The 226691-nt window shown below is 68.6% G+C and carries 204 protein-coding genes and 2 pseudogenes (1 of these 206 only partly in view); 90 read left to right on the top strand and 116 right to left on the bottom strand.

The features are described 5' to 3' along the window. Positions 1-119: 119 nt before the first annotated feature. Together hisS and ACJQWL_RS03405 are read left to right on the top strand one after the other, a co-directional pair. Entirely contained in the window at positions 120-1514 is a 1395-nt protein-coding gene (gene hisS, locus ACJQWL_RS03410) for a histidine--tRNA ligase (RefSeq protein WP_330969073.1), read from the top strand. Further along, positions 1511-3406: an HAL/PAL/TAL family ammonia-lyase gene (locus tag ACJQWL_RS03405; RefSeq protein ID WP_330969074.1), complete on the top strand. Its 1896-nt coding sequence runs from the start codon at positions 1511-1513 to the stop codon at positions 3404-3406. Before hisS ends, ACJQWL_RS03405 begins: the two co-directional genes overlap by 4 nt. A 139-nt stretch (positions 3407-3545) precedes the next feature. Here the strand turns inward: ACJQWL_RS03405 and ACJQWL_RS03400 are convergent, their stop codons facing one another. Together ACJQWL_RS03400 and ACJQWL_RS03395 are read right to left on the bottom strand one after the other, a co-directional pair. Beyond that, positions 3546-4127 carry a GGDEF domain-containing protein gene (locus ACJQWL_RS03400; RefSeq protein ID WP_330969075.1) on the bottom strand — a complete coding sequence of 194 codons (582 nt, stop codon included), beginning with the start codon at positions 4125-4127 and terminating at the stop codon, positions 3546-3548. A 129-nt stretch (positions 4128-4256) separates the two neighbouring features. Beyond that, positions 4257-5362, bottom strand: a pseudogene (locus tag ACJQWL_RS03395) (7TMR-DISM family protein); the annotation flags it as partial. 185 nt (positions 5363-5547) lie between these two features. On the opposite strand from ACJQWL_RS03395, the gene ACJQWL_RS03390 reads away from it, so the two are divergent. The 10 genes from ACJQWL_RS03390 (at position 5548) to ACJQWL_RS03345 (ending at position 14942) form a co-directional block, all read left to right on the top strand. After that, the gene (locus ACJQWL_RS03390) at positions 5548-5871 is read left to right on the top strand and encodes a YerC/YecD family TrpR-related protein (RefSeq protein WP_330969077.1); all 324 of its coding nucleotides are present in this window, start codon (positions 5548-5550) and stop codon (positions 5869-5871) included. A 10-nt stretch (positions 5872-5881) separates the two neighbouring features. Further along, positions 5882-6796, top strand: a complete 915-nt coding sequence (gene hisG / locus ACJQWL_RS03385) for an ATP phosphoribosyltransferase (RefSeq protein ID WP_330969078.1) — start codon at positions 5882-5884, stop codon at positions 6794-6796. Continuing rightward, a complete protein-coding gene (gene hisD / locus ACJQWL_RS03380) occupies positions 6793-8187 on the top strand; it encodes a histidinol dehydrogenase (protein ID WP_330969079.1) in 1395 nt (464 codons plus the stop codon). The genes hisG and hisD overlap by 4 nt, the downstream gene beginning before the upstream one ends. Further along, a complete protein-coding gene (gene hisC, locus ACJQWL_RS03375) occupies positions 8184-9287 on the top strand; it encodes a histidinol-phosphate transaminase (RefSeq protein WP_330969080.1) in 1104 nt (367 codons plus the stop codon). The genes hisD and hisC overlap by 4 nt, the downstream gene beginning before the upstream one ends. Before the next feature lie 5 nt (positions 9288-9292). Continuing rightward, a complete protein-coding gene (gene hisB, locus ACJQWL_RS03370) occupies positions 9293-10366 on the top strand; it encodes a bifunctional histidinol-phosphatase/imidazoleglycerol-phosphate dehydratase HisB (protein ID WP_330969098.1) in 1074 nt (357 codons plus the stop codon). A 10-nt stretch (positions 10367-10376) separates the two neighbouring features. Then, positions 10377-10973 carry an imidazole glycerol phosphate synthase subunit HisH gene (gene hisH / locus ACJQWL_RS03365; RefSeq protein WP_330969081.1) on the top strand — a complete coding sequence of 199 codons (597 nt, stop codon included), beginning with the start codon at positions 10377-10379 and terminating at the stop codon, positions 10971-10973. Positions 10974-10978: 5 nt separating this feature from the next. Further along, positions 10979-11755: a 1-(5-phosphoribosyl)-5-[(5-phosphoribosylamino)methylideneamino]imidazole-4-carboxamide isomerase gene (hisA, locus tag ACJQWL_RS03360; protein ID WP_330969099.1), complete on the top strand. Its 777-nt coding sequence runs from the start codon at positions 10979-10981 to the stop codon at positions 11753-11755. Next, the gene (hisF, locus tag ACJQWL_RS03355; protein ID WP_330969082.1) at positions 11749-12525 is read left to right on the top strand and encodes an imidazole glycerol phosphate synthase subunit HisF; all 777 of its coding nucleotides are present in this window, start codon (positions 11749-11751) and stop codon (positions 12523-12525) included. The genes hisA and hisF overlap by 7 nt, the downstream gene beginning before the upstream one ends. A 34-nt stretch (positions 12526-12559) precedes the next feature. Beyond that, a complete protein-coding gene (gene hisIE / locus ACJQWL_RS03350; RefSeq protein ID WP_330969100.1) occupies positions 12560-13177 on the top strand; it encodes a bifunctional phosphoribosyl-AMP cyclohydrolase/phosphoribosyl-ATP diphosphatase HisIE in 618 nt (205 codons plus the stop codon). A 94-nt stretch (positions 13178-13271) separates the two neighbouring features. Beyond that, positions 13272-14942: a calcineurin-like phosphoesterase C-terminal domain-containing protein gene (locus ACJQWL_RS03345; protein ID WP_411300699.1), complete on the top strand. Its 1671-nt coding sequence runs from the start codon at positions 13272-13274 to the stop codon at positions 14940-14942. Here the strand turns inward: ACJQWL_RS03345 and ACJQWL_RS03340 are convergent, their stop codons facing one another. From ACJQWL_RS03340 to ACJQWL_RS03310, 7 genes are all read right to left on the bottom strand, one after another. Beyond that, positions 14943-15419 (bottom strand): GNAT family N-acetyltransferase, encoded by a 477-nt coding sequence (locus ACJQWL_RS03340; protein WP_330969084.1) that lies wholly within the window; start codon positions 15417-15419, stop codon positions 14943-14945. Next, positions 15416-16120, bottom strand: a complete 705-nt coding sequence (gene mtnC / locus ACJQWL_RS03335; RefSeq protein WP_330969085.1) for an acireductone synthase — start codon at positions 16118-16120, stop codon at positions 15416-15418. Before mtnC ends, ACJQWL_RS03340 begins: the two co-directional genes overlap by 4 nt. A 99-nt stretch (positions 16121-16219) precedes the next feature. After that, on the bottom strand, positions 16220-16777 hold the full coding sequence (locus tag ACJQWL_RS03330; RefSeq protein ID WP_330969086.1) for a 1,2-dihydroxy-3-keto-5-methylthiopentene dioxygenase: 558 nt from the start codon (positions 16775-16777) through the stop codon (positions 16220-16222). Then, positions 16774-17424, bottom strand: a complete 651-nt coding sequence (locus ACJQWL_RS03325; protein ID WP_330969087.1) for a methylthioribulose 1-phosphate dehydratase — start codon at positions 17422-17424, stop codon at positions 16774-16776. The genes ACJQWL_RS03330 and ACJQWL_RS03325 overlap by 4 nt, the downstream gene beginning before the upstream one ends. Positions 17425-17485: 61 nt before the next feature. Next, on the bottom strand, positions 17486-18844 hold the full coding sequence (locus ACJQWL_RS03320; RefSeq protein WP_330969088.1) for a sodium-dependent transporter: 1359 nt from the start codon (positions 18842-18844) through the stop codon (positions 17486-17488). Positions 18845-18874: 30 nt separating this feature from the next. After that, positions 18875-20392, bottom strand: coding sequence for a Na+/H+ antiporter NhaC (nhaC, locus tag ACJQWL_RS03315; RefSeq protein WP_411300698.1), 1518 nt, complete (start codon positions 20390-20392; stop codon positions 18875-18877). Positions 20393-20395: 3 nt separating this feature from the next. Further along, on the bottom strand, positions 20396-21928 hold the full coding sequence (locus ACJQWL_RS03310) for an alanine/glycine:cation symporter family protein (protein ID WP_411300697.1): 1533 nt from the start codon (positions 21926-21928) through the stop codon (positions 20396-20398). A gap of 285 nt (positions 21929-22213) precedes the next feature. Here ACJQWL_RS03310 and ACJQWL_RS03305 point away from each other — a divergent pair, with 285 nt between their 5' ends. Then, complete coding sequence (locus tag ACJQWL_RS03305; RefSeq protein ID WP_330969091.1) at positions 22214-22768, top strand: NUDIX hydrolase; 555 nt, start codon at positions 22214-22216, stop codon at positions 22766-22768. Here the strand turns inward: ACJQWL_RS03305 and ACJQWL_RS03300 are convergent. The 17 genes from ACJQWL_RS03300 to ACJQWL_RS03220 all read right to left on the bottom strand — a co-directional run bounded on the left by ACJQWL_RS03300 (position 22740) and on the right by ACJQWL_RS03220 (position 42540). Then, positions 22740-24014 (bottom strand): cation:proton antiporter, encoded by a 1275-nt coding sequence (locus ACJQWL_RS03300; RefSeq protein WP_330969092.1) that lies wholly within the window; start codon positions 24012-24014, stop codon positions 22740-22742. The two genes, ACJQWL_RS03305 and ACJQWL_RS03300, sit on opposite strands and share 29 nt — an antisense overlap. Before the next feature lie 117 nt (positions 24015-24131). Further along, complete coding sequence (gene yeiP, locus ACJQWL_RS03295) at positions 24132-24698, bottom strand: elongation factor P-like protein YeiP (RefSeq protein WP_330969093.1); 567 nt, start codon at positions 24696-24698, stop codon at positions 24132-24134. Positions 24699-24850: 152 nt separating this feature from the next. After that, positions 24851-25621, bottom strand: a complete 771-nt coding sequence (locus ACJQWL_RS03290) for an SDR family NAD(P)-dependent oxidoreductase (RefSeq protein ID WP_330969094.1) — start codon at positions 25619-25621, stop codon at positions 24851-24853. 135 nt (positions 25622-25756) lie between these two features. Continuing rightward, positions 25757-28336, bottom strand: a complete 2580-nt coding sequence (locus ACJQWL_RS03285) for a sensor domain-containing protein (RefSeq protein WP_330969874.1) — start codon at positions 28334-28336, stop codon at positions 25757-25759. Then, positions 28333-29226, bottom strand: a complete 894-nt coding sequence (locus ACJQWL_RS03280) for a hydroxymethylglutaryl-CoA lyase (protein WP_330969880.1) — start codon at positions 29224-29226, stop codon at positions 28333-28335. The genes ACJQWL_RS03285 and ACJQWL_RS03280 overlap by 4 nt, the downstream gene beginning before the upstream one ends. A 5-nt stretch (positions 29227-29231) precedes the next feature. Further along, positions 29232-31229, bottom strand: a complete 1998-nt coding sequence (locus ACJQWL_RS03275) for an acetyl-CoA carboxylase biotin carboxylase subunit (protein WP_411300696.1) — start codon at positions 31227-31229, stop codon at positions 29232-29234. Between the two features lie 51 nt (positions 31230-31280). Further along, a complete protein-coding gene (locus ACJQWL_RS03270; protein ID WP_330969876.1) occupies positions 31281-32078 on the bottom strand; it encodes an enoyl-CoA hydratase-related protein in 798 nt (265 codons plus the stop codon). A gap of 181 nt (positions 32079-32259) precedes the next feature. After that, complete coding sequence (locus ACJQWL_RS03265; RefSeq protein ID WP_330969877.1) at positions 32260-32616, bottom strand: hypothetical protein; 357 nt, start codon at positions 32614-32616, stop codon at positions 32260-32262. After that, on the bottom strand, positions 32613-33149 hold the full coding sequence (locus tag ACJQWL_RS03260) for a bactofilin family protein (protein WP_411300695.1): 537 nt from the start codon (positions 33147-33149) through the stop codon (positions 32613-32615). The genes ACJQWL_RS03265 and ACJQWL_RS03260 overlap by 4 nt, the downstream gene beginning before the upstream one ends. 167 nt (positions 33150-33316) lie before the next feature. After that, on the bottom strand, positions 33317-34927 hold the full coding sequence (locus ACJQWL_RS03255) for a carboxyl transferase domain-containing protein (RefSeq protein WP_330969878.1): 1611 nt from the start codon (positions 34925-34927) through the stop codon (positions 33317-33319). Between the two features lie 156 nt (positions 34928-35083). Beyond that, positions 35084-35440, bottom strand: a complete 357-nt coding sequence (locus ACJQWL_RS03250) for a hypothetical protein (protein WP_411300694.1) — start codon at positions 35438-35440, stop codon at positions 35084-35086. A gap of 225 nt (positions 35441-35665) precedes the next feature. Next, positions 35666-36013, bottom strand: coding sequence for a hypothetical protein (locus ACJQWL_RS03245; protein ID WP_330969958.1), 348 nt, complete (start codon positions 36011-36013; stop codon positions 35666-35668). A gap of 146 nt (positions 36014-36159) precedes the next feature. Further along, positions 36160-37335, bottom strand: coding sequence for a thiolase family protein (locus ACJQWL_RS03240; RefSeq protein ID WP_411300693.1), 1176 nt, complete (start codon positions 37333-37335; stop codon positions 36160-36162). Positions 37336-37894: 559 nt separating this feature from the next. Then, positions 37895-39052: an isovaleryl-CoA dehydrogenase gene (locus ACJQWL_RS03235; RefSeq protein ID WP_330969957.1), complete on the bottom strand. Its 1158-nt coding sequence runs from the start codon at positions 39050-39052 to the stop codon at positions 37895-37897. A 213-nt stretch (positions 39053-39265) separates the two neighbouring features. Then, positions 39266-40366 (bottom strand): Glu/Leu/Phe/Val dehydrogenase dimerization domain-containing protein, encoded by a 1101-nt coding sequence (locus ACJQWL_RS03230; RefSeq protein WP_330969956.1) that lies wholly within the window; start codon positions 40364-40366, stop codon positions 39266-39268. A 278-nt stretch (positions 40367-40644) separates the two neighbouring features. Continuing rightward, positions 40645-41946, bottom strand: a complete 1302-nt coding sequence (locus ACJQWL_RS03225) for a 2OG-Fe(II) oxygenase (protein WP_411300692.1) — start codon at positions 41944-41946, stop codon at positions 40645-40647. Positions 41947-42114: 168 nt separating this feature from the next. Then, positions 42115-42540, bottom strand: coding sequence for a hypothetical protein (locus tag ACJQWL_RS03220; RefSeq protein ID WP_330967824.1), 426 nt, complete (start codon positions 42538-42540; stop codon positions 42115-42117). Between the two features lie 175 nt (positions 42541-42715). On the opposite strand from ACJQWL_RS03220, the gene ACJQWL_RS03215 reads away from it, so the two are divergent. Genes ACJQWL_RS03215 through ACJQWL_RS03200 form a run of 4 tightly spaced genes read left to right on the top strand, consistent with a single transcriptional unit; the run spans position 42716 to position 49134 of the window. Beyond that, complete coding sequence (locus tag ACJQWL_RS03215) at positions 42716-46453, top strand: methylmalonyl-CoA mutase family protein (protein WP_330967823.1); 3738 nt, start codon at positions 42716-42718, stop codon at positions 46451-46453. Beyond that, the gene (locus ACJQWL_RS03210) at positions 46453-47298 is read left to right on the top strand and encodes a DNA adenine methylase (protein ID WP_330967822.1); all 846 of its coding nucleotides are present in this window, start codon (positions 46453-46455) and stop codon (positions 47296-47298) included. The genes ACJQWL_RS03215 and ACJQWL_RS03210 overlap by 1 nt, the downstream gene beginning before the upstream one ends. After that, a complete protein-coding gene (locus ACJQWL_RS03205; RefSeq protein ID WP_330967821.1) occupies positions 47298-48215 on the top strand; it encodes a ParB/RepB/Spo0J family partition protein in 918 nt (305 codons plus the stop codon). The genes ACJQWL_RS03210 and ACJQWL_RS03205 overlap by 1 nt, the downstream gene beginning before the upstream one ends. Positions 48216-48222: 7 nt before the next feature. Then, entirely contained in the window at positions 48223-49134 is a 912-nt protein-coding gene (locus tag ACJQWL_RS03200; protein WP_330967820.1) for a restriction endonuclease, read from the top strand. A 238-nt stretch (positions 49135-49372) separates the two neighbouring features. Here the strand turns inward: ACJQWL_RS03200 and ACJQWL_RS03195 are convergent, their stop codons facing one another. The 5 genes from ACJQWL_RS03195 to ACJQWL_RS03175 form a co-directional block, all read right to left on the bottom strand. Beyond that, positions 49373-50272 carry a hypothetical protein gene (locus tag ACJQWL_RS03195; RefSeq protein ID WP_411300691.1) on the bottom strand — a complete coding sequence of 300 codons (900 nt, stop codon included), beginning with the start codon at positions 50270-50272 and terminating at the stop codon, positions 49373-49375. Positions 50273-50654: 382 nt separating this feature from the next. Continuing rightward, positions 50655-51362, bottom strand: a complete 708-nt coding sequence (locus ACJQWL_RS03190) for a transposase (protein ID WP_330967818.1) — start codon at positions 51360-51362, stop codon at positions 50655-50657. A 110-nt stretch (positions 51363-51472) separates the two neighbouring features. Next, positions 51473-52360, bottom strand: a complete 888-nt coding sequence (locus tag ACJQWL_RS03185) for an alpha/beta hydrolase (protein WP_330967817.1) — start codon at positions 52358-52360, stop codon at positions 51473-51475. Between the two features lie 500 nt (positions 52361-52860). Next, a complete protein-coding gene (locus ACJQWL_RS03180; protein ID WP_330967816.1) occupies positions 52861-53352 on the bottom strand; it encodes a cupin domain-containing protein in 492 nt (163 codons plus the stop codon). Between the two features lie 141 nt (positions 53353-53493). Next, positions 53494-53718, bottom strand: coding sequence for a tautomerase family protein (locus tag ACJQWL_RS03175; protein WP_330967815.1), 225 nt, complete (start codon positions 53716-53718; stop codon positions 53494-53496). A gap of 184 nt (positions 53719-53902) precedes the next feature. On the opposite strand from ACJQWL_RS03175, the gene ACJQWL_RS03170 reads away from it, so the two are divergent. Then, positions 53903-55459, top strand: coding sequence for a winged helix-turn-helix domain-containing tetratricopeptide repeat protein (locus tag ACJQWL_RS03170; RefSeq protein WP_330967814.1), 1557 nt, complete (start codon positions 53903-53905; stop codon positions 55457-55459). Between the two features lie 141 nt (positions 55460-55600). On the opposite strand, the gene ACJQWL_RS03165 is transcribed toward ACJQWL_RS03170, so the two are convergent. From ACJQWL_RS03165 to ACJQWL_RS03140, 6 genes are all read right to left on the bottom strand, one after another. Further along, positions 55601-56884 (bottom strand): YaiO family outer membrane beta-barrel protein, encoded by a 1284-nt coding sequence (locus ACJQWL_RS03165; RefSeq protein WP_330967813.1) that lies wholly within the window; start codon positions 56882-56884, stop codon positions 55601-55603. After that, entirely contained in the window at positions 56881-58413 is a 1533-nt protein-coding gene (locus ACJQWL_RS03160; RefSeq protein ID WP_330967812.1) for a glycosyltransferase family 2 protein, read from the bottom strand. The genes ACJQWL_RS03165 and ACJQWL_RS03160 overlap by 4 nt, the downstream gene beginning before the upstream one ends. Next, positions 58410-59486, bottom strand: a complete 1077-nt coding sequence (locus ACJQWL_RS03155; RefSeq protein WP_330967811.1) for a HEAT repeat domain-containing protein — start codon at positions 59484-59486, stop codon at positions 58410-58412. The genes ACJQWL_RS03160 and ACJQWL_RS03155 overlap by 4 nt, the downstream gene beginning before the upstream one ends. Before the next feature lie 450 nt (positions 59487-59936). Continuing rightward, the gene (locus tag ACJQWL_RS03150) at positions 59937-61064 is read right to left on the bottom strand and encodes a diguanylate cyclase (RefSeq protein WP_330967810.1); all 1128 of its coding nucleotides are present in this window, start codon (positions 61062-61064) and stop codon (positions 59937-59939) included. An 81-nt stretch (positions 61065-61145) separates the two neighbouring features. Further along, on the bottom strand, positions 61146-62222 hold the full coding sequence (locus tag ACJQWL_RS03145) for a serine hydrolase domain-containing protein (RefSeq protein WP_411300690.1): 1077 nt from the start codon (positions 62220-62222) through the stop codon (positions 61146-61148). A 111-nt stretch (positions 62223-62333) separates the two neighbouring features. Beyond that, the gene (locus ACJQWL_RS03140; protein ID WP_330967808.1) at positions 62334-63434 is read right to left on the bottom strand and encodes a helix-turn-helix domain-containing protein; all 1101 of its coding nucleotides are present in this window, start codon (positions 63432-63434) and stop codon (positions 62334-62336) included. A 428-nt stretch (positions 63435-63862) separates the two neighbouring features. Between ACJQWL_RS03140 and ACJQWL_RS03135 the strand changes: the two genes are divergently transcribed. After that, positions 63863-64372: a DUF1993 domain-containing protein gene (locus ACJQWL_RS03135; protein WP_330967807.1), complete on the top strand. Its 510-nt coding sequence runs from the start codon at positions 63863-63865 to the stop codon at positions 64370-64372. A 580-nt stretch (positions 64373-64952) separates the two neighbouring features. Here the strand turns inward: ACJQWL_RS03135 and ACJQWL_RS03130 are convergent. From ACJQWL_RS03130 to ACJQWL_RS03120, 3 genes are all read right to left on the bottom strand, one after another. Continuing rightward, positions 64953-66794, bottom strand: a complete 1842-nt coding sequence (locus tag ACJQWL_RS03130) for a GGDEF domain-containing protein (RefSeq protein WP_330967806.1) — start codon at positions 66792-66794, stop codon at positions 64953-64955. Between the two features lie 494 nt (positions 66795-67288). Next, positions 67289-69343 carry a hybrid sensor histidine kinase/response regulator gene (locus ACJQWL_RS03125; protein WP_330967805.1) on the bottom strand — a complete coding sequence of 685 codons (2055 nt, stop codon included), beginning with the start codon at positions 69341-69343 and terminating at the stop codon, positions 67289-67291. Between the two features lie 482 nt (positions 69344-69825). Continuing rightward, the gene (locus tag ACJQWL_RS03120) at positions 69826-70260 is read right to left on the bottom strand and encodes a hypothetical protein (RefSeq protein WP_330967804.1); all 435 of its coding nucleotides are present in this window, start codon (positions 70258-70260) and stop codon (positions 69826-69828) included. Between the two features lie 269 nt (positions 70261-70529). Between ACJQWL_RS03120 and ACJQWL_RS03115 the strand changes: the two genes are divergently transcribed. Further along, the gene (locus tag ACJQWL_RS03115; RefSeq protein ID WP_330967803.1) at positions 70530-71501 is read left to right on the top strand and encodes a hypothetical protein; all 972 of its coding nucleotides are present in this window, start codon (positions 70530-70532) and stop codon (positions 71499-71501) included. Positions 71502-71549: 48 nt separating this feature from the next. Here ACJQWL_RS03115 and ACJQWL_RS03110 read toward each other — a convergent pair whose 3' ends face one another. The 3 genes from ACJQWL_RS03110 to ACJQWL_RS03100 form a co-directional block, all read right to left on the bottom strand. Continuing rightward, positions 71550-71993, bottom strand: a complete 444-nt coding sequence (locus ACJQWL_RS03110; RefSeq protein WP_330967802.1) for a hypothetical protein — start codon at positions 71991-71993, stop codon at positions 71550-71552. 204 nt (positions 71994-72197) lie between these two features. Further along, entirely contained in the window at positions 72198-73499 is a 1302-nt protein-coding gene (locus ACJQWL_RS03105) for a phospholipase D-like domain-containing protein (protein ID WP_330967801.1), read from the bottom strand. Positions 73500-73571: 72 nt separating this feature from the next. Then, positions 73572-74435, bottom strand: a complete 864-nt coding sequence (locus ACJQWL_RS03100) for a S1 family peptidase (protein WP_330967800.1) — start codon at positions 74433-74435, stop codon at positions 73572-73574. Positions 74436-74834: 399 nt separating this feature from the next. Here ACJQWL_RS03100 and ACJQWL_RS03095 point away from each other — a divergent pair, with 399 nt between their 5' ends. After that, on the top strand, positions 74835-76019 hold the full coding sequence (locus ACJQWL_RS03095) for a serine hydrolase domain-containing protein (protein WP_330967799.1): 1185 nt from the start codon (positions 74835-74837) through the stop codon (positions 76017-76019). 196 nt (positions 76020-76215) lie between these two features. Here ACJQWL_RS03095 and ACJQWL_RS03090 read toward each other — a convergent pair whose 3' ends face one another. The 3 genes from ACJQWL_RS03090 to ACJQWL_RS03080 all read right to left on the bottom strand — a co-directional run bounded on the left by ACJQWL_RS03090 (position 76216) and on the right by ACJQWL_RS03080 (position 79640). Further along, complete coding sequence (locus tag ACJQWL_RS03090) at positions 76216-76845, bottom strand: hypothetical protein (RefSeq protein WP_330967798.1); 630 nt, start codon at positions 76843-76845, stop codon at positions 76216-76218. Between the two features lie 99 nt (positions 76846-76944). After that, a complete protein-coding gene (locus ACJQWL_RS03085; protein WP_411300689.1) occupies positions 76945-77490 on the bottom strand; it encodes a hypothetical protein in 546 nt (181 codons plus the stop codon). Positions 77491-78224: 734 nt separating this feature from the next. After that, entirely contained in the window at positions 78225-79640 is a 1416-nt protein-coding gene (locus tag ACJQWL_RS03080) for a S41 family peptidase (RefSeq protein ID WP_330967796.1), read from the bottom strand. A 784-nt stretch (positions 79641-80424) separates the two neighbouring features. Here ACJQWL_RS03080 and ACJQWL_RS03075 point away from each other — a divergent pair. Further along, complete coding sequence (locus ACJQWL_RS03075; RefSeq protein ID WP_411300688.1) at positions 80425-81045, top strand: hypothetical protein; 621 nt, start codon at positions 80425-80427, stop codon at positions 81043-81045. Positions 81046-81124: 79 nt separating this feature from the next. On the opposite strand, the gene ACJQWL_RS03070 is transcribed toward ACJQWL_RS03075, so the two are convergent. Next, entirely contained in the window at positions 81125-82297 is a 1173-nt protein-coding gene (locus tag ACJQWL_RS03070) for a sensor histidine kinase (RefSeq protein ID WP_330967794.1), read from the bottom strand. A 360-nt stretch (positions 82298-82657) separates the two neighbouring features. Here ACJQWL_RS03070 and ACJQWL_RS03065 point away from each other — a divergent pair, with 360 nt between their 5' ends. Further along, positions 82658-83038 carry a YajD family HNH nuclease gene (locus tag ACJQWL_RS03065; protein WP_441005010.1) on the top strand — a complete coding sequence of 127 codons (381 nt, stop codon included), beginning with the start codon at positions 82658-82660 and terminating at the stop codon, positions 83036-83038. A gap of 32 nt (positions 83039-83070) precedes the next feature. Here the strand turns inward: ACJQWL_RS03065 and ACJQWL_RS03060 are convergent, their stop codons facing one another. Further along, a complete protein-coding gene (locus tag ACJQWL_RS03060) occupies positions 83071-83502 on the bottom strand; it encodes a DoxX family protein (RefSeq protein ID WP_330967792.1) in 432 nt (143 codons plus the stop codon). A 249-nt stretch (positions 83503-83751) separates the two neighbouring features. On the opposite strand from ACJQWL_RS03060, the gene ACJQWL_RS03055 reads away from it, so the two are divergent. Next, positions 83752-86427: an excinuclease ABC subunit UvrA gene (locus ACJQWL_RS03055; RefSeq protein WP_330967791.1), complete on the top strand. Its 2676-nt coding sequence runs from the start codon at positions 83752-83754 to the stop codon at positions 86425-86427. A gap of 44 nt (positions 86428-86471) precedes the next feature. On the opposite strand, the gene ACJQWL_RS03050 is transcribed toward ACJQWL_RS03055, so the two are convergent. Continuing rightward, positions 86472-87212, bottom strand: coding sequence for a DNA-formamidopyrimidine glycosylase family protein (locus tag ACJQWL_RS03050; RefSeq protein WP_330967790.1), 741 nt, complete (start codon positions 87210-87212; stop codon positions 86472-86474). Positions 87213-87479: 267 nt separating this feature from the next. Here ACJQWL_RS03050 and ACJQWL_RS03045 point away from each other — a divergent pair, with 267 nt between their 5' ends. Further along, a complete protein-coding gene (locus tag ACJQWL_RS03045; RefSeq protein ID WP_330967789.1) occupies positions 87480-88706 on the top strand; it encodes a PilT/PilU family type 4a pilus ATPase in 1227 nt (408 codons plus the stop codon). Positions 88707-88845: 139 nt separating this feature from the next. Here ACJQWL_RS03045 and ACJQWL_RS03040 read toward each other — a convergent pair whose 3' ends face one another. The 3 genes from ACJQWL_RS03040 to ACJQWL_RS03030 all read right to left on the bottom strand — a co-directional run bounded on the left by ACJQWL_RS03040 (position 88846) and on the right by ACJQWL_RS03030 (position 91576). After that, positions 88846-89562: an SIMPL domain-containing protein gene (locus ACJQWL_RS03040; RefSeq protein WP_330967788.1), complete on the bottom strand. Its 717-nt coding sequence runs from the start codon at positions 89560-89562 to the stop codon at positions 88846-88848. A 78-nt stretch (positions 89563-89640) separates the two neighbouring features. After that, positions 89641-90888: an inorganic phosphate transporter gene (locus tag ACJQWL_RS03035; RefSeq protein ID WP_330967787.1), complete on the bottom strand. Its 1248-nt coding sequence runs from the start codon at positions 90886-90888 to the stop codon at positions 89641-89643. Between the two features lie 10 nt (positions 90889-90898). Further along, entirely contained in the window at positions 90899-91576 is a 678-nt protein-coding gene (locus ACJQWL_RS03030; protein WP_330967786.1) for a TIGR00153 family protein, read from the bottom strand. Positions 91577-92044: 468 nt separating this feature from the next. Between ACJQWL_RS03030 and ACJQWL_RS03025 the strand changes: the two genes are divergently transcribed. The 4 genes from ACJQWL_RS03025 to ACJQWL_RS03010 all read left to right on the top strand — a co-directional run bounded on the left by ACJQWL_RS03025 (position 92045) and on the right by ACJQWL_RS03010 (position 97694). Beyond that, positions 92045-93337, top strand: a complete 1293-nt coding sequence (locus ACJQWL_RS03025; RefSeq protein WP_330967830.1) for an MFS transporter — start codon at positions 92045-92047, stop codon at positions 93335-93337. A 274-nt stretch (positions 93338-93611) separates the two neighbouring features. Next, positions 93612-95549 carry a putative bifunctional diguanylate cyclase/phosphodiesterase gene (locus tag ACJQWL_RS03020; RefSeq protein WP_411300687.1) on the top strand — a complete coding sequence of 646 codons (1938 nt, stop codon included), beginning with the start codon at positions 93612-93614 and terminating at the stop codon, positions 95547-95549. Positions 95550-95618: 69 nt separating this feature from the next. Continuing rightward, positions 95619-96110 carry a CIA30 family protein gene (locus tag ACJQWL_RS03015; RefSeq protein ID WP_330967784.1) on the top strand — a complete coding sequence of 164 codons (492 nt, stop codon included), beginning with the start codon at positions 95619-95621 and terminating at the stop codon, positions 96108-96110. Between the two features lie 207 nt (positions 96111-96317). Further along, entirely contained in the window at positions 96318-97694 is a 1377-nt protein-coding gene (locus tag ACJQWL_RS03010; protein ID WP_330967783.1) for an FAD-binding oxidoreductase, read from the top strand. Positions 97695-97727: 33 nt separating this feature from the next. On the opposite strand, the gene ACJQWL_RS03005 is transcribed toward ACJQWL_RS03010, so the two are convergent. From ACJQWL_RS03005 to ACJQWL_RS02985, 5 genes are all read right to left on the bottom strand, one after another. After that, positions 97728-97988: a hypothetical protein gene (locus ACJQWL_RS03005; protein WP_330967782.1), complete on the bottom strand. Its 261-nt coding sequence runs from the start codon at positions 97986-97988 to the stop codon at positions 97728-97730. Beyond that, complete coding sequence (locus ACJQWL_RS03000; RefSeq protein ID WP_330967781.1) at positions 97985-99313, bottom strand: TFIIB-type zinc ribbon-containing protein; 1329 nt, start codon at positions 99311-99313, stop codon at positions 97985-97987. Before ACJQWL_RS03000 ends, ACJQWL_RS03005 begins: the two co-directional genes overlap by 4 nt. A 19-nt stretch (positions 99314-99332) precedes the next feature. Next, a complete protein-coding gene (locus tag ACJQWL_RS02995; protein ID WP_330967780.1) occupies positions 99333-100493 on the bottom strand; it encodes an SPFH domain-containing protein in 1161 nt (386 codons plus the stop codon). A 79-nt stretch (positions 100494-100572) separates the two neighbouring features. Further along, on the bottom strand, positions 100573-101541 hold the full coding sequence (rlmF, locus tag ACJQWL_RS02990; protein WP_330967779.1) for a 23S rRNA (adenine(1618)-N(6))-methyltransferase RlmF: 969 nt from the start codon (positions 101539-101541) through the stop codon (positions 100573-100575). Positions 101542-101814: 273 nt separating this feature from the next. Then, on the bottom strand, positions 101815-103011 hold the full coding sequence (locus ACJQWL_RS02985) for a M23 family metallopeptidase (protein WP_330967778.1): 1197 nt from the start codon (positions 103009-103011) through the stop codon (positions 101815-101817). 565 nt (positions 103012-103576) lie between these two features. Between ACJQWL_RS02985 and ACJQWL_RS02980 the strand changes: the two genes are divergently transcribed. Together ACJQWL_RS02980 and ACJQWL_RS02975 are read left to right on the top strand one after the other, a co-directional pair. Next, positions 103577-103906 (top strand): hypothetical protein, encoded by a 330-nt coding sequence (locus ACJQWL_RS02980; RefSeq protein WP_330967777.1) that lies wholly within the window; start codon positions 103577-103579, stop codon positions 103904-103906. Then, the gene (locus ACJQWL_RS02975) at positions 103903-104034 is read left to right on the top strand and encodes a hypothetical protein (protein ID WP_330967776.1); all 132 of its coding nucleotides are present in this window, start codon (positions 103903-103905) and stop codon (positions 104032-104034) included. The genes ACJQWL_RS02980 and ACJQWL_RS02975 overlap by 4 nt, the downstream gene beginning before the upstream one ends. 41 nt (positions 104035-104075) lie before the next feature. Here ACJQWL_RS02975 and ACJQWL_RS02970 read toward each other — a convergent pair whose 3' ends face one another. Next, a complete protein-coding gene (locus ACJQWL_RS02970) occupies positions 104076-105896 on the bottom strand; it encodes a glycerophosphodiester phosphodiesterase family protein (RefSeq protein WP_411300686.1) in 1821 nt (606 codons plus the stop codon). Positions 105897-106070: 174 nt separating this feature from the next. Between ACJQWL_RS02970 and ACJQWL_RS02965 the strand changes: the two genes are divergently transcribed. Then, complete coding sequence (locus ACJQWL_RS02965; RefSeq protein WP_330967774.1) at positions 106071-107597, top strand: sensor domain-containing diguanylate cyclase; 1527 nt, start codon at positions 106071-106073, stop codon at positions 107595-107597. Positions 107598-107827: 230 nt separating this feature from the next. After that, on the top strand, positions 107828-108391 hold the full coding sequence (locus ACJQWL_RS02960) for a hypothetical protein (RefSeq protein WP_330967773.1): 564 nt from the start codon (positions 107828-107830) through the stop codon (positions 108389-108391). Positions 108392-108534: 143 nt separating this feature from the next. On the opposite strand, the gene ACJQWL_RS02955 is transcribed toward ACJQWL_RS02960, so the two are convergent. From ACJQWL_RS02955 to ACJQWL_RS02945, 3 genes are read right to left on the bottom strand one after another with little or no spacing between them, the layout of a single operon-like run. Beyond that, positions 108535-108933: a GFA family protein gene (locus tag ACJQWL_RS02955; RefSeq protein WP_330967772.1), complete on the bottom strand. Its 399-nt coding sequence runs from the start codon at positions 108931-108933 to the stop codon at positions 108535-108537. 25 nt (positions 108934-108958) lie between these two features. Further along, on the bottom strand, positions 108959-109402 hold the full coding sequence (cbrB, locus tag ACJQWL_RS02950; RefSeq protein WP_330967771.1) for an inner membrane protein CbrB: 444 nt from the start codon (positions 109400-109402) through the stop codon (positions 108959-108961). A gap of 27 nt (positions 109403-109429) precedes the next feature. Continuing rightward, the gene (locus tag ACJQWL_RS02945) at positions 109430-110035 is read right to left on the bottom strand and encodes a hypothetical protein (protein ID WP_330967770.1); all 606 of its coding nucleotides are present in this window, start codon (positions 110033-110035) and stop codon (positions 109430-109432) included. Positions 110036-110534: 499 nt separating this feature from the next. Here ACJQWL_RS02945 and ACJQWL_RS02940 point away from each other — a divergent pair, with 499 nt between their 5' ends. Genes ACJQWL_RS02940 through ACJQWL_RS02925 form a run of 4 tightly spaced genes read left to right on the top strand, consistent with a single transcriptional unit; the run spans position 110535 to position 114501 of the window. Continuing rightward, entirely contained in the window at positions 110535-111959 is a 1425-nt protein-coding gene (locus tag ACJQWL_RS02940) for a circularly permuted type 2 ATP-grasp protein (protein WP_330967769.1), read from the top strand. Continuing rightward, entirely contained in the window at positions 111959-112903 is a 945-nt protein-coding gene (locus ACJQWL_RS02935; protein ID WP_330967768.1) for an alpha-E domain-containing protein, read from the top strand. The genes ACJQWL_RS02940 and ACJQWL_RS02935 overlap by 1 nt, the downstream gene beginning before the upstream one ends. Before the next feature lie 2 nt (positions 112904-112905). Further along, complete coding sequence (locus ACJQWL_RS02930; protein ID WP_330967767.1) at positions 112906-113721, top strand: transglutaminase family protein; 816 nt, start codon at positions 112906-112908, stop codon at positions 113719-113721. A gap of 36 nt (positions 113722-113757) precedes the next feature. Next, positions 113758-114501, top strand: coding sequence for a proteasome-type protease (locus tag ACJQWL_RS02925; protein ID WP_330967766.1), 744 nt, complete (start codon positions 113758-113760; stop codon positions 114499-114501). 153 nt (positions 114502-114654) lie between these two features. Here the strand turns inward: ACJQWL_RS02925 and ACJQWL_RS02920 are convergent, their stop codons facing one another. After that, complete coding sequence (locus ACJQWL_RS02920) at positions 114655-115047, bottom strand: hypothetical protein (protein WP_330967765.1); 393 nt, start codon at positions 115045-115047, stop codon at positions 114655-114657. Between the two features lie 382 nt (positions 115048-115429). Here ACJQWL_RS02920 and yihG point away from each other — a divergent pair, with 382 nt between their 5' ends. Beyond that, positions 115430-116386 carry a 1-acylglycerol-3-phosphate O-acyltransferase, YihG family gene (gene yihG, locus ACJQWL_RS02915; protein ID WP_330967829.1) on the top strand — a complete coding sequence of 319 codons (957 nt, stop codon included), beginning with the start codon at positions 115430-115432 and terminating at the stop codon, positions 116384-116386. 110 nt (positions 116387-116496) lie between these two features. Here yihG and trmY read toward each other — a convergent pair whose 3' ends face one another. Together trmY and ACJQWL_RS02905 are read right to left on the bottom strand one after the other, a co-directional pair. Then, a complete protein-coding gene (gene trmY / locus ACJQWL_RS02910) occupies positions 116497-117099 on the bottom strand; it encodes a tRNA (pseudouridine(54)-N(1))-methyltransferase TrmY (RefSeq protein ID WP_330967764.1) in 603 nt (200 codons plus the stop codon). Positions 117100-117235: 136 nt separating this feature from the next. After that, entirely contained in the window at positions 117236-118093 is an 858-nt protein-coding gene (locus ACJQWL_RS02905; RefSeq protein ID WP_330967763.1) for a PA4780 family RIO1-like protein kinase, read from the bottom strand. 237 nt (positions 118094-118330) lie between these two features. Here ACJQWL_RS02905 and ACJQWL_RS02900 point away from each other — a divergent pair, with 237 nt between their 5' ends. The 7 genes from ACJQWL_RS02900 (at position 118331) to ACJQWL_RS02870 (ending at position 126185) form a co-directional block, all read left to right on the top strand. Beyond that, positions 118331-118513, top strand: a complete 183-nt coding sequence (locus tag ACJQWL_RS02900) for a hypothetical protein (RefSeq protein WP_330967762.1) — start codon at positions 118331-118333, stop codon at positions 118511-118513. Between the two features lie 62 nt (positions 118514-118575). Beyond that, on the top strand, positions 118576-119976 hold the full coding sequence (locus tag ACJQWL_RS02895; protein WP_330967761.1) for a GGDEF domain-containing protein: 1401 nt from the start codon (positions 118576-118578) through the stop codon (positions 119974-119976). A gap of 116 nt (positions 119977-120092) precedes the next feature. After that, a complete protein-coding gene (locus ACJQWL_RS02890; RefSeq protein WP_330967760.1) occupies positions 120093-121277 on the top strand; it encodes an ATP-binding protein in 1185 nt (394 codons plus the stop codon). Between the two features lie 580 nt (positions 121278-121857). After that, positions 121858-124482, top strand: a complete 2625-nt coding sequence (locus ACJQWL_RS02885; protein ID WP_330967759.1) for an EAL domain-containing protein — start codon at positions 121858-121860, stop codon at positions 124480-124482. Positions 124483-124651: 169 nt separating this feature from the next. Beyond that, positions 124652-125233 (top strand): DUF937 domain-containing protein, encoded by a 582-nt coding sequence (locus tag ACJQWL_RS02880; protein WP_330967758.1) that lies wholly within the window; start codon positions 124652-124654, stop codon positions 125231-125233. Positions 125234-125253: 20 nt separating this feature from the next. Further along, complete coding sequence (locus tag ACJQWL_RS02875) at positions 125254-125565, top strand: hypothetical protein (RefSeq protein ID WP_330967757.1); 312 nt, start codon at positions 125254-125256, stop codon at positions 125563-125565. Between the two features lie 62 nt (positions 125566-125627). Then, positions 125628-126185: a DUF3228 family protein gene (locus tag ACJQWL_RS02870; RefSeq protein ID WP_330967756.1), complete on the top strand. Its 558-nt coding sequence runs from the start codon at positions 125628-125630 to the stop codon at positions 126183-126185. A gap of 15 nt (positions 126186-126200) precedes the next feature. Here the strand turns inward: ACJQWL_RS02870 and ACJQWL_RS02865 are convergent, their stop codons facing one another. Beyond that, entirely contained in the window at positions 126201-127310 is a 1110-nt protein-coding gene (locus tag ACJQWL_RS02865) for a GGDEF domain-containing protein (RefSeq protein WP_330967755.1), read from the bottom strand. Positions 127311-127575: 265 nt separating this feature from the next. On the opposite strand from ACJQWL_RS02865, the gene ACJQWL_RS02860 reads away from it, so the two are divergent. Both ACJQWL_RS02860 and ACJQWL_RS02855 read left to right on the top strand, forming a co-directional pair. After that, positions 127576-128109, top strand: coding sequence for a hypothetical protein (locus ACJQWL_RS02860; protein ID WP_330967754.1), 534 nt, complete (start codon positions 127576-127578; stop codon positions 128107-128109). Between the two features lie 117 nt (positions 128110-128226). Beyond that, a complete protein-coding gene (locus ACJQWL_RS02855) occupies positions 128227-128433 on the top strand; it encodes a hypothetical protein (protein ID WP_330967753.1) in 207 nt (68 codons plus the stop codon). A gap of 30 nt (positions 128434-128463) precedes the next feature. On the opposite strand, the gene ACJQWL_RS02850 is transcribed toward ACJQWL_RS02855, so the two are convergent. Then, positions 128464-129081 carry a trimeric intracellular cation channel family protein gene (locus tag ACJQWL_RS02850; RefSeq protein ID WP_330967752.1) on the bottom strand — a complete coding sequence of 206 codons (618 nt, stop codon included), beginning with the start codon at positions 129079-129081 and terminating at the stop codon, positions 128464-128466. A 182-nt stretch (positions 129082-129263) separates the two neighbouring features. Between ACJQWL_RS02850 and ACJQWL_RS02845 the strand changes: the two genes are divergently transcribed. Together ACJQWL_RS02845 and ACJQWL_RS02840 are read left to right on the top strand one after the other, a co-directional pair. Further along, on the top strand, positions 129264-130037 hold the full coding sequence (locus tag ACJQWL_RS02845; protein ID WP_411300685.1) for a zinc-dependent alcohol dehydrogenase family protein: 774 nt from the start codon (positions 129264-129266) through the stop codon (positions 130035-130037). Next, a complete protein-coding gene (locus tag ACJQWL_RS02840) occupies positions 130019-130276 on the top strand; it encodes a zinc-binding dehydrogenase (protein ID WP_330967828.1) in 258 nt (85 codons plus the stop codon). The genes ACJQWL_RS02845 and ACJQWL_RS02840 overlap by 19 nt, the downstream gene beginning before the upstream one ends. A gap of 30 nt (positions 130277-130306) precedes the next feature. Here ACJQWL_RS02840 and ACJQWL_RS02835 read toward each other — a convergent pair whose 3' ends face one another. Both ACJQWL_RS02835 and ACJQWL_RS02830 read right to left on the bottom strand, forming a co-directional pair. Continuing rightward, a complete protein-coding gene (locus ACJQWL_RS02835; protein ID WP_330967750.1) occupies positions 130307-131416 on the bottom strand; it encodes an alkene reductase in 1110 nt (369 codons plus the stop codon). A gap of 491 nt (positions 131417-131907) precedes the next feature. After that, positions 131908-132645 (bottom strand): rRNA pseudouridine synthase, encoded by a 738-nt coding sequence (locus ACJQWL_RS02830; RefSeq protein ID WP_330967749.1) that lies wholly within the window; start codon positions 132643-132645, stop codon positions 131908-131910. 117 nt (positions 132646-132762) lie between these two features. Between ACJQWL_RS02830 and ACJQWL_RS02825 the strand changes: the two genes are divergently transcribed. Beyond that, on the top strand, positions 132763-133683 hold the full coding sequence (locus ACJQWL_RS02825; RefSeq protein ID WP_330967748.1) for a M14 family metallopeptidase: 921 nt from the start codon (positions 132763-132765) through the stop codon (positions 133681-133683). A gap of 25 nt (positions 133684-133708) precedes the next feature. Here ACJQWL_RS02825 and ACJQWL_RS02820 read toward each other — a convergent pair whose 3' ends face one another. Then, on the bottom strand, positions 133709-134602 hold the full coding sequence (locus ACJQWL_RS02820; protein WP_330967747.1) for a diguanylate cyclase domain-containing protein: 894 nt from the start codon (positions 134600-134602) through the stop codon (positions 133709-133711). A 237-nt stretch (positions 134603-134839) separates the two neighbouring features. Between ACJQWL_RS02820 and ACJQWL_RS02815 the strand changes: the two genes are divergently transcribed. Beyond that, the gene (locus ACJQWL_RS02815; RefSeq protein WP_330967746.1) at positions 134840-135793 is read left to right on the top strand and encodes a glutaminase; all 954 of its coding nucleotides are present in this window, start codon (positions 134840-134842) and stop codon (positions 135791-135793) included. Here the strand turns inward: ACJQWL_RS02815 and ACJQWL_RS02810 are convergent. Next, positions 135762-136457, bottom strand: a complete 696-nt coding sequence (locus ACJQWL_RS02810) for a class I SAM-dependent methyltransferase (protein WP_330967745.1) — start codon at positions 136455-136457, stop codon at positions 135762-135764. The genes ACJQWL_RS02815 and ACJQWL_RS02810 overlap by 32 nt on opposite strands. A 306-nt stretch (positions 136458-136763) precedes the next feature. Here ACJQWL_RS02810 and ACJQWL_RS02805 point away from each other — a divergent pair, with 306 nt between their 5' ends. Together ACJQWL_RS02805 and ACJQWL_RS02800 are read left to right on the top strand one after the other, a co-directional pair. Next, entirely contained in the window at positions 136764-138878 is a 2115-nt protein-coding gene (locus ACJQWL_RS02805) for a M13 family metallopeptidase (protein ID WP_330967744.1), read from the top strand. 39 nt (positions 138879-138917) lie between these two features. Next, positions 138918-140141: an HDOD domain-containing protein gene (locus ACJQWL_RS02800; protein ID WP_330967743.1), complete on the top strand. Its 1224-nt coding sequence runs from the start codon at positions 138918-138920 to the stop codon at positions 140139-140141. Between the two features lie 32 nt (positions 140142-140173). Here the strand turns inward: ACJQWL_RS02800 and ACJQWL_RS02795 are convergent, their stop codons facing one another. Beyond that, complete coding sequence (locus tag ACJQWL_RS02795) at positions 140174-141217, bottom strand: mechanosensitive ion channel family protein (RefSeq protein WP_330967742.1); 1044 nt, start codon at positions 141215-141217, stop codon at positions 140174-140176. A gap of 228 nt (positions 141218-141445) precedes the next feature. On the opposite strand from ACJQWL_RS02795, the gene ACJQWL_RS02790 reads away from it, so the two are divergent. Next, positions 141446-142522, top strand: a complete 1077-nt coding sequence (locus ACJQWL_RS02790; protein ID WP_330967741.1) for a diguanylate cyclase domain-containing protein — start codon at positions 141446-141448, stop codon at positions 142520-142522. 335 nt (positions 142523-142857) lie between these two features. Here ACJQWL_RS02790 and ACJQWL_RS02785 read toward each other — a convergent pair whose 3' ends face one another. Together ACJQWL_RS02785 and ACJQWL_RS02780 are read right to left on the bottom strand one after the other, a co-directional pair. Then, positions 142858-144708: a DUF7844 domain-containing protein gene (locus ACJQWL_RS02785; protein ID WP_330967740.1), complete on the bottom strand. Its 1851-nt coding sequence runs from the start codon at positions 144706-144708 to the stop codon at positions 142858-142860. Next, positions 144705-145007 carry a DUF2388 domain-containing protein gene (locus ACJQWL_RS02780; protein WP_330967739.1) on the bottom strand — a complete coding sequence of 101 codons (303 nt, stop codon included), beginning with the start codon at positions 145005-145007 and terminating at the stop codon, positions 144705-144707. Before ACJQWL_RS02780 ends, ACJQWL_RS02785 begins: the two co-directional genes overlap by 4 nt. A 156-nt stretch (positions 145008-145163) precedes the next feature. Here ACJQWL_RS02780 and ACJQWL_RS02775 point away from each other — a divergent pair, with 156 nt between their 5' ends. The 3 genes from ACJQWL_RS02775 (at position 145164) to trxC (ending at position 146566) form a co-directional block, all read left to right on the top strand. Next, on the top strand, positions 145164-145622 hold the full coding sequence (locus tag ACJQWL_RS02775; RefSeq protein ID WP_330967738.1) for a DUF305 domain-containing protein: 459 nt from the start codon (positions 145164-145166) through the stop codon (positions 145620-145622). An 87-nt stretch (positions 145623-145709) separates the two neighbouring features. Beyond that, a complete protein-coding gene (locus ACJQWL_RS02770; RefSeq protein WP_330967737.1) occupies positions 145710-145976 on the top strand; it encodes a DksA/TraR family C4-type zinc finger protein in 267 nt (88 codons plus the stop codon). A 146-nt stretch (positions 145977-146122) separates the two neighbouring features. Continuing rightward, positions 146123-146566 carry a thioredoxin TrxC gene (trxC, locus tag ACJQWL_RS02765; RefSeq protein ID WP_330967736.1) on the top strand — a complete coding sequence of 148 codons (444 nt, stop codon included), beginning with the start codon at positions 146123-146125 and terminating at the stop codon, positions 146564-146566. Here trxC and ACJQWL_RS02760 read toward each other — a convergent pair. Continuing rightward, positions 146551-147864: a DUF2254 domain-containing protein gene (locus tag ACJQWL_RS02760; protein ID WP_330967735.1), complete on the bottom strand. Its 1314-nt coding sequence runs from the start codon at positions 147862-147864 to the stop codon at positions 146551-146553. The genes trxC and ACJQWL_RS02760 overlap by 16 nt on opposite strands. Positions 147865-147888: 24 nt before the next feature. Next, the gene (locus ACJQWL_RS02755; protein WP_330967734.1) at positions 147889-148488 is read right to left on the bottom strand and encodes a DUF4136 domain-containing protein; all 600 of its coding nucleotides are present in this window, start codon (positions 148486-148488) and stop codon (positions 147889-147891) included. A gap of 220 nt (positions 148489-148708) precedes the next feature. Here ACJQWL_RS02755 and ACJQWL_RS02750 point away from each other — a divergent pair, with 220 nt between their 5' ends. The 3 genes from ACJQWL_RS02750 to ACJQWL_RS02740 are packed head-to-tail and all read left to right on the top strand — an operon-like array spanning position 148709 to position 151952. Next, positions 148709-149581: an N-formylglutamate amidohydrolase gene (locus ACJQWL_RS02750; RefSeq protein ID WP_411300684.1), complete on the top strand. Its 873-nt coding sequence runs from the start codon at positions 148709-148711 to the stop codon at positions 149579-149581. Next, positions 149578-150783: a peptidase MATCAP family protein gene (locus ACJQWL_RS02745; RefSeq protein ID WP_330967732.1), complete on the top strand. Its 1206-nt coding sequence runs from the start codon at positions 149578-149580 to the stop codon at positions 150781-150783. The genes ACJQWL_RS02750 and ACJQWL_RS02745 overlap by 4 nt, the downstream gene beginning before the upstream one ends. Then, complete coding sequence (locus ACJQWL_RS02740; RefSeq protein WP_330967731.1) at positions 150780-151952, top strand: ATP-grasp domain-containing protein; 1173 nt, start codon at positions 150780-150782, stop codon at positions 151950-151952. Before ACJQWL_RS02745 ends, ACJQWL_RS02740 begins: the two co-directional genes overlap by 4 nt. Positions 151953-152020: 68 nt before the next feature. Here the strand turns inward: ACJQWL_RS02740 and ACJQWL_RS02735 are convergent, their stop codons facing one another. Then, entirely contained in the window at positions 152021-152704 is a 684-nt protein-coding gene (locus ACJQWL_RS02735; RefSeq protein WP_330967730.1) for an energy transducer TonB, read from the bottom strand. 247 nt (positions 152705-152951) lie between these two features. Here ACJQWL_RS02735 and ACJQWL_RS02730 point away from each other — a divergent pair, with 247 nt between their 5' ends. From ACJQWL_RS02730 to ACJQWL_RS02720, 3 genes are read left to right on the top strand one after another with little or no spacing between them, the layout of a single operon-like run. Beyond that, entirely contained in the window at positions 152952-153317 is a 366-nt protein-coding gene (locus ACJQWL_RS02730) for a DUF6164 family protein (RefSeq protein WP_330967729.1), read from the top strand. 59 nt (positions 153318-153376) lie between these two features. Next, positions 153377-153967, top strand: coding sequence for an HD domain-containing protein (locus tag ACJQWL_RS02725; RefSeq protein ID WP_330967827.1), 591 nt, complete (start codon positions 153377-153379; stop codon positions 153965-153967). Next, positions 153964-155307 carry an MFS transporter gene (locus ACJQWL_RS02720; RefSeq protein ID WP_330967728.1) on the top strand — a complete coding sequence of 448 codons (1344 nt, stop codon included), beginning with the start codon at positions 153964-153966 and terminating at the stop codon, positions 155305-155307. Before ACJQWL_RS02725 ends, ACJQWL_RS02720 begins: the two co-directional genes overlap by 4 nt. Positions 155308-155317: 10 nt before the next feature. Here ACJQWL_RS02720 and ACJQWL_RS02715 read toward each other — a convergent pair whose 3' ends face one another. Both ACJQWL_RS02715 and ACJQWL_RS02710 read right to left on the bottom strand, forming a co-directional pair. Next, complete coding sequence (locus ACJQWL_RS02715; RefSeq protein WP_330967727.1) at positions 155318-155998, bottom strand: type 1 glutamine amidotransferase domain-containing protein; 681 nt, start codon at positions 155996-155998, stop codon at positions 155318-155320. A gap of 145 nt (positions 155999-156143) precedes the next feature. Then, on the bottom strand, positions 156144-156392 hold the full coding sequence (locus ACJQWL_RS02710) for a hypothetical protein (RefSeq protein ID WP_330967726.1): 249 nt from the start codon (positions 156390-156392) through the stop codon (positions 156144-156146). Here ACJQWL_RS02710 and ACJQWL_RS02705 point away from each other — a divergent pair. Next, a complete protein-coding gene (locus ACJQWL_RS02705) occupies positions 156391-156930 on the top strand; it encodes a hypothetical protein (protein ID WP_330967725.1) in 540 nt (179 codons plus the stop codon). The genes ACJQWL_RS02710 and ACJQWL_RS02705 overlap by 2 nt on opposite strands. Before the next feature lie 93 nt (positions 156931-157023). Here the strand turns inward: ACJQWL_RS02705 and ACJQWL_RS02700 are convergent, their stop codons facing one another. The 4 genes from ACJQWL_RS02700 to ACJQWL_RS02685 all read right to left on the bottom strand — a co-directional run bounded on the left by ACJQWL_RS02700 (position 157024) and on the right by ACJQWL_RS02685 (position 160453). Then, positions 157024-157875: a cyclic di-GMP-binding domain-containing protein, MshE-related gene (locus ACJQWL_RS02700; RefSeq protein ID WP_330967724.1), complete on the bottom strand. Its 852-nt coding sequence runs from the start codon at positions 157873-157875 to the stop codon at positions 157024-157026. Positions 157876-157888: 13 nt separating this feature from the next. Then, complete coding sequence (locus ACJQWL_RS02695) at positions 157889-158257, bottom strand: response regulator (RefSeq protein WP_330967723.1); 369 nt, start codon at positions 158255-158257, stop codon at positions 157889-157891. Between the two features lie 144 nt (positions 158258-158401). After that, positions 158402-159838: a GGDEF domain-containing protein gene (locus tag ACJQWL_RS02690; RefSeq protein ID WP_330967722.1), complete on the bottom strand. Its 1437-nt coding sequence runs from the start codon at positions 159836-159838 to the stop codon at positions 158402-158404. Positions 159839-160141: 303 nt separating this feature from the next. Further along, positions 160142-160453 (bottom strand): HPF/RaiA family ribosome-associated protein, encoded by a 312-nt coding sequence (locus ACJQWL_RS02685; RefSeq protein WP_330967721.1) that lies wholly within the window; start codon positions 160451-160453, stop codon positions 160142-160144. A 184-nt stretch (positions 160454-160637) separates the two neighbouring features. Between ACJQWL_RS02685 and ACJQWL_RS02680 the strand changes: the two genes are divergently transcribed. Further along, the gene (locus ACJQWL_RS02680) at positions 160638-161384 is read left to right on the top strand and encodes a sulfurtransferase (protein ID WP_330967720.1); all 747 of its coding nucleotides are present in this window, start codon (positions 160638-160640) and stop codon (positions 161382-161384) included. Between the two features lie 10 nt (positions 161385-161394). Further along, the gene (locus ACJQWL_RS02675) at positions 161395-161649 is read left to right on the top strand and encodes a hypothetical protein (RefSeq protein ID WP_330967719.1); all 255 of its coding nucleotides are present in this window, start codon (positions 161395-161397) and stop codon (positions 161647-161649) included. Between the two features lie 35 nt (positions 161650-161684). On the opposite strand, the gene ACJQWL_RS02670 is transcribed toward ACJQWL_RS02675, so the two are convergent. Both ACJQWL_RS02670 and ACJQWL_RS02665 read right to left on the bottom strand, forming a co-directional pair. Beyond that, positions 161685-162500: an SDR family oxidoreductase gene (locus ACJQWL_RS02670; protein WP_330967718.1), complete on the bottom strand. Its 816-nt coding sequence runs from the start codon at positions 162498-162500 to the stop codon at positions 161685-161687. A gap of 111 nt (positions 162501-162611) precedes the next feature. Then, on the bottom strand, positions 162612-163853 hold the full coding sequence (locus ACJQWL_RS02665) for a TIGR03862 family flavoprotein (protein WP_330967717.1): 1242 nt from the start codon (positions 163851-163853) through the stop codon (positions 162612-162614). A gap of 125 nt (positions 163854-163978) precedes the next feature. Here ACJQWL_RS02665 and ACJQWL_RS02660 point away from each other — a divergent pair, with 125 nt between their 5' ends. Continuing rightward, positions 163979-165619: a serine hydrolase gene (locus tag ACJQWL_RS02660; RefSeq protein WP_330967716.1), complete on the top strand. Its 1641-nt coding sequence runs from the start codon at positions 163979-163981 to the stop codon at positions 165617-165619. Between the two features lie 52 nt (positions 165620-165671). On the opposite strand, the gene ACJQWL_RS02655 is transcribed toward ACJQWL_RS02660, so the two are convergent. From ACJQWL_RS02655 to ACJQWL_RS02645, 3 genes are read right to left on the bottom strand one after another with little or no spacing between them, the layout of a single operon-like run. Beyond that, positions 165672-166715, bottom strand: coding sequence for an ABC transporter ATP-binding protein (locus ACJQWL_RS02655; RefSeq protein WP_330967715.1), 1044 nt, complete (start codon positions 166713-166715; stop codon positions 165672-165674). Continuing rightward, positions 166705-168342, bottom strand: a complete 1638-nt coding sequence (locus tag ACJQWL_RS02650) for an ABC transporter permease (RefSeq protein WP_330967714.1) — start codon at positions 168340-168342, stop codon at positions 166705-166707. The genes ACJQWL_RS02655 and ACJQWL_RS02650 overlap by 11 nt, the downstream gene beginning before the upstream one ends. After that, entirely contained in the window at positions 168326-169390 is a 1065-nt protein-coding gene (locus ACJQWL_RS02645) for an extracellular solute-binding protein (protein ID WP_330967713.1), read from the bottom strand. Before ACJQWL_RS02645 ends, ACJQWL_RS02650 begins: the two co-directional genes overlap by 17 nt. 147 nt (positions 169391-169537) lie before the next feature. Between ACJQWL_RS02645 and ACJQWL_RS02640 the strand changes: the two genes are divergently transcribed. After that, entirely contained in the window at positions 169538-170524 is a 987-nt protein-coding gene (locus tag ACJQWL_RS02640; RefSeq protein WP_330967712.1) for an LLM class flavin-dependent oxidoreductase, read from the top strand. A gap of 62 nt (positions 170525-170586) precedes the next feature. On the opposite strand, the gene ACJQWL_RS02635 is transcribed toward ACJQWL_RS02640, so the two are convergent. After that, positions 170587-171036: an FKBP-type peptidyl-prolyl cis-trans isomerase gene (locus tag ACJQWL_RS02635; RefSeq protein WP_330967711.1), complete on the bottom strand. Its 450-nt coding sequence runs from the start codon at positions 171034-171036 to the stop codon at positions 170587-170589. A gap of 98 nt (positions 171037-171134) precedes the next feature. On the opposite strand from ACJQWL_RS02635, the gene ACJQWL_RS02630 reads away from it, so the two are divergent. Then, positions 171135-171290, top strand: a complete 156-nt coding sequence (locus ACJQWL_RS02630) for a hypothetical protein (protein ID WP_330967710.1) — start codon at positions 171135-171137, stop codon at positions 171288-171290. 102 nt (positions 171291-171392) lie between these two features. Then, a complete protein-coding gene (locus tag ACJQWL_RS02625) occupies positions 171393-171887 on the top strand; it encodes a pyridoxamine 5'-phosphate oxidase family protein (protein ID WP_330967709.1) in 495 nt (164 codons plus the stop codon). An 81-nt stretch (positions 171888-171968) separates the two neighbouring features. Here the strand turns inward: ACJQWL_RS02625 and ACJQWL_RS02620 are convergent, their stop codons facing one another. The 4 genes from ACJQWL_RS02620 to ACJQWL_RS02605 all read right to left on the bottom strand — a co-directional run bounded on the left by ACJQWL_RS02620 (position 171969) and on the right by ACJQWL_RS02605 (position 176985). Then, positions 171969-173627 (bottom strand): hybrid sensor histidine kinase/response regulator, encoded by a 1659-nt coding sequence (locus ACJQWL_RS02620; RefSeq protein ID WP_330967708.1) that lies wholly within the window; start codon positions 173625-173627, stop codon positions 171969-171971. 8 nt (positions 173628-173635) lie between these two features. Next, positions 173636-175135 (bottom strand): ATPase domain-containing protein, encoded by a 1500-nt coding sequence (locus ACJQWL_RS02615; RefSeq protein ID WP_330967707.1) that lies wholly within the window; start codon positions 175133-175135, stop codon positions 173636-173638. A gap of 103 nt (positions 175136-175238) precedes the next feature. Next, positions 175239-176435, bottom strand: a complete 1197-nt coding sequence (locus tag ACJQWL_RS02610) for a BaiN/RdsA family NAD(P)/FAD-dependent oxidoreductase (protein ID WP_330967706.1) — start codon at positions 176433-176435, stop codon at positions 175239-175241. Between the two features lie 4 nt (positions 176436-176439). Next, a complete protein-coding gene (locus ACJQWL_RS02605) occupies positions 176440-176985 on the bottom strand; it encodes a YaeQ family protein (protein WP_330967705.1) in 546 nt (181 codons plus the stop codon). Between the two features lie 56 nt (positions 176986-177041). Here ACJQWL_RS02605 and ACJQWL_RS02600 point away from each other — a divergent pair, with 56 nt between their 5' ends. Continuing rightward, positions 177042-177965 (top strand): pseudouridine synthase, encoded by a 924-nt coding sequence (locus ACJQWL_RS02600; RefSeq protein ID WP_330967704.1) that lies wholly within the window; start codon positions 177042-177044, stop codon positions 177963-177965. A gap of 102 nt (positions 177966-178067) precedes the next feature. On the opposite strand, the gene ACJQWL_RS02595 is transcribed toward ACJQWL_RS02600, so the two are convergent. The 4 genes from ACJQWL_RS02595 to ACJQWL_RS02580 are packed head-to-tail and all read right to left on the bottom strand — an operon-like array spanning position 178068 to position 181263. Next, positions 178068-178535 (bottom strand): MgtC/SapB family protein, encoded by a 468-nt coding sequence (locus ACJQWL_RS02595; RefSeq protein ID WP_330967703.1) that lies wholly within the window; start codon positions 178533-178535, stop codon positions 178068-178070. A 3-nt stretch (positions 178536-178538) separates the two neighbouring features. Next, positions 178539-180509 carry a DEAD/DEAH box helicase gene (locus ACJQWL_RS02590; RefSeq protein ID WP_330967702.1) on the bottom strand — a complete coding sequence of 657 codons (1971 nt, stop codon included), beginning with the start codon at positions 180507-180509 and terminating at the stop codon, positions 178539-178541. 48 nt (positions 180510-180557) lie between these two features. After that, a complete protein-coding gene (locus ACJQWL_RS02585) occupies positions 180558-181085 on the bottom strand; it encodes a YaiI/YqxD family protein (RefSeq protein WP_330967701.1) in 528 nt (175 codons plus the stop codon). A gap of 19 nt (positions 181086-181104) precedes the next feature. Next, the gene (locus ACJQWL_RS02580; protein WP_330967700.1) at positions 181105-181263 is read right to left on the bottom strand and encodes a hypothetical protein; all 159 of its coding nucleotides are present in this window, start codon (positions 181261-181263) and stop codon (positions 181105-181107) included. A gap of 126 nt (positions 181264-181389) precedes the next feature. Between ACJQWL_RS02580 and ACJQWL_RS02575 the strand changes: the two genes are divergently transcribed. Genes ACJQWL_RS02575 through ACJQWL_RS02560 form a run of 4 tightly spaced genes read left to right on the top strand, consistent with a single transcriptional unit; the run spans position 181390 to position 184969 of the window. Continuing rightward, positions 181390-182061 carry a glutathione S-transferase gene (locus ACJQWL_RS02575; protein ID WP_330967699.1) on the top strand — a complete coding sequence of 224 codons (672 nt, stop codon included), beginning with the start codon at positions 181390-181392 and terminating at the stop codon, positions 182059-182061. Positions 182062-182068: 7 nt separating this feature from the next. Further along, positions 182069-183634, top strand: a complete 1566-nt coding sequence (locus ACJQWL_RS02570) for a protein adenylyltransferase SelO (RefSeq protein ID WP_330967826.1) — start codon at positions 182069-182071, stop codon at positions 183632-183634. 58 nt (positions 183635-183692) lie between these two features. Next, on the top strand, positions 183693-184505 hold the full coding sequence (locus tag ACJQWL_RS02565; RefSeq protein WP_330967698.1) for an amidohydrolase: 813 nt from the start codon (positions 183693-183695) through the stop codon (positions 184503-184505). 29 nt (positions 184506-184534) lie between these two features. After that, positions 184535-184969 (top strand): hypothetical protein, encoded by a 435-nt coding sequence (locus ACJQWL_RS02560; RefSeq protein ID WP_330967697.1) that lies wholly within the window; start codon positions 184535-184537, stop codon positions 184967-184969. Between the two features lie 253 nt (positions 184970-185222). Here the strand turns inward: ACJQWL_RS02560 and ACJQWL_RS02555 are convergent, their stop codons facing one another. The 3 genes from ACJQWL_RS02555 to ACJQWL_RS02545 form a co-directional block, all read right to left on the bottom strand. Then, positions 185223-186824 (bottom strand): pseudouridine synthase, encoded by a 1602-nt coding sequence (locus ACJQWL_RS02555; protein ID WP_330967696.1) that lies wholly within the window; start codon positions 186822-186824, stop codon positions 185223-185225. Beyond that, on the bottom strand, positions 186817-187749 hold the full coding sequence (gene scpB / locus ACJQWL_RS02550; protein ID WP_330967695.1) for an SMC-Scp complex subunit ScpB: 933 nt from the start codon (positions 187747-187749) through the stop codon (positions 186817-186819). The genes ACJQWL_RS02555 and scpB overlap by 8 nt, the downstream gene beginning before the upstream one ends. A gap of 212 nt (positions 187750-187961) precedes the next feature. Beyond that, positions 187962-188882 carry a segregation and condensation protein A gene (locus tag ACJQWL_RS02545; protein WP_330967694.1) on the bottom strand — a complete coding sequence of 307 codons (921 nt, stop codon included), beginning with the start codon at positions 188880-188882 and terminating at the stop codon, positions 187962-187964. Positions 188883-189350: 468 nt separating this feature from the next. On the opposite strand from ACJQWL_RS02545, the gene ACJQWL_RS02540 reads away from it, so the two are divergent. The 9 genes from ACJQWL_RS02540 (at position 189351) to gyrA (ending at position 203865) form a co-directional block, all read left to right on the top strand. Continuing rightward, positions 189351-189650: a YciI family protein gene (locus tag ACJQWL_RS02540; RefSeq protein ID WP_330967693.1), complete on the top strand. Its 300-nt coding sequence runs from the start codon at positions 189351-189353 to the stop codon at positions 189648-189650. Next, positions 189647-189979: a BolA family protein gene (locus ACJQWL_RS02535; protein WP_330967692.1), complete on the top strand. Its 333-nt coding sequence runs from the start codon at positions 189647-189649 to the stop codon at positions 189977-189979. The genes ACJQWL_RS02540 and ACJQWL_RS02535 overlap by 4 nt, the downstream gene beginning before the upstream one ends. Positions 189980-190097: 118 nt before the next feature. Beyond that, positions 190098-191150 carry a LacI family DNA-binding transcriptional regulator gene (locus ACJQWL_RS02530; protein WP_330967691.1) on the top strand — a complete coding sequence of 351 codons (1053 nt, stop codon included), beginning with the start codon at positions 190098-190100 and terminating at the stop codon, positions 191148-191150. A gap of 223 nt (positions 191151-191373) precedes the next feature. Further along, entirely contained in the window at positions 191374-194877 is a 3504-nt protein-coding gene (gene smc / locus ACJQWL_RS02525; protein WP_330967690.1) for a chromosome segregation protein SMC, read from the top strand. A 125-nt stretch (positions 194878-195002) separates the two neighbouring features. Next, on the top strand, positions 195003-195758 hold the full coding sequence (zipA, locus tag ACJQWL_RS02520) for a cell division protein ZipA (protein WP_330967689.1): 756 nt from the start codon (positions 195003-195005) through the stop codon (positions 195756-195758). Between the two features lie 236 nt (positions 195759-195994). Further along, complete coding sequence (gene ligA / locus ACJQWL_RS02515) at positions 195995-198334, top strand: NAD-dependent DNA ligase LigA (RefSeq protein ID WP_330967688.1); 2340 nt, start codon at positions 195995-195997, stop codon at positions 198332-198334. A gap of 119 nt (positions 198335-198453) precedes the next feature. After that, positions 198454-199434 carry an EF-P lysine aminoacylase EpmA gene (epmA, locus tag ACJQWL_RS02510; protein WP_330967687.1) on the top strand — a complete coding sequence of 327 codons (981 nt, stop codon included), beginning with the start codon at positions 198454-198456 and terminating at the stop codon, positions 199432-199434. A gap of 204 nt (positions 199435-199638) precedes the next feature. Continuing rightward, positions 199639-200694, top strand: coding sequence for an S-methyl-5-thioribose-1-phosphate isomerase (mtnA, locus tag ACJQWL_RS02505; RefSeq protein WP_330967686.1), 1056 nt, complete (start codon positions 199639-199641; stop codon positions 200692-200694). A gap of 531 nt (positions 200695-201225) precedes the next feature. Beyond that, positions 201226-203865, top strand: a complete 2640-nt coding sequence (gyrA, locus tag ACJQWL_RS02500) for a DNA gyrase subunit A (protein ID WP_330967685.1) — start codon at positions 201226-201228, stop codon at positions 203863-203865. 82 nt (positions 203866-203947) lie between these two features. Here the strand turns inward: gyrA and ACJQWL_RS02495 are convergent, their stop codons facing one another. Further along, positions 203948-204448, bottom strand: a complete 501-nt coding sequence (locus ACJQWL_RS02495; protein ID WP_330967684.1) for a peroxiredoxin — start codon at positions 204446-204448, stop codon at positions 203948-203950. A 257-nt stretch (positions 204449-204705) separates the two neighbouring features. Here ACJQWL_RS02495 and ACJQWL_RS02490 point away from each other — a divergent pair, with 257 nt between their 5' ends. Continuing rightward, positions 204706-205605 (top strand): DnaJ C-terminal domain-containing protein, encoded by a 900-nt coding sequence (locus ACJQWL_RS02490; protein WP_330967683.1) that lies wholly within the window; start codon positions 204706-204708, stop codon positions 205603-205605. 81 nt (positions 205606-205686) lie between these two features. Here the strand turns inward: ACJQWL_RS02490 and ACJQWL_RS02485 are convergent, their stop codons facing one another. The 11 genes and pseudogenes from ACJQWL_RS02485 to purB form a co-directional block, all read right to left on the bottom strand. Further along, complete coding sequence (locus tag ACJQWL_RS02485) at positions 205687-206052, bottom strand: response regulator (RefSeq protein WP_330967682.1); 366 nt, start codon at positions 206050-206052, stop codon at positions 205687-205689. A gap of 86 nt (positions 206053-206138) precedes the next feature. Continuing rightward, entirely contained in the window at positions 206139-207143 is a 1005-nt protein-coding gene (locus tag ACJQWL_RS02480) for a YhdH/YhfP family quinone oxidoreductase (RefSeq protein ID WP_330967681.1), read from the bottom strand. Positions 207144-207197: 54 nt separating this feature from the next. Beyond that, positions 207198-207791, bottom strand: a complete 594-nt coding sequence (locus ACJQWL_RS02475) for an LOG family protein (RefSeq protein WP_330967825.1) — start codon at positions 207789-207791, stop codon at positions 207198-207200. Between the two features lie 167 nt (positions 207792-207958). Next, a complete protein-coding gene (gene lpdA, locus ACJQWL_RS02470) occupies positions 207959-209401 on the bottom strand; it encodes a dihydrolipoyl dehydrogenase (RefSeq protein WP_330967680.1) in 1443 nt (480 codons plus the stop codon). A 61-nt stretch (positions 209402-209462) separates the two neighbouring features. Continuing rightward, the gene (gene sucB, locus ACJQWL_RS02465; protein ID WP_330967679.1) at positions 209463-210698 is read right to left on the bottom strand and encodes a dihydrolipoyllysine-residue succinyltransferase; all 1236 of its coding nucleotides are present in this window, start codon (positions 210696-210698) and stop codon (positions 209463-209465) included. A gap of 101 nt (positions 210699-210799) precedes the next feature. Further along, the gene (locus tag ACJQWL_RS02460; RefSeq protein ID WP_330967678.1) at positions 210800-213631 is read right to left on the bottom strand and encodes a 2-oxoglutarate dehydrogenase E1 component; all 2832 of its coding nucleotides are present in this window, start codon (positions 213629-213631) and stop codon (positions 210800-210802) included. A 173-nt stretch (positions 213632-213804) separates the two neighbouring features. After that, the gene (locus ACJQWL_RS02455) at positions 213805-214716 is read right to left on the bottom strand and encodes a GNAT family N-acetyltransferase (protein ID WP_330967677.1); all 912 of its coding nucleotides are present in this window, start codon (positions 214714-214716) and stop codon (positions 213805-213807) included. 2 nt (positions 214717-214718) lie between these two features. Then, positions 214719-215903: pseudogene (locus tag ACJQWL_RS02450) on the bottom strand (JmjC domain-containing protein); the annotation flags it as partial. 101 nt (positions 215904-216004) lie between these two features. After that, complete coding sequence (locus ACJQWL_RS02445; RefSeq protein ID WP_330967675.1) at positions 216005-216403, bottom strand: VOC family protein; 399 nt, start codon at positions 216401-216403, stop codon at positions 216005-216007. A gap of 17 nt (positions 216404-216420) precedes the next feature. Beyond that, positions 216421-216801 (bottom strand): VOC family protein, encoded by a 381-nt coding sequence (locus ACJQWL_RS02440; protein WP_330967674.1) that lies wholly within the window; start codon positions 216799-216801, stop codon positions 216421-216423. A gap of 29 nt (positions 216802-216830) precedes the next feature. After that, entirely contained in the window at positions 216831-218204 is a 1374-nt protein-coding gene (purB, locus tag ACJQWL_RS02435) for an adenylosuccinate lyase (RefSeq protein ID WP_330967673.1), read from the bottom strand. Between the two features lie 147 nt (positions 218205-218351). Here purB and ACJQWL_RS02430 point away from each other — a divergent pair, with 147 nt between their 5' ends. After that, a complete protein-coding gene (locus ACJQWL_RS02430; RefSeq protein WP_330967672.1) occupies positions 218352-219749 on the top strand; it encodes a class II fumarate hydratase in 1398 nt (465 codons plus the stop codon). Between the two features lie 4 nt (positions 219750-219753). On the opposite strand, the gene ACJQWL_RS02425 is transcribed toward ACJQWL_RS02430, so the two are convergent. The 5 genes from ACJQWL_RS02425 to ACJQWL_RS02405 all read right to left on the bottom strand — a co-directional run bounded on the left by ACJQWL_RS02425 (position 219754) and on the right by ACJQWL_RS02405 (position 223397). After that, positions 219754-220593 carry a YggN family protein gene (locus ACJQWL_RS02425; protein ID WP_330967671.1) on the bottom strand — a complete coding sequence of 280 codons (840 nt, stop codon included), beginning with the start codon at positions 220591-220593 and terminating at the stop codon, positions 219754-219756. 136 nt (positions 220594-220729) lie between these two features. Further along, entirely contained in the window at positions 220730-221797 is a 1068-nt protein-coding gene (locus ACJQWL_RS02420) for a hypothetical protein (RefSeq protein WP_411300683.1), read from the bottom strand. Beyond that, the gene (locus ACJQWL_RS02415; protein WP_330967669.1) at positions 221794-222687 is read right to left on the bottom strand and encodes an ABC transporter ATP-binding protein; all 894 of its coding nucleotides are present in this window, start codon (positions 222685-222687) and stop codon (positions 221794-221796) included. Before ACJQWL_RS02415 ends, ACJQWL_RS02420 begins: the two co-directional genes overlap by 4 nt. Further along, the gene (locus ACJQWL_RS02410; protein ID WP_330967668.1) at positions 222684-223058 is read right to left on the bottom strand and encodes a GntR family transcriptional regulator; all 375 of its coding nucleotides are present in this window, start codon (positions 223056-223058) and stop codon (positions 222684-222686) included. The genes ACJQWL_RS02415 and ACJQWL_RS02410 overlap by 4 nt, the downstream gene beginning before the upstream one ends. A 3-nt stretch (positions 223059-223061) precedes the next feature. After that, positions 223062-223397 (bottom strand): hypothetical protein, encoded by a 336-nt coding sequence (locus ACJQWL_RS02405; protein WP_330967667.1) that lies wholly within the window; start codon positions 223395-223397, stop codon positions 223062-223064. A gap of 192 nt (positions 223398-223589) precedes the next feature. Between ACJQWL_RS02405 and ACJQWL_RS02400 the strand changes: the two genes are divergently transcribed. From ACJQWL_RS02400 to ACJQWL_RS02385, 4 genes are all read left to right on the top strand, one after another. Then, positions 223590-224156: a glutathione peroxidase gene (locus ACJQWL_RS02400; RefSeq protein WP_330967666.1), complete on the top strand. Its 567-nt coding sequence runs from the start codon at positions 223590-223592 to the stop codon at positions 224154-224156. A gap of 132 nt (positions 224157-224288) precedes the next feature. Continuing rightward, a complete protein-coding gene (locus tag ACJQWL_RS02395; RefSeq protein ID WP_330967665.1) occupies positions 224289-225227 on the top strand; it encodes an FKBP-type peptidyl-prolyl cis-trans isomerase in 939 nt (312 codons plus the stop codon). 134 nt (positions 225228-225361) lie between these two features. Beyond that, complete coding sequence (locus tag ACJQWL_RS02390; RefSeq protein ID WP_330967664.1) at positions 225362-226162, top strand: FKBP-type peptidyl-prolyl cis-trans isomerase; 801 nt, start codon at positions 225362-225364, stop codon at positions 226160-226162. 40 nt (positions 226163-226202) lie between these two features. Beyond that, positions 226203-226691: the start of a UDP-glucose dehydrogenase family protein gene (locus tag ACJQWL_RS02385; protein WP_330967663.1), read on the top strand. Its footprint extends 855 nt past the window's final position; only the first 489 of its 1344 coding nucleotides appear in the window; its start codon is at positions 226203-226205; its stop codon lies beyond the right edge, outside the window.

Here is a 226691-nt window from a genome sequence, read left to right as displayed (position 1 = left end):
GGCGCAATAGCCGCGCCGGCCATGGCAGGCATTGCGGCCGGCTGCCGGTAAACTGTGCGGCCCGTAGAACCACGCCCGCGCGAGTGCTGCCGCGGGCCCGCACCGCCTGGAGCCCCCGCTTGATCAAGCCGCGTACCCCGCCCGGAGTCATGGAGCTGCTGCCCCGTGACCAGATCGCCTTCCAGCGCATGCTCGACACCATCCGGCGCCACTTCGAGCGGTTCGGCTTCCTTCCGGTGGAGACGCCGGTCATGGAGCTGTCGGACGTGCTGCTGACCAAGTCCGGCGGCGAGACCGAGCGCCAGGTGTACTTCGTGCAGTCCACCGGGGCGCTGGCCAAGGCCGGGGCCGAGGAGGGCGAGGGCGGCCTGCCCGAGCTGGCGCTGCGTTTCGACCTGACGGTGCCGCTGGCCCGTTACGTGGCCGAGCACGAGCACGACCTCGCGTTCCCGTTCCGCCGCTACCAGATGCAGCGGGTATATCGGGGCGAGCGCGCGCAGCGGGGCCGATTCCGCGAGTTCTACCAGTGCGATATCGACGTGGTCGGCAAGGACAGCCTGAGCGTCCGCCACGACGCCGAGTTCCCGGCGGTGATCTTTGCCGTGTTCTCCGAACTGGACATCGGCAAGTTCACCATCCAGCTCAACAACCGCAAGCTGATGCGCGGGTTCTTCGAAGCCCAGGGCGTGGCCGATGCCGAGCTGCAGGCCCGGGTGTTGCGCGAAGTCGACAAGATCGACAAGCGCGGCGCGGACTACGTGCGCGAGACGCTGACGGGTGCGGAATTCGGGCTGGCCGCCGATGCCGTGGACCGGATCCTGTCGTTCGTCGAAGTGCGCTCGACCTCCCACGCCGACGCCATCGCACGGCTGGACGCGCTGGGCACCCCCAATGACGCGGTCCGCGCGGGTGTCCAGGAGCTGCGCGAGGTGCTGGAGCTGGTGCGTGCGCTGGGGGTTCCCGAGACGCACTACGCGCTCAACTTCTCCATCGCGCGCGGGCTGGACTACTACACCGGTACCGTCTACGAGACCACCCTGGACGAGTACCCGCAGATCGGCTCGGTGTGTTCGGGCGGCCGCTACGACGACCTCGCCAGCCACTACACGAAGTCGAAACTGCCGGGCGTGGGCATCTCCATCGGCCTGACCCGCCTGTTCTGGCAGTTGCGCGATGCGGGCCTGGTCGACACCGCTGCCAGTTCGGTGCAGGTGCTGGTCACCCAGATGGACGCGGCCCACCTGCCGCAGTGCCTGGCGCTGGCGGCGGAGCTGCGCCAGGGCGGCCTGAACACCGAAGCGGTGATGGAGGCGTCCAAGCTGGGCAAGCAGTTCAAGTACGCGGACCGCGCCGGCATCCGCTTCGTGGCGGTGCTGGGCGAGGACGAGATCGCGCAGGGGACGGTGACCGTCAAGGACCTCCGGCGCGAAGACCAGTTCACGGTCGCGCGCGCCGAACTGGCCAGGACATTGCGGGTGGAGCTGGCGCAGGCGGAAGCCGAGGCGCGGGCATGACCCCGGTGCGGCTGGACGGCTGTTCGCTGACGCGGGCAGGGCTGGTGGCGGTCGCGCGCGGCGCGCCGGTCGAGCTGGACCCGGCCAGGCTGCCGGCGGTGGCGCGCGCGGCGGACTTCCTGGCCGAGCAGGTGCGCCGCGAGGAGCCGATCTACGGCGTGTCCACCGGTTTCGGCAGCAATGCCGACCGCCTGCTGGGGGCGCGCCGCCAGCGCGATGCCGAGCCCGGCGATGCCCACCGCGGGGAAACCCTGCACGCGGAACTCCAGCGCAACCTGATCGAGACGCATGCGGTGTGCGTGGGCGAGCCGTTCGCCGCCGACGTGGTCCGGGCGATGCTGTGCATCCGCATCAACACGTTGATGCGCGGGCACTCGGGTATCCGTGTCGAGACCCTGCAGGCGCTGGCGGCGATGCTCAACGCGGGCATCGTACCGGTGGTCCCGCAGCTGGGCTCGGTGGGTGCGTCGGGCGACCTTGCGCCGCTGTCGCACCTGGCCATCGTGCTGTTGGGCGGGGGCGAGGCGTTCTACCACGGCGAGCGCATGCCGGGCGCCGAAGCACTGTCGAGGGCCGGGCTGTCGCCGGTGACGCTGTCGTACAAGGAAGGCCTGGCACTCAACAACGGCACCGCGCAGATGCTCGCCTGTGGCGTGCTGGCCCTGCATGCGCTCGAGGAGCTGCTCGACACCGCCGACCTCGCTGCGGCGATGACGATCGATGCCTTCGCCGGACGCCTCGGTGCCTTCGCGCCGGAGGTCCATGCACTGCGCCCGCACCCGGGGCAGGTCGAGGTCGCCGCGCACCTTCGGTCATTGCTGGACGGCTCGACGCTGGCCGATATCCCCTACCACCTGGTGCCCCGGTTCCGGCCATGGGCGCCGCGCAGCTGGGACACGCCCGACTCGCGCGCGCTGCGCTTTGACATCGGCTGGGACTGGGTGCCGTTGGACCAGCGCCACGGCCGCGAGAAGTTCTACACCCGTTTCCGTCCGTTCCGTGGCGGCAAGAAGCACCAGCCGCAGGACAGTTACTCGCTGCGCTGCATCCCCCAGGTGCACGGCGCGGTGCGCGATGCCGCGGCGCAGGCCGCGCGCGTGCTGGAGATCGAGCTCAACTCGCTGACCGACAACCCGATCGTGTTCCCGGATGCGCGGGCCGACCACGTCGAGCAGCAGGTGATCTCGGCAGGCCACTTCCACGGCATGCCGCTCGCGCTGGCGATGAGCTACGTCAAGGCTGCGATCCCGGTGCTGGCCAGCATCTCCGAGCGCCGGCTCAACAAGCTGCTGGACCCGGCCACCAACGACGGACTGCCGGGCTTCCTGATCGGCAACGAGGACGCCACCGAGTCGGGCTTCATGATCGTCCAGTACACCGCCGCGGCCATCGTCAACGATCTGGCCAGCCGCGCGATGCCGGCCTCGGTGTATTCCATTCCCACCAGTGCCAACGCCGAAGACCATGTCTCGATGGGCGCCAACGAGGCGCGCCACGTGCTGTCGATGGTCGATGACCTGGGCAAGGTGCTGGCACTGGAGCTGTACACCGCGGCACAGGCCCTGGACCTGCGCCGGGACATGATCAATGCCGCCCGCGACCTGTCCCGGCGCAGCGACGCCGGCGCATTGGCTGGCAAGGTTTACGGCGCACCTGATCCGGACCTGGATGCAGAGGGCTGCAAGGCGTTCCTTGCCGAGGTCGAGGGGCTGCGCACGGAGCTGGCGCATGCGCCGGAGTTCCAGCCCGGCCGGGCCGTAGCCGCCGCGCATGCGCGCATCCGCGAGTCGATTGCGTTCCTCGGACGGGACCGCGCACTGGATGCGGAGGTCGCTGCCGCGGTGGCGCTGGTCAAGGGTGGCGAGGTCATCGCCGCGGCACGATCGGTGTAGGGCGCAGCCTCGGGCAGGGCTGCAGGCCGGACCCGGGATGGTTCCCACCCAAGCGTGTTTCGCAACGCGCTGCGGCGCGCTGGGTACCCGGCCAGCCCCGTTCGTCGCGCGGTTCGCTTCGCCTACCCGCGCTGCGGGTTCACACCAGCGCGCCCGCCACCCGCACGCAGTCGCGTCCACCGGCCTTGGCCGCGTAGAGCGCCTGGTCCGCCCCCTGCAGCGCATGGTCGATCGCCTCGTCGCCATCGATGCCGGCTCCGCGCGGCAACCGATGCACGCCGATACTGGCCGAGATCGGCACGATGTGCGGGCCGCTGGCACAGGGGTGCGCATGCAGGGCCCGCCGCAGCGACTGGGCGACATCGGCCGCGTCGGCGGTATCCATGCCCGGCAGCGCGGCGACGAACTCCTCGCCGCCGAAGCGGGCAAGCAGCGCCTCGTGCGGGCGAAGTGCCTGGCCGATGGTGCGCGCCGCCCAGCGCAGGCAGTCATCGCCCACCAGGTGTCCATGGCGGTCGTTGATCGACTTGAAATGGTCCAGGTCGATCATCAGCAACGACACCGGGCCTTCGCCACGTTCCAGGATCTCCAGCAGCCGCTCACGGAAATGCGAGCGGTTGTGCAGGCCGGTCAGGCCATCGCGCTGGCTTGATTCGCGCAAACGCGCATGGGCGTTCTCCAGCTGGCCCAGGGCGCTGCGCAGCTCGCCGGTGCGTTGCATGACCTTCTGCTCCAGGTACAGCTTGGCCTCGCGCACGATGCGCTCGTTCTCGTTGCGCAGCGCCGCGTAGCGATAGCCCAGCGCCACCGACAGCAGCAGCATCTCCAGCGCCGAACCGATCTGCACCCCGTACTCGGTGTAGAAGGTCTTGGGCAGCACGCCGAATGCGACCAGGGTGAACAGCGTCGTGCCCAGCAGGAACATCGCCCAGGCCAGCAGGAACAGCCGCGCCGGCGATAGCCGCGCCGCAGCACCACGATGCTGGCCACCGCGATCCAGAGCACGCCCACCAGCACCGCCCGCGAGGCGATCGGCGTGGAGACGCGGTAGGGCAGTTCCAGCGAAGCCAGCCCCAGCAGCGCGAAGAAGGCGATCAGCCCCAGGCTGACCCAGTTGCCCCGTGGCCAGCGCTGGGGCAGTTCCAGGAACGTACGCGCGAACTGCTGCATGCCGATCAGTGCCAGGCAGATCGACAACGGCACCGCCTTGTCGGCCAGCCAGGCCGAAGACGGCCACAGGTATTCGAAGCCCAGCCCGTTGAGGGTGAACAACACCAGCCCGAACGCGGTGATGTGGAACAGGTACCAGAAGTAGCTCGGATCGCGCAGGGTCAGCCACAGCACGAGGTTGTAGAAGAACAGCGCCAGCAGGATGCCGTAGTACAGGCCGATGGCCAGCTGCGCATCGCGCGACATCTCGGTGAACGCCGTCGGCGTGTAGAGGGTGAGCGGCACCTGCATCGAACTCTGGCTCTGGACGCGGACGTACAGGTCCGCGGTGCCACCCGGGGGCAGGTCGAGCGCGAAGTTGGGATGGCGGTAGCGGATGCTGCGCGAGTCGAATGGCGCGTGGTCGCCACCGCGCTGGTGCTGGAAGCTGCCGTCGGGACGGCGCAGGTACACGTCCACCCGGTCGCTGAGCGCGTACTCCTGCACCAGCAGCCAGCGCGGCTCTCCCGGGTGGAGGTTGACCAGGCGCGCATGGAACCAGAACGCACCGGGCTGGAAGCCGAACGCGGCATTCGCCGATGGCAGCGGCTGGAATCGTCCCTCCTGGTGCCAGCGGCGGGCGGTGGCAAGGTCGGCCTGGCCATCGAGGTCGTGGAAGTACCCGACGTGGGGCGATAGCGCCACCTGCGAACGGGCGGCGTCCAGGGTCAGCGCGTCCCGGGCCTGTGCCGCCCCGGAAGCCAGCAGCAACACCCACAGCCCGACTCGTATCCCCCAGCCCGGCATCCGCCTCCCCTTTGTGTGATCCCCGTTCAATGCATGTGCGGCGCTGGGCCGCAACGGGGAGTGTACCCCTGCGGGGGTTCGTCCCAGGGGTCGCGACCCGGCTTCCCCGGCACCGGGCAGACGGAAAGGTTGACGGACACGGGTTATCACATTAATGTGCCAGCGCGTTAATACATTGGAACAACATGAAGCGCCGAGCACTCAACCCCGAAACGGGCGAAAACACCGAAGGCGATGCGATCGACGCACTGGCGTCGGCGTTCTCGCGTCTGCGCAACCCCGCGCAGGTCCGGGCGTTCCTGGAGGACCTGTGCACCCCCGCCGAGCTCGAAGCGATGACCGATCGCTGGCGGGTGGTACCGCTGATCGCGCAGGGTGTTCCGTATCGCGAAATCCACGACCGCACCGCGGTCAGCGTCACCACCATCGGCCGGGTCGCGCGCACGCTCGACCGTGGCGCCGGCGGTTACGCGGCGGCCCTGCAGCGCCGCGCCTCCCGCACACGTTGAGATCCCGACCATGAGCCCCATCGCCACCCCGGCGCCGCGCGATCGCCTGCGCATCGCCATCCAGAAGTCCGGCCGCTTGGCCGACCCCGCGCGCGCGTTGCTGTCCTCCTGCGGCCTGAGCTGGCGCGAGAGCCGCGACCGGCTGTTCTGCTATGGCGAAAGCCTGCCCGTCGACCTGCTGCTGGTCCGGGACGACGACATCCCGGGCCTGATCGCCGACGGTGTCTGTGACCTGGGCGTGGTCGGGCGCAACGTGCTGCAGGAGCAGGACACCGAGCGCCGTGCGGGCGGGCGCGAGTCGGCCTACCGGGAATGGCGTGCACTGGGGTTCGGCGGCTGCCGGCTGGCGCTGGCCGTTCCCGAAGCCTGGGCGTGGGAGGGGCCGGCGCAGCTGCAGGGCACGCGCATCGCCACCAGCTATCCGGCGCTGGTGGCGCAGTGGCTGGCGGGCGAGGGCATCGACGCGCAGGTGGTGCAGTTGTCGGGCTCGGTGGAGATCGCGCCCAAGCTGGGCCAGGCCGATGCGGTATGCGACCTGGTGTCCAGCGGCGCGACGCTGGCGGCCAACCAGCTCAAGCCCGTGCTGACGCTGCTGGAAAGCGAGGCCGTGCTGGCCGGGCCGGTCGCGGCCTTCGACGACGCCCGCCGCGAGCTGGCCGACATGCTGCTGCGCCGGCTGGACGGCGCGCTGCGCATCCGCAACAGCAAGCTGCTGATGTTCCAGGCGTCCCGCGAGGCGGTGCCTGGGCTGTTGCCGCTGCTGCCCGACGCCGAGGCCCCCACCGTGATGCAGGTCGATGGCTGCGACACCCTTGCGTTGCAGGCGCTCTGCCACGGCGCGGTGACCTGGCAGCGGCTGGAGGATCTCAAGCGCGCAGGCGCGCGCGGCCTGCTGGTCCTGCCGGTAGAGGGGATGCTGGCATGAGCGCGCCGTCGATCTCGGCCGGCCGCGTCGCCGACGACGTGGATGTCGCGCGTAGGAATGCGGCCAGGCTGGATCCGGCCGTGCCGAGCCGGACCGAGTGGGCTGCGCTGGACGAGCCTGCGCGCGTTGCCGCATTGCGCCGCCCCACGCAGGCGGTTGCGGCCGAGACCACCACTGCGGTCGCACGCATCATCAGCGAGGTGCGCATGGGCGGGGATGCCGCCCTGCGCGAGTGGACGCGCGAGCTGGACGGCGTGGCGCTGGACGCGCTCGAAGTGCAGCCGGCCGAGTTCGACGCGGCCGCATCACTGCTCGACGGCAGGCTGCGCGAGGCCATCGACGAGGCGGCCGGCCGGATCGAGGCCTTCCACCGCGCCGGCATGGCCACCGGCTACTCGGTGGACACCGCGCCCGGCGTCACCTGCGAACGCATCCTGCGGCCGATCCGGCGCGTGGGCCTGTACGTGCCCGCCGGCTCGGCCGCGTTGCCGTCGACCGCGCTCATGCTGGGCATCCCGGCACGGTTGGCGGGTTGCCGGGAAAGCGTGATGTGCACGCCGCCGCGCCGCGACGGGCGCGCCGATCCCGCGGTGCTGTATGCCGCCCGCCGCTGCGGGGTGGGGCGGGTGTTCAAGCTCGGCGGCGCGCAGGCGATTGCGGCGATGGCCTTCGGCGCCGGCAGCGTGCCGATGTGCGACAAGCTGTTCGGGCCGGGCAACGCCTGGGTCACCGAGGCAAAGGCGCAGGTTGCGGCGACGCCCGGCGGCCCGGGCATCGACATGCCCGCCGGTCCCTCCGAAGTGCTGGTCATCGCCGATGCCGGCGCCAACCCGGCCTTCGTCGCCGCCGACCTGCTGTCCCAGGCCGAACACGGCCCGGATTCGCAGGTGCTGCTGGTCAGCGATGACGCCGGCCTGATCGACGCGGTGCGCGTGCACCTGGACGCGCAGCTGGCGACATTGGCGCGTGGCGACATCGCACGACGTGCGCTGTCGGCATCGCGGCTGGTCCGGGTGGCGACGCTCGAGGAGGCCTTCGAACTGAGCAACCACTATGCGCCCGAGCACCTGATCCTCGCCCTGCGTGATCCGCGCCGCTGGCTGCCGCGGGTGCAGGCGGCCGGCTCGGTGTTCCTGGGTGACTGGTCGCCCGAAGCGCTGGGCGACTACTGCAGCGGTACCAACCACGTGCTTCCCACGGCCGGTGCGGCGCGCTTCTGCAGCGGCGTCAGCGTCGCCAGTTTCCAGCTGGCGATCACCGTGCAGGAAGCCAGCCGTGCAGGTGTCAGCGCGATCGGGCCGTGCGCGATGGTCCTGGCCGAGGCGGAAGGGCTCGGGGCGCACGGGCAGGCGGTCGCGCTGCGCGTGCAGGCAGCCGGGGCACGGGCATGAACGACGCGGTGATGGGACTGGTCCGCGAGGACCTGCGCGGGTTCGCCGGCTATCGCTCGGCACGCCGCGAGGCACTGCAGGGCGAGGTCTGGCTGAACGCGAACGAGTCGCCGTGGGCCAACCCGGCCGACGACGGGACCGATGCGGCGGGCGGCGTGCGGCGCTACCCGGATCCGCAGCCGGCCGCCTTGCGCCAGGCGCTTGCCGGACTCTATGGCGTCGCGCCCGGGCAGCTGCTTGCCGGTCGCGGCAGCGACGAGGCGATCGACCTGCTGGTGCGTGCGCTGTGCCCCCCTGGTGACGGCGCCATCGCCATCACCACGCCCACCTTCGGCATGTACGCGGTGTCGGCGCGCCTGCAGGGCGCCCGCGTCATCGACATCCCCCTGCAGGACGGCGGGCCGGACGAAGGCTATGCCTGCGATTTCGATGCAGTGGCCGCGCAGGTGGAGGCTGCGGGCGCGCGGCTGGTGTTCCTCTGCTCGCCCGGCAACCCGACCGGCCAGGCGCTGGCGCTGGAGCGCATCGAATGGCTGGCCGGGCGGCTGGCCGGGCGGGCGCTGGTGGTGGTGGACGAGGCCTACGGCGAATTCGCCAGGGGTCGTTCTGCGGCGACGCTGCTCGGCAGCCACGCCAACATCGCGGTGCTGCACACCCTGTCAAAGGCCCACGCGCTGGCCGCCGCGCGGATCGGTGCCGTGCTCGCCGCGCCCGCGCTCATCGAGGTCCTGCAACGCTGCCAGGCGCCGTACCCGCTGCCGACGCCCAGCGTCGAACTTGCCCTGCGTGCGCTGCAACCGGGCGCGCTCGCCGTGACCCGGGCGCGCATCGACAGCGTTCGTACCGAGCGCGAGCGCCTGCGCGGGGCGCTGCAGGGCACGACCGCGGTGCGGTGCGTGTACCGCTCGGACGCGAATTTCCTGTTGTGCCGCTTCGTTGACGCACAGGCGTCATTCCAGGCGCTGCTTGGAGCCGGGCTGGTGGTTCGCGACATGCGCGCGGTGCCCGGCCTGGACGATGCACTGCGCATCAGCATCGGTACGCCGGAACAGAACGCCCGCGTCCTGCAGGCGCTGTCGGCCCGGGCGGTGGCGGCATGAGCGCCCTGCGGCCGGTCCTGTTCGTCGACCGCGACGGCACCCTGATCGAGGAGCCCGACGACTTCCAGATCGATGCCTACGAGAAGCTCCGGTTCGTGCCCGGCGTGATCCCCGCGCTGCTGCGCCTGCGCGATGCAGGCTACCGCCTGGTCATGGTGACCAACCAGGACGGCCTGGGCACCGCGGCGTTCCCACGCGAGCGTTTCGATGGGCCGCATGGGCTGATGATGCAGGTGCTGGAAAGCCAGGGCGTGGCGTTCGAGGAGGTGCTGATCGATACCAGCCTGCCGGCGGACAACGCGCCCACGCGCAAGCCCGGCATCGGCCTGGCGTTGCCCTACGTGCAGGACCGGAGCATCGACTGGTCGCGCTCGGCGATGGTTGGCGATCGCGAAACCGACAACGCCTTCGCCCGCAACCTCGGCATCCGGCCGTTCCAGCTGCGCACCGCGCAGTTCGGTGGCGACTGGGACTGGCCGGGCATCGCCCATGCTCTCGTCGACGCCCCGCGCATGGCGCGGGTCGTGAGGCGTACGCGCGAGACCGAGATCGAAGTGAGTGTCGACCTGGACCGGGCCGGCGAGCCCCGCGTCGACACCGGCCTCGGCTTCCTCGACCACATGATCGAACAGCTGGGCAAGCACGGTGGCTTCGCGCTGGAGCTGAAATGCGAGGGCGATCTGCACATCGACGAGCACCACACGGTCGAAGACAGCGCGCTGGCGCTGGGCCAGGCGCTGCGCGAGGCGCTGGGCGACAAACGCGGGATAGGCCGCTACGGCTTCACCCTGCCGATGGATGAAGCCCTGGCCTCGGCCGCGCTGGACTTCTCGGGGCGCCCGTACTTCGTGTTCGAAGGGCGCTTCGCGCGCGAATCGGTCGGCCAGCTGGCGACGGAACTGGTGCCGCACTTCTTCCGGTCCCTGTGCGAGACGGCAGGCCTCAACCTCAACCTGAAAGTGCAGGGCGAGAACGACCACCACCAGGTCGAGGCCTGTTTCAAGGCGGTTGCACGGGCCTTGCGCCAGGCGATCCGGCGCGAGGGGTTCGACCTGCCCAGTACCAAGGGCGCGCTGTGAGGCCGGCGGCATGAAGGTCGTACTGGTGGATTCGGGGGGCGCCAACATCGGCTCGGTGCGTTACGCGCTGGAGCGTTTCGGCGTGGACGCCCCGCTGACCGCGGACGTCGAGGCGATCCGCAGCGCCGACCGGGTGATCCTGCCCGGCGTCGGTGCGGCGGCGGCGGCCATGGCGCGGCTTGAAGAGCTGGGACTGGTGGAGCTGTTGCGCACCTTGCCGCAACCGTTGCTGGGCATCTGCCTGGGCATGCAGCTGCTGTTCGAGTCTTCGGCCGAAGGCAACGTGGCGTGCCTGGCGCGGATTCCGGCGCGCGTCGCCCCGATGGCCCCGGCGCCCGGCATTCGCGTGCCGCACATGGGCTGGAACCGGCTGCGCCACGCCGGCGGTGACCCGATCCTTTCGGGAATCGCCGACGGCGCACAGGCGTACTTCGTCCACGGCTACGCCGCACCGGTCGGCGAATGGACGGTAGCCGCAAGCACGCATGGCGCCCCGTTCTCGGCCGTGGTCCGCAGCGGTCGCTGCTGGGGGGCGCAATTCCATCCCGAGCGTTCGGGCGATATCGGCGCGAAGCTGCTGCGCAATTTCCTCGAGGTGCCGGCATGAGCCAGATGCAACAGCAGTTCACCGTCTATCCCGCCATCGACGTTCGAGAAGGGCGCGTGGTGCGCCTGCGCCAGGGTGACTACGCCCAGGAAACGCGCTACCCGGACGCACCGCTGGAGGTGGCCCGCCGTTACGCAGCAGCAGGGGCGTCCTGGCTTCACCTGGTGGACCTGGATGCGGCACGCGACGGCGGCTATACGCTGGCCGCGTTGCTGCGTGACATTTCCGGGTCGACCGGGCTGCGCGTCCAGACCGGCGGCGGCGTGCGCGACGAAGCCGCGGTCGAGGCCCTGCTGGAGGCGGGCGCCGCGCGCGTGGTGGTGGGCTCGGTGGCGGTACGCGAGCCGTCCCGGGTGATCGGCTGGCTGTCGCGGTTCGGGGTGGAGAGAATTACCGTTGCGCTGGATGCGCGCCTGGGCGCTGACGGCCGCTGGCGCCTGCCGGTTGCCGGCTGGACGCAGGGCAGTGGCCTGGAACTGGAGACCCTGCTCAAGGCCTACACCGATGCCGGGCTGCGGCACCTGCTGTGCACCGACATCGACCGCGACGGGATGCTGGCAGGCCCCAACCTGGCGCTGTATCGAACGCTGGTCGAGCAGGCCCCCGGGGTGCTGGTGCAGGCCAGTGGCGGCGTGCGCGACGTGGCCGACGTCAGTGCCGCACGCGAGGCCGGTTGCGGCGGGGCGGTGCTGGGCAAGGCGCTGCTGGATGGCCGGTTCGACCTGGCCGATGCGCTGGCGGTGGAGCGTGCGTCGCCCGTGGTGGACCCATCGTCATGCTGAGCCGGCGCATCATCCCCTGCCTGGACGTGAAGGACGGACGCGTGGTCAAGGGCGTGCGGTTCCGCGACCACGTGGACATGGGCGACATCGTCGAGCTAGCCCTGCGCTACCGCGACGAAGGGGCCGACGAGCTGGTGTTCTACGACATCGGTGCCAGCCCGGAGGGCCGGCGCGTGGACCGCGACTGGGTCGAACGCGTCGCCCGCGTGCTCGACATCCCGTTCTGCGTGGCCGGCGGCATCCGCAGCGTCCACGACGCACGCGAGGTGCTGCACGCCGGCGCGGACAAGGTGTCGGTCAACAGCCCGGCGCTGGAGCGCCCGGGCCTCATCGACGAGCTCGCCGCGGCGTTCGGCGTGCAGTGCGTCGTGGCCGGGGTCGACAGCCTGCGCGACGACGATGGCCAGTGGCGTGTGCGCCAGTACACCGGCGATCCGTCGCGCACGCAGGCCCTGCCGCGGCGCACGCTGGACTGGGTGGCGGAGGTGCAGCGGCGCGGTGCCGGCGAGGTGGTGCTCAACTGCATGGGCAGCGATGGGGTGCGCAAGGGCTTCGACCTGGAGCAGCTCGCCGCGGTACGCGAGGTCTGTGCGGTACCGCTGGTGGCGTCGGGCGGCGCGGGGTCGCCGGCCCATTTCGTCGATGCGTTCCGTATCGCCGACTGCGATGCCGCGCTGGCGGCCAGCGTGTTCCATTCCGGTGCGATCCGGATCCCCGCGCTGAAACGCGAATTGCAGGCTGCAGGGGTGGAGGTTCGCGATGTCAACTGACACCAGGGCCGATGTCGCCGCGGGCGACGCCGCCATGATCAACGCGCCCGCAGCGCTGGATGCCGATTCCCTCGCCTGGGACAAGCAGGGCGGCCTGCTGCCCGTGGTGGTCCAGGACGCGCACAGCCTGCGGGTGCTGATGCTCGGCTACATGGACCGCGCCGCGCTGGCCGCGACCGTTCGCGAGGGTCGCGTCACCTTCTTCAGCCGCAGCAAGGGTCGGTTGTGGACCAAGGGCGAAACCTCCGGCCACGTGCTGGAGCTGGTCGGGATCGAGACCGATTGCGATCGCGACACCCTGTTGGTGCGTGCGATTGCGCATGGACCCACTTGCCACCTGCAACGCCCGAGCTGTTTCCCCGATGCGCGTTCGGACTTCCTCGGCGCGCTGGACGCACTGGTCGAGCGCCGCGAGCGTGAGCGGCCGGCGGGCAGCTACACCACCTCGCTGTTCGAGGGCGGCATCCGCCGCTGCGCCCAGAAGGTGGGCGAGGAGGGCGTTGAAACGGCGCTGGCTGCGGTGGCGCAGGACGACGCCGCGCTGGTCGGCGAGGCGGCCGACCTCCTGTTCCACCTGCTGGTGACGTTGCGCGCACGCGGCCTGTCGCTGGACGACGTACGCGACGAGCTGGAGCGGCGGCACCGTCCCTGAGCACGCGCGAAGCGCTGGCAGGAACCCCGGGCCGACTCGTCTTCCATCGATGGTCCCGCGTGGGCCGCATAATCCCCGGCATTGCGGAGGCACCATGCGCTCGTTGACGTTGATCATCGCCGTCCTTTCCCTGGCCTTCACCGCGCACGCGGCACCGGCGGGAGGGGCAGCCTGCGCCGGCGGCATGGTGTTCGAGGACCGCAACGGCAACGGCCGCCAGGATGGGGCCGAGCCGGGGTTGCAGGGTGTCGTCGTCTCCGATGGCAGGACGGTCGAGCTCACCGCTGCGGATGGTCGCTACCGGATGTCGGCGTCGGCGGAGCGCCCGCTGTTCGTGGTCAAGCCGGCCACCCACGTGCTGCGGGCGCGCGGGAACGGCCTGCCGGACCACTGGCGCGGTGCGGGTGACGGCCTGGTGGGCGCGACGGGCGACAACGTCGCGCCCCCGTGCCGCCCGTTCGCGCTGGCGCCCTTCGTGCCGTCGCCCAGCCGCCGCGAGGGGTTGCAGGTGCTGGTGTTCGGCGATCCGCAGGTCAAGTCCGGCGCCGACGTCGGCTATTTCGAGCGCGACATCATCGAACCGTTGATGCAGGACGCGGCGATCGATTCGGGGCACGGCTTCGGCGCGTTGTATTTCGACGGGCTGGCGGGCGACCTCGGCCTGAGCCTGGGCGACATCGTCGATGACACGCTCTCGCTGTATCCCGGCATGATCGCCGCGACCACGCGACTGGGCGTTCCCTGGCTGCACGTGGCCGGCAACCACGACCTGGACCTGGCCGCCGCGAGCGACGCCGATTCGCTGGCGACCTTCCGCCACTATTTCGGCCCCGATGCGTTCGCCTGGGAGGAGCCCGAGGCGACGTTCATCGTGCTGGACGACGTCATCCACCTGCCCGCAGGCCGGCCGGCGTACATCGGGGGCCTGCGCGACGACCAGTTCGCCTTCCTCGATGCCTACCTGCCCACGGTCGCGCGCGACCGCCTGCTGGTGCTGGCCGTGCATATTCCGCTGTTCGATACCGGCGGTCGCGAGACCTTCCGCGCCGCGGACCGTACGCGCCTGTTCCAGCGACTGGCCAAGTTCCCCAACGTGCTGGTGCTGAGTGCGCACAGCCACGTGCAGCAGCACGTCAGGCATGGCGCGGAGGCAGGTTGGCCGGGTGCGACGCCGCTGCACGAATACAACGTCGGCGCCAGTTGCGGCGCGTTCTGGTCCGGCGCGCCCGACCCCACCGGCATTCCCGATGCGACCATGGCCGACGGCACGCCCAACGGCTTCGCCCGCCTCCGGGTCGCGCCCGGCGGCGGCTACGGCCTTTCGTGGCACCCGGCGCGGCTGAAGCCGGGTAACCCGGCGCGTACGCAGGCCATGCACCTGCACGCCCCGCGCGTGCTGCGCCAGGGCGCCTACCCGGCGTGGGGCGTGTACGCCAATGTGTACATGGGCGAGGCGGACAGCCGGGTCGAGTACCGCGTCGACGGTGGCCCATGGCAGCCGATGCGCCGCGTCCAGCAACCCGACCCGCTGCTGCTGGCCGAGAACGTGCGCGACGATGCCAGTCCGGCACTGCGCGGCTTCGACCGCTCACCCGAGGCCAGGCCATCCAGCCACCTGTGGCGGGGCGCATTGCCGACCGATCTGCCCGCTGGTCCGCACCGTGTCGAGGTCAGGGCGTTCGACCGCTGGCAGGGCGAGCAGCGTGCGGAGATCGCGTATCGACTGGATGTCGCCGCCGATGGAGATGCTCGCGCCACCCGGTGATCAGGCCAGCGAGCGCTTCAGCCCTTCGTGCGAGGCGGTGAACCCCAGCGCCCGATAGAAGGCGAGTGCTTCCGGGCGTGCCTTGTCGGTGGTCAGTTGGACCATGTGGCAGCCGCGTTCGCGCGCCCTGTGCAGGGCGTGCTCGACCAGGCGTCGTCCGACGCCGCCGGACCTCGCCGCCCGCGCCACGCGGACGCCCTCGACCATTGCGCGCCACCGCCCCTGGTAGGTCAGCGAGGGCAGGTAGGTCAGCTGCAGCATGCCGATGACTTCGCCGGCCTGTTCGGCCACGATCAACTCGTTGTTGGGGTCGACCGCGATGGCGTCGAAGGCGTTCCGGTACCCAGCGGGCAGCGGGCTGCCATAGTGCTCCCGCGTCGCTCCGAGGGGATCGTCCGCCAGCATCGCGACCAGGCACTGCAGGTCGGCTTCGCGCGCCGTCCTCATCACCAGCGGCGCGTCGCCGGCCTGGCTCACGGCGTCGCTGCGAACGAAAGTTCGGCGAACGACTCCACCCGGCGATGGCCATGTGTCGCATCGCCCCGGCGCGGTTCGGGGTAGTCCTGCCGGCGGTCGACCAGCACGGTGTCCAGCCCGGCCTCGCGGGCGGCATCCAGCTCCTCGACCACGTCCGACAGGAACACCACCTCCACCGCGGGCACGCCGATCGACTCGACGATGCGGCGGTAGCTGCCGTCTTCGCGCTTGCCGCCGACCTGGGTGTCGAACCAGCCGGAGAACAGCCTGGTCAGGTCGCCGGCATCGCTGTGGCCGAAGAACAGGCGCTGCGCCGGCACGCTGCCGGAGGAGTACACGTACAGCGGCAGGCCGCCTGCGTGCCAGGCGGGCAGCGCCGTTGCGGCATCGGGATAGAGGTGCGCGGTGAAATCCGCGGCGCTGTAGCCGTCCGCCCAGACCATGCCCTGCAGCGCCTTGAGTGCGGTGTGCTTGCGGTCCTCGTCGATCCAGCCCTGCAGCACTTCGACCACCATCGCGTCGTCGCACAGGCCGCCGTTCTCGGCGGCGACCACGTCCAGCCACCTGCGAACCTCCGGCTCGCTCCCGCGGCGCGCCACGAAGCCGGGCAGGGCACGCCGGGCATAGGGGAACAGCACGTCCTTGACGAACGAGATGCTGCTGGTGGTGCCTTCGATGTCGGTCAGGATGGCCTTGGGCATTGAACCGTTCTTGTAGGAGCGGCTTCAGCCGCGAAGAAGTCTCGGTGATACGTGGGATTCGTGGAGGGACCCGGCTGAGCCGCTCCTGCGGAGCGGTACTCAGCGCGCCTGGCCCTTTTCGAAGCGCGGGAAACGCTGCGCGATGTCGGTGCCGGTGAAATGGCCGACCCAGCCATCGGGCTCGGTGAAGAAACGGATCGCGACGAAGCTGGGTTCCGGGCCCATGTCGAACCAGTGCGTGGTGCCGTCGGGCACGGCGATCAGGTCGCCCTGCACGCAGGTGACCTCGTACACCTTCTCCCCCACGTGCAGGGTAAACAGCCCCGAACCGGCGACGAAGAACCGGACCTCGTCCTCCTTGTGGAAGTGCTCCTCCAGGAACTTGCGCCGCATCTCCTCGCGGTTGGGGTTGTCCGGCGCGATGCTGACCACGTCCACGCTCTTGAATCCGCGTTCGGCCACCAGCCGGTCGATATCGGCCTTGTAGGCGTCCAGGATCGACTCGGGGGTGTCGCCCGCCTGCACCGGGCGGTTGGCTTGCCATTGTTCGAAACCGACGCCGATCCGGGCCAGTTCGCGCGTGATCTCGGCATGGTCGGCGGTGGACAGTTCGGGGCTGTCGTGGCGGTTTTCGTGGAAGATGCGCAGGCGGCTCATCGTTGGCTCCGGTGTTGCAGGCCCAGCAGCTGGAGTTCGCAGCCGAGCAGGAATTCGAACGCGTCCAGGTGGCGTCGCGCCTCGGCCATGTCGCGTCCCCACGCGTACAGGCCATGGCCGTCGATCAGGTAGCCCCACATGCACTGGCGGTCGAGCAGGGCATCCACCTGGGCGGCGATGGTGTGCATGTCCTGGCTGTTGGGCAGCACCGGCAACTCGACTGCGGCCTCATGGGTGGTGTTGCCGGAAAAGGCTTTCAACAGCTCGTAGCCTTCCAGGTGCACGTGGCCGGCGCCCGCGTACAGGCGCGAGGCCACCGTCTGGGTCTGAGAATGGGTGTGCAGCACGCAGCCGATGTCGGGGAAGCGCTTGTACAGCTGGGTGTGCAGCAGCGTCTCTGCCGAGGACTTGCGGTCGGTCGCCACGGGTTGGCCGTCGAGGTCGACGACCATGATGTCGGCGTCCGTCAGCCGCCCTTTGTCGCCGCCGGACACGGTGATGGCGACGTGGCCATCATCGATGCGACTCGAGAAGTTGCTGCTGGTGGCGGGCGTCAGGCCGGCCGCGGCCAACTCGCGCGTGGCCAGGACGATCTCGCGGGCGCGTTCGGCGAGCAGCGCCGGGTCGTAGGGCAGGGTGTTGGACATGCCGCAAGTCTAGCGGCAACCCGTGGACCTGGCGTCAGGCCAGGCCCACCCCCGCGCGATGTCAGGCCAGCGCGCGCAGCAGGACCACCAGCACCAGTGCCGGGGCCACGATCCGCAGCAGCCAGCGCCACGCGGTGAACAGGGCCTCGGGCATCTCCGACAGCTGCTCGCGCAGGATCGTGTTGTTGAGCGCCCAGCCGGTGAACAGCGCGATCAGCATTCCGCCCAGCGGCAACATCAGGTCGTTGGCGATGAATTCGATGAAGGTCATGATGTCGCGGTCGAGGATCCGCACGTCCGACCAGACGTTCAGCGACAGCACCGACAGCAGCCCCAGCGCCCAGCACAGCACGGCGATCGACAGCGCCGCACGCTTGCGGCTGGCCATGCCGTACTTCTCCACCAGGAAGGCGGTGGCCGGCTCCAGCAGCGAGATCGACGAGGTCCACGCCGCGACCGACAGCAGGCCGAAGAACAGCAGCCCGTAGACGATGCCGAACGGCATTTCGTTGAACGCCAGTGGCAGCGAATTGAAGATCAGGCCCGGGCCGCCGCCGGCGGGGTCGAGCCCGAAGGCGATGACCAGCGGGAAGATCGCCATGCCGGCCAGCAGCGCGACGGCGGTATCGGTCAGCGCCACTGCCGCACCCACCCGCGGGATCGAGATGCCCGAGCGGGGCAGGTACGCGCCGTAGGTCATCATCGCGCACATGCCCAGGCTCAGGGTAAAGAAGGCCTGGCCCATGGCGCGCAGGAACACGTTGCCGTCGATCTTCGACCAGTCCGGCCGGAACAGGAACGCCGCGGCCTCGCCGACATGCCCGGTGGTGAAGCCGTAGGCCACCAGGATCAGCAGCATCAAGAACAGCGCCGGCATCAGGAAACGCACCGCCCGCTCCAGGCCGTGCTCCACGCCGAGCGCCACGACCGCCACCGTCAGCAGCATGAACAGGCCGTGCCAGAAGGTGAGTTCGAACGGGTTGGAGAGCAGCGAGGTGAATGTCGCCCCCGGGTCGGTGATGGCGGCGCCGCCGAACAGCTGCTTGAGGTACAGCCAGGCGTAGTGGAGCGTCCAGCCGGCCACCACGCTGTAGAAGCTGAGGATCAGGATCCCGGCAACGATGCCCAGCCAGCCGATCGCCACCCAGTTGCGGCTGGTGCCGCTTTCCTTGGCGAGCCCGCGCAGGGTGTTGACCGGGCTGACCCGGCCGTGGCGCCCGATCAGGATCTCCGCGATGAGGATGGGCAGGCCGACGATCGCGATGCAGGCCAGGTAGACCAGCACGAACGCGCCGCCGCCATTGTCGGAGGCCATGTACGGGAACCGCCAGATGTTGCCCAGCCCGACCGCCGAACCGGTGGCGGCGAGGATGAACATCAGGCGCGAGGACCACATGCCGTGGATCGAGGTCTTGTCCATGTCGGTTCGGATTCCGGTGCTGAAAGGGGGTCAGTCGACGCGCGCCGGCGCGGGGCCGGGCGTCGTTGTGTGGGGTGGGTTGGCTTCGGGCGGCGGGGCACCGGGCGTGCGCAGGATCTTGAAGCCCGCGTAGGCCAGGACCAGCGCGACCAGCGGGCTGGCCAGGTTGAAGAAGGCGTAGGGCAGGTAGTCGATGGTCGCCACGCCCAGGGTCGCCGCCATGTAGGCGCCGCAGGTGTTCCACGGGATCAGCGGGGAGGTCATCGTGCCCGCATCCTCCAGCGCCCTGGACAGGTTGACCGGCGCCAGCCCGCGCTTGCGGTACTCGGGCTGGTAGAGCCGCCCGGTCAGGACGATCGACATGTACTGGTCGGCGGTCACCACGTTGGCACCGAAGGCGGTGGCCAGGGTGGCGGCGATCAGCGACCCGGTGCTGCGCGCGGCCTTGAGTACCGAACGGATCATCCGCTCCAGCAGGCCGGTGCGCTCCATCACCGCGCCAAAGCCCATCGCGCAGACCACCAGCCAGACCGTGTTGAGCATGCTGCTCATGCCGCCGCGGCTGAGCAGGTCATCGACCGCCGCGTTGCCGGTGTCGGCCTGGTAGCCGTCGAACAGGGCGGTCCAGGCTCCGGCCAGCAGCGCCATCGGCTGCGACAGCGCCTCGTTGCCGGCCAGCGCCACCACCCGGTCGGGCTGGAACACCACCGCGAACACCGCACCCAGCAACGCCCCGACCATGATGGTGGGGAACGCCGGGAAGCGACGGATCGCAAGCACCAGCACCACCAGCAGGGGAATGAGCAGGTGCCAGCCGAGCGCGAACTGCCCGCCCAGCAGGGTGGGCAGGTCACCGAATGCCACATCGCCAGCCCCCGCGCTGCCGCCCAGGCCGATGAAGGTGAACAGCACCAGCGCGATCACCATGCTGGGCCCCGTGGTCCACACCATGTGCCGGATGTGCGCAAACAGCTCGCTGCCGGCCGCGGCCGGCGCGATGTTGGTGGTGTCCGACAGGGGCGACATCTTGTCCCCGAAGTACGCGCCGGAAATGATCGCGCCGGCGGTGATCGGCAGCGACATGTCCAGGCCCTGCGCCACGCCGACCAGCGCCACGCCGAGCGTACCCGCCACCGTCCATGAACTGCCGATGGCCAGCGCGACCACGGCGCAGATCAGGCAGGTCGCCGGGTAGAAGTAGGCCGGATGCAGCAGCTGCATGCCGTAGACGATCATCGTCGGCACGGTGCCGCTCATCGTCCAGGTGCCGATCAGTGCGCCCACCGAGAGCAGGATGAAGATCGGCACCACTGCCAGCGAGACGCCGTGGACCAGAGCGTCCTGGATGTCGTTCCAGCGCATCCCGTTGCGCAGGCCGACCAGCGCGGCGATGCCCGCCGCCACCAGCAGCGCGATCTGGTTGGCGCCGTAGGAGGCGTTGTCGCGGAACAGGTAGACCGCCACGCCCAGCGCGAGGGTCAGGAACATGAGCGGCAACAGCGCCTGGAACAGGCTCGGCTCGCGCGGACTGGCGTGGGTCACTGCCATGGCCTACGCGTCGACCGGCCGGCGCCGGTAGTTCTGCACCTCACCCGAGCGCACCCGTGCCATGTACGACGCCAGCTCACGCCGGATCAGCGGCGCCAGCAGGTACACGCCGATCAGGTTGGGCACGGACATCACCAGGATCATCGCGTCGGAGAAGTCGACCACCACGCCGAGATTGGCCGAGGCGCCGATGACCACGAACACGCAGAACAGCAGCTTGTAGCCGAGGCTGACCGGGCGCGATTCGCCGAACAGGTAGCAGGCGGCCTTCTCGCCGTAGTACGACCAGGCGAGCATGGTCGAGAACGCGAACAGGAACACCGACACCGCCAGCAGCACCGGGAACCACGACAGGACCGATTCGTATGCCATCGACGTCAGCTGCACGCCGTCGCCCACGCCCTCGACCTGGTGCATCCCGGTGACCACGATCACGAGCGCGGTCATGGTGCAGATCACGACCGTGTCGATGAACGGTTCCCACAGCGCGACCAGGCCCTCGGACACCGGTTCATGCGTGCGCGAGGCGGCATGGGCGATGGCCGCCGAACCCACGCCGGCCTCGTTGGAGAACGCGGCGCGCCGGAAGCCCTGGATCAGCACGCCGACCGCGCCGCCGTAGCCGGCCTCGGGGGTGAACGCGCCGGAGATGATCGAGGCGAACGCCGGACCGATGCTGTCCAGGCTCGCGGCCAGGATGTACAGGCTGCACGCCACGTAGATGAATGCCATCAGTGGCACCACCCGCGAGGTGACCCGGGCGATCGAGCGCAGCCCGCCGATGATGACCACCGCGACCAGTGCGGCCATCACCAGGCCGAACAGCCAGCCCTTTCCTGCCAGCCAGCTGTCGGCGCCACCACTGACCTGCAGCAGCTGCTGGAAGGTCTGGTTGGACTGGAACATGTTGCCGGCACCGAGCGAACCGCCGATGCAGCAGATCGCGAACACGATTGCCAGCACCCGGCCCAGCCCCGCAAGGCGCGGTCGCTCCTGGGCAATGCCGCGGCTCAGGTAGTGCATCGGACCGCCCGAGACGGTGCCGTCGGCGTTGATGCGCCGGTATTTCACACCCAGCGTGCATTCGGCGAACTTCGTGCTCATGCCGAGCAGACCGGCCAGGATCATCCAGAACGTCGCTCCCGGTCCGCCGATCCCGACCGCGATCGCGACGCCGGCGATGTTGCCCAGGCCCACGGTGCCCGACAGCGCTGTGGAGAGCGCCTGGAAGTGGGTCACCTCGCCGGGTTCGTCGTTGCGGGAGAAATCGCCGCGGATCAGGCGGAAGCCCTGGACGAAGCCGCGGATATTGATGAAGCGGAAATACAGGGTGAAGAACAGAGCGGCCACGATCAGCCACAGCACCACGAACGGCAGGCTGGCGCCAAACCCCACCGGGACCGGATGGAACACCAGCCACGACACGGCATCGGCGATCGGCTTGAACGCGGCATTGATCGTGGCGTCCAGGCCCGTGGCCGGCGCGGGTGCCGCGCGGACCGTTCCACTGGCGAGGGCGGTGCCGAGACCGCCCACGAGGGCTGCAGTGGCGTGGCGGGCGTGGTTCGGGCGCGTCGGGAACGGCGCTACCGGGCCGCGCACTGGGGCGCGGCGGGTCGCATATGCGATGGAAGTCAACGGAGCCCCTGTTCGTGACGTGCGGGTGAACGGCCGCCGTACCATGCCAAAGCGGACCGGAACGCACAAGCGGTAGCCTCGCGCAGCGGCGACAATGGCCGCCCGCCATACGCGACCGTGTTGATGCCCGTGAGCCAGGATTCTTCGACGCCAACCGTTGCCGACGCTGTCCCCCCGGAGTTGATGGCCACAGGACTGGACGCCCTGCGTGCCGCGCTTGTGGGGTATCGCAGGCGCTGGCCCGCCGAGGCGACCACCATCGACCATTTCGAGGCCCTGCTGCTGGAGGGCTCGCCGGGCTTCGGCCGCGAACGGCTGGCCGGTCATTTCACGGCGTCCGCGTGGCTGGTGTCGCAGTGCGGACGTCGGGTGTTGATGACCCACCATCGCAAGCTGGGGCGCTGGCTGCAGCTGGGCGGACACGCCGATGGCGATCGTGACCTGGCGCAGGTCGCCCTGCGCGAGGCGCAGGAGGAGTCGGGGCTGCCGGGGCTGGTCGTGGATCGCGAGCTGTTCGACCTGGACCGCCACTGGATCCCCGAACGCAGCGACGTGCCCGGCCATTGGCACTACGACGCGCGCTACGTGGTCACGGCAGGCCCGGACGAGCGCTACAGCGTCAGCGAAGAATCCATCGACCTGGCCTGGGTCGACATCGACACGTTGTCGGCGGTGGCCAACCCGGACGAGTCAGTGCGTCGCATGGCCCTCAAGTGGAAGGCGATCCGTCCTGCGTAGCCTGGCCCCGACGCCGGCCACGCCAGACGTCCATGTGGCGCATCACCCGCGACGCGCTCAGGCCGTGCAGCAGGATCGACATCAGCACCACCAGCGTAACCACCGCCCACAGCCGTTCGCGCTCGGCGAAGTCGGCGTGGTTGAAGGCGAACATCAGGTAATAGAACGACCCGATGCCGCGGATGCCGAACACCGCGACCACCCAGCGCTCACGGCCACTCAACCGGCTGCGCGACAACGACAGCCATCCCGAAATCGGCCGGACCACCAGCACGAAACCGGCCGCGAACAACCAGTCCACCGGCTGCAGGGGGTCGAGGATGCCGATGGTCAGCGTTCCGCCCAGGACGATGAGCAACAGGGCGGTCAACAGCCGCTCCACCTGGTCGGCGAACTGGTTGAGTACACCGTGGTACTCGTGGGTCCGCTCGTAGTGGCGGATCACCAGCGCCGCCACGAACACCGCCAGGAAGCCGTAGCCGTGCAGCAGCTCGGTCACGCCATACACGAACAGGGTGATCGCCAGCGCCGCGAGCCCGTCGCTGCTGCGCGCCATCTCCGCGCCCTGGGCGCTGCGGAAGATCAGGTGCATCAGGCCGTAGCCCAGCCCCCACCCGATCAGCACGCCGGCACCGATGCGCCACAGCACGTCCAGCCACACCCAGCGGGCGAACCAGCCCGGCTCCGCATCGCCGGTCACCGCCAGGGCGATGGCGATCGCCAGCCACACGAAGGGGAACGCCAGGCCGTCGTTGAGCCCGGCCTCGGAGGTCAGGGTGAAGCGGACCGGGTCTTCATTGCCCTGGCCGGGTCCAGACACCTGGACGTCGGAGGCCAGCACCGGGTCGGTCGGCGCCAGCACCGCACCCAGCAGCACCGCCGAGGCCAGGCCCAGTCCCAGCAGGTGCTGGCCCAGCCACGCCGCCGCCAGGATGCACAGCGGCATGGTCAACAGCAGCAGGCGCCAGGTCGGTGACCACGTGCGCCAGTTGAAGGGGGTGTCCAGGCGCAGGCCGGCGCCGGCGAGGGCGACGATCACCACCAGTTCGGTCAGTTGTTCGGTGAGTTCGGCATAGCGGAACGGGTCGGGGCGCGGCACCTGGACGGGCAGCGAGTACAGCACCAGCCCGAGCAGCACATAGGCGATCGGGAAGGTCACCGGGTGGCGCTTGAGCAGGTGCGGCAACCACGTGGCGCCGATCAGGGCCAGTCCGACCAGGGCCAGCAGCAGCTTGTAGGGGTCCATCCGGTCAGCCGTCGCGGAGGCGGACGCGCAGTGTCGGCCGGTACGCGTGATCAGGGTGCCATGGCACCGGGCGTTGGCGCTGCGTCGTCATTGCCGGCCCGCGTCCAGGGGTGCAGCTCAGTCGGCGCGGCCGGCGAACTCGCCGCTGGTGGTGTTCACCAGCACACGCTCGCCGTTGGCGATGTATTCCGGGACCATGATCTCCAGCCCGGTCGAGAGCCGTGCCGGCTTGGGCCGCTTGGTCGCGGTGCCACCCTTGAGTTCGGGCGGTGTCTCGACCACCTCGATGGCCACCGTCTGCGGCAACTGCAGCGCCACCGGCTGGTCGTCGATGATCTGCACGTAGCAGCCGGCCAGGTCGGGGATGACGTAGCCGGCGTCGTCGCCCAGTGCATCGGCGTCGAGGGTGTAGGGCGTGTAGTCCTCATCGTCCAGGAACACGAACGCGTCCCCGTCCTTGTACGAGAACGTCGCCTGGCGCCGGCTGAGTTCGACTTCCTTCAGCTCGTCGTCGCCACCGACGCTCAGGTCGTACTTCTGCCCACCCGGGACCGAGTACATGGTGAAGCGGAACTTGACGTTGCCACCGCGGCCCTGCGGCGAGCTGCGTTCGATGTCGCGCACCTGGTACACGGTGCCGCCGTGTTCGACCACGTTTCCCTTCTTGACGTCGTAGGCTTTCATGCGTTGTCCGGTGGATGTCTGGTCTTGGTAGGAGCGGCTTCAGCCGCGAACATGGCCCGGCTTCGATGCAGGAGCGACGTGGGTCGCGACCCGGCGCAACGCCTATTGGCGATCGCGACTCACGTCGCTCCTACAGCGGATTGGGTGGCGAGCTACTTGGGCGCCAAGCGCGTGGCGCCGTCCAGGCGGATGGTCTCGCCGTTGAGGTAGCGGTTGCCCAGGATGTAGGCGACCAGGTCGGCGAACTCGTCGGCCCGGCCCAGCCGGGAGGGGAACGGGATCGACGCCGACAGCGACTTCTGCACGTCGTCGGGCATGCCATCGACCATCGGGGTCCAGAAGATGCCCGGCGCCACGGTCATGACGCGGATTCCGAAGCGCGCAAGCTCGCGTGCCATCGGCAGCGTCATGCCGACCACGCCGCCCTTGCTGGCCGAATAGGCGGCCTGGCCGATCTGGCCTTCGTAAGCGGCGACCGATGCGGTGTTGACGATCACGCCGCGCTCGCCGTCCTCGCCCGCCTCGTTGTGCTGCATGACCTCTGCCGCGGCCTTGGCGACATTGAAGCTGCCGACCAGGTTGACCATCACCGTGGCCTGGAACTGGCCCAGCTTCATCGAGCCCTCGCGCCCCAGCACGCGCCCGGCACCGAGGATGCCGGCGCAGTTGATCGCCGCGTTTAGCCCACCCAGGAAGTCCCGGGCGCCGGCCACGTTGGCGGCCACGCCGGCTTCGTCGGTCACGTCGGTCTTGAAGTAGCGGGCATTGGACTCGCCCAGCTCGGCCACGGCCGCGGCGCCCTTCTCGTCATTGACGTCGAACAGCGCGACCCTGCCGCCCTGTGCCACCAGGTGGCTGGCCACGGCCAGGCCAAGGCCGGACACGCCACCGGTGACGATCGCGCGGGTATCGGAAAGCTGCATGCGGAATCCTGCGGTCGGAAAGGGCGGGATTTTACCGCGCCGGCCGGTCGGACGTGGGCAGCGGCGCCGCGTGCGTCGGCGGGCGGGGCAGGGCAGTCGCGGCTGCGGCCACACCCACCCGGCCGTTCGTGCAGGTCAGCCCGCTGCGGCCGCGGGCCGGCGGGCCGGATAGCGCTTCTGCAATTCGACCGGCAGCAGCCCGGGCGCGAACAGGAAGCCCTGCCCCAGCTGCACGCCCAGTCCAAGCAGGAACTCGCGCTGCAACTCCGTCTCCACGCCTTCGGCCACCACGCCCAGGCCCAGGCTGCCGGCAATGCCCGCCACCGCCTGGCACACCGCGACATCCGAATGGTTGCCCGGCACGCCCTGCACGAACAGCTGGCTCAGCTTGAGGCCGTGGATCGGCAGCCGGCGCAGGTAGTTCAGCGCGCTGTAGCCCTCGCCGAAGTCGTCGATCGCCAGCTTCACCCCCAGCTCGCGCAACTCGGCGAAGGTGCGCAGCGTGTCGGGTTCGTCCTCGATCAGGACCCGCTCGGTGAACTCCAGCTCCAGCGCGCTGCCGGGCAAGCCCGACTCCGCCAATGCCTGGCGGACGTTGCGGGCCAGGTCTTCGCCCAGGAACTGCCGGTAGGACACATTCACCGCCACCCGTTCGATCGGCACGCCCTGTTCGCGCCAGCGGCGCAGTTGCGTGCACGCCTGGGCCATCACCCAGTTGCCGATGCCGACGATATCGCCGGTGGACTCGGCATGGTCGATGAAGTGGTCGGGCCGCATTTCCCCCAACGAGGGATTGCGCCAGCGGATCAGCGCTTCGGCGGCGACAAGCGCGCCGCTGGCCAGGTCCACCTGCGGCTGGTAGACGAGGTGGAATTCCTCGTTCTGGACCGCGCGGCGCAGGTGGGTCTCCAGTTGCAGGCGTTGCAGTTGCTGCTCGGCCAGCTCGCTGGTGAAGCCCTGCCACCCGTTGCGGCCGCGGCGTTTGCTGCTGTACATCGCCACGTCGGCGGACTGGATCAGGTGCTGCGAGCCCACGCCGTCGCCCGGCGCGCGCGCGATACCGATGCTGGCGGTGATGCTGAACTCCTCGCCGTCCATGCGGAAGCTGGCCCCGAACTCGCGCAGGATTGCTTCGGCCAGGCGTTCCGGGCGTCCGGCGTCATCGCCGGTGGAGCAGACCACCAGGAACTCGTCACCCCCGAAGCGGGCGATCAGGGCCTCGGTACCGACCGCGGCCTGGATGCGCTGTGCGGCCGAGGTCAGCAAGCGGTCGCCGGCGGCGTGGCCCAGCACGTCGTTGACCACCTTGAAGCGGTCCAGGTCGATGTACAGCACCGCCAGTTCCTGCTGCTGCGGGTCGCCGAGGCGGGCGTCGAGTTCCAGCAGCGCGGCGTCGCGGTTGAGCAGGCCGGTCAGCGGATCGGTGCGCGCCTGCACCTGCAGTGTCTGCTCGGACTGCTTGCGTTCGGTGATGTCCTGCAGCGTGCCGGTCAACCGGGAGCTCAGCAGGTCGCCGGCCTCGGCCTCGCCGATCAGGCGCACCCAGAAAGGTTGGCCGCTGCCCCGGGTGCCCTGGATGTCCAGGTTGAGCGCGTGCCCGGTGGCCATCGTGCGGTCCAGTGCGTCGCGCACCCGCTGGCGGTCGCCCGGCCGGAAGCAGCCCAGCAGGCCCCCCAGCGTGTCCGGCGCGGGTCTGCAACCGAGGATGCGCTGGGCCTCGTCGGTCAGGTAGAGGTGGTCGCGCGCGGTTTCCCATTCCCAGCCGCCGATGTGTGCCAGAGCCTGGGCCCGTTCGAACAGCGCGCTCTCGCGCTTGAGCGCGGTGATGTCGGAGAACAGCGTCAGTACCTGCTGTGGACGGTTGGCGCCGGCGGGGAACTGCGGCACGGCGGTGACTGAAAGCCAGGCAAGCTGCTGGCGCTGGCGGTCGAAGTAGCCCAGCGTGGCCTCGACATTGCGACCCCAGCGCAGCGCACGCTGCTGCGGCAGCTGCTCGGCGGGCAACTCGCGGCCATGCTCGTCGACCACCTTCCAGCGCGTGGAGGCCAACTCCTCGCCGATGCGCTGGCCCTCGCCGACGCCGAACAGGCGCATCGCCGCGATGTTGGCGTGCACCACGCGTCCGCTGCTGTCCTGCACCAGGATCGCGCGGTCGATGGTTTCCATCAGTTCGCGGTGGCGCCATTCCGCGTCGCGGCGGCCGCTGAGGTCGCGGGCGACGGCAACGATGCAGTTGCGACCCTCGTGCACGAACCCGGCCGAGTGCACCTCCACCGGGAAGCGGCTGCCGTCGCTGCGCATGTTGGTGACTTCGACGACGTAGGTGCCGCCGCGGTTGAGCGTTTCCCAGACCGGCTTGAGGTGGTCGGGGGGCAGCTCCGGGTTCAGGACGTGGATGGGCTGCCCGACGATCTCCTCGCGCGTGCGCTGGTACGCCGCCAGGCCCGCCCGGTTGAGGTCGAGCACCAGCCCGGATTCGTCAAGGATGCTGACCGGGTCGGGCACCGCGTCGAACAGCGCGTGGTAGCGCATCCGCGCGGCCTGCGCGTCAACGGCCGATGCGCGCAGGGCATCGCGCGCGCGACGCAACAGGTCCAGGGTCGCCTCGGGCAGGTCGGCTGCTTCGCACGCCGCGTCCAGGGCCGCCAGGGTCGCGACCGCGTCCGCCGCCTGGGGCGGTTGGGGCAGGCCGGGCGCGGACGGCGGTGCGGTCATGACACCGCGAGCGCCCGTCCGACCTTGCTGCCCGTCTCCCGGCCCAGCTTCGCCGCCAGCCAGCGGCCGGTCTCGGCCAGCGCGGCGAGGTCCACGCCGGTCTCGATGCCGAGCCCGTGCAGCATGTACACCACGTCCTCGCTGGCCACGTTGCCGCTGGCGCCCTTCGCGTAGGGACAGCCGCCTGCGCCGGAGACGGCCGCGTCGACCACGGACACGCCTTCCTCCAGGCACGCCAGGATGTTGGCCAGCGCCTGGCCGTAGGTGTCGTGGAAGTGGACCGCCAGCGCCTGCATGGGCACGGCGGTGGCAACCGCGCGAAGCATCGCCCGCGCCCGGCCCGGGGTGCCCACGCCGATGGTGTCCCCCAAGGAGATTTCGTAGCAGCCCATCAAGTGCAGTTCACGTGCTACGCGGACCACGTCGGCCACCGCGACGTCCCCCTGGTAGGGGCAGCCCAGCACCGTGGACACGTAGCCACGCACCGCGACGCCGTCCGCGCGGGCGCGCTCCATGATCGGCGCGAAGCGCGCAAGCGACTCATCGATGCCGGCGTTGATGTTCTTGCGGTTGAAGGCCTCAGACGCGGCGCTGAACACCGCGATCTCCTCCACCCCCACCTCGCGTGCGCGTTCATAACCCTGCAGGTTGGGCACCAGCACCGGGTAGCGGACGCCCGCACGGCGCGTGATGCCGGCGAAGACATCGGCCGCGTCGGCCAGCTGCGGGACCCATTTGGGGCTGACGAAGCTGGTGGCCTCGATGGACTTCAGGCCGGTCGCCGAAAGCCGGTCGACCAGTTCGATCTTGTCGGCGGTGGCGACCTGGGTCTTCTCGTTCTGCAGGCCGTCGCGCGGCCCGACTTCGACGATGCGGACGCGGGGGGGCAGGGCGCTCATGCCTCCTCCAGCAGGACCAGCACGGCGTCGGCTTCGACGAAATCGCCGGCCTGGGCGCGCACCTCGGCGATGGTGCCGTCGCGGGGCGCCTTCAGGCTGAGCTCCATTTTCATGGCTTCGATCACCATGACCTCCTGGCCCGCTTCGACCACGTCGCCGCTGGCCGCGCGGGCCACCACCACGCGCCCCGGCATCGGCGCGGTCACGCGGTCGGCGCCGGCAGCGGCTGCGCCGGCTTCGTGGCGACACATCGACAGGGGCGCCAGGCGCAGGCGCCGCTCGCCGTCGTGCAGGCTCAGCACGCGCCCGCGTTCGAGTACCTGGAACCGCCGGCCGGTGCCGTCGATGCGCAGGCTCAGGCTGTCGCCGGCCAGGCGCGCGCCTTCGACCCTGTAAGTGGTGCCGTCGTGCTGGACCCGGTACTCGCCGCCGCTGCCGTTGGCGTCCACCTCGATCCGGCCATCCCGCAGCCCGAATGCCAGCTGGCGGTGGCCACCATGGCCCAGCCGCCAGCCGTCGGCGATCGACCACGGCGATCCCGGATCGGTCGAGCCCGAGGCCGCCCGGCGGCTGTCGTCTTCCTGCACCAGCAGCTGCGCGACCGCGCCGGCGACCAGCAGCACGGGGTCGGGCGCGGCGTCGTGGAGGAACTCGTCCAGGTGCCGGTCCAGGTAGCCGGTGTCGATCGTGCCCTCGACCACGGCCGGGTGGCGGAGCAGCGCCTCCAGGAAGCCGATGTTGGATTTCGGTCCGTCGATCTCGCACTGCGCCAGCGCGTCGCGCATGCGGGCCAGGGCCTTCGGCCGGTCCTCGGCGTGGACGATCAGCTTGGCGATCATCGGGTCGTAGAAGATGGTGACGGTATCGCCCTCGACGACGCCGGAATCGACCCGGATCCCGTTGCCGGTCTCGGGAAGCCGCAGCCGCTCCAGGCGCCCGGAGCCGGGCAGGAAGCCGGCGTCCGGGTCCTCGGCGTACAGCCGCACTTCGATTGCGTGCCCCTGCTGGCGCACGTCACCCTGGGCGACCGGCAACGGTTCGCCGGCGGCGACGCGCAGCTGCAGTTCGACCAGGTCCAGCCCGGTCACGCACTCGGTGACCGGGTGCTCCACCTGCAGGCGGGTGTTGATCTCCATGAAGTAGAAGCGGCCGTCCTGGCCGACGATGAACTCCACCGTGCCGGCGTTGACGTAGTCGATCGCGCGCGCGGCGAGCACCGCCGCATCGCCCATCTCTGCGCGCAGAGCGTCGGTCAGGAAGAGCGAGGGCGCTTCTTCCAGCACCTTCTGGTAGCGGCGCTGGGCCGAGCACTCGCGCTCGTTGAGGTGGATCACGTTGCCGTGGGTGTCGCCGAACACCTGGATCTCGATATGGCGCGGGCGCTCGACATAGCGTTCCAGCAACACGCGGTCGCGGCCGAACGCATTCCTGGCCTCGCGCTGGCAGCTCTCCAGCGCGGGCAGGAACTCGCCCGAGGCGCGCACGATGCGCATGCCCTTGCCGCCGCCACCGTGCGCGGCCTTGATCATCAGCGGGTAGCCGATGCGGTCGGCCTCGGCATGGAGGTGACCGGGGTCCTGCTCCTCGCCCGTGTAGCCGGGCACCACCGGCACGCCCGCGGCCTGCATCAGGTCCTTGGCCCCGGCCTTGCTGCCCATTTTGCGCATGGACGCGGCTTTCGGGCCGATGAAGACCAGCCCGGCGTCCTCGACGGCTTCGGCGAAGTCGGCGTTCTCGCTGAGGAAGCCGTAGCCGGGATGGACCGCCTGCGCGCCGCTGCGAAGCGCCACCTCGATGATCGCCTCGCCCCGCAGGTAGCTGTCCGCCGGTTGCGGGCCACCGATCAGGTAGGCCTCATCGGCCTGGCGCACGTGCTGCGCGCCGGCGTCGGCCTGCGAATACACCGCGACCGTGCGGATGCCGAGGCGCCGACAGGTACGGATGACCCGGCGCGCGATTTCGCCACGGTTGGCGATGAGGATCTTGTTGAACATTCTGTTTTCAGCCACGGATGAACACGGATGGACGCGGACAGATCATAAGTGTCAAAGCCCGGGCCTTTCCTCCACCCATCCGGCCGTGCGCTTCTCAAGGAACGCCGCCAGTCCCTCCTGGCCTTCGGCAGAGACGCGCAGCCTGGCGATCAAGGCGGCATTGTCCTGGTCGTGGCGGTCGCGTTCGCTGTGGCTGGCAACGTCGCGCACCAGCGACTTGGCCTGCGCTGCCGCCACTGGGCCGGCCTTGAGCAGCAGGTCGACCTGGCGCTGCACCGCATCGTCCAGGGCGTCGGGTTCCACCGCCTCGTGCAGCAGGCCCATGCGCGCGGCCTGCGCGGCATCGAACAACTCCGCCGTCGCGAACCAGCGCCGCGCCTGGCGCGAGCCGATTGCCGCGATCACGTAGGGCGATATCACCGCCGGCAGCAGGCCGAGCCTGCTCTCCGTGAGGCCGAACTTCGCCCCCTGCGCGCCGATGGCGATGTCGCAGCACGCCACCAGCCCCACGCCCCCGCCGAACGCCGCCCCATGCACGCGGGCGATGGTCGGCTTGGGCAGTTCGTCCAGGGTCCGCATCAGGCGCGCCAGTGCCAGCGAATCGACGCGGTTCTCCTGCTCGCTGGCGGAGGCCATGCCCCGCATCCAGTTGAGGTCCGCACCGGCCGAGAACGACGCCCCTTCGCCCTCCAGGATCACCACCCGCACGTCCGGATCGTTCGCCACGCTGTTGAGTGCGCCGGTCAGTGCGGCGATGAGCATGGCATCGAAGGCGTTGTGCACCTCCGGCCGGTTCAGGCGGAGACGGGCGACGGCGCCCTCGCGCACGTGCAGCAGCGGGTGGTTCATGCAGGCAGGCCTTTGTGGGCAGGCCGGCATGATAGCCGGTGGTCCCGTCCAGCCCGCGTCCGGGTGGTCGTCAGGTCCGAGCCCGCAGGCGGTAGCGTGCCTTTACCGCCGCCGGGGCCAGCGGAAAGCGCAGGCACGGCCGCGCGTGCCGCGTACGGTCAGGACCGCTGCGGTCTCCGGCTCAGTGCTTGCGCCGACGATGCAGCGGCACTTCGGTCGCCTCCACCACCAGGCTGAAGGTGCGTTCCTCGCCGGGCTGCATGGCCCCGACGCCGACGATCTGCCTGTTGATCTCGCGTCCGCGGCCATCGCGGATCGCCAGCACCATGGTGTATTCGCAGGCGCCATCCGCCGGGGCGGGGATGGTGCCTTCGACCTGCAAGGGGGTGGACTTGAGCGCGTTGCCGGCACCGGCCTCGGCATCGAAGCGCAGGTGCCCGCGGCATTGCGGACAGACGCTGGAACTCTCCAGGATCGTCGCCTTGCAATGCGGGCAGGTGCGGGTGGCACCTGCGGTTCCCGGACGCGCAGCGCTCATGCGGCGTCGTCGTTGCCCGCCTTGCTGCCACCCTTGGCCGAGCCCTTGTCGCCCCAGCCGAAGTCGACCTGGCCACGCATGCGCGCACCGTTGGCCACGGTCAGGGAACCGGCCTTGACGTCACCGGTCAATGCGCCCGATTCGAGCAGCTCGACCTTCTGCGCCGCCTCGATGTTGCCCTCGAGCTCGCCGGCCACGATCACCTTGAGCGCGCGCACGCCACCGGTCAGCTTGGCGCCATTCTCGATGGTGAGGTTGCCCTGCACGTTGACGTCGCCGTTGAACTTGCCGGCAATGCGGACGTGGCCGGTGCCCTCGATCTTGCCTTCGATCGTCAGGTCGGAGGCGATCAGCGACTCCTTGAGCTGGGGTTCGGCTGCGCGTGACGGGCCGGGTGAAGCGGAGGCGATGTCACGTACCGGCGCGGCATCGAACGATGCGGCCTCCGGGGCCGGGTTCGACGCGGGCGGCGTGGCAGGGGTTGGCGGGTTGGACTTGGAAGCGGGGGCGGGGGTGTCTTTCCAGATGGCCATCGGTCAGGGGTTCCGTCAGCGTCAGGGGGACTGCGAACTTAGCACTGGGCTCACCGCGTCTTCACATATCGGCCGGCAGTAGGCCTTGAATTCTTCAGCTGCAAGACAGGTTTGTCCTGTTCATTGGTGAGCCCTGTCACGTCTTTCAACCGGGCGGCCCCCGCGGGCTACATGCGGAAGACGCCGAACCGGGTGCGGTCGGCGATGGGCGCATTGAGCGAGGCCGACAGTCCCAGTCCCAGCACGCGCCGGGTGTCGGACGGATCGATGATGCCGTCGTCCCACAGTCGCGCGCTGGCGTACCAGGGGCTGCCCTGGGACTCGTACTGGTCGCGGATGGGCGCCTTGAAGGCTTCTTCCTCGTCCGCGCTCCACGCGCCGCCGCGGCCTTCGATACCGTCGCGCCGCACGGTGGCCAGGACGCTGGCGGCCTGTTCGCCGCCCATCACGCTGATGCGCGCGTTGGGCCACATCCACAGGAACCGGGCGCCGTAGGCGCGGCCGCACATCGCGTAGTTGCCCGCGCCGAAACTGCCGCCGATCACCACGGTGAACTTGGGCACGTGCGAGCACGCCACCGCCGTGACCATCTTCGCCCCGTCCTTGGCGATGCCGGCCTGCTCGTACTTCTTGCCGACCATGAAGCCGGTGATGTTCTGCAGGAACACCAGCGGGATGCCGCGCTGGTTGCACAGCTCGATGAAGTGCGCGCCCTTGAGCGCGGACTCGGCGAACAGGATGCCGTTGTTGGCGACGATGCCGACCGGGTAGCCGTGCAGGTGCGCGAAACCCGTCACCAGGGTCTTGCCGTAGCGCGCCTTGAACTCCTGGAACTGGCTGCCGTCGACGATGCGGGCGATGACTTCGCGGATGTCGAACGGGCGGCGGGTGTCCCTGGGCACGATGCCGTACAGCTCCTCGGCAGCGAACAGCGGCTCGCTGGAGGGCTGCACCGCCACCGGCAGGGTCTTGCGGCGGTTGAACGTGCCCACGATGTCGCGCGCGATCTGCAGCGCGTGGCGGTCGTCCTGGGCGAAGTGGTCGGCCACCCCGGAGATCGCGGTGTGCACGTCGGCTCCCCCAAGGCTCTCGGCATCCACCACCTCGCCCGTCGCGGCCTTCACCAGCGGTGGGCCACCGAGGAAGATGGTGCCCTGTTCCTTGACGATGACCGACTCGTCGCACATGGCCGGCACGTACGCGCCGCCCGCCGTGCAGCTGCCCATCACCACCGCGACCTGCGGGATGTTCTCCGCGCTCATGCGGGCCTGGTTGTAGAAGATCCGGCCGAAGTGCTCGCGGTCCGGGAACACCTCGTCCTGCAGCGGCAGGAAGGCGCCACCGGAGTCGACCAGGTAGACGCAGGGGAGGTGGTTCTCGCGGGCGATCTCCTGCGCCCGCAGGTGCTTCTTGACCGTCATCGGGAAGTAGGTGCCGCCCTTGACGGTGGCGTCGTTGGCCACCACCACCACCTCCTGGCCCATCACCCGGCCGATGCCGCACACCATCCCCGCGGCGGGCGCGGCGCCGTCGTACATGTCCTCGGCGGCCAGCGGCGCGATTTCCAGGAACGGCGAACCCGGGTCGAGCAGGGCGGTGATGCGCTCACGCGGCAGCAGCTTGCCGCGCTCGGTGTGCTTGGTGCGGGCCTTGTCGCCGCCACCCAGGGCCACGCGCGCCAGGCGGGCGTCGAGTTCGTCGACCAGGGCCCGGTGGTAGGCGACGTTGTCCTGGAATTCCGGCGAGCGTGGGTCGAGGGCGGAGCTCAGTGCGGGCATGCGGCGGCCGTGCGTGGTGGAAGCGCCACAGGATACCGGGCGCGCGGCCCTGACGCCGATCCGGCCCTCGGGACCAAGCCGGGGGCACGACACATGCGCACAAAAAAAAGGAACCCGCCGAAGCGGGTTCCCTGGTTACAGCGGTGCGGCCGTGGATCAGTCGCGGACTTCGGCGTCGGAGGTGGCTTCGGCTTCTGCCTGCTCCTCGCGCATCTCGGCGGCGACGTTCTCGGCGCCGGACGCGATGTTCTCGGCGGCATTGGCCTTGCCTTCCTCGTAGGCCTGCTGGACCGGGTCGGCAGCCGCGTCGACGGCGGCAGCGGTGGCGCCGGCGGCGGCAGCGGTGCCGGCCACGGCGGCTTCGCCTGCCGAAGCGGCGGCGTTACCGGCGGCGTCGGCTGCGATGGACGCCTGGGCAGCGGCCTCGTCGGCCTCCTGCTCGGCGGTCGGGGAGTTGCAGGCGGCCAGTACGAAAGTGCTGGCGGCCAGCAGGGCAATAAGCTTGTTGTTCATGTGGTGCTCCTTATGTGTCGGCAGTGAAAGCGTTGTGCCGGAACGCTGCCGGCGGAGCGCACTATCCGGCGCCCTGCGGAAACAGGATGTGAAGGCGCAGCGGGAAGCATTTGCCGGGTGCCCGCGCCGGGTGCCCGGCGGTTCCCTTGCGACGCTGCCGGAACGAGGCGCAAAAAAATGCCGCCCCGAAGGGCGGCATCCTTACTCGTCAACTACAACCAACGATTAGTTGGTTTCGGTGTCGGCACCGACCGAGTCAGCCGAATTCTCGGCAGCCTGCGCGGCCTGGTCGGCAGCGTCGGCAGCGTCGGCAGCGGCGTCAGCGGCGTCAGCGTTGTTTTCCATGTCGCCCGTCGAAGCGTCGGCAGCGGCGGTGGCGGCAGCGTCGGCAGCCATGGCGGCAGCGTCAGCAGCCTGCTGGGCGGCGTCGGTACCGGCAACGTTGGCGTCGGCCTGGGCCTCGGCAGCGGCGTCGGCGGCTTCAGCGGCCGAATCCTGGGCGCGGTCGGCGTTCGAGCAGGCAGCCAGGGCGAAGCCCATGGCCAGGGCGAGCAGGGTCTTGTTGATGGACATGATGCAGTTTCCTCGTCGTATTAGATTTGGCAACGCGCAGTTGCGCGCCGGTAACATGATGACAAGCCCGCACGGGCTGTCAAGCGGGACTTCGTGGATTTATTGTTAGTGGATCGTTAACCGGCTCAGTCGTTTAGCGGGCGCTTCTACAGCAACTCCACAGCCACGGCCGTGGCCTCGCCACCGCCGATGCACAGGCTGGCGACCCCGCGCTTGCCGCCGCGCTTGGCCAGGGCATTGAGCAGGGTGACCACCAGGCGCGCACCGCTGGCACCGATGGGATGGCCCAGTGCGACCGCGCCGCCGTGTACGTTGACCTTCTCGCGCGGGATGCCCAGGTCCTGGATCGGGGCCATGGCGACGCACGAGAACGCCTCGTTGATCTCGAACAGGTCCACGTCAGCGACCGTCCAGCCGGCCTTCTCCATCACCTTGGACAGCGCCTTGACCGGCGCGGTGGTGAACCACTCGGGCGCCTGGGCGTGGCTGGCATGGGCAACGATGCGCGCCAGCGGCTTGAGCCCGCGGCGGGCGGCCTCGTCGCTGGACATCAGGACCGTGGCGGCGGCGCCATCGGAAATCTTCGACGAGGACGCGGCGGTCAGCACGCCGTCCTTGCCGAATGCGGCCCGCAGGCCCGGGATCTTGGCGGTATCGATCCTGCCCGGTTCCTCGTCGGTGTCGACCACCACCTCGCCCTTGCGGGTCTTGACCGTTACCGGGACGATCTCATCGCCGAAGGTGCCGTCCGCCTGCGCCTGCTTGGCGCGGTTGACGCTGTCCTCGGAGTAGGCGTCCAGCGCGGCGCGGTCGAACTTGTAGGTGTCGCACGCCATGTCGCCGAACACGCCCATGGCCTTGCCGTCGTAGGGGTTGGTCAGGCCGTCGAAGGCCATGTGGTCGAGGAACTCGGCGCTGCCGTAGCGCACGCCGGTGCGCGAGCCGTTGAGCAGGTGCGGGGCGTTGGTCATCGACTCCATGCCACCGGCCACCACCACCGTGGCCGAGCCGGCCTTGATGGCGTCGTGCGCCAGCATGATCGCCTTCATGCCCGAGCCGCATACCTTGTTGATGGTGGTGCAGGCGGTGGAGTCGGGCAGCCCGGCCCCCAGCGCGGCCTGGCGGGCGGGCGCCTGGCCCAGGCCGGCCGGCAGCACGCAACCCATGATCACTTCGTCCACCTGGTCGGGCGCGACGCCGGCATGCTCGAGCGCACCGGTGATGGCCGCGGTGCCCAGGACCGGGGTGGCCACGCCGGTGAACTGGCCGAGGAAGGAACCGATGGCGGTGCGCTTGGCACCGACGATGACGACGTCGCTCATGGGGAACTCCTGGGTGTGCGGATCGGCCCGGGGCCGGAACCCCCCGATTATGCGACCGCATGCTGCAGTGCCGCAAACGGCAGCGCCTGCCGGCGCAACCATCCCCCCGTCGCTCCTGTAGGAGCGGCTTCAGCCGCGATCGGTGCCCGGGGAGAAGGACGCTCTTCTGTAGGAGCGACGTGAGTCGCGACCCGTGCGCTCCCCCGGAGTTGCGGATCGCGACTTACGTCGCTCCTACAAAGGGCCGGTCCGGGTCGTTCCTGCACAGGGCCGGTCCTGGCGGGCTTTCGCGGCTGAAGCTGCTCCTGCAAGAGCTGACCTTCGGCTGCCCGGCGGCGCGCATCGCCCGCAGCCTCTGTAGGAGCGGCTTCAGCCGCGATCGGTGCCCGGGAGAAGCGTGGTCTTCCGTAGGAGCGACGTAAGTCGCGACCCGTGCGCTCCCCCGGAGTTGCGGATCGCGACTTACGTCGCTCCTACAAAGGGCCGGTCCGGGTCGCTCCTACACACGGCGGGTTCCGGCGGGCTTTCGCGGCTGAAGCCGCTCCTGCAACCGCCGGGCTCAGGCGCGGTCTTCGAACAGCTCGCGGCCGATCAGCATGCGGCGGATTTCGTTGGTGCCCGCGCCGATGGCGTAGAGCTTGGCATCGCGCAGGATGCGGCCGGCGGGGTACTCGTTGATGTAGCCGTTGCCACCCAGGGTCTGGATCGCCTCCAGTCCCACCTGCACCGCCGCCCCGGAGGCGTGCAGCAGGCAGGAGGCGGCATCGACGCGGCTCTTGTGGCCGGCGTCGTAGTCGCGGCCGACCTGGTAGGCGAATGCACGGCTGGACTGCAGCGCCGTGTACATGTCGGCGATCTTCGCCTGCATGATCCCGAAGGTGCCGATCGCCGCGTCGAACTGCTTGCGCTCGCGCACGTAGGGCAGGGCGATGTCCATCGCCGCCTGCATCAGGCCCAGCGGGCCGCCGGTGAGCACCAGGCGCTCGGTGTTGAGGCCGCCCATCAGCACCTTGACCCCGCCGTTGACCTCGCCCAGCACGTTCCCGGCCGGGATCTCGCAGTCCTCGAACACCAATTCGCAGGTGTTGGAGCCACGCATGCCCAGCTTGTCCAGCTTCTGGGCGGTGCTGAAGCCCTTCATGCCCTTCTCGACGATGAAGGCGGTCATGCACTTGCTGCCCGCGTCCTTGCCGGCGGTGCGCATGTACACGATCAGCACGTCGGCCTCGGGGCCGTTGGTGATCCACATCTTGTTGCCGTTGGCGACCCACACGTCGCCCTTCTTTTCCGCGCGGCAGGCCATCGAGCCCACCACGTCCGAGCCCGCGCCCGGCTCGCTCATCGCCAGCGCACCCTTCCATTCGCCGGTGCAGAGTTTCGGCAGGTACTTCCGGCGCTGCGCGTCGTTGCCGTTGGCGTACAGGTTGGACACGCACAGGTTGGAGTGCGCGCCATAGCTCAGGCCGACCGACCCCGATGCGCGGGAGATCTCCTCCATCGCCACCAGGTGGGCCAGGTACCCCATCTCGCTGCCACCGTACTCGCCGGGCACCGTCAGTCCCAGCAGGCCCATTTCGCCCAGCTTGGGCCACAGCTCCTGCGGGAACGCGTTGTCGTGGTCGATCTGCGCGGCGCGCGGCGCGATCTCGGCTTCGGCAAAGCGGCGCACGGCCTCGCGCAGCGCGTCGATTTCGTCACCAAGGGGGAAGGGGCGCATGGGAACTCCTGCTGTACTCGGATTGGACGCCGGTGTAGCGGACGCCTGCATTTTCCTTCCCCTTCCAGGGAAGGCCGGAATGGGGACGGGTCGGCCGGGAAGACCGCCGCCGCACACCATCCCCCGCCATCCCTGTCTCGAAGGGGAAGGCTTCAAATCACCCAGACGACAACGGGGCGATCCGCCCCGTTGTCGTTCACCGCACCAGGTCGATCAGTGACCGCGGATGCGGCCCTGGAAACGCGGCTGGGCGCGTCCCAGCGGAAGCTTCAGCTTGCCGATCTTCTCGATGCGCTCCTCGGCCATGCGGTCGGCCGCCTTGTAGGTCGGGATGCCGTCGCGCTCGGCGATCTCGAAGATCCGCCCGAGGTTGTGGTAGATCGTCCGCATCATGCGCATCGCGCGCTCGCGGTTGTAGCCGTCGATCTCCAGCGACACGTTCATCACGCCGCCGGCGTTCACCGCGTAGTCGGGGGCATAGAGGATGCCGCGCTTCTGCACTTCGTCGCCGATGGCGTTGTTGGCCAGCTGGTTGTTGGCCGCGCCGCAGATGACCTTGGCCTTCAGGCGGGGCAGGGTCTGCTCGTTGACGGTGCCACCCAGCGCGCACGGCGAGTACACGTCGGCCGGTACGTCGTAGATCTCGTCCAGGCCCACGGCCTCGGCGCCGTACTCGGACACGGCCTTGTCGACCAGGCCCTGGTTGATGTCGGTGACGAAGATCTTCGCACCGCGGTCCTTGAGCAGCTTCACGAACTCCATGCCGACGTGGCCCAGGCCCTGCACGGCGTAGCTGTACTTGCCGACTTCCTCGTCGCCGTACTTCTTGTTGAGCGACGCCATCAGCCCCTGCAGGGTGCCGTAGGCGGTGAACGGCGACGGGTCGCCCGAACCGCCGTGGACCTGGTGCACGCCGGTGACGTACTCGGTCTCGCGGTAGACGAACTCCATGTCGTTGACGTCGATGCCCACGTCCTCGGCGGTGATGTAGCGCCCGCCCAGCGACTCCACGAACTGGCCGAAGGCACGGAACAGCGCCTCGGACTTGTCGGTCGCCGGGTCGCCGATGATCACCGCCTTGCCGCCGCCGATGTTCAGGCCGGCGACCGCGTTCTTGTAGGTCATGCCGCGGCTCAGGCGCAGCACGTCGTTGAGCGCCTCGGCCTCGGACTTGTACGGCCACATGCGCGTGCCGCCCAGGGCCGGGCCCAGCACGGTGTTGTGGATCGCGATGATGGCCTTCAGGCCCGCGTCCTTGTTGTGGCAGAACACGACCTGCTCGTGGCCGGTGGTGTCAAGGGTTTCGAAAATCATCGGGCGCTCCGCGTCGGCGTAGGAGGGCGCGTCGCGCTCTACGTCAACTGTGGTTGATAAGTCGTTGATTCAGAATGAAATTGCCTGCGAGTCCGGCCAAGGCCGCCCGTCGCAGGCGGCGTAGTTTAATGCAATCGGCGGATACGCCTGCGTATGTGATACCGGCCGCAGGCCGTGACGGCCGTCGCGGAACCGCGGCGCCCCGATGTGGCGCCCTGCACGTGACGCCCGGCTCGGAACATGCGGCCTCGGAACATGCGGCCTTGGAACGTGCGGCCTCAGAATGTCCGGTAGGCGTGCTCGCGCAGCCACAGCGTGGCCAGCCACTTCTCGCCGGCCCGAACCGGGCAGCCGGCGTGCAGCGAATCGGGGTCGGGCCGGCCCTCGGGTGTGTAGTTGTCGAACACCACCGCCCGTCCAGCCTCCGGGGCGATGCGCACGCCGGGCACCGGGAACTCGGTCTCCCCGCCCTCGGCCACCGCATTGAGGTACACACAGATGGTGCGTCGCCGGTTGCCCGCGCCGGGGCGGTCGGCCTGCACCACGCGGTCGGGCAGGTAGTCGCGGTGAGGGCGGTATTCCTGCCCGGGCAGGTAGCGCAGCACGATCAGGTGCTCGGCCTGCGCCAACTCCGACCGCGCCGCGCGGGCGATGCGCAACTGCACCACCCGCAACGCGAAATCCTCCAGCACCGGGTCGATCGGCGCATCGCTGCTGGTGCGCAACTGGCGTGCATCGGCCTGGCCGGTTTCCGGATCCACCACCCGCGACGGGCGCAGGTACGGCGTCGCGGTGGCCACCATCAGCCGGCACTCGTCGGCCGACAGCAGGTGGTCGACCTGCATCACCCGGGGTTGCTGGCTGTGCATGGTCCACGGCGCCGGTTGCAGCGCTTCCTCGAATGCGAGCGTCCCCGGCGCTACCGGCCCGGCGGCGCGCGGCGGCGCGGGCGGCGGCAGCGGGGCGGTGATGTCGGGCAGCCGCGGTACCCCGTGGCGCGCCAGCTGCAGCCACAGCCCGTTGGCTTCGGCCGGTTGCGCCATGCAACCTTCGCCGCGATGCAGGCGCTCGGCCAGCAGCAGGGCCGCCACCGGGTCGCCGCGGCCGGCGCCACGTTGCAGCAGCCGCATGCAGGTGGCCTGGTCGCCATCGTTGTGCTTGCGGCCGAAATGGATCGCCGCGGCGCGCAACGCGGGCGGGTAGTCGTGCTGCACGGCGGCCAGGATGCGGCCATTGATGCTGCCGTCGCGCGGCAGCAGGCGGTTGCCCAGCGCGATCAATGCAAGGTGGTAGCCGGCCACCGGGTTGCCCAGCCCTTCGGCACGCAGCAGCCATTCCACCGCCATCGACGGGTCGGGGTCGGTGCCCACGCCATGCAGCAGCATCCGCGCGTACTCGACCTGGGCATGGGCGTGGCCGGCCGCCGCGGCGCGGTGGTGGTGGACCGCCGCGTCCTCCACCCGGCCACGTGCGACCAGGGCGGTGGCCAGCCGGAACAGCGCATCGGGCACGCCGCCGGCGGCCTGGCTGCGAAGTGCGTCCAGTTCGGTGTCGTCGTCGTTGGCGGCCCCGCGGTTCATCGGCGGCAGCCTACCCGACCGCGGCGGCCTCCTGACAGCCACCGCCGCGGCCTTCCCCCGCTACCACTCCCCCAGCCACTCCTACGATCGGCCCGGCCGGCCGGTGTTCCCCCACGGCACACCGGCACGGCCTGGCCTCACGCTCCAATCCGGTTTGGAGCGGCGCCTTTACCAGCCCCGCACGGGGCGGCGGTACACCACGCGGTAGCCGGGTCGGTGGGTGCCGTACGCGGGTCGATACGGGTAGCCATGGCGGTGAACCGTCCGACGCGGCGGCTGGTAGCCGTAGCCGCCATAGCCGCCATAGCCGCCGTAGCTGCCGTAATGGGACGGTTGCAATCGCACGTAGTGGCCGGGGTGCCAGACCTCCCGGTAACCGGTCCACACCCACTGCCCCGGCACCCAGGCATAGCCCGGCCGATGATGGCCATGGCCATGGCCATGGTGCCGGTAACGGGGCGGGGCGGGGTGGCCGATGCTGATGCTCACGTACCCCTGCGCCTGGGCGTTGGGGGCGTGGAAGGTGGCAAGCGAGGCCAGGCCGATCAGGGCCAGCAACAACAAGGGGCGCAACAACAAGGGGCGCATGGCCATCGAGGGTTTCTCCATCCAGCACCGGCATGCGTTGCCGGCACAGGGGGAAACGCATCGCCTCACGTCGTGTTGACACGTCCCCGGCCGGCGTTAAGCCCCGTGCCAGCTAGCTGAAGGGCGCTTCAGGCAGCGCGCTACAATCCGGAAATTCCCGCATCCGTATTGAGCGCGCGCCATGAGCACCACCGCCGCATCGCTGCCCGGCAGCCAGTCCACCGTCGATTCCGAGCGCGCCACGCCGCTGCGCTTCGTCACCGCGGCCAGCCTGTTCGACGGCCACGACGCCGCCATCAACATCATGCGCCGGCTCATCCAGGCCCAGGGCGCGGAGGTCATCCACCTCGGCCACAACCGCTCGGTCGAGGACGTGGTCCGCGCCGCGCTGCAGGAGGACGCCGACGGCATCGCGCTGTCGTCCTACCAGGGCGGCCACGTGGAGTACCTCAAGTACATGGTGGACATGCTGCGCGAGCGCGACGCCGGCCACATCAAGGTCTTCGCCGGCGGCGGCGGCACCATCACCCCGGAAGAGATCAAGGAGCTGCAGGCCTACGGCGTGGAGCGCATCTACCACCCCAACGACGGCATGCACATGGGGCTGGTGGCGATGATCGAGGACGTCGTGCGCCGGGCCGGCGACGGCCGCGCCCAGCGCGAGGCCTCGGGCAAGGACGACGGCGTGGTCACCACCACCCAGCCGTCCATCGACGACGAGATCGCCATCGGCCGCGTCATGTCGGCCATCGAGGAGGGCGCCTTCGACGAGGCCCGCCTCTCGCACCTGCGCAAGCAGTGGCAGCTGGCCGGCGGCAAGACCCCGGTCATCGGCATCACCGGCACTGGCGGCGCGGGCAAGTCCTCGGTCACCGACGAGCTGCTCAACCGGTTCCTGGCGCACTTCCCGGACATGCGCATCGCGGTGATCTCCGTCGACCCCACCCGCCGCCGCACCGGTGGCGCGCTGCTGGGCGACCGCATCCGCATGAACTCGCTGCGCTCCAAGCGCGTGTACATGCGCTCCATGGCCACCCGCCGCCAGCACGCGGCCACCAACGCCGTGCTCAAGGACTCCATCGGCTTCCTCAAGGGCCTGGGCTATGACCTGGTGATCGTCGAGACCGCCGGCATCGGCCAGTCCGACTCGGAGATCGTCGACCTGGTCGACTTCCCGATGTACGTCATGACCAGCGATTTCGGCGCGCCCAGCCAGCTGGAAAAGATCGACATGCTCGATTTCGCCGAGCTCGTCGTGCTCAACAAGTTCGACAAGCGCGGCGCGGAAGACGCCCTGCGCGACATCCGCAAGCAGTGGAAGCGCAACCGGGTGAAGTTCGACCTCAAGGACGAGGACGTGCCGGTCTACCCGACCATCGCAAGCCAGTTCAACGACCCCGGCATCAGCTGGATGTTCGCCAACCTGTGCCGGTTGCTGCGCGAGAAAAACCGGGGTCAGAGTGCACTTTCCTCTGACGACGGGTCGGGTGGGGCGGATGCATCGGGGAAAGTGCACTCTGACCCCGGTTTTTGTTTTTCCCTCACCCCCGACATCGACACTTCCCTCAAGGAACCCCGCGCCACCGTCCTGATCGCCGGCCACCGCGTCCGGTATCTGGCCGAAATCGCCGAGCAGGGCCGCGGCATCAACCGCCAGATCGAGACCCAGGCCGAGACCGCCGACCGCGCCCAGTCCCTGTGGCAGGCCCTGGGCGAACTCGAAGACCCGCAGCTGCCCAAGCAGCTGGACCTGTACCAGGCCGACGCCCTGCAGGGCCCGTCGGCCACCAGCTCCCGCAACGCCCCCCCTGTAGGAGCGACGTCAGTCGCGAACGCGCAGCAAGACGGCACGGGTGGAGAGGTCGCGACTCACGTCGCTCCTACAACGGAGCGGGACTCGGCTCCCACGGCCGACCGCACCCTCATCACCCTGCGCCAGCGCTACAACGACGCCGTCCAGTCGCTCGACTCCGAGGCCCTCAAGCTGCTGCGCGAATGGCCGGCGCGCCTGAAGTCCATCACCGACGAGGTCACCGAGTACGAAGTCCGCGGCAAGGTGATCAAGGTCGAGAACTACCGCACCTCGCTCAGCCACCAGCAGATCCCCAAGATCGCAGCCCCCACCTACACCTCGTGGGGCGAGCTGCTGGTGTTCCTGCAGAAGGAAAACCTGCCCGGCTACTACCCCTACACCGGCGGCGTGTACCCGTACCGCCGCACCGGCGAGGACCCCATCCGCATGTTCGCGGGCGAGGGCACGCCCGAGCGCACCAACCGCCGCTTCCACTACCTGTCCGTCGGCCAGCCGGCCGCGCGCCTGTCCACCGCCTTCGACAGCGTCACCCTGTACGGCGAGGACCCGGCCCCGCGCCCCGACATCTACGGGAAGATCGGCAACTCCGGCGTCAACATCGCCACCCTCGACGACATGAAGAAGCTGTACTCCGGCTTCGACCTGTGCGCGCCCACCACCAGCGTGTCGATGACCATCAACGGCCCCGCGCCGATGATCCTGGCGATGTTCATGAACACCGCCATCGACCAGCAGGTGGAGAAGTACCTGCGCGAGGACCAGTCCCGCTGGGACGCGGCTCACGACAAGATCGAGAAGTTGTTTGAAGGAAAGCATCGCCCGCAGTACAGCGGCATGCTGCCCGAGACCAACGACGGCCTCGGCCTGGGTCTGCTGGGCGTCACCGGCGACCAGGTCGTCGATGCCGACACCTACGCGCGCATCAAGGCCGAGACGCTCAAGACCGTGCGCGGCACCGTGCAGGCCGACATCCTCAAGGAGGACCAGGCCCAGAACACCTGCATCTTCAGCACCGAGTTCGCGCTGCGGATGATGGGCGACATCCAGCAGTACTTCGTCGACAAGGGCGTGCGGAATTTCTATTCCGTGTCGATCTCCGGCTACCACATCGCCGAGGCCGGGGCGAACCCGATCAGCCAGCTCGCCTTCACGCTGTCCAACGGCTTCACCATCGTCGAGTACTACCTGGCGCGTGGCATGAAGATCGACGACTTCGCGCCCAACCTGTCGTTCTTCTTCTCCAACGGCATGGACCCGGAGTACACCGTCATCGGCCGCGTCGCCCGCCGCATCTGGGCCCGCGCCATGCGCGAGCGCTACGGCGCGTCCGCGCGCAGCCAGATGATGAAGTACCACATCCAGACCAGCGGCCGGTCCCTGCACGCGCAGGAGATCCAGTTCAACGACATCCGCACCACGCTGCAGGCCCTGTACGCGCTGTTCGACAACTGCAACAGCCTGCACACCAACGCCTACGACGAAGCCATCACCACGCCGACCGAAGAGTCCGTGCGCCGCGCCGTGGCCATCCAGATGATCATCAACAAGGAGCTGGGGCTGAACTTCTGCGAGAACCCCTGGCAGGGCAGCTTCATTGTCGACAAGCTCACCGACATCGTCGAGGAAGCCGTCTACAAGGAGTTCGAAGCCATCAGCGAGCGCGGCGGCGTGCTGGGCGCCATGGACACCATGTACCAGCGCGGCAAGATCCAGGAAGAGTCGCTCTACTACGAGCACAAGAAGCACGACGGCAGCCTGCCCCTGGTGGGCGTCAACACCTTCCTGCCCAAGGACCACGGCGGCGACATCGTCACCGAGATCGAACTGATCCGGTCGACGGAAGGGGAGAAGGGCCAGCAGATCGAGAACGTCCGCAACTTCCAGCAGCTGCGCAACACCGCCCCTGTAGGAGCGGCTTCAGCCGCGAACGAGGCCCCGGCCGACAGCGCAACCGCCAACGGCCAACGCCTCGCCTACCTCCAGAAAACCGCCCGCGAGCGCAGGAACGTGTTCGAATCGCTGATGGAAGCAGTGAAGACGCATTCGCTGGGGCAGATCAGCCATGCGTTGTATGAGGTGGGTGGGGAGTATCGGCGGAATATGTGATGGTTTCGGCTCCTGCAAATAATCTGAAGTCGCCATTGCGCTGGGCTGGCAGCAAGCGAAAGCTTTTGCCCATTTTGGAGAGAATGTGGAAGAGTTCCGATAATAAATATATCGAGGCCTTTGCGGGTTCAGCATGTCTCTTCTTTCACTTGCGACCTCAAGAGGCAGTGCTGAACGACGCCAATCGTGAACTTGTAGCTGCTTATGAGGTGTTGGCCAAGCACCCTTTGTTGCTTCATGAAACGCTTCAAGATATGGCGCCCTCCAGTGAAACATATTATCGAATTCGAAGTGCGGACATCAGTGGTATGGACAAATTCGAGGCTGCGACAAGGTTCTTCTATCTCAATCGTTACTGCTTCAATGGCATATACAGAACAAACAAGGATGGCGCGTTCAACGTACCTTACGCTTCTTATAAGACGGGGGGGGTTCCAGGGCGAGACCACTGGTGTAAGGCTTCAGACGCTTTGAATCGAGCGAAATTATTCAGTTTAGATTTCGAGCAGGTGGTGCTTGACAATGTCGGTGCTGGTGATTTCGTATATCTCGATCCGCCGTATGCCGTTTCAAACAGAAGGGTTTTTATCCAATATTCTGCGAATGAATTTGGGTTGGATGATCTGCGGCGACTGCGTTCTGTAATGGATTATGTCGATCGCGCGGGCGCAACTTTTGTCGTTTCTTATGCGTTAAGCAAAGAAACAGCAACGCTTACCCGAGGTTGGCACTCAATGAGGACGCTCGCTCAAAGAAACATCGCGGGATTCTCACATCATCGACGTAAAGCGGTAGAAGTACTAATAACGAACGATGCCGCGCGGTTAAGGCAAAGGAACCAGTAATGTCAAAACTTCTCGATCTGGAAGTCGCGAGTGTTCACGCCGATCCGAACAATCCCCGAGAGCGCTTCCCTCAAGAAGAGCTGGATCGGCTCGCGGAGTCGATTGATCAAGTAGGAATATTGGTCCCAGTCGTTGTCTATCCTGAGGGTGACGGATATAGATTGCTCGACGGCGAGCGCAGGTGGCGATGCGCTCAGACGTTGGGCTATGAAACGATTCCCGCCGTTATCGTGGATCCACCTGACGAGGCTGCTCGATTGCAGCAGATGTTCAATATCCACCTCGTAAGGGAGCATTGGCAGGATATTCCGACAGCTCACGCTCTGAAGAAGCTGATGGACGAGACGGGCGTAAGCAGTGCAACTCAGCTGTCTTCCATGACGGGTATATCTACTCAACAAGTTAGTAGATATCTATTCGCCCTGAACTTAACGGGTAGTGTGTGGGATGCGGTTGAATCAGGGGAGGTTCCTCTAAACTATTTCTATGAGGTGTATAAGTCAGTAGTTAGACCGCTGGAGTCTGATAGGCCCGTTCTATTCCAGAAGTTTGGCGCGGAGAAGATCCTCGAGAACTTTCTCTCGAAGAGGGAGAGTGGTGCGATATCTGACGTGGTCAGTGTTCGTGATGCAAAGTACATAATTAGAAAAGCGGCTGAGGATGACCCGGACGGAAGCGATCCTGGGCCGCTTGACGCGACTCTGGAAAAATTAATAACCGATAACGAGCTTTCGGTGAAGGATGCCTACGAAGAGTCAGTAATGATCTCGGTCGAGGCTGACAAGCTTGAGTCGCGAGCTGACAATCTTGTGGCCGCATTTACGAGGCTTCTCGATAAGGCGACAACTGATGAAGAAGCGCGGCCGATCAAGGACATTGCTCGGGGGTTAGTGCGGCAGCTGGAACACTTGATTTAACGCCGCTATGGAAAGCGAGGATCAGGAAGATTTTGGGTTCGAGCGAGATGGGCTTCTTGCCGCAATTGAGCGGAGCGATTTCTTTCTCGAGGAAGGATGGTCCAAGCCGACGAGAGCCTTGGACCTAGGTGGCGTTCGCTGGTCGCCTGACTATGTTAACGGGAGTGCCGCCCTTGCCATAGTTGTGGGAAACAAAGTTCCATCATTTCTCGAACGAAGACTTCGCGCTGCTAAAATTGCCGGCGCTCGTTTACTGTGTGTTGTGGACTGGACTGCGCTCAGTTCCCGTGAAGCTTTGCTGCTCCTATCCGAGGTGGGCGCAGAGGTAGCTCTAATTGACGATGCTCTCGCCATATCGCCACCCCTCCCATTGCTTAAGTTCCTTGGCGTCGAGGAATTTGCAGTTGATCCGGACGTTCGAAAGGAGCTGATTCGACACGGGATTGAAGCCTGTTTGTCTGCATCGACTAGCGATCTAAAGGGAAAGACACTTGAGTGGCTGCTTCATTTTATGTTCTCTCAAGTTCAAGATTTTAGAGTGCGGAGCTGTAATTATAAGACGGCTAGTGAGGAGTTGGATGTTGTAGTCCAATTGACGACGATTGATGGGCGAAGGTGTTGGGCTCATATGTCTGCTCCTTTTTTAGTTGTAGAAGCAAAGAATCGCTCAGACAAGGCCTCGCAAGAGGTAGTGAGCAAGCTAAATACAGTTATTTCCGTCAAGCGAGGCGCGTGTAAGATTGGAATAATCGTTTCTTTATCCGGATTCACGAGTGGTGCTAGCACTCAGGTGTTGAAGCTTGCGGCCAGCGACAGGATTTTCGTGCTGATTGATAAAAAGAAGCTCGAGAGATGGGGTTTTTCAGATGACTACGATGGAGTGTTAGACGATATCGTTTCTGAGGCTGTTCTCGATTAGGCAAGGACTCGGGCAGTCGACATTCCGAAGCCGAAAGGGGCAGGTTGGTTTTCCGATGTCTCAATTTAATCCGACTATTGCGCTGTCTGCCGTCTGTGATGGGCCACTCTTCGCCTATTCCGTCTATTGATAGTCGCAAATTGCGGGCGAGTTTCGTTCGGCTGCGTCGAAATGCGCGGGGTGACTGAGCTCCCCACGGCGCGAGCAACCCGTCCGTCTTGAACGTATGCAACGCTTCTTATACGGGCATGGCGCTTGAAAGGTAACTCGAGGCGATAGCAGGATCATACTCAAACGGCTGATCCTCGCGTTGGCTCTGCCAATAGATTTCAAGTTCTTCTGACATCTTTTGTTCAATCAGCCAGGATAATGGCAGGGGCTGTTTGACTCGGGTCAGCAGGTAGCCCAAGAGGTAGTAGTCAGCCGAGTCATAATGCATCCGTCTGCCAGAGGCATCGTCGCGACCCACGATGGACTCAAAAAACTCATCGACGAAAAGTTGGTGCTGATCGTATTGGTCGTCAATCTCTCCGACCTTCCGTGTCCACGCGCGATATGCGACGTGTGAAGTCAGACTTGAGAGTTGAAGAACCCGGGGCATTGCTTCACGGACGGCTTCCAGGTAATGCTGTCCGTCCGACGAGTCGGACGTAAAGCTTGCTGACAGCGGTAGGTGATAGCTGTGGAGTTCGCGAGCGAAACGTAGATCGCGCAGCAGATCCAAGGTGGATTCTTCGTATATTCTGTTCCGCACTAGCAGGCTGCGTATCTGCTTTGGTAGTGCGCTATGGCTAATGGATCTGGACAGACTGAGTTTAGTATGCGGGTTAATTAAAAGATTTGCGGAGAGTGCGCTGAATAACGCGTAATAAAGCGTGTAGGCAGTTAAGTTTCTGAAATTCATCTCATACAGCTTTTCCGCTTGCGTGAAGCATATTCCCGCAAGAAGTATTTTTTTTGCGGCGAGATAGCTGCGGCCCACCCAAATTACACTCGTCTTATAGTCGGCTTCTTTAAACGAGTGGCAGAAGTTTGCGTACAGGGCGTCAGTGTATTCCGCCAGATGGGGCCCATGTGAGCTTTTGGAAAGGGCTTCGAACCGACCATACTCTTCGTGGATGTTTTCAAGCACTGGCATTGCTGTCGCCTCGTGATTTATGGAGCCGCGTTTTGACATAAGCGAAGAACAGGAGTCGGGCGAGAAAAGAAAGTGGTCAGAGTCACCTTTTCAGATGGATCCGGCCGGGTCTGCTGACAAGAACGAGGGTCAGAGTGCAGATTCCGAGCATAGAAGAGTTGTGGCCCGCCCAAGCCCGAGCGATCTCTAGCTGTGGGGTGCGGCGAGCTGTCGTCGTAGGTAGATGCGACAGTAGCCCTAGCGCTCACGACTACCGAGGTCCCCATGTTCGAACGCGTCCTCGTCTTCTACGGCTCCTACCGCGCAGGCCGCATGGGCATCCGCCTGGCCGACTACTGCGTGCGCGCACTGCAGGCCAGAAACAGGGGTCAGAGTCGACTTTTCAGATCGACCCGGCCGGCGCTGTTGAGCGCCGAGGCCGCCCGATGCGCCGGGGCCCGACGGATCGCCCCAGTTGCTCTTCGATCATCGCGGTGAAGCGGTCGGTGCCCAGCGCCTGCTGGCGCTGCAACCGGTTGCGGATGGTCTCCAGTTCCTCGGGCGTAACCGCCTCGGCGACCCAGGCGCGGTAGGCCGACAGGCGGGCGGCTTCATCGCGGCCCAGCGCCAGATACTGCGGGTGGGGCGTGACCAGGGCGTCGCGTGTTCCCAATGCGTTGGCCCCGTAGCTGGACCACGCATGGTCGCCGGGGGCGGCCACCATCGCGGCGCGGACCGGGTTGAGCTCGATGTAGCGGTAACAGCGCAGCAGGTGCGCGTCGCTCTGCACGGGGCACGCCTTGTAGCGGCCTTCCCACAGGGTACCGGTGCGGCCGTAGCGGTCGTTTACGTAGCGCACGTAGCGTCGGCCCAGCGCCTGCATCATCGCGCCCATCTGGCCGCTGGCGCCCGGTGTCACCAGCAGGTGCACGTGGTTGGTCATCAATACGTAGGCATGGATGGCGCAGCCGGCGCGGGTGGCGGCGGTGCGCAGCTCGTCGAGGTAGCGCACGTGGTCGATGGGCTGGAAGAAGCACGGCCGGCGGTCGTTGCCGCGTTGAACCAGGTGCTGGGGGATGCCGGGCAGGTCGATGCGGGGGAGGCGGGGCATGGCGTCCGTGCGACAAGGCGGGCCGGCCATGGTGATGCCGGGGCGGACCCTGCTGTATCAGCGCTCACCCTTTCACGCTGTGGGAAAGTCGACTCTGACCCCTGTTCTGGCTAATCGCAGCTCCCACGCGCCCAGTCCGCGACGATGCCGGCGTAGGCGGAATCCGGGATCTCGTGTCCGCCGGGCAGGACCTTGTGGGTCACATCCGCGCCTGCTGCTGCCAGCGCCTCGGCAACCGGCAGGAGGTGGGCATCGATCGGGGCGAGCTCGTCCTCCGCCGCGCCGATGAGCAGGACCGGGCGGCCTGCGAGGCGCGATCCAAGCGCATGCAGGTCGTGCCGGACATGGCCGTCGACGATGCTGGCCATCAGCCCCGCGGCGCCGCCGTCAAGCTCGAACCCCAGGCTGGCGTCCTGTTCCACCTGCGCGAACATGCCACCGAACGCGGCGCGCATGTCCTCGCTGGAGGCGATATCGCGGCCGGTGCGACCCAGGTCCAGCATCAGCGCTCCGGCCACGCAGGCCACGCGCGGGTCCGCGGCAGCGGCCTGCAAGGCAACCCAGCTGCCGAAGCTGTCGCCGGCCGTGATGATGTGTTCGCGATCCACGCGCCAGGACGCCGGGGCGGCGCGGACATGCGCCAGCACCGCAGCCGCATCCTGCATCGCACTCGCAGGCCCGAAGCTGCCGGGCGTACCCCAGCTGCCGCTGTAGTGCACGTGCAGCACGTTGAGGCCGGCATCGCGCAAGGTCTTGACGGCCTCGGGCATCGGCGCGGGCAGGCCCGGGAAACCGTGGAACCACACCACTGTCGGGTGCGGGCCCGGGCCCTGGGCCACGAACAGCGTGCCCGGCAGCTGATGGGCGCCCGCCGGAACCTGCACGTCGAACGTTTGCGCCGCCATGTCCTGGCGCGCGCCCGGCGCCATGCAGGCGGCAAGTGCCGCGATGGCGAGCATCGCCGGGGCGATGAGCTGGATTCCTGCAGGTCTGCGCACGGGTGGTCTCCTGAACATGGATATCCTTGAACAACGCGACCCTGCATGATGCGAGGCCAGTGGGCATATACGCTGACCGAAAACAGGGGTCTGAGTGGAGTGGCCCGCGTTCCCCAGACACCTGAGAATGGGGACAACCCCGGTGGTGTTGGATGGTACGGCAGCGGTTCACAGCGAAGTTCAAGCGTGAAGCGAACCGGCTGTTGAACGGGGCGACAAGCCGGTTTCGAAGCTGGCCTTGGGGTTGGGTGTGCCGCGCAACCGACTCTACAAGTGGGTGGCGCGCTACGTGCACAAGGCGATCAAGCGTTCCCCGGTTCCGGGCGAGGTTCGCCAGAGCCACGTGAGTTGACGCGGCTGCTCGTGTTCTGGCGTGAGGCATGTCGGGCAGGAGGGGTATCAGCGATTTACGCGTCGGCAACGCTTTTTTCTCTGGCCCCAGTTCTGCGCCCGTCGCCACGCCGGCCGGGCGCCGGATGCCTGGGCACATTGAGCCTGCTCTATTTCGCCCCCGGCTCGAGCGGCACCGCATCCAGCGGCGGCCCGAAGGCGATGAACAACACGCAGGGCGAGGCGCTGGCGCAGAAGCCGCTGTGCGGCCGCTGCGCCGGGCCGAATGCGTAGGTCCCCGGCTTCAGCACCGCCGGCTCCTGCCCGTCATAGGTCACCTCCATTTCGCCCGCAACCAGCACCATGCGCTCGGCCGAGGTGTGCCGGTGCCGGGGGATGGCGGTCCTTGCAGGCACCTTGAAGAACACGTCGACGCCGGGCTTCGCCGGGTCACCATGGAGCACGGCGATGCCGCACCCGTCGGGCATGAACGGCGGGCAAGGCCCCCACACCAGGTCCGCATCGCCGGCGGCGTGGGTCAGGGCCGGCTCCTGCTCCTTCGACTCCGCCGCGGCGGAGGATCCGGGCGCGCCGGAAAACACCAGCAGCGAAGCGCACAGGGCCGCCTGCAAAGGACGGCCGATCGGGGTGGAACGGTACATACGTTCGCTCCTCATTTCCTGACGCTACGGCGTCGCGGACGCCGCCCGTTGGAGGTGGACATTGCTGACCTGACGCACGCGCGCGGTGCCGCCGGGTCGGCGCGGTAGCGATTACCCGTTCCGCGCCTCGTCCGGTTGTGCTCAGGCCGCCTGCGCCGCCGCCATGGCGTGGACATCGGAGGCTTTCAGAGCTTTGCCGCCAATGGCCCAGTCGCCGCCTTCGAACTCGTTGATGCGGACCCAGGTGACACCGCGCAGGCTCTCGCCTTCCACGGCGACAACGGCGTCGGTGACCTTGCTGATGAGCGCTTGTTTCTGCTGCGGGGTGAAGACGTCCTTGATGACGTCGATGGTGACCATGGGCATCGGGGTTCTCCGTCTCGGGTCGATCGGGTGGTTGGACGCTTCACGGCTCCGGCGTCGGGGCCCGGGGCCGTGTATCGAAGTTCAACACGCTCGGTTCGGCCGGTCTTGGAGCTTTGCTGGAGAAGTGCCGGAGATCGCCTGAAGACCTGCGGAGGGCCATCCTGAGCTGCGCTAAGCTCCCGGCATGATCTACCGGTTCGATACGTTCGATCTGGATCTGGCCAAGCTGGAACTGCGCGCCAGCGGCGAGGTGCGGCCAACGGAGCCGCAGGTCTTCGCCCTGCTTGCGTTGCTGGTGGCCAATCGCGAGCGGGTCGTGTCCCGCAGCGAGATCATCGACAAGGTGTGGGACGGCCGTGCAGTGTCGGACTCGGCCATCGACAGCCGGATCAAGTCGGCGCGGCGTGCACTGGGCGACGACGGCAGGAAGCAGCGGCTCATCAGGACAGTCCAGCGCAAGGGGTTCCGCTTCGTGGCGGACGCGCGGGTGGTCGACTCGGGCGCGGTGGTGCTGTCGGGTGCCGCGCAGCCGGCGGCGCCACTTGCCGGGCAGGGCGCAAGGCCTTCCATCGCGGTGCTTCCGTTTCGCCACGTCGGCGCCGTCGGACCCTACGCAGCGCTGGCCGATGCGCTGCCGCACGAACTGATCGCCGATCTGGCGCGCCTGCACTGGCTGTTCGTCATCGCCCGCGAGTCCTCGTTCCGCCTGCGTGGCGCCGGGGCCGACCCGGGCGAGATCGGCCGGCTGCTCGGCGTGCATTACTACCTTTCAGGGAGCGTTGAGACCCTGCGCGGCCGGCTGGCGGTGATGGTCGAGCTGATCGACACCCGCAGCGGCGGCGTCGTGTGGGCCGAGCACTTCGAGGTCGCCATCGGCGACGTGCATCGGCTGCGCGAGGACATCCGCGATCAGACCCTCGCCGCGCTGGAGATCAGGATCCCTCTGCACGAGGCCTCAATCGCCCGTCTGTCGGTGAGCGAAAGCCTGGATGCCTGGTCGGCCTACCACCTCGGGCTGCAGCACATGTACCGCTTCAACCGCACCGACAACGCGGCGGCGCTGGCACTCTTCCAGCAGGCGATCGACGCCGACCCGGGATTCGCGCGGGCGCACGCGGGCCTGTCGTTCGTGCATTTCCAGACGGCCTTCATGCACCACAGCGACGACTACGCCGGCGAAAGCCTCCTGTCCCGTCAGTTCGCCAGTCGCGCCCTGGAGCTGGACCCGGTCGACCCGTTCGTGAACTTCGCCATGGGCCGCAGTTTCTGGCTTGAGGGAGACCTGCACGGGAGCCTCGGCTGGCTCGAGCGCGCCACCACCATCAGTCCGCACTACGCGCAGGGCCTCTACGCCCGCGGCTGGGCCGAGTCACTGGCCGAGCGCAGCGTGGAAAGCCGGCAACACGTCGACCTGGCCATGCGCCTGAGCCCGCTGGACCCGCTGCATTACGCGATGGTCGGCACCCGTGCCCTCACTCACATGATGCAGGGCGAAGACGCCGAAGCGGCCGACTGGGCGGAACGCGCCGCACGCGCACCCGGCGCCCACGTGCTGATCGCCATGATCGCAGTGGCCGCCCATGCCCTGGCCGGCAACACGGACAGCGCCGCTGCGTGGTCGGCCAACGTGCGCACGCGCAATCGGGCACTGGGCCGCGCCGAATTCTTCCTCGCCTTCCCGATGCAGTCGGCGAGCACCCGCGCGCGCGTATCAGCGGCACTGGCCGCATTCGGGTTCTAAGGGCGAAACAAAAACAAAAACAGGGGTCAGAGTCGACTTTTCAGAAACGGGGGGCCGCCCACTCTGACCCCTGTTTCCTGTTTCCGCCTGGCGTCGAGCCAGCGGTGGCCGACTGCAGGCTTGCGGGTGGCCCCTGCCGATTTACCAACGGGTCAGGACCGATGCCGAGACGCGACGTTCATCGAAACCGTCCACGTCGCGTGCGTGGCCGACGGTCAACTTCAATCCCCATTGCGGCTGGAAATATCTGACGAATGTTGCGGTGAACGACGAACTGCTTGTTCGCACGGGCCTGCCAAACGCAACATCCTCATTCTCTCGGCCAGAGCCAGCGGCGATCTCGAAATAGTCATCGCCATTGCCTGCGTAGTAGTTCCGCAGCAATGCCCGATGGCTGATGGTGCTGGAGCCGGCAACATGCAGCGCCTTGTAGCGGGCATAGAAATTGCCCACGTAGCGGCCGATGCCGATACCGTAAATGTCGGTGCTCGTGCCGAAGTCGAGGTGATCGTAGCTGCCCGACAACTCCCAGCCCAGGGCTGCGTCCTGGAAAACTTCGACACGCCACGCCTGGTCGGCAAGGAGATGGTTGCCAATGCTGTTCTGATAACGAATGTTTGCATAGGCGCGCTGCCACAGCGGTGCGTAGGCATCAAGTGCCAATGCGCTGCCACGGCGGTCGAACCGTTGCGCGCGCAAGAACTCCAGGGCGACCGAGCCGCGGGTGAAATGGCGTCGCAGCGACAGTTCCTGATCGTTCCATGCGTCACGCTCGGGGCTGAAGCTCGTGTGCGAGGCGCCGATGCGCGTCGACCACGTGTACCCGAGGGGCCCGAGCGCTGCCTGGTCTCGCACACGCGGAGACAGGGATGCCATCTCGCGATCAATCTGCGGAGTATTCCCGCCCTGCCGCCGCGCCGCCTCGAAGTCGGCCCGTGCCGCGCCCATATTGCCTGTCGCACGATGTGCGCGCCCACGTGCAACCAGAGCGGCCGGTTCATCGGGCGCGAGCCTGGTCCAGCGGTCATAGGCCGTGACCGCCTGGCCAGGGCGATCGCTCCACAAGTACAGGTCCCCGAGCGCCGACCAGGCATCCGCGTACCCGGGCGACTGTTCGACCACGGCGCGCAGGTCGTCTTCGGCCTCCTCCCAGCGCTCCATCCACGCGAATGTGCGGCCCCGCGCGAGACGTGCGTCGGAGTTGCCCGGCGACCGTTCAAGCATCCGGTTGTAGATGCGCAGCGCGTCCTCGCGGTTGCCCGCAACTGCAAGCGCTTGCGCCTGACGCAGCAGCTGCGCATCGGAAGGCTCGGATTGCACGACGAGGTCTTGCGCAGATGGCGATACCGGCTCCTCTGTGGCCGGGTGTACCGATGACAGCGCCAGTACCTGCGCAAGAGACAGGGCGATCTGGGACAGGATCATGACTTCGAATCCTCGTTCGGCATCTTTGCAGGTACTTGGGTCGGCGCGGGATCGCGCGAGGGAGCATTGTGGACGACAGGCGCCGGTTGCGCCTGTGGATCATTCTGTTGCCACGACGGACGTCGGCGGATCTCTCCCCACTGATCTTTGCCTTTCCGGCCTGTCGCCCATCGAACAAGTCCCATCAGGCGCCACAGGGAATTCATTTGGCGATAGCCGAAGTTTTCCAGCACCGCCGCGATGAAGATCTTCAGCTGCTGGCGCGGTCGCGGATAGAGGTGGAAAGAAAGCTCTTCCAGGAACATCGCGTTGACCGACAGCAGAACGCCCAACCCCACGGATGCGAACAGGAACACCGCGAACGCCTCCGGCGAAACGAGGCCAAACAGCCACAACGTGACTATCGAGGCGTAGCCCACCACCTCGATGACCGGCCCGATGCACTCGAACACCAGCATGAATGGAAACGCAATCCAGCCCACGGCGCCGCCGTTGCGCTGGAACATCAGGCGCATGTTCGGAAACAGGCTCTCGGCGAGCCCCTGCTGCCATCGCATGCGCTGGTTCTTCAACGAGCCCAGATCCTCGGGTGCTTCGGTCCAGCAGATCGGGTCAGGGACGAAGGAGATGCGATAAGGGCGTCGTTCCGTGCGCAGCTGGCGGTGCATCCTCACCACCAGTTCCATGTCTTCGCCGACGGAGCCGGGGTTATAGCCACCGACGGCAATCACGCGTTCCTTGTAGAACATGCCGAACGCGCCGGAAATGATCAGCAGCGCGTTGAACGGCGACCACCCCAGGCGCCCGAACAGGAAGGCACGCAGGTATTCCACCAGTTGGAACCTGGCCAGCATCGAGTTGGGCAGGTCCACCCCAACAAGACGGCCATCCCTTACCGTGCAGCCGTTGAGCACCCGGATGACGCCGCCGGCTGCGACCGTGCTGGAATCCTCCAGGAAGGGCTGCACGATTCGCCCCAGGCTGTCCTGCTGCAGGACCGAATCGGCGTCGACCACGCAAAACAACGGATAACGCGCGCAGTTGACGCCAGCATTGAGTGCATCGGCCTTGCCACCATTGAGCTTGTCGACCAGGCGCACGTTGGGATGGCGCGTCGAGGCGTAGATGCCGCGCACCGGCTTCGTTTCCAGGCGCTTGCGATACGCCTCGGGAAACTCGGACAACTCGAATGCACGGACCATCTCGGACAAGGTGGCGTCCGTAGAGCCGTCGTTGACCACCAGGATCTCGAACTCGGGATAGTTGAGTCGCAACAACGAATGCACGGAGGAGACAATCGAGTCTTCCTCATTGAACGCTGGAACCAGGATGGTCACCGGAGGCTGGTATGAGGTGAAGTTCTTCAGCAGGTAGTGCAAACCGTGGCCGCGCATGTAGCGAAAAATACTGAACGCCGAAACGTAGTTCAGGGCGAGATAGGCCAGGTTTATGCAGATGAAGTAGGTGAAAAACAGCCACTGCATCCATTCAAGTGCGGCGGTGGCGCCCGGAGAGAGTGTCAGGTTCAAGCGTGCGCGCCCCGGATGGCGCGTTCCGCAAGTACATGGTCGAGGATGTCGCGGGCGAACCGGTCCGGGTGCGCGTCGCGGATGGAACGGACGCGCGACTCGTCGAGCAACAGCAGGTTCAAGAGGCCCTGCGCGGTCCGGTAACGGACCCACCACTGCTCGTCCGACAGCATGTCGACCAACAATTTCTCGTCACCCGGAATGCCGAGCCGGCCAATAGCGGCGGCAGCATGCATGCGCACGTGCCAGCGTGGGTGCTTCAGCAGCGGGCGGACGCTGTCGAGGTCGGCGGTGTGGGACATCACCTGAAGACAGGTCGAGATCAGATGGTCATCGGCGGGCGTTGCGAGGATGCTGCGGATCACCGGCGCCGCCTCTTCCGGGCTGACGGCGGCGAGGAACCGCACCAGGCGCGGCGCAACATCGGCGTTGGCGCGCAAGGTAGCCAACGACAACTCCTTCGACACGGCAGGCGTACTGGTCTCATGCAGGATCGCGGCGATCCGACCCTCCGACCAATCGTCACGAGAAACGATCTGCGGCACGAACATCGATACGGCAGACGACGGATCCATCTGCATCAGAGCGCGCGCCGCGCACAAGGATACGATCGGGCTCTTGTCATCGATGAACCGTGCCACCAGTGCGAAGTGATCCCGGTTTCGCAGGTGACCCAATGCAATGATCGCTACCACCTGGGTATGGAATCCACCGTGCTCCAGCAGATGCAACAGATGACGATCCAGGCCTACCTCAGCGGCTACACGAAGCAATCCGTCGCCACGATCGCCGGGGTGCGCGGCGTGCAACTCGTTCCAGACCTCCAGGAATCCAGTGACGTCCCGACGCGGGAGCGATGGCACCTTGACGGGTGCGCCCGCATCGGCGGCCGCGAGGACTGTGTGCCACGCCGCTGCAGCGCGCTGATGATTGCGCTCCCTGCGCGTCATCAGCTTCCGCATGACCAGGATCACGGTCAACATCAATGCTGCAAGGATGAGGACTGCAACTCCGAGCCAGAACGCGAAGACGAGCTTGGGAGCAGCGTCGATCAGGAAGTCTGCGGGTCGCAAGGTTGCCAGCTACTGGAGAAGTGGGGTCAAGGGGACGGGTTCAGGTTCATTGAATGCTGCTTCGTAGCGAAGGCGCATGCGGTTGCGGTGCCAGGCGACGAAGTCGAGCGGACGGAGTGGAGAGGCCCGGGTAACGCGGACACCTGATAACGACAAGATAGGGGACGGAGGCAATTGAACTCACCTAGTTCCCCTATATCTTCGCGATTTGCGAAGGTAAGCGTCGAGAGCCGGTATGGGAAGGACAGGGGTCAGAGTCGATTCACCTTTCAAGTCGGCCGGTTGAGCCAAAACAGGGGTCGCGCGTCTGGTGTCTTTCCACTCGACACCTCCGGGGCGGTCCCCATTGTCAGGTGTCCAGAAGGCGGGCGATTCCAGCGGAAATCAAGTGCGCCTGGTTCCCTCTACTCTGACCCGTTTTTTTAGTGTTGCGAGGCTCCGGAGACGCGACTAGTTCCCTGCGACCGAGGTCTGATTGCGGCCACCCTGTTTGGACCGGTACAGCTCGCGGTCGGCGGTTTCCATCCATTCGCGCAGCCCGTGGCCGGAGCCGGGCGCTTCGGCCATGCCAAGGCTGAGCGAGCAGCGCAGCTCGGGCTGTTCTGGGAAGCGCAGCGCCGCGACGGACACGCGTAGACGTTCGGCGGCCGCTGCGGCCTCCTCCAGTGTCAACGGCAGCACAATGGCGAATTCATCGCCGCCCAGCCGGCCAGCGGTCGTGGGGCCATTGAGCGTGGCCTGTAGCTGCGCGGCGATGGCGCGCAGCACGTCGTCGCCGGCGGCGTGGCCGTAGCGGTCGTTGATCGGCTTGAAGTGGTCCACGTCGACGAACAACAGGGTCGCGGGCTGGCCATGAGCCTGGTGCTTGCGTAGTGAAGTCTCGGCTTGCTCCTGCCAGTGGCGGCGGCTGTCGAGGCCTGTGAGCATGTCGCGACGGCTGAGCTCGGCCAGCCGCAGGTTCTGCTTGCGCACCCGCCGCACCAGTTCGTAGCTGCTCCAGCTCACCGCCAGGGTGTGGATCACCATGATTGGCAGGGAGGCCAACAGCACCGTGGTACTGGTAACGTAGTTGACCGCGAAGCCCGTGAACAGGCCGAACAGAACCAACGCGCCGAACATCCCGGGCAATGAGCGCAGCCACAGGCCACGAACGCCGGAATTGATCTTGTCGGCCGTCACCACCGTCAGCAGCACGGCTGACGGCAGCAGATTGAAATGCATCAGCGGCACCCAGCTGCCGGCCAGCATGGAGTCGACCATGAAGTTGCGCAGCTCCGCCTTGAACGGATCGCCGGCGCGACTGGCGCTGAAGTAGGCCAGGTGGGGCCAGAGCAAACATGACAACACCATCCAGGCCCAGGCCCAGGGCGGCGACTCAATCTCGAGCATCACCGCCGCAAGCGGGAGCGCCGCGAGCCCGAGGCCCAATACGCGAAAGCGGTAGGCCCGCTTTGGCAATGAGCTCAAATGGCGGGGGCGTTCGGCACCATTCGACATCGCGGGAGCATAGGGCAAAAGCAAAAACAGGGGGTCGGAGCGGGCTGCCCCGCATTCCACAGACAGGTAGTCGGGATGCAAGCCTGACCGGTTGATATTGCCATTCTCAGGTGTCTGTGGACAACGGACCATTCCACTCTGACCCCGGTTTTAATCCCGGTTTTACCCCGCCTGCAACAGGGCGTTGACCCGTTCGAACAGGGCATACACATAGGGACGGTCGGTTTCGACTCCGCGCCAGATGAACCAGCCCTGCGCCAGCAGGTTGGTGCCGGTGTTGCGGCGGCTGACCATGACCACGCGGGTTTCCGGATCGATGATGACGATCTGCCCGCCCCAGCCGTCGGCGCAGAGCAGGCGCCGGCCGCCGTGGAGGCGCGTCCACCACATATAGCCGTATCCGTCGAAGAAGCCGCCGCCGAACGCGCGTTTCGGGTCCGTAGCGGTCGAAGAGTGCATGGCCGTCATGTCACGGATCCACTGCGCCGAGACCAGCCGCTCGCCGCGATGGTTGCCTTCCTCGGCCACGAGCACGGCCAGGCGCATCAGGTCGTCCGCGCTCATGTAGATCACGTATTGCCGGACACTGGATCCGTCGATGCCGTCCCAATGGACATCGGCGGGCGTGAAGTGCTGCATTCCCAGAGGCTCCGCCAGCCACGTGGCGATCACCTCGCCCAGCGCCATGCCCGTTTCGCGCTCGAGGATTTCGCCGAGCGCATTGAACCCCCAGTTGTTGTAGAAGAACTTTTCGCCCGGTTTCGAGGCATGCCGGTCCGGGCGTTCCCAGTTCTGGCCGGAGGCGTCGATATAGATGCCCGACCGGGACGTCATCAGGTCGCGGATCGTGGCCTGCTTCTCGACCTGGGTCAGGGGCGCTCCCCGGTCGTCGAAACCCAGCTCTTCCAGGCTGTCGTCGAGCTCCAGCAGGCCCTTTTCGATGGCCATGCCGTAAAGCACGGCAATGATGCTCTTGCGGACGGAATGCGTATTGATCTTCTCGACGGCCTGGCCTTGCCGGAGCACCAGTTGGCCTTCCTTGGCGATGATCAGTGCGTCGGAGCGGTGCTGCGGGGCTTCGCGGGCCAGTCGGGTGATGGCAGGTGCATTCCAGTGCGGGGATTTCGGAAACTCGGCGAGGCCGTGCGGCCGCGTATCCAAAGCACAGCCCGAAGCAAGGGAAAGCAGCGCGGCACAGAGAACGACGGCAAGGCGCGAAGCGGAATGGCTGGGTGTCATGGGTGGCTCTTTCTGGCAGGAAACGAGCGCTCAGGCTCGCCCAGCCATGGCATGCATGCCTCCCGTCGGCGATTTGGATGCTCCCGGAAAAAAATGGGAGGCCGTCCCCGGCTAGGGCCGCTGGCGGAATTCGGTTGGCGACAGGCCGGTGGCGGCCTTGAATACGCGATAGAAGCTCGATTCGGAGTTGAAACCGCTTTCGAGTGAGATCGCCAACACCGACACACCCCGGTAGTCGGGATCGCGCAGCTTCCGCTTCACGGCCTCGACGCGGAACTCGTTGACGTAGGCCCGGAAGTTCTTGCCGGCGCCTTCGCGGATCACCCGGGAGGTTTCGGTCGCGGTCAAACCCAGGCGCTGCGCCACGATGTTCAGGTCCAGATCGGGCTCGGCAAACAGCAACGAGGTTTCCATCAGGGCTTGCAGCTTGCTGAAAGCGTCATCGGTGCGCGGGTCCGTCCGGGCGGGCAGGGTGGGGCCGGCCGGCGTTTCCGGGAAGTGCGGAAGGTCCTTCAACCGGAAGCCGACGATTCCGGCCGTGTAGACGAGCACGACGTAGAAGGCCTGGGCCGCGTGGCTGAAAACGCTGCGCTCACCCAGCCCGAAGAGGTGGTTTGCCGAAAAGCTGGCCAGGTTGATGATGGCCGCCACCAACGCCAGGGCCATTACGGACTTCAGCAGCCAGAGCAGCTCTGCGAACCGCTCGGGCACCCAGTTGGCGATGCGGGCGTAGTGGCGCCGGACCCGCGACCACACAAGTGCCGCAAGCACGGTGTTGATTCCGATCGTCAGGTAGTCCTCGAGCCCCTTGACCTGCGCGTAGTGCCACTGCGCGGCGACTGCATCCAGAGCCGCGACGCTCGTCTCCCCGAGGCCGGCAGCGTAGACGAGTACGGAATAGCCCATGAAGAGCGCCCACGGCAGCAACCATGCGAGCGCGCGACGGATGGATGCGGCAGGCGCCCCCGTAAGACCCAGCGCGTACAGGTAGAACAGCGGGAAGATCGCCGGATCGAAGCTCAGCGGGAGCCGTCGCAGCAGCAGGTGCTCTTCGAGTCCGGCCGCATGCGTCCACAGTCGAAGCAGGGTCAGCGACAGCGCCAGCACGCCCAGGGAAAGCCAGTGCGAGCCATTCCTGCGTCCGGCGTACACCAGCAACCCCAGGCCCGTGATCGCCCCCTGCATGAATCCGAGCAACAACACTGTTTGCATCAACGGGCGGCGTCCTGGCGTGGGGGCAAGTCCCGCCGATGCGACGGACACCGCAGGCGGTGTGCGCAGTCGTCGGCAGCGGTCCGATTCTAGCGCCGGGCGGAGGGCCCGATCAGTCTGCAGTCGGCTAAGAAAACGGGGGCAGGCCCACTTCCGGCCCCTCGACGACGGCGCGGCCCAGACCGGGGGTCAGAACGGGGGTCAGGTTCACTCCCAAGAGTGGTCCGCCCCCACTCTTCGTTGCTGGCCCTGAAGCGTCCACCGATTTCGCCCCGTTCGACCGACTGCGCTAAGGAGTGGAAGGCAGTTGGGCCATGCCCGATCCGACGCCAGACGGGTCGTCGGCGTTCGGGGCAAATCCCACGCCGAGGCGATGCCACCGAGGCGGCCGGCTACCATGTCCTTCGCCTCCACTGCGGAACCCGCCCATGTCGCTCTCGATGCACACAGCCTCCGTTCCCGTCTTCCAGCAAATGCTCACCGCGCTTTCCGGCCTGCTCACCAAGGCTGAAACCCACGCCGCGGAACGCAAGATCGAACCTGGTGTGCTGCTGCAGTCACGCCTGTTCCCGGACATGTTCCCGCTCGCCCGCCAGGTGCAGATCGCCTGCGATTTTGCCGCCAGCGTGTCGGCGCGGCTGGCCGGCGCGGACGTCCCCGTGTACGAGAGCGGCGATGCGACATTCGCCGACCTGCAGCAGCGCATCGCCGCGACGCTGGCGTTCATCGGCGACCTGGACCCCACGCAATTCGAGGGCAGCGCAAAACGTGAGGTCGTGTTGCGCCCCGGTACGCCGAAGGAACGCCGCATTGGCGGCCAGGCCTACCTGATGGCCTATGGGCTGCCACAGTTCTTCTTCCATGTGACCACGGCCTACGGCCTGCTGCGGCACAACGGCGTCGAGATCGGCAAGAAGGACTACATGGGCGCGTACTGAGGGCAGCGCAAAAAGCGGGGTCGGGTTCGTTTCCCGACCATCAGCGCCGGCCCGGCCGACGTGCCGGCCGAACCCCTGCCAACCGCGAGGTCTTCGCGTGCACCATCGCCTGGAAGTCGTCCGGCCGTAGGCGCGCTGCGGTTGCAGCTGGAGGCGGATGGCGGCGAAGTCCTTGTCGCTGGGGCCGGCGGTCAGCAGGTTCCGATAGGCCTCGCCCCGTTCCGCGACGTTCTTGCCAAGTGCGCGCCGGGTGGGGTGCAGCGTAGGTATCGGGTGCTCGCGCAGGCCGCACCGCGTGGCGCAGCTGGGCCAGGCGAAGGCGGCCGGGTCGGCGGTCTTCCGGGCGCGCATGGGCGTGAGGTCGATTGGCGCACGCACCGCTGCAGGTAGTCGGCGCTGTCCACCAGGCAGGCTTTGTAACGGCCTTCCCACAGGGTGGCGGTGCGGCGGTGCGGCACATTGAATTGGCCTGGCCTATCGGCGTTGCGCCGGGGCGGTGCGTGGGCGGAGTCCTTGAGCCGCGTAGGAAGTGGACCTGACCCCGTTCGGACCCCATTCGGTGCCGCGCAACGCGTCGCTTTCAGGCGGTCGCTTTGCCCGCCGGTGTCGGTGCCAGCGTCACGCGGTTGCGCCCGGCCTGCTTCGAGGCATACATCGCCTCGTCGGCGGCACGCAGCAGCGCCCCGGCGGAGTCCCCGTGCACGCCAAACACCGCCACCCCGATCGAGATCGTGATATCGAGTTCCACGCCGTCGTTCCCCGCATCGAACGGCTGTGACTGGACCACCTTACGCAGCCGCTCGGCGAACGTCACCGCACCATCGGTCGTGTCCTCGGCGATCACCAGCAGGAACTCCTCGCCACCGAGGCGTACGGCGAGGTCGGAGCTACGACTGGCCTGGCGCAGCAGCACGCCGATGTCGGACAGCACGCGGTCGCCGACGTGATGGCCGTGGGTGTCGTTGATGCGCTTGAAATGGTCGATGTCCAGCGCGAGGAAGGCGAGGCCGCTGCCCCGCCGCACCGCCAGCGGCACCTGCACGCGCAGGTACTCGTCAAGAAACCGGCGGTTGTAGAGGCGGGTGAGTTCGTCGGTGATAACCAGCTGCTGCAACTCGCGGTTCTCCGCGCGCGCACGCTCGTGGCTGCGCTGATTTTCCAGCGCCATGGTCAACAGCTTCACCGACGCGAGCAGCGTGCGGTCCTGGGCAGCCGTGGGCTTGCGGCGACGCGGCGAGAGCGCGACGAGGAAGCCGAGCGATCCCGACTGCGTGAGTAGCGGATGCACGGCCAGAAGGCTGAGCCCCTTGTCCGCAACCCGCTCCTCGATCTGGCGTCCGTGCTCTGTGGCAAGGTGCCCCGGGATGTAAAACGCTTCGGGGCCCTCGAGTGTCTTGCCGAGTTGCGGGTCGACGGTTGAAACCGCCACTTGCTGGAGGCAGCCGCGATCGTCGAATACCTGCACCATCGCAGCATCAACGACGCCGTACGCGGTGAGGATGTCGCAGGCATGGCGCGCAAGCTGCGTCTCGCCATCGTCGGTTGTTGCAAGGGTGCTCGACAGCGCGGCGAGCGTCTTGATTTCGCGGTCCCGTTCGCGATGGCGTCGGTGGACCAGGTGGAAGGCCAGCAGCACCAGACTCACAAGTCCGACTGTCGCAGCGACCGCCCACAGCACCCAGCGCGGCATGCGTGCGACCGGCGGCGCGACCACCTGCATGTCCGCGCTATCCCCCAGGATCAGTTGGAAGCCACTGTCATAAGGCAACGACATTTTATGGATCGACAACACCCCGGTAGCCGCAACTTCCGCGCCCTGGGAAAGCCCTTGCCAGTCGATCTGCGAAGTCAGCGTATCGGGAACGAAAAGCGCGAATTGCGTGCCCTTGTCGTCACGGATATTCACCAGTCCGAACTCGGCGAGCGAGACTTCTTCGATGCGGCCGCGCACGTGCAACCGTTGCCCCATGTATCGCCATCCTGCAGCGTCCGCGAGCGGGAGGGTTCGGGCTTTGGGCAATGGGGCGTGGCCGACGATCCGGACATCCACGTCCCTCAGCTGGACTGCGCCGCGGTACTGCGCGACTTCCCCGACGGCTTCGAGGACGTCGCCCGGCTTCACCGCCAGCGAAAGGCCGCGGTGGAAGAGGCCGATGCCGCCGGTGCGGTCCTGGATGACCGTCTGGAAGCCCCGATCGCCCGTTGGGACGGTGGCGATGCCGCGCACGTGGGCCCGGGTTCCCAATCGGTCTGGCAGGTTGTCGCCATCGCTATCGACACGCACCGCCGCGATCGTCTCCAGCGCCGGGGCGGGGTGGGCGTGGGCGTCATCGCGTTGGCGTCCTGCTGTCCGCGCGTCCTGCGCGAGTCCGTGCAGAGGCAGGACGGCCAATAGAACGCAACACAGCGAGCGCAGGAGCATGGGTGGGCGGATTCCGAGACAGGGTGGCCGCAGATAGGGCCTGAAGGGAGTATCGGCGTGGGCGCCGAAAACTGACGTGGTTTGGTTCACGGATCGCAATTAACGCCCCTAGAAGGGGGGCGGATTCATTTCCGGTTGAGCTGGCCCTCTACGTTCCGCGCTACGAGGGGTGCTGTTCGCCGCGGCGTGGGTAACGCTGTTCATCGGGTTCATCGTGCTGCCGCTCAGGGGTAGCCCGCTGGGAGAAGGCTTCCGGATGCACGGGGTGGTGGTGGCGCCCCTGGTGCGGAGTGTCTGGGGGCTCGATATGTTGCTGGTCTACAGCGCCCTTCACCGGACACCGGCGCTTCTCCGGCGCCGGCCCAACTGCGACTCGAGGGTACGCGTGCGCGCGTGGTGAACAGCGTCACAGACGACTGAAGACGCGGGTAGCCAGGATTTCACAGCCAAGGGGGAGTGTCTCAGCCCGCTACCCTCGACCCCGTCATTCAGCCTCAGCGAGTGAACCGACCGGCTGCAACGTCCTCCAGCAGGCGCTCCAACTCACCGGCCGCTACCGGTTTGACCAGGTGACGATCAAACCCGGCTTCAGCAGTGCGCTCGCGGTCGGACTGCTGGCCCCACCCGCTCAGGGCAACGATGACCAAGGGGGCGCCGGGTTCGGCGCGAAGGCGGCGAGCGACCTCGAAGCCGTCCATGCCGGGCATGCCGAGATCGAGCAGGATGAGCCGGGGCCGGCGTTCGGCAGCCGCTGCCAGCGCACTGGCGCCGTCGTTGCATGTGCGCACGTTGTGGTTCGACAACCGCAGGAGGAGTGCCATGCTCCAGGCCGCATCCTGGTTATCGTCGACCACCAGCACGTCGATCGGGGCGATGGCGGTCGCTTCCCCCTCGGGGTCGGTCTGCGCGGCAGGCCTGTCCGACCGGGGCAGGGTCAGCAGGAACAACGAACCCTGGCCGCGGCCCGCACTGGAGACGGTGATGTCGCCACCATGCAGGCGCACAAGCTGGCGCGCGAGGGTCAGGCCAATGCCAAGGCCGCCGTGGGTGCTGGCATCGTCATGGTCGGCCTGGACGAACAGGTCGAATACCTTGTCGACCATCGACGCGTCGATGCCGATGCCGGTGTCGCGCACGCCCACCTCGACGGTGCGCGGGCCGGCCTGGGCCTCCAGCACCACGCTCCCGCCCGGCGGGGTGTAGCGGGCGGCGTTGGTGAGGAGGTTGCCGATGGCCTGGGTAATGCGCACCTCGTCGACGTCCAGCATGACCGGTGACGAAGGCAGGTGGGCGACAAAGTCGTGGTTCCGCGCCTTCAACGTCGGCAGGGCGACTTCGATGGCGCGCGACACCACGCGCTCGAGGTCGGTAAGTTCGGGTCTCAGCGTGACTTTGCCCCCGATGAAACGCGACACATCCAACAGATCGTCAACCAGGCGCACCAGGTGTTCGACCTGTCGCCCGATGATCTGCCGCGCATCCTCGTGCATCGACTCGCTTGCCTCGGGCATGTCGAGGATGCGCAGCGCGGTGCTGATCGGCGCCAGCGGATTGCGCAGTTCGTGGGCGAGCATCGCGAGGAACTCATCCTTGCGCTGGTGGGCGTCCCTGAGAGCGATTTCGGTTCGCTGGCGTTGCCAGGCCTGGCCCAGTTGTGCCGACACGATGGCGAGGGTTTCAACCAGGTCGGCATCGGGCTCGCGTATGTTCTGGCTGTAGAACTCGATCGCGCCGATCACTTCGCGGTCGAGTGTGACCGGGCACGCGACGCCGGCGCGCACGCCATCGAGAAGCGCCATGGCCGCGCGCGGGAAGTTGTCCGCGACACTGACGTCGCGACGCCACACCGGCGCGCCGCTTGCCCAAGCGGTTCCGGGCAGGCCTTTTCCCGAAGGCAACTGAATCGAGTGGGTAGCCGCGACGAAGTTCGGCTTCGCACCCGGCGTCGCCTCGTAGGTGTTGGTGCAGCGCAGGATGTCGGCGTCGCGCTGCCAGACGAAACCGAGTTCCCAGTCCATCAGCGAGCAGAACGCCTGCAGCACGCCATCCGCCGAGGCATCGATGCTGTCGGCGCATGCAATCGCCTGCATCGCTTCCGCACGCAGCGTACGCAGGCGCTCCAGGCGCAGCCTCGCACCGATGTCGCGCAGGTAGGCGACGAACACCGGTGGTCCTGCGGTTGGAAGACGACTGATGGCCAGCTCGACAGGGAACTCGTGGCCGTCCGCGTGCAGTGCTGGCACCTCGATCCGGGAACCCAGCACAGGTCCGACGCCCGACTCGAGATAGCGTTGAAGTCCGGCGTGGTGGGCGGCGCGCAGGCGCTTCGGAATGATCAGTTCGGCCAGTTCCCGCCCGATGGCGATCTTGCGCGGCCAGCCAAAGGTGTCTTCCGCCGCACGATTCAGGTCCAGCACGCGCCCGGTGTGGTCCATCGAGATGATGCAGTCGAGCGCCGTGTCGAACAGCGCGCGCCAGAGCGGGTTATCGGGACGCGCGGCGTCCGGAGGGATGCATGCCGGATCTCGAGCTGGCGGGTCGTTCTGCAAATGGCGCTCCGGGTCGGGTCGTCGCTCCCGGCCTGCGGGTCAAGGATGCCGTAATTGCAGTGCCCGGAGGTGAAGCGCGCTGGGCGGCCAGGGGGAGCGGAGTGCTACTTCCTTCTTTGCTCTTGCTGCCCAAGGGAGGGCGGTGGTTAGACCCTCTCCGTGACCCAGTCCCAAGTAGGTTGTCGGGGGTGGTGGCGTCGGTCCCAGGCCGGCCCGGGACGGCCGAGGTGCCCGGCTACCCTGTCCTTTGACCCCACTGCGGAAGCCGTCAATGTCGCATGCGGGGCTTCGATCATCGCGCGTCCGATGCGAGCCCGGCGCGTGGCGTCGCTGCAGGCTCGGGAAGCTGCAGGCGACAGGGTGCACGTTCTCGTCCCGGCCGCTGAAGCAGCCGGGAACAGCAATGACGAAAGCAGGGTCCATGCGGGAATTTCCACCGCTCGGACGCGCATTCTGACGGCACGCCCGCGACGCGCAGCCGTTTACGGGAAGCGCAGCTCCGACAACGGCCGGGCTTCGTTGAGCTCGAACGTCTCATCGAATGCGGTGTCCTCCAGCGTGCCCCAGACACGCACGCGGTAGATGCCCGGCTGCGTGAGCACGATGTCGGCGGTGTACCGGCCCGGGTGCTGATAGCGGGGGCGGATCGGCAGGGGGCGCCGGGTCGTGCCATCGGGCGCGACGATTTCGGCGTTGAGGCCCGCTTCCAGACCCGGCACGGTCTCTTTATCACCGGCACGCCGGATCGCAAGGTCGAGGCCATTGCGTTCCTCGGTGTGGATCGGCTCCTCGACGAAACCCACGCTCATCCGGAAGCGGCCGTCGGCCACCATCTTGGAGTTGTGCGCGAGGGCGCTGGCAGAAGCGGCCAGCAGGATGAGGGTGGCGGCAAGGCGTGCTGCGAAAAGGCGGTTCATGGCGTGGTTCCGGCATCCGGGCAGGCCAGACTACGGAAAACAGGGCGCGGAGTGCACTCTCGTCCCCGCCCCTGCGTACGCCGACCCGCCTGTCGGTGCTGGTCATCCAGGCCTGCTTTCGACGGCGTGAGGCGCGGGGCCGTTGCAGGTTGAGCCGGATGGCGGCCGGGAGCCCGGCATGACCCGCTCCGCGCGTGTCGATCCGACGTCACCCGGGGACCGAAGTCGCTGTCGTAGGCTTTGCCGCCCCCCCTTCCCCGGAGTGCCGCATGCGCCAGTCACTGTTGGTCGTCGTCCTGCTCGCCGGTTGCGGCGGCGCAGCGGATCCAGCCGGCCCGGCAGCGCGCGATGAGTCCCGCGGGGACGTGCGCGACGACGTCGGCGAGGTAGCCCGCGGCGAGGCGCCTGCCGAGCCCGGGGAGGGCGCGAAACCGGGTTGGGAGCTGCAGTCGAGCGGGGAGGGCACGGCGCTCGTGGTCGCCGGCCCCACGGGCGACACCGCGTTGCGGCTGTTCTGCCCCGTCGGCACCGGTACATGGCTGGTCAACGCACCGGGGTTCGAACCGATCGCGAGCGAGGAGCGGTTCTCGTTCGGCCACGCGGCGAATGTCGCGACGCTGGTGGCTGACGGCTCGGGCGATGCTGCACGCGGCGGGGTCACCGGCGAGGGGCCTGTCCCGCGGGACCTGCGCGGGTTGCTGTCGAGCCCGGTGTCGGCCAGCTACGGCGCCCAGACCAGCGGCCCGCATGCGGCGCCGTCGGCGGAGCAGGTTGCCGCCTTCGTCGAGGCGTGCAGCGATGGTGCGCCGTCGTCCGGCGGATCCGCTTCCGCGCCCGGCGGAGCGCCGTCCGCCGGGGAGCCGTCGACGCCTGGGTCGGCCGGCGCATGCCGAATGCAGGACGGCCGCGTGCTGCCCGCCAATGCCCTGCGCGCCGTGGGAACCGAACCGTTCTGGGGCGCCAGCGTGGAGGGCCGCTGCGTGACCTACTCGCACCCGGAGGACCCGACAGGCACGCGCGTGTGGACGACGTTCTCGGGCACCGCGTCGCAGGGCACCTGGACGGGCGCGCTGCGCGGGCATCCGTTCGTGATGCGAACCCGCCCGACGGCGTGTTCCGACGGGATGTCGGATACGCGCTATCCGATTACCGTGTCGCTGACGGTGGGGGGCGAGCAACGCAGCGGGTGCGCGGCGCCGCAACAAGGAGCTGCGACCAGGCCGAAAACGGGTCCAGGTTGAATTCTGCCGGGCCGGGGGCATCGACACCCGCGCGCCACTGATGGGACATCACTCGATCGTCGTTTCCCCCTGCCGTAGCGCCACGTCGTCGACCAGACCGTACTCGTCCTTGCCGTTGGGCCCGGCGGAGTAGAGGCGCATCCTGCGCATGTCGCCTTCGCGCACGTAGATCAGCGGGCGCTGCCAGCCGTCGAGGGTGATGTCCGACCGGGGGTCGGTTGCGGGGTGGCGCGTGCGCGCCTCGGCCCAGAAGGCGTCCGCGACGGGCCAGGCGAGATTCGCGTCGGCATCGCGGAGCGCTCGCGCGACCTCCATGAGCGCGTCGATGCGCTGCTCGGATACCTGCACCGCGGCCTGGTGGTCGGGGCCTTGTGAGGCGCTCGCCCCGGCAGGCGCGGGGGTGGCATCGCCCGAGGCGGGAGTGGCGGTGTCGCAGGCGGCCAACAGCACGCAGGCGAGCATCAACAGCGGGGTCCGGGCGGCGTTGGGCATCGTGGGATCCATTGCGGGTGTGGGAGGGCAGCATTGCCCTTGCCGTTGAAGCAGATGCCGTTTACCACGTGCCTCGCTTCCGGGAAAAGGGGCAGGCGGGCGGTGCATTCAACCTGGCAAGGCGTCGCCGACTGGCCTATCGGCGCGGCGTCGGGGAGGTGCATCAATGGTTCGGGAATCAGGAAGGAAGTCAACCTGACGCCGTTAAAGCTGCTCGCGCAGCCGCAGCGCCAGGTGGTTGCGCGCCCGGGCGAAGACCGACCAGTCCTCGACTTCATCCAGCGTGACCTGGCGCGAAACCGACAGGTCGTCGGCAAAGGAGTCCGACAGTGCGCGGGCCAGCGACCGGTCATGCACCGCCAGTGCGAACTCGAAGTTCAGCTCCAGGGATCGGCTGTCGAAGTTGGGCGAGCCGACCAGCGACCAGGCATCGTCGATGACAACGACCTTGGTGTGCATCAGCGTGGGCTGGTACTCGTGGATCTGCACCCCCGCCTCCAGCAGGCCGCGGTAATAGGTACGGCTGGCATAGCGGACGATGGCCGAGTCCTGGTGCGGCCCCGGCACCAGCAGCGTGACCTGCACCCCGCGCCGGGCGGCTTCCAGCAGGCCCAGCTCCAGATCCGGATCGGGCACGTAATACGGCGTGGCCAGGAGGATGCGCTGGCGCGCGCTGTGGAACATGAGCCAGTAGGTGAGGGGGATGCCGCTGAATCGCTCGTTGGCGGCCGAATCGACGGGGACCACCGCGGCCTCGCCGACCGGCGGCAGGTCGGGGAACATCTTGTGTCCGGCCAGTACCTCGCCGCTGGCGCGGCGCCAGTTGTCGGCGAACGAGCCCTGCATGTAGCGCACCGCCGGCCCCTCGACGCGGAAGTGGTCGTCGCGCCAGTGGTCGGGATCCTGTGCGTTGCCGGTCCATTGCTGGGCGATGCCCACGCCGCCGGTGAAACCCACCCGGCCATCCACCACCATCACCTTGCGATGGGTGCGGTTGTTGAACCGCCGCAGGGTGCTCCAGCGCAGGGGGTGGAACCACTCGACATGACAGCCGGCCGCGCGCATGCGCTCGACCCAGACCGGGTCGATCTTGCGAGCGCCGTAGGCATCCAGCAGCACCCTGACCTCCACGCCGCGCCGCGCCGCCGCGCTCAGCTCGTCCGCGAACTGCTCGGCGATCGCGCCTTTCCAATAGACGTAGGTCAGCAGGTTGACCGAAGTCCGGGCTTCGCGGATGGCGGCCAGCATCGCCGGGAATATCTCGTCGCCGTTGACCAGCTCATCGACCCGATTGCCCTCCAGCCGCGGCGCGCCGAGGTTGGGGGCCAGGGTCACGCCCAGCTGTTCGTGACCGGCGCCGGTGGGGATGGAAAGCCGATCGGGCGGGAGATCCACCGGCTCAGGCGCGGCCAGCACGTAGAGGATGTACAGCAGGGTGAGCAGGCCGATCGCGGCCAGCGCCCCCACCAGTCGCTTCTTCAGTCTGGACGTCTCATGCGCGGACAAACGGGTCACTCCTGGAAGAACGGGGTCAAGAGAACAGGGGTAGGACGGTGTAACACGTGGGTCAGGGCAGCGTTACCAGCCGCCTGGCGGCGCCGTGCTGCCGCTGACGGAACATCGCGGGTGGGTGCCGGCTTCGAGCCCGGCGCCCACCTGCGCATCGATCCACTGCGCGAACGTGGAGATCCTGACGAAATATTCCTCGACGCCGTAAAGCCCCTCGGGGCCATCCATCGTGTCCTGGCTGGAGCTGACGCCTGCGACCTGCCACCCCTCGGGCGTACGGAGCAGGGCGGGGCCGCCGCTGTCGCCTGGTCCGCTGATGCCTTCCAGGGTCAGGGCCGGGCCCTGGCCTGGGGTGTCGAAGCGCCAGACCAAGCGCCGGCCTTCGGCCCTGTCGACACGGTTCTCAGCCACCCGGAACAAGCCGTCTTCCGACCCCAGTCCGCTTTCACCGTTGCCGGTGCCGCCCCAGCCGGGCAAGACGATGACCTGGCCGACCTCCTGCGTGCCTCGGTACAGGGGCAGCGGCGCGACATGGACGACCGGTTCAGCCAGCCGCAGAAGTGCGAGGTCGGGAGGACGGCCGACGCCCTCCCCGGGATGGGGGATGACACGGTCGATGCGCGCGGATATGCCGGCAACCTTTACTTCGTACCCGGGGCTGTCCGGGCCGGTGGCAGCAAGCAGCGACTTTTCCCTCGCGCAGTGCGCCGCGGTGACTGCGAACCGCGCGTTGATGAGCGTGGCAATGCACTCGTTGTGCCCGGCCTTGGTGCGATACAGGCTGAAAACCGCCGGGAAGTCGCTCTCACGGGCGAGGTAGGCGGCATCGGGCACGTCATGGCGGACGACGATGGCGGAGGCCGCGGTGGCGACGCTGGCCAGCAGGACGAAGGACGCAGCGCGAAGAAGTCGACGGCAGTCGTGGAAGTTCATGGGGCACCCCTGATGTCCCCAGGTCCGTCAGAGTTCACCGTGGCACTTGGTGTCTGCGGAGATGGGCAATGAGAGCAAGGTGCCTCTTGCCTGACGATGTGCGGGCAAGCCTAGGCGCCCGGGCCGAGACCGGTCAAGCGCATCGGTCGTGAAGGTGCATCCGCTCCGGACCTCTACGCGCGGAACGCCGACGCGCCCGCCAGGCCGCAGGCGCGCCAGCATCGCAGTCAGTCGTGGCGCCCGCCGCCGCCACGACTATCGGCACGTGCCGGAGCCTTGCCCCCGTGGCAAGAATGGCTCCGCCGTCGATTGACGTCAGGTGGGCGTAGCGAAGCATTGGGTGGATACCGTGCTGCGCGACGCGCGTTCATGCCGCACCCTGCAATGGAGAGCCGAACAATGAAACCAGTCACCCGGACGGCGACATGCCTGTCGCTCTGCCTCGCCTTGGCCAGTTGTGCAACGACGGGTGCGGCGCAAGTCGACACCCTTGAGGTGACGGAGGGGCGGGCAGCGGCCTTGGATTCGGCCTTCGAGGGGCTGGTACGGCGCAATGGGATCAACACGGCCGGCGTCGCGATCATCAGCAACGGTGAAATCGCCTGGACCGGTTACTACGGCGAGCAGAGCCCCGGCGTTCCAGCCTCGGCGACCACGATGTTCAACGTTGCGTCGATCACCAAGGTCTTCACGGCGGAAACCATCCTGCGCCTCGCGGACGCGGGCAAGCTCGCGCTCGACGATCCGATGGCCCCGCACTGGATCGACCCGGACATTGCCGACGATCCGCGCAACGCGCTGCTGACGCCTCGCATGGCGCTCAGCCACGTGACCGGCTTCCCGAACTGGCGGTTCCTCTCGCCTGAAAGAAAGCTGGGTTTCCTGCACGACCCCGGCACGACGTACGGATATTCCGGTGAGGGCTACGAATACGTCGCCAAGTATGCCGGCAACAGGCTGGATGCCGATTTCGGCGAGCTCGTGCGGACCTGGCTTCTTGAGCCCGCCGGGATTCCCGATGCAGCCTACAGCATCCGCGAGGACACGTTCGACGACCTGGTCCAGGCCCGCGATGCGGCAGGGCGTTTCCACGGGCACTACTGCCGGCCCAACGGCTGGTGCCGCAAGCCAGGCAGCTACTCCGCAGCCGACGATATGGCGATCACCGTGGAGGACCTGGCGAAGTTCATGATCGCCGTGCGCAACGGCGACGGCTACAACGGGTCGATTCGCGATGAACGGACGCGGGTGCATGTCGCCCTCGGTGACCAGGCCGATGTCGACTGCGGGTTGATTGCCTCCGGGCTCTGCCCGGAGAAGCAGGGCTACGGGCTCGGTTGGCAGGTACTCGATTACGGCGACGACAAACTCCTGTCACATGGCGGCAGCGACTGGTCGGAGCTTGCCCTGACCTACATCCACACGCGGTCGGGCGACGGGCTCGTGATCCTGTTCAACGCTCCCACCATCAATGCACTCGCTGCGATGCCCGATGCGATCGCGCTGATCGATCCCGGTTCGCCGCTGTTGGGCAAGTACGGGCGTTGGTATGAGGAGGCGAAACGGCAGTCAGACAGCAATTGAAGATTGAAGCAGGCCTCGGACCCTCTCACCGGGTCCGGTTCAATCAGGAACCGGAGTGCACTTCACCCTCCGAGGGGTGCTGTTCGGACGTGCGGGAACGACCGGCCTTGGCGGCTCCGCCACGGCGCTGGTGTTGCGCCGGGATCATCGCCCTGGAGCAATCCCGGGCCGTCCCACCCGGACCCAAGCGTCCGGCTCATGGTCTGTGCCCGTACGCGATCACCCTGGTCGCGCCGTCCGCACCGCGTTCAACGAAGTGCTGGGTGCGGCTGATGTGCTGCCCTGTCAGTGGTGGGTAGAACGTCATCCAGTCATCCGCGGCAGCCGCGTCGGCGAAGAAGAATTCCATCCGGCAGAGACCGCCGCGACAGCGGATGTCCTGGGCGACGGGGGGCGAGGCGGCGGCGAGCAGGGCCTCGTCTTCCATCGCGTGCAGCAGGTGCTGCGATGCACGTATTTCCGCCTGCCCTGGTGGTGGAGAAGAGGAAAAGCGCGCATCCAGTGCCGCGCGGAGCTTTTGCGCAACCGCTTCCGACTCGGCCATGGCGTGCTGCGAACGTGCCTCGATCAACGCCGGACTTTCGTAGCCAGGCGCTGCTGGGACAGGCAGGCTATTCGCACCTCGCGGGGAGGCGCTTTCAAGGCGGTCGAGGCGCGATTCGATGCGGCTCAGTTGCCGGCCCAGTGCGTTTTCCGCTTCGGGTTCCGACATCACCGGCGGCACGCTCGTGGCGCGGCCGGCGAACCAGGCCGCCACGGCCACCAGCCCCGCGACGGCCAGGAGGACAAGTGTTGCGGGGTTGCGGGGGGTATTGGGCGGAATCACTGGTCGGGTACCCGTTGGGTGGAAGGCATCGAAGGGCCGTCAACCCCGGTCCTCGCGGGCCAATGGCTCCTCGCGGTCGGCCCGCAACCCCCCGGGAGGTCAGAACTGGTTGTCGTCGTCCTTCTCGTCAAGGTCGAAGTTGGTCAGTTCCACCTTGGCAGGCAACAGGCAGATGATGTTGACGCTGCCCCTTGGCTGGAGCGAGCGCGTGTACCACGGGGTTGTCCTGGACGCACCCACATTCGCGATCAGGCGGAACCTGATGTTGTAGTTCTCGGTCCAGTTGCCGCCCCCACGGGCACCGGTGTTGATGGTGCAATCGAGGTACCTGTCCACGGGATTGCTGTTGCGGGCGCCGATGCGGAGCCTGACCGCTTCGACGGGGCTACTGACATATGGCGATGAGTCGCCGTTCGTTCGATTGTCGATGGGTAACGAGCAGCTGACGTAACGGCCGCTGTCGCTGGCGTTGTAAATCCCGAGCGGGCGGAAGCGAAGGCCGTCGGCGTCGCCAGGGGTGGCCGGCGCACAGACCCCGGTAGGTGAAACCGAACTTTCCCTGACCGTCAGCGCATCTGCATTTCCGCTGACGGCCAGTGTCGTGAACAGCACCGCAAACGTGGCAATCGTGGATGGTCTGTACATGGGTTGGTTTCCCGGGGGTTGGGTCATGCTGATACTAGCGCCATTATTGCGACAATCGGGGCCGCGTTCACTTCTGGAGGCCTGCGCATGCTCAGCGTCTCGCTGTTCAGCAACTCGCCGTTCCTTGATGGCGTTGGGCGCTTGATCCGTAGCGCGGCAGGTCGTCAGGGGGCACCCCGAGGCCAACCTGGAGGGCAGGGGGGCGTCAGCGCTCCATGTCCCGGGGTGGGGTTCCATGCGTGGCAGTCGTTCGCTGCTGCTGTTCCGGTGCTGTCGCGCCTGCTGCCCGCGGCGAAGGCAGCCGGTTACGCGGTCGCGCCGGGGTTACACCCACGCCGATCCCGCGACGGTCGCGTCGCATACCGTGCCCCGGAGCCGGGCAAGTGCCGCGAGCTCCTCGCGACGGAGTTCCAGCGCCATCCGCGCAATTTGCTGCTGCGGGTCAGGCGCGCCAGTCTGTTCGACCGGGCCGGTGACCGTGGGCGCGCACGATGCGACTACGACCTCGCGCTTGACTCCGCCGGGCGGACGCTCTGCAGTATCGACGGCGGATAACCAGGGTCGGCGACGCGGTGAATCCCGGCGCGATCCAAGGGAACAGATAAAACGGCGACCCTCCAGTCCGAGCGCGTACCGATAGGCAAGCGATGCGGGCGGCAGCAGATGACGGCGCGTCCGGAGCTCTCCTGGCGTACCCCGATTCGCAGCTTCTCGGGTGGACGGAGACGTCTTCCCTACCGATTCTCGTGAGCGATTCGCAGTGCCATTTCGATTGCGGGATCGCCCGACGGGGCCTGCTCGATGACCTGCCGGTAGAACGCACGCACTTGGCGCGGATAGGCGATGGCGTGATCCGGCGGTATCCCGGTGCCTTCGAAGAGGCGCCCATCGGGCGTTGCGTACACCTCGTTGGACAGCGTGTATTCCCAGCCGTTGGGCAGGGTCTTGTCGAGGGAGTCGGAGAAGATTCCTTCGGTGGCGCTGCCGATGCGCACGACGCGGGGCAGCGGAAGCGACGCCAGCACCAGGATCTCGGCGGCGCTCGCGGTCGCGGGGCTGGTCAGCACGAAGACGCGGCCGTCGAAACCGCGGGCCGCAGGCGTCATCTGGATCCAGTTCGGCGACGCGTTGCCGTCGGCGTCCCGCGCGACCTTGCTGAATGCCCGGTAGGGCGCGTCCACGAATGGGCGCAGGAACTCGAGTGCTGCACCATCCTTGCCGCCGCCATTGAAGCGCAGGTCGAGGATGATGGAATCAGCATCGCCGAGATCCGCCAACATCCTCCCGACGAGGTTGCGCGCACCTTCCACCTCGTCCTGGTACTGGTTGATCCGGTCTTCGGCATGCGCGAAATAGCGCCCGAAGAACTCCCGCAGGTCCTCGGTCGGCTCCAGGCCGTAGTCGGCGAGCATCAACATGCTGTTGAGCTGCACGTAGCCGACGCGCGGGTCGACCATGCCCCAGCGCACGATGCCGGCGTTGTACTGCCGGACGTCGCGCACGTGGCGCTCGAGGATCGCCTGCTGGGCCTGGCGCGAAAGCTCGAAGTTCGACGGCTCGCCGTGGTCCCCACCGCTTGCGGCAGGGTGGGGCAGCGTATCGGGCCGTTCGAGCTTGACGTGCCCGTCCCGCAGTTCGCCCAGCATCGCCTCCAGCGTGTCGAACAGGACCGGGTCCGTCGAGTCAGGCGCCAGACGCGGGCGGTACTTCTTGCGCAGCGCGGGCCAATCGACCCCGCGACGTTCGAAGAACGGATAGTGGACGCGGAGCGTGTCCCACAACGAATCGAAGTTGAGCAGCGGGTCGGTCGGATCGGCTGGCGGGGTGGTGCAGCGCGCCGGCAAGGCCTCGATGCGGTCCAGGCGGTACGTGTTGATGCCGTAGCGCAGCTCGACGCGGCCGGGTGCCACCCTGACCAGCGTACCGAGCTCGCCGACGGGCTCTTCGACCGATGCATGGCACTCGACGGAGTTGGAATCGAACACCTTCGCCCGCGCGCCGCGGATCTCAAGAAGCCTGCCGTAGCCCCGCTGGTGCCAGACACCGTCGAAGCTTGCGTCCGGCGCATGCCCGTCCGCGGGTACGGGGCCGTAGGGCGAAATGCCCATCGCGGCCGCCAGAACCCAGCCCAGGGTGCGATCCAATTGCATGGCGGTTCCTTCGCAGCGCGTATTCGAAGCGGCCGGAGTATGTCACCGGACCGGTCCGCGGGTCGCGCCCACCCCGGCGCGGATCGGAGTTTCGACATCTCGGCGCGCGCCGGACGGTGTTGCAGGCTCGATCGCCACTGCCCTATGCACCATCAACAGCACGATTCCAGTTCGCATACAGCCTCCACAGGTCGTTCGCGCTGCCCCATGGCGATGCTCCTACTGACTGGAGGCCCCTGGCCGGGCGTTTGGATGCACTGCGCCGAACGAATCGAGTCCGCCTCCGGGCTCCCCCTCCGGGGCGGGATGGCTGTTCTTCGCTGGTGCAGCGCTCCTCATCCCGAGACTGCAGGTCGTCAGGGGGCGCACCGTGAGTCGAACTGGTCTGGCGCACGGTCCGTGCTCCGTTTCCGGGGAGGGGATCCGTGCGATCCAGTTCTGTGCTCCTACTGCTCCTGTTGCTGGCGTGCCTGCCGCCCGCGGCGCAGGCAGCCGACGAAAGCGCAACGCCGGGTGTGTACACCGACGCCGGTCCTGCAGCGGTCGCGTTGCGCCCTGCGCCCTGCGCCGGCAACCGGGGGGCAAGTACCGCGAGCTGCTCAACAAGGAGTTGCAGCGCCATCCGTGCAACGACGTAGCACGGGTCCAGCGCGCCTACCTGCTGGACCGCGCCGGCGACCACCGGCGCGCGCGCCGCGACTACGATGCCGCACTGGACGCCGCCGGTCCGCACGGGCCGCGACATCGGCACATCCGCTGGTCCCGCGGCTGGAGCCGCCATGGCATGGGCGACGTCGCCGGAGCACTTGACGACTCGCGCGAATCAGTCCGGCAGCACGGCGGACGGCCGTCCCGGGCCGCCTACACCTTCGCCCTCACGTACTGGACGCAGGACGACAGACCGCAGCCGCTGGCCTGGTACGAAGCGGCGGTGGAATCGAACGCGCAGTGGGGCACCGGGCAAGCATGGAACACAGCACCCGCCGGTGCGAGCCGCGCCGCGCGAACGCATGAGGGACCTGTTCGCGGCATGGGCGGCCCAAGGGGCCGGGCGTGGCTCTGCCCCGGGTTTCCCGGGTTAACCTTGGGCCGTTCCGAAGCCAGGATTGAATGGATGAAAGCCCCCCCGCGAGCCACCGTCGTCGGTCTCGTAACGCCGCACCTGCTGCGCATCATCGACCTCGCCAACCAGGCCGAGAAGGGCATGAACGTGGACTGGCATCTGCGTGATGCCGTGGCCACGTCGATGAAAGACCTGGGTGACCTCTGGAACGCTCCGGCATCCGTGGCGGCGTATCTGGAGGGGCTGGAGAACGCGGCCGCCCAGGCGCCGAAGCACCGGGAGGCGTACGTCCGCGTCCTGCAGGCCGCGGCCGACTCAGCGCGCCGCCTCAGGCGCGACTGAAATGACACCGCCCCGGGGTCGGAGCGGGTCCCCTCGCCCCGGCCGTCGACCCTTTGGCGGCTGATGCCACCCGCAGGGGTCAGGCGGTAGCCGCCTGTTCCGACGAGCCGTGCTGGCGTTGACCCGGTCCTTGCCGCGGCAGGCGGACGGTGAACTTGTTCTGCCCGCCGCTGCTGTCGGCGGTGATCGAGCCGCCGTGGGCCAGCGCGATCTCCCGCGCGACGTGCAGCCCCAGCCCAAGGCTGGCGGTCACGCCCTTGGCCGCATCGTCTCCCGGCTTCAGTCGCATCATCGGATCGAAAATGCGCTGCAGGGATTCTTCCGGTATCTGCCGGCCTTCGTTGATCACGCAGAGCGCGACGTCGGTGTCGTCGCCGGCCACGTGCATCTGGACGGGCCGCCCGGGGGTCCCGTGCTGGCCCGCGTTGCCCAGCAGGTTCACCAGCAGCTGGTGAACGCGGTCGGGATCGACGCACGCCTCCAACCGCGTGCCCAGGACCAGCTCGAACTCGCACTCGGGATGCATCGCGGCGGCGTCGTGGATGGCTTCGCTGCAGACCTCGGCCAGGTTCACCGTTTCCGGGCGAACCGGCAGCGTGTCGGCGCCCAGTCGCGTGCGTGCAAACTCCAGCAGGTCGTTGACCATGGCGGTCATGTAGCGCGCGGCCCGTTTGACCCGGTGGCCCAGTTCCACTGCCTTGTCTTCGCGCAGCTGGGTACGCGTCAGGATTTCGCCGGCGGCTGTCATCGATGACAGCGGCCCGCGCAGGTCGTGGCCGAGGATCGCGTCGAACATGTCGCGGGCATGGTCCGCGCGCTCGGAGAAGGTCAGGATCGACTCCGCCAGCGCCTGGTCGATGGCTTCGTTGAAGCGCATGACCTCGTCCAGCACGCTCTCCGGCATCGCCCCGTGCTGCTCGCGCCACAGGTGCAGCACGCTGGCCCGCAGCGCACGGAATTCGGAATTCAGCTGCATCAGGGTGAAGTCCGATGCGTGTCGCATCGTTCCATGCACGTTGGCCGGGCTGGTGGGGTCGGGATCGTCCGCACCGCCGAGCGATTTCGTGCGTTGCTCGCCTTCGGTCTGCCGCGTCTCGATGTCCACTGCCACCGCGCGCAGCATTTGCTCGGCGTGGTTGCGGAGCGCCTTCAGCGACATGGCGTCGGCGGCCGGCGTCATTGTCAGTGCGTGCCTGTCCCACTCGGCCAGGATCCGGTCCATGTAGTCGTTGATGAACTCTGACAGCCGCATGGCGCTCCCCGCATCCCTGGAAGTTGCTGCCGCCTCGTACTGCTGGCGACAGGCTGCGGAAATTAGCAGCGCCGCGTGAAAGATCGCTCAAATCCGGGTTGGGCAGCGGCGGGCGCAGGCGCGGTCGCCCGCCGCCAGGGTCTGGCGCATGAGCCGTCCCCACGTCGCCGGCTCATGCGGGGTCCCGCGCAGCGCCGGGGCCGTTCCTCGACCATCGCGGTGGCGCGTCCACGCCCGATGCGTGGCCGCGTTCCCGGCTTCGGCGGTGCTTTTCCAATGCTCCGTTTCCCTCGCTTCGGGGTGATACTGCGGCTGCGCCAGCGGCGCGCGTTCCCCTGCCGCTCCAAGGGCCCCATGACCATGCCTACGCCACAAGACGCCAAGCTCGACCGCATCGTTGCCGAGGCCCGGCGCAACGCCGAGCAGCGCGACCAGGGGTACCGCGAGCGTGCGCTGAAGATGTACCCGTGGGTCTGTGGCCGCTGCGCGCGCGAGTTCACCCGCGCCAACCTGCGCGAGCTGACGGTCCACCACCGCAACCACAACCACTCCGACAATCCGCCCGACGGCAGCAACTGGGAGCTGTTGTGCGTGTACTGCCATGACAACGAGCACTCGCGCCAGACCGACTACACCGGGGTCAGCGCACTGGCGGCCGAGGACACGCCGCCCGCCGCCACGTCCAACCCGTTTGCCGACCTCAAGTCGCTGCTGGGGATGGTCCCGCCCAAGGGCGGCTAGCGACCGGGCGGGGGCCGCCAGGCCCTGGGCGCCTAGGACCGGCTACCCGGGCGCCGCCGTGCCAGCACGGCATCCAGCGCGTAGCGTCCGCCACCCTGTGCGGCGAAATGCAGGCCCAGCAGCACCAGCACCAGCGCCGGCCACCATCCGCGGAAGTCCTGCTGCCAGTGCACCATGACCACGGCGACCACGAAGTTGAAGGCGACCACCAGCCCGGCCCAGCGGGTCAGCAGGCCGAGGACGAGGAGGCCCCCGCAGGCGGACTGGGCGTACACCGACAGCGGCGCCATCAGCTGCGGCCATGCAAAGCCGTTCTGGGTGAGGAAGACGACGAACTCCTGCATGCGCTCGCTGCTGGTCACGTTGTCCCAGGTGCCGTGCACGAGGAAGGCGCCGGTGACCACCCGCAACAGCATCAGCGTGGCGTCGGAAAGGTGCGAGTACCTGTCGAGGTTGAGAGTCACGTCGTGATATCTCCTGAAGAAGAGCGAGGGCAACTGCGGGCCAGGGCCGGTTGCTTTCCCATGTGGCACCGCTCGGGACACGGTGGAGCCGCCGCGATGGTCGTCGATTTCACTCCCGCCACGCGCGGCCCGCAAGTCACGGCGGAGCGATCCGTCCCGGCCCGGCGCCTCCGGTGGCGGCGCACGCGCCTCACCCACCCCGTGTTCACGCCCCGGGGCTAGCGTGTCGTTTTCCCGCAGGCCCCCCGAATGCCGCGTACACCCACACCCAAGCGTCATTCCGCCCGCAAGCGAGCCGCCGCAGGCCGCGCCCCGGCCATCGCCGGTGGCAGCGGCTGCGTGCGCGTGCGCGGCGCGCGCGAGCACAACCTGAAGGAGGTCGACGTGGATGTCCCGCGCGACCGGCTGGTGGTGTTCTCCGGCGTCTCCGGCTCGGGCAAGTCGTCGCTGGCATTCGGCACCATCTATGCCAAGGCGCAGCGCCGCTATTTCGAATCCGTGGCCCCGTACGCGCGACGGCTGATCGACCAGGCCGGCATGCCGGACGTCGATTCCATCGAGGGCTTGCCACCGGCGATTGCGCTGCAGCAGCAGCGCGGGTCCAGCAACGCGCGCTCCAGCGTCGGCAGCGTGACCACGCTGTCGAGCCTGGTGCGGATGATGTACTCCCGCGCCGGGGCGTACCCGGACAGGCAGGCGATGCTCTACGCGGAGGACTTCTCGCCCAACACCCCGCAGGGTGCGTGCCCGCGCTGTCACGGGCTGGGCCACGTGTACGAGGTCACCGAGGCGCTGATGGTGCCGGACCCGTCGCTGAGCATCCGCGAGAAGGCCATCGCCTCGTGGCCGCCGGCGTGGCATGGGCAGAACCTGCGCGACATCCTGGTCACGCTGGGTTACGACGTGGATACACCGTGGAAGGACCTGCCCAGGAAGGACCGCGACTGGATCCTGTTCACCGAGGAGACGCCGACGGTGCCGGTCTATGCGGGTTTCACCCCGGCCGAAACGCGCGCCGCGCTCAGGCGCAAGGCCGAGCCCAGCTACATGGGCACCTACACCGGCGCGCGGCGCTACGTGCTGCACACCTTCGCCACCACCCAGAGCGCGCTGATGAAGAAGCGGGTGTCGCGCTACCTGGAGGGCCGGCTGTGCCCGGAATGCGACGGCAAGCGGCTCAAGCGCGAGGCGCTGTCGGTGACGTTCGCCGGCGTGGACATCGGCGAGCTTTCGCGGATGCCGCTGGACCGGGTGGTCGACCTGCTGCAGCCCGTCGCGCGCGGTGTGTTCGACAGCCACGCGGGCGAGGGCACCACCAACGCCACCGCGACGAAGCGTGACCGCGCCAAACGCGCCGTGGCCAGGCAGGCCACCCACGCCGCCGCGCCCGACGTGCGCCGCACCCCGGCCCTGTCGGAAGAAAAGCGCATCGCCGCCCAGCGCCTGGCGGAGGGCGTCGTCGCCCGGCTGCGGACGCTGCAGGCGCTGGGGCTGGGCTACCTGTCCATGGACCGCAGCACACCGACCCTGTCGCCCGGCGAGTTGCAGCGCCTGCGGCTGGCCACGCAGCTGCAATCGCACCTGTTCGGCGTCGTGTACGTGCTGGACGAACCGTCCGCCGGCCTGCACCCGGCCGACAGCCAGGCGCTGTACGACGCGCTGGAGGAACTGCGCGACGCCGGCAACTCGGTGTTCGTGGTCGAGCACGACCTGGAACTGATGCGCCGCGCGCAGTGGCTGGTGGACGTCGGCCCCGAGGCCGGCGAGCGCGGCGGCCAGGTGCTCTACAGCGGCCCGCCGGCCGGGCTGGCCAAGGTCAAGGAGTCCCGCACCGCGCACTACCTGTTCGGCACCACGCCCGCGCCGGCCAGCATCGAGCGCGCGACGTCGAACTGGCTGGAGCTGCGCGGCCTGCACCGCCACAACCTGCACGGGCTGGACGCGCGCATCCCGCTGGCCGTGCTTACCGCGGTCACCGGCGTCTCCGGCTCGGGCAAGTCCAGCCTGGTCGCGCAGGCACTGGCCGAACTCGTCCGCCTGCACCTGGGCCACGTGCCCGAGGACAGCGACGACGACACCCCGGACGCGCCGACGGCCATTGAACGCACGCATGGCCACCTGGGCGGCGACGTCGATGCGGTGCAGCGGTTGGTGCAGGTCGACCAGAAGCCGATCGGCCGCACCCCGCGCTCCAACCTGGCCACCTACACCGGCCTGTTCGACCACGTGCGAAAGCTGTTCGCCGCCACGCCGGACGCGCGCCGACGCCGCTTCGACGCCGGGCGGTTCTCGTTCAACGTCGCGAAGGGCCGCTGCGACACCTGCGAGGGCGAAGGCGTGGTCAGCGTCGAACTGCTGTTCATGGCCAGCGTCCACGCCCCGTGCCCCAGCTGCCATGGCGCCCGCTACAACGAGGCCACGCTGCAGGTACGGTGGAACGGCCGCAACATCGCCGAGGTGCTGGGCATGACGGTGGAGCAGGCCGGCGACTTCTTTGCCGACGAAGGTGCGGTCGCGCGCCCGCTGCACCTGCTGCGCGAGATCGGCCTGGGCGACCTGCGCCTGGGCCAGCCGGCCACCGAGCTGTCCGGCGGCGAGGCACAGCGCATCAAGCTGGCCAACGAGCTGCAGCGTAGCCAGCGTGGCCGCAGCCTGTACGTCCTGGACGAGCCCACCACGGGCCTGCACGCCGCCGACGTCGACCGCCTGATGCTGCAGCTGCACCGTCTTGTCGAAGCGGGCAACACCGTGGTGGTGATCGAACACGAGATGCGTGTCGTCGCCCAGGCCGACTGGGTGATCGACATGGGGCCGGGTGCGGGGGAGCGGGGTGGGAGGATCGTGGCCCAGGGCCGGCCGGCAGAGGTAGCCAAGGTTCGGGCGAGCCGGACGGCGGGGTACCTGGCGGCGGCCTTGGCGCACTGACCCGTGGGCGGTCACGACGCCGAGTGCCCCGCCGCGAATTCACCTCACTGCGCGTACCGCCGCTGGCACACCTCACACCAGAACGCCCGCCGCTTCGCCCGGCCCAGCTGCTTCCGATAGCTCAGGCGGGTACCGTCCCGTGGGCAGAACTGCCGGGTGTGCACCTGGTAGTTCTTGCGCAGCACGTAGGCCTTCTTCCAGCGGTAGAAGTCGAAGCTGTACTCGCGCGCCTGCGCCACCAGTTCAGCCAGCTTGCGCGGCGGCAGGTCGCCGGCCCGGCTCTCCGGGTGCACGCGGATGCGGTGGAGCACTTCGTTCTTGATGATGTTGCCGACGCCCGCGAACAGGTCCTGGTCCAGCAGGGCGTCCGCCACCAGTGCGTCCGGACGCGCCCGCAGCCTGCGGCGCGCGCCGGCCGGGTCCCAGGCGTCACCCATGACGTCGACGGTCCAGTCGTAGTGATCGTCCAGGTCCCCTTCCAGGAACTTGACCGAGCACGCATAGAAGTTCAGCACCTCGCCCTTGCTGAAGCCAAGCGACAGCCGCGGCGGCGTGTCCTTGCCCTCGTTGATGCGGTAGCTGCCGAACAGCAGCAGGTGGATGCGCACGCTGAAGCCGTTGAACTCCAGCAGTACATGCTTGCCCCAGCTGCGCACCGCCTTCAGCGTCTTGTTGCGCAGCCGGTCGATGTCCTGCCTGGAGTTGCCCGACACGCGCAGCACCCGGCGCCCGGCGAACTTCGCCGCCGCCTCGCGCAGGATGATGATCGAAGGTCCTTCGGGCATGGCCGGAGCATCGCGGCGGCACGATGAGGCAGGCGTCAATCGCGGAGGCATGCGTGGTTGGGGTGGGGCCCGGAAGAGGGTCACGACGGTGGCATGTCCGGCACCGGGGCGGGTTTCCGTTCCCTCTAGCGGATTGATCCAGATCAAACCCCCGCAGGTGGCAGGGGGCCTAAGCTGGAGTCACGCAGACGCGATTCGCATCCTGCCTGCGACACGGACCGGATCCGGTCCCCCAGCGGCCGCCGACAGGCGGCGAGGAACCGCCAGATGAACGCCGAACTGCTCGACTACTTGCGCAAGATGGTGGAGACCGGGGCATCCGACCTCTTCTTCTCGGTGGGCGCACCACCCGCGCTGAAGATAGATGGGGCCATCACCCCGCTGGGCGACACGCCACTGAGGGTGGACGCCGTGAACGCGCTGGCGCTGCAGGCCATGAGCGAACGGCAGCAAAAAGAGTTCGACGAGACGATGGAGATGAACCTGGCCATCGACATGCCCGACGTCGGACGCTTCCGCTTCAACATCTACCGCCAGCGCGGCAACCCCGCAATCGCCATCCGCTACATCACCAGTCGCATCCCGTCCCTGGAGGAATTGAACCTGCCGGCGCTGCTGCACGACCTGGCGGTGGTGCCGCGCGGGCTGGTGCTGGTGGTCGGTGCGGCGGGCTCGGGCAAATCCACCACGCTGGCCTCGATGATCGACTACCTCAACACACAACAGGCGGTGCACGTGCTGACCGTTGAGGACCCGATCGAGTACATCCACACGCACAAGAAATCGATTGTCGACCAGCGCGAGGTGGGGCTGGACACCAGGAGCTATGCCAACGCCCTGCGCAACACGATGCGCGAGGCGCCCGATGTACTGATGATCGGCGAGGTCCGCGACCAGGAAACCATGCAGGCGGCCATCGCGTATGCAGAGACCGGCCACCTGTGCCTGGCAACGATGCATGCCAACAACGCCAACCAGGCGCTGGACCGCGTCATCAACTTCTTCCCCGATACCGCCCACCACCAGCTGCTGGTCGACCTCTCGCTCAACCTCAAGGCGGTGATCTCTCAGCGGCTGTTGCGCGGCGTCGATGGCCGGCGGCTGCCGGCAGTTGAGATCCTGCTCTCGAGCCCGTTCGTCGCCGAGCTGATCGAGAAGGGCGAGATCGCCGCGATCCGGGATGCGATGAAGCAGAGCTCCGAGCTGGGGATGGTCACCTTCGACGAGTCGATCTACGCGCTCTATGCCGCGGGCCGGGTCAGCTACGACGAGGCCATGGACCACGCCGACTCGCGCACCGACCTGGGCCTGCGCATCAGGCTGGAAGGCCCGCACCCCATGGGTGGCCATAGGGATGCACTCGAGGGCGCGAGTATCGACGGCCTCGGTGCCGACGGCCGGCCGGAATCACCCGAGCAGCTGTCGCAACGCGGCGCGATCTTCCGAAGCGCTGCATTCGACGCTCAGCCGGGACAGCGGGGCAGGGGGGAGTAGTCCGGCGAGGCGACGGAGTGCGTCCGGGTTGGGCGGTGCCATCGGCCAGGTGCGCGATGCGCTCGCGATGGGCTGCCCGGGACTTCGCTGGCGCCCCATCCGCGGGTTCAAGAAGGTCGCTGGTGCCAGGGAGTCGAGGTCAGCGGGAGATACCGAAAACGGCCGATACGCGTTCGGTGAAGTCTAGAGTCGGTTGCAGATAGCGTCCGCCTTCCAGGCGTGAGCCGGTGACCTGGACGCGGTCGAGGGTGGTGTTTCCGTAACCGTGCGCCTGGGTCGAATTGACGCTGTTGATGCTGTACACCGGCCCGAGCGTGCCGCCGAACGCGATCGCCAACCCTTCGGCTTTCTCACGGACTTCCGCGACGGCCCGGGCACGCGCTTGTTCGCGCAACGCGGCCTCGTTGCTGGACTTGAAGCTCACGTCCGAGACATCCGTGAAGCCGGCGGACAGTGCCGCGTCCATGTAGGCCCCGAGCCTGTCGAGGTCGTCGATCCTGACTTTCACTTCCCGGCTGGCGACATGGGCCGGAGGCAGTGGCCGATCGCTGTCGTCGTAGTCGATGGCCTCGCGCAAAGCGAGGTCCGAGGCGGTGATGTCGTCCGGGGCGATTTCGAATCCGGGAGCGGCCTCAAGAAGCGCGCTGACCGCGCTATCGACCACGCGCTTGGCCTCGCCTGGATTCCCTGCGCGATGCCGCGCCACCATGGTGACGACCGCCGCGTCCGGCGCAACGCTGACTTTCCCCTCGCCCTGCACGACTACGTGCGGCCCATCGGGCAAGGGGGTGCCGGCGATGGCGGCGGCAGAGGCAAGCGTGAGCGGAAGGGCTGCTGCGAAGAACCGTTTGCGCATCGGGGGCTCCATCTGGTGGGTGGTGCTGCCTTTGACAGTCAGCGACGCGCAGACTGCCCGCTACGGGGGGGGCGGCTTCTAGAGCACTGCCCTCAGGATGAAGAAGAAGATCACCGAAAGCACCGCGCCGGCGGGGACGGTGATCAGCCACGACAGGAAGATGTTGCGGATCACGGTGAGGTTGATCGCCGAGATGCCGCGCGCCATTCCGACGCCGAGGACGGCGCCGACCAGGGTGTGCGTGGTCGAGATCGGCAGGCCGGTGCTGGAAGCGAGCACGATGGTGCTGGCCGCCGACATTTCCGCTGCAAAGCCGCGGCTGGGGGTGAGTGCGGTGATCTGCGTGCCCACGGTCTGCATGACCTTGCGGCCATAGGTCGCCAGGCCCAGCACGATGCCACCGCCGCCCAATAGCAGCACCCACGGCGAGACCGCCGACTGGCCCTCCACCATGCCCGTGGTGGCGACGGAGATCACCGCCGACACCGGTCCCACCGCGTTGGCGACGTCGTTGGAACCGTGCGCGAACGCCATCGAGCAGGCGGTGATCACCATCAACACGCCGAAGATGCGTTCGACGGTGGCGAACCGGAACTTGAGATCGGCGGCGGGATCGACCCTGATGCGGTCGATGATCAGCTTGCCCGCCACCGCGACCGCGATCGAGATCACGGTGGCAATCGCCAGGTTCTGGTTGGTCGTCAGGTCCAGCCCGATGTGTTTCAGGCCCTTGGTCAGCGTCATCATCACCACCATGAAGGCGGCGATGAGCATGTAGACCGGCACGTAGCGGCGAGCGCGTTCGATGGGATCGCTGCGGTCGAGGATCAGCACCTGCACGGTGCGGAAGATGAAGAAGGCGATGACGCCCGAGACCAGCGGCGATACCACCCAGCTCATCACGATCTGGCCGACCTTGCCCCATTGCACCGCTTCCATGCCGATGCCGACGGCAGCGAAGCCGACGATGGCGCCGATGATGGAATGGGTGGTCGACACCGGCCAGCCCAGCTTGGAGGCCAGGTTCAACCACACGGCGGCGGCCAGCAGCGAACCGAGCATGCCGTAGATCATCAGTTCCGGCGTGTCGGCCATCAGGCTGGCATCGACGATGCCACTGCGGATGGTGGAGGTGACGCTGCCGCCGGCAAGCACCGCGCCGGCGAACTCGAATATCGCGGCGATGATCACCGCCTGCTTGAAACTGATCGCCTTCGCGCCGGTGGACGTGGCCATGGCATTGGCCACGTCGTTTGCGCCGATCGCCCAGGCCATGTACAGGCCGAAGACCGCGGCCAGCACGATATAGAGGGTCATCTGATCCATGCGTCGGTCCTCAGCGGGCCAGCAGGCGCTGCAGGCGGCTGCCCACGCGTTGGGCGTAGTCGCCGACCTCACCGATCCACTCGATGGCCTGGTACATGAACACCACGTCCACCGGCGGCAGGTCCTTCTCGCGCACGAACAGCGCGGCGCGGACCTCGGCCTGCAGCTGGTCGGTGTCGTCCTCGATGGCGTCGAGCTGGCTGATCATCTCTTCCACCAGTTCCACCTCAGCCCCGCGGAAGCCGGTCTCGAACAGTTCGTCCAGTTCGTGGACGCTCCGCTCGGCCTGGTCCACCGCATCCACGCAGCGGCGCACCAGTTTCATCAGCGCCTCGCCGATTTCGGCGGGAAAGGCCATCCGCCGGCCGATCACGATGCCCGAGACGTCCTTGGCCGTATTGGCCACCCGGTCCTGGATCATCAGCAGGTCCAGCAGGTCGGCGCGCGCCACCGGCATCCACAGGTTGTCGGGCAGGTTCAGGCGCACGTCCTTCTTCAGGTCGTCGGCGGACTGCTCCCGAGCGACGATGAGCTCGCGCGAGGCGGTCGCCGCGGCCCAGTCGGCGCGCAGTACCGCCTCCATGAACGGCACGAGCTCGCGCGCACAGGCGGCCGCTTCCTGGATGTGCTTCTGCAACGGGCGCACCGGCGAGCGACCGAAAAGATTGGCGATGAAGCTCTTGGCCATGGGGGGTCCCTTGGGTGGTTGCCGGCAGGCGCGCCGACTGTCATCGAACTGTAATTATCGACGAAATACGCGATGGATTGGGTCGGGCAAATAGGGCAGGCGCATGTCGGGCAGGGCCGGGAGAGGCGAGGTCGATCAGTCGTAGCGGCACGCGATCGGCTTGATACGAACGCACACTCCAGGCGCTGCGGCTGGACTGCCGTTGCGATGCGAACGCGTGCGCAAGAGTTCGCACTGCCCCCGGTTTTCACGCCGACCCGTCTACCGTACCCCTCTCTCCCCCGGACCCGCCGATGCTTTTCGATGGACGTCGTTACTTCGGCCAGGCCCGCCTGCGCCGCCACTGGCGCGCATCGCCGCCTCGCCAGCACGCCCATTGCCCGGTCTGCTGCATGACCCGCGGTGGAGAGGTGCAAGGCGCTTGGAAAGAATGAAGCAGCGCCGCCCGGGGAATACCGCTTGAGCGGCATGTTCGACTCGCTGCGCAGCTACAACTATCGGCTTTGGGCGGGTGGCGCGCTGGTGTCCAACGTGGGCACCTGGATGCAGCGCATCGGCCAGGACTGGCTGGTGCTGACCGTGCTCACCGACCACAGCGCCACGGCGGTAGGCATGGTGATGGCGCTGCAGTTCGGGCCGCCGCTGCTATTGCTGCCGCTCACCGGCTATGTCGCCGACCACTGGGACCGCCGCAAGTTGCTGATGGCCACCCAGGCCGCGGCCGGGTTGCTTGCGCTGGGCTTGGGGCTGTTGACCCTGGCCGGTGCGGTGCAGCTCTGGCAGGTGTACGGGTTCGCCCTGCTGCTGGGCTGCGTCACCGCGTTCGACGCGCCGGTCCGGCAGACGTTCGTGTCGGACCTGGTCAGCGACGACGACCTGGCCAACGCGGTGGCGTTGAACTCCGCATCGTTCAATGCCGCGCGCATGGTCGGCCCGGCGGTGGCGGGCCTGCTGATCGCGGCGGTAGGCGAGGGCTGGCTGTTCGTGGTCAACGCGGGCTCCTACGCGGCAGTGCTGGCGTCGCTAGGGTTCCTGCGGGTGCGCGAGCTGCATGCCGAAGCCGCGCCCGAGCGCACCCCGGGCAGCCTGCTGGCGGGATTCGGCTACGTGGCGCGGCGGCCAGACCTGATGGCGGTAATGGTGATGCTGGCCCTGATCGGGACGTTCGGCTTCAACTTCGCCATCTACATTTCAACCATGTCTGTGACCGTGTTCGACGGCGATGCCAGCCAGTACGGCCTGCTGACCTCGGCGATGGCCGCCGGCACCCTGTGCGGGGCGCTGCTGTCCGCGCGTCGCCCCGAGCCCGGGGTGGTGCTGATGGGCGTGTCGGCAGCGGCATTCGGTCTCAGCGTGGCGGTCGCCGCGGTGATGCCCGGGCCGCTGCTGTTCGCGGTGGTGCTGTTCTTTGTCGGGTTGGCGGCGCTGACCTTCATGACCGCCAGCAACTCGATGATGCAGCTGACCACCGAACGCGCCATGCGCGGCCGGGTGCTGGCCCTGCGCATCGCCGTGGTGATGGGAGGTACCCCGCTGGGGGCGCCGCTGGTCGGGTGGGTGGTGGATCGATTCGGCGCGCGCTGGGCGCTGGCCGTGGGTGCGCTGTCGGGCATCCTTGCCGCCGCGGTCGCGGTGGTCTACCTGGTTCGCCACCGCGACCTGCGACTGACCAGCAGGGGCGGGCGCCTGCGCCTGGATATCGGTCCTGCGCCCGTCTACGCCCCGGGGGTGCGCCTGGCGACCGGGGAGCGGGTCAAATAGCGGTTCGCGGTAGTCGCTTCGGTGGTTGAAGGAGCGCGGCCCGGCGGCGGCGCGGGCGCACGCCCTGCAACGTCGGCACGGGTGTGTTCGTCCCGGCTCGGGCGCACGGCCCCTGGGCTCGGTTGGCGGGAAAGCGGCGCCGAAGGGAGTCTGGCCGCATCAACCCGCTTTGTGCGTTGAAGCGCACTTCGCATTTGGACTTGTGGCGCTGCCCCCCGACTAGGGAGTACAAGGGAGAAACTGATCCCGGAACCTGGCTGCCAGGGGTGTGGCGATGATGACGCCGGTGTTGAAGTCGGTTCCGCCCTACCTCCTCCAGCCGGCGGAAGCCACGGCCAGCGAACGGTTCACCCGGGCCCTGGTGGCACTCACCCGTGCGGTATGGCATCCCGATTGCACTTTCGAAACTGCCATCGACTCCATATGCCAGACAGCGGCCGAGGCGTTGCAGATCGAACGTGTAAGCGTGTGGAAGTACGAGGCCGCCGAGTGCCGGCTGGGCTGCCTGAGTGCGTACGACGCACAAACCGGGCAGTTCGCTTCACCCGAGTCGCTTGAGACGCTGTCGCTGGAGGGCGATGACTACATCGCCGCGCTGGAGGATGTCCGCACCTTCGAATCGGCCGAGATGGAGGCTGCATCCGACCTGGCGAGCTCCCACCTCGCGTTGCGCGACTACCTGCAACGCCATCGCATCCATGCAGTGCTCGATGCCCCCGCGTTCGTCGGGGGCGATCTGCAGGGCGTCATCTGCCACGAGAGCATCCTTCGCGTGCGTCAGTGGTCGCGCGAGGAGACCACGTTCGCCGCAAGCATGGGTGACTACGTGGCCATGGCCTTCGAGATCGCACGCCGCCGCCGCGCCGAGGCCGAGGTGGAACACCTGCGATTGCACGATGCCGCGACCGGGCTGCCCAATCGCCACTACATGACAGAGCTGATCCGGCAGCGGCTGCTCGGCAACACGCTTCGCAAGGGCGAAGTCCTGGCGGTGGTGCATGTGCAGGTGGACCCGACGGGAGGCGAGGCCTGGATGGCCGGGGCCCCAACTGCAGACGAGATCCTGGTCCGCATCGCGGGGCTGCTGCGTTCCTTCACCGGCGACGGCATCGAACTGGCAAGGATCGACTCCAACGGCTTCAGCTTCCTCGTGACCACTCGGCCGGAAAAGAGCACCGTCGTCGGATTGGCGGAGTCGATCCTTGCGGCCCTCCAGTCCCTTGACTGGAACAATCTCGCGGTGGATCCCGGGGCCACGATCGGAATTGCCCTGGCCGACCAGAAGGGTAGCCACGATGCGGCTGGGCTGTTGCAACAGGGCAGGGAGACCGCCGCCCGGGTATGCACCAGCGAGCGCTTCGGTTACGCCATCTATGACTCCCGGCACCATGCCTCGCTGGTCGAAGGCATGCATATTGAGCGTGCGCTGCGCGACGGCTTCGCCAAGGGCGAGTTCGAACTCCACTACCAGCCCGAGTACGACACGATGGCCGGGCAGTGGGTGGCCGCCGAGGCGCTGCTGCGCTGGCGCGTGGGCGACCGGCTGGTGGTGGCGGGCGAATTCATGGGCGTGCTGGAGCCGTCGCGGTTGATGCTGGCCGTGGGCAGCTGGGTGCTGCGGCAGGCGTGCCTCGACGCCGCCGGGTGGCCACTCGACGGGGAGGGTCGCGCGTTCATGGTGAGGGTGAACGTGTCGGCCCGGCAGTTCGACGAGCCGGGGTTGACTGACGATGTGCAAGAGGCGCTGCTTGCCTCCGGGCTGGAACCCGCGCGGTTGTGCCTGGAGCTCACCGAAACCACGCTGATGCGCGATATCGAACGGGCGATGGACATCCTCACGGAACTGCACGACATGGGCGTGCAGGTGGCGATCGACGACTTCGGCACCGGCTATGCCTCGCTGGTCTACCTCAAGCGCTTTCCCATCGATGTATTGAAGATCGATGGCAGCTTCGTGCAAGGCCTGCCCGACAACACGGCCGACCTGGCCATCATCCAGGCCGTGGTCAGCCTGGCTGCCGCGTTCCGGATCGGCGTGATTGCCGAAGGGGTGGAGCTGGGAATGCAGCAGCAGGCCCTGATGGGCATCGGCGTGCATCGCATGCAGGGCTGGCTCTACGGGAAGGCGGTGAACAACGATGAGATATGTCGCATGCTCGGATCGCCCGCCCCTGTCCGGGCAGGTCCCACCGACGTCGGGGTTGCTGCCTGATAGCCCGCAGGCCGGGGAGCAGGGGCCGGTTCGCCCACGCTCCAGACCCACGCACTCCCGGCGTCCGCCGTGCGCACATTGGTGCAGTTCGACGACAGTCCGCTTGAGCCCCGCTGGATCGCGCTCAACGACGGGGTGAGGGGCGGGGGCTCGAGCGGCGACCCGCTGCTGGTCGAGGGCCGCCTTGAGTTCAGCGGCGCGTTGTTGGCGAACAACGGAGGATTTGCCTCGGTGCGCAGCGTGGGTCGCGGGTTCGACCTCAGCGACGCGACGGACGTGGTGCTCCGGGTGTGCGGCGACGGACGTGGCTACCAGCTGCGCCTGGCCACCGACGCACGCCACGGCGGCATGCCGGTTTCCTATGGCGCCGGGTTCGACACCCCGCCCGGTGAGTGGACCGAAGTGCGCGTGCCATTGACGGCGCTGACGCCCACGGCACGGGGCGCCGCGGTGCGGGGGCCGCCGCTGGACCCGTCCCGGGTTCGGGAGATCGGGCTGTTGATCGCGGACCGTCGCGAAGAGGCATTTGCGCTGTCGGTGGAGTGGATTGCGGTCGAGTAGTAGACATGGATGAGGGCCCCGTTCCGGCGCCGATGCCTGCACCACCGGCGCGACATCGGAAACAGCGACGCAAGGGGAAATTGCGCCGCCTTGTTGACCGCGCACGGCGCCGCGAACAGGATGGGGCGATCAATCCGGTTGGTTTTCCGGTTGGTTCCGGCCGGTGTCCATGCCCGGCCCCACGCATTCCAGTCAGGGGAGACCCGCGTGAGCACCCAACTCGATGATTCGACGATCGACGACTTTGCCGCGTCAATCCGGGGGGAGCTGATCCAGCCCGGCGACCCCGGTTACGACACCGCGCGCGCGGTCTGGAACGGGATGGTCGACCGCAGGCCGAGGCTCATCGTGCGCTGCACCGGCGCCGCCGACGTGATGCGGGCGGTGGATTTCGCGCGCGTCCACGACCTGCCGTGCACCGCCCGGGGCGGCGGCCATAGCGTGGCGGGCAAGTCCATATGCGATGGCGGCGTGGTCATCGACCTGTCGCTGATGCGCACGGTCAGCGTCGACCCGCGCACGCGCACGGCCCGGGTGGGGCCGGGCGCGACACTGGGCGACCTCGACCACGAGACCCAGGCCTTCGGCCTTGCGACCACCGGCGGGACCGACTCCCGGACCGGGGTTGCCGGCCTGACTTTGGGTGGGGGCATCGGCATGCTCGCGCGCACGTTCGGCCTGGCGGCGGACAACCTGCTTGGCGTGGACATCGTGCTGGCGGATGGAAAGCAGGTGCATGCCAGCGAGGATGAGAACCCCGACCTGTTCTGGGCGCTGCGCGGGGGCGGCGGCGAGTTCGGGGTAGTGACCTCGTTCGAATTCCAGCTCCATCCGCTGGGCCCGGAGCTGATGGTGGCGCAGGTGTTCCATCCTTTCGAAGACGCCGCGAAGGTGCTGCGCTTCTATCGCGACTTCCACGCGCAGGCGCCGGACGAGCTGTCCTGCTACGCGCTGTTCACGCACATCCCACCCATCCCGCTCTTCGACGAGGCGCTGCATGGCAGGACCGCCGTTGCACTGGTCGCCTGCTATTCGGGCGAGCCGGCAAAGGGCGCCGCACTGATGGAGCCGCTGGAGAACTTCGGCACGCCGCTGATGGCGTCCGTGCAGCCGATGGCCTACACGACCCTGCAGAAGAGCTTCGATGCCGGATCGCCCGACGGCCATCGCTACTACTGGAAGTCGCAGTTCCTGCCGGGTCTGGCCGATGCCGCCATCGACACCCTGGTGGCGCGGATCGAAACCCTGCCGGGCGCGCTCACCCTGGGCGGGTTCGAGCCTATGGGCGGCGCCATCAACCGGGTCGCCGCCAACGCCACCGCATACCCGCACCGCGATGCGATGTTCAACTTCAGCATCTTCGCCGGCTGGACCGACCCCGCCGACGACGAGGCGGTCATCGGCTGGACCCGCGAGTTCCACGAGGCGATGGCGCCCTATTCAACGGGCGGCAGCTACTTCAACTATGCCGATGCCGACGAGGTCGACCGGACCGACGTGGCCCACGCCGGCAACCACCAGCGGCTGCAGGACCTGAAGGAAAGGTTTGATCCGGTAAACGTGTTCCGGCTGACGCGGAACTAGGCAGCAGCCTGCAAGGACGGCAGGCGGACCGCACTACCCGGCGTCGCGCCGGAGGCGTCCCACGCGCTTGCGGTACTGGCGCACGTTGTCGCCTTCGATGCTCGCGCGCCGCGTGCCCTGGACCGTGTCGATCTTGCGGTCACTGCCGGTGACCGGTTTCGCCACGACGTCGGTTTCGTGCTCGAAGGCGTGCGACTTGTCGGTGTTGCGGTAGAACCGGTACAGGCCCCAGTACAGCGCGACCGCACCGGCCGGGCCGAGGGCGAGAAGCCAGAGTCCGCCGTCGTCGCTCATGACGCCACCACCAGGAATGCGATCGCCAGGGATTCGATGAAGGTGCCGACGCTGAGCGCGGCCAGCAGCAGCTTCCACTGCTGGACCGGCACGCTGCCCATGGTCTCACCGGTGCGGCCGTTCACCGCGATGTAATGCAGCATCCCGCCGCCGTTGCCGCCGCGCTGGTGGTACGAGTACAGCCAGACGGGCAGGTACATCGACACCCAGCGCGTACCGTGCACGTCCAGACCTTCCTGCTCCCAGCGCACGCCGCGGTCGTAGCGGCCCACCGATTTGCCGACCTGGGCCCGTGCGATGGACAGCAGCTGGTCCTGCAGGCGCGGGTGCAGGTGGTCGACGTCCCGGTCGCGCTTCTCGGAGCTGAAACCGGACAGGAACGACGCGTTCCATTTCACCGCGTTCTTGGTGTCGAACGGCAGGATGGTGTTGATGATGTTGTTGGTGTTGGCACCGGTGTCCAGGTTGCCGCGTTCGGTGGAGGATTCCAGCGGCAGGTCGTCGACCGTGAAGTCCACGTGCCGTTCGACGTGGTAGACGTCGGCGTCGTAATAGGTCTTCTTCTGGTCGCCACTTCCCTTGGTGTAGCGGCGGGTCTCGATCTCGCCTTTGCCGACGACGTCCACGCTCGCCTTGCCGTCGACGATCATGTAGGGCAGGTACACGCCGATGACGTTCTCGGGGGTGAACTCTTCCTTGAACGCCTTGAGTGCGAACATCCGCCGCTTGTCCACGAACTGGCGGATGCGCGCGACCGCGTCGTCCTTGCGGATGTGGAAGGGCAGCACCGCGTCGGGCACCGCGCCGTTGGCGACCTGTTCGTTGACGCCGAAGACATGGCGGCACCAGTGGCAGCGCGCCGTCATGGCGTTCTCGGTGTTGACCGTTACTTCGGCACCGCACCCGGTGCACTTGAAGCTCATCAGGCTGGCGGTATCGGCCTCGATGTCCCGCGCGCCCGACGCGATGACGGTGCCTTCCAGCTCGTCCAGGCCGGTGCCGAAGCCGAATTCCTCCTCGACCCGTTGCCCGTGCCACTCGTTGCGGCAGTACAGGCAGACCAGCATGTCGCTGCCGGGCTTGTGGCGGATGTCGGTGGCACCGCATTTCGGACAGCGGTTGAGGCCATCGCGCAGCTCGGCAGCGGAGGTGTCGATGCTGGCCGGGTCGGGCGCACGCAGCTCGTCGCGGATCGGCCCGGGCAGCGTGTCGGGGTCCACCGGGAAGCTTCCCGGTGGCGGCGGCACGTCCTGTGGCGAGCCCGGGCCGATGACCGGGGGCGCCGGCTGCACCGGCGGCGGCGACGGAGTCTTGGGGTTCGACATTGTCCGGCGGGCTACCGGCTCAGAGGCCGAGTGCCTTGGCCTTGACGGCGTCGTAATCGGCCTGGGTGATCAGGCCCAGGTCGAGCATTTCCTTGGCCTTGCCCAGCTTGGCGACCGGGTCCTCGGCAGCGGGCGCGGCCGGAGCGGCGGGCGCAACCGGCTGCTGCAGGCTGCCGATGCCACCCATCATCCCCGACGCCATGCCAAGGCCCATGATGCCTGCGGCGCCGCTGTTTTCGCCGGCCGACTGCATGCCGGCCGCGACACTGGCCTGCAGGTTGGAATTGCCACGCGAGCCCGACAAGGCGTCGGCGCGCTGCACCGTCTTGAGCAGTTCGCGGGTGTTGGCGTCGTACTCGATGGAAACGATGGCGGTCTTGACGATGGCCAGCCCGCGGTCGGATTCCCACTGGTAGGCATGTTCCACCGCCTGCGAGAGGCTCCGGGCGAAGCCAAGCGAGTCCTGCTGCAGCTTGGTGATGCGATTGCCCTTGCCCGGGTCGTTGGTGTACAGGCTGAAAGCCGGCGCAAGCGAGCCCACCACTTCGTTGAACAGCTGGCTGGCAGCGGCGTTCTCCAGGTCGGTGAAATCGAACACCTGGCCCGGCTGGAGGTAACGCGCCGGCACGAAGTTCTTCACGAACAGGATCGGGTCGACGACCTTCAGCGTGTACGAGCCACGCGTGACCGCGCCGACCTGGGTGCCGAGGAAGCCGTCGTCCCAGTAGATTTCCGATTGCGTGCCGAAACGGTTTTCAGGCAGCTCCTTCAACGATACGAAGAAGGCGGCCTGCTGCGAACCGGGCTGGCCGCCGAACTTGAAGCGCTCCCAGCTCTGCTTGATGAGCGGCGAGACGATGCCGTCGCCGGCGAAGATCGACTGCGAGTCAAGGTGCTCCGATCGCCATTCGTAACCGCCCGGTTCCGCGGCGAATCCGGTAATCGCCCCGTCCTGGAACAGCAGCAGGCCATACCCCTCGGGTACGACGATCTTCGAACCGTTGGTGATGATGTTCGAGGAACCCGAGGTGTTGGACCCGCGCCCGGCATTGGTGCCCCGCGGGACCGCGGCGAACAGCGCCGCCGTCGCCGGCAGGCCATCGGGAACCGTGTAGAAGTCCTTCCACTGGTCGCCGAGCGAACCGCCGACCGCGCCAACCACCGCCTGTACAAGACCCATGACATCACTCCGTGATTCGAGCCGGGCACCGTGCCGACCATGCGCGGCGACTATACATTCCCGGCCGGAACGGCGGACGTCAGTCGAGGGGCACCGCGCCCTGGAACGTCCACGCCACGAAACGGCTCTGCTTGCTGCCCTGTGCCATGCCGGCTTCGCGAACGGCGACGGCGCCGGCCTGGCCAAGCTGCCTGCGCAGCCCGGGCAGGTGTTCGGCCCTGGCGACCAGGCTGCTGAACCAGCGCACCTGGTTCCCGAAATCGACACTCTCCGCGACCATGCGCCGCAGGAACCCGGCTTCGCCGCCTTCGCACCACAACTCGTGGGCGTGTCCGCCGAAATTCAGTTGCGGGCCCGCTGGCTGGCGCGCACCCGGCGTGCCGAGCTGGCGCAGCTTGCGCTGGTTGGCGCGGGCGGCGTCCCCCGCGCAGGCGTGGAAGGGTGGGTTGCACAGGGTGAGATCGAACCGGTCATCCTCGCGCACGACGCCGCGGAACACATTGCCGCGGCGTGGCTGGAGCCGTAGCGCGATCGCCTTGTCCAGGCCGTTGGCGGCAACGATCGCCGCCGCGACCTTCAGCGCGGTCGCATCGATGTCGGAGCCGACGAAGCGCCAGCCGTACTCGGCATGACCCAGCAGCGGATAGATGCAGCTGGCCCCGACGCCGATGTCGAGCACGCGTATCGACGTGCCGCGCGGGATCGCGCCGTCCGCGGCCCCGGCAAGGAGGTCGGCCAGTCCGTGCAGGTAGTCGGCGCGGCCGGGGATCGGCGGACACAGCGCTCCGTCGGGCAGGTCCCAGTGGGCGATGCCGTAGTCGCAGCGGAGGATCGCGCGGTTGAGTTCGCGCACGGCGGCCGCGTCGCTGAACTGGATGCTCGCCTCGCCGCGGGGCGTGGTCACCAGGTGTTGCGAGAGGGCAGGGCAGGCATCTGCCAGCCGCGAAAAATCGTAGCGTCCCTGGTGCCGATTGCGTGGGTGCAATCCGGACCGCCCCGGAGCACTGCCTGCGCGGGGCCCTGCGCGCGTGGGTGGCGAGGGTGTCATTGGAACGATGTGCTCGATGCGGGTCGGCAGGGTGGGGCAAGGTACCTCGGAACGCGCCCAATGTTGCCGGAAAGGGTGCCAGCCGGTGGCCCGCCCGCAGCTCGACGGGCCGGCACGGGCATCCTCCGTCGGGGCGGTGGCGGGCCAGCGCCCCTCCATTGCGGGAGAGGGCCCCTGCCGGCCGGGCAGGGGCCTTCTCGCAGCCGATTGGCTGTCGAGGTATCGCTGGCGGGGCTCGCAGGATGTGCACGTAAACCCGCGCATGCGTTCGGGCTACTCGAACGGCGGGGTCTCGCCCTCGCGCCACAGATTGATGCTGAAGGCGCCTGGGTTGGCTACCGCAATGGTGCTCTCGAAGTCGTCCCAATAGGTATTGCCGTTCAAGTACCTCCATGCCCACGGGTCGATGTGGCTGGGCGCGGCCCAGCCGAAAGGATCGATGGTGCCGCGGAGACCGTTGACGCCGTAGCCGGTGTCCTGCAACCGGAAGTCATGGAAGCGATGCCCGGACAGGTTGGTGAGCCGCCACACCCCGAAGTGCAGGTGATCGCCGCTCGAGCAGCCCGTGGTTCCGTTCTTCCCCAGCTCCTGGCCGCGCTGGACAATGTCGCCCGTCTCCACCGAGAACGAGGAAACGTGCGCGTAGTAGGTCACGAACTCCTCCGCATACTCGCCCTCGCCCACGCGGTGCTGCACGTAGATTTCCTTCTGCGGCGAAGGGCATCCAAAGGCGGTCACGTCCCGGTCGCGCGCGGCCAGTACGCGGCCCCGTGCGACGGACACGATGGGCTTCCCGGCGGGCATGCTCCAGTCGTACGCGGACTCGCGCACGCTGCGACCGCGTCCGAGCCGGTCCACGCCACGGTTCCACCCGGGCTCCTGCACCTGGCCGAACTCGGTCACGTCCCAGTCCTCGCGATAGATGTTGAAGTTGAACACCGACGGCATGCCTACGTCGGCATTGGGATCGGATTGCCCGCTGTCGGTCTTGCCCCAAGGCAGCCCGAAAACCGGCAGGCGTTGCGGGGCGACGACGAAGACACAGTGCGTCTTCTTCTTGCTGGTCGCGTCGTCGTACGCAAATGCGGTGGCGGCACTGCCCTGGGCGGCATAGATGCCCAGACCCTGCCTGCAATTCCAGAGAACGTTGTTCATTCCACGCGTATCCCACAGTCCCGCCCTCTCGATCGTGCCGCCGGGCGAGGAGGCCAGCAGTGCACCACACGGATCCGAGTCACCCTGGCTCAACGTGGCGAAGGCCCAGCCACCCGTCGGGTAGGACACCGAGCAGTAGCGCCCGTAACCCTGGGGAACGTCCGTCGCAGGCACCAGCCGCCTGACCCGCCGGGATGGTGCGGCAGGCGCGACCACCAGCTTTCTGCGGCCGGTGCGCTCCAGGGGCGGGTTGCCCGCAGTGGCGTCGGCATGCCGGGCCCAGGCCTGCGCGCTGCCCTGCCTCGAGGGGCGCATTCGGGCGTCGCGGGGGGAGCGGGCGTCCTGGACGGTGGTGCGCGTGCCCCGGCGCAGCTCTTCCTCCTGTGGTGCATCCTGGCCGGCGGCGCCGACGGAGAGCGATGCTAGTACAGCGGCAACACCTGCCACGGCTGCGCGCGGCGCTGACGGGTACTTCCTTGGGTTCCGCATGGTCCAGTCCTCTGTGTGGTCCGGACATCGGTCCGAGTCCGGGGCGGCCGATACGGCACGCCACCCTTTGATACGTACGATCGAGTTGGCGCGGGACAGCAATCGGTACCGATGGGTGCCAAGGGTGCTGGTAATGACGTCGATGGACGCCTCGCCGCTGGCGCACATCTGCCGACGGCCGGGCAACAGGCAGCCCGGGACACAGGACCGCGCGCATGGCCGCCATGCGGCGCGCCAACTTCCGGGCCATGCGTGCCGCAGTCGCGCCCGACCATCCGTGTATTCCAGCCCTCATGGACACTGCGCATGTCGACGGCACACGGGATTCCCCTACGCGTGCTGTTGACGCTCGCCGCAGCGCTGTTGGTGGTGGCGCACCTGATGGGAGCTCGTGGACGGCGGCGTGCGCAGCCATCACCTGTTGGGCCGTAGCGACCTTCCGGCGATATCGAACGCAAGGGGGCTGCTGGTGTTGCCGGTGCTGGCGTGGTTCGCAACCGGGCGCATGCTGGCGCCCAGCGTCGCCCCTGATGGTGCCCGGCGCGGCGGTCCGGTGCTGCTGCGCTGGGCGGTCGCGCTGGCTTACGGCGTCGGCCTTTCGGTGGCCTTCACGATGGGATTGGAGGCAGTGACCCCTTTGATGTTCCAGGCGCTTTTCGTGGTCGCCGTCGTGTTGCCGCTTTACCGGCGGAGTACCTGCTGGGTTTCGTGCTCGGCATGACGTTCACCTTCGGCGCGGTGCTGCCACTTCCCGGGGCCGGTGCCTTCGCGCTTCTTTCGGTGGTGGTGCACCCGCTCGCCCGGCGCGTCGTGCGGGCGTTGTTGCGGCGCCAGGCCGCGGCGGCCTGACCGCCACGGCAGGGGCCGGGTCCAGCGGGCCGGGGTAATGGCTAACGCTGGAACCAGCTGCGGAGGCGGACGAGCAGCAACTCGACATCCGACAGGGCGGCGCGCTGCGAGCGCACGCGGACCGCTTCAGCGGGGGCGTCGGTGGAGATGTCGTCCACGCCCAGGTCCATGTAGCGCGCCATGCGCGCGGGGTCGTTGACCGTCCATACCTGCAGCAGGTAACCGCGCCGGCGCGCGTCCGCCACCGCCGCGGCGTCCAGTTGCAGGTGGTTGAGCCCCAGCATGTCGAAGCCGGTCCGTCGTGCGGTACCCGGCAAGGCGGCATTGGCAAACAGCGCCAGCCGCGCCTCCGGGGCGGCGGCGCGGGCAGCGCGCACCAGCGCGGGGGACAGGGACGCGAGCGTGACCGCGTCCTGGTAGCCGCCGCGCTCGACCTCCAGCAGGGTCGCCGCCAGTAAAGCTTCTGCGTTGTGCGCATCCGGCTTGAGCTCGACGACCGCCAGGGCGCGGCGATCGATGAAATCCAGGGTTTCGCCGAGGGTCGCGATGCGCTGATCGGCGAAGGCCGGATGGAACCAGCTGCCGATGTCCAACCCGCGCATGGCCGACAGCGGTGTCTCGACCACGCGCCGCGGATCACCGGCCACGCGTCGGAAGTCGCTGTCGTGGAAGACCACCACGGCGCCGTCGGCGCTAAGCCTGACGTCGAGCTCGATCGCATCCGCCCCCGCGTCGATCGCGGCCTGGAACGCGGCACGCGTGTTCTCCGGAGCGACCGCCGACGCGCCGCGATGCGCGGTGACGATGACTTCGGGGCGCAGCTTCATGCTGGACACCGCAAGCGTCGCCTGCGCCACCGCCACCAAGAGGAACGCGACCTCCGCCCCCCATACGAAGCGCCCCGGGTGTTTCGGGAGCGGTTCGGCGGAGCGGGCGCAGCGGGCGCCACCCAGACGGTGGAAGAGGGCGCGCACCAGCAGCGCATTGATCGTCGTGCCGAGAAACAGCGCACCCAGCACGGTGGCCGCATAGGTCGTGAGGTAGGCCGCCATGCCCGCGCTGACCAGCAGCCGGTGTGGCGGCAGGCGATCCAGAAGTGCTGTCACCGCGCCCCCGTAGAGCTCTGTGACGACCAGTGGCAGCAGGGCCGCCGAGATCGCAACACCGACCACCAGCATGCCGATCCTCAGGTGCCGGCCACGGGTGAGCGAGCGGCTCCGGGCAAGCGCCGCACAGGGCGAGAGGCTTTCCAGCACCAGCGCGGGGGTTGCGAGCAGCCACCGGAAATACAGCGTCGCGTGCATGGCCAGGCCCACGGCCAGCACCGGCAGGAACGCGGCGAGGAACCACCACAGCCCGGAAGGGCGGGAGAGGGCCACGTAGTAGGGGTCGTAGGCGCCCAGGTGGACGCGGTACAGGGCCCCGCCCACCGCCAGCCACGGAACCGCCACCAGTGCATGGGTCAGTACCTGCAGGGCTGCAAGCCCGGCCAGGGGTCCCGCCCTCCGCAGGACGCCCAGCAGCGCCATGGCGGCGGTGCGATAGCGGCAGCCGTGGCTGGCCGAAACCAGCAGCATGCCTGCCTGCTGCAGCATCACCACCCACCACGACAGCGCGCCGGCCAGCATCAGCCAGGCGAGTGCAAGCACGCCGTCCAGCGGCCGTTGGAACACGCCGGCCAGTGGCCGTTCTATCCAGTGAAGCAGGGCGGCCAGCGACCACGTGGTCAGCGGCGCTGCCGCTATCGTGGCGAAGGCGGTGAACAGCAGGTACCAGGCCAGCATCGGGCGCAGGTGCCGGCGCAGGTCCTGGCGCATGTCGTGGAGCAGGATGCCGCGCAGCAACTGCCGGTCGCCGGGCACGTCGGGTCGCGTCGCTTGGTCGCGGCCCGTTCCGGCGATGCCTGTCCCCGTCCCATCGTGCATCGGGCAAGTGTAGACAAGCAGGGAGGTGGGTCCCGGGTGCAACCCCGTCCGGCATGTGAAACCCGGCACGGCTTCACGCCCGCCCGCTTAAATTGTTCGCAGAATAGGGCCGTGAAGCTGCCTACGCCCCATCGCCTCGCACAGATCTATTACGTCCCGCGGCTGCTGAGCTTCGCGCTGACGTTCGTTGCCGCCCTCGTGCTGTTCCACGAGCGCGCCATTTCCATTGCGCTGCTCGCCTATGGCGCTGGCCTGTTCCTGCTGTATCCGCAACTGGTCCACGTGTGGGCCTGCGTGGCCTCGGACAGAAAGGCCGCGGCGCTCCACGGCCTGCTCATCGATGCGTTCCTGGTCGGGACCTGGGTGGCGGCGATCGGCTTCAACGTGGGCATCGGCTTTGCCCTGGCCAGCTCGGTGTGCATGAACAACACCATCTCGGCGGGCTGGAAAGGCCTGGGCAAGAGCGCGGCGATGTTCACTGCCGGGTGCGCGGTGTCCGTCGGGTTGCTCGGATGGCGCTTCACGCCCCAGGCGAGCCCTATCGCCTCCTACCTCGGGCTGGTGTTCCTGTTCGGCTACCTGATGCTGGTGGCGTCGGTGTTCTATTCGCAGAGCGTCCTGCTGGTGCGTGCGAAGCAGGAGGTCGACCGCAAGCGGCTGCTGTTCCAGGGGCTTGCCGAGGCCGGACTTGCGATGGCCAACGCCGGTGGGCTGGACGAGCTGGTGTCGGGCTGGCTGAAGCACCTGCAACCCTTGCTGCCGGCCGGGACAGGGCGCGGGGTGGTGGTGCGCGCGCCCCAGCGGCCCGGGCTCACTTACCACGCGACCTTCCAGGGCATCGACGATGCCGAGCAGGCGCGCCTTCTGCATGTGGGCACGCAGGCCCTGGCGGAGCGGCTGGACAGTGAGGGAGACATCGACAAGGCTGCCAGCGCCGCCATCGATGACGACAGTGGCGCGGAGCTGGACTACGAGTTCCTGCCGGTCCCGGTGGAGGCGCGATTGCTCGATGCAGTCTTCATTCTGAGCCGCGACCACTGCCTCTCGGATGTGGAGCACAGCGTCGTCCGGTTGTTCCTGCAGCAGCTCGGCGCTGCGCTGTCCAACTACTCCCTGACCCAGAAGCTGACCGAGCTGGCCAACACCGACGGGCTGACCGGGCTGGCCAACCGCGCTCGGCTGGACGAGCGCCTCGCCCAGGTGATCGGCCAGAAGCGCCGCCAACGAACGGCCGACTTCTCTATCGTGATGGCCGATATCAATGGGCTCAAGCAGGCCAACGACGTCTATGGGCACGAGACCGGTGACCGATTGATCCGGGCTGCGGCCGACGCGCTGCGACGCACCTGCCGGGACACCGACCTGGTTGCACGGATGGGCGGGGACGAGTTCATCGTGATGTGCCCCGCCACCACCACCCGGGAGGCGTCCCACTTCCTGGAGCGGCTGGCCGAAACGGTGCGCGGCACCACCATCAAATGCCACGCCAGCGATGGAACACCGGTAGAGCTGCCACTGAGCCTGAGCGTAGGGGTGGCGGACTCGCGCGAGACCGATCCGGCCGCCGTCATGCGCCTCGCGGACGAGCGCATGTACGAGGACAAGGCGGGGTACTACGCGGCCCAACCGGCCGACTGACCCGGGACATGTTTGCGTGCGGCGCGGGCAGTGCGTGTCCGCAGCTTCGCGGCTCGGATGCAGGGGAGTGGCGAGGTCCAGGGTCGTCCACGGGTGCTTGGCGCCGTGGTGCACGACCCAATCGGAGCGATGCAGCCAATGCGGGCCGGCACCCGGTTGGGCGACAATGGCGCCGCAGCAGGGCGCCGCATTCCCGTGGCGCGTGCCGGCAAGCCAGGAAAGACCACAAGATGAAGGGATTCGACTTCCCGGGTGCAGGCGCCATCGGGGCAATCCTGGCCGTACAGGCGGTGCGCTATCTGGCTGCCACCCAGTCTTTCGCGATGGTCTTCTTCCACGCCGGCTGGCTCCTGCTTGCATTGGCCACCTGGGGAGATGCGTCCGGCTCCGACAGCACCATCGGCGGCGTCACCCGGGTGCTCATCCGTGCCTACGCCTGGCTGGGCGGCGTTGATGCCAGCGGCCACGGTGATGGGAATTCACTGATGGCGGTGTGGGCCAAGCTCGGGCTTGTCATCTACGTGGTCGAGGCGCTTTGGCACAGGGTCGCCGGCCCGGCCGAGCCGATGAAGCTGTGGCACATCATGGGAATATCGTGGCTGGTGGCGCAGCTCGGGTACGTCGTCGCGATGTATCCCACCGGCGACCTGGGGGAGGGCGCGGTGGTGATCATCCTGTTCCCGATCCTCGCCGGTCTGTCGACCGGCTGGTCGGTGGCCGCGCACCGTCTCGCCGCGGCCGTCGAGGCGTGGATCCATGCCGGAGTCCAGCGCAAGGGTCAGGAAGGTACCTGAAGGAACCCGCGCAAGGGGCGGGATCGCGCTGCCATTGCCTTGCTGAAGTCGGTTGCCCTGATCCTTCGCAGCGGAAGTTTTCGCAAGGTGTCGACTACGTAACCATGGCGTGTTCGCCCGCCTCCCCAGGAGCCGTCGGCCGGCTAGGGCGAAGTCGAGCCCGGATGAGATGCCGCCGCCTCAACCACGCTCTGGCCAGCACCATTACTGGCGCCAATCGGACCGAGGTCCGCCAGGTCCACCCCCTCGATGCAGGCGACATTGAACCCGAACTCGGTCGGCACGCTACGGCGCTGGTGGTGCGTATAGATGCCGCAGATGCTGCAGAAGTAATGCTTGGCGATCCTCGCGTTCCACTGGTAGAGCGACAGCGTGTCCTCACCCCGGGTGACCCGCAGCCCCTCCAGGGGCACGCCCGCCATGACAGCCCCCTTTTTGCTGCACAGGGAGCAATTGCAGCGACGGACGTTCTCGAACCCGTTTGCCAGGTCCACCTCGAACTCCACCGCCTTGCAGTGGCAGGTCCCCTTCATCGTCTTCATCTGCAGCTCCATTTGCGTGGCGGTTTCATGTCTTGCCCGGGGTTCTCTTGCCCGGGGTTCCCGACTGGCCCGACCGGTCCGGCCACTGGAAGATCCAGGCACAAACCGCTCCGCCGGCCAAACCCGGGACGAAAGCCAGGCCCAGGTCCGTCCAGCTGGCCTCGCTCGGTGACCCGACACCTGAAGCGAATAGCGCGGTGACACCGCCTCCGACTAAACCGACCCCGACGTAGAAGTGCTCTCCCTTCAACCGCAACGCCATGAAGCTGGCGATGAGCCCCGTGAGGGCGGCGGGGGCGGCCCCGATCGGGTAGGCGAAAAGCGCCAGGAAGAGGAACTGGAAAAGCGTGGCGTCCTCGTGGGGTCTTCCAACCAGCACCGCGCCCGCTACGACGAGGTAGCCGACAAGGGGTCCGATGAGCGTGAACAGCACCAGGCTCTTCAGCACGTTGGCAAGGCGCTCGATCATCCCCCTGATTGCTGCGTCCCACGCGGCTCAGAGCTGCGTGCGCACCACGCCCAGGTGGGCGATGACTTCGTCGATTTCCCGCTTCGACTGCGCGTAGTCCGGCCCAGGCTGCGAGAGCAGGACCAGCATCGTGGCCGGATGGGTCACCAGGTCCTTCATGTGGTAGCACACGCCGCTGTTCTGGATCTTCGGCAGCGCCCCGTCAAGGTGGTAGTCGCGCTCGATGGTCGCGTGGTCGAGCTGCTTCCAGTTGTCGCGGACCTGCAGGGCTGCGTCGAGGTAGGCGTCGCAGTGAGGCTGCCGCTGCACGTAGGCCGGCACCATTTCCGCGGCCAATGCCATCAACGCCTCCGCCTGGCCGGTGAGGGTGGCGACGTCCGCACGCGCGGCGATCGCATCCGACAGCGCGCGCGCCTGCTCGCCGTACGTGTCCAGCGCAGCCAGAGCGGTGGAGGAGGCGGGCGACGTGGCGTCCACCGACGCCGAAGGGCTCGACGCAACCGGAGCAGGCGAGTCCACAGCGGCGACTTCGGCCTGCGCGGGTTCGACAGGCGTGGGAGTCGGGGGTTCGCGACCGCAGGCGGCAAGCGAACTGGCGCAGGCGACGGCGAGCAGGGTCATCCAGGCATTCATCGGGGCACTCCGGTCGGAATTCGGGAAGTCGCCGGGTTTGGCGAAGCGGACGCCGTCGGATGGCCATCCCGGCCATTCGCGCGCTGTACCGGATCGGTGTTCGATTGCGGAAGCGCGCGGCCGGCGGGGCACCGCTCTGCGCAGTCTACACCACCAAATGAGATCGAATCGCATTTGTGCGGGGTGGCAAGAGGGGCGTGTCCTTCAACCGTGGAGGCCCTTGCGAGCACCTCCAACGCGCGCGTTGCAGGCTGGATGGGCAAGGCGCGTCACATGGGTCCGGACCGTCAGGCTGGGTGCTTCCAACCAGCGCAGCGCGTTGGAGAGGATGGGCCGGTCGATGCCACTGCGGGCCCGGCTTTGCGGTCGCATCCCGGTAAGCGGGTGGCGCAATTTTCACCAGCGATGCATTCGTTCCGGGCGCCAGTCGGGGGCGTGGCGCGGTTGACAGCCGACGGCGCGCGGGTCACGGTGTGCCCTGGATTTTCGCAGGATCCTGATGTCCAGTACGCCCCCAATATTCGATGAAATGGGCTGGCCCGACGCGATCCGGCCGCCCTATGCGCTGATCGACGCCTGGTTGAAATCCGCCCCGGCGGACCAGCTCGCGCTCAAGCGGCGCGAAGCCGAAGTGCTGTTCCGGCGCATCGGCATCACCTTCGCGGTCTATACCGAAGGCGGCGATGCCGAACGGCTGATTCCGTTCGACCTGATCCCCCGCGTGCTGGCCCAGGCCGAGTGGCAGCGGCTGCGGAAGGGGCTGGAGCAGCGGGCCAAGGCGCTCAACGCCTTCCTTCACGACGTCTACCACGACCGCGACATCATCAGCGCCGGTCGCGTCCCCGAGCGGCTGATCCTGCACAACGCCGAGTTCCGGCCGGAAATGAACGGGCTGGACCTGCCGGGCCGAATCTATTCGCATATCTCCGGCATCGACATGGTGCGCACGGGGCCGGACGACTACTACGTGCTCGAGGACAACTGCCGCACGCCCTCGGGCGTGTCGTACATGGTCGAGAACCGCGAGGTGATGCAGCGGCTGTTCCCCGACCTGTTCCGCCAGGCACGCGTGGCGCCGGTGGCGCATTACGCCGACGAGCTGCTTGAAACGCTGCGCTCGGTCGCCCCACCCAACTGCCAGGGCGAACCCACCGTGGTGCTGCTCACGCCGGGCATCCACAACAGCGCCTACTACGAGCACGCGTTCCTGGCCGACGAGATGGGCATCGACCTGGTTGAAGGCGCGGACCTGCTGGTGCGCAACGATGTCTGCTACATGCGTACCACCGCCGGCTTGGAGCGCGTGGACGTCATCTACCGCCGCATCGACGACGACTACCTGGACCCGCTGGTGTTCCGCCCGGAGTCCGCGCTGGGCGCGGCCGGCCTGCACTTCGCCAACCGCGCCGGAAACCTGACCATCACCAACGCGGTGGGCGCGGGGATCGCCGACGACAAGGCCGTGTACATGCACGTGCCGGAGATGATCCGTTTCTACCTGGGCGAGGAGCCGCTGCTGTCCAACGTGCCCACCCATGATTGCAGCAAGCCCGACGAGCTCAAGTACGTGCTCGACCACCTGGACGAACTGGTGGTCAAGGCCGTGCACGGCTCCGGCGGCTACGGGATGCTGGTCGGGCCGCACGCCAGCAAGCAGGAACTGGAAGACTTCCGCGCGCTGCTGAAAGCCAAGCCCGAGACCTATATCGCCCAGCCGACCCTGGCACTGTCCACCGTGCCCACTTTCGTCGAGTCCGGCGTGGCGCCGCGGCACGTGGACCTGCGGCCGTTCGTGCTTTCGGGCAGTGACAAGGTACGGGTGGTGCCGGGCGGCCTGACGCGGGTGGCACTGCGCGATGGCTCGCTGGTGGTGAACTCGTCCCAGGGCGGCGGCACCAAGGACACCTGGGTGCTGGAGGACTGATGCTCGCACGTACCGCCGGTGACCTGTTCTGGCTGGCCCGCTACATGGAGCGGGCCGACTACGTCGCGCGCCTGCTGCAGGTGGCCGGCCACATGAATGCCGTTCGCGTGGACACCAACCGCAGCAGCGAGTGGGAGTCGGCACTTGTCGCGGCCGGCTGCGAGGAAGGCTTCAAGGAGGCCGGAAGGTCTGCCGACGAAGCCGGAGTCATCCATTTCCTGGCCTTCGACCGTGCCAATCCGTCGTCCATCGTCAATTGCATCGAGATCGCGCGCCGCAATGCGCGCTCGGTGCGCACCACGCTGACCACCGAGATGTGGGAGGCAGTGAACCAGACCTCGCAGGAACTGGCCGACTTCACCGTCGAGGCCCCGCTGGATGCCGACCGCCTGGCCGAGTTCCTGGACTGGGTGAAGGCGCGCGTGGGCCTGTTCCACGGCGTGTGCTCCAACGGCATGTTGCGCCGTGACAGCTTCTGCTTCATCCGCACCGGCCAGTTCCTCGAGCGCGCCGACAACACCGCGCGCCTGCTGGACGTGAAATACCACGTGCAGCTGCCCGAAGTGGCCGACGTCGGCGGCGTGGTGGACTACTACCAGTGGCTTGCGATCCTTCGCGTGGTCGGTGCGCGGCGCGCCTACCGGGTGCTGTTCAAGGGCCGGGTGCAGCCGGCGCACGTCGCCGAACTGCTGATCTCGCGTGCGGTGTTCCCGCGCTCGCTGGCCTTCTGCTACGAGCAGATCACCCAGCACCTGGACGCGATCCAGGCACAGGACACCCAGCTCGCCGTCGACGCCCGCCGCCAGGCACACGTCATGTACGCGCAGCTTCGATTCGCCCGGATCGACCAGGTGATCGAAGACGGACTGCACGAATACCTCACAGATGTGATCGACCGCACCCGCGACCTGGGTGCCAGGATCGCCCAGGGACACCTGTTCTGACCATGCAGCTCACCATCGCCCACGACACGCGCTACCACTACGGCCAGGCCGCATGGCTGGTGGTGCAGGCCCTGCGCCTATGGCCCGCCCCCAGCGCCAGCCAGCAGGTCAAGCACTGGCGCGTGGAGGTCGACGGAAGGACGTTGCAACCCACCGGCGTGGACGGCTTCGGCAACCCGGTGGCCACCCACGCCATCGATCGCCAGGTCAGCGACCTGCACCTTGCGGTGCACGCGCAGGTGCGCACCCTGGACAAGAGCGGCGTCCACGGCGAAGACGCCGGCGGGCTGCCACCGATGTTCTTCCTCAAGCCCACGCCGCTGACCCTGCCGTCGCCCGGGATCATCGCCCTGGCCAACTCGGCGGCGGGCGAGGGCGAGGGGCTGGAGCGCCTGCACCGGCTGGCCAATGCCGTACGCGACAAGGTGGACTATGTCAGCGACACCACGGACGCCTGCACCAGCGCCGCCGAAGCCTTCGAGGCCGGCAACGGCGTCTGCCAGGACCACGCCCAGGTGTTGATCGCCGCCGCCCGCCACCTGGGCTACCCGGCGCGCTATGTCAGCGGCTACCTGTGCCCGATGGAGGCCGGGTTCCCGGCGGCCAGCCATGCCTGGGCCGAGCTGTTCGTCGAGGGACTGGGCTGGGTGGGGTTCGACCCCGCCAACCGGGTTTCGCCCGACGAACACTACGTGCGCGTGGCCTGTGGCCGCGACTACCGCGACGCCGCCCCGGTGCGTGGCATGCGCCGCGGCGGTGGCGACGAAACACTCGACGTGGACGTCCGCATCACGCAATCGCAGCAGACCAGCCAGTAACGTAGCTGCCCGCGTTCCTGTCTTTGGGAGATCCGAGTGACCTATTGCGTTGGCCTGATGCTCGACCAGGGCCTGGTGATGTTGGGCGATACCCGCACCAATGCCGGGTTCGACAACATTTCCTGCTTCTCCAAGCTGCAGAAATTCCATGTGCCGGGCGAACGCCTGATCGCCACGCTGACCGCCGGCAACCTGGCGATCTCGCAGGCCGTGCTCAACATGGTCCAGGACGGCGTGCCGGACCCGGAAACCGGCCAGGTGGAGACCATCTACACCGTGCCCACCATGTTCCGCGCCGCGGCCCTGGTGGGCGAAGCCGTCCGCCGCGTGCACCGCACCCACGGCGATGCGATGAAGCAGCAGGACGTGGCCTTCGACGTTTCGATCATGCTGGGCGGGCAGATCAGCGGGCGTACGCTGCGGCTGTTCCATGTCTACGCGGCCGGCAACTTCATCGAAGCCACCGCCGATACGCCCTACCTGCAGATCGGCGAGCACAAGTACGGCAAGCCCATGCTTGATCGCGCCGTGACCCGCGGGACCAGCCTGATCGAGGGCGTCAAGCTGGCGCTGATCTCGATGGATTCCACGCTGCGCTCCAACCTCAGCGTGGGCATGCCGCTTGACCTGCTGGTCTATCGCAACGACAGCCTCGACGGTGTGGTGGAGCAGCGCATGGAGGAAGGCGACCCGTACTTCGCCATGATGCGCGAGCGCTGGTCGAATGCGCTGAGCGAGGCGCACCGGCAGATCCCGGCGCCGGACTGGCTGTCGCCGTAGCGCAAGGTGGTCTTTGCCCCAGCCCGTGAGGCGACGGGGATAGGCTTGGGCGAGGAGTCAGACCCGGGGCGCCGCCCATACGCTCCCAGATGAAAACGGGCCCGCGACGTCTTGCGTCGCGGGCCCGCGGCTGCGTGTTGAGCTACAGAAGGCTCAACGCAGGACGAGCACGTCGGTCACCGTGCCGGTCGTGGCCAGCACTACACCGGTGACCTCGTCCACGGTAATCCCCAGCGCATTGAGGTCCACGTCCAGGCCGTCCAGCAGGCTGATGTCACCCACGGTGACCTCGGTGTCATTCCCGCTCAGGATCGGGCTGTTGTTCAGCACGTTCTCGACCGCCACCAGGTTGTTGAGGCTGTCCACGACCTTGACGTCGGCCACGTCATTGGCGGCGAGCTGCACCACCGCGCCCACCAGGCCCGCGGCACCACCGGCCTGGGCCTGCTTGTTGGACTTGTCGGGCTCGTGGGCCGCGGCAGGCATGGCGATGGCGGCGGCAAGCACGGTGGCACAGGCAAAAGCGATCGAATTGGTCTTGGTCATGGGTGGATCCTCAGTTCTCGGGGGAAGGTGTCCTGGCGGGATGGAGCGAGCCGGGACGCAGCGGAGGATGGCAGCCAGGGGTTAATCGGCCATGACCCGAAACCTGGCAGGACGAAACAATCACGATCAAAATCATCGCGGCGAAACATTCGGCCGCCGAAGTTGAATTCCACGTTTACCCGCGTTGAACCCGGGCGAACCGGAGCAGGAAGGCAGAGGCGCGACAAGGCTCCCCGCCGGGTGGATATGAGGTTCCCTTTGGGTGCCGGGTGCCGGGTGCCGGGTGCCGGGTGCCGGGTGCCGGGTGGCGCCGGCCAAAGAGGGAGATGACCCTCACCCGGTTTTGGCGACAATACGCATCCCGTTCCCCTTGTCCGCTTCCATGGCCCCATTGCGCGCGCTACTGACCGCCTCCCTGCTCGGGGCCAATACCGTTGTCCATGTCCTGCCATTGCTGTTGGTGGCGCTGGTCAAGGCGCTGCTTCCTCTCGAACCGTTGCGCAGGGCATGCAATGGGCTGCTGACCGGGATAGCGGAGAGCTGGATCGGCTTGAACAGCTGGATGCTGGACCATTTCACCCGTACCCGGGTGGACGTGCAGTTGGACGCGATCCTGCGCAAGGACGGCCACTACCTGGTGCTCGCCAACCATCAGAGCTGGGTGGACATCGTGGTCATGCAGAGGGTGTTCAACCGGCGCATACCGCTGATGCGCTTCTTCCTCAAGCAGCAACTGATCTGGGTGCCGTTGCTGGGGCTGGCGTGGTGGGCGCTGGATTTCCCGTTCATGGGGCGGCACACGCCCAAGCAGATCGCGCGTCGTCCCGAACTGGCAGGACGCGACATCGAAGTCACCCGGCGTGCCTGCGAGAAGTTCCGTTCGATTCCCGTGGCGATCATGAACTTCGTCGAGGGCACGCGATTCACGCCTGCCAAGCACGCCAGGCAAGGGTCGCCGTACCGGCACCTGCTCAAGCCGAAGTCCGGCGGCGTGGCGTTCGTGCTGGATGCGATGGGTGAGGGCCTGAACGCGATCCTGGACGTGACCATCGCCTACCCGGGCGGGCGCCCCACGATGGTGGACCTGCTGTCCGGGCGCGTCCCGGAGGTCCGCATGCACGTGCGCCAGCGCGCGATCCCGGAAGCGTTGCTGGGCGGCGACTACCAGAGCGACCGCGGGTTCCGTGCCCGGTTCCAGCAGTGGATGAACAGCCTCTGGCGGGAAAAGGATGCAGACATCGCGCACCTGCTGGGCGAAGGGACCGATGCGGGCCAACGCAAGGAGGGCGTCGAGGGGTCGCAAGGCGCCGCCGACCCGGAAGCCCCGCCCGTCGCGTAGCCCGGGCAAGCGAAGCGTTACCGGCGCCACCCGCGCGCCAGCGCGCCAGCGCGCCAGCGGGACAGCGGGACAGCGGGACAGCGTAGGTTGGCCCACGGGACTGGCCCGGGCTACACCTGCAGGCGCTGGTCCAACTCGTAGTGGATCAGCACGACGCATTGCGACGCGAACAGCATCGTCCTGCCCAGGGTGATCCGGGCCGCGCCCAGCCGGTCGAGGCTGTTGAAGGTCTTCCTGGGCATCGGGATGTGGTCGGTCAGCAGGAAGCAGGGGTTGCCCTGGAACTGCTGCTCGCGGATCGGCGTGCCTTTGCGATCCATGACGTACAGCTGGTGGTCGCGGGCCAACTCCTGGACCAGGCGCTCGAAACTGATGGTGCGCACGGTGACGCCGGGCTCCACCGGCCGGGCGTCCTCCTTGCCCATCCCGCCGGAGGCATCCAGCGCCTTGGCCACCTTGCCCAGCAGGGCCTGCTCGTTGAAGCCGCCGATGTCGTGCATGGCGCTGGCATCGAACCGGATCGTGCGGGAATAGTCGCGGGTGCTTTCCAGCACCAGGTGCACCACCACGTCGGAGCGGTGCGACTGGGCCACGAAGATCGCGTTCATCAGCGTGTGGGCCAGGATCTCGGTATGGGCGTCCTGGCCCACCGATGCCAGCAGCTTCGTGCTGTCGGTGGGTGCTGCCCGCGCTCTCAGTACAAAGGTTCGCATGTGTCTGGTCGCAGTCCGTCGTCTGTGGAGGTCGGCACCCGGCATGTCGCGGGGCATTGTCGGTCAGACCCGGCCCAACCGGAACGCCCCGGCCCGCGAACCCGGGAGCAGGGCAGGTCGGTACGCCCCGTTGCGATCAGTCCTCGTCCTGGGCTTCTTCGCGCCCCTGCTGGCGGATCAGTGCGAGCTCACGCGCGTCGTTGATCGCATCGCGCACGCTGTCCAGGTCGACGGTGCGCTCGTCGAAGGTGAAGCGCCCGGTGAGCTCCGTTTCGGGTTGCAACACGCCGGCTTCGAACAGCGCCCACATTTCCTCGCCGTACCAGGTCTCGAGCAGTTCCGGCGCCCAACGACCCAGGCTGGCGGTGAGGTTGTTGACGTCGCGCAGCAGCATGGTGCGCGCGGCGTTGTTGCCCGCGGCGCTGACCACCTGCGGGAAGTCGATCACCACCGGGCCATCGGGACCGACCAGTACGTTGTACGCGGACAGGTCGCCATGGATCAGGCCGCAACACAGCATCCGCACGACATCGCGCACCAGCACGGCGTGGAACTCACGGGCCTGCGCCGGGGTGAGCTCGACCTCGCCCAGGCGCGGGGCGGTGAACCCCGCCGCATCGGTGACCAGCTCCATCAGCAGCACGCCGTGGAAGAAGCCGAATGGCTCGGGCACGCGCACGCCGGCTTCGCGAAGCTGGTAGAGCGCGTCGACCTCGGCGTTCTTCCACTCCTGTTCCTGCTGCCTGCGGCCATAACGGCTGCCGCTGGACACGGCGCGGGCCTCGCGGCTGCCGCGGGACTTGCGACCCTCCTGGTACTGCACGCGCTTCTGGAAACTGCGCTGCCCCATGTCCTTGTAGACCTTGGCGCAGCGGACGTCGCCGCCCGCGCGCACCACGTACACCGCGGCTTCCTTGCCGCTCTTGAGCGGGCGAACGACTTCATCGATGACGCCTTCGTCGATCAGCGTCAGCAGGCTTGCAGGAGTCTTCACGGGGTCCGGGGGCTGGGTCGCGGGTCGGGGCCGCGCGACGGGCGCGCAGTGTGGCCCAAAACGGGCCTTCGTGCTCTGGGGCGGGTCGAGCGCGGGATGGCGCCATCCGGCAGTCGAAGGCCGCTATCGGGCAGGCCCTTCGTTGCGGTAGACACCGGGACGTGCAAGCGGGAAAGTGCGTGCTGGCACCTGTGCCTGCAAGCCGGGTCCCTTGGGGCCCACCACCGGGAGATGTCGATGCGTGACGCTGGATTGCTCAAGGCGGTTCGGCTGGTCAGCCTGGTCGCACTGGTCGTGGGTGCGCTGCTTGCAGTGATGATGGTGCTGACCGAAAGCGAGCCCGGCGCCCTGCCGCTGGCGCTCATCGTGGTGGGCGCGGTGGGTTACGGCCTCTCGCGGCTGCGCACCCGCGGAGGTTGATCCGTGCCGGCAAGCGCCCGCCATTGCCGTTGCCCGTGGGTCGTGTCCGTGGGTCGTATCCCATGAAAAAAGGCACTGCCGCCATCCTCCAAGGCCCCGCCATACGCGCCACCCGTACCTTCCAGCTGCTGCTGCGGGTCGGCCTTGCGCTGCTGCCGGCGGTGGCGATCGCGTATCTCGCCGTCTTCCAGGACCCGGGGCTGGCGTTCAAGAGTCACGTCTTCCATGAGGTGGCCATCGCGGTATCGACGCTGCTGAGCAGCTTCGTCACCTATGTGACGTGGCTCTGTTACCGGTCATCCGGGGAAGTGTTCCTGCGCTGGCTGGTTCTGGGCCTGCTCGGCTTCACCCTGCTGTATGCCCCGCATGGCGTCTTCACCCGCTTCGGGGACGCGCACCTGGAACTGTTCGTGGTGTACGGCCCGGTATCTCGGCTGGCCATGGCGGTGTGTTTCCTGGTGGCGGTGCTTCGCTTCGGGGTGCCAGCCGACGAGCCCGCGCGACGGACCCTTCGCACATTCTGGGTGGCGGGGACCGGGGCATTCCTGGCGGCCGGCGTCGCAGTGGGTGCAGCCGCCGTGCTGCTTGCGCCGCAGGACATGCACCTGGCCCGCAGAGCGCTGGAAGTCCTCGCCCTGCTGGCATCGCTGCTGGCCATCGGGGTGCTGAACCGACGTCGTTCGCGCTCGCCCCTGCTGCTGGCGTACCTGTTCTCGCTGGCGATGTTCGCCCAGTCCTCGGTCGCGTTCCTGCTGGCCGGGGCATGGAACCACCAGTGGTGGCTGGGACACGGGATATTCGCCATCGGCTTTTTCCTGCTGAGCTACGGCGTGGTGCAGGCGTTCCACACCACGCGCTCGTTCTCGGCCGCCTACAGCCAGGAAGAGCTTGTCGAACACCTGCGGCTGGAGAAGGTGCGTGCCGATCAGGCGCTGGTGGAGCTCGAGGACGTCAACCGGCGCCTGAAGCGGCTGGCGACCACCGATTCATTGACCGGCGCGGCCAACCACCGGCAGTTCGCCGAGCGCGCGGAGGCCGAGGCGAGTCGCGCACGCCGCAAATCCACGCCACTGGCGTTGCTCGCGCTGGACCTGGACCGGTTCAAGGACGTCAACGACCGCTACGGCCACCAGGTGGGCGACGAGGTGCTCAAGAGCTTCGTGACCGCCGTCAGGCAGGACCTGCGGCCCAGCGACCTGGTCGCGCGCACCGGCGGGGAGGAATTCAAGATCCTGCTGCCCGAAACCGCGCTGCCCGAGGCCGAAGCCATCGCCCATCGCATCCGTGAGCGCGTGGCCGCGCTGTACGTCGCCGTGGGCGATGCCACCGTGACATTTACCGTCAGCATCGGTTGCGCCGCCCTGGAAGACGGCCTTTCCGCCACCGAGCGGATCGCGGACGAACGCCTGTACCGGGCCAAGGCGATGGGCCGCGACCGGGTGGTGGCTGCGGACGCCGTATAGGATCGACGGTCGAGGGGCACCCGTGGGGTGAGGCAGGGTGGCTGCCGTGGGGTGCCCGGTGCTCTTCCAGTACCATCCCTCCCTTGAGCGGTATGGCCCAGTGGGGGAGTTGCAGCATGGTTGCGGGACTGTCGGATTTCATCGCCACCAACAACGCGCGGATCGTAGACGAGTGCGAGGCGTTCGCACGGACCCTGGGGCCGGCGGCGGAAGACATGGATCGCGAGGCATTGCGCGACCACATCGGGCAGATCCTGGCGGCCATCGCTGCGGACATGAAGCTGCCCCAGACCGAGTGGGAGCGATCGGAGAAATCCAAGGGCCACGCCCGCGGGCAAGACGCCCCGGGGAAGTCGGGTGCGCCGGGTCCCGCTTCCGAGACGCACGGTGCGCTGCGTGCCGCCAGTGGCTTCGACATCACCCAGACCGCGGCCGAGTACCGCGCCTTGAGGGCGTCGGTGATCCGGCTGTGGCTGGGGACCTCGCCCAAGCTGGGGCCCGACGAGGTGGAGGAGCTGACCCGTTTCAACGAAGCGATGGACCAGGCCCTGGCCGAAACGCTGATGCAGTTCGCGACCGCCGCCGAGACCAGCCGCAACCTGTTCCTGGCCGTGGTCAGCCACGAGTTGCGCACGCCACTGGGCACCATCGCCGGCTCGGCGGAATCGCTGCTGCATGTGGCCAACCAGCATCCGGCGCTGCGGGATGCCTCCACGCGGATCCTGCGGGGTGCGCGGCGGATCGAAAGTATCCTGGACGACCTGCTCGACTACGTGCGCAGTGGGACCAATGGCGGGATCCGGGTGAACCCGACAGCCACCAGCATGGACGAGCTGTGCACCCGTATCGTGCACGAGGTGGAGGCCGCTTTTCCCGGCAGCCGGATCGAACTGGCCCAGGATGGCGACATGGCGGGGTGCTGGGACGGTCAGCGCATCGCGCAGGCACTGTCGAACCTGATGAGCAACGCCATCAAGTACGGCGCCGCCGATGCGCCGGTTCGCGTGGTGCTGGCAGGCAGCGCCCCCGATGAGGTGGTGGTGGCGGTGCACAACCGGGGGACCGTGATCGCCCCTGAAACCCTGGAGTCGCTGTTCCAGCCGCTGGTGCGGGGTGAAGTCGGCGACCCGACCGGAACCAGCCTGGGGCTCGGGCTTTTCATCGTCCGCGAAATCGCCAGTGCGCACGGTGGCTGCGTCGAGGTGGCGTCCTCCAACGAGGGGACGGTGTTCCGCTTCCGGTTGCCCCGCAATGCCCACGGGACGCGGGCATCGGCGATCGGGCGGATGAGGCGGACCTGAGCACCCACCTCCCGACCGGCTGAGCGGCGGCACTTGCGCGCTGCCCTCGCAGTTTTCGAGGTCGGCCTGTCCCTGCTGCCGCGACACCGGCAGGATCATGCGGGTCTTGTCCGGCGCGGTGCGCGATACCGGCGATACGACCCAAAACAGCAAAGGCCCGGAGCAACCCGGGCCTTTTTTGCCTGATGGGGACAGGTCAGACCGGCGCGAAGCCCTTGCTCGCCTTCTTGTCGCGCTTCTCGGCCTTCTTCTCCTTCATCGACTTGGCCGGCTTCTTCTTCTGTTCCTTCTTCTGGTCCATACCCTTGCTCATGTGCTTCTCCTCGGCGCGCGTGGCGTTTGACTGCGGGTGATGCAGTCGGCCGGTGAAGTATGCGCCAGCAGGCAGGCTGCAGCGAGGTGGTGCGCCCCGGGGATGGCGGCCAAGCCCTGCCGTTCAGGGCCCCGGTAGCACGTGGCGGTCGAAGCCGAAGGTTCCGCCGAGGACGACCCCGTCCCCCTCCTGTTCCGGTCCGCGCCGGCACTGCGGATCCGTGTGAGGCCCTGGGCTATGCTCGACGCGCGTCAGGAGGGAACCCCGATGGGGAGGCACGGCGTGGAGCGTTGTAAGCGGGTGCTGGTCCTTGCCGTACTCGCGGCACTGTCGGCGTGCGTCGGTGGCGGCGCGCCAGCCACCCCGCCGCGCGACCTGCGTGTCGGGATCTACGACAACCCGCCCAAGATCCACCTGGACGATGCCGGACGACCGGCGGGCCTGTTCGTGGAAGTGCTGGATGCCATCGCACGCGAGGAGGGCTGGCGGCTGCGCTACGTGCCCTGCGAGTGGGAGGCCTGCCTGCACCAGCTCGAGACGGGCGCGCTCGACCTCATGCCCGACGTGGCGTGGTCGAGCAGGCGCGCAGTGTTGTTCGACTTCCACTCCACGCCAGTGACCTACTCGTGGTCGCAGGTGTTCCGGCCTTCCGGCTCCCAGCTGCTGGCCATGACCGACCTGTCCGGGCGTCGCGTGGCGCTGCTGCGCGCGAGCGTGCAGGCACACGAACTGGAGGTCGTGCTGGCCGGGCTGGATATCCCCTGGACGCCGGTGCCAACCGATACCTACGACGCGGCCTTCGCGGCAGTGCGTGACGGCGATGCCGACGTGGCAATCGCCAACAACTACTTCGGCCGGCGTTCTGCTCGGGCCTATGGATTGACCGAGACCGCGATCGTCTTCAACCCGGCCACGCTGTACTACGCCACGCCCAAGGGCCGCCATGCCGACGTATTGGCACGCATCGACCATTGGGTCGAGCGCTGGCACGACGATCCCGACTCGGTCTACTTCAAGGCGATGGGCCGGGCCTTGGCGCCCATGCCGACGACGGTGGTGCCGCCATGGCTCGGCCCCGCACTGGCGGTGGCCGCAGGGTTGATCGTGCTGCTCGCCGCGTTCGCCCTGGCGTTGCGCTGGCGCATGCGCGCCGCCTCGGCATCCGCCGCCGGCGCCCATACCCGGCTTGACCAGGTGCTTGAAGCGAGCCCTGTAGTGCTTGCGCTGTCGTTCGAGCAGGACGGTCACCTGGTGGCCGACTGGGTCAGCCCCAACGCAGTGCGCCTGTTCGGGTTCACGCCGGGGGAGATGTCCGAACCGGGCTTCTGGGCCAGTCGGGTGCATCCCGACGATCTCGAGCGGCTGGTGCCGGCGGTCCAGCACCTGCGCGACCACGAATCGCTGGTGCGCGAGTACCGGTTGCTGGATGCGGGCGGCGCCACCCGGCATGTACGCGAGGAGCTTCGCACGGTACCCGGCGAGGGGCATGGCCCGCTGAGGGTGGTCGGCACCTGGACCGACCTGACCGAGGCGCGGGTGCACGAGGAAGAACTCGCGTACATGACGCGTCACGATGCGCTGACCGGACTGGCCAACCGGACCCGGCTGCAGGCGGTGCTGGGCGATGCGCTGGAACGCGACGATGGCCGGGCGGTGCTGGTGGTCGACCTGGACCGCCTGCGCAGCATCAACGACACGCTCGGCCACGCGGTGGGCGACCAGGCGCTGCGTGCCGCCGCACGCCGGTTGACCCGGATACTGCCGGAGTCCGGCTTCATTGCGAGGCTGGGCGGGGACGAATTCGCCGTGCTGCTGCCGACGAAGGCCGAAGGTGCGGACCGCGTGGTACGGACGTTCATCCGGGACCTGCAGGCGGCGTTCTCCACGCCACTGCTGGGCAGTGGCCATCCCGTGGTGTTGTCGGCCAGTGTGGGCGTGGCACGGTTTCCACGGGACGGCAGCGATGCGGCAACGCTGCTGAAGCATGCCGAGCTGGCGCTCTACGAGGCCAAGCGCCACGGCCCCGGGCGGCACGCCGAGTTCGATCCGGCCTTGTCGGAGGGGGCCCAGTGGCGGCTGTCGATCGACAGTGGCTTGCGCGTTGCGATGGCAAGGCGCCAGTTCCGCCTTCACTACCAGCCGCAGGTCGACCTGCGTGACGGCCGGCTGGTGGGGGTCGAGGCCCTGCTGCGATGGCAGCACCCCGAGCTGGGGCTGGTGCCGCCCGTCGAATTCATCCCGATTGCCGAGGAAAACGGACTGATCGACGAAATCGGCCTGTGGGTGTTGATGGAGGCGACCCGCCAGCTGCGCGCCTGGGACGAGGCCGGCGTCGTGGTGCCGATGATTTCGGTGAACTGCTCGGTGCGCCAGCTGGACCCTGACCGCCTGCCCTCGCAGGTGGCCGCGGTACTGGCGGCGGCGGGCCTGGCCGCGCCCAGGCTTGAGCTGGAAATCACCGAATCGATGCTGATGCGCGACCCGGCACGCTCCATCCAGGTGCTCCACGCGCTCAAGGCGCAGGGTGTGCGGTTGGCCATCGACGACTTCGGCACCGGGCATTCCAGCCTTGCCTACGTGCGGCAGCTGCCGGTGACCCGCCTGAAGATCGACCGCTCGTTCGTGGGCGGCATCGGCCAGCAGGCCAACGACGAGCAGATCTGTCGCACCGTCATCGCGCTGGCGCGCAACCTTGGCTTGGAAACGCTGGCCGAAGGCGTGGAGCACCTGCACCAGGCCGAGTTCCTGCAGGCCGAAGGCTGCGCCCTTGCGCAGGGCTACCACTACGCGCCGGCGTTGACGGCCGAGTCGTTCGCGGCATGGCTGGCCGGCATGCCCAGGCCCGGGTTCATATCCCCTATGCCGGGGTCGGGGATGGCCGACGCCCGCTGAGCGCTGCAGGCGGCCGTGGTCGCAGGGTGGGTGCACCCCGGAACGGTGGGGAGCGCCGTGCGCCCGCCTCGCCATTGCGGGGGCGGTTTCCAACCGGCGGGTGCCTTGACCGCCGCCTAACGGCTGCCCGCTAGGCTTCGAGCTCCCCACGCCGTTGCCGAGGTGCCACTTGAACGCGAACGATTTCCTGTCCCGGACCGGGGGCCTGGCGCCCATGGCGCGCGAGTTGGGCATCACCCAGCAGCAGGCGGCGACGGGTGCCTCGGCACTGCTGCCGGCGATCATGGGCGGGTTCCGCCGGCAGGCACGGACCGCACCGGGTGGCGCAACGGGCCTGTTGGGGCTGCTGGGTCAACTCGGCGGGGGTGGGCTCATGGACGACGTGGTCTCGCCCCGACCTACGCCTGTGGATCGGGGAAACTCGGTGCTGGGCCAGATCTTCGGCTCCAAGGACGTGAGCCGGGCGGTCGCCAGCGACGCCTCGGCGAGGACCGGCCTGGACACCACGCTGCTGAAGAAGATGCTGCCGATGCTGGCCATGCTCGCCGCCGGTTACATGGCGCGCCAAGGGCAGTCGGGCGGTGCCGCGTCGGGCATGGGCGGGGGCCTGGCGGGCGCACTGGGTGGCCTGATGGGTGGTCAGTCGGGCGGCGCCGGCACCGCGGGCGGACTGGCGGCGCTGGCGGGCCTGCTGGATGAGGACGGCGACGGAAACCCGCTGGACGACATCCTCGGGCGCCTGGGCCGTTGACCCGGGTCTAGACTCGGCCGATGGACTATCAACTGGTGATCAAGTTCTGGCGCAAGTCGCTGGACGGCGAGGCGTTCCTGGAATCGCTGGAAAGCGAGCTGGGCCAAGCGCTGGGCAGTTCCGCCGTGCTCGAGGGGTACGACGTGAGCCCCAAGGAGATCAATCTATTCATGCTCACCCAGGACCCGCGGCAGTCGTTCCGGCGCAGTCGCGACGTATTGACCCGTTTGGGGGTGGAGAACGGCGTCTCGGCGGCTTACCGACTGCAGGGCGGTGCCCGTTTCACCCCGGTGTGGCCGCTGCGCTCGACCCGCAAGTTCGTGTTGCCCTAGGCATGGAGGCTGCCGTGCGACATGCCGGATAATGCACGGCGTTCGCACTGCCCCCCCCGCGCATGTCCATTGTCCTGACCGACTTCGCCCGTCTCCGCCTGTTCCCGCGCGAGCCGCGCCGCAACACCATCCAGGACACCACCGCGGACGAGTTCCAGCGGCATCTCAACGAGGTCGAGCCGTTGAAGGTGCTCGACGGCTACGCGCCGTTCTGCAAGCTGCACGTTCACCGCAACTGGACGTCGACGCGTTGCCTGTCGGTTCCCATCACCGACGCCAATCGCCACCTGCTGCGCTCGGACTACGAGGCGCGCACGCGCGAGGAGTTGCCGGTGCTGGTGCGGTGGTTCGAGGGGATCGACCCGCCCGTTGCCGCGTTCCTGGTGGTGATCCTCTACAGCCGCGACCAGCTGGCCACGGAGGGCACCCGTATCGACGCCGACTGGGGCGTCGTGGGCTGCATGTACACCGCCGAGCCGGAAGAGACCCCGATGGCGCCGATCACCATGCTGCGCAACGCGCTGGGGGTGGAGGAGGGCGGCTCGGGCGTGCCGCTCGACCGGGCGGCGTATGCCCGAAGCGTGGAGTTCTGGCGCAACCACGCGAACTGGCGGGGGTAAAGGGCGCACCCGGTTTCAGTCGGCCACGACGGTACGGTCTCGTCCGGTGCGCTTGGCCTGGTAAAGCGCCACGTCCGCGCGGGCCAGCAATGCGTCGGGGGTTTCCTCGGCCCGGTGCCGGGCGACGCCGGCCGAGAAGGTGATCGAACGGCCGTCCAGGCACCCTGCGCGTACCGACTCACGGATCCTTTCCAGCACCCGGCAGACACCGTCGGTGCCGCCGGGCATGACCAGCAGGAACTCCTCGCCGCCCCAGCGGCCGAGCGCGTCGGTATCGCGCAGCTGCGAGCCTGACAGGCGGGCGAACGCCTTGAGTACCTCGTCGCCGGCGGCGTGCCCAAGGGTGTCGTTGACCGCCTTGAAGTGGTCGATGTCGAGGATGGCAATGCTGAATGGCATGACCTGCCGCGTGGAAAGCGCGACGCTGCGCTCCAGCATCGCCTGCATCGACCGCCGGTTGGCGATGCCGGTCAATTCGTCGCTGATGGCCAGGCGCTCCACCTCGGACAGCGCCCGGGCCAGGGCTTCGCGCTGGTCACGCAGCTTCTGTCGCAGGCTGGACAGCCGGGCGGCGATGACTGCCAGCGCGGGCAAGACCACGATCAGCATCAATATGTTGTTGATGTCCACGCGGATCGGCGCCACGTCGCCCTGCGCCGGCACCCAGTGCGGGTAGAGGGTTCGTACCACCACCGCCGCGACCAGGCTGGAGACGGCCAGCACCGTCAGGAAGGCGATCTGCCTCCAGCGCAGGGTGAACGCGCCGAAGGCGAAGACGACCATGATCGGGAACAGCGCCGAGGTCCGCATCGGCCCGCAGATCAGGTAGCCCCAGTTCACCGCCAGCACGCCCATCGAAAGCTGCCAGACGGTGATGGACGGGTCGCGGAAGCGCTCGGTCCATCCGCTGCGCAGGGCCACGTAACCGATCGCCAGTACGGCGCCGACGAAACCCAGCCAAAGGTTCAGCGCCGAGGTGTTCATCCAGCCCTGGCCCACGCCGGTAACCAGCAGTGCCGCCGCGCCCAGGTAGACGAGGCTCGCGATCAGCCACTGGACCAGGCGAAGGCGGCGCCTGGGGTCTCGGCTCCCCAGGACGTCGATCACGTTGGCCAACACTCGCATTGAAGCTCCATGCCCTCGACAGCGGCAGCAGGACGCTGCCTCGCCCGTGTTATCGGCGGTCTTGCGTGAATCTGGAGCGTACGGGCGGCGCCACGGAGCGATGAGTCCAGGGCGGCGGAAGCGTTGCCAAGCCCGCGGCAAGCGCTCCGGGGACGACGTGGGGGCCGCATGGGTGCTCGCTCTCCGCGGCGGGACCGGCGCCGATCACGCGCCCGAGACCGGCGCTGCGCGAGGCTTTCCCCCGCGCGCATCCCAGGAGCCTGCCGTGTCGGAAACGTCCTCCATCACCGGTGAATTGTCCAACAGCAAGGTCGCCGCCGTGTTCGCCAGTGAGTCCCTTGCCCGGCAGGCGGCCGATGCCGTCACGTCCGCCTTGTCGCTGGGCTCGGCGCAGGTGCAGGTGGTCACGCCGGACGAACCCCATCCGGGCCGCAAGCTCGAGCCCGAAAGCCGGGGCATCTGGCGGACGATAGTGGTGGCCCACGTCAAGCTGGGCATCGCCGGCGCGGTGGTCGGCCTGCTCGGGTTCGCCGTGCTGCACGCGAAGGGAGTGCCCTTCATTGTCAATTCGCCCATCGCCGCGGCATTGGTGATGCTGTTCTTCGGCACGCTGGGGGGGCTGCTGCTGGGCGGCCTGGTGTCGCTGCGCCCGGACCACGACCGCTACGTCGAGGCGACCCGGGACGCCATGGCCGCGGGCGATACGACGGTGGTCGTGCACGCGTTCTCGATGGAGCAGCGCCAGCAGGCGGCCGACCTGCTGCGCGCACGTGGCGGTGAGGTCACGACCACCCTGTAGTCGAGCCGTAGTCGAGCCCTAGTCGAGCCGGGGCGCAGGGCCGTCCCAGCGGCTGTCTTCCCGCGGGCTTGACCCCGCGTCGCCTACGCTGGCCCGCCACCTTGAGAGGACGGCACCATGGCAGGCAAGCAGGAGCGGGACAGCACCAAGGCCGGCGCCACCAGCGCCCGGGACAGTCGCACGGCATTGCCCTCGGCTCCGGACGGCGACGCCAATCCAAGGGCGGGACTGGAGCGCGAAGTCGGCGATCTCGAAGACCCCGATGCGGTGGAGGACGACGGCGCGCTGCCCGGCCGCGTCGGGGGTGGGCTGGCAGGCGGGTGAAGCCGCGGCCCGGGTTTTCGTGTTACGTGATTACGTTCGAGGCGTAGCTGCCGGCAGCTGCCAGCCATGGCGCATGGCCATGAACCGCAGGGCGAAGCACGCCACCGCACCCACGACCGCGACGGGCGTGGTGGGCAGCCCCATGGCGTCGCCGGCGACCACCACCAGTGCGCCCAGCAGTGCGGCAATCGCGTAGAGCTCGCGTTGCAGCACGCCAGGGACCTGCATCACCAGCAGGTCGCGCACGATGCCGCCGCCGATGCCGGTGAGGATGCCGAGCATCACCGCACCCACCGGTCCCACGCCGTGGTCCAGGGCCTTGCTGGCGCCGATCACCGCGAACAGGCCCAGGCCGATGGCGTCTGACACCTGCAACGGGTTGCGGAACCGCTCGATGGTTTCGTAGCGATAGAACGTCACTACACCCGCAACGGTGGACAGGGCGAGGTAGCGCCAGTCGACCAGTGCCACCGGCGGCGTCGCGCCCAGCAGCGCGTCGCGGGCCAGGCCCCCCGCGGTGGCCGCGGCAAACGCGATCACCAGCACGCCGAACAGGTCCAGCCCCTTGCGCACGCCCGCGGTCGCGCCGCTGACGGCGAACGCGAACGTACCGATGAAGTCGATGGCGGTGACGAAACCGAAGGTCATGGCGTGGGGGCAGGGCGGGGCCGGACAGGCGGCGCGTCATCGTAACCGGAGCCCGAGCCGGAGCCGTCCCCGCCGCCAGCCGGCAACCGCAACGCCCGGAGGGGGATTGGCGCGCGTATCTTCCGGCTGCTTAACGGCCCGGTGCGTATGTTGCAGGGCCGTTCCCAACCCGCCCGACTGCCATGACCACGCCCGCCTACCGCCGCGCCCGCTACGCCCGCCGGGGCCCCACGCCGCACGAGGTGGTGGAGCTCGAGTCATTCGACCCGCCCGCTTTGCAGGCGGGCGAGGTGCGGGTGGAAGTACTGGCAGCGCCGATCAACCCGTCCGACCTGATGACGATCACCGGTGACTACGGCCGGTTGCCGCCGCTGCCGGCCGTGGGCGGCAACGAGGGCGTCGGGCGCGTTGTCGAGGCCGCGGCCGGCGCCGGTGCGCCCCGGGTGGGACAGCGGGTGCTGCTGCCCGTCGGCATCGGCACCTGGGCGACCCACGTCACCGCCAGGGCCGCCGAGCTGGTGCCGCTGCCCGATGCCGGCGACCCCGTGCAGCTGTCGATGCTGGCGATTAATCCGCCTACGGCAGCGCTGCTGTTGCAGGACATCGTTGACCTGGCCCCGGGCGAATGGGTGGTGCAGAACGCGGCCAACTCCGCCGTCGGTGGCTACCTGGTGCAGCTGGCGAAGGCGCGCGGTCTGCGCACCGTCAGCGTGGTTCGGCGCGAGTCGGCGTGCGCGCAGGTCGCCGCGTCGGGCGGTGACGCGGTGCTGGTCGATGGCGATGACCTGGCCACCCGGATCCGCTCGGTGACCGAAGGTGCGAAGATCCGCCTGGGCATCGACGCGGTGGGCGCCGCCGCCACCGACCGGCTGGCGCAGTCACTCGCGCCGGGCGGCACCGTGGTCAACTACGGCGCCATGGCGGCAGCGCCTGTGAGCTGTCGCCCCTGGCGCTGATCTTCAGGGGGATCACCCTTCGCGGTTTCTGGCTGGCCCGCTGGTTCGAGCTGTCCACCCCGGAGCAGCGTCAATCCCTGTTCGGCTCGCTGGCGTCGCAGATCATCGCGGGCACCCTGCACGCACCGGTGGCCCGGCGCTTCGGCCTGGACGACATCTCCCAGGCGCTCACCGCGGCCGCCCAGGGCGGTCGCAGCGGAAAGATCGTGCTGGTTCCCAATGGCGACCCGTCGCCCTGAAGGCGGCCGGGCCCGCGGGGGCCATCGTCGCTAGGCCGGGGCGGACGCGTCCTCCAGGGTCGGGTAGTCGGTGTAGCCCTCCGCGCCTCCACCGTAGAAGGTGTCGGGATCGGCCCGGTTCAACGCCGCTTCCTGCCTCAGGCGCTCGGGAAGGTCGGGATTGGCGATGAACGGGACCCCGAACGCAACCGCGTCGGCCCGGCCGGTGTCGATCGCGGCAAGCGCCATGGTCCGGTCGTAGCCGTTGTTGACGATCCACGCCCCCTTGAAGCGGCGGCGCAGGGCGTCGTAGTCGAACGCGACGTTCCCGCGATCACCCCCGGTGGCGCCTTCGATCATGTGGATGTAGGCGATGCCCAGTGCATCCAGGCGTTCCACCGCCCGTTCGAACAGGGGTTGCGGATCGCTGTCGCCGAGATCGCCAGCCGGGGTGACCGGCGACAATCGCACGCCCACGCGCCCGTTGCCGATCTCGTCGGCCACCGCCTGCACGACTTCGACAAGGAATCGCGTGCGGTTCTCGATGCTGCCACCGTAGGCGTCGTCGCGCCGGTTGGCACCGTCGCGGAGGAACTGGTCGATCAGGTAGCCGTTGGCGCCATGGATCTCGACGCCGTCGAATCCGGCCTGGATCGCGTTGCGTGCGGCGCTACGGAACTCCTCGACTACGCCCGGGATCTCGTCGAGCGCGAGTGCGCGGGGCGGCGAGACATCGACGAAGCCGTCAGCAGTGAAGGTCTTCGCGTTGGCGCGGATTGCGCTCGGCGCGACCGGCTGCACGCCGTCCGGCAGCAGGCTGGCATGGGAGATGCGGCCTACGTGCCACAGCTGCACGACGATGCGTCCGCCGCTGGCATGCACCGCGTCGGTCACCGCGCGCCAACCGGCGACCTGCTCCGGGGAGTAGATGCCGGGTGTGTCGAGGTAGCCCTGCGCGCCGCGGCTGACCTGCGTGGCTTCGGTGACGATCAGCCCGGCGCCGGCGCGTTGCGCGTAGTACGCGGCCGCCAGTGGCGACGGCACCAGGCCGGCGACCGCGCGGTTGCGGGTCAGCGGCGCCATGACCACACGGTTGGCAAGCGCGAGCTCGCCGAAGCGTGCGGGGGAGAACAGGGTCGGGGGAGGGGATGCGTCGGCCATGAGCGGTCCTGTTGATGAGGGGGGGCAGGCGCTTGCCGCGCCGATCGAGCGGATCCGCACCCATCTTTCCGGCGGGACTTCATGAGGGTGCGGCTGCCACGCCGGGTTTCGACCGGCATGGCGGGAACACTGCATGCCAGTGGCGTGGTCGTGTGCTTCGTCCGCTGACGCTTCTTCGCCACCGGTACGTTCCGACACACCCGCCCACGGACACGCCGTCTTCCGTTGCATGCCCCGGGGGCATGGTCTTCAAGGGGAAGAACGCAGTGTGCGATACGGGCCCGGCGCCTTGATGCCCCACGGGCAGCGGCTGTCGGGGCATGCTTGAACCGCTGGGTCTTGGGGGCCCGAGCTACCGGAGGGGCGGCTGCCGGCGGCGGGGCTTTCTTGCCACGGATGCCACGGGTAGGCATCGAGAGGGACCCGGCTTGGGCTTGTCACTGGCCCCGGGCGCATGGCCGGATCTGTGGGGTGTGGGCCGCGGGGTCGCCTCAGAACTTCTCGCCCACCGGCAGGTAGCGCCAGGCGCCGGGCGGCATGGCGCCGTTGGCGGACTTGCCAATCGGCACGCGTCCGATCCGCAGGCGGCGAATGGACACCACCTCCAGCCCGACCTGGGCACACATCGCCTGCAGCTGGCCTTGGCGCGCGGCCTTGATCGCGAACCGCAGGCGGGTTTCGTTCTGCCAGCTGACCTTGCATCGTTCCAGTTCGCGGCCCTGGTATTCAAGCCCGTTACCCAGCCGGTGCAGGCCATACGGCGCGATCTCACCGCTCACCTCGACCAGGTATTCGTGCTCGATCTGGTCGGCGTCCTCGGTCAGGCGGCGCCAGACACGGCCGTCCTGGCTCAGCACCATCAGGCCGCTGGCATCCTTTTCCAGCGGCACCAGCGGGGTGAGCCGCTGGAAGTGGCGCTGCAGGATGCGCTGGCCGGAGGGGTCGTCGGCCCAGTGGGTGGCAGGGGTGACGTGCGAGGAGGCCGGGTCGGTGCCTGCGATGGCGTCCACGCCAACGGGCTTGTGGAACAGCACGGTGGCCGGCTCGACAGGTTCCACGCGCGCATCGGGGTGCAGTTCCACCCGTTGTGCGTCGACCGGATGCTGGGGCGATTCCACCACCTGGCCGTCCACGCTGACCCAGCCATTCTGGATGTACTGCTCGGCATCGGCGCGGGAGCAGCCGTGGAGCTCGGCGACACGGTGGGCGAGTCGGGTGGATGCGGGCATCGTCGGGACCGGGGGAGGGGCGGGCAGTGTAGCGAGTGGGGCTGCGCCAGCGCCCGGTGTCCTGCCTGCTCGCCGCTTAATCGGGAGCGGCCAGGCACGGTTTGCTAGCCTTCGCGGATGAACACAGACCACGCCCCCTATCCCATCGGCACCCCGGGCACGCCCTGGGGCGACAATGAGCGCGCGCAGTGGCTGGCCGGCCAGCGCCGCCAACGCAGCTACCGCGACGACGTGCTTTCGGCAGTCGAAGAGCTGGGCGACCCATTCGAGAGCGTCGAATACGGCCGGCTGGACTACGCCGGCGAAACCTACCCGCTGGTGGCGCTGCGGAACAGGGACTGGCGGGACGACCTGCCCGTGGCGCTGGTGACGGGCGGGGTACACGGTTACGAGACCAGCGGCGTGCATGGCGCGCTGCGCTTTGCCCGGCGCGATGCCGGCGACTACGCGGGCCGTATCAACCTTCTGGTGGTGCCCTGCGTGAGCCCCTGGGGGTATGAGCGCATCCACCGCTGGAACATGCACGCGATCGACCCCAACCGCTCTTTCGGCAATGGCCAGGCGGAAGAGGCTGCGGCGCTCAAGCGGCTGGTCGCGCCCCTGCAGGGGCGGTTCCTGGTCCACGTTGACCTGCACGAAACCACCGACAGCGACGAAACCGAGTTCCGTCCCGCGCTGGCCGCCCGCGACGGCACGCCGCATGAGCCCGGCACCATCCCCGACGGCTTCTACCTGGTGGGCGACAGCGAGAACCCGCAACCCGCCTTCCACCAGGCGATCCTGGATGCAGTGGCCCAGGTGACGCACATCGCGCCGTCCGATCCGGACGGCAGGCTGATCGGCGCGCCGGTGGCGGCGCCCGGCCTGATCAACTACCCGGTGCGCTCGCTGGGCCTGTGCGCGGGGGTGACCGGCGCCAAGTACGCCACCACCACCGAGGTTTACCCGGACAGCCCCCGCACCACGCCCGAGGCTTGCAACGCGGCGCAGGCGGTCGCGGTGCGTGCCGCCCTGGACTTCGTGCTGGCCCGGGGCTGAAGCACCCCGGCCTGGATGGGCAGTCTCAGCGGGGGACGGTCGCGAGGCGCGGCGCGGCCGGCGCGGCCTGAGTGGCACGCTGCCGCTTGGCCTCGAACATCGCCCGGTCGGCATGCGCCAACAGCGCATCGGCGCTGGCGCCGTCGCCGGGGTGGCAGGCGATGCCGATGCTGGCGTCGACGTTGATCGGTCCGTCCGGCAGCGAGAACGGCCGCTCCATGCACGCGCGCAGCGCATCGGCGACCGCGCGTGCCGCCGGCAGGCCCTCGCAGCCCGGCAGCAGCACCACGAATTCGTCGCCTCCCACGCGGGCCACCAGGTCCCGTTGCCGCAGGGCTTGTTGCAGGCGTGCCGCGACCTCGCACAACAACCGGTCGCCGGCATCGTGGCCGGCGCGGTCGTTGGCCGCCTTGAAGCCGTCCAGGTCGACGTAGAGCACGGCAAGCCCCGATCCGTCGCGTGCGGCACGTGACAGTTGCGCGCCCAGCTCGACCTGCATGCGGCGGCGATTGGGCAGGCCGGTCAGCGGGTCGTGGCTGGCCCGGTGCTCGAGTTCGCGCTCGGCCTGGCGCAGTTCCGTGACTTCGCGGCCGATGGCGATGCGCACGCCGTACTCCGGGTGCCAGCGCGCCGACCACTGGATATCCACGCTGTGTCCGGCCTTGTGCACGTAACGGTTGCGGAAGTGGCGTTGAATTGCGCCGGCCATGACTTGGCTGGCGGCCTCAATCGTGGCCTCGCGATCGTCGGGGTGGACCAGGTCGAAGGTGCGCAGGCCCAGCACTTCGTCCCGCGGGTAGCCGAGGATGCGCTCGAATCCCGAGCTGACCAGCAGGAAGCGACCCTCGGCATCCACAACACACACCGCATCGGGCAACAGGTCCAGCAGGTCGGCCAGCGGCGGCAGGCTCGCCGTCATGGCAACAAAAACGCCAGGGTCGGGGAATGGTCGCGCATGGGCGGGCACCGGCAGGCGGGAGAGCCAGTGTACGCGGGGGACACCGCGCCATCCTGGTCATCTGCGCCGCGGCTTCAGGCGGGTTCATCGACGCGCAGCGTGGCGGCTCGGCCCCGTCATGGGCAGCACTCAGGACTTCCGATAACCACGGGTTGACGCACCGACCGGCACAGTGGCGCTTTCCTCACGGGGCTTCCCATGCGCGAACCGATCCACAACCGGCACGACATCAGCAAACTCGACCTGCCCGACATCCTGGGCACCATCCACGAGGAAGTGACCGCGCGGCTGGGCGAGGGCGAGGCGGCGGATTACATCGACTCGCTCGCAGACGTGCCACTGGACCGCTTCGGCATGGCGGTGATGACGGTCGATGGCGACGTGTTCGAGGTGGGCGAGTCGCGCCAGGCGTTCTCGATCCAGAGCATTTCCAAGGTGCACACGCTCACCCTGGCGCTGGAGGCGGTTGGCGACGAGCTGTGGGACCGTGTTGACCGGGAGCCGTCGGGCGACCCCTTCAACTCGCTGATCCAGCTGGAGTACGAGAAGGGCATACCGCGCAATCCCTTCATGAATGCCGGTGCGCTGGTGGTGGCCGACGTCGTGCTGTCCAGCTGCGAGGATGCCGAGCAGAAGCTGCTGGATTTCGTGCGGCGCCGGTCGGGCAACGCCGACGTGGGCAGCGATGAGGTGGTGGCCAAGTCCGAGCGCGAAAGCGGGCATCGCAACATCGCCATGGCCAACTTCATCCGGAGCTACGGCAACCTGCGCAACGACGTGGAGGACGTGCTCGACTTCTACTGGCTGCAGTGCTCGCTGAAGATGGACTGCGTGGACCTCGCACGCAGCGTGCAGTTCCTGTCCAACCGCGGCCACTGCAGCGTGTCAGGCGAACAGGTGGTGAGCGACGAATTGGCCACGCGCATCAACGCACTGATGATGACCGCGGGGACCTATGACGCCGCAGGTGATTTCGCCTTCTACGTTGGACTGCCGGCCAAGAGCGGCGTCGGCGGCGGCATTGTCGCGGTGGTGCCCGACGTCATGAGCCTGTGCACCTACTACCCGGGCCTTGACGAGAAGGGCAACTCGCTTCTGGGCCGCTACGCGCTGCACCGCTTTACCCGGATGACCGGGTTGTCGGTGTTCTGAGCGGGGTCGCCCGCCCTCCACGGACGCACCGCAGGTACTGGCTGCGCGGCGGCGGTTCGGCCCTGATTGCAGGCCAGGGTGCAGTGGAGACGTCGAAGCCCTGCGCCACCATCAGGCGGGCGAACCGGGCGCTGTTCCCGCGTCCCGGGTCGGTGATGATGACCTCGCAGCGCGGGTTGGCATGGCGCGCCACCAGCTCGCTGATGACCTCCGCCTGCCCGCGCTCGTAGAGCACGTCGCTGGCGATGATCAGGTCGAACGTACCCAGGGCGGGCATCGGGCGGTCCCACAGGACCTGTCGGTAGTGCAGCGCGGGCAGGTCGTTGAGCGCGGCGTTGTAGGCGAGGAAGACCTCCGCCAGCGGGTGCACGTCCGAGGCCACGACGTCGGCGCCGCGGCGCCCCAGCACCAGGCTGGCCAGGCCGATGCCGCAGCCCAGCTCCAGTACACGGCGACCTTCGACCGGAATCGTCTCGACGAGGTGGGCCAGCATCTCGCCCGATGGCCAGAGCTGGCCGAACAGGCTCCATTGCGCGGACGACACCCCCAGCCGTTCGCCATGGCCATCGGGATCGGCGTACTGCTGGGTGTCGCTCAGCACCCGCAGGCGGTACTCGTGGCCGCCGACGGTCTGACGGATCTCGCGGGTGGCATAGCCTGTCATGACCGGTCCGTGGTGCGTTGCCCGGGGGCGGAGGGAAGGGGGTTGGCGGCCCGAATTGGCGGGACGCGCTACGCCGGGACCGCGGGGCGCGAACTCTCGTGCAATCGTACGCCAGCGCCTCGAACCGTTCCGTGCAGGCGGTGCCCCGATGGGTGCGGGCTGACCGGTTCAGCTTGCCGGCGCTGTCGGCCAACTGTTGGCACTGACCCCGCCCTCGACAGGTGCGGTACAACCACCGGTCGGCCTGTATCGGCTGCCACACGGCAGCTTCGATACGTGCTGCCCGCCCAACCCGGAGAAGAAATTTTGAACAAGACGCTGCTGTTTACCGCCACCGCCGTCGTGCTGGCCCTTGCCGCGCCGGTGGCCGCCCAGCACCACCTGCCCGGGACGGGCCATGACATGCGCGTGCTGTTCGATGAGCCTGCCGCCGACAGCGGCGGAACCGCCGAGGTGGCCGCCAACCGGTATGGCACCTGGGGCATCGACATCGCGGGCATGGATCGGGACGTCGCCCCCGGTGAGGACTTCTTCGCCTACGTGAGCGGCAACTGGGCCGAGAACACCGAGATTCCCTCCGACAAGTCGATGTACGGCTCGTTCCTGGTGTTGCGTGACCTCTCCGAGGCGCGCGTGCGCAAGCTGGTCGAGGGTTACGAGGCCGGTGATCCCGCCACCGGCGGCGACGCGGCCAAGATCGCCGCGCTGTACCAGGGCTTCATGGATGAAGAAGCGATCGAATCGCTCGGGCGCCAGCCGGTTCAGCCGATGCTCGACGCCATCGCTGCGGTGGACGACAAGGACGGCATGGCGCACCTGATGGGCCACCGCATGGGCGGCTTCGGCGGTACGTTCTTCGGCGCCTACGTGTCCGACGACCAGCGCGACCCCGACACCTATGCGCTGTACCTGGGCCAGTCCGGTCTGGGCCTGGGCGACCGGGCGATGTACCTCGAGGAGAAGTTCGCCCCGCAGCGCGAGCGCTACGTGCAGTACATCGCCCAGATGCTCGAGCTGGCCGGCTGGGACAACGCCCAGGCGCGCGCCGGGGCGATCATGGCGATGGAGACGAAGATCGCCGAAGCGCACTGGACCCGTGCCGAGAGCCGCGACCGCGACAAGACCTACAACCCGGTGACGTTGGCGGAGATGGACGCCAAGGCGCCGGGCTTCCCGTGGGCGACGTTCTTCGACGCGGCCGGCGTGGACCATACCGAAAAGGCGGTGGTCCGCCAGGACAGCGCCTTTCCGAAGATGGCGGCGATCTTCGCCGGGACCGACCTCGACACGCTGAAGGCGTGGCAGGCCTTCCACACCATCGATGACGCGGCCCCGCTGCTGAGCAGCGCCTTCGTCGATGCCAACTTCGAGTTCCGCAACAAGTTCCTGTCCGGCCAACCCGAGCAGCGCGCCCGCTGGAAACGCGGCGTGTCGTTCGCCGAGGGCGCACTGGGCGAGGCGATCGGCCGCGACTACGTCGACCTCTACTTCCCCGCCGACGCCAAGGCCAAGATGGATGACCTGGTCGCCAACGTGAAGGCGGCCATGGGCGCGCGACTGCAGCAGCTGGAGTGGATGAGCCCGGCGACGAAAGCCGAAGCGATGTCCAAGCTGGAAGGCTTCGGACTGAAGATCGGCCATCCGGACGAGTGGCGCGACTACGCGGGTTTGAGCATCGCCAACAACGACGTGTTCGGCAATGCCGGCCGCTCGCGCGCATTCGAGTGGGACTACGACCGCACCCGCATCGGCAAGGCGGTCGACAAGGGCGAGTGGGGGATGACCCCGCAGACCGTGAACGCCTACTACTCCTCGGTGAAGAACGAAATCGTGTTCCCGGCCGCCATCCTGCAGCCGCCGTTCTTCGATCCTGACGCCGATCCCGCGGTGAACTACGGCGGCATCGGCGGCGTGATCGGCCACGAGATCATCCACGGCTTCGACGACCAGGGCCGCAAGTCCGATGGTGCCGGCCTGTTGCGCGACTGGTGGACGGCCGAGGACGCGGCCAAGTTCGAGGCGCAGGCTGCCAAGCTGGGCGCGCAGTACGAGGGCTACGAGTTCCCGCAGCTGCCGGACATGCGCATCAACGGCAAGGTGGCGATGGGCGAGAACATCGGCGACCTGGGCGGTTTGACCATTGCCCTGGAAGCGTACCGCCGCTCGCTCGACGGCCAGCCGGCACCGGTCATCGACGGCTTCACCGGCGAGCAGCGCTTCTTCATGGGCTGGGCACAGGTGTGGCGGACCCTGTGGCGCGATGACGCGCTGCGCCAGCAACTGGTCAATGGCACGCACTCGCCGGGCCACATCCGCGCCTTCGCGCCGCTGCGAAACATCGATGCCTGGTACGACGCGTTCAACGTGACCGAAGCCGATGCGCTATGGGTCGCGCCCGAGGACCGCGTACGCATCTGGTGATGCGGCTGCGCCGGGCGGTTTGAAGAAGGGCCGGTCGAGATGACCGGCCCTTTCTTCTTTGGGAAGGGTGGTGGGTTCGATCCGGTCGATACACGCAGCGGCCTGCGTCCGCGCAGCCGGGCCGGCGGCTACCATGGCGCACTGATCGTGGCGGGGGCCTGCATGTCGATACTGGTGGTGGTCCTGTCGGCGTTGGGATTGGCAATCGTGGTGGTGGCGGGGGTGCTGGCAGCCGCACGTCGGCGTGGGACCGCCGTGGAGCGTCCGACGCGGCATGCGCCGTCCCGTCCCGGGGCTGCCGCATCGCAAGCGCCGCTACACGCCGGGCTGGGACCATCGGACGTCGAGGCCGTCCACCTCCGGCTGGGCACCCTGATGCTGCAAGGTGACCCCGCCGTTCCGGGTCGCGCACCCACGCCCGCCGGGCTCGAGGTCAGCGCCGCGGCACGACGGGTGCTGGAAGGCGTGCAGGCGCACCCCCGCTACATGCCGAGGCGGCCGCAGGTCCTGCCGCAGCTGATGCGCGCGGTCAATGACCCCGAGGCGTCGAGCAAGTCGATCAGCGGCATCATCCAGCGGGACCCGGCACTGGCCGCGACGCTGCTCAGGATCGCCAACAGTGCCTACTACCGGGCCCATGCGCGGCCTGTGGAAACCCTTGACCGCGCCGTGGCCCTGGTGGGCACAGACGGCCTCCGGCAGATCGTTTCAAGCGCACTGGTGCAACCGGTCGGCGGTGGCGGGGGCGGGGTGTGGGGCCACGCGATGGGGATGGCATGGGACCATACCCAAGCCTCGGCGATGGCCACCGCCGACATCGCGCGGCGGCGCGGCGAGGATGCATTCGCCGCGCACCTGCTGGCGTTGGTGCATGGGCTCGGTGGCACCGTCGTGCTGCAGGTGTTGCGCGACCAGTCGCTGCGCCGGCCGGGCCAGCCGCTGGACGCGGCTGCATGCGTGGCGCTGTGGCTCAGCGACACCGCTGCGACCGCCGGACGCATCGCGCAGGCGTGGCAATTGGCCGACCGCATAGACCACGCGCTGGTGGAGCAGCAACCGGTGGCGGGGAAAGCCGCCCACGCGCCCGCAGACCTTTCGCACCTCGGCAACGCGCTGTACCTGGGCCGTCTGGCGGGCTCGCTGGCCATGCTCGTGCGCCGCGGTGACATGGCGCTCGAGGATGCGCAGTTGCTGCTCGTCCAGGCAGGGGAGCCAGAGGCGGCGCACCCCCTGCTGGAACGTCTCACCCGCGAGGACGAGTGAGACCCCGGGCACCCTGAGCCCCGCCCGGGCGCCTATTCGCGTGGTGCGGTCGGGTCCAGCAGGTTGGAGTCGGCTTCGGCCATCGGCTCGCGTTCGATCTGCGCCTCGATATCCCGGTTGGCATTGGTGCGGTCGGCGGCGACCGCGCTCCCGGGCGCAACCGGCTGTGCAGGCCGCTTTGAAGCCGGTGACGGCTGCGCAGGGGACTCCCGTGTCGATGCCGCCCGCGGTTCCGACAGCTGTACCCGGTACATCGGCTCGGGCATGTCCATTCCGGCTTCGTCCAGCGCCAGCTTCACCGAGCGGATCGCCTCGCTCTTGACCTGGAAGAAGTCGTGCGAGCGCTGGTCGACCCAGCCCTGGTAGCGGATCCGCACGTCCGAATCACCCAGGGTGCTGATGAAGGCGCGCGGCGGCGGCTCGTCAATGACGCCGGGCAACGCCGCCATGTAGGACAGGCCGATGTCCTGTGCCTGGACCAGGTCCTCCTGGACCCCCAGGCCCACCTCGAATTCGAACCGCCGCGACGGGTTGCGGCTGTAGTTGAGGATCACGCCGCGGAACACCAGCCCGTTTGGCAGCCGCAGGTGGTTGCCCTCCAGCGTCATCAGCACCGTGGCGCGCGAGGTCAACTTGACCACGAGCCCCTCGTGGCCGTCGATGACCACGTGGTCACGCGGCGCGAACGGCTGGCGCAGGCTCAGCAGGATGCCGGCAAGGTAGTTCTCGAGGATGTCCTTGAAGGCGAAACCGACCGCAACGCCCAGCACGCCCGCCGTGCCCAGCACCGCACCCACCATCGCGGTGGCATTCAGCAGTTCGAGTGCCAGCAGCATGCCGACCAGGAACGTGGCCCAGCGCACCGTGGTGCGCGCCAGCTCGCGCATGAACGGGTTCTGCCGTGCCACCCGGTCCATGAACGTCCGCCGCGACAGCCACCCGCCCACAAGCCAGGCCAGCACGAGCACCGCCACCGCGACGCCCAGCATCGGCAGAGCGGCAAGCAGTCGGTAGGTTTCCTCGTAGAGCTGCTCGGCAACGGCCTGCAGGTCAAAGCGCGGGGGGGGCGTGTCCAATCGGTAGCTCCATGCGGGCGTGGCGCCTTTGTGAACGGGCAGCGCCGTCACGGGGGCAGGGGCCACGATGCCGGTCCGGCCGTGCACGCACGGTAGCGGCGCCCGGCGGCCAGCCTTGGACCTGTACGACACTCACCGGGCATTGATGTCGCGTCCCTAGTATGGGCGCCGCATTGAATGGCAGGGGTTGGGATGGCGACTGTTGACAGGTCCCCGACGACGCCCCGCATGCTGCCCTGGGCCTCCGCGGCCCACGGGAGGAGCGAGTACACCCGGTTGCGCAACGTCGTCGACGCGCTGGTCCGGATCGCCGAGCATGCGGGGGATACGGGACCGTTCCTGGATGAGGCAACGGCGACCGTCATGGAGTTGACGCGGGCCACGGGCGCGGTCGTTCTGACTTCGGGTGGCCCCGACGGCCTGCAGGTGCGCTCCGCGCGCGGCCAGATGCGTCATATCGACCGTGCAGCGTTCGACGCCGGCCACACCCTGGCACCGGCGTGCCTTCGTTCTCACGAGGCCCTGCACAGCAACGATGTCCAGGGCGACGACCGCGTCAGCGTGCGGGTCCGCAAGGGTAGGGCCCTGCGCTCGCTGATCTGCACGCCGCTGCGCTACGGCGATGGCGTGCTTGGCGTGCTCGAGGTGTGTTCCAGCGTCGTGCATGCCTTCGACGAGATCGATGCCCAGGCGGTCGCCCTGATCGGCAACGCCCTGGGCGGCGCGCTGGGTCGGCAACTGGAACTCGACGAGAAGGCGCGCTTGCTGGCGCGGCTTGAAACCGCGCTCGAGGCGACTCGCGCCCAGGCCCGCCGTTACCAGGACGCAGCCCTGTGCGACCCCCTGACCGGCCTGCCCAACCGCACCCATTTCCTGCAGCGGCTGCATGCGCTGTGCGAGCACGAGCAACGGGCCGGGACGTTCGCGGTGCTGTTCCTGGACCTGGACGGTTTCAAGGAGATCAACGACCGCCACGGCCACGCAACAGGCGACGCGGTCCTTCGCGAGGCGGCGCAGGACCTGCGTGCGCGCATGCGCGAAGGTGATTTCATCGGCCGCCTGGGGGGCGATGAGTTCGTCGTGCTGGTGGCGGGCTTGCGCGAGGGGGTGCGTGACGTGTCCATCATTGCCGAACACCTGCAACAGGCACTGGCTCGCCCCCGTCCGGTGGAGAACATCGAGGTGGGCATCAAGGCCAGCATCGGGTGGGTCGTGCACGAGCCGGGCTCAAGCGCCTCGACGCTGCTGGCACGGGCGGACGAGGCGATGTACCGCCAGAAGAACGCCAAGCGCGGCAGCAGCTGACCGCCTACCGCAACGATAGGGGGGCGGCGCGAGTCCGCGCCCGCCATTGAAGTTCCGGGCGCCAGTCACCGACATCAGGGCCAGCATCGGTGCCGCGTCCCATCGAGCAGCGCGGCGCATTCGAACAGGTGGGCCAGACGGTGCTGCAACTGGACCAGGTCACCCGGCAGCGCGTGGCACTGGTGGGCAGGCCGGCGCCCCGGCGCGTGGGCTGCAGTAGCAGGCGCCGGGGCTGTCGGATGCGGTGGCTGTGCCCGCGTGATGCCGCCGTCGTGGGCGCTGCGCCCGGTAGCCTGAGCGGTCGCTGCTGCCGGCAGGGTGCCGGGTCGTGGGGCCTACTGCGTGCCGCGCAGGTCCACGCCGGCTGCTTCGCGGTGCAGCATGCGCAGTCGCCAGCCCAGCCGGTCCAGGTTGGCGCGGGTCGCATCAAGGGCCAGCCTGCGGGGTGCCGGCAACGCGTCGCGGGCCGCCTCGCGCAGGCGCGCATCCTGCTCGCGCCAACGCACTGCCTGCGCGCTTGCCCGTTCCCGGACGGCGTGGCGGCCTGCGTGCTGGGGAATTCCGTAGCCGCCGGGGGCCATGGCGGCGGGGTGGGCGAAGGCGGCATCCAGCTCGATTCCCGCCTCGAGAGCAGCGCGCATGGCGGCGCCGGAATCATTTCGCGCCCGTCCGGAGATCCGCTGCTTGAGTGCGTCGCGCGCCTGCAGTTCCTGTCGACGGAGCGCGGCCTGTTCAAGCACCAGCAGTGCAGCCGTGGCGCGAATGTCGGCCTGTTCCAACCACGGCGCGCGTTGCGTGGGTGGCAAGGCGAGCCAGTCCGCGACCCGATACCGGGGCAACGGCGTGCGCGCCGAGGCCGTATCCAGCATTGCCTGGTAGTAGGTGTCCTGCGACGGGAAGTAGTGACCGAGGCGGGTCGCGGTGTCGTGGTCCTGCAGGACCGTCATGTCTGCGGCGCCAGCGCGTTGCAGGCGGTGCAGGAGCCCGGTCGGGGTGATGCTGGAAAGGTTGCTCGCCGCCAGCCGGGGCACGGCGTCGTGGAGAAGCTTGAAGGTTTCCACCGCGCAGTTGTTGGTGACGAAGTAGTAGTCGCCGTCGTAGCTCCAGTGCACCTGCGCGGCACGCTCCAGCAACTGGTCGATCTCATCGGTATCCAGCGCCAGCGGAATCGACTGCAGGCCGCGGAGCTCCGTGCCGGTGTATTCCTCGACCACCTGCGCCAGCGGCAACACGAACAGGCGCGACGGATAGCCCCCGGCGAGGCCGCGCCAGCTTGAGAGCTCGACGTCGTCGACGAAGGCGCGGAAAGAGAGCACCCGGTGGTGGTCCAGGTCCAGGCGGCAGTCGGGGCCCGGCGGTCGGCCGGGCGCGCACACCACCAGTCGCAACATGCTGTGTCCCCAGCGGCTCATCACGCGCTGGTTGGATTCGGCAAGCAGGTAATGGATTGCGTAAACGCGCGCGGGGTCCAGTTCAAGCAGCGGCGCTGCGGAGGGCGAGGCGGCGCGGCCTGCGTCCAGGAAGGGCACGCCGGGTGCGCATTCGCGGTCGGGGGTCGGGAGCTGGAAATGCCCTGCGAAGTGGCGATGCAGCGCGGGCCGCCTGCACGCATAGGACGGGTCGAGCAGGAAGTGCTCAAGGTTGACCGCCACGTACTCGGCCGGATCGGTCAACTCGTAGCGATCGGGGCTTCGCTCGCGCATCGGGTTGTCGTGGATGCGCCCCGGTCCGAGTGCGCGCACCTGCCAGCCCGCAAGGTCGAGCAGGCGGGGGTCGCCGGACAACGCCCGGCCATTCTCCCGGTCATAAAGGTGTGCCAGTTCGTGAATGAGCGCGCGGCGAGCCGCACCGGGGTCATCGGCCGTGGGCGCTGCGGGATCTGCAGGCCGCTGCATCCACTCTTCGAGCAGGTCCTGCTGGAGAAGGATCACGTCCAACTGCACTCGTCCGTGGACGTGCCCGGGCAGCGGCGCCCAGCGGACCGTTACCGGGCGGACGAGGGCATCGCGCCATCGTGGCGGCAACCGGGCGCCCACGTCGTCCAGGAGCGCCTGGCTGGCCTGGGCCCGCCCGGGCGAAAGCGCTGCGTGGTCGCCGACCAGCTCGAATGCGTGCGCGGTCGTCGGCAGTCCTGCCAGCAGCGCAAGGGCGGCGAGCGTTCCCGCGCGCAGCCGGACCCGGCTCACAGCGCGAGGATGGCCCGCGCCAGCTGCAGGTCGTTGGCCCAGCGCGCCTGCGAACGGGTTTCGCGAAGGTGGCGCAGCGCGGCTTCGAGTCGGACGCCACGGATGGCGCCATCACTGGCGACGAAGCGTGCCGCGTCATCGCGGGCCTGCAGTACGACCTTGTCGTCACCCGAGGTGCTGCCCGAAGACGCCGAGGTGCCGCCCGCCGAGGAACCGGCCGAGCTGCCGGCAAAACTGGACGCCAGTGCCGGCGCGGCCGGTAGCAGGAGCAACGCGAGCAGCAGGGACGAACGGGTCATGGCAGGGTCTCGTGGGAGTGCGGGCGTGCTTCGGTGGCAAAGAGTACCGGCCCCGCGCGCGTACGTCCTGAACATGCATCAGCCGGCACGTTCGCGGCATGCCCACTCTTGTGTGTATAGGGTTGCCGATCAGACAGACAGGGACAGGAGCTGCACATGAAAGGGTCCTACGGCCGGTTCGCCGCAATGATCGCCACGTCCACGGCGGTCATGCTGGCATTGATGTACCTCAACACCTACGCGTTCGACCATGTGTTCTGGAGCCAGACGCGCTTCTGGATGGCGCTGGTCATGGGCGCGGCGATGGCGATCGTGATGCTGGCCTTCATGCTGCACATGTATAGCAACCGCGCGATCAACACCGCCATCTTCGCCGGTGCGGCGCTGATTCTCGTCGGGTCGCTGTACCTGGTGCGAAGCCAGGCCACGGTGGCCGACGTATCGTGGATGAAGGCGATGATCCCGCACCATTCCATTGCCATCCTGACCAGTGAGCGCGCCAACATCAGCGACCCGCGCGTGCGCGAGTTGGCCGACGAGATCATCGAGGCCCAGCGGCGGGAGATAGCGGAGATGAAAGCGCTCATCGAGGACCTCGAGGCCGGGCGCGACTGATTCCAGGGCCGGCTTGCCCGGCCCCTTGATGGCGCCCGGCGCTTTCCCCAACTTGTGGGGGACCAAGGGCAGGCTCAGGAGAAGATGATGGCCACGGGATGGGCGGGCGATGGCGCCGTGCAGGACCAGATCGATGCGACCGTAAAGGACGCGATCAAGCGTGCGCGCAGCCAGCTGCGGGAGGGGCCGGGCCTGGCCCATTGCGAGGAGTGCGAGGCCGAAATTCCCAAGGCGCGGCGAGACGCAGTGCCGGGCGTGCGCCTGTGCGTGGCGTGCCAGGACGCCCACGACCGCCACGAAGCGGGCGCCGGCGGATACAACCGGCGGGGCAGCAAGGACAGCCAGCTGCGTTGAGGCCCCGCTAGCACCGTCCCTGCGGCGTGTTGCTTACATGGCAGGCGCTTGGAGCCGACCGGATACGTCGGTCCCCGGCGAGGGCGTCAATGCGGTCTTGACCTGCTGGCATGCATGCTCGGGGACCGTTTTCCCGGAGTGCGTCCATGTCCGATCCCACCCTCGAGGTCCCGTGCCCGCACTGCGGTACGGTCAACCGCGTGCCCGAGGACCGGCTGGCGGCTTCACCGTCGTGCGGGCGCTGCCACCTGTGGTTGTTCGAGGGCGTCGCCGCGCCGCTGGACGTGGCGCTCTTCGACAAGGTGGCCATGCGCGGCGACCTGCCGGTCCTGGTGGACTTCTGGGCCCCGTGGTGCGCGCCGTGCCAGGCGATGGCGCCGGAGTTCCAGCGTGCGGCGTCGGCGCTCGAGCCACGCGTGCGGTTGGCCAAGGTCGATACCGAAGCGGTTCCGGACTTGGGCAGCCGCTTCGGTATCCGCGGGATCCCCACGCTCATCCTCTTCAGGCAGGGCCGGGAGGTGGCCCGCCAGTCCGGCGCGATGTCGCAGTCACAGATCGTCAACTGGGTGCGTGCTCAGGCCACAGGCTGATTGAACGGGTCGGCGCCTGACGCCAATGCCTGTACGCGCGCGGCGGCGTCCCTGACCCTCGACAGGTCATGCTCCAGCGCCAGGGCGAGCTCGGCGCGTGCCAGCGCCATCGTTGACTGGCGCGCGGCCGCGGCCTGGTAGCGCTCGTCGCCGGTTCCGGCCAGGCTTGCCAGCGATTTCTGCACCCGGACGGCGACCTCCACCAGTGCGGCACCGTCGCGGCCGATCGGCAGGAATACATCCTCGAAGAGGTCATCGACCCGGATCCCGGGCACCGCGACGTTCGGGTACGGCGTTTCCTGCGCCTCGGCCGGCGTGGGCGCGGCCCATGTGGCCAGTGCGCGGGTCGCACGGCCGAGGATGTCGATCGCCGTACCGGGATCGTTGACCGCCGGCGACAGCGCGCGCGAGGCGATCTCGGTCAACACCGAAAGACCGAACCTGGGGTCCTGGTCGAAGGAGCGCATGTCGCCGACCGAGAACGCGTCGCGTACGTCCTCCAGTCCCTCCTGGCCCACGCCGCCTTCGATCCACGCAAGCGGCCAGCGCGTGTCGACGTAGGTACCGGGTGGTGATGCGACAAGCACGCGCGCGTCGGCCTCCTCGGCCCAGTCCTGCAGTGCGCGCATGTCGAGATGCTGGACGTAGCCGAAACGCTCGGCCGGAACAGGCCGGGCGCCGGGTGGCGGTTCAAGGGGCTCCGGAAACGGTCGCCCCCCCAGGAAGGGACGTGAATGCCTGTCACTGAGCGCCCGCGTCGCGGTGTCCTCGACCCTGTCCGCGGTCTCGCCGACCCGCCCAAGGCGGGACACGTGGTCGATCCAGCGAAGCAAGGTGGCAACGATGCCGGCGATGACGAACAGCGTGACCACGTAGAGGACGACGCGCCCACGCTGGCCGTAGAGACCGGCGTGCACGCCGATAATCCCGACCAGGCTGAACAGGAAAGACCCGATGAACGTCGACAGCGCGTTCTGCGCCCGCCGGTCCTCGGCCAGCAGGCGCGTGGCCCGGGGCGTGACGTTGCTGGTCGCCGACGACAGGGCGGCCACCAGCGTGCTCAGCGAAAATATCGTCACCGACAGCATGCTGGCGGCGATGATGTTGAGCAGGCTGCTGACCGCTTCGGCGCCGATCTGGTCGGACAACTCCCACGGGATGTAGCGTTCGGCCACGATCGCCACCAGCGCGGTGGCCACCGCCAGCGCCGAGAACGCGGAAGCCCTGAACCAGAGACGCCGCCGCGCCTGCAGCCAGAGCCATTGCAGGCGCGTGGTGATGCCGCTGTCCGAACTCATGCCTCGACGTTTTCTGCAGCGGAATCAGCGACCACTCGGCACCGCCCCGTAGGGATAGCGTTCGAAGATGGCCGCGATCGCGCGGTCGGCCTCATCGGCGCGCTCGTCGGGGGTGCGCTGGGTGACGCGACCCACGGCGGTACCGGTCCATACCAGGTGGTTGCGATCGGCATCGACCAGGTCGACGCTCAGCGTGCCTTCGGTGTAGCGGCTCACTTGAGCCTCGTCGTACCAGACGGGCACCGCGACGTAGGTGCGGGCGCGGTAGTTGTAGAGGTAGCGGATGTCGGTGCGTGGAACGCTGTAGACGTCGGTGCGCTCCTGGATCATTCCCTGGAAATTGACGCGCAGGTCGGGGTTGGACTCGTCGAAGACGTAGCCCCGGGCGTCCATTTCGCGGCGAACGGCCTGCTTGATGCGCTGGGTCAGGTAGCTGGTGTAGCCGGACTGCTCCATCGCCAGTGGTTCGTAGAACGCGTAGCTGCGGTAGCGGGTGAAGTCGGTCTGCGGGTCGAAGTCGGTGCGCACGCGCGGCCCGGTGGCGCAGGCGGCCAACAGGGCGAGCGCAAACAGCCCAAGCACAAGGCGAAGCGCAGTGGTGCGGATGAAGGTCGGACGGAACATGACGAATCTCCGGCGGGTTGACGCCCTGACGCTAGCAACCGGCCCTGCCTCGGCAACGTGAAACCTGCCAGGCGCCGGGGGACGCGCCGAGCGGAAGGAGGGCGCGGTGGTGCACTGAATCGCCCGTTCAGGCGCCGCGCGCTTCTCACGCGTAGATGATGCTTCCGGTGTGACGATCAGGGCCCACTTCGAATCCGCCGCCCCCGGGCGTATCGAGCGCATGACGGCATCCAGCACGAACCAGAACGCAACCGCACCCAGCCACGGCAATCAGGCCGCGCCGCCCCTCCGGGCCATTCCGGGCCTGGTCGAGGAGTGCCGCGAATGGGAGCTCACCCTCGGCGAGGGCCCGGTGATCGCCGCGGCCGTGCACGACGGCCATTCGATGCGCCGATCGCTGCAGCCGTACCTGGCGATCGATGCCGCTACCCGTCGCCGCGACGAGGATCCCCTGACCGGGCTGCTGACCACTGTCGGTGACGTGCAGCTCAGGGTGCGGGCCTCGCGGTTCGAAGCCGACCTCAACCGCCCGCGCGAGTTGGCCATCTCCGCCGACCCGGCCAATACCTGGGGGATCAGGGTCTGGGACGAAGGCCTGCCGGACAGCGAGATCGACCGATCGCTGGCCTACCACGACCGCTTCTACACCATGGTCCGGCGCCTGATGGATGCCGCCATCGCCCGTCACGGCCAGGTGCTGGTGCTGGACATCCACAGCTACAACCACAGGCGCGACGGCGCCGAGGCCGCGCCTGCCGATCCCGACGACAATCCGGAAATCGACCTGGGCGTGACTACGCTGGACCACGACCGTCATGGCGAACTGCTTGAGCGTTTCAGCGAGGCGCTGCGTTCGGTACCGCTGCAGGGAAGCACCCCGGATGTGCGCAGGAACGTGCGCTACGACGGCGGTGGGCATTTCCCCGAATGGCTGTATGCAACCTACGGCCAATCCGTCTGCGCCATCTCGCTTGAATACAAGAAGGTCTTCATGGACGAGTGGAGCGGGAAGGCGGACATCGGCGCGCTCTACGAGCTTCGTGACGGGCTTCGACAGGCCGTGGCCGCGGCGCGGCCGGTGCTGGAGGCATGACCGCCTCCGTCCACGCCCAGCAGGGCGCGGCTCGGGCACTGCCGCCGGTCGCCGCGAAGGTGGACCGGGCGCTGGTGGGGCTGGACGCCCGGGTCAACTGGTTGACCGCCCTCTCGCCGATCCACAACGACGCCTTGTGGGAGGCTTTCCAGGCCAGCAGTCGCCGCCACGTGCCGCCCCTGGAGTACCGCGCGCTGGGCACCGACCTTCACCAGGTGCGCGAGGAACTGCTGGCGCTCCCCGTGGAAGACATCGAGTCACCGCTGCTGCAGGGTCTACTTGCCGAGAAGCAGCGTGAGCTGGACCGCCAGATCGAACTCGTCCGCCTGCGCGGCACCGATGGCTTCGTCAATGCCAGCATCGACCTGTTCGGCGGCGTCGAACCGGGCCTGAAGTCGATCGCGCGCGAGATCCTGGAGGACATCGAATGTGGCACGCCACTGGTGCACGACGCCGGCATCGACGAGGTCCTGGCCGCGGTCCGTGATGACCTGGACTGGTACCGCGAGCGGGCCCCCGGTTTCAACGCCGAGGTCGTGGTCGACCCGGACATGAGCTCGTTGCTTATGGTCTCGCATGGCCGGCTCTACATCGATGGCGACATCCGCCTGCCGGTGGCGCGCGTGCAGCCGCTGGTGCAGCACGAAGTGGGCACGCACCTGGTCACCCGCCACAACGGCGGCCGCCAGGCGTTGACGCAGCTGGAAGTCGGCCTGGCGCATTACGACGCACTGCAGGAAGGGTTGGGCGTGCTGGCGGAGTACCTCGCCGGTTTCCTGCCCGCCGAGCGGCTGCGCGTGCTGGCCGCGCGGGTGATCGCGACAGACATGGCGATGCATTCCGAGGGGATCCCGGCGATCTTCGCGGCGCTGCACGACGGCTACGGGTTGCCGACCGAGGACGCCTTCGACATCGCGGTACGGGCGCTCAGGGGTGGCGGGCTGACCAAGGACGCCGTGTACCTGCGGGGCCTGCGCGAGTTGCTCGAGTACCTGCACGAGGGCGGCGCCTTCGAGCCGCTGTTCACCGGCAAGTTCGCGTTGTCCCACATGGTCGTGCTGGAACAGCTGATCGACGAAGGGTGGGTAAGGCCCCCCGAACTCATGCCGCGCTACTGGTCAGACCCCGTCACCGACGACCGCCTCGCGCACTGCCGCAGCATTTCCGTCTCCCGCCTCTGCCACAAGGAACCGATCCGATGACAGCGAAGTCCGCCCCGGGGCGCAGCAAGCCCGCGCCCAAGAAAGCCGGTGCAAAGCCCGCCACCAAGCGCAGCAGTTCCGGCAAGGGCGCGCGGCAGGCCCGCGATGACGCATCCGGTCCGATGCGCCTGGGGTTCGTCGTCAACGACGTCGCCACCGAGAAGAACAACTACACGACCATCCGGCTGGCGCGCACCGCGGTCAACCGCGGGCACCAGGTCAGCCTGATCGGGCTGGGCGACTTCATCTACGACGCCGGCGGCACGATCTGCGCCCACGCCCACCGGCCACGCAAGAGCCGCTACAAGGACGACGATGCGTTGCTCGACGACATCCAGGGCCAGGACGCGACGGTGGAGCGGATCTCCGTCGAGGGCCTGGACGTGCTGATGCTGCGCTCGGACCCCGCCGAGGAGCTCAACGACCGCCCATGGGCACCCAACAGCGGGCTGCTGTTCGCGCAGCTGGCGGCCGCCAAGCAGGTCATCGTCCTCAACGACCCGATGCACCTGACGGACGCGTCCAACAAGACCTATTTCCAGCACTTCCCCGAAGAGGTGCGCCCGGTGACCTGCATCAGCATGGATCCCGACGAGATCAAGGCCTTCATCAAGGAGCAGGGCGGCAGCGCGGTGATCAAGCCGCTGCAGGGGTCGGGCGGGCAGAGCGTGTTCGTGGTGACGCCCGACAGCGGCGCCAACCTCAACCAGATGATCGAGGCGGTCACCCGCGACGGCTATGCGATCGCCCAGGAGTACCTCCCTGAGGCCGCCAAGGGCGACCTGCGGCTGCTTACGCTCAATGGCCGCCCGCTCCAGGTCGACGGGCACTACGCGTGCTTCCGCCGCTACAACGACTCCGGCGACGCGCGCAGCAACATCACCGCCGGCGGCAAGATAGAAATGGCGGTGCCCGACGAGGACGCCCTGCGTCTGGCGGAGATCGTCGGCCCCAAGCTGATGCGCGACGGCATGTACCTGGCCGGCCTGGACATCGTCGGGGACAAGATGATGGAGATCAACGTCGACACTCCCGGCGGCATCAACATGGCCGAGGAGCTGACCGGCGCCGATTTCAGCGGGCACATCATCGAAGACCTGGAGCGCAAGGTGCGCATGCGCCGCTACTACCGCGGCCAGCTGAGCACCACCGACCTGGCGATCATGTAACCCGGCACCCGGGGAGAATCCGGGCAGTCGGTAACCCCGGCCGGTGTCGGGCCGGGTTCCCCCGAAGACTAGTCTCCGTATGCCAGTTCGCCGGTCAGGCGTGCGGCCGGCTCCAGCGTCAATACCGTGTGGCGGGAGTACCGCTGTGACCCGGGCCCGTTCCAGCTGCAGGTCAGGGGTGTCGGCTCGCCGGTCAGGAAGCACATCGGCAGCAACACGGTGCTTGCCACCGGCCGGCCGTTCACGCGTTCGGGCTGGAAGCGCCACGCCAGCGCCGCGTCCCGGGCCGCCTGCTCGAGCGCGCGCGAGGTGCGCGTCCCGGGGTCGTACGGCGTCGCGCCAGTCACCACGCCGTTGGCGTCGACGTCAAGGCGCAGGACGACCACGCCCGAGTCGCCGCGCATCGCCGCAGCGCGCGGGTAGCGCGGGAGCGGCATGGTGCGCGGCAGCGGCCCGGTGGTGGCCGACTCGACGTGCAGCCCGTCGCCCTCTGCGCGGGTCGTGATGCGCAGCCAGGTCTCGACCCTTGCGCCGCCGTTGTCGTCGATGGGCTGGAACAGCCAGCTGCGGACCCGCGCGTCCAGCTCCCGGGCGGTCCGGGCTGGCATCTCGCCCTCCGGGCGCAGCGTGGTGACGCGCCCGTCGGTGTCCAACGACACCGCAAATGTGTGGACTTCCGGCCCGCCGGCCGATACGTGGAACGTCGCCGAACCCAGCAGGGCGGCGGTGACTGCAATGGCGATCCTGTTCATGACCCCTCCCATGGCCGCGGCGCGGCCCTAGCACACGAATGTGGCAGGGACATGACACACGCAGCGCAGCGCCATTGGGTTACAGGCGCATGACACGCAGATGATCCCCGACGAACGGTCGCCATGGGCAGTCGCCGGGAGCGGACACAGGGTGGGGCGGAAGCGAGCGGAGCGCGGGGCGGGCTTGGGCCCGCGTGGGCGGCGGAACCGCGGCCGGCGGACGAGTGCAACTCGGTATCATCCGTCGATGGCCAAGCTACTGCTCAACCTGCGCAACGTGCCCGACGACGAGGCCGACGACGTCCGCGCCATGCTGGACGCCAATCGGATCGCCTTCTACGAGACCCAGCCGAGCCGTTGGGGGATTTCCCATGGGGGAATCTGGCTGAACGATGCCGACGACCACCCGAAGGCACGGACGCTGATGGACGGCTACCAGGCGGAGCGGCGTGAGCGGGCACGCGCCGACCGCGAGCGCGAGCAGCGGGAAGGAACCGCCGAGCGTTTCGTCGACGTGGTCCGCCGCGACCCGCTGCGGGTGCTGCTCAGCGGCCTTGCGATCGCCCTGCTGCTGGGCCTGATGGCCCTGCCCGCGTGGCTGTTGAGGGGCTGAGCCGGCATCCGGCCACCCTGGCGGTGGGCCCGGACGACCCGGTCGCATTGCCCGACGGCATGCGCCGTGCGCTCGAGGCCGCTTACGCGACGCCGCCACGCGCGTACCACAACGCCGGGCACGTGAACCAGCTGCTGCGGCATTTCCACGAGGTCCAGGAGGGTCCCGGCTGGCATGCACCGGCCCCTGTCTGGCTCGCGCTGCTGTACCACGATGCCGTGTATGGGCCCGGTCGTTCCGACAACGAGGCCCGGTCGGCCGTGCTGGCGCGAGAGCACATCGCGCGGTGGTTGCCGACGACCGACATCGACGCCGACCGCGTGGCCGGCCTGGTCGAGTTGACCGCCAGGCACGGCCGCATCGAACCGGGGGAACTGGGCGAAGACGCGGCTGCGCAGGACGCCCGGCACTTCCTGGACTGCGACATGGCGGTCCTGGGAGCGCCTCCCGACGAATTCGCCGCCTACGACCGTGGCATCGCCGCCGAGTACCGCGGACACGTGCCGGCGTGGCTGTACAGGCTCAACCGCAAGCGGTTCCTCAAGACCTTGCTGCAGCAACCGCGGCTCTACCTGAGCGACTTCTTCCACCAGCGGCTGGACGCCCAGGCGCGCATCAACCTGCGCCGCGCGGTGACCCACAAGCAATGAGCCCAAACGCAGTGAACCGCTCGCCCGGCCCACCCACGTCCCGAACCCGACACCCCGGCCACACCCCGGCCGCGGACGTACCCGCGCCGTCGCGCGTGCTGTTCGCAAGCCTGGTGGGCACCACCATCGAGTTCTTCGACTTCTACATCTACGCCACCGCCGCCGTGCTGGTGTTCCCTGCGTTGTTCTTCCCCTCCGGGGATCCGGCCACCGCCACGCTGCAGTCGCTGGCCACGTTCGCGCTGGCGTTCTTCGCGCGGCCGATCGGTTCGGTCGTGTTCGGCCACTTCGGCGACCGCGTCGGCCGCAAGGCGACGCTGGTGGCGGCGCTGCTGACGATGGGCGTCTCCACCGTGGTGATCGGCCTGCTGCCCGGCTACCAGCAGATCGGGTTGCTCGCCCCGGCACTGCTGGCACTGTGCCGGTTCGGGCAGGGCCTGGGCCTGGGCGGCGAGTGGGGCGGGGCGGTGTTGCTGGCCACCGAGAACGCGCCACCCGGGAAGCGTGCGTGGTACGGGATGTTCCCGCAGCTGGGTGCGCCACTGGGGTTCTTCCTGGCCACCGGATCGTTCCTGCTGCTGGGCGCGACGCTCGACGAGCAGGCCTTCCTGTCGTGGGGCTGGCGGGTGCCGTTCCTTGGCAGCGCGGTGCTGGTGTTGCTGGGCCTCTGGGTGCGGCTGAGCATCAGCGAGACCCCGGCCTTCCAGCAGGTACTGGACCGCCACGAACGCGTGCGCCTGCCCATGCGCGACGTGCTGGTGGACCACCCGCGGGCGCTGCTGGTGGGCACGCTCAGTGCGCTGGCGACCTTCGTGCTGTTCTACCTGATGACGGTGTTCGCGCTCAGCTGGGGCACGTCGCGGCTGGGTTACTCGCGCGAGTCCTTCCTGTGGCTGCAGATGGCCGGCGTGGTGGCATTCGCCGCCACCATCCCGCTGGCGGCGGTGCATGCCGACCGGCACGGGCGGCGGCGGTCGATGATCATCGCCACGGTGGCGATCCTCGTCTTCGGCCTGCTGATGGACCGGCTGTTCGTGGCGGGAAGCCTGGTGTCGGTGGGCGTGTTCCTGCTGCTCGGGCTCGGCCTGATGGGCCTGACCTACGGGCCTATTGGCACCCTGCTGTCCGAGCAGTTCCCGGCCCGCGTCCGCTATACGGGGGCGTCGCTGGCGTTCAACCTCTCGGGCATCTTCGGCGCATCGCTGGCGCCCTACATCGCCACGTGGCTGGCGGGGCGCCATGGGTTGGAAAGCGTGGGCCTGTACCTGGCCGCTGCCGCCGCCCTGACCCTGGTGGCCCTGTGGACGCTTCCGCGCGGGGCGTGCGGCGCCGTGGAATGACCGCGTGCGGTCAGCGCCCCAGCAGCTTGAGCAGGGCGCGGGCTGCGTCTTCCGATGAAGCCGGGTTCTGGCCGGTGACCAGGTGGCCGTCCACGACCACGTGTGACTTCCAGTCTTCGCCCTTGGTGTAGCTCGCGCCGTTGGCCTTGAGCACCTCCTCGAGCAGGAAGGGCACCACGTCGGTCAGTCCAACCGCCTCCTCCTCGCTGTTGCTGAAGGCCGTCACGTTGCGGCCCTTCACCAGTGGATCGCCGTCGCGGTTGAGCGCATTGCGGAAGGCCGCGGGGGCATGGCAGACCGCGCCAAGGGGTCGGTGGGCGACGTCGCAGGCTTCGATCAGCTCGATGGAGTCCGGGTCCTCGGCCAGGTCCCACATCGGGCCGTGTCCACCGGGGTAGAACACCGCGTCGAAGTCGCCGCGGACCACGTTGGACAGGCGCTCCGTGTGGGTCAGTGCCTCGATTGCTTCCTTGTCTTCGCGGTAACGCCCGGTCGCGGCGGTCTGGGCATCGGGCTCGTCGCTCTTGGGGTCCAGCGGCGGCGGCCCTCCCTTGGGCGAGGCCAGTACGATCTGCGCGCCCGCGTCCTTGAACACGTAGTACGGGGCGGCGAACTCCTCCAGCCAGAAGCCGGTTGCGCGGCCGGTGTTGCCGAGGCGGTCGTGCGAAGTCAGGACCATCAGGATCTTCATGGGCGGCAGCTCCAAGGGGTCAGGCCAGCACGCTAGCAACGCGGTCGCCAAACCTGCGTGACGCGGACAGGCAGCGGCGGCGTGGATGCGCCGGTCCGGGTGCTACGTCCGCACCGGCCGCGCCGGTCAACCCGCGAGGCGCGGCTCAAGTCTCCGGTTTCCCGGCCGATGATCCGTACCAGACGACATCCCTTTCCAGGCCCCGCCGCTCGCGCTGCACGCTCGACTTTCCGACCACCATGTCCAGCAGGATTCCCGCCACGGTTACCACCACCATTGCCAGCACGGCCCAGGGCGCCGCCCGGCCCGGCGCCGGGCCGATGGCACCGTTGGCACCGGCCCAGTCACCGACCCGGGTGCCACCGGTTGCGATGGGCGCGCCTGCAGGCGCCATGGGGTCGCCTGGGGCCCACTGGTCCCCGGCAGGCGCGTTGCTGGCGGCGCTGGAAGCCGGTGGGGCGACGGGTCTGCCGCGCGTGGACGAACTGCCGTTGGACGTGCGCCGCCAGCTGGCCAGCGTGCTCGCTTCCCGCCTGGCCCACCTGGCCCACGCAGCGGGCGCCTCGGCCCTCCCGCTGGCGGACGGGCGGGTCGATGCACGCGGCGTGGTCCGCCCGTTGCCAGACCACCCGGGGGCACGGTTGCAGGCGGCGGCACAGGACGACCCGCTGGCCTCGGCGCTGCTGCGCTACCTGCATGGAGGGGCAGGCGTCTCTTTGTCGGGCCTGGCCGCGACGGCGGGACGGGCGGGGGCTGGCTTGCCGGTCCAGGCCGCCGACGCCGCCGACGCCAAGCGCATTCCCGGACACCCGTTTATTGACCCGGGCCATGGGTCGGCTGAGCGGGTGGTGGGCATGCGGGGGCTGGCCTGGACCGCGGCCGCTGCCCTGGTGCTTCTGCTGGCACTGCTGGGGGTCGTGGGCCTGGTCTGACACGCGGCTACAGTTCGCCTGCTCGCCGGCCGGCACAGGGTGCGTCCAGAGTGTCGGTGGCTCGCCAAGGCAGCGGGGTGGTCCGCCGCTGCCTCAGTTGTTGACGATGAGCACGAACGGGCCCAGCGGCGACGCCATGGCGACGGCCAGCGTGCGCTCGCCCTGGCGCAGGAAGTTCAGCGCCGACACCCCGAATTCCGGCGGCGCGGCGCGGTACGCGGCATCGGCCGGCACGGTCTCGCGGACCACGTAGCCCATCAGAACGTTCACCAGCTCACCCAGCGCGTCGCAGGCCAGGGCATCGTCACACTGCGCGGGTTCGATCGACAGGAAGGCGCAGGCCATGCGGTGCATGGTCGCCTCGTCGCACGCCAGCCCTATGGCCATTGGCGTATCCGAGGCGATCCTGACATGGGCGGTGACGGTGCAGCCGTCGAGCGCATCGGCCGAATCCACGATGCCAGCCACCTGGCAGGGCGCTCCGAGCGTGCGCGGAAACAACCGCATGCTGGTGTTGATCGCGCTGGTCGCGGCCTCGCCCAGCGGGTGGCCCGAAACACCGACCTGCAGCGCCTTGAGCGCATCTTCGCGCTCGGCACCGTGCTCGCGAAGCGCGGCGTCCAGCTGCAGCCGGTTGATGGATCCCTGCTCGACCAGGATCTCGCCGAACAGCTTGCGGCGCGCCTTCTGCTCGGCCAGCAGCTCGTCGACCTGGGTGCGGTCGAGGAGGCCCATGGACTCGGCAATATCGCCGAATCGCTGGTCCTCGGCGCGTTGGCGTTCGTTGACCCGGCGTGCCTGCGCAGGGGTAAGCCAGCCGCGGTTCTGGGCGAGCTCGCCCAGCACCGGATTGGACGCGTGCTGGGCCTCCAGCGCGGCCAACAGCTGCTGGCGGTTGATGAGGCCCTTTTCAAGCAGGAACTGGCCGAAGAACTTGGCTGCCATGGCGACCTCTGGGTCAGGCGATGGTTTCGTGGAGCACGCGTGCCATCACGTCAGGATCGATGGGCTTTTGCAGGTACGACCGCGCACCGAGGCGAAGGCACTCCTCGATGTCGGCCTGCGCGCCCAGCGAGCTGAGGATCACCACGCGCGCCTGGTCGTCATGCGCCAGGATCTCGCGCAGCGCGCGCTTGCCGTCGCACTTGGGCATCACCAGGTCCAGCAGGACCACGGCAGGCTTGAGCTTGAGGAACTGGCTGACGGCCTCCTCGCCATTGCCGGCCTCGCCCACCACGTCGAAGCCGCAGTCTTCCAGCTGGCGGGCGGCCAACATGCGCAGGGCGCGCGAGTCGTCGCAGAGCAGGGCAGTGGGGCGGGCGCTCATGTTCGGGTCCTGGCATGGCGGACGGAGGATGTCCTGAGCCGGGTAACGGCCGGCGCCCGCCATCCTTTAGCCTGCGCGCCCGGTCCTGTCGGGCATGCCCGCCCCAGCGGGTACCGCCGTCACGGTCGCGCGCCAGCGCTCGACTCAGCGCAGCTCGACCCGTCCACGCCCCAGCCGCTTGGCCGCGTAGAGCGCGGTATCGGCCCGGTCCATCACCTCATGCAGCGCGGTGTCGGGCGCCTCGTCGATGGCAATGCCGATGCTCACCCGTGCCTGCACCAGCCGCGACTGGATCGCGTGTGCGACGGTTTCGGCCCGTGATGCCGCGCAACCGGGCAATACCGCACAGAATTCGTCTCCGCCCAGCCGCCCGAGCACGTCTTCGCGGCGCAGGGCACTGCGGCAGGCATCCGCCACCTCCAGCAGCGCGGCGTCGCCGGCGGCGTGCCCGTGGCTGTCGTTGACGGTCTTGAGGTTGTCCAGGTCGATCATCAGCACCGCCACCGGCTCGCCCCGTCGCAATGCTGCCTGGCGCGCCTGCTCGGCCAGCTCCAGGAAGAACGCGCGCGAGCACGCCCCGGTCATCGCATCGTGGGTCAGCAGTCGTCGCAGGTTGCTGTTGTCGGTGTACAGCACCGGGATTGCCAGGCCGAAGTAGCTGCCTGACGCCAGGGTGATCATGGCGAACTGCAGGGTGAGCGCGTGGTCGCCCAGGTCCAGGGCGGCGACAGTGGCCACCAGCACCACGCTGAACAGCGCGACCGAGAGCAGGGACTGCAGCATCCCCTGCGTATGGGCGATCCACAGCTGCAGGACGATGGACAGGAACACCGGGAACAGCAGCGATTCGTGCTCGGGCGCGGCGGCCAGCAATAACAGGGCGCCCAGGACCAGGCCCAGCACCAGCGCGAGCTTGGGCAGGAACCGGTCCTCCGAGCGCGGTGGGCGGGGCAGGGCGTCGAAGGCGAACAGCACCTCACGAACGGGCAGGCGGGCCCGCTCGGACAGGTCGCGCAGCGCAAGCAGCAGCAACGGGCCCAGCGCGGTCAGGCCGGCGTAGTCGCCGATCCACCAGGGCAGCGCGGTGGCCAGGATGGCGTCGCGCTCGAGCATCCCGGCCCAGTGCATCGTCCATGCGCCCAGCCACGTCGCCAGCGCGGATGCGACCGCACCGCCCACCAGGAAGGCACCGACGGTGCGTGGAAGCGACGGCACGGGTCCGCGTTCGACGGAAGCCAGGGTGAAGCGCGCGGCCAGCCCGAAGGCGCCGACATGGGCGATGGGAAACAGCACCAGGGCTGCGACCCAGTGCGTCCAGGACGCCGGGGCCGAGTAGCCCATGACCGTCAACGCACTGGCCGTCGCCGACGCGGCCAGCAGCGCGGGCACCGACCGGCGCCAACCGAAGGCCGCCACCGCGGCAAAGGTGACGGCAGCCGGTGGGAACCACAGGCTGGCATGGGGCGCGTACGCCATCAGCTGCGCCGCCACGTAGGCCGCCAGCCAGGCCGCGTATACCACCACGGGCGCCGCGAGCCTCAGTATTCGGCGCTGTACGGGTACGGCAAGGCTGGACTTCACCCGGGTACTCACCTTTGGTCGGGACCGGTGCGATTCTATCGGTATGCCACGGCGCAGCCGCGACACATGCTCGCAAGCGGTAACGGCCGGGTGCTGGGGGACTTGAACCGGCGGTCGATGCGCGGCCATCCGGTGGTCGATGGGGGCGACGCATCGGGCGATGCAACTCCCAACTCCCAACTCCCAACGCCCAGGGACCGGATGTGTCGTGCGAGAGGGCGGGGTTTTGACCCCGAGCGCCCTGACGCGCAAAAGAAAGCCGCGTGCAGTGCACGCGGCCGGGGAGTAGCCCACTTCCGGGGGTCAGCGCTCCATCTTGCCGAACGTGGTGTCCAGCACCCGCTGCAACTTGCGCGCGGCGCCGGAGATGGCCTCGCGCACGGTCGCGGACTCTTCGGTCGCGGTCACCGGCGCCCGTCCCTCGATGCGCGCCTCCATCATGCAGTGCTTGTCGGCGCTGCCGGACTTGCCTGCATTGACGTCGCTCAAGTGCACTTCGATGCGGGTGACCTGGTTGTCGAAGCGCCCGAGGGTGGACTCGATCACGCCTTCAACGTGCTGGGCGAGCGCTTCGTCGCCCTGGATGTTGCTGTCGGTGTTGAGCTGTACTTTCATCGTGCGCATGACTCCTGTCGGGACGGGTGGCCGGCTGGACGCCGACCCTTGCACGGTACCGTAGGCGCACTGGCATCTAGGGCGCGAGAAAGTCCACGACGGACGACGGCACCGGCACGCCGTGCGCCGTCACGGAGCGTCCTGCTCGGCACCGGCCTCGCCACGCAAGCCGTAAAATGCGCCGATGACCCTCAACGTCGCCGCCTACCACTTCGTTCCCGTCCCCGACCCGGGCGCACTGGCCGACCGCCTGCGGGGGCAGGCCGAGACCCTCGCGCTGCGCGGGACGGTCCTGGTCGCTGCCGAAGGGGTGAACCTCTTCCTCGCAGGGGCAGACGAGGCGATCCACGCCGTTCTCGACAGCGTCCGCGCGGAGCCGGGCTTCGACACGTTGCAGGCCAAATTCAGCCGCAGTGACGAGATCCCCTTTGCCAGGCTCAAGGTCAAGTGCAAGCGCGAGATCATCGCGTTCCGCCGCGACGGCGCCGGCCCCGCAGACGAGCGTGCCCCCGCCGTCTCGCCGCCGGACCTGGCCCGCTGGATCCGACAGGGCCATGACGACGGTGGCCGCAGGCTGGTGCTGCTGGATACCCGCAACCGCGAAGAGGTCGGGCACGGCACCTTCGCCGGTGCGCTGACCCTGCCGATCGACAACTTCGTCGACCTGCCCGAGGCACTGGCACCGCATCGGGAATCCCTGGCCGACGCCACGGTCGTGAGCTTCTGCACCGGCGGTATCCGCTGCGAGAAGGCCGCCCTGTGGTTGCGTGCAGACGGCATGGACAACCTGCTGCAGCTCGATGGCGGCATCCTGGGTTACTTCGAGCAGGTCGGTGGGCTGGGCTACGAAGGGGGTTGCTTCGTTTTCGACGAGCGGGTGGCACTGGACCCGGCGTTGAAGCCGGTATCGCCGGACGCGCCGGACGCCTGAACCCGCGGCGATGAAGCGTCCTCCCACCCCGAAGCCCTGGCTGCGATCCAACCCGAAGCCGCGCCCCGCACGCTCCGGGCTCACGCCGGCGCAGGTGGAAGAAGCACGGGCACGGGCCGAGGCAGCGGGGCGCCGCTACCCGAACCTGGTCGACAACATGTGGGCGGCCGGGAAAGCGCGGCAGGGGCGCGAGGCCGCCAAGCGCCCTGGCGCCACACCGGCAGGCCCGGACCAACCGGACGATGAAGGCCAGGACGGCGATTGAGCACGGCAGTCCACGCGCAGCGAACGCTGCGGCGATCAGTCGTAGCGCATCAACCGCGTCATCCCGCCATCGACGATGAACTCCTGCCCGGTGGTGAATCCCGCGGCGGCTGACAGCAGGTGGACGGCCAGCGCCCCGATGTCGTCGGGCGTACCGACCCGCCCGGCCGGGTGTTGGGCCTGGTCACGGCGCGACAGTCCGGGACGACGCCGGGCGGTGGGTTTGCGCCATGCATCGGTGGCGATCCAGCCCGGGCTGATGCAGTTGACCCGCACCCCCGGCCCGGCGCTGACCGCCAGTGCGTGGGTGAACGCCACCAGCCCGCCCTTTGCCGCCGCGTAGGCCTCGCAGTCCGGTTCCGACTGGTGGGCGCGGGTCGAGGCGATGTTGACGATCGACGCGGCGCCGCCGTCGCCGGCCGCTTCGCGCAGGGCCGGCAACAGGTGCTTGCTGCACAGGAAAGCGCCGCCCAGGCTGGCACCCAGCCGACGCTGCCATTCGCGCAGGTCGAGTTTCTCGAGCGGGCCGTTCACCGGGTCGGTGCCCCCCGCGTTGTTGACCAGCCCATGCACCGGGCCGAAGTGCGACCGCGCGCGTTGAACGAAGCGCGCGACCTGCGCCTCACGGGCCACGTCGACGCGCAGGAACAGTGCGCAGTCGCCCACGTTCCATTCCTCCAGCGCGGCGCGACCCGCGTCGGCATCGGTATCGCCGATGCACACCCTGCCTCCCGCGCCCAGCACCGCCTGCGCGATGCCGCGGCCGATGCCTTGCGCGCCGCCGGTGATGACGATGGTGCGCCCATCCAATGGGCGTGCAGGAGGCGGATGGATGGGGGGTGTCAGCGTCATCGAACGGTACCTGGCCGGGGGCTGACACCTTGGCAGTGGGCTCGTTAACGCAGCGACAGGCGTCTGAATGCAGGCGCGAGCCCTCCACCACGCCCGGGACCGGACGATCGATCAGACCCGCGCCAGCCACCCTGCGGCGCCAAGACCTGCCCGCAGCCCGCTGGCGAAGCAGGCCGTCAACAGGTACCCGCCGGTGGGCGCTTCCCAATCCAGCATCTCGCCGGCGCAGAACACACCGGGCATCGCGGCAAGCATCAGCCGCTGGTCAAGTGATTCCAGCCGTATGCCGCCAGCCGTGCTGATCGCCTCGGCCAAGGGTCGCGGCCGGCGCAGGACCAGCGGCAGGCGCTTGAGGGTGGCGGCGACGCGGTCGGCGTCGTCGAAATCGGCTGGCGCCAGCACCTCATGCAGCAGCGCGGCCTTGACGCCATCGACACCCGCCTGCCGGCGCAGGTACTCGCTGCGGCTGCGCTTGCCACGCGGCTTGGACAGGTCCTGGTGCAGACGTTCAAACGTGCGGCCGGGCGCCAGATCCAGGTGCAGGGTCGCCTGGCCATCGCGCTCGATCGCATCGCGCAGCACCGGTGACAGCGCATACACCAGGCTGCCTTCGATGCCGCTCTGCGTCGCCACGCACTCGCCCTGCAGCGCATGCGCACAGCCGGTTTCGTCGGTCCAGTGCGCGACCACGGGCTTGAGCGGTGCGCCGGCGTGGCGCCGGGCGAAGTGCGGCGTCCAGTCAATGTCGAAGCCGCAGTTGGACGGCTTCAGGGGCGCGACGGGGATGCCGTGACGCGTCAGCGCTTGCACCCACGCCCCGTCCGAGCCCAGTTGCGGCCAGCTGCCGCCGCCCAGCGCCAACACGGTCGCACGCGGTCGGACCCGGGCTTGGCCCTCGGGCGAGTCGAAGGCAAGCGCCCCGTCATCGTCCCAGCCGGTCCACCGGTGGTGCATGTGGAACTGCACGCCCGACGCCCGCAGCCGACGCACCCAGCCGCGCAGCAGGGGCGCGGCCTTGCGGTCCAGCGGGAATACGCGGTCGGAGCTGCCGACGTAGGTGTCCACGCCCAACCCGCGCGCCCACTCGCGCAGGGCATCGCCGTCGAAGCCGTCCAGCCACGTGGCGACTTCGTCCCGGCGTTCGCGGTAGCGCGCATCGAAGCCGGGCCGTGGCTCGGCGTGGGTGAGGTTGAGCCCGCCCTTGCCAGCGATCAGGAACTTGCGCCCGACCGAGCCCATGGCGTCGTACACGGCGACCGAAAGACCGGCGGCGCGGACGACTTCCGCCGCCATCAACCCCGCGGGCCCGCCGCCAATGACGGCGACGTCCGGGTGGGGCAGGGGCTGGGTCATCGGCGGGTCCGCGTGCAGGGCGCGCCATTGTGCCAGCGGCGGTGACTGCGCCGGACAGGGCGGTTTGCCTCGGGTATCGTCGTCGATCGCGACGCGGGCGATGCCGCGGGGGCCGGGGAACTCGAATGACGATCAACCTGCGCGCTGCGCGCATCCATGCCGCCGCGGTGCTCGCGCTTTGCCTGCTCGCGCCGGCTGCCGCGGTGGCCCGGCAGGACGAGCCGCCGGGGGCAGCGCTGCCGGCGGCGCTGTCGGATTTCGATGCCTATGTCGAACGCGTGCGCGAGACGTTCGAAGTACCCGGAATCGCCGTGGCCGTAGTCAAGGACGGCGAGGTGGTGCTCGCACGCGGCTATGGCGTGCGGGAGCTGGGGCGGGATGCGCCCGTCGACCCGGACACCCTGTTTGCCATCGCGTCGATCAGCAAGGGCTTCACCGCCACTGCGCTGTCGATCCTGGCCGACGAGGGCAAGCTGGACCTGGACGACCGCGTTATCGACCACCTGCCGTGGTTCCGCATGGCCGACCCCTACGTCACCCACGAAATGCGCATCCGCGACCTGCTGGCACACCGCAGCGGCCTGGGGCTGGGCGCGGGCGACCTGCTGTACTGGCCGGGCACCGACTACACCACCCGCGAGGTCGCGCAGCGTCTGAAGGACGTGCCGTTGGCGGGCGCTTTCCGCGGCCGCTATGCCTACGACAACATCCTGTACGGGGTGGCGCAGCTGGTGGTGGAGGACGTCTCGGGGATGCCGCTGGAGGCATTCCTGCGTACCCGCATTTTCCAGCCACTGGGCATGGACGCGGTGCGCTTCAACAGCGATGCGCTGCGCCCCGGCGACAACGTCGCCAGCGGGCACGCCCGCGCGGACTTCAAGGCGCTGGTGCCGGCGCCGCGCCTGAGCTGGGCGAACGTCTCCGGGGCCGGGGGCCTGTACGCCAACGTGCTGGACATGTCCCGCTGGATGCAGGTGCACCTGGCGGGCGGGCTCATCAGAGGTGCCGGCGACGGCGCCGAACGCCTCGTCAGCGAGCAACGGCAGCAGGCCATGTGGTCGGTGGTCACGCCCATACCGGTACGCAAGCCTTCGGTGCCCGAACTGGAGGCGGCGCGCCCCAACTTCATGGGCTATGGCGAAGGTTGGCAGTTGTCCGACTACCGGGGCGAGAAGCTGGTCTGGCACACCGGCGGCTGGCCGGGGATGGTGTCGCGGATGACGCTGGTGCCGGAGGAGGGCCTGGGCGTGATCGTCCTGACCAATGCCGAGCTGGGTGGCGCGTTCAACGCGGTGACCCTGCGCGTGCTGGATGCCTACCTGGATGCGCCGCGCACCGACTGGAGCGCGGCCTACGCGGCGGCGCTGGCGAAGTCGCAGTCGGATTCGGACGAGGACTGGGCCAGGCACGAGGCATCCCGGGATGCCGCCTCCGAGCCCTCGTTGCCGCGGCGCGCGTACGCCGGTACCTACCGCGACCCGTGGTACGGCGACGTGGTCGTCGAGTCCGCGCGCGACGGCCTGCGCCTTCGATTCACCCGCACCTCCGCGCTGGTCGGGACGCTGGAGCATTGGCAGCACGACACCTTCATCGTGCGCTGGGACCAGCGCTGGCTCAACGCCGACGCGTTCGTCAGTTTCGCGCTGGACCCCGATGGCGAGGTGCGTGAAGTCCGGATGGAAGCGGTCTCGCCACTGACGGACTTCAGCTTCGACTTCCACGACCTGCGCCTGGTGCCGGTGGGGCCGGAACCGACGAGAGGCTGACTGCGGTGCCCGCCCCCGGCTTGCCGGGGCAGGGCACTCGCCTTGTCCGCCGTTACTGCGTCTCGCGCGGAAACACCACCACGTGCTCCAGGTCCAGGCGCACGCCGATGCGCTGCCCGACCGCGTGGTCATGGTGGGACGGCACCAGCGATTCGACGCGTTGGCCGTCGTCCAGTTCCAGCGTGTAGAGGAACTCCGCGCCGCGAAAGTGCCGGGCGACGATGCGCGCCTGCAGCGGTGCGTCGTCGTCGTGGATCACGTCGTCCGGACGCAAGAGCACGTCGACGTCGGTCGCCGTGCCGGCCGCGGCCACCCGCGAGCGCACCGCGCCGAACGGCGTGGTGACGTGGCCCTCGTCGTCCACGCGGCCGGACAGCAGCACACCTTCGCCCACGAAGCCGGCGACGAACCGGTTGGCGGGCCGGTGGTACAGGTCGTAGGCGCGGCCCCACTGCTGCAGGTGGCCGAGTCCCACCACGCCGATGCGGTCGGCCATCGCAAACGCTTCGATCTGCGAATGCGTCACCAGCAGCGCGCCCACGCCTTCGTGCTTGAGCGCGGCACGCACGTCCAGGGCGAGGCTTTCGCGCAGGTTCGGGTCAAGGCTGGAGAACGGCTCGTCGAGCAGCACCAGCCGTGGCCGGGCGGCCAGTGCACGCGCCAGGGCGACCCGTTGCTGCTGGCCACCGGAGAGCTCGTGCGGCGCGCGCGCGCCGGCATCGGCAAGGCCCACGAGCTCCAGCATGTCGCGCGCCCGCGATTCGGCCTGCCGCCGGGGCTGGCGGAACAGGCCGAATTGCACGTTGCCGAGCACGTCCAGGTGCGGCAACAGCGCATGGTCCTGGAACACCATGCCGACGTGGCGGCTCTCCGGGGGCAACCGGACCCCGGGCCCGCTGAGCACCTGTCCGTCGCCGCGGATGGCGCCGGCCAGCAGGGGCTCGAAGCCCGCCACCGCGCGCAGCAGGGTGGTCTTGCCCGCAGCCGACGGTCCGAGCAGGCAGCCGACCTCGCCCTGCTCCAGTGCGAACGACACGCCCGACAGGACCGTGCGCCCGCCGTACCCGACCGCCGCGTTGTCCACTTCAAGCCGCATCGCCCCTCCGTCGGGTCAACAGGATCACCGGCACCAGGCCGGCCAGCACGATCGCCAGGGCCGGCACCGCGGCGCGGGTCCATTCGCCTTCATTGGTCAGCTCGAACACCCGCGTGGCCAGTGTGTCCCAGCCGAAGGGGCGCATCATCAGGGTGATCGGCATTTCCTTCATCACGTCGACGAACACCAGCAGCGCCGCGGTGGCGAAACTGCCCCGCAGCAGCGGCCACTGCACCAGCCGCAGCTGTCGCAGCCCGGTAACGCCCAGGCTCCGGCTGGCCTCCACCAGGTGCGGCCGGACGCGGAGCAGCCCGCCGGACACCGGTGCGTGGGCAACCGCCATGAAGCGGATGCCGTAGGCCACCAGAAGCAGTGCCAGCCCCCCTTGCAGGGCGATGGCCAGGTCGAACGCCTCGGCCAGGCGTGCGCTGGCCTGGGCCACCGGCACGTACAGGCCAATGGCCAGCAACGCACCCGGCAGGCCATAGCCCAGCGTGGCCAGGCGCGTGGTCGCGGCGGTGAGACCACCAGGGCGTTCGCGCGCCGCCATGGCCACGGCGAAGGCGGCGGCGACGGTGAGCGCGGCGGCCATTGCCGCCAGCGACACCGCGTTGCCGACCGTGCCCCAGTAGCGCGCGTCGATCTCGCCAATGTGGCGGGAGGCGTTCCACGCCAGGCGCGAGAGCGGCACCCCGATGGCGGCGACCGCCACCAGCGTGCATGCCCCGGTTGCCAGCCATGCCCGACGTCCCAGTTCTGTGCGCGCAGCCGAGCGGTGGCCGACACCGGCGAACGACCGCCGCCGGCGCGAGAAGGCTTCCAGCGCCACCAGTGCCACGACCACCACCAGCAGCGCCGCGGCCACCTGCAGGGCGGTATCGGTTGAAAACAGCGCGAACCACGCCTGGTAGATCGCGGTGGTGAAGGTGTCGTAGTTGAACGCCGACACCGTGCCGAAGTCGGCCAGGGTCTCCATCAGCACCAGCAGCGTGCCGCCGGCGATCCACGGCCGCGCCATCGGCAGGCTGGTGCGCAGAAATGCCCGCCACGGACCCATGCCCAGCGTTCGCGCGGCTTCTATCGCGCGTGCCCCCTGGGTTTCGAAGGCCTCGCGGGCCACCAGGTAGACATAGGGATACAAGGCCAGCGTCATCACCAGGACCAGGCCGGCCCGGCTGCGGACCTCCGGCATGGCGGGGCCGCCGACCCCGCGCAGCCAGGTGGCAACCGGGCCGGCGTAGTCGAACAGGTCGATCAACACCACTGCCAGCACGTAGCCGGGCATCGCCAGTGGAAGCACCAGCAGCCACGCGAACAGGCGACGGCCGGGGAACTCGCACAGCGCGACCAGCGCCGCCAATGCGGTGCCAAGCAGCGCCGTGCCCAGCCCCACGCCCATCAACAGCCACGCGGTGTTGCCGGCCACGCGCGGCAGTACGAACTGCAGCAGGTGCGCGAGCGTGTCGGGATCGGGGCGCGCAAGCGCGGACAGCGTGGCCACCAAAGGCACCAGCGCCGGCAGCGACAGCAGCACGGCCAGCCAGACCCAGGGCGAAGACGCGACACGCCCCGCGCGGGGCGGGGCGTGTGCGGTCGACAGTGCGTGCGGGTCAGCGGTAGCCGGCACGGTCCATCAGCTTGACGGCCTCGGCCTGCAGCCGGCCGGCCTCGGACACGTTGATCAGGTCCTGGCGGTACTCGCCCCAGCCGGCGACCAGCGGCGCGGCGGCCACCTGCGGATTGGCCGGGAACTCCATGTTCTCGTTGGCATAGATGGCCTGCGCTTCGCCCGCCGACAGCCATTCGATGAACGCCTTCGCCGCTTCGGGCTGGTCGGAATGCGCGGTGACGCCTGCGCCCGACACGTTGACGTGGACACCGCCGATGCCGCCGGCCGATTCGCCCTGGTTGGGCCAGAACGGCTCCACGGTGAGGCGGGCGTCCTCGTTCTTGGCCCGGCCCAGGTAGTAGCTGTTGACGATGCCGACCGCGCAGCGCCCGGCACCGACCGCCTCGATCACCGCGGTGTCGTTGGCGAACGGCTCGGCGGCGAGGTTGGCCACCCAGCCGCGCACGACCTCTTCGGTGCGCTGCGGGCCGAGGGTGCCGATCATCGTCGCCACCAGGCTCTGGTTGTAGACCGAAGCGGACGTGCGCAGGCACAGCTTGCCGCGCCACCTCGGGTCGGCCAGGTCCTCGTAGGTCGACAACTCGCCAGCAGGAGTAGCGGCGGGGTCATGGACCAGCGTGCGGGCGCGCACCGACAGTCCGAACCAGCGGTTGTCGGGGTCGCGCAGGTTTTCCGGGATGTTGGCCTGCAGGGTGGGCGAATCGACGCCTTGCAGCAGCCCCAGGTTGGCGGCCTGCCAGAGGTTGCCGGCGTCCACGGTGATGAACACGTCCGCCGGGGTCTGGCTGCCTTCGGCCTTGAGCCGCTCCATCAGCGGCGGCGCCTGGTCGGTGAGGTAGCTGACCTTGATGCCGGTCTCCTGCGTGTAGCGGTCGAACAGCGGCTTGACCAGTTGTTCGTTGCGCGAGGTGTAGACCACCAGTTCGGTTGCCGGGGCGGGCGCCGCGGCGGGGGTGGTATCGGCGGTCGCAACCGGATCGGTGGAGGGACGCGAGCAGGCGGCCAGGACGGTGACCACGGCGCAGCTGAGCAGCAGGGGACGCATGGGCGGTGCCTTGAAGGAAAAGATGAGAATGAATCGTAACAACTTTGGAGCGTCCTGCGGGCCCTCGATGCGACCTGGGTGCAGCGCCGGGTGGCGATGCGGCCAACCGCCCCCATGTCGGGGTGAATCCACCCGCAAGGCCCGCAGATGATCCCCGTTTCCGTCCTGGACCTGGCCCCCGTCACCGAAGGCAGCACGGTCGGGCAGGCATTCGCCAACAGCCTGGACCTGGCCCGCCATGCCGAACGTTTGGGCTACACGCGCTACTGGCTGGCCGAGCACCACAACATGCCCGGCATCGCCAGCGCCGCCACGGCGGTGCTGATCGGCCATATCGCCTCGGCCACCACGTCGATCCGCGTCGGTGCCGGCGGGATCATGCTGCCCAACCATTCGCCGCTGCAGGTGGCCGAGCAGTTCGGCACGTTGGCCAGCCTGCACCCCGGTCGGATCGACCTTGGGCTGGGCCGCGCACCGGGCACCGACCAGGCGACGGCGCGTGCCCTTCGCCGCTATTTCGACGGCGCCGACACCTTTCCCCGCGACGTGCAGGAGCTGCTCGCATACTTCGAACCCGCGCTGCCCGGCCAGGCCGTACAGGCGGTACCGGGCGCGGGCGTCGAGGTGCCGGTCTGGCTGCTGGGGTCGAGCCTGTTCAGCGCGCAACTGGCGGCGCGGCTGGGCCTGCCGTTTGCCTTCGCCTCGCACTTCGCGCCCGACCAGATGGACGAGGCCCTGGCGCTGTACCGCTCGCAGTTCCAGCCCTCGGCGCGCCTGGCCGCGCCGCACGCGGTACTGGGGATCAACGTGGTTGCCGCGGAAACTCGGGAGCGTGCGCGACGGCTGTTCACCACCCAACAGCAGAGTTTCGTGCGCCTGCGCCGCGGCATGCCCGGCCTGATTCCTCCGCCCATCGACGACATCGAATCGTGGTGGTCGCCGCAGGAGAAGTCGGGGGTCGAACGCGCCCTGGCGTGCGCGGTGGTGGGCGACGCGGACGAGGTCGCCGCCGGCCTCGCCGCGTTCGTGGCCCGGCACCGGCCCGACGAGTTGATGTTGACCGCCAACATCTTCGACCACGCCGCCCGGGTCCGTTCGTTCGAACTTGCCTACGGGGCTGCCTCGCGGATCTGAGCCGCGGGCGTCAGCTGGACGGTCCTGGCCGGACCGCACGTCTCGGGACGCCCGGCCCCGCGTCAGTCCTCCGGCTGCACGTCCAGCAGCTCGACCTCGAACACCAGCGAGCCGTTGGGTGGGATGACGCCGCCCGCGCCGGCGCGGCCGTAGCCAAGCTCCGGCGGAATCTCCAGCACCCGGGTGCCGCCCACCCGCATGCCTGCCACGCCCTCGTCCCAGCCGCGGATCACGCGCCCGGCGCCCAGCAGGAAGGTCAGGGGCTGGCCCCGGTCCAGCGAACTGTCGAACTTCGTGCCGCGGCCGTCCTCGGCGCCCTGGTCGTAGTTCCAGCCGGTGTAGTGGACGGTGACCTCCATGCCGGGGCGGGCGAGCTCACCGGTCCCCACGCGCACGTCTTCGCGCGTGAGTTCCGGCACGCGGCCGCCCGGCGCGGGGCCGGAATCGTTGCAGGCCAGGAGGGCCGCGGCAATCGACACGGCCGCGGCCAGCTGGAGTAGGGGACGAGGCATCGAGGTGGCCTGCCGGTGCTGGAGCGCGCAGTATGGGGGAAGCGACCGTGGCCGGACCGCTCGGCTCGTCCGCTTCCCACCCCAACCCCGGAGTACACATGAGCTGGCTCGGCATCGTGATCGTCGTAGTGGCCGGATACCTCGCGCTGAAGGTGGTCGGCGGCATGCTCAAGCTGCTGTTCGGGGCGCTGGTGCTGGTCGGCCTGTACCTGGTGCTGGCGCCGATGCTCGGCTGGAGCTCGCCGATGGGCTGAGGGCGGGCTCACGCGGTCGAGCCGGGAGCGCGCGGTTGGATTCACCCGGCTTTACGTCGCGACGGGGTTGGATGGGACCTCTTCCCTGAAAGGACAGCCCACGTGACCGACCGCGCCGAGAACATCCGCCACCTCGCCGAAATGATCAACGACGTCGACATCGCGATGATGACGACGGTTGCCAAGGATGGACGGCTGGTCAGCCGCCCGCTGGGCACGCAGGACGTGGAATTCGACGGCGACCTGTGGTTCGCGACCGAATGCGACAGCGGGAAGGTCGACGAGATCCTGGCCAATCCCAATGTCAACGTCGCCTATGCGTCCAAGGGCAAGAACACCTACGTGTCGGTGGCCGGGCGTGCCTCGATCGTGCGCGACCGGGCCCGCATCGATGCCTTGTGGTCGCCGGCGATGAAGCTGTTCTTCCCCGCCGGCAAGGACGATCCGAACCTGTGCCTGATCCGGGTGGAAGTGGACAGCGCGGAATACTGGGACGGCCCGGGCACGATCATGGGCAAGGCGCTGCATTTCGCGTTGAGCGCAGTGACCAGCGACCCCGGCAACCTGTCGGACAACGAGCGCATGCGGCTGCGTTGATCGCGCCTGGCCTGATCGCGCGGGTTACCGCGGCCCTGCGAGCGGGGCCGCCCAACATCGGCGTCATCCCCGACGTACCGGTCAACCGACGTTGCTGAGCGCGCTCCGGGGCGTGACTGCCTCATCGGTGCATGCCCCCGTGTGCTGGGACGGGCCCCGCAGGCCGTCGAGCAGCGCCTGCAGCGCTCCGATGTCCACCGGCTTGCTGAAATGGTGCTTGAACCCGGCCTGCTGGGTGCGTTCCTTGTCCTGTCGCTGGCTCCACCCGGTGACCGCCACCAGTTCGATGCCCTGGTTGGCGGGGTCCTCCCGAAGCCGGCGCGCGACCTCGTAGCCGTCCATGCCCGGCATCCCGATGTCCAGCAGCACCGCATCGGGCCGGAACTCGCGCACCGCTTCCAGTGCCTTGCGGCCGTCGAAGCAGACGTGGTGCTCGATCTCCAGCATCCGCAACACCATGCCCAGCGAGCGGGCCGCGTCGACGTTGTCGTCAACCACCAGCACGCGAAGCGAGGAGGGCTGCGAGGGCGCCGACTGCGCAGCCGATGGCCCCGCGGTTTCCGGGGACGGCCCGAACCGTGACGTTGCGACGTCCACGTCCGTGGCCAACGGCAGCCGAACGACGAATTCCGACCCCCGGTCGCGGCCATCGCTGCGGACGTCGACCCGCCCACCGTGCATCTCCACCAGGCTGCGCACCAGGGTCAGGCCGATGCCCAGGCCGTCCTGCGCGCGATGCGCCTCGCGCCGGCCCTGGGTGAACAGGTCGAACACGTGCGGCAGCATGTCGGGCTCGATGCCGATGCCGCGATCCCTCACCGCCACAACGACCTCGTCGCCGTCACGGTCGGCGGCCACGCGGATCTCGCCGCCGCTGCGCGCGTACTTGGCCGCGTTATTGAGCAGGTTGCCGAACACCTGGGCAAGCCGGACCGGGTCGGCATCGACCTGCAGGGGGATATCGGGCAACTCCAGGCGCAGCGCGTGCCGGCCGGAATCGATCAAGGGCCGGCTCAGTTCGATTGCATTGCGCAGGACGCCGGCCATGTCGACCACGTCGCGGCGCAGTTCGATGGTGCCGCGCGACAGCCGCGACACCTCCACCAGGTCGTCCACCAGCCGCACCATGTGGTCGACCTGCCGTTTCATCATCGCCCGCAGCGACACCTGCTCCGGCTCCGGGACATCGCTGCCACCCAGCAGGTGCAGCGCATTGCGGATGGGCGCCAACGGGTTGCGCAGCTCGTGCGCCAGCATGGCGAGGAACTCGTCCTTGCGTTGCGCCGAAGCGGCAATGTCGTCGCGGGCCCGCTCCAACTCGTCCAGGTGGGTCAGCATCTCGTACTGGCGCTCGCGTGCACGCAGGGCGGACTTCACCGTGCTCACCAGGGTCGACAGGCGCAGCGGGCGCTCCAGCAGGGTCACGTTGCCCAGTCGCGCCATCGCGTCGGCGACCTGCGCCGAGTCCGCCCCGTCGCGCGCCACCACCATCACCGGCAGGTCCGACCAGCGCGGCTGGCGGTCGACCACCCGCCCCAGTACCGACTGCGCGCCCTGGGCCAGCGCCTCTTCGGCCACCAGCACGGCCGCGGCGCCGCGATCGATCTCCCGTGCAAGGTCGGCAGGCTGGATGCAGATGCAGGTATCGATGTCGTGCCGGGCCAACACGTCTGCGGTCAGTTCGGTGTCGCGCTGGGTGGGCAGCAGCATCAGTACGCGGCGGGCGAGGGTCGGGTCCATGCGCGTCGTCAGGCGCTGCACGCGTGGTCGGCGGGCTCGCCGACCTCGTGGGGGACACCGGTCAGCACGCCGCGCAGGTTGCGCAGTGGTTCGCCCACCTTGACGCCATCGGCACTGATGGTGAGCCGGTGGATGCTGCGTTCGTGGCGACCGGTGCGCTTCTTCAGCACCGAGATCGCCTGGTGCACTTCGCCGCGAACCTCGTAGTAGCGCAGCAGCACCACGCTGTCGGCCAGATAGCTGACATCCAGGGTGGTCTGCATCTGGCCGATCAGTCCCGCCTGCGCATTGATCAGCACGGTGACCACGCCCATCTGGCCAAGGTAGGCCAGCACCTCATGCAGTTGCACGATCATGAAGCGCTCTTCGGGCATCGCGTTGAGATAGCCATTGAGGCTGTCGATCACCACGAACCGTGCGTCGTCGCGTTCCACCGCATCGCGAATGAGGCTGGCGAACTCTCCCGGCGAAAGTTCCGCCGGGTCGACCGGCTGGATGGTGACCAGGCCGCTGTCCATGTGCTTTTCGATGTCCAGCCCGATGCTGGTCGAGCGCGCGATGACCGACTGGATGCTTTCGTCGAACGTGAACATCGCGCAGCGCTCGCCCCTGCCGGCCGCTGCCATGACCATCTGCGTCGCCAGGGTCGATTTGCCGGTACCGGCCGCACCGATAAGCAACGTGCTGGTGCCGCGGTCCGCACCGCCTCCGAGCAGCGTGTCGAGCTCCGCCAGGCCGGTGGATGCGCAGGTCTTGCGGTCGATGTCGCGGCGGAATTCGGCCGCCACCATGCGCGGGAAGACGTGCAGGCCGCCGGTATGGATCTCGTAGTCGTGGTACCCGCCGCGGAACTTGCGGCCGCGGAACTTGGTGATGCGAAGCCGGCGGCGGTCTGCGCCGAAGTCGGGATTGAGCTGCTCCAGCGACACCGCGCCGTGCACCAGGGTGTGCACGTGCAGGCCGTGTTCGGCCACCGCGCTGTCGTCCAGCAGCAGCACCGTGCAGCCGCGCCCGGCGAAGTACTGCTTCAGGGCCAGGACCTGGCGCCGGTATCGCAAGGCGGAGCCGGCAAGCAACCGCAATTCGGCCAGCGAATCGAACACCAGTCGCTTGGGATCCAGGCGCTCGACCTCCTCGAGCATGCGCTTGGTGGTGTCGCCCAGTTCCACCTCGGAGGGGTGGAACATCGTGTATTGCGCGTCCGGGTCCAGGCGATCCTGCGGGGCCGAGAGTTCGTGGATGTGCAGCCCGCTCAGGTCCCAGCCATGGGACCCGGCAATTTCGCGCAACTCCTCCTCGGTTTCCGAGAGCGAGACATACAGCGCCTTCTCCCCGCGCGTGATGCCCTCCAGCAGGAACTGCATTGCCAGGGTGGTCTTCCCCGACCCCGGAACGCCCTCCACCAGGTAGAGGCGGTCGGGGGTGAAGCCCCCTACGAGCACCTCGTCCAGCCCCGGAATGCCGGAGCTGACGGAAGACGTCGAATCAGTGGTGGCGTTCTTTGGCATCGGCGTGGGATGGCGTCCGGGACAGCCCCGGCGCCTGAGCGGAAGTGGGAATATATTTGCCCGGTCCGCGTGAAGACGCGTAGACACGGACAAGCTCCCGACGCTAGGCCGCCATCCCCGCGGCGTGCCCGGATGCCCACGCCCACTGGAAGTTGTACCCGCCCAACCAGCCGGTGACGTCAAGCACTTCACCGATGAAATACAGGCCCGGCACGCGGCGCGATTCCATCGTCGATGACGACACCCCGTCCGTATCCACGCCACCCAGCGTGACCTCGGCGGTGCGGTACCCCTCGGTGCCACTGGCCACCAGCGGCCACGCCGCCAGCACCCGCGCCACGTCGCCCAGCTGTGATGGCGTGTATTGCTTCATCGGGCGGCTCGGCAACCAGACCTCGCACAGGCGCTGGGCGAAGCGACGCGGCAGCGCGTCCGAGAGCACGGTGCGAAGCTCTGCGTCGGGCCGCTCGTCCTGCCACTGCCGCAGCAGGGCGAGGGCGTCGTGCCCCGGCAGCAGGTCCAGGCTCAGCGTGTCGCCCGGTTGCCAGTAGGACGAGACCTGCAGGATCGCCGGGCCGCTCACCCCGCGGTGGGTGACCAGCATCGCGTTGTTGAACGCGACCCCATTGCAGTGCGCGGTGACGGGCAGGGCGACGCCGCTGAGCCCTTCCATGCGCTGCTGGTGCTTGCCGCTCAGCGTCAGTGGGACCAGCCCGGCACGGGTCGGCAGCAGCGCGTGGCCGAACTGGCGGGCCAGTTCGTAGCCGAACCCGGTGGCACCCATCGAGGGGATCGAGAGGCCGCCAGTGGCGACCACCAGCCGCTCGCAGTGGTACGGGCCGTGGGAGGTGTCCAGTTCGAACCCTCCGCCGTCCGCCACCGCCACCCGCTCGATCGCGCACCCGGTGCGCACCTGGGCGCCCGCCGCTGCGCATTCGTCCAGCAGCATGCTGACGATCAGCTTGGACGACACATCGCAGAACAGCTGGCCCAGTTCCTTTTCGTGGTACGCGATGCGGTGGCGCTCCACCAACTCGATGAAATGCCAGGGCGTGTACCGCGCCAGCGCCGACTTGCAGAAGTGCGGGTTGGCGGAGATGAAGTTGTCGGGCGCAGTGCCGGTGTTGGTGAAATTGCAGCGACCGCCGCCTGACATCAGGATCTTCTTGCCGACCTTGTTGGCATGGTCGAGTACGAGTACCCGGCGGCCACGCGAGGCCGCGGTGATGGCACACATCAGGCCGGCCGCGCCGGCGCCGATCACCAGGACGTCGACGTGCGTTGGGCGTGTCGGCGGCATCCGGTCAGGCGGCGGCCATCCGCACGCCCGGCCGCAGCGCGATGCTGCCGCGGTCACCCATCAGCTGCAGCTCGCCGTCCTGGATCAGGGCGTTGAGGCGCATGCCGCGCTCGCCGATGGCCGCCAGTTCGTCGACCACTTCGGGCGGCACGTCGATCACGGTGACGTTCTTCAGGCGCGTGAGCGAGTTTGCGATCCGATCCCACCAGATGTCGGCGGCCCGGCCGCCATAGGTGACCACTACCACCTGCCGCGCGCGCGCCGACGCTTTCTTGATCCGGGTTTCGTCCGGCTGGCCCAGGTCGATCCAAAGCTCGATCTCGCCGGTGTAGTCGCGTCGCCAGAGCGACGGCTCGTCCTCGTCGCTCAGGCCGCGGCCGAACTCCAGCCGCTCATCGGCGTACAACGCGAACGCGATGAGCCGCACCATCAGGCGCTCGTCGGTTTCAGACGGGTGCTGGGCCAGGGTGAGGTTGTGGGTGGCGTAATAGTGCCGGTCCATGTCGCTGACCTGCAGCTCGGCCTTCACTACGGTGGAATTCTGGGCCATGGCCGATGCTGGTGCCGACGCGGTGGGGGCGCCATTCTAGGCGCATGTGTCAGCGCGTGCCCCCAACCGGAGTCGACCCTGCCGTGCTGCCCGGCGCCGACGGCGTGGCGGCCAGCCGCCTGCAGCTGCCGCCCGGCGCATTCGACTCGTTGCTGGACGGCCTGTGCCAGCGTTTCCCCCGGGTGTCGCGGTCGACCTGGCTGGACCGCTTCGCCCGCGGTTGCGTGGTGGATGCCGCCGGCGTCGCGCTCGAGGCGGGCATGCCGTACCGCGTGGGGCAGGAGGTGCGCTATTTCCGCGAGGTGGAAGGCGAGCCGGAGATCCCGTTCGAGGAAACGGTGTTGCATGCCGACGAGCACCTGGTGGTGGCCGACAAGCCGCACTTCCTGCCGGTGACCCCGGCAGGCGGCCACGTCCGGGAAACCCTGCTGGCCCGCCTGGTGAGGCGATTGGGCAACCCGAGGCTGGTGCCGCTGCACCGGATCGACCGCGATACCGCCGGCCTGGTCCTGTTCTCCGCGTGTCCCGACACACGCAATCGCTACCAGGCGCTGTTCGGCGAGCGCCGCATCACCAAGTGGTACGAGGCCATCGCGCCGGGACTGCCCGACGTGCAAATGCCGTACGTCCACCGTTCCCGCCTCGGGCGCGGGGAGCCGTTCTTCCGGATGCGTGAAGTGCCCGGGGAGCCGGATTGCGAAACGGCCCTGGACGTCATCGAACGCGGACCCACCCACTGGCATTACCGGCTGCAACCCGTGACCGGGCGCAAGCACCAGCTGCGCGTGCACATGGCGGCGCTGGGCGCCCCGATCCTCGGTGACCGGACCTATCCGGCCCTGCGGCCGCGCGATGCGGGTGATTTCGACGCGCCGCTGCAGCTGTTGGCCCGGTCACTGGAGTTCGCCGATCCGCTGACCGGGCAGGCGCGTCGCTTCGAGAGCCGGCGCACGCTCGCGCACGCTGCCCTGGATCCGTGATTTCGATTCCGGTCCTGCTCGACCTTTCTGACCCCCGTGCTACCGGGGTGCACCTGCGATGGACGCGGCCCGGCCGTCAGGCGACGGGACCCGTCGTTGAGGTCAATCATTGGGGTCGGGGTCCGTCTTTCCCTTCGAGTCCTTCAGCCGACCGAGGATGACCACGGTCACCAGGTTGAGGACGGACAGGGCGACGGCGAACCCCCACAGGCCGAACCCCACCGCCGCACCGAGGGCGCCGACGACCCAGATGCTGGCTGCCGAGGCGGTACCCGATACCGTGCTGTCGTGCTTGAGGATGGCGCCGCCGCCAACAAAGCCGATGCCGGTCATCAGGCCCTGCAGGATGCGCGCCATCGCGTCGGGCGATTCGCTGCCGATGAAGCTGTTGCCGATGAGGACGAACGCGCATGCGCCCACGGCCACGATCGGGAACGTGCGCAGGCCCATGGTGTCGCCGTGCGTTTCGCGGTGCCAGGCGATCGGCATGGCCAGCAGCAACGCCCCCACCAGTCGCAGGTAGGGCGTGAGCGTGGTCATGGGCCCGTCGGGGCTCAGCAACTCGTTCATGGCTCAGCGGGGCGGGCGAGGCTTGAAGGGCTTGCGGGGGCCGCCCTGGGGCGGCTTTCCGGGCGGTCGCGGGCCACTACGCCGAGCCGGCGCGGCACGGCCGGAGCGACCACCTGCCAGGTCGTCGGCCCCCGCGGGGCGAAGGCGCAGCGACTGGCCGGCCACGTAGACGCGCTTGAGGTGTTCCATCACTTCGCGCGGCATGCCTTCGGGCAGGTCGACCAGGCTGTATTCGTCACGGATGTCGATCCGGCCGATGTAGCGGCTCTCGAGCTCGGCCTCGTTGGCGATCGCCCCCACGATGTTGCCCGGCTGCACGCCGTGCGCATGGCCCACCTCGACCCGGAAGGTTTCCATGCCGACGTCGGGCGCCTCGCGGGGTGCGGCCGGTGGGCGCGGGGGCGCGCCTTCGTCGCCGAACAGCATCTCGCCCTTGTTTCCCAGGGCCGCCGGCGGGGTGGTGCTGCCATCGTCCAGGCGCGGGGCAGGGCGCGCCGCTCGCTCGTGGCTGCGTGCGGCCGGGGCGCTGCGATCGCCGCGCTCGAATCGCTCCGGTCGTTCGGTGCGTTCGGTGCGTTCGAATGGCTTGCGTTCGAACGGCTTGCGCTCGTCGCGGGCCGGCGCGGCCAGCAGCAGCGGCTGGTCGCCCTGCACCAGCTTGGCCAGGGCCGCGGCGACTTCGATCGCCGGTACGTTCTGCTCGCGCTCGTAGCGTTCCACCAGTTCGCGGAACAGCGGCAGGTCACTGGATTCCAGCGCCTCGCCGATGCGCCCCAGGAACTTCGACATGCGCTGTTCGTTCACGGTCTCGATGGTCGGCAGTGCCATCGGTTCGATCGGCTGCCGGGTGGCACGCTCGATCGCCCGCAACATGCCGCGCTCGCGGGGGGTGACGAACAGGATCGCCTCGCCCTTGCGACCGGCGCGGCCGGTACGGCCGATCCGGTGCACGTAGCTCTCGGTGTCGTAAGGGATGTCGTAGTTGAGGACGTGGCTGATGCGCTCCACGTCCAGGCCGCGCGCGGCCACGTCGGTGGCCACCAGCACGTCGATCTTGCCGTCCTTGAGGTTCTGCACGGTCTTCTCGCGCTGCGCCTGCTGCACGTCCCCGTTGATCGCCGCCGCGGCGATGCCGCGCGCGGTGAGCTTGTTGGCCAGCTCGTCGGTGCCCAGCTTGGTCCGTGCAAACACGATCATCGCGTCGAACGGCTCGGCTTCCAGGATCCGGGTCAGCGCGTCGAGCTTGTGCACGCCACTGACCGACCAGTAGCGCTGGCGGATGTTGGTGGCGGTACTGGTCTTGGACTTGATCGCGACTTCGACCGGGTCCTTCAGGTATGTCTGGGCGATGCGCTTGATCGCCGTCGGCATGGTGGCCGAAAACAAAGCGACCTGGCGGGTCTCGGGGGTCTTCTTGAGCACCGTCTCGACGTCGTCGATGAACCCCATCCGCAGCATCTCGTCGGCTTCGTCCAGGACCAGGCAGCGAAGCTGCGACAGGTCCAGCGACCCACGCTCCAGGTGGTCGATCACCCGGCCCGGGGTACCCACCACCACCTGCACGCCGCGCTTGAGCGCCTGCAGCTGAGGGTAGTAGCTCTGGCCGCCGTAGATCGGCAGCACGTGGAAACGCGGCAGGAAGTGGGCGTACTTCTGGAAGGCCTCGGCGACCTGGATCGCCAACTCGCGGGTCGGGGCGAGCACCAGCACCTGCGGGGCGGTCTGCGCCGAGTCGATGCGGGCCAGCAGCGGCAGCGCGAACGCCGCGGTCTTGCCGGTGCCGGTCTGCGCCTGGCCCAGCACGTCACGGCCGGCCAGCAACGGCGGGATGGTCGCGGCCTGGATCGGCGAGGGCGACTCGTAGCCGACCTCGGCCAGTGCGCGCAGCAGGGGCTCGGGCAAGCCCAGGTCGGAGAACTTGACCGTGGGGGCGTCGGTGGAGGGGTCGGGGGTCGCGGGCGTCTCGGCGCTCATCGCAGGTCTCGGCAGCGCCGGCAGGGCCGGTCGGGAGGACCGCATAGTCTAGCGGGGAGTGTGGCTGCAGGTGTTATGCGAGGCGATCACGTGTTCGCGCAACGGCTTACCGCGTCCGCGCTGCCAGCCACCGTCGAGTTGCGCGGCGAATGCCTGGCGGTCGCGTGCATGCAACGGCGCCGGGCCACCGGTCTGCACGCCCGCGCCGCGCAGTTCTTCCATGAAATCGCGCATGGACAGGCGTTCGGCCATGGTGTCGGGGGTGTAGCGCTCGCCGCGCGGGTTCAGGGCGACACCGCCCTTTGCAAGCACGCGGGCGGCCAGCGGGATGTCCTGGGTAACCACCAGGTCGCCGGCGGCCACCTGGTCGACGATGGCGGTGTCGGCAACATCGAAGCCGCCGGGTACCTGCACCGCGCGTACATAGGCCGAGGGCGGCGTCCGCAGCCACTGGTTTGCGACCAGCGTCATCGGGACACGCCCACGCTCGGCGGCGCGGAACAGGATGTCGCGGATCACCGCCGGGCACGCGTCGGCGTCGACCCAGATGCGCGGCCCCGCGTGGGTGTGCTGCATGTGCGGGGCGGCTGGCGGCTTACTCGGCGCGTGGTGCAGGCGCCTGCGAGGCCTCGTGGGGCGCATCGTCCGGGGCGTCGGGGCGCGAATCACGCTTGCGCGCGGCCTTTTCGTCCTTCTTCTTCTTCTTGGCGATCTCGCGCTGGCGCTTTTCGAACGAATAGTTGGGCTTGGCCATCAAGCATCCCTTGTTGAGTGATGCGCCAGTTTAGGCCATGCGGCCCGGCCGCGCCCGCCTGGCCCGCAACGCGCGCAATGCAGCCCAGCGACTTAGGATTACGCCCCCGATCGACAGGAAGCCCTGATGACCAAGGTCCACCACCTGGAGCAGTCGCGCTCCCACCGCGTGTTGTGGCTGCTGGAGGAACTGGGCCAGCCCTACGAGCTGGTGCCCTATGCGCGCGACGGCAAGACCCTGCTGGCCCCGGCCGCACTGCGCGCCGTGCATCCATTGGGCAAGTCGCCGGTGTTGGAAGACAACGGCCGCGTGGTCGCCGAATCGGGCGCAATCATCGAGTACCTGCTGGAGCGCTACGACACCGGCGGGACGCTGGGGCCGGCCGGCGGGGACGAGGACGAACGGCTGCGCTACCGGTATTGGCTGCATTACGCCGAAGGCTCGGCGATGCCACCGATGGTAATGGCCCTGGTGTTCGCGCGGATCCGCAGCGCGCCCATGCCGTTCTTTGCCCGCCCCATCGCCCGGCGCATCGCCGATGGGGCGATGAAGGGCTTCGTGGGTCCGCAGATCGCCCGCCACCTGGCCCACATGGAAGCCGCGCTGGCGGAGCGGCCCTGGTTCGCCGGCGAGCGGTTCACCGCGGCGGATATCCAGATGAGTTTCCCGGTCGAAGCCGGGCTGGCGCGCAGCGATGGCGACCATCCCCGCCTGGCCGCGTTCCTGGAGCGCATCCATGCGCGGCCAGCTTGGCAGCGCGCCGTGGACCGGGGTGGCCCCGTGCTGGTCGCGGGCTGAGGCCGGCGTGTTGCGCCTCGACTTCGACAACCGTTTCATCGACGAATTGCCCGGGGACCCCGAACCGCGCAACTTCATCCGGCAGGTCCGCGGTGCCGCGTGGTCGGCGGTGATGCCCACGCCCGTGTGCGCGCCGCGCGTGCTGGCGTGGTCGGAAGACATGGCGCGAAGGCTCGGGTTCGACGACGGCGACATGCAGGACCCGGCGTGGGCCGGGGTGTTTTCCGGCAACCGCCTGGTGCCGGGCATGCAGCCTTTCGCAGTGAACTACGGCGGCCACCAGTTCGGGCACTGGGCGGGCCAGCTGGGCGACGGGCGGGCCATCAGCCTGGGCGAGGCGGTCACCGCGGGCGGGGAGCGCTGGGAGCTGCAGCTCAAGGGCGCCGGGCCGACCCCGTACTCGCGCGGCGCCGACGGCCGCGCGGTGCTGCGATCCTCGATCAGGGAGTTCCTGTGCAGCGAGGCCATGCACCACCTGGGCGTGCCTACCACCCGCGCGCTGTGCCTGATGGGGACCGGCGAGCAGGTGGAGCGCGACATGTTCTACGACGGCCACCCGCAGATGGAGCCCGGTGCCGTGGTGTGCCGGGTCGCGCCGTCGTTCATCCGCTTCGGCACCTTCGAACTCCCGGCCTCCCGCGGCGATACCGGGTTGCTTCGCAAGCTGGTGGACTTCACCATCGACCGCGACTACCCGCACCTGGCGGGCCTGCCGGCGGGCGAGGTCCGCGATGCCGCCTGGTTTGGCGAGGTGTGCGAACGCACCGCGGGGTTGATGGCCGAATGGATGCGGGTCGGCTTCGTGCACGGGGTGATGAACACCGACAACCTGTCCATCCTGGGGCTGACCATCGACTACGGGCCCTATGGCTGGATCGACAACTACGACCCGGCCTGGACGCCCAATACCACCGACGCCCAGCATGGCCGCTACCGCTTCGGGCAGCAGCCCCAGGTGGCCTACTGGAACCTGGGCCGCCTTGCCGGTGCGCTGGCTCCCCTGTTTGCCGACCCGGCGCCGCTGCAGGAGGGTTTGCAACGCTACGTGGTGGCCCACACCTCCGCCGAGCGGGAGGTAATCGCCGGCAAGCTGGGCCTGGCCGATTGCCGCGACGGTGACGTGGACCTGATGCAGGACCTGCGCGGTTTGATGGCGCAGGCGGAGGTCGACATGACGCTGTTCTTCCGCGGGCTGATGGATGTCGACTCCGCGCTGCCCCGGCTGGCGTCCGTGGAAGAGGCGTTCTACGACCCCGCAAAGCGCGAGCAACACGCGCCCGAATTCGTCGCCTGGCTTGGGCGACTGGTCGCACGCTGGGCCGATGACCCGCTGCCGCACGCGGAGCGTCGCGAACGCATGCGCCTGGCCAACCCCCGCTACGTGCTGCGCAACTACCTGGCCCAGCAGGCCATCGATCGCGCACACGACGGCGACCTGGGTGGCGTGCACGAGTTGCTCGAGGTCATGCGCGCGCCCTACGACGACCAGCCCAGGCGCGAGGCGTTTGCCCGTCGCCGGCCCGACTGGGCACGCCGGAAGGCGGGGTGCTCGATGCTGTCCTGCAGTTCCTGATCCGGGGGGCGGCGCGGGCGGCTACACACGGTGGCGGGGCAGGGGGCACAATCCCCGGATGGATACGCCTTCCCGCAACCTGCGCATTTCACTGGTCCAGGGCGAAACGCTCTGGCACGACCCGGCGGGCAATCGCGCCTACTACGGCGAGCTGATCGCGCCGCTGCACGACACCACCGACCTCGTCATCCTGCCGGAAACCTTTACCAGCGGCTTTTCAAATGACGCGATCGACCGGGCCGAGACCATGGACGGCCCGACCCTCACCTGGCTGCGCGACCAGGCGTCGCGGTTGGGCGCGGCGGTCACCGGCAGCGTGCAGATCAGGGACGGGGACGGGCGCGTGTTCAACCGCCTGGTCTTCGCCACCCCCGACGGCGCGCTGCAGCACTACGACAAGCGCCACCTGTTCCGCTACGCCCGCGAGCACGAGCGCTACGCGCCCGGGCGCGAGCGCCTGACGGTGGACTGGAAGGGTTGGCGGATCTGTCCCATGGTCTGCTATGACCTGCGGTTCCCGGTGTTCTCGCGCAACCGCTTCGATGTCGAGCGACCCGGCGCGCTGGACTACGACCTCCTGCTGTTCGTCGCCAACTGGCCCTCGGCGCGGGCCCATGCATGGAAGACCCTGCTGCGGGCCCGCGCGATCGAGAACCTGTGCTACGTCGCCGGGCTCAACCGTGTCGGAACCGACGGCAATGGCATCCACTACGCCGGCGACAGCGCGGTGATCGACTTCCAGGGCCATCCAGCGAGCGAGTGCACCGGTGCCGAGGTGGTCGTCACCACCACCCTGCTGGCGTCGGAATTGGCGGCCCATCGCGAGCGGTTCCCGGCCATGCTCGATGGCGACCGGTTCGAGTGGCACTGATGGAGGCTGTCGAAAGATCCCGGGAAGTGTTGGCCGATCCCTTCCTGCTGGCCGGCGCCGCCAGCAGTGCGTTGGCCGCGGTGCTGCACCTGGCGTGCATCGTGGTTGGCGCGCCGTTGTACCGGTGGCTGGGCGCTGGTGAAGGCATCGCGCAAATGGCCGAGGCGGGCCACTGGTACCCGACCGCGATGGCGCTCTCGATCGCTGGCGTGCTGTCGGTCTTAGCCCTCTATGCGCTGTCCGGCGCGGGTGCCATCCGCCGGCTGCCGCTGTTGCGCACCGCGCTGTGCGCCATCACCGCCGTCTACCTGTTGCGCGGGCTGGGCTTCCTCGCGCTGATGCCGTATTTCCCCGGCAACAGCCTGGCGTTCTGGCTGGTGACCTCGGCCATCTGCCTGGTGATCGGAGGCGTGCACCTTGCGGGCATAGGGCGACGGTGGGCGCATCTGAAGCCGGCTGACTGATCCGGCGGTAGCTCGAACGGTGAGGCGGTGGAATTCGGCTCCAGCACATCACTGTGGCTCAGCCGACAACCACCGCGCACGCCGATCCGGGCGTGGAACCGGGCCCCGATGCGGCCCTCGCGTTCCTGCTCCCGGCGTGCCGCGAGGCTCCAACGGGCCAGAGCACGGCGATCCGTGGCGGCCGGAAGACCTGGGAACCTCAAGGAAAAGGGCGCCGGAGCGCCCTTGTTCATTGCCAGTGCGTTGCGGAAACTCAGCCGCGCGGACCGCCGCGGCCACCTCCGCCGGGGCGACCGCCGCCTCGGTTCCCACCCGGACGGGGGCCGCCGGGCTTGCCACCCGGCTTGCCACCCGGCTTCCCGCCGGGCTTTCCTCCCGGCTTCCCGCCAGGGCGCCCTCCCGGCTTCGCACCGCCCGGCTTGGGTGACCGGGGACGGTCGCCGTACGGGCTGACGCCCGGGTTTGCGTGGTCGGAGGGAAAGCTCGGTGCGTTGCCCGGATGCCCGTAGGGCTTGGGCGAGCGCTGGGGCTTGCCGGCTCCGCCCGCCCCGCCGCCGGGTCCACGGCGTTCGCCGCTGAAACCGCCGTAGGGATTCGCGCCGCCGCCGGCGCCGGTACCACCGGCACGCGGCTTCTTGCCGTAGGGCTTGCGGGGGCCACGGCCGTCGGCATTGCGATGGCCGGATGGACCGGTATCGACACCCTCGGGCACGTACCAGGTGCGGAACGCGGCAGGGTTGCCCTCAGGGAGTGCGCGCGGGTTCTTGTCCTTGCGCTGCTTGAACGGCTTCTGCGACTGTTTGGCCGCCGCCTCGCCGCTGACGGTGAGGCCGCCGGGCTTGCGCGGCCCCCCGCGGCCGCGGCCACGGTCCTCGCGGACGTTGTCGAAGCGACGCAGCTCCCGGCCTTCGTCGGCGGTGTTGTGGCCGCCCACGTAGCCCTGCGGGCGCTGCTCGCCACTGAGGTTGATGGTGGACTTGGCGGCCTTGCGTTGGCCGATGACCGGCTGCAGCGTCAGCGCCGAAGGCGTGCCGTCCTCGAGTCCCAGCTCCTTGCGGAGCGCCTCGACCTTGTCGATGGCCAGTTCCTGCGACTGCCCGCGCAGCAGTTCACGCTGCAGCGACACCTTGCCGTAGCGGATGCGCTTGAGCCGACTGACCTGGCAGCCCTGCGACTCCCACAGGCGACGCACTTCGCGGTTGCGACCTTCCTTGACCACCACCCGGAACCAGTCATGCGAGTCGGTCCCGCCGATGCGCTCGACCTCGTCGAACTTCGCCGGGCCGTCTTCCAGCGCGACGCCGCGCTGGAGGCGATCAGGAATGCTGTCGGGGACGCGGTCCTGGCCTTCGGGCGCGCGCACCCGGCAGACGTACTCGCGCTCGACTTCAAACGACGGGTGCATCAGCGCGTTGGCCAGCTCGCCATCGGTGGTCAGCAGCAGCAGGCCGGTGGTGTTGATGTCCAGCCGGCCAATGGCGATCCAGCGCGCGCCCTTGAGCGCGGGCAGCGCCTCGAAAATCGTCGGGCGGCCTTCGGGGTCGTCGCGCGTGGTGACCTCGCCCTCGGGCTTGTTGTACATCAGCACGCGGGACGGCTCGCTGAGCGCGCTGGCCACGAACTGGCGTCCGTCCAACTCGATGCGGTCGCCGCCCTTGACGCTCAGGCCGGTCTGCGCGACCTCGCCATTGACCTTGACCAGGCCGTCGGCGATGCGCTGCTCCAGCGCGCGACGCGAGCCGAGGCCTGCCTGCGCCAGCACCTTGTGGAGCCGTTCCTCGAGCCGCGGGGCGGCATCGGCATCGGTATCGGAGCCGCGCTTGAGCGACAGCGTGCGGCGGTTTTCTTCAGTCATTTCTCGTGTGCTCCGGCGAGGCCTGGCTGGCCTCGTCCATTTCGGTTTCAGTGGTGCCGACGGCGCCGTCCGGACCGGGGTCCTGGCTTGGCGCATCGTGGTTGGTGGTATCGCGATGGGTAGGTTCGCCGCCCGGGGCGGTTGCCAAATCGTCCGCGTCGGTTGCACTCGCGCTGGACTCGCTCGCGCCGCCCTCGGACGGGGGAGGCCGGCGTGGGTCGTCGCCCGCGGCTGCGGTGGCGTCGTAATCGGCTTCCGGCGCGCCCTCGACGGCGTCCCGATCGTCGTCCTCGCGATCGCCGTCGGGTTCGGAGCCAGGGTCGGGTTCGCCAAGGCCACCCGCCTCGATGACCCGGGGCGCGGGCTCGCCGTCGAACTGGAACTGGGGTTCAAGCTCGCCGAGGTCCTTGAGCTCGGACAGCGCCGGCAGCTCGTCCAGCCGCTTCAGGCCGAAGTAGTCCAGGAACACCTTGGTGGTGCCGAACAGGGCCGGCTTGCCGGGCACGTCGCGGTGGCCGACCACGCGGATCCACTCGCGCTCTTCCAGCGCCTTGATGATATTGCTGCTGACCGCAACGCCACGGACCTGTTCGATCTCGCCGCGGGTGACCGGCTGCCGGTAGGCGATCAGCGCCAGGGTCTCGAGCGTTGCACGCGTGTAGCGGGTCTGGCGTTCGGTCCACAGCCGCGCGACCCAGGGGTGCACGTCGGACTTGACTTGGTAACGGAAGCCGGACGCAAGTTCGACCAGTTCAACGCCGCGATCGGCGCAGGCGGCCTGGAGCGATTCCAGCGCCTGTTCGACCGAGTCCGCCGGGGCGGGCGCGTCCTCGGGGAACAGGGCGTGCAATTGGGCCAGCGTCAGCGGCTGGCTGGCAGCCAGCAGCGACGCTTCGACGATCCGGGTGATGAGGGTCTGGTCCATTCGATTCCGTGTGTGCCTTGTCTCTTTGCCTTGGTCGCCCGGGGTAGGGGCATTGCGGTGGTGCGAGGTGCGGATGTCCGCCCGAGGGGGCGGTGGCGCAGGGGCCGCTCCGTTCCGTGGCGCTAGGCGGGTGGCAGGTGGCGGGTTGGGGCCCGGGCATCGATCCCGGGTGCGTACCACGCCCTCCCGGTACCATCACGCCCGCTGCTGCCTCACGCCATTTCGTCGTTCGCCGCCTCGTCGAATTCGCTGCTCAGCTCGATCCGCGCGGTGTCCTCGCCCAGGGCCAGGGTCTTGACGTAGATCGTCGCCAGCGGCGCGTCCTGCACGATCTCCACCAGCTGCTCCTTGGCCAGCGTCAGCAGGCCCAGGAACGTCACCACCACGCCCAGCTTGCCCTCCTGGGGAGTGAACAGCGACTCGAAGCGATGGAACGCGCCGTCGCCAAGGCGCTCGAGCAATTCGCCCATGCGCTGGCGCACGCTGAGCGCATCGCGCTTGATTGCATGCTGCGTGTAGAGCTCGGCGCGCTTGAACACATCGTGCAGCGCCAGCAGCATTTCACGCAGATCCACCGGCGGTGGCAGGCGCACCTCGGCGCGGTCGGGCACGTATGCCGCCGCCGGCGCGGTGTCCCGGTCCTGGCGGGGCAGTGCGTCCAGGTCCTCGGCCGCCTTCTTGAACCGTTCGTACTCCTGCAGCCGGCGAACCAGCTCGGCGCGCGGGTCGTCTTCCTCGCTTTCTTCCGTGGGCTGGCGCGGCAGCAGCATCCGCGACTTGATCTCGGCCAGCATCGCAGCCATGACCAGGTATTCGGCGGCCAGCTCGAAGCGCATCTCGTGCATGGCCTGGATGTAGTGGACGTACTGCCGGGTGATGTCGGCGACCGGGATGTCCAGGATGTCCAGGTTCTGGCGGCGGATCAGGTACAGCAGCAGGTCCAGCGGCCCCTCGAACGCGTCCAGGATGATTTCCAGCGCGTCCGGCGGGATGTACAGGTCCTGCGGGATCTGCAGCAGCGGCTGCCCGTGCACCATCGCCAGCGGCATTTCCTGCTGCTGGGGGCGGGTGCGATCCGGGTTGGGTCCGGCCCCGGCAGGGTCGGTCGCGACGGGCGCGCTTTCTTCGATCATGCGTGGCCGGCCCCTCCGGGCCGTAGTCACTGCGTAGGCGGATGCCTGCAGGCCCATCGTTCGGACGGGCCCGAGAGTGCCGGCGACGCAGGGTCGGCCAGCTCGGTGCAACGGACAGCTAAGGTCGGTGCGTGGCGCCCGGAACGGCCCGGCGTGCGCGACGCGTCTGGCGCGTCGGGCGGGGCAGGGAGGTTGCGGGCGCGGACCGGTGGATCTGCAGGGCTGCCACGTGTCAGGTGGCGGTGGACGTGTCGACGGGTGGGATGACCGCGTGCGACGTGCCTGACTGCATCCGGTTTCGTGCAATTGCGCGTTAGCGTACGGACTCGCCCGGACGCTGTCCAGCCCACGCCCATCGCGCGTCGCGGGGTTCGCGCGCCGCGTTCATCCAGGTCGGGCGGGGCCGGGCGGCGGGTACAATCCGGCCCGCCCGGTCCGGGCAGTGGGTGCATCCAGGAGTACGACACGATGTGGTACGTGATCGAGGGGTACGACGGCGAGGACGGCCTGGCCGGGCGTGCGACCGCGCGCGCCGCGCACCTGGACCGGTTGCGGGCACTGCGCGATGCCGGACGGTTGCTGCTGGCCGGCCCTTGTCCGGCAATCGACGCCGAGGAGCCGGGGCCGGCCGGGTTCAGCGGCAGCCTGGTGGTGGTGCAGTTCGAGTCGCTGCAGGAAGCGCGCGCCTGGGCCGATGCCGATCCCTACGTGCATGCGGGCGTGTACCAGCGCGTCGAGGTGAGGCCGTTCCGGCCGGTGCTGCCATGACCGCGGCGTCCCGGCCACTGCCCCGCGAGCGTCGCAGGGACGCCATCCGGCAGGCCCTGGGGAGCGCGCTGTGCCCCGTTGCCCTGGACGTTGTCGACGAGAGCCACCTGCACGTGGGCCACGCCGGTGCGCGCGACGGGCGCAGCCATTTCAGGGTGGCAGTGGTGAGTGACGCCTTCGAGGGCCTCTCCCCGATTGCCCGGCATCGCGCGGTCTACGACGCACTCGGCGGATTGATGCAGACCGACATCCATGCGCTGTCGATCCTCGCGCACACGCCTCAGGAAGCTGCCCGGTCCGTTGATACCCCCGGCAGCCCGAGGGGCTGAGCCAGGGCCGCAACGTGGCCATTGCCCTCGAGGGGTGGGGACGCCTGCCCTTTGCGATGGCCCTTCGAAGCGATTAACTTCCGCCCGGCTTTGGCGCTGGCAAGGAGTCGCTGCACCCGTGGGCAACGTAACAATCAAGGATGTCGCAAGGGCAGCGGATGTGTCGGTCGCGACCGTGTCCCGTGCCCTGAATGGAAGTGGAAACGTGGCCGTCGCTGTCCGCGAACGCGTCTGCGCCGCTGCCCAGGCCCTTCGCTATACGCCACACCCGGCAGCGCGAAGCTTGAGCAGTCGTCGCACCCGCACCCTCGGCGTGGTCCTGCCGGAACTGGAGGACGGCTTCCTCTCCGAACTGTTGCGCGGCATCAACGAGGCCACCCGTGAGCAGGGCCTGCACCTGTTGGTGTCCAGCCACCTCCCCGACGCCAGGGCGCAGAGCGACGCCCTGCGGGCGATGCGCGGGCGGGTCGATGGCGTGCTGCTGATGGCGCCCGCTGCCGACGCCGCGGCGGCCTGCACGGATGGGCTGGCGGACACCCCCACCGTGGCGATCAACACATCGGTCCCGGGAGAAGGCGTTGCGGCGCTGTGCACGGACAACCGCGCAGGCGCGATGGCGATGGTGAGGCACCTCGTAGGCCGTGGCCATCGCCGTATCGCCTTCATCGCCGGCCCGGACGGCCACTTCGACGCTGACGGGCGACTGCGCGGCTATCGCGAAGGGCTGGCCATCCATGCCCCCGGCGTGGCGCACCAGGTCGTGGCCGGGGACTTCAGCGAAGCGGCGGGTAGCCGTGCAGGCCGGTTGTTGCTGGCCTCGCCCGATCGCCCCCATGCGGTCTTCGCCGCCAACGACCTCATGGCACTGGGGTGTCTGTCCGCGTTCCTGCAGGCCGGGTTGCGGGTGCCGGGTGACATCGCGCTCGCCGGATTCGGAGACATGCCGGCCGCCCGCTACGTGGACCCGGCGCTGACCACGGTCCAAGTGGCCCCTGGCGACCTTGGCCGGCGGGCCGTTTCGCGACTGCTGGCGCAGGTGGGCCCGGGCAGTCGCAGTGCACGGGTCGCTGGTGGCGCAGCCGGCAGCGACGGTTGCGGCGGCCACGCGGAGTGGGTACCCGGCGAACTGGTGGTCCGGGCTTCCAGCGCCGCCCCTAGCGGGCGGGGCTGACCGGGCAACGCCTCGATCATCCTGGCGCCAAGCCCGGGCGGCGACCGCGCCCGGTCCATGCGTGCCGGGTCTGTAGCCTCGCCGGCGCCCCGCTATACTCGCTCGAGTGCGCGTCCAAAGTGCCGCGTTCCGCCCTGAATATTCAATATCTTGCGCGGCTTTATTAATCCTGTTTCGCAATCAATCGGCGCGCTCCCGGGCGTGCCAGGGGCCCGTCCGTCGCATGCGTCTGTCCACCATCAAGCTGTCCGGCTTCAAGTCGTTCGTCGATCCCACCACGCTGCACCTGCCGACCAACATGACCGGCGTGGTCGGGCCCAACGGCTGTGGCAAGTCCAACATCATCGACGCGGTGCGCTGGGTGATGGGCGAAAGTTCGGCCAGCCGGCTGCGCGGCGATTCGCTGACGGACGTGATCTTCGCCGGCTCCTCCGCCCGCAAGCCGGTATCGCAGGCGATGGTCGAGCTGATCTTCGACAACTCCGACCACACCATCACCGGTGAGTACGGCGCCTTCGACGAGATCTCGGTCAAGCGCACGGTCAGCCGCGATGGCGGCAGCCAGTACTACCTCAACGGCGCCAAGTGCCGCCGGCGCGACATCACCGACCTGTTCCTGGGTACCGGCCTTGGACCGCGCAGCTACTCGATCATCGAGCAGGGGATGATCAGCCAGATCATCGAAGCGCGCCCCGAGGACCTGCGCGTGTACCTGGAGGAGGCTGCGGGCATCTCCAAGTACAAGGAGCGCCGCCGTGAGACCGAAACACGCATCCGCCACACCCGCGAGAACCTGGACCGCCTCAACGACCTGCGCGAAGAAGTCGGCAAGCAGCTCGAACACCTCAAGCGCCAGGCCCGCCAGGCCGAGCAGTACCAGGCCATCCAGGCCGACCGCAAGGTGCGCGACGTCGAGTGGAAGGCGCTGGAGTACCGCGAGCTGGACCGCAAGCTCCAGGCCCAACGCGAGAAGTTGTCGCAGCAGGAGACCCGCCTGCAGCAGCTGATCGCCGAACAGCGCGAGGCCGAGCGCGAGCTCGAGACCGGCCGCGTCAAGCGGGAAGAGGCCGCCGGGGCGCTCAACAAGGCACAGGCCGGGAGCTATGAAGTCAGCGGCGCGCTGGCCCGCATCGAACAGCAGATCCAGCACCAGCGCGAGATGTCGTCGCGCCTGCAACGCGCCCGCGACGAGGCGCAGGCGGCGCTGGCGGAGATCGCCGAGCACATCGGCAGCGACCAGGCGCAGCTGGAGGTCCTGCAGGCCGCCGTGTCCGAGGACGAGCCGAAGCTCGAAATGCTGCGCGAGACCGACGATGCCCGCCAGGAGTCGCTGCGCGAAGCCGAAACCCGCCTGGGTGACTGGCAGCAGCGCTGGGACGGACACGCCCGCGCGCAGTCCGAAGCCGTGCGCGCAGCGGACGTCGAGCGCACCCGCATCGAGCACCTGGACCGCCAGGCGCTGGATGCCGAGCGCCGCCGCGAGGCGCTCGTCGCCGAGCGTGCCGGGTTGGACCTGGACGCGCTGGCGGTGTCGTTCGAGCAGATCCAGGAGCAGCACGACGCCCAGAAGGCCTCGCTGGAGACGCTGACCGAAGCCCTGGAGTCCCGCAAGTCGGGGCTGGTCGAGCTGCAGGAGCAGCAGCGCGGCGTGCAGTCCGACCTGGCCGAGGCGCGCAAGCAGGCACAGGCCGCGCGCGGCCGGCTGTCGTCACTGGAGACGCTGCAGCATGCCGCCCTGGGCCAAGAACAGGGCGCGGCAGTAGGCTGGCTGAAGGCCCGGGGCCTGGATTCGGCGACCCGCGTCGGCGAGGCGCTGCAGGTCGAGCCGGGCTGGGAGAACGCGGTGGAAACCGCGCTCGGCCGGATGATCGAAGGCGTGCTGGTCGAGGCGCCCGAGGTGCTCGTCGAGGCGGTGGGCGAACTCGCCGAAGGCCGCCTGTCGCTGGTCGCCAGCGAGCGCGACGACACCGTCTACCCCGCCACTTCGCTGGCCTCGCGCGTGCAGGGCGCGGCCGCCATCCGCCGCCTGCTGGCCCGTTTGCACGGCGCGGACGACCTGGCCGAGGCGCGTCGCCTGGCGGCCGGGCTGGGCGAAGGCGAGTCGGTTGTCACCCGGAATGGCGAGCGCCTGGGCGCAGGCTGGCTGCAGGTGCTGCGGGCCGGCGATGCCCAGCAGGGCGCCCTGCTGCGCGAGCGCGAGATCCAGACGCTGCGCGCCGGGATCGAAACGCTGCAGTCACGCGAGCGCGAACTCGAGTCGACCCTGACCCAGTTGCGCGACCGCCTGCTGGCGGCCGAACAGCAGCGCGAGGACGCGCAGCGCGGGCTGTACATGGCGCACCGCGGCGTGTCCGAGCTGGCCGGCCAGCTGCAGAGCCAACAGGGGCGGGTGGATTCGGCACGCGGCCGCATCGAGAAGATCGAGGTCGAGCTGGCGACGCTGGCGCAGTCGCTGGACGGGAGCCGCGAGCAGGGCCGCGAAGCCCGCGCACGGCAGGAGGAAGCGGTCGAGCGGATGGGCACGCTGGAGGATGCGCGCCAGCAGCTGGAAGCCGAGCGACGTGCGCTGGTCGAGGGCCGCGACCAGGCCCGGACCGCGGCGCGTGAATCGCGCGATTCCGCCCACGCGCTCGCGCTGACACTCGAGTCCCAACGCACCCGGATCGCCGCGCTGACCCAGGCGCTGGACCGCATGGGCGGGCAGCGAGGCCAGCTGGACACCCGGCTGGGCGAGCTGTCGGCGCAACTGGCCGACGGCGACGCCCCGGTGCAGACGCTGGAGGAACAGCGCCAGGTTGCGCTGGAGCAGCGTGTGCAGGCCGAGCAGGCGTTGACCGCCGCGCGCATCGCGCTTGACGGCATCGACAACGACCTGCGTCGTTTCGAACAGACCCGCCACCAGCGCGATGAACAGGCCCTCCAGCAGCGCGAAGCCATCGGCCAGCGGCGGTTGGAACAGCAGGCGCTGGTGCTCAAGGCCGAGGGCCTGTCAGAGGCGGTGGTGGACGCCGGATTCGTTCTGGAAGAGGTGGCCAGCACCCTGGCCGAGGATGCCGCGCCGCAGGACTGGGAACGCTCCGTGGCCGAACTGGACGCCAAGCTGCGCCGGCTCGAGCCGGTCAACCTGGCCGCGATCGCCGAGCACGCCGAAGCCGCGCAGCGCAAGGACTACCTGGACGCGCAGGACACCGACCTGACCACCGCGCTGGACACACTGGAAGACGCGATCCGCAAGATCGACCGCGAGACGCGCGGCCGCTTCAAGGACACCTTCGACCGCGTCAACTCCGGCGTGCAGGAGCTGTATCCGCGCCTGTTCGGCGGCGGCCATGCCTACCTGGAGCTCACCGGCGAAGACCTGCTGGACACCGGCGTGGCGATCATGGCGCGCCCGCCCGGCAAGCGCGTGTCCAACATCTCGTTGTTGTCGGGCGGTGAAAAGGCAATGACAGCGGTGGCGCTGGTGTTCGCGATCTTCCGCCTCAATCCCGCGCCGTTCTGCCTGCTCGACGAGGTCGACGCGCCACTGGACGAGGCCAACGTGGGCCGGTTCACCTCGCTGGTGAGCGAGATGAGCGAGCAGGTGCAGTTCCTGTTCGTCACCCACAACAAGGCCACCATGGAAGCGGCCCACCAGATGTCGGGCGTGACCATGCGCGAGCCGGGCGTGAGCCGGCTGGTGTCGGTGGATCTGGAAGAGGCGGCGCGGCTGGCGGGCGCGGCGTAGGGCGGGCAGGGATTCGCCAGCACGCACCGCGTGGGTTCCAGGCGTGTTGCGAAAGCTTTGCGCCATCGGCCCGCATTGCGGACAATCGCCCGGTCCTTATTTTCCGGCACCCCTAGGAGACCCCGATGTCCGATGTCACCCTGCTGCGAGTCGGAATCCTTGTCGCCGGCCTGGTCCTGATTGCCGCGATCCTGTTCTTCGGCCGCCCGCGCAAGCCGGGGCAGGGGCGCCGGGTGCCACGCGACGGGCGCGACGCCGATGGCCGGCGCGAGCCCACGCTGGGCGAGCAGCTGGAACACGAATTGGCCACGGGGGAGGGCGCGCAGGGCGGTGACGCGGCGACGCAGGCCGAGCTGGACCTGTTCAACCGAACCGTCGAGGACGGCGCGGCCGCTGCCAATGGAGAGCTGGGGCGCCGGGTCAGCGAGGAGTTCGACAAGATCATCACCCTGTACCTGGCCGCGCGCGCAGGCGAGAAGCTGCACGGCCCCGACATCGTGGTCGCTGCGGAGAAAGCCGGCCTGGTCTATGGGCACATGGGCGTGTTCCACCGCCTTGTCGAGGGCCATCCGGAACAGGGCCCCGTCTTCAGCGTCGCCAACATCATGAAGCCCGGCAGCTTCGACATGGCCGACATCCAGTCGCTTGAGACCCCGGCCATCGCGTTCTTCCTGACCCTGCCCGCGCCGGTGCCGGCGCTCAACGCCTGGGAGACCATGCAGCCCACCGCCGAGCGCATGGCCGAGCTTCTCGGCGGCATCGTCCTGGACGAGCAGCGCAATGCGCTGGGCCGACAGCGCGTGATGCACATCCGCGACGAGCTGCGTGCCTACGACCGCGAACGCGAAGCGCCGCCGTTGACCCGTCCGGGGCGGTGGTAGGTCTTCCCGATTAGGGAGACCTGCCGTGGGTCGGGGTCCGCGCCCAGTGGCATGGACAGGGCTTCGGCATCTGCACCCGCGGGCGTTGCCGGTTCCGTGCGCCGCCGGGCGTCAGTCCCGTCATCGCGGGAATGAGGACATGGGCCGGACCCGCATGACTCGCGCAATGCACGCCCAACGCTGTATCCGCGCATATCCGTGGCAAACCCCCCGGAACATTCCCCGACCCGCCTGACATGCCCAGCCCCGCCGCCCGCATCGATGAACTCCGGCGCACGCTGGACGACGCCAACTACCGCTATTACGTACTCGACGACCCGACGATCCCGGACGCCGAGTACGACCGCCTGCTTCGGGAGCTGGAAGCGCTTGAGGCCGAGCATCCCGAACTGGCCAGCGAGGACTCGCCGACCCAGCGGGTGGGCATCGCGCCCAGCGGCGCGTTCGATGAAGTGCGACACGCGTTGCCGATGCTCTCGCTGGGCAACGCGTTCGAAGACGGGGAAGTGGCGGATTTCGTGCGACGCGTGCGTCAATCGCTGGGCGATGACGAACCGGTTTTTTCGGCCGAGCCCAAGCTCGACGGCCTTGCGATCAGCCTGCGCTACGAGGCGGGCCGCTTCGTACAGGGCGCGACCCGCGGCGATGGCGCGACGGGCGAGGACGTCACCGCCAACCTGCGCACGGTGAAAGCGGTGCCGCTGCAGTTGCGGGGCGAGGGCTGGCCACCCGTGCTCGAAGTCCGGGGCGAGGTCTACATGCCGCTGGCGGCCTTCAGGCGTTACAACGAGCGCGCCGTGGACGAGGGCGACAAGGTGCTGGCGAACCCCCGCAATGGCGCGGCCGGTTCCTTGCGCCAGCTGGACCCGCGGGTGACGGCGCGGCGGCCGCTTGCCTTCTATGCCTACGGCGTCGGGGCGGTCGAAGGCGGCGAGCTGCCGCCGACGCATTCGGCGACCCTGGCGAAGCTGCGTGAATGGGGCTTCCCGGTGAGCGGCGAGAGCGACGTCGTGCGCGGACTGGAGGGCCTGCTGGGCTATTACCGGACGATCGGCGAGCGCCGCGACGCATTGCCGTTCGACATCGACGGGGTGGTCTACAAGCTGGACGACTACGCCGGCCAGGAACAGCTGGGCTTCGTCTCGCGCGCCCCCCGCTGGGCGCTGGCGCACAAGTTCCCGGCGCAGGAACAGTCGACGCTGCTGGAGGGCATCGACATCCAGATCGGGCGCACCGGGGCGGTCACCCCGGTAGCGCGGCTGAAGGCCGTGCAGGTCGCGGGCGTCACCGTGACCAGCGCCACGTTGCACAACGCCGACCAGATCGCCCGCCTCGACGTCAGGGTCGGCGATACGGTCATCGTGAGGCGGGCGGGCGACGTCATCCCGGAAGTGGTGCGGGCCATGCCCGGGAACCGCGACCCCCACGCACCGGCCTGGACGATGCCGACGGCGTGCCCGGTCTGCGGCTCGGAGATCGTGCGCGAGGAGGGCGAGGCGGTGTGGCGGTGTTCGGGTGGGCTCGCATGCGCCGCCCAGCGCAAGGAAGCCATCCGCCACTTCGTCTCCCGCCGGGCGATGGACGTGGAGGGCCTGGGAGAACGCTTTGCCGAGGCGCTGGTCGACCTGGGCTACGTCCGGTCTGTTGCCGACGTCTACCGGCTGACCCTCGCCGACCTGCTGGAGATGAAGCGCCGCGCGGACGAGCGCGACGGAACCACGCCGGAGACGGTCCGGGGCGGCAAGGTGGCCAGCAAGTGGGCGGAGAACCTGGTCGAAGCCATCGAGAAGAGCCGACGCACCACGCTGGAGCGCTTCCTGTTCGCGCTGGGCATCCAGCACGTCGGCGAAAGCACTGCCAAGGCGCTGGCGCAGTGGTTCGGCTCGCTCCAGACCGTGCGCCGGCTGCCCTGGCCGTTGTTCAAGCATGTACCGGATATCGGTGGCGAAGTTGCGCGTGCGCTCGGGCACTTCTTCGACCAGGCCGGAAACCAGCAGGTGATCGACGAACTGCTGGAGCGCGGCGTGGTGATCGGCGACGAGCATCCGCCCACTTCCCGGTTGCGCGACGGTCTTGAACTGGCATCGCTGCTGGTGGACCTGGAGATCCCGAAGGTGACGCGTATCCGGGCCGGGCAGCTGGATGCAGCGTTTCCGGATGCCGCCGCCCTGATCGATGCGCCCGAGCACACCTTCGTGACCGCCGGCCTGCCGGCCGATACCGCCTCGGCACTGGCCGCGTGGCTGGAAGTGGAGGCCAACAGCCGGCTGCTTTCCTCCTCGTTCGAGGCGATGCAGGCGCTGCTGGCGGCGTTGCCCACCGATGACGCCCTCGCGGCCGGCCCGCTGGACGGCAAGACGGTGGTATTGACCGGCACGCTGGCGTCGATGACCCGCGAAGAAGCGAAGGCGCGGCTCGAAGCGCTGGGCGCAAAGGCCGCGGGTAGCGTATCGAAGAAGACCGACTTCGTCGTGGCCGGTGAGGCCGCCGGCTCCAAACTGGCCAGGGCCGAATCACTGGGCGTGGAGGTCTGGGACGAGGCGAGGCTGCAGGCCTTCCTCTCCGCCCATGAGTGACTCCGCGCCACCTGTAGGAGCCGCTTCAGCCGCGATCGGATGGCGGGCCGCGCGAACCGGCTTCACGATCGCGGCTGAAGCCGCTCCTGCAGCGGCCCCGCGCGCAGGGGGTGGGTCGGATGCTCCCTGATTGGCGGCCCGCGGCCTCCTTTGACGTGCTGCGTCTTCGCGCAGCGCTCAACGCCCGCATACGTGCCTTCTTCGCCGAGCGCGACGTCACCGAAGTCGAGACGCCGCTGATGTCGCTTGCCGGCAACACCGATCCCAACGTCGCGTCTTTTTCGACCCCGTTCTCGGGGCGCACCGACGGCGCACCGCGTACGCGCTGGCTGCGCACGTCACCCGAATTCCCGCTCAAGCGGCTGCTGGCCGCGGGGTTCGGCGACTGCTACGAGCTTGGGCGGGTGTTCCGGGATGGGGAGGCCGGCGTCCGCCACAACCCGGAATTCACGATGCTCGAGTGGTACCGGCTCGGCTGGGACCACAAGCGGCTGGTCGACGAAACCGCGGAACTGATCATGCAGGCCCTTGCGCTGGTTGGACGTGGCGCGACCCTGCAGCGGGTGCGCTACCGTGACCTCTACCGCGCGGCACTCGGCCTGGACCCGATGACTGCCACAGACGAGGCCCTGCGAGAGGCCCTCGGGGATGCCGTCATCGACCCAGCCGGCCTGTCGCGCGACGACTGGCTGGACCTGCTGATGACCCACCGGCTGCAACCGGGTTTCCCGGCCGACCGCCTGACCGCGGTGGTCGATTACCCCGCCAGCCAGTGCGCGTTGGCCCGGATCGCGCCCGACGCAGAAGGCACGCCGGTAGCGCAGCGCTTCGAGCTGTACCTCGGGCCGCTGGAGCTCGCCAACGGCTACCACGAGCTCGCCGACCCGGTGGAGCAGGGTGCGCGTTTCGACCGGGACTGTGCGGTACGCGACTCGCGCGGGGACGCTGCTCCGGCCCGCGACGACCACCTGTTGAATGCGCTGGCGTCGGGCTTCCCGGATTGCGCCGGCGTCGCGCTGGGCGTGGACCGGCTGCTGATGGCGATGGTCGGGACCGATCGCATCGCCGACGTACTCGCCTTCGACTTCGCCCGCGCCTAGACCTGCTCTTGTAGGAGCGGCTTCAGTCGCGATCCGGCTCGCCCCCTCCTGTAGGAGCGACGTGGGTCGCGACCGGGTTTGGGTGGCCGCGACGGTATCCGCAAGTAGCGATCGCGACTCACGTCGCTCCTACATTCAGTTCGACCGCCAAGCGATGGATCGCGGCTGAAGCCGCTCCTACAGGGCTGCGGATAGAATCACCGGATGACCCAGACCATCGACTTCGACCGCTACGACCGCGTCCGCCCGATCCGCTGGACCGGCGACGCCCTGGAGCTGCTCGACCAGCGCAAGCTCCCGTTTACCGTGGAATACGTGCGTTGCGAGACCAGCGACGAGGTAGCCGGGGCCATCCATGCGTTGACGGTGCGGGGCGCACCGGCCATCGGCATCGCCGCCGCATGGGGCGTGCTACTGGCTGCTCGAGGCGTACGCGCCGCCAGTGGCGCGGAAGCGGCCGCTGCACTGGAGCCCGCGATGCAGCGCCTCAATGCCGCACGCCCGACGGCGGTCAACCTGGCGTGGGCGCTGGCGCGCATGCGCCGGGTGCTGGCCGCTGCCGGCGCCGACTGGCGCGAGGTGATCGAGCGCGAGGCCCACGCGATCGCCGCCGAGGACCTCGCCGCCAACCGGCGCATGGGTGCCCTCGGCGCGGCACTGATCGACGAAGGCAGCGGCGTGCTGACCCATTGCAACACCGGCTCACTGGCCACCGCGGGCTTCGGCACCGCGCTCGGCGTGATCCGCGCGGGCGTTGCCCAGGGGCGCATCGACAAGGTATTCGCAGGTGAGACCCGGCCGTGGCTGCAGGGGGCGCGCCTGACCGCGTGGGAGCTGCAGCAGGACGGCATCCGACCCACCCTGATCGCCGATGCCGCGGCCTCGCACCTGATGAAGACGGGCGCGGTGCAATGGGTGATCGTCGGCGCCGACCGCATCTGCGCCAACGGCGATACCGCCAACAAGATCGGCACCTACCAGCTGGCGCTGGCCGCGCGGCACCACGGGGTGAAGTTCATGGTGGCCGCGCCCTCGTCCACCGTCGACATGGAAATGGCCAACGGCGACGGCATCGAGATCGAGGAGCGCGACCCCGGCGAGCTGCTGGGGCTGGGCACGGCGCGCACCGCAGCCGAGCAGATCGATGCGTGGAACCCGGTGTTCGACGTGACACCACACACGCTGATCGATGCGATCGTGACCGAGCGCGGCGTCATCGAGACGCCGGACGAGCCCAGGATGCGGGCGGCTTTCTGCTGAGGGCCTTCCCGGGCCGCGCAATTGCACCGGCCCGGATCGAACATGACCCGGCAACCGGGTGCTGGGCCCCACTTCTCACGTCGGCCTGCGGCAGATCTCGGGCTGGCCATCGTGGCGTAGGTCACGGCTGACGCCAGTCAGGAGCGGCCGGTAGTCGTGGCTGCGCGATATCGCACATCGCGATGCGTCCGTTCCGATGGCGGTCGGTGGCTGGATCCCTCCCGCCCCCGGGGCATGTCCCGCCGCCGTCATGCCGGCCGATTCCACGTTCGACGAGCGACGCTGGCTGACCGCGGCGGCCGACAACCGGCCCGTCGCTGCCTCCAGAGGCGGGAGAACAGGCTCGCAATCGCATGAAACGGGCTCTAAGTGCTTGTTTCTGCGTAAAAATAGCAGTGCGCGGACCCCTCGTTCGTGATACGATTTCACGTCTTTTTTATGCCGATCCCAAGGGGGTCCGGAACGGCGCCCCGTGGCCCGCGCTGGGCCCATGTGGAATCGGTCTGATCCGCCTCAAGCAACGGAAACCCGATGGCCGAACTCGCCAAGGAAATCATCCCGGTCAATCTCGAAGACGAGATGCGCCGCAGCTACCTGGATTATGCGATGAGCGTCATCGTCGGGCGTGCACTGCCCGACGCGCGCGACGGCCTCAAGCCCGTGCACCGGCGCGTCCTCTTCGCGATGAACGAGCTCGGCGCGCACAGCAACAAGCCGTACTACAAGTCGGCGCGCATCGTCGGTGACGTCATCGGCAAGTACCACCCGCACGGCGATTCGGCGGTGTACGACACCCTCGTGCGCATGGCCCAGCCGTTCTCGCTGCGCTACATGCTGGTGGACGGGCAGGGCAACTTCGGTTCGGTCGACGGCGACTCCGCCGCGGCCATGCGATACACCGAGGCGCGGATGTCGCGCATCAGCCACGAGCTGCTCGCCGACATCGACAAGGAAACCGTCGACTTCCAGCCCAACTACGACGAGAAGGAGCTCGAGCCCACGGTCATGCCGACCCGGGTGCCGAACCTGCTGGTCAACGGCTCGGCCGGCATCGCGGTGGGCATGGCGACCAACATTCCGCCGCACAACATGTCCGAGGTGATCGACGCGACCATCGCGCTGATCGACCAGCCCGAGATCGACGTCGACGGGCTGATGGAGCACATCCCCGGCCCCGACTTCCCGACCGCAGGCATCATCAACGGCACCGCCGGGATCATCACCGCCTACCGCACCGGCCGTGGCCGGGTGCGGATGCGCGCGCGGGCGGAGATCGAAGTGGCCGACAACGGCCGCGAGGCGATCGTCGTCACCGAGATCCCCTACCAGGTCAACAAGGCGCGGCTGATCGAGAAGATCGCCGAACTGGTCAAGGAAAAGAAGCTCGAGGGCATCAGCGAGCTGCGCGACGAGTCCGACAAGGACGGCATGCGCATCTACGTCGAGGTCAAGCGCGGCGAGTCCGCGGAGGTCGTGCTCAACAACCTCTACCAGCAGACCCAGATGGAGTCGGTGTTCGGCATCAACATGGTGGCGCTGGTCGACGGGCGCCCCCAGTTGCTGAACCTCAAGCAGGTGCTGCAGGCGTTCGTCCGCCACCGCCGCGAGGTGGTCACCCGCCGCACCATCTTCGACCTGCGCAAGGCGCGCGCACGCGCGCACATCCTTGAAGGCCTGACGGTCGCACTGGCCAACATCGACGAGATGATCGAACTGATCAAGACGTCGGCCAACCCCAACGAGGCGCGCGAGCGCATGCTGGCGCGGACGTGGGAGCCCGGCCTGGTCGGCGCGCTGCTGGCGGCTGCCGGCGCCGATGCCTCCCGGCCCGAGGACCTGCCGGCGGGCGTGGGCCTGCTCGACGGCGGCTACCAGCTGACCGAGACCCAGGCCCAGCAGATCCTAGAGATGCGCCTGCACCGCCTGACCGGGCTGGAACAGGAAAAGCTCACCGAGGAATACAAGCTGCTGCTGGAGACGATCCGCGGGCTGATCGAGATCCTCGAGAACCCCGACGTGCTGCTGGAGGTGATCCGCACCGAGCTGCGCAACGTCAAGGAAGAGTTCGGCGACCCGCGCCGCAGCGAAATCCGCCAGAGCGAAGAGGACCTGGACATCCTCGACCTGATCGCCCCGGAAGACGTGGTGGTCACCCTGTCCCACGCCGGTTACGCCAAGCGCCAGCCCATCACCGCCTATCGCGCGCAGAAGCGGGGCGGGCGCGGGCGCAATGCCGCGGCGACCAAGGACGAGGATTTCATCGACAAGCTGTGGCTGGTCAACACCCACGACACGCTGCTCACCTTCACCAGCGCCGGCCGGGTGTTCTGGCTGTCGGTACACCAGTTGCCGGACGCCGGGCCGAACGCACGCGGCCGTCCCATCATCAACTGGATCCCGCTGGAGACCGGCGAGCAGGTCCAGGCGGTGGTCCCGGTGCGCGAGTACGAGGAAGGCAAGTTCGTGTTCTTCGCCACCCGCAACGGCACGGTCAAGAAGACTCCGCTGACCGAGTTCGCCTACCGGCTCCAGCGCGGCAAGATCGCGATCAACCTGGACGAGGGCGATGCGCTGGTCAACGCCGAGCTGACCGATGGCGAGCGCGACATCATGCTGTTCGCCAGCAATGGCAAGGCAGTGCGTTTCGACGAGGCATCGGTCCGTTCGATGGGCCGTACCGCCACCGGCGTCCGCGGCATTCGACTGGCCGCAGGCGAGCGGGTGGTCAGCCTGATCGTGGTGGAAGAGGACGGCGACATCCTCACCGCCAGCGAGCGCGGCTACGGAAAGCGCACGCCGCAGGCCGAGTACCCGCGCAAGGGCCGGGGTACCCAGGGCGTGCTGGCGATCAAGACCAGCGAGCGCAACGGCCAACTGGTCGGCGCCGTGCAGCTGGGCGAGCACCACGAGGTACTGCTGATTTCGGACGGCGGGACGCTGGTACGCACCCGGGCATCGGAAATCTCGCAGGTCAGCCGCAACACCCAGGGCGTGACCCTGATGCGTCTGGCGGCCGACGAGACTCTGCAGGCGGTGGAGCGCCTGGATGCCTCGCTCGACGAGGAGAACGACGGCGAGGACGGGGAGCTGGCTGGAGCGCCGATCGCCGGTAGTGCCGGCGTGGATCCTGTCGGCGCGGCCAGTCCCGTGCCCGCGTCCGACGCCGGCTGACCAGGCTTCGGAGCACCGGACACGACGACGCCGCCCTCGGGCGGCGTCGTCGTGTCGGGGGTCTGAAAGGGACGGAGGAGGGTCAGCTGGACGCTGCGTCCGCCGAATCGAGCAGGCCCAGCATGTGCTCGGCCGAGGACACGCGGAACTCGCCCGGGGCCTCCACCTGCAGTTCGCGCACGACGCCGTTCTCCGCATACAGCGCGAAGCGCTTGGCCCGAGTGCCCATGCCATACGCACTGGCGTCGAGCTGCAGTCCCAGCGCACGGGCGAAATCCCCGTTGCCGTCGGCGAGCATCATCAGGCCGTCCGGCACTGCGTGGGCCTCGCCCCAGGCCTGCATCACGAAGGGGTCGTTGACCGACATGCAGGCAACGTCGATGCCGCGCTTGCGGAAGTCCTCGAAGCGCTCGACGAAGCCGGGCAGGTGCTTCTCCGAACAGGTCGGGGTGAAAGCGCCCGGCACTGCGAACAGCACGATGCGCCTGCCATCGAACAGGTTGTTGGTGTCGACGGTTTCGATGCCGTCACGGATGCGCTGCAGCGGGACCTCGGGAATGCGGTCGCCGACCTGGATGCTCATGGGGTGGCCTTTCGTTGGGGGTAGCGCCACAGTCTAGGTGGGCGTTGCCCCGGGCGGCGTCAAGACCGGTACACAGGTTGCCATTGCGCGCTTGCGGCACGCCCAAGGCCGCGCGGCGCGCGATCCTTCACTTGAAATCGCGCCGGACGTGGCCATTGTGTGCAGTCGTCGACCTGCGGCTGCGGGCGCTCCCCGCTCCGGGGCGCACGCGCGCCGACCGCACGCGGATTGTTTTCCGACTACTCACAAGAGGCGCCATGCAGTTCAAGGACTACTACGAGACGCTGGGGGTCGAGGCCTCCGCGGGCGAGGCGGAAATCAAGACCGCCTACCGCCGCATGGCCCGCAAGTACCATCCGGACGTGAGCAAGGAGTCCGGGGCGGAAGAGCGCTTCAAGGCGATCAACGAAGCCTACGAGGCCCTGCGCGATCCCCAGAAGCGGACCGCCTACGACCAGTTGCGCGCGCACGGCTACCGCCCGGGCGACGAGGTGCAGCCCCCGCCTGGCGGGTTCGGTGGGGCGCAGGGCTACGGCGGCGTGGATTTCGAGGAGATCTTTGCCGGCGGTGGTGCCGGCGGCGGTTTCAGCGACTTCTTCGAAACGATGTTCGGGCGCCAGCGCGCGCGAAGCAGCCCCGGTTTCCAGGGCCGTCCGCGACCGGCGGGCGACACCCGGGCCAAGCTCGCCATTTCGCTGGAGACGGTCTTCCAGGGCGGTTCGGTGCGCATCGGCATCAACGGCAGGATGCTCGACGTGCGCGTTCCGCGGGGCGTCCGCGAGGGTCAGGTGATCCGCCTGGCGGGGCAGGGCGAGGCGGGCGGCCACCTGCTGCTGGAGGTGGAGTACGCCGCGCATCCGCAGTTCGAGGTCGACGGACGCAACATCATCCACCAGCTGCCAGTGGCCCCGTGGGAAGCGGCACTGGGGGCGACTGTCAGTGTTCCGACGTTGGGCGGGGCGGTCGAATTGAAAGTGCCGGCGCGATCGGAGGCCGGTCGCAAGCTCCGACTGCGCGGCCGGGGTTTGCCGGGCACCCCGGATGGCGACCAGATCGTCGAGCTGGAGGTGCTGGCGCCGCCCCCGCAGGACACCGCGCAGACCCAGGCGTACGAGGCGATGCGCGATTCTTTCGGGAGCGACTGGCGCAGGGCCTGAGAAGCGGGGCACGCCTTCCGTGACGGCACGCGGTCGCCTCCTGAAGGGAGGCGCTCGCGGACGGGGCTGGGTTGGGCGGTCCTAGCCGGGCAGCAGCTGCCCCAGCACTTCGGCCAGGTCGGCCTCGTTGAACGGCTTGGTGATATAGGCCTTCGCGCCCTGGCGCATCCCCCAGACCCGGTCGGTGTCCTGGTCCTTGGTCGTCACCAGTACGACCGGGATGTGCTTGGTGGCGGGATCGCGCGCGATCGACCGCGTTGCCTGGAACCCGTTGAGGTTCGGCATGACCACGTCCATCAACACCAGGTCGGGGAGTTCGCGCTTGGCTGCTTCCACGCCGGCTGCGCCATCCTCGGCGGTCACGGTGTCATGGCCCAGCTTTTCGACGATGCGCTTGATGCCCACCAGCTGGGACGGTGAGTCGTCCACGATCAGAATGCGCGCCATGGTCAGTCCCCGGGAAATGGTGCCGATTGTAGCTGGCCGCGGCGGCCCCGCAAATCGGCGCTGCCCAGTGTACCGGCTGGACTTCTTCAGCCGCCGCCGATCCGCACCAGCGTGCGACCCAGAGATCCCCCGCCCAGCATGACCGGGAAGACATCCTGGAGCTGGTCCAGGGTGGCCTCGCGGGTGCAGATGCGCTCCAGGTGCCGGGGCTTCCATTCGCTGGCGAGGTGCTGCCAGACCGCCTCGCGGATGTCCCGCGCGGTACCGGCCGATGCGACCCCGAGCAGCGACACGCCGCGGATGATGAACGGCATGACGGTGCTCTCCAGCACGTGCGTGGCCGCCAGGCCGGCACTTGCCACGTTGCCGTACGGAGCGGTCTGGGCCAGCAGGCTGGCGAGCATCGGCCCGCCGACATTGTCCAGGCCGCCGCCAAAGCGCGCGGATTCCATCGGGCGGCGGGTCGACAGCGCATCGCGCCCGACCACTTCGCTGGCGCCGATCGACTTGAGGTAATCCACTTGGTCGGCCTTGCCGCTGACGGCATGCACCTCGAAACCCGCACGGCTGAAGATGTCCACCGCCAGCGAGCCGACGCCTCCGCTGGCCCCGGTGACGGCCAACGGGCCGAGCGCCGGCACCTGCCGGTTCTCGACCATGCGCAGTAGCGCGAGTGCGGCAGTGAAGCCCGCCGTACCGAGGATCATGCTTTCGCGCAGGCTCAGGCCCCGGGGCAGCGCGATGGCCCACCGCGACTCCAGCCGCGCGTATTCGGCATAGCCGCCGTCGCGGGTCTCGCTCAGGCCGCAGCCGGTGACGATTACCGCGTCACCTTCCTTGAACGTGCGGTCGCTGGACGCCACCACGTGGCCGGCGACATCGATGCCACCCACCAGCGGGAAACGGCGCAGGATCTTGCCCTGCCCGGTGCCGGCTAGGGCATCCTTGAAGTTGACTGACGAGTAGGCGGTCCTGATGACGATCTCGCCCGCGGCGAGGTCATCCAGCCGGATGGTCTCCAGGCCACTGCGGTAGCCGTCGGCATCGTCGTGGATGCGGAAGGCGGAGAAGGTATCGGGCAACGTATCCATAGGGCTCCTCGCCCCGGCGACCGCCGGGCTGGTGATCTGTGGGGACGCGGGCGGTTACCGCAATGCCTTTCGCCGCTTCTCGTCCAGCCATTTTTCCGCGCCGGCCGGGCTGTATGCATGCATCCAGGCCAGCATGGTGTCGATATCCTCGCCGTGCCACAGGTCCTGGCGCTGGTCGGCATGGAGGAATCGCTCGGCGACCATGCGGTCCATCATCGATACCAGCGGTGCGTAGAAGCCGTCGACATCAAGGAACGCGCAGGGCTTGTTGCCGATGCCCAGCTGTCGCCAGGTCAGCATCTCGAACATTTCGTCCAGCGTGCCGAAGCCGCCGGGCAGGGCGACGAACCCGTCGGCAAGGTCGAACATGCGAGCCTTGCGCTCGTGCATGTTGGCGACGACTTCAAGTCGGGTGACGCCGCGGTGGGCGACTTCCCAGCCGACGAGCTGCTCGGGGATGACGCCAACCACCTCGCCGCCAGCCTCCAGCGCCGCGTCGGCAACAACGCCCATCAGGCCGACGTTGCCGCCCCCGTAGACCAGGGCGATGCCGTCGCCAGCCAAGCGCTGGCCCAGCGCCATGGCCCGTTCGGTGTAAGCGGGGCGGGAGCCCGCGTTCGAGCCGCAGTAGACGCAGATGGAGCGGATCGTGGTGGGGGTGTCAGGCATCGTCGGGCCTTTGTTTCGGTGGCATGCCAGCAGCCTTGTCGACCCGGCTGGCCGGTCGACCAGCCGTCCTGGCCAGAGCAGGACGGGAGCAGCCCTGTCGGCCGAACCCCGCGCCCGGCCAGCGCCGGGGGCGGGATGGCACGGGCTCAGTTCGCCTTGTGGATCGCGCGCTTGTCCACGGCCATGGCGGCATCGTGGATCGCCTCCGACAGGGTCGGGTGGGCGTGGCAGATGCGCGCCAGGTCGTCGGCCGAGCCGTTGAACTCCATGGTCAGCACGCCTTCGTGGACCAGCTCGGAGACGCCGACACCGACCAGGTGCAGGCCCAGGACGCGATCGGTCTCTTCGTGCGCGATGACCTTGACGAAGCCGGCCGGCTCGCCCATGGCTACCGCCCTGCCCACGGCCGCGAACGGGAAGCTGCCGGTTTTGTAGGGCACGCCTTCTTCCTTGAGCTGCTGCTCCGTCTTGCCGACCCAGGCGATTTCCGGCTCGGTGTAGATCACCCAGGGCACGGTATCGAGGTTGACGTGGCCGGGCAGGCCGGCAATGAGTTCGGCGACGGCGATGCCTTCCTCGAAACCCTTGTGCGCCAGCATCGGCCCGCGGACGCAGTCGCCGACCGCCCAGACGCCGTCGACGCCGGTGTGGCAGTGCTCATCCACCTCGATGCGGCCGCGGTCATCGAGCTTCACGCCGGTGCCATCGGCCAGCAGGCCCTTGCTCGCTGCCTTGCGGCCCACGGCCACCAACAGCTTGTCGACCACCATCGATTGCTCGCCATCCTTGTCGGCGTAGGTGAGGTGCACTTCCTTGGACTTGCCCTTGGACTTGACCTCGGCCTTGCTGACCTTGGCGCCCAGCTTGATGTCCAGGCCCTGCTTCTTGAATTCCTTGGCGGCGGTCCTGGCGACCTCCGCATCTGTGGCGGCGAGGAATTCGGGCATCGCCTCGAGGATGGTGACCTCCGCGCCCAGCCGCTTCCACACGCTGCCCAGTTCCAGGCCGATCACGCCGGCGCCGATCACGCCCAGGCGCTTGGGCACCGCGGTGAAGTCGAGCGCGCCGACGTTGTCGACGATGGCATCACCGTCGAACTTCGCGAACGGCAGCTCGATGGAATCCGACCCGGCCGCGATAACCACGTTGGTGCCCTTGAGCTCGACTTCGCTGCCGTCGTGCTGCTTGACCTTGACCACGTTGCCCTTGTGGAGGGTGCCGAAGCCGTAGAACGTGGCGACCTTGTTCGCCTTGAACAGCATCGCGATGCCGCCGGTGAACTGCTTCACGATCTTGTCCTTGCGCCCGACCATCTGGGACACGTCCATCTTCGCGTCCTTGAAGCTGATGCCGTGCTCGTCGAAGAGGTGGTGCATGTTCCAGAACTGGCGCGAGGAATCCAGCAGCGCCTTGGAGGGGATGCAGCCCACGCGCAGGCAGGTGCCGCCAAGGGCCGGCTTGCCGTCCTTGCCAAGTGCAGCGTCGATGCAGGCGGTCTTCAGGCCAAGCTGGGCGGCACGGATCGCGGCGTGGTAACCGGCGGGACCGGCACCGATCACGACGACGTCGAAGTTCTGCTGTTCGCTCATTTCAATGTTCCTTGTGGCTCGTTGCGAGAAGCCCCGCACGGGGCGGGGCTTGCGCGGGCGATTACATGCCCAGCAGCATGCGGTGCGGGTTCTCGAGCTGGTTCTTGATGTCGACCAGGAACAGCACCGCGTCCTTGCCGTCGATGATGCGGTGGTCGTAGCTCAGCGCGATGTACATCATCGGCGCGGCTATGACCTGGCCGTTCTCGACGATCGCGCGCTCCTTGATGGTGTGCATGCCGAGGATCGCCGACTGCGGCGGATTGATGATCGGCGTGGACATCAACGAGCCGAAGGTGCCGCCGTTGGTGATGGTGAAGGTGCCGCCCTGCAGGTCCTCCAGCTTGAGCCCGCCCTCTCGCGCGGCCCTGGCGAACCCGTCGATGCCCTTTTCCACGTCGGCGAAGCCCATGCGCTCCACGTTGCGCAGCACGGGCGTGACCAGGCCCTTGTCAGTGGACACCGCGATCGAGATGTCGGCATAGCCGTGGTAGACGATGTCCTTGCCGTCGACCGAGGCATTCACCAGCGGGTACTTCAACAGCGCGTTGGCGGCGGCCTTTGCGAAGAAGCTCATGAAGCCGAGCTTGATGCCGTGTTCCTTCTGGAACGACTCGCCCAGTTCCTTGCGCATGGCCATGACCTTGCCCAGGTTCACCTCGTTGAACGAGGTCAGCATGGCTGTGGAGTTCTTCGACTCCATCAGGCGCTCGGCGATGCGCGCGCGCATGCGGGTCATCGGCACGCGCTCCTCGGGACGTGGGCCACCCGCCTTGCCGACGCCACCGCTGCGCGCATAGTTGACGATGTCTTCCTTGGTCACCGCGCCGCGGCGGCCGGTGCCCTCGACCTGCCCGGGATCGATGCCTTCCTTGGCGGCGGTGAAGCGTGCGCCCGGCGGCAATTCGTCGCCCTTGGACGACTTGGATGACTTGGATGACTTGGAGGCAGGGTTGGCGGCTTCGGCCTTGGGCTGCACGGGCCGGGTGTCGGCCTCCTGCTTCTTTGCTTCTGCCGGCGACGCGGCGGGCGCGGGCGTGTGCTCGGCCGGGGCTGCCGCGCCCGCCTCGACGATGGCCAGCACCTGCTCGCTGGTCACGGTCGCGCCGCTGTCGAACTTGATCTCCTTGAGCACGCCGTCGACGGGCGAGGGCACCTCCAGCACGACCTTGTCGGTCTCCAGGTCGACCAGGTTCTCGTCGCGCTTGACCGCGTCGCCCGGCTTCTTGTGCCAGGTGGCGATGGTGGCGTCCGACACGGACTCGGGCAGTACCGGGACTTTGATTTCGGTGCTCATGGGAAAACGTCCTTAGAAATGGGTCGATCCAAAACGGTGATGTCGGGTCCCGGACTGGCCGGGAGTGTCGAGCGTGCGCGCGGCGCTGGTGCGGCGCCGTGTTATTCGGCGCAGTCCTCGCCCTGCAGGGGATTGACCAGGGCATCGGCGACCAGCTTGGCCTGCTCGACGACGTGGTCCGCGAAATGCCCGGCGGCAGGTGACGGCGAGCGCAGGCGACCGGTGTAATGCAGTGACTGCTTGCCCTGCAGGCAGTAGCTGAGGTGGTGGCGGATCTGGTACCACGCGCCCTGGTTCTGGGGCTCTTCCTGGCACCACACGACGTCGGCAACGCCGCCCAGCCGCTTGAGCTCGGACTTGAGCTCCTCGCGCGGGAACGGGTAGAGCTGCTCTACGCGCACGAGCGCGACATCCTCGAGCTCCTGCTTGTTGGCTTCCTCGACCAGGTCGTAATAGACCTTGCCCGAGCACACGACCACGCGCTTGGCTTTCTTCGCCGTGCAGGTGGTGTCCGGGATCAGCGTCTGGAAGCCTCCGTCGGCCAGGTCCTCCATCGTCGACACCGCGAGCTTGTGGCGAAGGAGCGACTTGGGCGTCATCACCACCAGGGGCTTGCGGGTGCCCATGTGCATCTGGCGGCGGATCATGTGGTACGCCTGCGCCGGGGTGGTCGGCACGCACACCATCATGTTGTCCAGCGCGCAAAGCTGCAGGAAGCGCTCCAGCCGCGCCGAGCTGTGCTCCGGGCCCTGGCCTTCGTAGCCGTGCGGCAGGAACAGCGCCAGGCCGCACAGGCGGCCCCACTTCGCCTCGCCCGAGGACAGGAACTGGTCGATGACGACCTGCGCGCCGTTGGCGAAGTCGCCGAACTGGGCTTCCCAGATGTCCAGCGTCATCGGGTCGGCGCTGGAGTAGCCGTACTCGAAGCCCATCACCGCCTCTTCGCTCAGCAGCGAGTCGATGATGGTGACGTCGGTGGGATTCTCGACCAGCCCACGCAGCGGGACGTGTGCTTCGTTCCCATCCTGGTCGTGGAGGATCGCGTGGCGGTGGAAGAACGTGCCGCGGCCGCTGTCCTGGCCCACCAGGCGCAGGCGGTAGCCCTCGGTCAGCAAGGTGGCGTAGGCGAGGTTCTCGGCGAAGCCCCAGTCGCCGCCCTGTTCGCCGGCCGCCATGCGGCGGCGGTCCTCGTAGATCTTGGCGACGCGCCCATGCAGGCGGGTGCCATCCGGGATCGTGTTGATCGCCGTGGCGAGGCGGTCCAGCTCATTGCGCTTGAAGGTGGTGTCGACCGTGTCGCCCAGCTTCCCCTTCAGGAACCGGGTCCAGTCGACCGTGAATTCGTCGGGCTTCACTTCGACCACCTCGGTGGTGACCACGCCCTCGTCGAGCTTGTCGCGGTAGGCATCGACCATCGCCTGCGCCTCGGCCTCGGTCACCGTGCCTTCGGCCACCAGCTGTTGGGCGTAGAGCGCGCGCGGGGGCTGGTGCTTGCGGATCACCTGGTACATCAGCGGCTGTGTCGCGGCCGGCTCGTCAGCCTCGTTGTGGCCATGGCGGCGGTAGCAGACCAGGTCGATGACCACGTCCTTGCCGAACCGGTTGCGGAAGTCCAGCGCGAGCTCGGCGCAGAACACCACCGCCTCGGGGTCGTCGCCGTTCACGTGCAGCACCGGCGCGCCGACCATCTTGGCCACGTCGGTGCAGTACAGCGTCGAACGGGCGTCCTGGCGCTCGCTGGTGGTGAAGCCCACCTGGTTGTTGATCACGATGTGGAGCGTGCCGCCGACGGCGAAACCGCGCGCCTGCGACATCTGCAGCAGTTCCATGACCACGCCCTGGCCGGCGAAGGCCGCATCGCCATGCATCAGCACCGGCAGCACCTGCGCACGGCCCGATTCGCCGCGGCGGGCCTGGCGGGAACGCACGCTTCCGGTCACGACCGGGTCGACGATTTCCAGGTGCGAGGGGTTGAATGCCAGCGCAAGGTGCACAGGGCCGCCGGGGGTGGCGACGTCGGCGGAGAAGCCCATGTGGTACTTCACGTCGCCGGTCTGGGCCAGTTCGTGGTTGACGTGTTCGAACTTGCCTTCGAATTCGTCGAACAACTGGCGCGGTGGCTTGCCGAGCGTGTTGATCAGGACGTTGAGGCGGCCACGATGGGCCATGCCGATCACCACGTCCTGGGCGCCCTGTTCGCCCGCCCGGCGAATGGTGGTGTCCATCAGCGGGATCAGTGAATCGCCGCCTTCCAGCGAGAAACGCTTCTGGCCGACGTACTTGGTGCCCAGGTAGCGCTCAAGTCCGTCGGCCGCGGTCAGGCGTTCCAGGATGCGGCGTTTCGCATCGGTACCGAAGCCGAACTTGCCGGCAGCCGCTTCCAGCCGTTCGTACACCCAGCGGCGCTGTTCGGCATCGGTGATGTGCATGAACTCGGCGCCGATGCTGCCGGTGTAGGTGGCCTTCAGCGTGGCGAGGATGTCGCGCAGCTTCATGCGCTCCTGGCCCGCGAGCCCCCCGGTGCTGAAAGACGCGTCCAGGTCGCTTTCGGACAGGCGGTGGAAGCCCAGCGCCAAATCCGGCGCGTCGGGCTTCTCCAGCAGGCCCAACGGGTCGATGTTGGCCGCCAGGTGGCCACGCGAACGGTAGGCGGTGATCAGCTTGCCGACGCCGCGCTCGCGCTCGTCCCCGGTGCCCGAGCCCCCTGCGGGCTTGCCATTGGCGGCTCGCTTGGCGGCCTGGGCGATGCTGGCAATGGCTGCGGAGTGCGGCAGGTCGCCCGCTTCCCGTCCCCGGAAGCCGTCGAAGTAGGTGCGCCACTTGGCGCCGACCGACTCCGGGTCGACCAGGTACTGCTCGTACAGGTCTTCGATGTATGCGCCGTTGGCGCCAAGTTGCGAGGACTGGGAGAAGTGCTTCAGCAGATTGTCCACGATGGGGTCGGGAGACTCGGAAGGGGAGGTCGGGGCCAAACGGGCGCACGAGCGCATGAACAGGCCCAAGAACCCCGAATTATAGCGTCAGGCAGGGGGGCTCCGGCCAACCGGGACGTGCCTGCGACCCGGTGTTGCGATCGCCGCCGGTTGCCCTCGGTTCAGACGCGGCCTCAGATCCCCAGCGCGCGGAACTCGCTGCACGGGCGGGCGCGTTGCCAAGGCTCGTCGAACGTCGAACGCAGCTGCCGGGCACGGCCCGGTGCATCCAACCGGGTCTCGCCGTCCGAGCGGTGGCCCAGCGGGCGGAACAGATACCCGCCCGCGTCGTTGACCATGTAGGCGGAGGGATACTCCAGGTCGACCGGCTCCTCGATCACGCGGAAGGCGAATGCGCTGGGCAGGCGCTGCCCCAGTGCGATCAGCGGCGCGCCGCGGCGCTGGGGATTGGCCGCGTCGTGCAGCAGGATCTGGGTCTCGCCGCCACGCGTGGCAAGCCGGCGCAGCGCGGCCAGCACGCCCGGGGCATCGAGCAGCCCGGGGTCCAGCTCGCGGGTGTAGATGTGGAGGTATCGCCGGGCGCCGGCGATCACGCCGATGCTGGCGGCAATCGCCGCCTCGCGAAATTCCACCGGGTTGGGCGAATCCAGCAGCAGGCGCATGGACTGGTGCTCGATGCCTGCTTCGTCGAAACGCTCGCCCTGCGGCAGGAAACCGTGGCGGGCATAGAAGTCGAGCGCGGAGACCTGGGCGTTCAACGACACTTCGCGCCACCCGTGCCCGCGCGCCGCCTCCAGCAGGGCCGCCAGAAGCGCATCACCGACGCCGCGGCCGCGCCAGCCGGCAATCACCGCCATGCGGCCGATCTTGCGTTCGGGCGTCAGCCGGCCGGTACCGATGGGGTTGCCGGCGGCGTCCCGCGCCAGCACGTGGACGCAGCGCGGGTCGAGCGCATCCCACTCCAGGTCAAGCGGGACCTGCTGCTCGTGCACGAACACGGTTTCGCGGACCACCCGCAGTTCGGGCAGCGCCGGCTCGTACTCGACCGTCTCGACCCGGAAGCGGTTTTCGTCAGTGGCGGTCATCAGTCCTCGTCCCCCAGTCCTTCTTCCATTTCGTCGACGGAAACCTGCAGCAGGTAGTGGCCATCCTGCAGCAGGGCCTGCACGGTGTCGCGGCCGGCGTCGGACAGTGCAGCGTAAAGGTTGCCGTCGATCGCGTCGGCATTGGCGATGCGGCCGGCGTCACGGGCGGAAAGTGCATGGCTGGCACCGCTGACGAAGAGCCGCGCCGGTGTGCCGCGGGCGTGGGCCTTGCGCCAGGCCATGCGCGAGAACGGGTGGCGCAGCAGCCGGGCGCCGTTGGCCAGGTCCCATTCGATCTCGATGCGCGAGCGCGACTCCGGTGGCGTCTGCACCTGGCCCGCGCTGCGATAGAGGGTGATGAAGCGGCCGAACCAGTCGCCGAGCCGGTCCGGGTCGTTCATGCGCAGCGCGTTGAGCGCGGCGACCACGCGGTCCATGGCGGCGGCATCGATTTCGGCCGGATCGGCGGCGGGTGCCAGGTCCGGGTCGTGGTAGCGCGCGGTGTCATCGGCGTCGGCGGCCAGCGTGTCGACGAAATCGCCGAGCAACTCGGCGGCCGAGGGCGCACGCATACCGATGGAAAATGTCAGGCACGCGTCCTGGGCGACGCCGTGGTGTGGCACGCCCGGCGGCAGGTACAGCATGTCGCCCGGCCCCAAGACCCAGTCGTGGTCGGGCTGGAACTGCCGGAGCAGTCTGAGTTCGGCATCGTCGCGGAACTCCAGCGAGGGATTGTCCGAGGCATCGACCTGCCAGCGCCTGTGTCCCAGCGCCTGCAGCAGGAAGACGTCGTACTGGTCGACGTGGGCGCCGACCGAGCCACCCGGGGCGGCGAAGGACACCATCACGTCGTCGATCCGCCAGCGCGGCAGGAAATCGAACGCGTCCAGCACCTGCGCGACATCTGCATCCCACTTGTCCACGTCCTGCACCAGCAGGGTCCAGTCATGCCGGGGCAGGGTGGGGAAGAGTTCCTCGGGAAACGGCCCGTTGCGCAACAGCCAGCGATCCGCGCCGCCCGGGCGCTCGGCGGGCTCGCGGGCGACGATCCGGGACAAGGCGGCCTCTTCGCAGGCCAGGCCGGCCAAATCCTCGGGCTGCAGGGGCGACTCGAAACCGGGGAAGGCGTTGCGGATGAGCAGCGGCCGCTTCTGCCAGTAGTCGCGCAGGAAATCGGCCGGCGCCATACCCAGCGGGGGCAGGCCGGCGCCATCGACTTCGATCGGTAACGCGCCCTTGGCGCGCTTGCGGGTGGTGGTCGTGTCCGGACCGGCGCGTCGTGTCGGTGTCATGTGGCGATCTCGTCGTATCCGCGGCCGAGGAACTGCAGCAGGCACCAGCCGTGGCCGAACGGGTCGGCGAGCTGCGCGATGCGCCCCCAGGCATGCTCCCTCACCGGTCCTTCGGCCGAGGCCCCGGCATCCATCGCCCGGGCCACTGCCGCGTCCAGGTCATCAACCACCACGTCGCAGTGCAGCGGCGTCCAGTGGCGCGTGTAGTTTCTGGGACTGGCCCCGGCGCCCGCGCTGCCCGCCGGCTTCTCCAGCAGGTAGATCGGTGCATTGGCGCCCAGCAGCTCAAGTCCAGCGGTACCGAAGCGCCGCGACACCCGGAGGTCGAAGGCCCGGGTATAGAACGCCTCGGCCGTGGCCAGGTCGGGCACATCGATGTTCACCAGCAGGTGCATGCGTTCGTCCAGTGGAGTCAGGCCGCGACGCGCCAGGGCGGATGGCGGCGGTTGCCCCCGGCATGGAACAGGCATAGCCGGTTGCCGGACGGGTCGCGCAGGCGTGCCTCGCGCCACAGCCAGCCCTGGTCCGCCGGCATCTGCTCGAACGCGATGCCCTTGGCGCACAGGTCGGCGACCCGGGTGTCGAGGTCATCGCATTCGAAGTAGACCAGCACGCCACTGTCCGACGGACCGTCGTCGACATGGTGCAGGGAGAACGTCGCATCGCCTTCGGGGCACTCGAAGCGGGCATAGCGCGGCGACGAATCGACGATGAGGGTGAATCCCATCAGGCGGTAGAACGCAATGCAGGCGGGGACGTCGTGGGATGGCAGGGTGACCTGGTTGAGGTTCATGCGTCGGCGACTCCTGCTGTCCCGGTCGGTCAGATGTCGCGGGCCATGCGCTCGGCAAGGCCGGTGTAGCTGCCCGGCGTCATCGCCAGCAGGCGCTGCTTGTCGTCCTCGGGCAGGCCCAGCCCCTCGATGAACCCGCGCATCGAGGCTTCGGTGATGCCCTGGCCACGCGTGAGCGCCTTGAGTTGCTCGTAGGGATTGGGCAGGCCGTGCCGGCGCATCACCGTCTGCACGGCCTCGGCCAGTACCTCCCAGGCACCGTCGAGGTCGTCGGCCAGCCGCTCGGGGTTGGCACTGATCTTGTCCAGCCCCCGCAGCAGGGCGTCGAACCCGATCAGGGCATGGCCGAACGCAGTCCCCAGTGCACGCAGCACCGTGGAGTCGGTGAGGTCGCGCTGCCAGCGGCTGATGGGCAGCTTGGCGGCGAAGTGCTCGAACAGTGCGTTGGCGATGCCGAAGTTGCCTTCGGCATTCTCGAAGTCGATCGGGTTGACCTTGTGCGGCATGGTCGAACTGCCGACTTCGCCGGCCTTCACCGCCTGCTTGAAGTAGCCCAGCGAGATATAGCCCCACACGTCCCGGCACAGGTCGATGCAGACCGTATCGATGCGGCGCTGCGCATCACACAGCTCGGCGATGCCGTCATGCGGCTCGATCTGGGTGGTGTAGGGCTGCCAGTTGAGGCCCAGGGAGTGGACGAAGCGCTGGGAGAGCGCCGGCCAGTCAATCTCCGGGTAGGCCGCCAGGTGCGCGTTGAAGTTGCCGACGGCGCCGTTGATCTTGCCGGGCATGGGCGCGGCGGCAAGGGTCTCGCCCTGGCGCTGCAGTCGCGCGACGACGTTCGCGATCTCCTTGCCGACGGTGGTGGGGGAGGCGGTCTGGCCATGCGTGCGCGAGAGCATCGGCAGGGCGGCGTGCTCATGCGCCATGCCGCGCAGCTTCTGTATGAGCGCGTCGAGCCTGGGCAGCAGCACGTCCTGGCGCGCCTGGCTGAGCATCAGCGCGTAGCTGAGGTTGTTGATGTCCTCGGAGGTGCAGGCGAAGTGCACGAACTCCAGCGCCGGGCCCAGTTCGGCGTCGTCCTTGAGCCGTTCCTTGATCAGGTATTCCACCGCCTTGACGTCATGGTTGGTAGTGGCCTCGATCTCCTTGACCCGCGCGGCGTCCTCGACCGAAAGATCGTCGGCGAGCGCGCGCAGCCGCCGGGTAACGTTGTCGCTGAAGGGCCTGAGTTCGACTATCCCCGGCTCGGCCGCCAGCGCGAGGAGCCATTCGACCTCAACCTTGACCCGGGCCCGGATAAGCCCGTACTCGGAAAAGATCGGACGCAGGGCGTCGACCTTGCCGGCGTAACGGCCATCGAGCGGGGACAGGGCAAGCAGCTGGGTTTCGACGGCGGACATGGAGGGGCCGGGCAGGCGAGGGGGCGTCAATTCTACAGGCGCCGACCGGGTCTTCGACCACGGCGCGGCCGCGGTGCAACCGCACGCGCGCCTCACGGGCGGGGTGGGACCAACCGACTATCCTCGCGGGCACCAAGGAGGCCAGCCATGGCGAACAGAACCGGAACCCGCATCGAGCACGACAGCATGGGCGAGCTGCACGTGCCCTCGGACGCGCTGTGGGGCGCGCAGACGCAGCGTGCGATCGATAATTTTCCGATGTCCGGCCGGCCGATGCCGCGCGGGTTCATCCGGGCGCTGGGGCTGGTCAAGGCCGCTGCAGCCGATGCCAATGGCGCGCTGGGCCTGTTGCCGGAAGCGATCGCCGCGGCGATCGCGCGCGCGGCCGATGCGGTTGCCCGGGGAGAGCAGGACGGCCAGTTTCCGGTGGATGTCTTCCAGACCGGGTCGGGCACGTCCAGCAACATGAACGCCAACGAGGTCATCGCGGCGCTGGCCTCTGGCGCGCGCAGGCGCGTGCACCCCAACGACCACGTCAACCTGGGCCAGAGCTCCAACGACGTCGTCCCCACCGCGATCCGGGTGGGCGCCACGCTCGCGGTGGTCGAGGAACTGAAGCCGGCGTTGCGCCACCTGTGCAGGACCATAGAGAAGAAGGCCCGCGGCTGGGACAAGGTGGTCAAGACGGGCCGCACCCACCTCATGGACGCGATGCCGCTGACCCTGGGCCAGGAGCTGCGTACCTGGGCGGCCCAGCTGGCCTCGGCCGAGGCACGGCTGGACGATGCGCTGGGACGGATGAAGCGCCTGCCGATCGGCGGGACGGCCATCGGCACCGGCATCAACGCCGACCCGCGATTTGCCAAGGCCGTGGTCCGGGGCCTCTCGCGCCGGTCCGGTACCCGCTTCGTGTCGGCCGGGAACCTGTTCGAGGGCATTGCCAGCCAGGATGACGCGGTCGAGCTCTCCGGCCAGTTGAATGCGCTGGCGGTGGCATTGATGAAGATCGCCAACGACCTGCGCTGGATGAATTCAGGGCCGCTGGCAGGCCTGGGCGAGGTGGAGTTGCCCGCCCTGCAACCCGGCAGTTCGATCATGCCCGGCAAGGTCAACCCGGTGGTGCCCGAGGCGGTAGCCATGGCGTGCGCCCAGGTGATGGGTCACCACGTGGCGATCACCGTCGCGGGGCAGAGCGGCAATTTCCAGCTCAACGTGATGTTGCCGCTGGTGGCGGCCAACCTGTTGGACTCGATCGGGCTGATGGCGGCCAGCGCGCGGCTGCTGGCCGACCGGACCATCGCCGGCATGACCGCGCGGCGCGGGCGCCTGGGGGAGGCGCTGTCGCGCAATCCGATCCTGGTGACCGCGTTGAATCCGGTGATCGGGTACGAGAAGGCGGCGGCGATTGCCAAGCGGGCCTATGCCGAGCAGCGGCCGGTGCTGGAGGTAGCACTGGAAGACAGCGGGTTGGACCGCCGCACGCTGGAAAAACTACTGGACCCCGCGGCGCTCACGCGCGGCGGGATCCAGTCGAACACCGACTGAAGGCTCAGCGCCCCGCGGCCTCGGCCTCTTCGGCCGCGGACGCGCTGCTGGAACTGTGTTCGTCGGCGGGCGCCCCGTTCACGGCGGCCCCGGTTGCGCCGCGGATGCCGGCGCGGATCCCCTCGCGTATCTCGGTGCGGATCTCGTGGCGGGTTTCCGCCTGTTTCACCGTCCGGTCGCCCGAGTCGCTGCGACAGTCGTTGACGTCCGCCCCGGTCAAGGTGGCGTAGGGGCGGAATTCGGGGAGCGATGCCGCCAGCGCCTGCTGGCTGTCGAGCATGGCCGGCAATCGATCGCACAGCTTCAGCGCTTCGGCCTCGATTGCTTCGGCCTCGGCTTCGATCCGCTTCTCGAACTCGTCCATCTCGCCGGTGAAGATGCTCTTGAGCGCCCCGCCGGCAGCTTGCATGCCCAGGTCCGCGCCCTTGGCGCCAAGGGTCATGCCGGCGCCGATCACATCCATGAGGTGGCCGCGGTAGTCCAGCAGCAGCTCGCGCTGGTCGGGGTTGATGGCCACGGTCTTGCCATCGATCAGCAGGTCACCCTGCGGGCTGATCTCGGCCTTGGGCAGCGGATTTCCGTCAGCGTCGCGTGCCTGGTCGCGATTCAGGCTCGCGGAACCGTAGCGGATATCCATGTCGCCGCTGATGCTGATGTTCTCGTTGGCCATTTCCAAGCGCGCTTCTTCCAGGGCGTTGGCTACGGTGCGGCCCAAGGCGGTGCGCGGCTGTTCGACGGCGGTGGCGTCCGGGGCGGATGCGGGTGGTGCATCTGCGCTGCAGGCGGCCAGGGCCGGGAGGATGGCCATACAGGCCAGGATGGCGATACGCGGTGCGGTGGTCATGAGAGTTCCCGTCGTGAGGGGGGATGTGCGGCGGTGCGGGTGTGGGGGTGCAGTACGGTGGGTGCGGGCAAGCGGCGCGGCCATCCCTGGCCGTGCCGTGGCCGGTGTGCAGGCCGATGGCCTGCACACGCTGGGCTCACCCCTCGTCGCGCCACCGGCGCAGGCGGATCGCGCCGAAGATCATTGCCGCGCCCACCAGGGCACCGATCCACAGTTCCGGCATGGCGAGGGTCTGCAGTTGGCTGGCGGCCGACAGCTCCCGGGTGATGTTTTCCAGGCCCTCGCCACCGTTCTCGCCGAACCCGCTGCGGTAAGCCATGTCGATCGCGGGGAAGGTGCCCAGCAGCAGGCGGCCCACCGCGTTGGCCCAGAACCACGAGCTGTCGAGGTTGAACAGTTCCATCAGGTCGAACCAGCTGACGAAGATGCCGGCAAACAGCGGAACCATGATCGCCCAGAGGAAGGGCTTGCTTCGCGCCCATGCCGAGCACAGCAGCAGCCAGCCGATGGTGGGCAGGGCCCAGAGTGCGTACACGGGGATCCAGGCGAGATGGCCTCCGACGATCGTCAGCGGGTTGGCCGGGCCCCAGATCAGTTCCATCGGGTTGCCACCGTGCAGCATCACCACCGCGCTGATCATCAGCATGAAAACGAACATCGTCGCGATGGCGGCGCCGACTGCGATCAGCGGGGCGACCACCGCCGCGCTCACGACTTTCGACAGGACGGTCTGCGTATCCGAGAGCGGCAGCGACTTCCAGAACAGCACGCTGCGGTCCTTGCGCTCGTCGTAGAGCGCGCCCAGGCAGTAGAAGAACACCACGAAGGCCAGCACGATGAACGGCCAGGACGAGCTCAGCAGCAACGTCAGGTCCAGTCCCTGGGCCATCTCCGCCATGTCCTCGGCGCTCATGCGCTGGGTGAGTTGGCCGATGTCAAGGCCGTTGACCTGGATACCGTCGATCTCCATGTCGCCATCGGCGATGGCGCGACGGGCCGCGATCAGGCCCAGCACGATCGCCATCAGGGTCAGCAGCAGGGATATCCCGCCGGCCACCAGCGGTGCCCAGAGGAAGCCGCCCTTGTGCTCCCAGTACTCGCGCTTGAGCAGCAGCTGGAACTTGTGGGTGGGGTGGGTGGCGGGTGCAACCGCGCGGGGCGCGGCCGGGTTGCCACCTTCGATGCGTGCGTCGATGGCGTTCATGCGTAGGTCCCCTTCATGGTGGCGACGAACAGGTCGGCCAGGCCAGGCGTGCGGGTCTCGCCCAGTGCGGCCAGTTGGGATTGCGGCACGCCGTCGAACAGCATCACGGTCTTGCCGAAGGGCAGGGCGCGCTCGTCCAGCGGCTTGAGCGCACGGGCGGCTTCGAGATGGTCCGGGTCGACCAGCACCTCGCTGAAGCGATCGCCCAGGGTATCCATCCCGGTATCAAGGACGATCTTTCCGTCCTGGATGAACATCACGTCGGTGAGGATGTGTTCGATCTCCTCGACCTGGTGGGTGGTGACCAGGATGGTCTTTCCATCATCGAAGTAGTCCTCCAGCAGGCGCTGGTAGAACTGCTTGCGGTAGAGGATGTCCAGGCCCAACGTCGGCTCGTCCAGCACCAGGAACCTGGCGTCGATCGCCATCACCAGCGCCAGGTGCAGCTGCACGATCATGCCCTTGGACATTTCGCGCACCCGCATGCCGGGCTTGAGCTGCGTGCCGGCCAGGAAGCGTTCGCAGCGGGCCCGGTCGAAGCGCGGGTGGACGCCGGACACGAACTCGATCGCTTCGCGTACCTTCATCCAGCGTGGCAGTACCGCCACGTCGGCGATGAAACACACATCGCGCATCAGTTCGTCGCGCTCGGTGCGCGGGTCGCGGCCCAGCACACTGAGCTCGCCCTCGAACGGAATCAGGCCGAGGATGGCCTTGAGTGCGGTAGTCTTGCCGGCGCCGTTGGGACCTATCAGGCCGACGATGCGCCCTGCCGGGATCTCGAAGGCAGTGTCGTCCAGGGCAAGCTTGTTCTTGTACTGCTTGCGCAGGCGGCGAGCGCTGACGACGACGGGTGCGGTGGTGGTCTGGGTATCAAGCAAGGCGTTCATCGCGTACCCCCGGTGGCCGGATCGGCCTTCAACAGTTCATCCATGCTCAACCCCAGCCGCATGATGCGTTCAAGCACCAGGGGCCACTCTTCGGTAAGGAAGCGCTCGCGCTCGTTCAGGAGCAGCTTCCGTGCGGCCTCTTCTGTGACATACATGCCCAGTCCCCTACGTTTTTCGACAAGGGCCTCGTCCGCCAACTCCTGGTAGGCGCGCGAGACGGTGATGGGATTCAGCTGGTACTCGGCGGCAACCTGCCGTACCGAAGGCAGGGCGTCGCCGGGCTTGAGTACGCCGTCGAGCATCATGGCGACGACGCGTTCCTTGAGCTGGCGATAGATGGGAGCGCCGTCGCTCCACTGGATGGCGGTCATGGGTCAACCCCGCGGTGCAAAGGAAAAATAAGGCATGGCCAGCGCCTGGCGGCGACGGGACGGTGTACGTGTAGGGCGTTCGACCAGGGCATCGCCGTTGGCGACACCGGTGGTCGGCTCCAGGGCCGACGCCAGAGCGGCGGCGGTGCCCAGGTGTTCCAGGGCGGGTGAGCCGGGGAGGGCATCAAGCCCAGCGGTCTCCGGCAACATTGGGAGGGCGGCGCCGTAGCTTGGGCTGGGCATCAGCGGCATCGCCTGGCTCGATGCCACCAGCCCCAGGACCAGCAGTGCTCCGCTGGTCATGAGGGCCGAGATCGTGTTCTGCAGCTTTCGGTTCATGGGGGCTGTCCTGCTCATTGGTAGACCGGTGTTGTAGGTGACTATAACACCAGTTTTGGGCATGTCAACTCCCGAGGGGAACTCCGTAACCCAACTAAAGTCATACTGGCCCGCCACCCTTCCGGACCCGGTCCCATGACGCCTGCACCCATGCTCCCCGCCTCATCCCGGCCCCGATCGGGCCGCTGCAGGATGTCCCGCGCACTGGCAGCCGGGGCGCTGGTCGCCCTCGCGATCCTGTCCGGAACGGCGCTGGCTGCAGATGGGCTGCTGGACGGGCACAGCTTCCGCCCGCTGGCGGGCAAGCAGCCGGTTGACCTGCAGGCGCAGTACGCGGGTGATGTCGTGCTGGTGGTGAACACCGCCAGCAAGTGCGGGTTCACCCCCCAGTTCGAAGGCCTGGAGGCGCTGCATGCCAAGTACCAGGGCCGCGGGTTCGCGGTGCTCGGCTTCCCCTCAGGGGATTTCAAGGAGCAGGAGTTCGAGGACGAGGACGACATCCGCGAGTTCTGCACGCTGACCTATGGCGTCAAGTTCCCGATGTTCGAGAAGTCTCACGTGATCGGTCCACGGGCCTCGGGCCTGTATGCCGGACTTGCCAGGGCGGCAGGCGAGTCACCGAAGTGGAATTTCCACAAGTACCTGGTCGGCCGCGACGGTCGCCTGGTTGCCAGCTACGGAAGCAGGACCGTGCCTGACGACGAGGAGATGGTCGCCGCGATCGAGCGCTCGCTGGCGGCACCGCGCCCATCGCGCTGAGTTCCCGACACCGGCGTTTGCCCGCCGGCGCGGTCGCCGCGACAATGAGCGGCTCGCCGGCCCTCTGCCGGCCACCGGCTACAGGCGTCGCCCGCAAGCCCCCCCTCAAAAAACCCACAGGAGCAGGACCGGATGAAGGCTTTCGTACGCGGCGCGGCCGTGTTGTTGACCACTGCCGCCGCGGCGCTGCTGGGCACCGCCGCCATTGCCCAGGAGAAGACCGTCTTGACCACCGATCGCGAGAAGGCCAGTTACATGGTGGGCTATGACGTCGGGCGGTCGATCGGCCCGGCGGGCCCCGACCTGGACGTGGCCGCGTTCGGTCGCGCGCTGGACCGTGCATTCGAGGGCGGCGAGCCCTTGCTCTCGGAGCAGGACGCACAGGCGACCTCGCAGGCCCTGATGCAGCGTGTCGAGTCGCGCGCCGGCCGGCTGCCTGCCGATGCCAAGGTGCCGGACGTGGACACCGCCCATGTGGGTTACCTCATCGGTGGCAACGTGGGTCGGTCGCTGGCCCCGATCAAGGACGAGCTGGACATGCCGGTGGTGCTGCAGGCAGTGCGCGCGGTGTTGGCGGATACCCCGTTGTTGATGGAGGAAGCCGAGCTCAACGCGGTGCGCGAGTCGTTCTCGACCCGCCTGCAGGCGGGCATGGCGCAGAAGGCGCAGGCCGCGTCCGAGGCCAACCGTGCCGAAGGCGAGGCGTTCCTGGCCAGGAACAAGCAGGTCAAGGGCGTCATCACCACCGGCTCGGGCCTCCAGTACATGGTGCTGCGCCAAGGGTCGGGTGCGATGCCGCGCCCGACCGACCGCGTCCGCGTGCATTACCACGGCACCCTGCTGGACGGCACCGTGTTCGACAGTTCCTATGATCGTGGCCAGCCGGCCGAGTTCGGCCTGAGCCAGGTCATCCCCGGGTGGACCGAGGGTGTCGGCCTGATGCCGGTAGGCGCGAAGTACCGGTTCTGGATCCCGGGCGAGCTGGCCTACGGACCGCGCGGCACGCCGGGCGGTCCGATCGGCCCCGACGCGACCCTGGTCTTCGACGTGGAGCTGCAAGCAATCCTCTGACCGCACGTGCGTGGTTGGGTCGGCACTCAGCCGACCCGTGACACCTTCGCCGACCGCTGTCGCCGCCAGGCGGTGATGCCCCCAAGCCGACCGGCGCGTGCCGGTCGGAAACCCCCGATCCCCGGAGTCATTCGATGTCCCCATTCTTCCGTTCGACCGCCACCGCCCTTGCCGTGGGCTCCCTGACCCTGGCGCTGGCGGCTTGCAAGCCCGATGGTGCCGAGACGCCCGCCGATGCAGACGCAACCAAGGCCGAAGCGGCTGCGGACGCTGAGGCCGCCGACACCTTGAAGATCACCGGGCTTGAAGGCGAAAAGGCGCAGGTCAGCTACATGATCGGCATGGAGATGGCCAAGTCGCTGGAGCCGGTGAAGGACGAGATCGACCTGGACGTGCTGCACAAGGCCATGCAGACCATCGTCGCCGGCGAGAAGCCGCTCATGACCGAGGAGCAGGCCAAGCAGGTCGGCGAGACCTTCGGCCAGAAGATGCAGGCCAAGCAAATCGCCGACATGATGGCCAAGGCCAAGAAGAACACCGAGGAGGGTGCGGCCTTCCTCGCCGCCAACGCCAAGAAGCCGGGCGTGGAAACGACCGCCTCGGGCCTGCAGTACAGCGTCGTGACCGCAGGTGACGGCCCCCGGCCGACCGCCACCGACACCGTGCGCGTGCACTACAAGGGCACGCTGCTGGACGGCACCTCCTTCGACGACTCCTACGAGCGCGGCGAGCCGGTGACCTTCCCGCTCTCCCAGGTGGTGCCGGGCTGGCAGGAGGGCATCGCGCTGATGCCGGTAGGCAGCAAGTACAAGTTCTGGATTCCCTCCGAGCTCGGTTACGGCGAGCGCGGCACCCCGGGCGGTCCGATCGGACCCAACGCCACGCTGGTCTTCGAGGTCGAGCTGCTGGAGATCGTCAAGGGTGGCGGCAACTGACCTGTCGCCACGACGACTGGCCCCGGGAGCTCACTGACACATGCTTGCCACGATTTTCGGCACCGGCTACGTAGGCCTGGTCAGTGGCGTGTGCCTCGCAGAGGTCGGGCATTCGGTGGTATGCGTCGACATCGATGCCGACAAGGTGGAGCGGCTGGGCCGGGGCGAGGTGCCCATCTTCGAGCCGGGGCTGGAGGGGTTGCTGGCCCGCAACCTCGCCGCGGGCCGCATCGCGTTCACCACCGACGCCGCGGAAGGCATCGGCGCCAGCGAGATCCTGTTCATCGCGGTGGGAACGCCGGCCGACGAGGATGGCAGCGCGGATCTCCGCTACGTACTGGAGGTGGCGCGCACGATCGGCCGGCACCTGCAACGCCCGGCCATCATCGTCAACAAGTCGACCGTTCCAGTGGGCACGGCCGACAAGGTCCGCCAGGCCGTCGCGGGCGAGCTTCAATCGCGCGGCGTCGATATTGCATTCGACGTGGTATCCAACCCCGAGTTCCTCAAGGAAGGCGACGCAGTCAAT

The sequence above is a fragment of the Novilysobacter viscosus genome (assembly GCF_046600715.1).
Taxonomy (GTDB): Bacteria; Pseudomonadota; Gammaproteobacteria; order Xanthomonadales; family Xanthomonadaceae; genus Lysobacter_C; species Lysobacter_C viscosus.
The sequence above is the reverse complement of the archived record's forward strand: the minus strand, read 5'-3'. Positions and strand labels throughout refer to the sequence as shown.

Coding starts and splice junctions, on each gene's coding strand:
- ACJQWL_RS03405 (WP_330969074.1), top strand. CDS start 1,511: ATGACCCCGGTGCGGCTGGACGGCTGTTCGCTGACGCGGGCAGGGCTG.
- ACJQWL_RS03400 (WP_330969075.1), bottom strand. CDS start 4,127: ATGCAACGCACCGGCGAGCTGCGCAGCGCCCTGGGCCAGCTGGAGAAC.
- ACJQWL_RS03390 (WP_330969077.1), top strand. CDS start 5,548: ATGAAGCGCCGAGCACTCAACCCCGAAACGGGCGAAAACACCGAAGGC.
- hisG (WP_330969078.1), top strand. CDS start 5,882: ATGAGCCCCATCGCCACCCCGGCGCCGCGCGATCGCCTGCGCATCGCC.
- hisD (WP_330969079.1), top strand. CDS start 6,793: ATGAGCGCGCCGTCGATCTCGGCCGGCCGCGTCGCCGACGACGTGGAT.
- hisC (WP_330969080.1), top strand. CDS start 8,184: ATGAACGACGCGGTGATGGGACTGGTCCGCGAGGACCTGCGCGGGTTC.
- hisH (WP_330969081.1), top strand. CDS start 10,377: ATGAAGGTCGTACTGGTGGATTCGGGGGGCGCCAACATCGGCTCGGTG.
- hisA (WP_330969099.1), top strand. CDS start 10,979: ATGCAACAGCAGTTCACCGTCTATCCCGCCATCGACGTTCGAGAAGGG.
- hisF (WP_330969082.1), top strand. CDS start 11,749: ATGCTGAGCCGGCGCATCATCCCCTGCCTGGACGTGAAGGACGGACGC.
- hisIE (WP_330969100.1), top strand. CDS start 12,560: ATGATCAACGCGCCCGCAGCGCTGGATGCCGATTCCCTCGCCTGGGAC.
- ACJQWL_RS03345 (WP_411300699.1), top strand. CDS start 13,272: ATGCGCTCGTTGACGTTGATCATCGCCGTCCTTTCCCTGGCCTTCACC.
- mtnC (WP_330969085.1), bottom strand. CDS start 16,120: ATGCCCAAGGCCATCCTGACCGACATCGAAGGCACCACCAGCAGCATC.
- ACJQWL_RS03330 (WP_330969086.1), bottom strand. CDS start 16,777: ATGAGCCGCCTGCGCATCTTCCACGAAAACCGCCACGACAGCCCCGAA.
- ACJQWL_RS03325 (WP_330969087.1), bottom strand. CDS start 17,424: ATGTCCAACACCCTGCCCTACGACCCGGCGCTGCTCGCCGAACGCGCC.
- ACJQWL_RS03320 (WP_330969088.1), bottom strand. CDS start 18,844: ATGGACAAGACCTCGATCCACGGCATGTGGTCCTCGCGCCTGATGTTC.
- nhaC (WP_411300698.1), bottom strand. CDS start 20,392: ATGGCAGTGACCCACGCCAGTCCGCGCGAGCCGAGCCTGTTCCAGGCG.
- ACJQWL_RS03305 (WP_330969091.1), top strand. CDS start 22,214: ATGGCCACAGGACTGGACGCCCTGCGTGCCGCGCTTGTGGGGTATCGC.
- ACJQWL_RS03300 (WP_330969092.1), bottom strand. CDS start 24,014: ATGGACCCCTACAAGCTGCTGCTGGCCCTGGTCGGACTGGCCCTGATC.
- yeiP (WP_330969093.1), bottom strand. CDS start 24,698: ATGAAAGCCTACGACGTCAAGAAGGGAAACGTGGTCGAACACGGCGGC.
- ACJQWL_RS03290 (WP_330969094.1), bottom strand. CDS start 25,621: ATGCAGCTTTCCGATACCCGCGCGATCGTCACCGGTGGCGTGTCCGGC.
- ACJQWL_RS03285 (WP_330969874.1), bottom strand. CDS start 28,336: ATGACCGCACCGCCGTCCGCGCCCGGCCTGCCCCAACCGCCCCAGGCG.
- ACJQWL_RS03275 (WP_411300696.1), bottom strand. CDS start 31,229: ATGTTCAACAAGATCCTCATCGCCAACCGTGGCGAAATCGCGCGCCGG.
- ACJQWL_RS03270 (WP_330969876.1), bottom strand. CDS start 32,078: ATGAACCACCCGCTGCTGCACGTGCGCGAGGGCGCCGTCGCCCGTCTC.
- ACJQWL_RS03265 (WP_330969877.1), bottom strand. CDS start 32,616: ATGAGCGCTGCGCGTCCGGGAACCGCAGGTGCCACCCGCACCTGCCCG.
- ACJQWL_RS03260 (WP_411300695.1), bottom strand. CDS start 33,149: ATGGCCATCTGGAAAGACACCCCCGCCCCCGCTTCCAAGTCCAACCCG.
- ACJQWL_RS03255 (WP_330969878.1), bottom strand. CDS start 34,927: ATGCCCGCACTGAGCTCCGCCCTCGACCCACGCTCGCCGGAATTCCAG.
- ACJQWL_RS03250 (WP_411300694.1), bottom strand. CDS start 35,440: ATGAACAACAAGCTTATTGCCCTGCTGGCCGCCAGCACTTTCGTACTG.
- ACJQWL_RS03245 (WP_330969958.1), bottom strand. CDS start 36,013: ATGTCCATCAACAAGACCCTGCTCGCCCTGGCCATGGGCTTCGCCCTG.
- ACJQWL_RS03240 (WP_411300693.1), bottom strand. CDS start 37,335: ATGAGCGACGTCGTCATCGTCGGTGCCAAGCGCACCGCCATCGGTTCC.
- ACJQWL_RS03235 (WP_330969957.1), bottom strand. CDS start 39,052: ATGCGCCCCTTCCCCCTTGGTGACGAAATCGACGCGCTGCGCGAGGCC.
- ACJQWL_RS03230 (WP_330969956.1), bottom strand. CDS start 40,366: ATGATTTTCGAAACCCTTGACACCACCGGCCACGAGCAGGTCGTGTTC.
- ACJQWL_RS03225 (WP_411300692.1), bottom strand. CDS start 41,946: ATGAACCGCGGGGCCGCCAACGACGACGACACCGAACTGGACGCACTT.
- ACJQWL_RS03220 (WP_330967824.1), bottom strand. CDS start 42,540: ATGGCCATGCGCCCCTTGTTGTTGCGCCCCTTGTTGTTGCTGGCCCTG.
- ACJQWL_RS03215 (WP_330967823.1), top strand. CDS start 42,716: ATGAGCACCACCGCCGCATCGCTGCCCGGCAGCCAGTCCACCGTCGAT.
- ACJQWL_RS03210 (WP_330967822.1), top strand. CDS start 46,453: ATGGTTTCGGCTCCTGCAAATAATCTGAAGTCGCCATTGCGCTGGGCT.
- ACJQWL_RS03205 (WP_330967821.1), top strand. CDS start 47,298: ATGTCAAAACTTCTCGATCTGGAAGTCGCGAGTGTTCACGCCGATCCG.
- ACJQWL_RS03200 (WP_330967820.1), top strand. CDS start 48,223: ATGGAAAGCGAGGATCAGGAAGATTTTGGGTTCGAGCGAGATGGGCTT.
- ACJQWL_RS03195 (WP_411300691.1), bottom strand. CDS start 50,272: ATGCCAGTGCTTGAAAACATCCACGAAGAGTATGGTCGGTTCGAAGCC.
- ACJQWL_RS03190 (WP_330967818.1), bottom strand. CDS start 51,362: ATGCCCCGCCTCCCCCGCATCGACCTGCCCGGCATCCCCCAGCACCTG.
- ACJQWL_RS03180 (WP_330967816.1), bottom strand. CDS start 53,352: ATGTACCGTTCCACCCCGATCGGCCGTCCTTTGCAGGCGGCCCTGTGC.
- ACJQWL_RS03175 (WP_330967815.1), bottom strand. CDS start 53,718: ATGCCCATGGTCACCATCGACGTCATCAAGGACGTCTTCACCCCGCAG.
- ACJQWL_RS03170 (WP_330967814.1), top strand. CDS start 53,903: ATGATCTACCGGTTCGATACGTTCGATCTGGATCTGGCCAAGCTGGAA.
- ACJQWL_RS03165 (WP_330967813.1), bottom strand. CDS start 56,884: ATGATCCTGTCCCAGATCGCCCTGTCTCTTGCGCAGGTACTGGCGCTG.
- ACJQWL_RS03145 (WP_411300690.1), bottom strand. CDS start 62,222: ATGACACCCAGCCATTCCGCTTCGCGCCTTGCCGTCGTTCTCTGTGCC.
- ACJQWL_RS03140 (WP_330967808.1), bottom strand. CDS start 63,434: ATGCAAACAGTGTTGTTGCTCGGATTCATGCAGGGGGCGATCACGGGC.
- ACJQWL_RS03135 (WP_330967807.1), top strand. CDS start 63,863: ATGTCGCTCTCGATGCACACAGCCTCCGTTCCCGTCTTCCAGCAAATG.
- ACJQWL_RS03130 (WP_330967806.1), bottom strand. CDS start 66,794: ATGCTCCTGCGCTCGCTGTGTTGCGTTCTATTGGCCGTCCTGCCTCTG.
- ACJQWL_RS03120 (WP_330967804.1), bottom strand. CDS start 70,260: ATGAACCGCCTTTTCGCAGCACGCCTTGCCGCCACCCTCATCCTGCTG.
- ACJQWL_RS03115 (WP_330967803.1), top strand. CDS start 70,530: ATGCGCCAGTCACTGTTGGTCGTCGTCCTGCTCGCCGGTTGCGGCGGC.
- ACJQWL_RS03110 (WP_330967802.1), bottom strand. CDS start 71,993: ATGCCCAACGCCGCCCGGACCCCGCTGTTGATGCTCGCCTGCGTGCTG.
- ACJQWL_RS03100 (WP_330967800.1), bottom strand. CDS start 74,435: ATGAACTTCCACGACTGCCGTCGACTTCTTCGCGCTGCGTCCTTCGTC.
- ACJQWL_RS03095 (WP_330967799.1), top strand. CDS start 74,835: ATGAAACCAGTCACCCGGACGGCGACATGCCTGTCGCTCTGCCTCGCC.
- ACJQWL_RS03085 (WP_411300689.1), bottom strand. CDS start 77,490: ATGTACAGACCATCCACGATTGCCACGTTTGCGGTGCTGTTCACGACA.
- ACJQWL_RS03080 (WP_330967796.1), bottom strand. CDS start 79,640: ATGCAATTGGATCGCACCCTGGGCTGGGTTCTGGCGGCCGCGATGGGC.
- ACJQWL_RS03075 (WP_411300688.1), top strand. CDS start 80,425: ATGGGCGACGTCGCCGGAGCACTTGACGACTCGCGCGAATCAGTCCGG.
- ACJQWL_RS03070 (WP_330967794.1), bottom strand. CDS start 82,297: ATGCGGCTGTCAGAGTTCATCAACGACTACATGGACCGGATCCTGGCC.
- ACJQWL_RS03065 (WP_441005010.1), top strand. CDS start 82,658: ATGCCTACGCCACAAGACGCCAAGCTCGACCGCATCGTTGCCGAGGCC.
- ACJQWL_RS03055 (WP_330967791.1), top strand. CDS start 83,752: ATGCCGCGTACACCCACACCCAAGCGTCATTCCGCCCGCAAGCGAGCC.
- ACJQWL_RS03050 (WP_330967790.1), bottom strand. CDS start 87,212: ATGCCCGAAGGACCTTCGATCATCATCCTGCGCGAGGCGGCGGCGAAG.
- ACJQWL_RS03045 (WP_330967789.1), top strand. CDS start 87,480: ATGAACGCCGAACTGCTCGACTACTTGCGCAAGATGGTGGAGACCGGG.
- ACJQWL_RS03040 (WP_330967788.1), bottom strand. CDS start 89,562: ATGCGCAAACGGTTCTTCGCAGCAGCCCTTCCGCTCACGCTTGCCTCT.
- ACJQWL_RS03035 (WP_330967787.1), bottom strand. CDS start 90,888: ATGGATCAGATGACCCTCTATATCGTGCTGGCCGCGGTCTTCGGCCTG.
- ACJQWL_RS03030 (WP_330967786.1), bottom strand. CDS start 91,576: ATGGCCAAGAGCTTCATCGCCAATCTTTTCGGTCGCTCGCCGGTGCGC.
- ACJQWL_RS03025 (WP_330967830.1), top strand. CDS start 92,045: ATGTTCGACTCGCTGCGCAGCTACAACTATCGGCTTTGGGCGGGTGGC.
- ACJQWL_RS03020 (WP_411300687.1), top strand. CDS start 93,612: ATGATGACGCCGGTGTTGAAGTCGGTTCCGCCCTACCTCCTCCAGCCG.
- ACJQWL_RS03005 (WP_330967782.1), bottom strand. CDS start 97,988: ATGAGCGACGACGGCGGACTCTGGCTTCTCGCCCTCGGCCCGGCCGGT.
- ACJQWL_RS03000 (WP_330967781.1), bottom strand. CDS start 99,313: ATGTCGAACCCCAAGACTCCGTCGCCGCCGCCGGTGCAGCCGGCGCCC.
- ACJQWL_RS02995 (WP_330967780.1), bottom strand. CDS start 100,493: ATGGGTCTTGTACAGGCGGTGGTTGGCGCGGTCGGCGGTTCGCTCGGC.
- rlmF (WP_330967779.1), bottom strand. CDS start 101,541: ATGACACCCTCGCCACCCACGCGCGCAGGGCCCCGCGCAGGCAGTGCT.
- ACJQWL_RS02985 (WP_330967778.1), bottom strand. CDS start 103,011: ATGCGCCCCTCGAGGCAGGGCAGCGCGCAGGCCTGGGCCCGGCATGCC.
- ACJQWL_RS02975 (WP_330967776.1), top strand. CDS start 103,903: ATGACGTTCACCTTCGGCGCGGTGCTGCCACTTCCCGGGGCCGGTGCC.
- ACJQWL_RS02960 (WP_330967773.1), top strand. CDS start 107,828: ATGAAGGGATTCGACTTCCCGGGTGCAGGCGCCATCGGGGCAATCCTG.
- ACJQWL_RS02955 (WP_330967772.1), bottom strand. CDS start 108,933: ATGAAGACGATGAAGGGGACCTGCCACTGCAAGGCGGTGGAGTTCGAG.
- cbrB (WP_330967771.1), bottom strand. CDS start 109,402: ATGATCGAGCGCCTTGCCAACGTGCTGAAGAGCCTGGTGCTGTTCACG.
- ACJQWL_RS02945 (WP_330967770.1), bottom strand. CDS start 110,035: ATGAATGCCTGGATGACCCTGCTCGCCGTCGCCTGCGCCAGTTCGCTT.
- ACJQWL_RS02940 (WP_330967769.1), top strand. CDS start 110,535: ATGTCCAGTACGCCCCCAATATTCGATGAAATGGGCTGGCCCGACGCG.
- ACJQWL_RS02935 (WP_330967768.1), top strand. CDS start 111,959: ATGCTCGCACGTACCGCCGGTGACCTGTTCTGGCTGGCCCGCTACATG.
- ACJQWL_RS02930 (WP_330967767.1), top strand. CDS start 112,906: ATGCAGCTCACCATCGCCCACGACACGCGCTACCACTACGGCCAGGCC.
- ACJQWL_RS02920 (WP_330967765.1), bottom strand. CDS start 115,047: ATGACCAAGACCAATTCGATCGCTTTTGCCTGTGCCACCGTGCTTGCC.
- yihG (WP_330967829.1), top strand. CDS start 115,430: ATGGCCCCATTGCGCGCGCTACTGACCGCCTCCCTGCTCGGGGCCAAT.
- trmY (WP_330967764.1), bottom strand. CDS start 117,099: ATGCGAACCTTTGTACTGAGAGCGCGGGCAGCACCCACCGACAGCACG.
- ACJQWL_RS02900 (WP_330967762.1), top strand. CDS start 118,331: ATGCGTGACGCTGGATTGCTCAAGGCGGTTCGGCTGGTCAGCCTGGTC.
- ACJQWL_RS02895 (WP_330967761.1), top strand. CDS start 118,576: ATGAAAAAAGGCACTGCCGCCATCCTCCAAGGCCCCGCCATACGCGCC.
- ACJQWL_RS02890 (WP_330967760.1), top strand. CDS start 120,093: ATGGTTGCGGGACTGTCGGATTTCATCGCCACCAACAACGCGCGGATC.
- ACJQWL_RS02885 (WP_330967759.1), top strand. CDS start 121,858: ATGGGGAGGCACGGCGTGGAGCGTTGTAAGCGGGTGCTGGTCCTTGCC.
- ACJQWL_RS02875 (WP_330967757.1), top strand. CDS start 125,254: ATGGACTATCAACTGGTGATCAAGTTCTGGCGCAAGTCGCTGGACGGC.
- ACJQWL_RS02870 (WP_330967756.1), top strand. CDS start 125,628: ATGTCCATTGTCCTGACCGACTTCGCCCGTCTCCGCCTGTTCCCGCGC.
- ACJQWL_RS02865 (WP_330967755.1), bottom strand. CDS start 127,310: ATGCGAGTGTTGGCCAACGTGATCGACGTCCTGGGGAGCCGAGACCCC.
- ACJQWL_RS02855 (WP_330967753.1), top strand. CDS start 128,227: ATGGCAGGCAAGCAGGAGCGGGACAGCACCAAGGCCGGCGCCACCAGC.
- ACJQWL_RS02850 (WP_330967752.1), bottom strand. CDS start 129,081: ATGACCTTCGGTTTCGTCACCGCCATCGACTTCATCGGTACGTTCGCG.
- ACJQWL_RS02845 (WP_411300685.1), top strand. CDS start 129,264: ATGACCACGCCCGCCTACCGCCGCGCCCGCTACGCCCGCCGGGGCCCC.
- ACJQWL_RS02835 (WP_330967750.1), bottom strand. CDS start 131,416: ATGGCCGACGCATCCCCTCCCCCGACCCTGTTCTCCCCCGCACGCTTC.
- ACJQWL_RS02830 (WP_330967749.1), bottom strand. CDS start 132,645: ATGCCCGCATCCACCCGACTCGCCCACCGTGTCGCCGAGCTCCACGGC.
- ACJQWL_RS02825 (WP_330967748.1), top strand. CDS start 132,763: ATGAACACAGACCACGCCCCCTATCCCATCGGCACCCCGGGCACGCCC.
- ACJQWL_RS02820 (WP_330967747.1), bottom strand. CDS start 134,602: ATGACGGCGAGCCTGCCGCCGCTGGCCGACCTGCTGGACCTGTTGCCC.
- ACJQWL_RS02815 (WP_330967746.1), top strand. CDS start 134,840: ATGCGCGAACCGATCCACAACCGGCACGACATCAGCAAACTCGACCTG.
- ACJQWL_RS02810 (WP_330967745.1), bottom strand. CDS start 136,457: ATGACAGGCTATGCCACCCGCGAGATCCGTCAGACCGTCGGCGGCCAC.
- ACJQWL_RS02800 (WP_330967743.1), top strand. CDS start 138,918: ATGACCGGCCCTTTCTTCTTTGGGAAGGGTGGTGGGTTCGATCCGGTC.
- ACJQWL_RS02790 (WP_330967741.1), top strand. CDS start 141,446: ATGCTGCCCTGGGCCTCCGCGGCCCACGGGAGGAGCGAGTACACCCGG.
- ACJQWL_RS02780 (WP_330967739.1), bottom strand. CDS start 145,007: ATGACCCGTTCGTCCCTGCTGCTCGCGTTGCTCCTGCTACCGGCCGCG.
- ACJQWL_RS02775 (WP_330967738.1), top strand. CDS start 145,164: ATGAAAGGGTCCTACGGCCGGTTCGCCGCAATGATCGCCACGTCCACG.
- ACJQWL_RS02770 (WP_330967737.1), top strand. CDS start 145,710: ATGGCCACGGGATGGGCGGGCGATGGCGCCGTGCAGGACCAGATCGAT.
- trxC (WP_330967736.1), top strand. CDS start 146,123: ATGTCCGATCCCACCCTCGAGGTCCCGTGCCCGCACTGCGGTACGGTC.
- ACJQWL_RS02760 (WP_330967735.1), bottom strand. CDS start 147,864: ATGAGTTCGGACAGCGGCATCACCACGCGCCTGCAATGGCTCTGGCTG.
- ACJQWL_RS02755 (WP_330967734.1), bottom strand. CDS start 148,488: ATGTTCCGTCCGACCTTCATCCGCACCACTGCGCTTCGCCTTGTGCTT.
- ACJQWL_RS02750 (WP_411300684.1), top strand. CDS start 148,709: ATGACGGCATCCAGCACGAACCAGAACGCAACCGCACCCAGCCACGGC.
- ACJQWL_RS02745 (WP_330967732.1), top strand. CDS start 149,578: ATGACCGCCTCCGTCCACGCCCAGCAGGGCGCGGCTCGGGCACTGCCG.
- ACJQWL_RS02740 (WP_330967731.1), top strand. CDS start 150,780: ATGACAGCGAAGTCCGCCCCGGGGCGCAGCAAGCCCGCGCCCAAGAAA.
- ACJQWL_RS02735 (WP_330967730.1), bottom strand. CDS start 152,704: ATGAACAGGATCGCCATTGCAGTCACCGCCGCCCTGCTGGGTTCGGCG.
- ACJQWL_RS02730 (WP_330967729.1), top strand. CDS start 152,952: ATGGCCAAGCTACTGCTCAACCTGCGCAACGTGCCCGACGACGAGGCC.
- ACJQWL_RS02725 (WP_330967827.1), top strand. CDS start 153,377: ATGCGCCGTGCGCTCGAGGCCGCTTACGCGACGCCGCCACGCGCGTAC.
- ACJQWL_RS02720 (WP_330967728.1), top strand. CDS start 153,964: ATGAGCCCAAACGCAGTGAACCGCTCGCCCGGCCCACCCACGTCCCGA.
- ACJQWL_RS02715 (WP_330967727.1), bottom strand. CDS start 155,998: ATGAAGATCCTGATGGTCCTGACTTCGCACGACCGCCTCGGCAACACC.
- ACJQWL_RS02705 (WP_330967725.1), top strand. CDS start 156,391: ATGGGGTCGCCTGGGGCCCACTGGTCCCCGGCAGGCGCGTTGCTGGCG.
- ACJQWL_RS02710 (WP_330967726.1), bottom strand. CDS start 156,392: ATGGCGCCTGCAGGCGCGCCCATCGCAACCGGTGGCACCCGGGTCGGT.
- ACJQWL_RS02700 (WP_330967724.1), bottom strand. CDS start 157,875: ATGGCAGCCAAGTTCTTCGGCCAGTTCCTGCTTGAAAAGGGCCTCATC.
- ACJQWL_RS02695 (WP_330967723.1), bottom strand. CDS start 158,257: ATGAGCGCCCGCCCCACTGCCCTGCTCTGCGACGACTCGCGCGCCCTG.
- ACJQWL_RS02685 (WP_330967721.1), bottom strand. CDS start 160,453: ATGAAAGTACAGCTCAACACCGACAGCAACATCCAGGGCGACGAAGCG.
- ACJQWL_RS02680 (WP_330967720.1), top strand. CDS start 160,638: ATGACCCTCAACGTCGCCGCCTACCACTTCGTTCCCGTCCCCGACCCG.
- ACJQWL_RS02675 (WP_330967719.1), top strand. CDS start 161,395: ATGAAGCGTCCTCCCACCCCGAAGCCCTGGCTGCGATCCAACCCGAAG.
- ACJQWL_RS02670 (WP_330967718.1), bottom strand. CDS start 162,500: ATGACGCTGACACCCCCCATCCATCCGCCTCCTGCACGCCCATTGGAT.
- ACJQWL_RS02665 (WP_330967717.1), bottom strand. CDS start 163,853: ATGACCCAGCCCCTGCCCCACCCGGACGTCGCCGTCATTGGCGGCGGG.
- ACJQWL_RS02660 (WP_330967716.1), top strand. CDS start 163,979: ATGACGATCAACCTGCGCGCTGCGCGCATCCATGCCGCCGCGGTGCTC.
- ACJQWL_RS02655 (WP_330967715.1), bottom strand. CDS start 166,715: ATGCGGCTTGAAGTGGACAACGCGGCGGTCGGGTACGGCGGGCGCACG.
- ACJQWL_RS02645 (WP_330967713.1), bottom strand. CDS start 169,390: ATGCGTCCCCTGCTGCTCAGCTGCGCCGTGGTCACCGTCCTGGCCGCC.
- ACJQWL_RS02640 (WP_330967712.1), top strand. CDS start 169,538: ATGATCCCCGTTTCCGTCCTGGACCTGGCCCCCGTCACCGAAGGCAGC.
- ACJQWL_RS02635 (WP_330967711.1), bottom strand. CDS start 171,036: ATGCCTCGTCCCCTACTCCAGCTGGCCGCGGCCGTGTCGATTGCCGCG.
- ACJQWL_RS02630 (WP_330967710.1), top strand. CDS start 171,135: ATGAGCTGGCTCGGCATCGTGATCGTCGTAGTGGCCGGATACCTCGCG.
- ACJQWL_RS02620 (WP_330967708.1), bottom strand. CDS start 173,627: ATGGACCCGACCCTCGCCCGCCGCGTACTGATGCTGCTGCCCACCCAG.
- ACJQWL_RS02615 (WP_330967707.1), bottom strand. CDS start 175,135: ATGCCAAAGAACGCCACCACTGATTCGACGTCTTCCGTCAGCTCCGGC.
- ACJQWL_RS02610 (WP_330967706.1), bottom strand. CDS start 176,435: ATGCCGCCGACACGCCCAACGCACGTCGACGTCCTGGTGATCGGCGCC.
- ACJQWL_RS02605 (WP_330967705.1), bottom strand. CDS start 176,985: ATGGCCCAGAATTCCACCGTAGTGAAGGCCGAGCTGCAGGTCAGCGAC.
- ACJQWL_RS02595 (WP_330967703.1), bottom strand. CDS start 178,535: ATGAACGAGTTGCTGAGCCCCGACGGGCCCATGACCACGCTCACGCCC.
- ACJQWL_RS02590 (WP_330967702.1), bottom strand. CDS start 180,509: ATGAGCGCCGAGACGCCCGCGACCCCCGACCCCTCCACCGACGCCCCC.
- ACJQWL_RS02585 (WP_330967701.1), bottom strand. CDS start 181,085: ATGCAGCACACCCACGCGGGGCCGCGCATCTGGGTCGACGCCGACGCG.
- ACJQWL_RS02580 (WP_330967700.1), bottom strand. CDS start 181,263: ATGGCCAAGCCCAACTATTCGTTCGAAAAGCGCCAGCGCGAGATCGCC.
- ACJQWL_RS02575 (WP_330967699.1), top strand. CDS start 181,390: ATGACCAAGGTCCACCACCTGGAGCAGTCGCGCTCCCACCGCGTGTTG.
- ACJQWL_RS02565 (WP_330967698.1), top strand. CDS start 183,693: ATGGATACGCCTTCCCGCAACCTGCGCATTTCACTGGTCCAGGGCGAA.
- ACJQWL_RS02555 (WP_330967696.1), bottom strand. CDS start 186,824: ATGACTGAAGAAAACCGCCGCACGCTGTCGCTCAAGCGCGGCTCCGAT.
- scpB (WP_330967695.1), bottom strand. CDS start 187,749: ATGGACCAGACCCTCATCACCCGGATCGTCGAAGCGTCGCTGCTGGCT.
- ACJQWL_RS02545 (WP_330967694.1), bottom strand. CDS start 188,882: ATGATCGAAGAAAGCGCGCCCGTCGCGACCGACCCTGCCGGGGCCGGA.
- ACJQWL_RS02540 (WP_330967693.1), top strand. CDS start 189,351: ATGTGGTACGTGATCGAGGGGTACGACGGCGAGGACGGCCTGGCCGGG.
- ACJQWL_RS02535 (WP_330967692.1), top strand. CDS start 189,647: ATGACCGCGGCGTCCCGGCCACTGCCCCGCGAGCGTCGCAGGGACGCC.
- smc (WP_330967690.1), top strand. CDS start 191,374: ATGCGTCTGTCCACCATCAAGCTGTCCGGCTTCAAGTCGTTCGTCGAT.
- zipA (WP_330967689.1), top strand. CDS start 195,003: ATGTCCGATGTCACCCTGCTGCGAGTCGGAATCCTTGTCGCCGGCCTG.
- ligA (WP_330967688.1), top strand. CDS start 195,995: ATGCCCAGCCCCGCCGCCCGCATCGATGAACTCCGGCGCACGCTGGAC.
- epmA (WP_330967687.1), top strand. CDS start 198,454: ATGCTCCCTGATTGGCGGCCCGCGGCCTCCTTTGACGTGCTGCGTCTT.
- mtnA (WP_330967686.1), top strand. CDS start 199,639: ATGACCCAGACCATCGACTTCGACCGCTACGACCGCGTCCGCCCGATC.
- gyrA (WP_330967685.1), top strand. CDS start 201,226: ATGGCCGAACTCGCCAAGGAAATCATCCCGGTCAATCTCGAAGACGAG.
- ACJQWL_RS02495 (WP_330967684.1), bottom strand. CDS start 204,448: ATGAGCATCCAGGTCGGCGACCGCATTCCCGAGGTCCCGCTGCAGCGC.
- ACJQWL_RS02490 (WP_330967683.1), top strand. CDS start 204,706: ATGCAGTTCAAGGACTACTACGAGACGCTGGGGGTCGAGGCCTCCGCG.
- ACJQWL_RS02485 (WP_330967682.1), bottom strand. CDS start 206,052: ATGGCGCGCATTCTGATCGTGGACGACTCACCGTCCCAGCTGGTGGGC.
- ACJQWL_RS02480 (WP_330967681.1), bottom strand. CDS start 207,143: ATGGATACGTTGCCCGATACCTTCTCCGCCTTCCGCATCCACGACGAT.
- lpdA (WP_330967680.1), bottom strand. CDS start 209,401: ATGAGCGAACAGCAGAACTTCGACGTCGTCGTGATCGGTGCCGGTCCC.
- sucB (WP_330967679.1), bottom strand. CDS start 210,698: ATGAGCACCGAAATCAAAGTCCCGGTACTGCCCGAGTCCGTGTCGGAC.
- ACJQWL_RS02455 (WP_330967677.1), bottom strand. CDS start 214,716: ATGACCGCCACTGACGAAAACCGCTTCCGGGTCGAGACGGTCGAGTAC.
- ACJQWL_RS02445 (WP_330967675.1), bottom strand. CDS start 216,403: ATGCACCTGCTGGTGAACATCGATGTGCCCGACCTGGCCACGGCCGAG.
- ACJQWL_RS02440 (WP_330967674.1), bottom strand. CDS start 216,801: ATGAACCTCAACCAGGTCACCCTGCCATCCCACGACGTCCCCGCCTGC.
- purB (WP_330967673.1), bottom strand. CDS start 218,204: ATGTCCGCCGTCGAAACCCAGCTGCTTGCCCTGTCCCCGCTCGATGGC.
- ACJQWL_RS02430 (WP_330967672.1), top strand. CDS start 218,352: ATGGCGAACAGAACCGGAACCCGCATCGAGCACGACAGCATGGGCGAG.
- ACJQWL_RS02425 (WP_330967671.1), bottom strand. CDS start 220,593: ATGACCACCGCACCGCGTATCGCCATCCTGGCCTGTATGGCCATCCTC.
- ACJQWL_RS02420 (WP_411300683.1), bottom strand. CDS start 221,797: ATGAACGCCATCGACGCACGCATCGAAGGTGGCAACCCGGCCGCGCCC.
- ACJQWL_RS02415 (WP_330967669.1), bottom strand. CDS start 222,687: ATGAACGCCTTGCTTGATACCCAGACCACCACCGCACCCGTCGTCGTC.
- ACJQWL_RS02410 (WP_330967668.1), bottom strand. CDS start 223,058: ATGACCGCCATCCAGTGGAGCGACGGCGCTCCCATCTATCGCCAGCTC.
- ACJQWL_RS02405 (WP_330967667.1), bottom strand. CDS start 223,397: ATGAACCGAAAGCTGCAGAACACGATCTCGGCCCTCATGACCAGCGGA.
- ACJQWL_RS02400 (WP_330967666.1), top strand. CDS start 223,590: ATGTCCCGCGCACTGGCAGCCGGGGCGCTGGTCGCCCTCGCGATCCTG.
- ACJQWL_RS02395 (WP_330967665.1), top strand. CDS start 224,289: ATGAAGGCTTTCGTACGCGGCGCGGCCGTGTTGTTGACCACTGCCGCC.
- ACJQWL_RS02390 (WP_330967664.1), top strand. CDS start 225,362: ATGTCCCCATTCTTCCGTTCGACCGCCACCGCCCTTGCCGTGGGCTCC.